Genomic DNA, 230,686 nt, shown 5'->3' with positions numbered 1-230,686 from the left:
TGCGTACTACACCATCTAAGTTAATCGTGGCACTGCCAGAAAAGTTTTTAAACTTCTCTACCAGATAAGTTAAACCCGAGGTTACCGCGCTCAAGTAATTACTATCAATTTGCGCTAAGTTACCACTGCAAATTAACTTAGTACCTTCACCACAACGAGTAATGATGGTTTTAAGTTGTGAAGCCGTTAGGTTTTGTGATTCATCCAAAATAACGATGGCATTTTGAATGCTGCGCCCACGCATAAAGTTAACGGATTTAAACTGAATATTGGCTTTTTCCATAATGTAACTCATGGAGCCTTTAACGTTTTCATCGTGTTTATGCAGCACCTCTAAACTATCGGTGATGGCGGCTAACCAAGGTGCCATTTTCTCTTCTTCGGTACCAGGTAAAAAGCCGATGGACTCAGCAATTTCAGGGGTACTGCGGGTGACGATAATTTTATCGTACATGTTTTTCTCAACCACCATTTCTAGTGCTGCGGCCAGGGCCAGCAAGGTTTTACCACTGCCTGCTGGGCCGGTTAAAATCACTAGATCAATGTGAGGATCAAGCAAAGAATGCAAACTCATGGCCTGGGCGATATTTTTTGGGGTAATGCCCCACGCACGACGTCCCATTAAACGCTCAAAACCCAAATCTAATACTTCTAGATGGTTTTCACTGATCGACTCCACTATGCCAGCAAACTTGCCATCTTCGTCGATGAGATATTCGTTAATATACGCATCAGGCAGCACTTTACGCTCAATCGTATGTATGGTGTCGCGCCCTTCTGTACGGCTATCTACCGACTTAACTTGGCTCCAAAATTCACCACTAAATTTATGGTAACCCTTAGATAAAAATTTAATATCACTGACCATTTGATCGGTGCGATAGTCTTCAACCAAAGCCAATCCTGCACCTTTGGCTTTAAGGCGCATATTGATATCTTTAGTCACCAGTACCACTTGGCGTGGTGCGAATTGTGTTTGCAGATGCAAGGCGCTATTTATAATGCGGTTATCATTTTCATTGCTGGTAAAAACGTGTTTATCAACAGGTAAACCATGATCAACAAAAATAGAAAGATTGCCCGTTGGTGCGGTATCACCAGCACCTAAGCCCCTCATTGTGACACCTTCGACCATTTGCTCCGGCGTAGCATCGTGCAGTAAATCTTCCATGGCGCGAATAGATATACGTGCATCACGAGCGACATCTTTTTTACTGTCTTTAATGTAATCAAGCTCTTCGAGTACCGTCATAGGTACTACAACGTCATTTTCTTTAAAGGATAAAAAGGCGAGAGGTTCATGTAGGAGTATATTGGTATCTAACACATAAATTTTGGTATCTAGTGCTGCTTTTTTTGGCATCCGTCTCTCCGCATCAGTGGGACTAAAGTATCTGCCGCTTGTGTAGTTTTTGTTACGCACTCAGATCGGATTTACTGCCTACCCCTGTACTTTACCAAACACACAAACACAGACCAGTTCAAATCAACAATAAACCACTTTTTACGCATATTCATCTACTTTTAAACGATGCCGCTGAATTTATTTTCGAGAAATTTTGACTTAGGCGCAGGTAAGCTAATTTAATTTTGTTACAATGACCGCCCTGACGCACAGCGCAGGACCCCAATCAAGTAACTCACTGAGTCACAAACTTCAGATTGAACACAGCAATTTACCTTTAGCAGGCTATTCTAAGGTTTATATCAGCGTATTTTTTAAGGGAAACCATTAGCACTATGGCGAAACAACAACTTTTTGCATTGGGACAACGTTGGTTGAGTGATACCGAAACCGATTTGGGCTTAGGTACCATCATTTTACTGGATATGCGTACTGTCACCGTGTTGTTTCCGGCCACTGGCGAAACCCGCGTGTATGCCGCGCAATCAGCGCCTCTCACTCGTATTCAATTTGAAGCGGGCGACACCGTAAAAAGCCACGAAGGTTGGGAATTATTAGTCGAACAGGTCACTGAACAAAACGGTCAACTCAGTTATCAAGGTACACGTTTAGATAAAAAAACTTCTGTGGTACTCAAAGAAACTTTTATCGATCACCACTTTCAGCTCAATCAACCCGAGCAACGACTGTTTAACGGCCAGTTTGATCATCCCAAATGGTTTGATTTACGTGAGCAATGCCTCAACCATCAATTTAACCACAGCGTATCGGACTTATTAGGTTTTGTGGGCGCGCGAGTTGATCTTATTCCTCATCAGTTGCACATCGCCTCTGAAGTGGGTCGCCGTCATGCACCTCGGGTATTACTAGCCGATGAAGTAGGCCTAGGTAAAACCATCGAAGCGGCCTTAATTATTCACCAACAAATTCTAACAGCCAGAGCGCAACGAGTTTTGATTGTGGTGCCTTCGAGTTTGGTGCATCAGTGGTTGGTAGAAATGTTACGTCGTGTCAACTTGGCCTTTTCAGTATTTGATGAAGAACGCTGCGAAGCCATGGCCGAAGACGCCAGCAACCCCTTTGAAGCTGAACAGTTAGTGATCTGTAGTTTAGATTTTTTAACGCATAACAGCCGTTATTATCAACAAGCTATAGAGGCTCAATGGGATTTAATGGTGGTTGACGAAGCCCACCATCTTAAATGGTCACAAGGTCAACCATCACAAGAGTATCAGGTGATCGAAGGTTTAGCCGAAGTCACTAAAGGGGTATTATTATTAACCGCCACTCCTGACCAATTAGGCCACGAAAGCCATTTTGCACGTTTACGTTTACTCGATCCTGCACGTTTTCACGACTATCAGCGTTTTGTGCAAGAAGAACAACAATATAGCCAGTTAGCTAAAGCCATCACTCCCTTATTAAGTGGCAAGACACTGAGCGAAGAAAACCTAAGTGCGATTGCACAGTTTGCCGACGCACAGATGCTCAGCGGTATTAATCAGGCCACTAGCGAACAAAAAACTAAACTTTTACATACCTTGTTAGACAGACATGGCACTGGGCGCATGTTGTTCAGAAACAGTCGTGCCGGCGTCAGTGGGTTTCCTGAGCGCCAACTTATCAGTCAGGCTTTAAAACAACCGCTCGAATACAAAGTTTTACTCGACTTAGAGCCAGAAAATTTACAATTACATTTAACCCCAGAGCGCCATCCAGATGTGGTGAATACTTGGGTTAACTTTGATCCTAGAGTTGATTGGTTTATCGATAAACTGAAATCGCTAAAAGGTGAAAAGGTCCTGACTATTTGTGCCAGCGCCGCTACCGCCATGCAACTATCAGAAGCCTTGCGTGTAAAAGCGGGGATCCGTTCTACCGTCTTCCACGAAGGCATGAGCATAGTGGATCGCGACAAAGCGGCGGTATATTTTTCGCAAACCGAAGAAGGTGCGCAGGTACTCATTTGTAGCGAAATAGGCAGCGAAGGGCGTAACTTCCAGTTTGCCCATCATTTAGTTTTGTTTGATTTACCCCGCGTGCCTGATTTACTCGAACAGCGTATTGGCCGCTTAGATCGTATTGGGCAAAAACACGATGTCAGTATTCATGTACCTTATTTTGATTTAAGCGCACAGCAGATACTGCTTGATTGGTATCATCGGGGGCTTAATGCCTTTGAGCAAACCTGCCCTACCGGCATGATAGTGTTTGAAGAAACGCAAGAACTGCTACACGAATGCCTGCAAAGCCCAGAGGATGAAACACTTTATCAACAGCTGATCAATCAAACTGCACAGTTGCATAAAGAGCTTAAGGCTAAACTTGAGCAAGGCAGGGATAAATTATTGGAACTGAATTCTTCCGGCCACGGCCGTGTAGAAGGATTCTTAACTCATATCCTTGAGGCAGAAGAGTCTCCTACTCTTGAACTTTTTATGACTAAATTGTTTGATGCTATTGGTGTCTTGCAAGAAGAAAAAGACGAAAGCTGCTATTTGCTACGCCCGACGGAAACCATGCTCAGCCCATTACCCGGCCTTGATGAAGAAGGCATGACGGTAACCTACGAGCGCACTACAGCAACTCGGGTCGAACAGGCTCACTTTTTGAGTTGGGATCACCCGATGATCACTCACGCAATGGACATGATGACCACCGAAGTCGTAGGTAAAAGTTCGATAGGTTTGTGTCAGGACAAGAGCCTGCCGCCAGGTGCTTATTGGCTAGAATGTTTATTTGTACTCTCAGCGAAAGCTGAAAAGAGTTTACAACTGACACGCTTTTTACCCCCAACTCCAGTCAAAATTTGTTTAAATGCCAAATTACAGGAAGACAACAAGCAGTTTTTCAGAATTGAGCCCGTATCAGGCAAGATGGGTAATCAACTGATCAATGCCCTGCGCAATCAGATTGTGGGGGTCTTAGAAAATGCCCAGCAACAAGCCGAACAGCGCGGCATTGTTATCAAACAACAACGGCAAAAGCAGATGCATACACTGTTAGGTGATGAGCTGGCCAGATTACAAAGTTTACAGCAGGTCAACCCAGCCATTAGACCAGAAGAAATAGAGCACTTGGCCAAACAAATCGGCAGCTTAGATGAGTTGATAAGCAATGCTAAACTGCATTTAGAAGCAGTACGTTTGGTAGTCAATAATCCTTAATGGCGCTGTTAAACTACGCGCCCCCCCTTGAGCCTTATCTGAGTATCCTTTATCAAGACAACGATATAGTGGTATTAGATAAGCCAAGTGGTTTATTAAGTGTACCGGGCAAAGCAAAAGAACACGCCGACTCACTGCAAACCAGAGTACAGCGAGTATTTCCGACAGCTACTGTGGTTCACCGCTTAGATATGGCCACCTCAGGTATTATGGTAATGGCGATGAACAAAGCCGCTCACCGCCATCTGTCTCGCCAGTTTGAATTACGTCAGACTCAAAAGACTTATCAAGCACTTATTTTCGGCTCCCCCGCAAGCAACTCGGGGGAGATTGATTTACCACTCATTTGCGACTGGCCAAACCGTCCCAAACAAATGGTAGATATGCAGCTCGGTAAAAAAGCCCTGACCCGTTGGCAACTTATAGAACGAGGTGAACACAGCTGCCGAGTTGAGCTTTCTCCTGTGACTGGTCGCTCCCACCAACTTAGAGTACACATGCTCAGTATGGGTCACCCTATCATTGGCGATCGTCTTTATGCTCATCCGCAAGCCTTAGCTTTGGGTAAACGCCTGCATCTGCACGCCACTACCTTAGGATTTAGTCACCCAACGACGGGGCAAATTCAACAGTTTCGTAGTAAGGTACCGTTTTAAACACCCCTCAAGTCTACGAATATTTTTCCGATACAGAAGCGATAACTACCATTATAGGTTAACGTGAACTTCCGACTATTGCTCTGCATTGTAGTGTTTTTACACAGTATCACTGTGGCCGCGGCTGTGGATAAACAATTGTTGCACGACTTAGATTTACGCCGTGCACTGTTTAGTGATGAATACAGCATTCTCGATGTGGCGGGGCAGGAAATGCTGGTAATAATCAATGAAAATACCACGGCAATTTCTAGAGGCACAGCTTTACTGGTAACCGACAATGGTATGTCCATCAACAGCCAACAAGGTTTAGCGCCTTTGGTTAAACAACTGATAGATTTAGGTTGGGTCACCATGTTAATACCCAGCCCTTCCAGTGATTTATTTCTGCCTGAAGAAATCGTCATTGAGCCAGATAATGCCAATCCCCCTCCCCTCCTTTCAATCAAGGCTTCTGTCAGTCAATTAAACCAGCAAGTTTTTGATGAACATCTAGAGCGTGTAAGCCTTAACATGCAAGCTGCACTGGAAAAAGCCCAAGAATATCCGGGTTTTGTATTAGTGATAGCGCAAGGCACCAGCGCCGCTACTCTTGCGCAACTTTATGCCGAACAAAAACTCGCAAGCCCCGATGCCTTTGTGGTTATCAGCCCCTATTGGCCAGACCGCAAATTTAACAATCAACTTGCGAGTTTTCTGGCAAACACGCCAATGCCGGTGCTCGATATTTACAGTAAGTGGGATAATAGCTGGAGCCAAGCGAGCATTAAGGCACGTAAAGTGGCTGCTATTCGAGCTTTAAAACTGCAGTATCGGCAGAGGGAAATTGTTGGTGTAGGTTTAGTTCAACAACCTGCCACTTATGTGAGTAAAGAAATTTATGGCTGGCTCAGTCATATGGGTTGGTAATCCGCAATATAATAAATTACATAAACCGGATAGGATAAATATATTTTATTCTACCAATAGTTTTGCAGAAAAATAAAAAAATTGGAACTATAATTAGGGCAGTTTCAATTCTGATGTAGAACTCCAAGAATCGTGCCTACTGTCGAAAAATTTGTTGATAAAAAAGCTAAGCAACTCGCATTTTATGTGCAAGCTTATCTTGCCCAGCAAATAAACTACTCAGAACTCGATTTGTTTTTTTGGGATACCATGGAAGAGTGGGCACAGATTGAACACGGCAAACAACTTCCCTACGGTAAAAACGAAAAAGTATTTTGGCATTTAATGCATCAAATCCATTTTTGGCCCCAGCATAGTCTGTTACACGATAGTTATCTGCGAGGTGAGTTAGCAACCTGTGTTGATTTTTTACAAGGTGCTGGCCAATACCCCTTCCCTATTGATTGTGTGGGTATACGTCCCTAATCCAAAGCAACATTTAGCTCCCTGGTGATTCACCTCGTTCTAAGCGCGCGATATGCCCGCGGATTGACCATAAGAATAGCAAACTCGGAATAACCATGGCTGCAGTCAAGATGAAAAACCCACTCCAATTACCGTCCATCCAATCCACCAAAAAACCACTGCTTGAGGCCATAAAGGTTCTGCCTAATACTCCCAGCGAAGCCATTAACGCGTATTGTGAAGCCGAAAAAGCCTGATTACACAGCAGTGAAATAAAGGCCACCAAAGCCACTGAACTCCAGGCTGCGGTAAATCCATCGACAAATATGGTGGCTGCATATAAGGCTTTATCCGGCCCCACTTGCGCCATCAAGGCAAACATTAAATTGCTCGCTGCCATGGCAATACCACTCACCATTAAACCTCGATAAATCCCATAACGAATATTGACCATGCCGCCTAGTACGGAAAATACTATGGTTATCCACCAAGTCATCAGTTTTGAATAACTGCCAATATCACTATTGGTGAAACCCAGTTCTTTATAAAAAACGATACTCATTCTGCCTAAAAAGGCCTCACCAATCTTAAACAAAAAGATAAACAACAAAATAGACAAGGCAAATTTGAAAGTATTACGCTGAAAAAAATCGCGAAAGGGTTCCACCAAAGTCACCAATAACCAATTGACTACTTTCTGCCTAACACTGACTAAGCCACCATTGGCTGCTTGCCACTGTGCGTAGGCTTTAGCTGCAACTTGTTGACGGTATTCACGATCTGTAACAGGCTCCTCTGCGGCAAGCACCACAAGAGACAATAAAGCCATAATGCCAGCCAGCACAAAATAGATTTCAGACCACAACCAATTAGGAAGATCAGCAATAAAAAACGGAATAGCTCCTAAACCACCAAAACCTGTCCACCACCCCGCAGTAGCCATTGCGGAGGCCGCTGACAACTTGTCTTTTTCATGTGGTTTAATAACATCAATGCGATACGCATCTATGGAAATATCTTGAGTAGCAGAAAACAAAGCAATAGAAAAACCAACCAAACCTGCCAACAATAACTGCTCTTTAACCGGCACCACCGCCAAACCAATACAAGCCAATACAATAAGTATTTGGGTGCATAAGATCCATCCGCGGCGTTGCCCTAAAAAAGGCGGTTTTATTCTATCCAGTAAAGGGGACCATAAAAAGTTTATCGAATAAGCAATAAACATTGAGCCAAATAAACCGATAGAAGAGCGACTCAAACCTGACTCCTGCAACCACGCAGCTAAGGCTGAGCCAATCATGACCCAAGGAAAACCACTAGCAATCCCAAATAAAAAGATGAAGAGCAGACGTTTGTCTTTGTAACACAGCAGAGTTGATTTAAATGTGTGGTTCACGGCTAAAACATTAGTGAAATCATCAGCCTATTGGATCATGTTCGAGGGGGATAAGCAATGAAATATTAGGCATAAGTACTACACTAATACAGCTTATTCACCCGCGACCACGACCTTATTACGACCTGATAATTTTGCTCTATATAAAGCCTGATCGGCAGCTTCCAGCCATTGCACATGATCTTTGAATTTTTGCTCAAAACCAGCGATGCCCACACTGATGGTAAACTTTATTTCATGCTCTTCATGCACCACTGTGTATTTTTCAACTAAGCGACGGATCCGTTCGGTTAAAAACTCTACATTGGCGACGGGTGTATCGGGTAATAAAATAGCAAACTCTTCACCACCATAACGCCCACAAACATCAGTTTCACGGGAGGCTTTTTGGATCAATTTCGCCAAGGCTCGGATGACATCATCACCGGCAGGATGACCGTAGTTATCATTGACCTTTTTAAAGTGGTCGATATCTATCATGACTACACTGGCGGGTTTATCGTTACGTTTCTCGCGTTTAAATTCCAGTTCAAACTGCTCTTCCCAATAACGACGATTAAACAAACCGGTTAAACCATCTACTCGACTCACTTTTTCCAACTCTTTGTTTAAGGTCTGGATCCCCAAGCGGTTTAATGCTTCATCAGTGACGTCGTAGACCACAATACAGATTTGTTCTACTTGGCCACTTAATGATGCCAGCGGAAAGATGGTGATATTTTGATACATATGCTCACCATGAGAGGTGATGGGTCTATTGGTACCAAATTTAAACAAATAAGGTCGTTGTTCCCAGATGACAAATACTGGGCAACGGAGAGAAAATGCCGGTTCGGCTTTACGTATTAACCAATTTTTATCAATCTCGGGAAAAAATTCAAAGATACTTTTATCTTTGATAAATCCAGGCACTATGTTGCTATGGTTTTCCATAAATTGGTTCCATACCTGCACTTCATAGTTTTTGTTAAGTACAACAATTCCTATTTCGATGGATCCAAGTAAGTCATGTTTCCAGTGCATTTCGGCAAGGGTCGAATCAACTGCCATAATAGAGCCTTAAGATTATAATTTAACCAATTTATGTAAAATCAAATCAATGGATTGATTTGGAAACAGTAACAACAAATCAAAGTTTATATTTTGAGCTTTAATTGAATATGCAATTTCTATCGCCAAAATCTTATCTTGTTTTTTAATATTACTTTTTAAGATGTCATCCAAATCACAATGCCTGCCTAAGATGATGGGATGGTTATGACTAAAAGTAACATGCAGTTGCTCTGATAAAGCATTTAAACAGGCACCAATTAGAATATTCGAAATATCCATCAAAGCTTCCAGTTCTAGGCTCTCTGGGTTGTTTGCCTCATCGTACTTTAAGAGTTTTACCATATTGGCAAAATTTGATTCATTGAAGATGACAAGAGCTTCGCCATTAATGCCCGAGCCAATAAAACCTTTTGATACCGCCGAAACACGCTCATTACCATGAATGTCGGTAATCGCCATGTGTAATTCGTTATTGGTAATTAAGTTAACATTGGGAATGGGTAAATTAATAAACTCACCCAACATTTTTGCTAAGCTTTCACCGGCTTGCCCCATCGCCACGTTAGCCATTTCACGATAAGCATCGAGGCTTTCGTCACGGGATTCCATTTCAAAATGTGGTATTGCCTCAACTCTGTTGCTGGCACTTGCGTCACCCGCATATAGGCCAAATTGGTTGAGGATTTCGATAAGTTTGTCATTATCAATGGGCTTGCGAATAAAATCGATGGCGCCCATGCCGATCATTCTGGCTCTGGCTTCAGGCTGTACATCGCCCGAAACAACAATCACCATGGTGGGTAAGTCTTCATCGCGGATTGCCTGCATGGTTTGATAACCATCCATTACCGGCATATTTAAATCAAGAAACATCACATCCGCTTTACCAGCACGGATTAACTCGAGAGCTTGCAAGCCATTTTCTGCATGACTTATTTCAACATCCCAGCCATCAGGAATTGAGCGTTCCATCTGGCGCCGGGCAAAACCAGAATCATCACAAATGAGTACGGGTGTTGTCATACGGCTAGGTTTACCTTCTTACATAAGTTAAATTGCCACCGGCGCTTTGATATGCCCATGAGCCTGATAGTTTTGTAGTTCAAAATCATCAATTTTAAAATCAAAAATATTGTTAATCTCAGGATTTATTACCATAGTAGGCAAAGGAAAAGGTTCTCTACTCAATTGTAATTGCGCTTGTTCTAAATGATTAGAATACAAGTGCGCATCGCCAAAAGTATGAATGAAATCACCCACTTGCAAATTACAGACCTGTGCAATCATCATAGTCAGTAATGCATAACTTGCAATATTAAAGGGTACACCAAGAAAAATATCACCACTACGCTGATAAAGCTGACACGACAACTTGCCGTTTAATACATAAAACTGAAACATAGTATGGCAAGGTGGTAAAGCCTGTCTGCCCTGTTGAGCGTTTTCTCTAGGCGAAAAACGCGTATCAGGCAATACACTAGGGTTCCAAGCGCTGACAATTAACCGTCTTGAGTCAGGATTATTTTTGATCTGCTCCATCAATTCACTGATTTGATCAACCACTTGGCCGTCAGCACCTGTCCAACTACGCCATTGCTGACCGTAAACCGGACCTAATTCTCCATCCTCGGTGGCCCACTCATCCCATATTTTTACGTTATTTTCACTCAAATAACGAATATTGGTTTCGCCTTTGAGAAACCACAGTAGCTCGTGAATAATCGAGCGAAGATGGCATTTTTTAGTGGTCACTAAGGGAAAACCCTGACTCAAATCAAAACGCATTTGGTAACCAAAAACACTGAGAGTACCCGTGCCGGTGCGGTCTTCTTTTTTAATGCCAGTATCCATCACATGGCGCATCAACTGTAAATATTGCTGCATTTCTTAAAATCTCTGCTTGGTTAACAACTAGGCTTTTGCTTTAACTTTATTTTTTACACCAGTGTCTTTGGCGACACTAAGTGGCTGTGTTTTATAAGCCCACAATATTAATAATAAACCACCTAAGACCATGGGTAACGACAATATCTGCCCACGTGAAATAAAGTCTAGGTACAAACCGATATGCTCATCAGGCTCTCGGAAATATTCGATAATAAAACGGAAACTACCATAACCAAGTAAAAACATGCCACCGACAGCCCCTGTAGGCCGCGGTTTGCGAGAAAATAGCCACAAGATCATAAATAACACTACACCTTCCAAGGCAAATTCATAAAGCTGTGAAGGGTGCCGCGGTAGCCCACCAGCATTGGGGAATATCACCGCCCAAGGTACATCTGTAGTACGTCCCCATAATTCGGCGTTCATAAAATTGCCTACCCGTCCAGCGCCTAAACCAATAGGCACTAATGGTGCGACAAAATCTGTCACGGTTAAAAACCCACTATTGGTTTTACGGGCAAACCACCACATGGCGGTAATAACCCCAAGTAAACCACCGTGAAAGGACATGCCGCCGGTCCAAATTTTAAACAGGTATAAAGGGTCATCGAGAAAAGTCGTAAACTGATAAAAGAAAACATAGCCGATGCGGCCACCAAGGATCACTCCAAGAAAACCCCAAAACAACATGTCGCTAAGCTGATCTTTAGTCCAATTAGTGCGGTTTAAGCGTTTACCTGCCAGCCAAAATGCGGCAACAAAACCAATCAAATACATCAGGCCATACCAGCGTAAGCTGACTGGCCCTATGCTAAAAATCACTGGATCAATTTGGGGAAATATAAAATAACTATCATTCATCAGATTTTGTTTATCCTAACAACATACGCAGGCTGACCAAGATCAAAAATCCTGCAAAGATTTTTTTTAATATATGAGTATCAAGCTTTTGGCCCAACTTAACCCCATAGTTGGCTGTCAACATAGACAAGGTGACAATACCCGCCGTCGCAGGTAAATAGACGTAACCAAAGGACCATTGTGGTAGTTCATTGTGCCCCCAGCCCGCCTGAATAAAGCTTAACGAACCAAACAATGCGATAACCAAGCCACAAAACGAAGCACAACCAATCGCTTGGCGTATATTAACTTTATACCAAACTAATGCAGGCACTAAAATAGCGCCTCCACCTATGCCCATCAAGGCCGACAAGATGCCTGTACCTAAACCCACCGAACTTAAATTGACTTTGTTTACTTGATTTTTTGACTCTACACGTTTGCCAAATAACATATATAAAACGATGAGCAGTACCAACACCGCAAACAATTTTTTGAGCCACTCGCCAGGGATCACCGTAGCTAACTGAGCACCAATTATAGCGCCAATGGCAATACCTAAGCCACTGTATATCAAAACAAACCGGTTTAAGTTGCCTAACTTATATTGCGTAAAAGAGGCGGAAAAACTCGTGAAAATAATGGTAGATAAGGACGTCGCTATGGCCATTGGCATAGCGTAACTAAGGCTCACATCTAGTTGATGCATAAACAAATACACCAGCGCAGGCACCATCACTAAGCCCCCGCCAATACCCAAGAGCCCGGCTAATAACCCCACGACAGAGCCCATTAGCAGACACCATAGATAGATACTGATCAGCGCGTCCAATTTTTAGCTATCCCACAACATAATTCAAAATGACTAAATCCCAGCTCTGACTAAGCCGCCAAGCCCGATGGTTTCGAGATATAAATTCACTTCTTGGCGCACATCGCGAGGATTATCTAATTTCAATACCCGCTGCAATAACCACTCAGATTGCTGCAAACTGACATTACGCACCACCCATTTTACTTTGAGCAAGTTATGGTTATTCATGCTCAATTTACGATAGCCCATGGCTAACAGTAGCACTGTCCCAGCCGGTTCACCGGCCAATTCGCCACATACAGTAATGGGAACCTTCAGTTCATTAGCTTGTTGCACTATGCTGTACAACGCTGCCAAAACCGCTGGATGATAGCTGTCATAAAGATCAGCAACCCGCGCATTATTACGATCTACGGCTAATAAATACTGGGTTAAGTCATTGCTACCAACCGAGAAAAAATCCACATGTTTGGCTAATTGCGGTAACTGATAAATAACGGCTGGTACTTCCAACATCACACCAATTTTGGGCGCGACTATCACTTCACCTTTTTCTGCCGCTTCTTCAGATACTTCGTACAGGGCTTGGTTGATCAGACGTTTGGCTTCTTTCACTTCGTTAACCGAGGTGATCATCGGCAACATAATATTAAGATTATCCAAACCAATACTGGCCCGTAACATCGCACGAATTTGTACCAAAAATATCTCGGGATGATCCAAGGTTAAACGTATGCCACGCCAGCCTAAAAACGGATTTTCTTCAGTGATCGGAAAATACGGCAAGGGTTTATCGCCCCCCACATCCAAAGTGCGCATGGTCACTGGTTTGTTGGGCTGAGCCTGCAAAAGGGTACGGTATAATTTGACTTGTTCTTGTTCGGTGGGAAAACGCTCACGCATCATAAACGGAATTTCAGTACGAAATAGTCCAACCCCGTCAGAATAAGGATTATCATTTTTTTCTGCTTCGAGTGATAAACCGGCGTTAACCAACAAACTCATCACACAATTGTCTACTGTGATAGCGGGCAATGTATCTTGAGTTTTTATACGTTCGCTAAGCGCTTGCTCTTCTTGGATCAACAAACCAAATTCATGACGAATAGTCGCGCTAGGTGACACAATCACATCACCGGTATAACCATCGAGCAAAATTTCTTTTTCATTCAGCAGAGAAAAAGGCACATTGGATAAACCCATCACCGCAGGCACACCCATGGCTCTGGCCATGATAGCAGCATGGGAGTTAGTCGAGCCACGCATAGAAATGATGCCGACCAATTTGCTACTTGGAAACTCCGCCAACATGGTTGCCGTGACTTCTTCGGCGATTAAAATAGCGTTATCCGGATATATACGTTTAAGGGCTTTAGCTGCCTCGCCACCTAGTATATTAGCCAGCACTCGATTGCCCATGTCTTCAACGTCTACTGCACGTTCGCGCATATAAGGGTCAGACATGGTTTGAAATTGGCTGATGTAGGTCTCTACCACCATTTTAAGTGAGCTGGGGGCATCCCAACCGGCATTAATTTTTATCTCAACTTCACGCCCCAGACTATTGGCGTCGAGTAAATGATGGTAAAGCTGGAAAATCGCCCTGACATCATCAGGTACTTCACCTTGTATGCGCTCAGATAAAACCGCGACATCTTCACGAGTTTGTTTAACAGCATTGCGATAGAGCAAAACTTGCTGGGTGGCATCTGCATTTCGGCTAGGTACATGGTTACGAATATTCACCAGCATGTTGCTGACATAACCCGTGCCTTTAGCTAAACCTGATGAACCAGGTACACCTTTAAGGGATTTTTGCCAATCTTTAGGAACGTTATGTTCCAATAGATGCACCGAGCCTCTGGCCTTGGCATTAGCAATTTGTGCCGCCAATTGTGTTGCCAAGGTAACTAAAAAGGCTTCTTCATCTTCGCTAAACTTGCGCTTTTTTTTCTGCTGTAGGGTAATGACACCCAATACTTTGCGCTGATGGATGATCGGTGCTCCCAAAAAAGCATGGAATAGATCTTCCTGTACTTCAGCATAATATTTAAAACGGGGATGGGAGGGCGCATCACTGAGGTTGATAGGTTCTTCACGTTGACCGATAAAACCAATTAAACCTTCTGAAAATCCGATAGTTACCTGACCGATAGCTTCTTTTGCTAAACCTTGAGTCGCCACCAACAAAAAATGTTGTTGTTCATAGTTAGCTAAATAAATACTGCAAGAATCAACCTTTAAGGCTTCTATCAAACTATTGGCGAGGCAATTTAAAGCCTCGTCCAAATTGGGCGCTTGATTCACTTCCTGAACAATACGTTTTAGGGTGGTCAACATAGCTTTTTATGCCTTGCGCCGGCGCAGTGATTTATAAGCTTGCGGCTGATTGACAATAGCCAGTTCGGGCATTGCAGTTGGCGCAAATTCTTTCATGACGCGACGATAAACCTCGCGTTTAAACGACACTACATTACGCACCGGATACCAAAAACTCACCCAGCGCCAGTTATCAAATTCAGGATGACTTGAATGTAATAAATCTACGTCTTCTTCTTTACAAGTCAGTTGCAGCAAAAACCATTTTTGTTTTTGCCCAATGCAGACCGGGTTACTCCCTTGTCTTACTAGTCGTTTTGGTAATTTGTATCGCAACCAATTTTTAGTCACGGCCAGAATTTTTACATCTTCTGGTTTTAAGCCCACTTCTTCATGAAGTTCGCGATACATCGTTTGTTCAGCAGTTTCATTTTCATCGATTCCGCCCTGCGGAAACTGCCAGGAATGTTGCCCATAGCGCCTTGCCCAAAATACTTGTCCTAGTTCATTGCAAATTACTATGCCAACATTGGCGCGGAATCCTTCGGCATCAATCACTTAGACTCCCGAGAACTCAATTCTTTAATTGTCTGGCATTCTTCCATAAACTACTGGGCTTTCAAAGGAATAAAACATGTCAAAGTGGCGCAGAATGATTATTTCTATCAACCAGCCTTGGGTTTAAACGATATGACAAACACAGATCAGCGTGGCATTGCTTATTTTTATTGGTTTGCCGCCCTGAGTTACCTTTTCAGCAGTGAATTATTCGCTTACGCTTTACATGGTCTACATAAAGCCATGCCTATTTTATTTTTAGCAGCAAGCAGCTTAATTTTGACTCGTGGCACGCTTCGGCTGTGGTTGGTGTTTGCGCTTTTTGCCAGTAGTTGTGGCGATATGTTGTTAGCCAGCGAATTAGAACAAAGTTTTATATATGGATTAGCCGCCTTTGCTTTTGCTCATTTGTGCTACAGCCTGTGTTTTATACCTTGGTTTTTTTGGTCGACTAAGCCCCTGAAATTTATTGCCTTGTTGCTGGTTGTGTTAGCGTTAGTCTTATTTAAGGTAATACCACAAACAGCAAACTTGCTGATCCCCGTATTAGTTTACATGGCGATAATTTTACTGATGGCTTGTTTGGCCATATTTGCCAAACAAAATACGTATTGGTTAACGCTAGGCGCATTATTTTTTGTACTGTCAGATAGTTTGATCGCCCTGAATAAATTTGTTTTTACCCTGCCTTACGAACACCTGCTGGTGATGGTTACTTATTACCTAGCCCAGTATTGTTTGTTTATCGGCTGTATTAAGCAGGTTAAACATCATGCTGAGCCATAACTCTGAGCCACAAAACCTCAACGAATTAATGACCCGAGCCGCGCAGATTGCCGGCTTAACCCTAGGGGAGCTTGCCACTAAAGCGGGGATTAAAGTACCAGCTAACTTTAAACGGGAAAAAGGTTGGACGGGGCAACTGCTTGAACTTTGTTTAGGTGCCAGCGCTGGTTCTAAAAGCCAACAAGATTTTGCCCATCTGGGTATTGAACTAAAAACCATTCCTATTGATATGAGAGGCAAGCCCCTCGAAACCACCTATGTTTGTTATGCTCATTTAACGCACATTGCAGGCATTGAATGGCATAACTGCAACGTTAAAAACAAACTCAAACAAGTCTTGTGGGTGCCCATCGATGGCAGGCGTGACATAGCCCCAAAAGACCGCATTATTGCCACGCCGTTTTTATGGTCCCCAAGTGTTTTGCAAGATCAGCAGTTACGCCAAGATTGGGAAGAGCTAATGGAATTGATTGCGCTGGGTAAAATTGAAAATATCACCGCCCGCCATGGCCAATTTTTACAACTTCGTCCTAAAGCCGCCGATGGTAGAGCCTTAACCGATGCCATTGGCCCCAACGGCACAATAATTCAAACTCGCCCTCGAGGGTTTTATTTACGCAAGGAGTTTACGCAGCAGATCCTAACAGACGCCTTTCGCTAAGGTTGCGGTGTAGGAAGGGTAAATTGGATCAACTCAATTAATTGTTTTATCTCGGCAAATTGATATAAATGCGCCCTACTTGAGCTCGCAATATAACGACTAGCAGAATGCAAAGAAGTAATATAACGATAGTATTCAACTGCATCTTGCTGCCAAGCCACGAGTCCAGCCCTTGCAACTTCATCTGCTTCAGCATCGATGTATTCACTTTCAAACTCCGTATCTATCACTATAAGTGGCATAGTAGTAGGCCAAGTTGTGGCGGCGGCCGCGTCTAGATCCTCATCATAGATGGCTATTTCATTAAATAAATTAAGTTGATTAGCTATCTTTAGTCTAGCTCGTTGCAGTTTTTCAACATAGTGCCAATCTATGCCCGGCGCACTACCACTTAAGGCCTGTAATAGGGCTAAATCAGTGGCGTTTTTTTGCTCTGTACGAGAGCTATAATTTCCAGCTTGAACATAATCAAGATAAGTGACTAAATTTTGCTTAAAGGGTAAGGCATCGTTTTTATAACGGCTAATAGAAAAAGGCGAGAGCACGTCGGGATCAATCATGATCACCTGTTTAATCGCTTGCTGCTGAGGATGCTTAGCTAAGTACATCTGTACACTGATGTTACTGCTGGCAAAGGCCACGACTAAGGCATCTTTAACCTGCATATGCTCAAAAACCAAAGCAAGATCCTGAGCAAAATGCTGATAACCCACCTTGGCCTGCGGTGTCGCCTCAACCAAACCCGCTCTGTCCAAGGCAATCACTCGATAGGTTTTGGCTAATTGCGGTCCTAACCACGCCCACCACGCTGAATCAGAATGCCAAGTATCAATTGGGCCGGACAATAACACTATGGTAGGTTTGTCTATGTCATTCTCAGTATTCCAACTCTCATAATGCAAACTATGGCCATCAACCTTTAGGGCTTGCGCCAACAATGACTGACAAGCACTGCTTAACATCAATACATAAAACAAGGATTTAAAAATACTGGCCATGGATGATCGTCGAATAGGCTGCTGAGCGATGTTTGAGCTTACGTCATTTAGCTTCTACCGCCTCATTAACTGCGCTAAAAAGGCTAAAAAATCAGACCAAGATAATTAACTATCACATTGTCGAGGAAATACGCCACAAAGCACAAACCCAATCCACTCTGTCTGTGATTTTTAGCATTGCATCAAATAGCTTGCACCTTCGCTAAGCTTAGAACTATGTTAGGCTCAACCCAGTTTATGAGCACAGCGACAACAGATTAAATGCAGCCGTCTTTATCTAGTGAAAACATTAAACAGATTGCTTATCAAATACTCAACGGTTTTGATAAAAGCTTTCGCTGGTACAGCCGTATTACCCGAGGCGCACAACAGCGTTTTGAACAAGCCCAGTGGCAGGCTATACAACAAGCGGTTAAAGAGCGTATCAGCATCTACGAACAAAGCCTGTCGGCGGCAGTCAGTGACATCTATCAACATGTCAGCCCCATGCAACAAAACCATCAATTCTGGTGTTCACTCAAAGCCGAATATCTCAGGTTATTAGACGATCACCCCCAATATGAACTGGCTGAAACATTTTACAACTCGGTGATTGGTCGTTTGTTTAAACATCAGAAGATTGACGACAGCATGATGTTTGTGTTGCCCAGTCGTTGTTATCTCTCAGGCCAAGATAGAACACAAGTAGTGCACAGTTTTGACACCACTGGCACAGTGAGAAAACTACTAGATGATATCTTTAGTACCTATCGTTTTAACATTCCTTTCGCTCATCTGGATCAAGATTTAACTCTGGTTGATCGCATTATCAGGCAACATTTAACCCCTTCGCACTTAGCCAGTATTCACACCATAGAATTACTCAAACCGGTGTTTTATCGCAGCAAATCAGCTTACCTAGTGGGGCGGATTTGCATGCCAGAACAGACATTGCCCTTTGTAATAGCCTTGATGCTGGATGAGCAACAACAATTAGTAATTGATGCAATCTTGTTGGAGCCCAGTGATCTGAGTGTGATCTTTGGTTTTGCCCGCGCTTATTTTATGGCCGACACCCAATATCCGGCAGAAGTTGTGGCGTTTTTACATGAGCTATTACCCAATAAAAAGTATTTTGAACTGTATATTTCTATTGGTCTGTATAAACACGGTAAAACCGTCTTTTATCGCAATTTTTTACAACATCTCGATCACTCTAGTGATTACTTCACTTTTGCCCCTGGTGTGCGGGGTTTGGTGATGTCGGTGTTCCACTTACCATCTTATGGTATTGTGTTTAAAATCATTAAAGACCACTTTCCTGAAAGTAAAAGTGTCAGCCGGGAGCGCGTTAAGGATTGTTATCGTTTAGTCAAAATGACTGATCGAGTGGGTCGTATGGCGGATACCCACGAATACATGAATTTCCGCCTGCCCAAAAACCGCATGTCTACAGAATTACTCAACGAGTTATTACAAGAATGTGGCTCTAGCATCGAGCTAACTGACGATGAAGTCATCATCAAACACTTGTACATCGAACGTAAGATGACGCCCTTAAATCTCTACCTTGAACAAGAGCAAGATCCACAAAAAATTCGCCACGCCTTAAATGAGCTAGGCCTGTGCATCAAACAAATTGCCGCCGCCAATATTTTTGCCGGTGATATGCTGCATAAAAACTTTGGCATTACCCGTCACGGCAGGGTGATTTTTTATGATTATGATGAAATTTGTTATATGCACGAAAGGGAGTTCCGAGCCTTGCCTAAATCAGATGACCCTTATGCTATCGACACTCTATCAGTAGGACCGACTGACGTATTTCCAGAACAGTTTGAACACTTTATTGTGGGTAAAAAAGCGTTAAAGCAGATTTTGAAAGAATTACATGGCGACTTAATGACCCAAGAATTTTGGCTAGAAGCTCAACGTAAAGCTGCTAGCCGAGAAGTGCAGTATTTTTGGCCCTATGCTCAAAACAAACGCTTAGTGAATCAACAGTTGGTGAATGGTCTTTAACCTTAAGTTAATAAAGTGCCAGCACGATGAGACTAATAGAACAGCAAAAACCTAGGCCCCAGCAGATACTGCGCACAAGGTGCACGTCAAACCAATAACAAAATAAATACGCTACACGTGCCACTATAAAAGCAATACATAAATATTGGGCGATAGGGCCAACTTGATTCAATGCGACAACAGCCAGCGCCCCAGGAGTAAACATGATTAATGCTTCAAAACAGTTTTCATGGGCTGCTTTAGCACGTGCACCAAAGCCAAGCAACGCGTTTTGTTGAGCTCTTGGGTGGTGGTTATCATAGCCCCCCGGTTGTTTATTTTGCGCAAAAACTAGGGGTGCTTTAGCAATAATTGGCATCAAAGTAGCAATAAGTAAACAAACCAAAATCAGTGTCATATCATTCCCAACATTTAAAAACTAAAGATAGCGAAGCATTAGTTCACGAGCTTATCAGCACTGGAGGCAAACAAATACCATTGCCGATTTTGGTCATAGACTATTACATAAGATCAACAATGTTTTACCTTACGAATAAGACAATAGAGTCAGATAATATACATTTAACCTACTAATTGGGTTTAAGCTAACTATCTTTAGTTTACACTAGACAGATAATTGCCATCAAAATGGAATTGTAATGCTAAATCTAAAGCCGCTATATCAAATAACGTCGGATAGCCAACTGTCATTTGACCAGAAGATGCATGCCCTACTGCAATTAGGTCTGCAGTATTTCCAACTAGATATTGCCATCATCAGTGAAATAAAAGACGATGACTACATTGTTTATCATGCGATTTCACCCGACAATTCACTGTTAATAGGCACCATATTCCCTATTAATGACACCTACTGTGTTCATACCTTAGCCAATGATGAAGCAGTATCATTTCACCACGCTGGCACCAGTCATATAGCACAACATCCTTGTTACTTAAATTTCGGTTTAGAAAGTTATATTGGCGCGCCTATATTGGTTGAAGGCAAACGTTTTGGGACTATTAATTTTTCTTCTAGCCAAGCTCGCGCAGAACCTTTTAATCAAGACGAACATGACTTTATTGAATTACTCTCCCATTGGACTGGCAATGAGATTGCTCGCAATGAAAAGCTTACCCTACTGCAAGCACAACAAAAAAAGATGGCCCAGCAACAAAAATCTTTAGAGCAAATGGGGCAGTTAGCAGGTGTTGGCGCGTGGGAAGTAGATTTAATCAATAATAAAATTTATTGGTCTGAAGTGACACGTCAAATCCATGAGGTGGATACTGATTATTTACCAGAAATGGAAAGCGGCATCAATTTTTACAAAGCCGGAGAAAATCGCGAGCGTATAACTTCACTGGTCAATAAAGCCATAGAACAAGGTGGACATTTTTCAGGTGAATTTGAAATTGTTACCGCAAAAGGCAAGGCTAAATGGGTGGCAAGCAAGGGGCTAGCTGAGCTCGAAAATGGCCAATGTGTTAGGTTAATTGGTGCATTTCAAGATATTACCAGTCAAGTTTACTATCGTGAGCAATTAGAAAAACGCCATGAAGAATTATCGCTTGCACTTGAATCACGAAGTTTATTTTTAGCCAATATGAGTCATGAAATTCGTACCCCGATTAACGGGGTTTTAGGCATGTTACAAATATTAGAAGCTTCATCACTGAATCAAGAGCAACAGCATTTTTTAACCTTAGCCAAAGACAGTGCAAACTCTTTGTTAGGTATAATCAGTGACATATTAGATTTCACAAAAATTGACTCTGGCAAATTAACCTTAGAAAAACACCCCTTTAATTTGAATCAGTTATTAAACAATTGCATCGATATTTTTAAGCCACGAGCACAAGATAAATCCATAAGCCTTATAAAAGAATTTGCTGCAACCCAAAACATAATTGCCCTTGCTGATCCCACTCGATTACGCCAGATTTGTTCAAACTTAGTTTCTAACGCACTTAAATTTACTCATCAAGGTAGGGTAACCGTCACAAGTCACATCCATTTACTACAAGATGATAAAGCCATTATAACAATTACAGTGGCAGACACTGGTATTGGTATTGCAAACGAGCACCTCGCTCATTTGTTCTCGCCCTTCAGTCAAGCAGACGACTCAACAACCCGTAAATTTGGTGGTACAGGGCTAGGTTTATCCATTATTAAAAATTTATGTCAGTTGATGAACGGCGATGTAAACGTAGAAAGTACGCCGAATAAAGGCAGTACTTTTGAAGCAATGATAGAGGTCGAGCTACAAACTGGTGAACAAGCCAATATTGCAGATATTGAATTAGCAAACGATAAAACCAAGCTTGAACATTTGCGAGTTTTGGTTGTTGAGGACAATGAAATTAATCAAATTGTGGTCGGCGAGATGTTAAAACAGCAGCAAATTGAATTTGATGTGGTGGGCGACGGTCTGCAAGCTCTGGCAAAATTAAAGCAGGAAGCGCAAAACAATCGTTTTTATTCGTTAATCTTTATGGACTGTCAAATGCCCAATATGGATGGCTATCAGGCTACTGAAGTGATCCGCAAGTTACCCCCTCCATTAGCGACAATTCCGATCATTGCACTAACGGCCAACGCTATGTCAGGGGAAAAAGAAAAATGTATAGCTAGCGGTATGAATGACTATCTGTCCAAACCCATAGAGCAAAAACTACTTAATGCCATATTAGAAAAATTTGCTTAAAATTGCTTGTCATTCAGCGCTTGAATCACGCTGTTTTTTAATAAAAAATATACTCAATTCAAGGTATTAAGTCACTTAACGACAATGTTTCCAATTTAAGTAACTATACAAAATAGCCACAAGGTAGTTAATCAATGTCCTCGTTATTATGGGTCATCATCAGTACATCACTGGCCGGTTTAGCCATGCCTTTAGGTGGTTTACTTGCCAGACTCGAGCATTTTCAATCTGCTTGGTTAGAAGATGAATTCCGTCATGGGGTAATGGCCTTTGGTGCTGGTGCCTTGTTGTCGGCAGTGGGCCTGGTACTGGTTCCTGAGAGTATTGCCCATGTTAATCTTTGGCAGGCCAGTCTGTATTTTTTAGCCGGTAGTTTAGCGTTTATGGCGCTGGACATAGTGCTCAAAAAAACCAATACACCCGCCAGTCAATTAGCCGCCATGTTAGCTGATTTTATTCCTGAATCTATTGCCTTAGGTGCTGCTATCGCCATTGGTAGCGCCAGTAGCTATTTATTGGCTGGTTTAATTGCCCTGCAAAACATTCCCGAAGGGTTTAATGCCTATCGCGAGTTACGGGACTCGCCCCACTTCAGTACCCGCAAAATTTTGTTTATTTTCCTTGGTCTCGCTATGTTAGGCCCAATTGCTGGGGTAAGCGGATATTTGTGGCTCACCGATTATCATCACACCATTGCCGCCATCATGTTGTTTGCTTCAGGCGGTATTTTATATTCGATATTTCAAGATATTGCCCCTCAGGTGAAACTCGAAAAGCACTGGTTTCCGCCCATGGGCGCGGTATTTGGCTTTTTATTCGGTTTACTTGGTTTTATGCTGGTGCATAAGTGAGGTTTAGTTATACAACAACAGAGGCAAAAGCTGACGAAAAAAGCCTGAATTTTTTATTGGAACAACTTGCCATAACCCAGCCATCAGCAGAGCAAGAATTGAAAATGGATTGGCCAAATCCACACCACTGCCTATTGAACATTAAGCGAGATGACTTAATTCATCCCATTATTTCAGGCAACAAATGGCGCAAACTCAAATACTCCCTGTGCCATGCCCTAGAGAATGACTGTTCACATATTGTCAGTTTTGGCGGTGGATTTTCTAATCACCTGCATGCCTTAGCTTATTGCTGCAAACAACTGAATATCAAATTTACAGCCATCGTCAGGGGAGATTACCGCGCTAACCCCAGCCCAATGTTGCAGGATTTAAGTCAATGGCAGAGTGACATTCACTATGTGGATAAACTGACTTACCAGCGACGGGAGAAACCCGAATATCTAGCTTTGTTACAAAAAGAATATCCTGACGCGATGATTATCCCCGAGGGAGGTTCAAATACTTTGGCTCTGCAGGGAGTGGCGGAAATCGTCAACGAACTAAGTGGACACTATGACTATATTGTCGCCCCCGTGGCCAGTGGCGCTACTTTAGCCGGTTTAATTCACGCCACTCACCAAACCTCATGCAAAATACTAGGGATTGGGGTATTAAAAGGTGAGGGTTATCTTGAGGAACTGGTGCAACAGCTTCTGCCGCAATCCTATGGGCACTGGTCGATTAATCACGAATATCACTGTGGTGGTTATGCTAAAAGTAACATTGAGCTAAGAGATTTTTGCCGAGACTTTTATCAACAAACACAGGTTGATATCGAGCCTGTGTATAGTGGTAAGTTGTTTTTTGCTTTGCGTCACTTAATCCAGCAAGCCTATTTTCCTGTCAATAGTCGCATATTGGCGCTGCATACAGGGGGTTTACAAGGGGCTCGCTGACCTCAGCTAAACAGATACCAACATTGTTTTTTATTCCTTCAGTGTTAAGCTCACCCACAAGATAAAATATTGACGTTAAGGGATTAATTCATGACCAAACTTGCAAAAAAATACTGGCTGCACACATTGTTCTTGAGCTTGTTATTAACTATCTCCGCTTGCACTACGGCTCCTCATACAAGTACTTCCCAAGCAAATAAAAAATTAAGCTTACAAACCGCACGATATGCCCATGCAACCGCAACTGACGGCAAGCTCATTTATGTATTTGCAGGCTCACAAGGTGGGCAGTTTCTATCAGATATCGAAATAATTAATCCGCAAACTGGCGCAGTTAAAGTATTAAGAGATAAGGTAATTCCAAGACGCTATTTTTCTGCAGTGTGGGATGGACACAATAGTATTTACCTCATTGGTGGTCTTTCAGTCGTTGATGGGGAGCCCAAACTGGAACGTCGTGTTGAAGTATTTGACCTGCTTACTCAGCAAATCACTTTTGCAAAACCCACTCCGGGTCCGAGACGCAATAGCCGCAGTGTATTTTTGGATGGGCGCATTTATGTCATGGGCGGCTCGTTTCCCAACAAAGAAAATAACTACCAGTTAAAGTCTACCGCCACCACAGCGGTTTACGATATCGCACAAAATACTTGGACTAAATTGGCAGATATGCCAAGTGCAAAAACAACAGCGGCAGTGGTACAAAACGGCAAAATATATGTGGCCGGCGGCTTTAACCACAGCACAGCTTTAAACGTATTTGAACGTTATGATCCGCTTACCAATGAATGGCAAACACTAAGTCCTTTGCCACAAAACATGAGTGCTCACTCGGCAGCAGTGCTCAACAACAAATTGGTATTATTTGGTGATTATGACAACTTAAATGCGACGCTATTGTATGATTTTGACTCACAAACATGGTCACAACCTGAGATAAACTTCCAAGGCACACGGCATAGTACCGCGACAACAACGGCCGATTTCATCTATGTGGTGGGCGGAAATATAAACTCAAAAGGCGAGTCTTTAGACGTAATTCAAAGTTTCTCCTTATAAAATAAGGACCTAAATTAACCAGATGACAAATCCATGAATTTAACTGAATGGCTACAAGGTTTTGCTGGCGCGTCACCACTCGAATGGATCGCCACAGTAGCCGGTTTTATGTGTGTTTACTTGCTGATAAAACGCAGTATCTGGAGTTTTGCTTTTGGACTTGTTCAGGTCAGCATCTATGCGTGGATATTTTTTGAAGTAAAACTCTATTCCGACATGGTATTGCAGTTTTTTTACATCGGCTTTCAGTTTTATGGTTGGGCTATTTGGCGCAGGTCACAAGATGACAGCGGCCATGTTCTGGTAGTTAAAGGGAGTTTAAACGAATACTTGTTATGGTTGATGGCAGTCATATTAAGCACAGCATTGGTCGGTTATTTGATGTCCAATAATACCGATGCCAGCCTACCCTACCCTGACGCGTTTACTACTTGTGCCAGTCTTGCTGCGCAATGGTTGTTGTCTCATAAAAAGTTGTTTAACTGGGGATTTTGGATAGTAGTAGATATTGTAGCGATTGCGATTTATTGGCAAAAACAGTTGTACCCAACTTCTGCACTTTACTTGTGTTTTTTAGTGATGGCGGTGATCGGTCAATGGCAGTGGTATCGAGCATTCAAAACTAATCAAAATAAGACAGACTCATAGACGTGCCAGTGCTCGGACTAACCTTAGGTAAGTTTGCCCCTTTACACCTTGGCCATCAATTTCTAATTGATAGTGCACTTCAACAAGTTGATCAATTGGTAATATTGATCTACGACTGTGACGAGTTGCCACACATTTCATTGCAACAGCGAGCAAACTGGATTAAACAACTTTACCCTAAGACGCAAGTGTTGCAAGCATTTGACGGACCAAAACAAACGGGTTATTCCCCAGAAATCATTGCGCAACATAATCATTATTTACAAATGCGTTTGCAGGACTATTGTTTTGACTATTTTTTCAGCAGTGAGCCCTACGGCCAACATGTCAGTGAAGCCTTAAGTTGTATTGATGTTAGAGTTGATGAGGCCCGCAGCTCAGTACCAATATCTGCAACCTTAATTCGTCAAAATCCAACGCGTTATCAAGAATTTTTGTCTCCAATAGTGTTCAATGATTTAATGGCCGCACACACGATGCTTTTTTAATTAAACAAATAATTAATGATTAAAAAAATTGTTTTCCTCGGAGGACCTTCCACTGGAAAAACCACCCTGTGCGAGACCCTAGCCAAACGTTTAAACACCATCACAGTCGCTGAGTACGGCCGCGAATATTGGCTTGCACATCAGGTAGAGCGACGCCTTAGTCCTGAGCAATTATTACACATCGCGCAAACGCAAAACCGCTGGGAGGATGAAGCGATTATCACTGCTAGCGACTATTTACTGTGTGATACTAATGCCTTTACTACATGGCATTTTGCCTTGCATTACCATGGCTCAGCCTTGCCTCAATTAAACCAACTCGCGGCAGATTGCTGGTCTCGTTATGCTTTGGTGGTGTTGTGTGGGGATGACATACCTTACGATAACACATGGGAGCGTTCTGGCGATGCCAACCGCCATGAGTTTCAGGCTTTTATTGCTCACTACTTAAGACAACATCACATTCCACATATTCATGTGCAGGGCAGCGTGACTCAGCGATGTAATACTGTGGTGGAACAGCTCAAGTTACTCCCAGCAGAACGCTATCGAGTTTCACTTAATGCCTAGCAAAAGACTTTTTTCTGATCAGGTGCACTGCCAACGTCCGTAATGGCGTATCGAAGCCACACCAAACCAAACGTGATGGTAAAGGCGCGGTTTTATATAGTTGCTCCACGTCTGTGGGCAAAACTCCCAAGCGATGGCGCATAAGTAACATCAACATTTGATGTTGTATGCCCCTTAGGGTATATCGCCATTTTCGGCGCAGATAAAGCCGATAATCCGACGGACGCAAAAGGGATAATGAACGGAAGGAAAACTCTGCTCTACTATGGAAAATACAACGCATCCCTTGATTATCTAAATAGTCATTGCGCCAAACATTACTTGCCACTAACCAAGACACAAAAAAATCTTCACCAATCAAACCAATAGGTATTCGGACCTGCTGTTGCTGCAAGTATAAGACAAATGAGCTGCGCAATGCGTAGCAGTTACCCGCCAACATACCATTAGCAGTCATACGCTGCCGCCAAGCGTCTCGATCACGACCAGTAGCCGGCATCGCTCCCGCCGCTTCAGCTCGAGGAGCTTCATATAGCGCACTGGCTAAGTATGAAAACGTATTAACTGAACAGGTAACATCCCCGTCCATAAAAAAACAGCTATCACTTTCCTTCAACCCAGTGTGAGGCAAAACGTCATGCACAAACAAATTCCAAGCATTGGCCTTGTCGCCAAAATCTGTTTCGAGCAAATAAAGGTTGTTAACTGTGGCGGCTTTTGCGCGCACAACGTCTGTCGTCGCATCTTTACAACCATTTGCCAACACAAATACAGCCACATCTTTATGCTGGGTCGACGCAACAATACTATCAAGAGCTAAACCAATGTTTTTGGCTTCATTATGAGCAAACACAGCGATATACCAAGTGGGAACGCTATTGGTGGAGGACAACTGAGAAACGCTAAAATTGTGACGGCTAGTCGTAAGCTCACCCATGGCAAATCTCGATATACTGTTAGTTTTTTAGCCTAACACGACAGTAAGCTGACTTGAAATAACTTTAATCCGCAAAGTATTGATTCAACTCAGGTTAATCAAAACTTGCTTGAAATATGTGCTCTGTTTATGATGACTTCACTAGCTTGGCTAATGATCTACTTAGAAGGGTCAATAAAACTAGCTTTAACCCTTATAGAGGTCACCAGTTTGAAACTAGAATCAGTGCAGAATATACAATCTGCCAGCCCCTTATTGAGTGTCGGCCTGCCTGTCTATAATGGGGCAAAATGGATAATCGATGCTATCGAATCTATTCTTGAACAGAGTTTTACAGATTTCGAATTAATTATCGTCGACAATGCGTCTACCGACGAGACTGAAGCAATTTGTCGCGATTTTGCGGCTCGTGATACAAGGATTAAATATCACAGAAATCCAGATAACATCGGGCTTTTTAAAAACTTCGATCGTGCTTTTGAGTTATCAACTGGACAGTATTTTAAATGGGCAGCAGACAGCGATTTTTGTCTGGAACATTTTTTCGAAAAATGCATCGTAATATTAGATACCCGCCCTGATGTGGTTTTGGTTTATCCGCAAGCCTATTTACTGATGTTAGATCCTCGTGGTGAAGAGATTATAAGTGAGTATTTTGACGATTTTAATCTTGAAGATGAACGACCTTCTGAGCGTTTTATCAAATACCTCAATCGAGAAAAGATCAATAACGCTATGCACGGCATTATTAGGTCATCAGCTTTACGTAAGACCAGCTTAATCAGACCTCTGCCAGGATCTGATATCAGCATGGTTGCTGAGTTAACTTTGTTAGGTAAATTTGTTGAAGTACCTGAACGATTGTTTGTCAGACGATTTGATGCACAAACATCCACCCTACTAATGAGCAAAGAAATTGCCAAACAACGTAAAACTCCCTTAGGTGCCAGCTTGGCGCAAAAAATTGACTTGCATACCTATCGCTTTATCAGCACTTGCAAAGCCCCTATTAGTATTGCCGAAAAGTGGCGAATTTGTTTCTACCTTATGCGTCGGTTTACTTGGTTACGTCACAAAATTTTGCGTAAAACTTTGTGGTTGATAACTCTGAAACGACAAGCGTTTTAAATGATGGACGTCAAACATACCTATCACATGGCTTAATTAATGGACTCTCACTCTCCTTATAAATCAGCATGTGTTTTAGTTACCGGGGCCAGTGGATTTATTGGCCTCCATTTGTGTCAACGTCTGCTTAAACTGGGCGCTAGAGTTGTCGGAATATATTTGAGCCAAAAGCCCTTAGTAATTGGAATAGAGTGGATACAACTCGATGTTACTGAGCTTGGTGCAGTCAAGGCTCTGATAGATAACTTACAACCGACTTACATTTTCCACCTCGCTAGTACTGTTGACGGCAGACGAGAGCTTAAGGCAGTACAGGCCACTTTCGAAAATAATCTACTGAGCACAATTAATGTCCTAAGCGCGACCCAACAATTAGGTAGTTGCAAAAAGCTGGTGCTCACTCATTCACAAGAAGAACCTGAACGCGGTGATTCTAATGGTGTTCCCTGCTCTCCTTATGCAGCCGCTAAATATGCCGCTAGCGCTTACGCGCGTATGTTTCATGCCTTATATAATTTACCAGTGGTGATTGCTCGGATTTTTATGGTGTATGGGCCGGGACAGAGAGATCTTAACAAACTGGTTCCTTATACTATTCTCCAAGCTCTGAACCAGCGAAGTCCGCAAATTTCAAGTGGCCAACGCAAGATTGATTGGATCTATGTGAGTGATGTGGTGGAGGGTTTATTGCGACTTGGTTGTAGCACTGAACTGGATGGCCAAACAATAGATTTAGGTTCTGGCCAATTTTATACTGTTGCGGATGTTGTCACGAAAATCCTCAAGCAAATAGCGCCTGATCTTAAGCCCTCTATAGGCGCACTTCCCGAGCGTAAGTTGGAACAACAAAGGCTGGCTAAAGTAAGCGAAACAGCGCAGAAGCTGAATTGGCAAAGCCAAGTGAGTTTAGATGAAGGTTTAAACCAGACCATTGCTTGGTATCAAACGCAACAGTACAAAAGTTAAGTCAAAAGATAGCCAAGAGGTTACATATCCATGCTTAAAGATAGCTTTTACTCCACCACCGATGAACTGCAATTGGGAGAGCAACTCCATAACTTGGTAGTTGAGTTATTCCCCATTTGTCGCAGTATCACTGGAAATGGAGTGCGGGAAACCCTTGCAATACTCAAACGATTGTTACCTCTTGAGATACATGAAGTTCCCTCGGGTACTGAAGTGTTTGATTGGCTAGTGCCTGATGAATGGAATATTCGCGACGCCTATTTAAAAAACAGCGATGGCCAACGTGTGATTGATTTCCAAGAGTCTAATCTGCATGTGCTGAATTATAGCCTACCTTTTCATGCCACTTTGCCTCTTAAAAAACTAAAGGAACACTTGTTTACTTTACCCGAACAAGTGGATCTCATCCCTTATCGCACTGCCTATTATCAGCCTAATTGGGGCTTGTGCCTCAGCCAGAATCAGCTAGATGCCCTAGCTGAGGATGACTATGAAGTATGCATTGATTCTTCACTTAAACCGGGCTCACTCACTTATGCAGAGTTACTTATTCCGGGAGAGTTAAAAGAGGAAGTGCTGATATCTTGTCATATTTGCCATCCCTCTTTGGCTAACGATAATCTATCTGGTGTTGCTATTGCTGCTCATCTCGCTCAATTTCTGCAAAATCAAACTCTTCGTTATTCATACCGCTTTGTGTTTATTCCCGGCACCATAGGCGCTATCACTTGGCTGGCGCGAAACGAAGCGACAGTAGCCAATATCAAGCACGGTCTAGTATTGGCCGGATTAGGTGATCCAGGTTGTCTAAGCTATAAACGCAGCCGCCAAGGTGAGACAGAAATAGATCAATCTGCCGCTTATGTACTGCGGCAACAAAATGACTATACACTTGTCGATTTTTCGCCCTACGGCTACGACGAGCGCCAGTATTGTTCACCCGGGTTTAATTTGTCGGTGGGCAGGTTATCTAGAACTCCCCATGGTACTTTTCCTGAATATCACACTTCTGCCGACAATTTGGACTTTGTGCAAGCGGAGCAGCTCGCAAAGTCAATGAAAGCTTGTTTGGATATATTCGACATTCTAGAAAACAATAAATACTACCTTAATGCCAAACCTAAAGGGGAGCCAAGGCTTTCTAAATATGATCTATATAGCGACATAGGTGGTTTACAAGTAACAGCAGAGTCACAAATGGCGATGTTGTGGGTGCTTAATCTCGCCGATGGTCAGCATAACTTATTGGATATTGCACAGCGCAGTAAGCTGCCTTTTGCGCTCCTTGTCTTGAGTGTAAAAACCTTACTAAACCATGGCTTGCTTAAGGAAGTAAAATGAACAGACTCACTACGCAATATTTATTAGTACAACATAAAAGGGATAGGCCATGAAAGTTGTATTTTTTTGTGGCGGTTTGGGCACTCGACTAAGAGAATATACTGAAACCCTACCCAAATCATTGGTGCCCATTGGTGAACAACCGATTCTTTGGCATCTTATGCAGTATTATGCTCATTATGGTCACAATGAATTTATTCTTTGTTTAGGTTACAAGGGTGATTTGATTAAACAGTTTTTTATAAACCAAATAGCAACTGCTCAACATCCAGTTAATAGCTCAGTAGAAGATAATACGCTGCATTTAATCAATGAAGATGGCAGTGATTGGCATATCACCTTTGTGGATACAGGACCAGAGGCCAATATTGGAGAGCGCTTAAGGATGATCCGCCCTTACCTTGTGGCAGATGAAGTATTTATGGCCAATTACAGTGACGGTTTGTCAGATTTACCACTAAACGAGTATGTTGCCCACTTTACTCAACAAGATAAAATAGCCAGCTTTGCTTGTGTGCGGCCAAACAGCAGTTTTCACACAGTAGAACTAAGCCAAGAAGGTTTAGTGCAGGATATTCGTCCGGCACATCAATCAGAATTTTGGATTAATGGTGGTTTTTTTATATTTAAAACTGGCATTTTTGATTATTTACACGAGGGTGAAGAATTGGTTGAAGAGCCTTTTAAACGATTGATCGATGCACAGCAGTTGGTGGCTTACCCTCACCAGGGTTTTTGGGCCTGCATGGATACCCTCAAAGACAAAATTTCCTTTGACCAGTGGGTAGAACAACAAGAAAAACGCTGGCGTGTTTGGCTTAATTAAAAACCTTACCAAATGATCTTTCTAGCGTAAAAGGCCTCGGCATATTGAGCGTTACACTCAACCCCCCTGATCCGCATTAAGGCCAAAAAGGTTTCTTTTTCAAACCAAGAGCGAGTTTGCTGAGTGACAAAGGTAGTATAAATTTGCTCAACTTTACCTTGGCTAAGACTTTCATCTAAAGGTACAAAGGTATTGGGTTGACCAAGATCACCATCCCACTTGAGTATCTCGTATTCAAGAATGGCATGGTTACGCCAAGTATTCCACGTAAGCTCAGCGGCACAGCGGTGATCTTGATGTTTATCTTGCGCGTAATGGGTAAAAATCAAATCAGGGACAAAGTCTTGTTTCAAGATTTCAAAAGCACTTTTAAGCTGTTCACCTTGCCAGGGTAAATACCCATCTTTAAAACCCAATATATCAACTTGAACCTGTGTCGCGCCTTGAGTAAATAGTGCAGCAGCTTGGCGCGCCTCTGCAGCCCTAATGGGATCTGCACCGGTTAATATCACCCAACGAATATGTATATCTGGATTTTGTGCAATAAGACGCATAATAGTACCACCCGCGCCAATTTCTATGTCATCACAGTGGGCACCAATACACAGTAAACGTTCAACTTTTTGCATACTTATCAGAGGCATCATTTACCTTGTACTCTTACTGAACAGTGAATGGCTATTTTTACCTAAGGTAGTATATCGCTTAGCATATTCCTCGGGATTAAAATCCGGGTAAAGTTTATCGCGCTCGGCGATGCACTCTACAGGCAAAGGCCATGTTATCTCAAAGGCCGAATCATCGTAACGAAACCCATCTGACAACTCAGGACGATAGAAATCTGACATCATGTAGAGCAAATCGCTGTTGTGTTCCAGTGTTTGATAAGCATGGGCAAAACCCGCAGGTACATACACTGCATTGTGTTTTTCACTGTCCAGCACCACAGCAAAATGCTGAGTAAAGGTTGCTGAATCAGGCCGTAAGTCCACAACCACATCATAAACACTACCGCGTATACAGCGCACCAGCTTGGCCTCCCGACAAGGCGGCCATTGAAAATGCAAGCCACGTAATGTGCCTTTAAGTCCATTGTGGCATACACTCGATTGCACAAAGTCAGTGGCTAGACCATGTTGCCCAAATTCATCTTCACACCACAGACGTGCAAAAAAACCACGATGATCCACATTGGGCTCAATCTCTATTACAAAAACCCCGGCAAGATCTGTCGCTAAAAACTTCATCTAGCGCTCCAATAAAGCTGCTCATCTAGCTGGCCGGTACGCTGTAAGTAGCTAAGTTGTTTCAAGCGTGTGAAAGCGCGAAATTTATAGATCTCCTGAGTCATATCAATACGTTCAAACAAACGTTTTAATTCCAGCGCGCCTTTTTCCGCAGTCCAGCGACATTGAAAGCCGGGTAACTGAGTCGTGATTTTTTCAAAGGACACCCGATAACTGCGATTGTCACCACTGGGTGGTCCGGTAGTCACTTCACAGTCGGTAAATACCGAAGCGATGATATTAGCAATATCCCGAATACGATAATTTTCATCGCTATGGCCGACGTTAAAAACCTCACCATTAACTGCCTCTATAGGAGCTTCGAGGGCGCAGCGCATCGCCTCACAAATATCTTCAATGTGCACTATGGGTCGCCACGGGCTGCCATCACTGAGCATGGCAATTTTCTTTTGTGTCCAAGCAAGCGCACAAAGATCATTAAGTACAATGTCAAAACGCATTCTAGGTGAAGGGCCATAAGCTGTGGCATTGCGCAAAAAAACCACACTAAAGTCCGCACTGGTCATGGCCATCAAATCCCTTTCTGCTAAGGTTTTGCACCTAGCATAAGCAGTTTGCGGATTTACTGGCGAATCTTCATCCACGATATCACTCAGAGCTGCACCATAGACGCTACATGATGAAGCATAAACGAGACGTTTTACTCCAGCGGTACTTGCTGCTTGGGCAAGCTGCACACTACCTTGATGATTGATTTGGTAGGTGATCTCGGGGTTTTGCTCACCCAAGGGATCATTTGATAGTTCGGCAAGATGAATTATGGCATCAAAACCACTTAGATCTTTGGCAGTAATGCTGCGTAAATCTCTGCACCAAGTATGCGGAATTTGAGGCAAACCAAGTGGATCATGATACAAGGTGCCTTCACGATAAAACCCTGAGTCTAGGCCAGTCACTTGATGACCATGGGCCATTAACCAAGATGCTAGGCGCATCCCGATATAACCCTCAGTACCTGTTACAAGAACATTCATTATTTCACCTCAAAATACTCGGACAGCTGGGATGGGTACCACAAATTTTCCACCCCATTCACGGATCCCAGCCATTTGTTGACTAATCTCATCGGCCAAGTTCCACGGCAATATCAACACGTAGTCAGGACGAGTAGCAAATATGTGCTCAGGTGCAAAAATAGCGATATGGGTGCCTGGGGTAAATTTACCTTGTTTATGAGGGCTTCTATCCACGGTATAAGTAAGCAGGTCTGAACGAATACCACAGTAATTAAGCAAGGTATTGCCCTTACCCGGCGCACCATAACCCACAACAGTTTTACCTTGTCGTTTTGCCTCAATCAAAAATTCCAGCAGTTTCCACTTGGTTTCACACACTTGATTTTCAAAGCTCAAATAACTGCTTAGTTGATCCGCACCACACTCGCGCTCTTGCATACACAATGTCGCCACAGAATCTGCTATTGATAATACGACATTATCACTGTGTTTAGCATAAATTCGCAGTGAACCGCCGTGAGTTGGCAATTGTTCTACATCAAAAATAGTCAGACCATGCAGAGCAAATGCGGCTTGTGTGACATGAAACGATAAGTAAGAAAAATGCTCGTGATAGATAGTATCAAATTGGTTTTCCTGGATAAGTTTCTGCAAGTGCGGAAACTCCATGGTAATAACACCACTAGGCTTTAGCAGTGTTCGCATACCAGAAATAAAATCCCGTAGCTCAGGCACATGGGCCAGCACATTATTACCAATCAGTAAATCTGCCTTGCCATATTCCTGCACCAAATACTCAGCTGTTTTTTGTCCAAAAAACTTAACTACCGTAGGCACTCCGTGTGCAACAGCAACCTTAGCAACATTAGCTGCAGGTTCAATGCCAAGACAAGGCACTTGTTGTTTGACAAAATTTTGCAGTAAATAACCATCGTTACTGGCGATTTCCATCACCAGCGACTGTTGGTTCAGCATGAATCGTTTCAGTACAAGGTCGCAATAACGTTGCGCATGTGCAAGCCAACTATCCGAGTAAGAAGAAAAATACGGATATTCGTGATAAATATCCTTAGGCGCCACGTATTCTCTGAGCTGCACCAGCAAACAATGTTCACATACATAGGTGTGTAAGGGATAAAAATTCTCAGCATAATCGAGTTGTTCTGCAGTTAAATAAGTCTCACATAAGGGCGACATGCCAAGATCAATAAAAGTATGCTGCAATGGTTGAGCACATAAACGACATTTACCTGCAGACATTAATGACTTTCCTTAATTTATTGCTCTCACTTGCAGAAATTTGACTGCTAGCAGAATCCACTATTTTAATCACTGAAAAATACCCTGTTGCAAAATAAACATACCACCAGTTATTTTCAAGTAGAATAAAATTAATACATTAAAAACAATTATTTGCATGACCTGTTTAGTCAAATTTGACCACTAGGAATTGGAATTTTTTGGCCATCAGATGGATTGATACACAAAATTAAATTTTTAACTTGTTTAAGTGAAGATTGAACTAACTTAACAATAGTTTCACAACATCAGTCACAAAAGTCTGTATGCTTTAAACTGGAAATAGCGGATAAAATCACCTATTTTAATGCAGCACTTGCATGCGCAAAATTTGCTGATAGCATGCGCGTTTTTTTAAGTCTTTAATATTATAAGGATCATCCTATGTCTCGTGTCTTGATCATTGGTGCTGGCGGCGTTGCAGCAGTAACCGTTAAAAAATGTGCTCGTTTGCCTGAATTTTTTGACGAAATTTACCTAGCTAGTCGCACCGTATCGAAATGCGAAGCGCTACAAAAAGAAATTGGTGCCGATCGTATCAAAGGTGTGTTTGCCGTTGACGCTGATCACGCCAGCGAAGTGGTTAAAGTAATCAAACAGGTTAAACCTGATTTAGTGGTTAACCTTGCCCTGCCGTATCAAGATTTGGCCATCATGGATGCCTGTTTAGAAACGGGTGTAGACTATTTAGATACGGCCAACTATGAGCCTAAAGACGTGGCCAAGTTTGAATACTCTTGGCAATGGGCTTATCAAGAAAAATTCCAAAAAGCTGGTTTAATGGCTTTATTAGGTAGTGGTTTTGATCCCGGCGTGACTAACGTGTATACGGCTTACGCGGCTAAACATTATTTTGACGAAATTCATTATTTAGACATTGTTGATTGTAACGGTGGTGATCACGGCAAAGCTTTCGCCACTAACTTCAATCCTGAAATCAACATTCGTGAAATTACCCAACGTGGTCGTTTTTGGGAAAACGGTGAGTGGAAAGAAACCGATCCACTGAGCGTACGTGAAGACCTGGATTATCAAAACATCGGTGTACGCGCTTCATATTTGATGTTTCATGAAGAATTAGAATCTATCGTTAAACACTTTCCGACCCTGAAACGTGCTCGTTTTTGGATGACTTTTGGCGAAGCTTATCTAACTCACTTACGTGTATTAGAAGGCATAGGCATGACCAGTATTGCGCCTATCGATTTCCAAGGTCAGCAAATCGTGCCTTTAGAGTTTTTGAAAGCGGTATTGCCTAACCCTGGCACCTTAGCCGAAGGTTATTCAGGCATGACCTGTATCGGAACTTATATTACCGGTATCAAAGATGGCAAAGAAAAGACCATATTTATTTATAACAACTGTGACCACGCAGCATGTTACGAAGAAGTCGGCGCGCAAGCGGTATCTTACACTACAGGTGTGCCAGCTATGATAGGCGCGGCTTTGATGTTAAACGGTACTTGGAAAAAAGCCGGTGTATGGAACATGGAACAATTTGACCCAGATCCCTTTATGGAAATGTTAAACGTACACGGTTTGCCATGGCAAGTTGTTGATGTTGAGCAAAGTCCGTTTAAAAAATAGGCTTCTGTTTTATCCTTAAGTAATATAGGGCAGTCTCACAAAGTGACACTGCCCTTTTGTTTTAAATACATCGATACAACTGATTTTGGACAACTAAATGACTTTTGATGCCACCTTAGATCCCATGTTAAACCCCGCAATCCCTTCACCCTGTTATGTGTGTGAAGAAGCCAAACTTGAAGCCAATTTACAACTCATGCAACGAGTACAGGACGAAAGTGGTGTCGAGATCATCTTAGCCCTTAAAGGTTTTTCAATGTGGTCTACTTTTGATTTGGTCAAAAAGTATCTGCAAGGTTCGACGGCCAGCGCGGTGTGGGAAGCTCGCCTAGGTAAAGAAACCATTGGCAAACAAGTGCATGCTTTTTCGCCGGCATTTAAGCCGGGCGATATCGATCAGTTAGTTGATTTAGTTGACCATATTTCTTTTAATAGTCTTGGTCAGTGGCAGCGTTATAAACAACAAATATTAGCTTCGACAGTGTCACCAGGCATTCGTTTAAATGCCGAACACCGCGAAGCCGAAACCGAATTGTACGATCCCAGCGCGCCGGGTTCGCGTTTTGGTATTCTGGCTAAAGATCTCGTTGGTGTAGATTTAACTGGCATAGAAGGTTTTCATATACACAACTTATGTGAATGTGACTCCTTTGCTACCGAACGCACTATTCTCGCGGTAGAAAAAAAATTCTCTCAGTATTTTGGCCAATTAAAATGGATCAACTTTGGTGGCGGTCATTTGATGACGAAGAAAGGCTACAATGTTGAACATCTTATCGGCGTATTAAAAGCTTTTAAGGCTCGTTATCCTCACTTAAACGTGATCTTAGAGCCTGGCTCAGCTGTGGCTTGGCAAACAGGCCCCTTAGTTTGTGAAGTGATTGATATAGTCGAAAACCGTGACAAGATTGCCATCGTCGATATGTCGGCCACCGCCCATATGCCTGATGTACTCGAAATGCCTTATCGCCCAGAAGTACGTCATGCAGGTAAAGCAGGCGAAAAGGCTTTTACATATCGTTTTGGCGGTAACTCTTGTTTAACCGGCGATGCCATTGATTTATATAGCTTTGATCATGAATTACAGATTGGAGAACGTATAATCTTTGAAGATATGATCCACTATACCATGGTGAAAACGACTTTTTTTAACGGGGTAGAACATCCGTCTATTGGTATATTACGCAAAGACGGAACCTTTGAATTAGTGCGAAAATTTACCTACGAAGATTTTAAAAATAAGTTGTCGTAATTTAAAAAAGGGCTGTCACTAGCCCTTTTTTGTATCTAAAACGTCAATAATATAAAGCAACATTAGATTAAGACAGTTGTCCTATTTAGCTTTCACTTCCCATCAACACTGCAGGCGCAACACCAGACGAAATACGCACAGCATCTGCCGCAATTATTTGCATGGCGGGACTGCTCATGGTTTGTTGCAAAGCTTCTAAAGATGGAAAAGGCATGCTAAACATTTGATAAAAGGGGCTCGCACCAAGCGGGGTTGGAAAAAATTTAGTGACACTATATGGCCTTGCATCACTAGGAATGCCTGTTTGTTGGTGAAACAAGGCAATGTGCTCTTGGTAGTCTTTTTCAAACTGCACTAGATCTTTAGGTTGCGGGTAGAGCACCATTAGTTTTACATCAGACATAAACCTTCCTATTAAATACTGGGTGTTAATTGAGCTTAACAGGCTAGAGTAAATTGAAAAACGAGTTTTTCATTAATCTTACTGTGTAACATTTACCCATGAACTGTCGCAAATAACGAAATATTTACTCTAAGTGTCTGTAATATCCGACTCAATAATAATTATCCAAGGGCTTGAACTAGGCATTAACAGTACTTGAGTCAGGGCACTTTCAGCTGTAAGCAAAAAAATTCATTTATAACAAACTACAACAAATTTACTGCCAACATCGCCATAGGCCCCTATGTTTGGTGGTTTCCATCCTTTCATGGCGTTTATTTAAGTACCTGTATCTCACGCCAAACGGCCATTTTGTAGATAATTTAAACAATTAATTCTGCATACACATAAGTAGCTCATCTATTATTGATGGACTTGGCATAATTCGTGCGATAATTGTCACAACGAAATAAGCAGTTGGGTGTTTAGAGTTTAAGTCTCTGAAACACCTGAACAGGCGATGTTTTATCCATTTACATTTACCGTTTAAGCCCATAAAAACAAACTTCAATAAGGTTTGTCATTATGGTGCGTGCGATAAGTTAAAAATTACTATTTAAGGAACTTCATGTTGAACAGACTAAACATTCTTTTGACAATTATTGCTGCTTGTTTATTTTGTCTGTCAGTATCTGCCAGCGCAGAAGATGAGAGACCAACCCACCCATTTAATCGGGCTTGGCTAGATGAGCGCGCTAAAGAGCTTGCTTTGCAGAATTATGTTGAGCAAAAACTCCCTGCAGACAGTCCCTTGAACAATCTAGATTATGATGACTATCGCAAGATTCAGTTTCAACGTAGCGCCACTATCTGGAGTAAGGAGGATCGTAATTTCCGCCTCAGCCCCATGCATCCGGGATTTTTATTTAAAACCCCAGTCAAACTCAATTTAGTGGTTGGCGGTGTGGCAAGACGTATCTTATATACCAGTGAGATATTTAATTACGACAAAGAACAACAAGCGGCCAAAGAGTCTCAAGCGCCAGGCTATTCAGGTTTTAAGTTAACCACTCCAATCAATAAACCAGATGTGTGGGACGAATTTCTGGTTTACCAAGGTGGCTCTTATTTTCGTGCTTTGGGCAAAGATAATTGGTACGGATTGTCAGCTCGTGGACTTGCGATAAATACCGCCAAACCTTCTGGAGAAGAGTTTCCGGCCTTTACTGAATTTTGGATCGAACGCCCCAAAGAACAAGCCAACAAGCTGGTGATCCATGCTTTATTAGAAAGCCCTTCTCTAACTGGCGCCTTTACCTTTATAGCAACTCCCGGTGATAAAACCGTCATTGAAGTAAAAAGTACCCTCTATCCCAGACGTAAAATTACCTCCTTTGGCATTGCGCCACTGACTTCAATGTATTTGTTTAATGATCTCAACCGTAATCGCTTTGATGATTTCAGACCAGCAGTACACGATTCGGATGGTTTGTTTATGCTGAACAGTAACAATGAAAAAATATGGCGCCCATTAGCCAATCCTCGCAAGCTGCAAGTTTCTGTTTTTAAAGATAAATCCATGAAAGGTTTTGGTTTGTTCCAGCGCCACCGTGAATTTAGAGATTTTGATGATATGGAAGCTCACTATGAAGCGAGACCTTCTGCTTGGGTTGAGCCAGTCGGTACGTGGGGCCCAGGTCATGTTGAGTTAGTAGAAATTCCCACTAATTCAGAAATCCACGACAACATTGTGGCGTTTTGGCAACCTGATGAAGCCCTAGAAGCGCAAAAACCTTACTCATTTCATTACAAGGTATCATGGAGCTCTCTATTTGCTATCGAAGATAAAGGCGGTCGTATTGTGTCTAGTGCTTCTGGACGTTCTTTAGGTAGTGATACGATTCGAGATTATGTAATTGATTATTCGTCTACAGGATTACCCGATGACTTAGTGGTTAACGCCACATCCAGCACAGGTAAAATTGTGGGTACTGTGCAGAAATTTATTCCGCAAACCGGTTTATATCGAGTGGTGGTTAAATTTGAACCGGGCAATCAAGAGTTTTCTGAACTCAGGGTATCTTTGTCTAGCAAAGATAAACCTTGGGGTGAAACATGGTTATATAGATGGAGTCGTTAACCTTGCAAACAGTTGAAAACAACGCAGTAAATTTAGGTGCCACACCAACAGAATACCCTTTGCATATGCCCCCACAGGACTTTTCACGGCATAAAAAAGTAGCGTTTAAGTGGTCAGGGTGGACAACCTTGTTCTCTCGCCTGATCACTTTTGGTGGAGCCTTAGCCCTAACCATTTTTGCAACCTATCAGATGGTACTGATCGTGTCACAAGGTGATGTCACTGTATTGCAATGGCTTATGGTTGGCTTGTTTTCCATGACTTTTGTATGGATTGCCTTAGCGGCCTGTGGCTCTATTGCTGGTTTTATCTATCCAGGCATCGTAATGAGCAAACGCTCAATCAGTCAGTCAGACAAAAAAACGGTGTTATTAATGCCCACCTATAACGAAGATGCCGCGCAAACTTGCGCTGCACTACTTAGCATGGGTAAGGCACTGGCAGCTGCGGGGGCGGGTAAACAATTTGAAATATTTATTATTTCCGATTCCAATAAGCCGGACGTATGGGTTAAAGAAACTGCAGCGGTGCACCAATTACAAACTGAGCTAAAAGGCGAGGTTAATGTCTGGTATCGCCGTCGTTTTAATAATAAAGCGAAAAAAGCGGGTAACGTGCATGAGTTTGTCAGCCGCTGGGGTGGCCGTTACGACTATATGTTAGTGCTAGATGCAGATAGCTTGTTGTGCGCTTCAACACTGATTACCCTGATGAATGAAATGGAAGCCGATCCTCGCAGCGGCATCCTACAAACCCTGCCTTGTTTATATCGAGGCGATACCCTTTTTGCCAGACTCCAGCAATTTGCCGGTACTATTTATGGACCGATAGTGGCCAACGGCATTACCACTTGGCAAGGGGATGATGGTAACTATTGGGGACACAATGCCATTATTCGAGTCAAGGCTTTTGCTGAAACCGCGGGTTTACCGACCTTAGGTGGCTCCAAACCTTTCAGTGGTGACATACTTTCCCATGACTTTGTCGAAGCAGCATTAATGCGCCGGGCTGGCTGGTCAGTACGCATGTTGCCTGAGCTCAAAGGCTCGTGGGAAGAAAGTCCCCCGAGTTTGTCAGATGTCGCTATTCGAGACCGACGTTGGGCACAAGGGAATATCCAACATTTAGCCGTATTATCGGCCAAAGGTTTACGCTGGCCCAACCGTTTTCATATGCTCACCGGTATCATGGGCTATTTAGCCTCCCCTATTTGGTTTGCCTTGATCCTTATCGGGATTGTGATGGCCATTCAAATTCATTATGTCAATGTAGAGTACTTTTCCGATGAGATGAGTTTGTTTCCCCACTGGCCGGTATTTGATTCTGAGCGCATGATCCAATTGTTTGTCATGACCATGGCCATTTTGTTAGTGCCCAAAGCGTTGGGCTTATTGCGCGCTATCTTTAGTGCCTCTTTGCGCAAGCCCCTGGGCATCATTAGAATGTTGTTAGGTGCCGTAGTCGAAATATTCTTTTCCGTACTCTATGCCCCAATATTTATGTTGATCCACAGTAAACATATTGTGGATATTTTCCGCGGCCGCGATTCCGGCTGGACAACCCAAACTCGCCAGTATAAAGGCCTACCTTGGGGATTATTGTTTCGTCAGCACATCTGGCACACCTTGATTGGCCTCGTGATGACTGCGGCGTTGTTGTATTACTCGCCCCCTCTGTTAATTTGGTTATCACCTACTTTGGTTGGTTTAGTATTGTCGATTCCGCTTTCTGCTTTAAGTGGCAGTAAGTTATTAGCCAAAATACTAAGATTTTGCGGTTTGTTGAGCATTCCAGAAGAAGTTGAAGCGCCAGCGATCATGCAACAACGTGACGAGTTTGAAGTGGCCTTTTCTAAGACCATTGAAAACCTCACGATCGTGCAATTATTACATCATGACACACTGTGGCGTCAGCATTTCTCCATGGTGTTAACACCACCTGAGCCAACACGTGGCCATCCGCCTTTAGATAAAATCAGTGTGATGCATAAAATTGATGATGCTAACTCTCAAACTGAGGCCTTAGGTTGGATGACAGACAAAGAAAAACTGGCATTGCTCAGTCATGAAGAATTGTTTATGGCGCTGCGCGCTTTAAAGGCAGCTTAAGTATCCAGTAACAGGCTAACTAACAATGAGGTGACACTGTGAACCGAGTAAGGGTCGAGCAAGACAGCATGGGTCAACTTGAAGTGCCTGCCAATGCATTGTACGGCGCGCAAACTCAGCGCGCCGTTGATAATTTTCCTATTAGCGGAAACACCCTGCCGGAATCCTTTATCCGTGCATTAATTCTGATTAAAACTGTGACAGCGCAGGCCAATGTGAAACTTGGCGTGCTAGCTCCTGACATCGGTCAGGCGGTTATCAATGCCTGCGATACCTTGTTGGCTAACACACAATTAATGCGTCATTTTCCAATTGATGTGTTTCAAACCGGCTCTGGCACCAGTACTAACATGAATGCCAATGAGGTGATTGCCCATTTAGCCTCCCAAAACTCAGGCTTGACCGTTCACCCAAATGATCACGTTAACTATGGACAAAGTAGTAATGATGTCATCCCAACATGCATCCATCTAAGTACGGCACTGGCTATCCACCATGACTTACTGCCTGCTTTAGAGCATTTACTAAGTACCATCACTGTCAAAGCAGAAAGTGTTAAACACTACTGTAAAACGGGCCGCACCCATTTAATGGATGCCATGCCGGTTAGAATGGATCAAAGCCTGCTTGGCTGGGCCGCCCAGCTCAAACAACAAATTCAGACCTTAAAAAACATACAACCTGCTATTCAAACTTTGGCCTTAGGTGGCACAGCCGTTGGTACTGGAGTGAATGCCCCAGCAGGTTTAGCTAGCGAATTTAACCGCATATTAAGTGATCTTACCGAATTACAATTTGTTGCGGCTGACAATTTTTTTGCTTTGTTAGCGTCTCAAGATACTGCAGTGAGTGTTTCTGGTATCACTAAATCCATCGCTGTAACCTTGATGAAAATAGCCAACGATCTGCGTTGGATGAACTCAGGCCCACTTGCTGGTTTAGCTGAGATATCTTTACCCGCTTTGCAACCAGGTTCATCCATCATGCCTGGCAAGGTCAACCCGGTGATCCCAGAAGCCGTGGCTATGGTCGCAGCCCAAGTAATGGGTAACGACACCGCTATTACTATTGGTGGTCAGTCTGGAAATTTTGAGTTAAATGTGATGTTACCGATGATTGCTAACAATCTACTCAGTAGTATTCAATTACTGAGTAACAGCATGGTTTTACTGGCCGATAAGGCCATTCGCGATTTTGTGGTTAACCAAGATAATCTTGAACGGGTTTTACATAAAAACCCAATACTCGTTACCGCATTGAATGCTCGTATTGGTTATGCAAAGGCTGCTGACATTGCCAAACAGGCTTATCAGCAGCAACGTGCCATTATTGATGTGGCCGAAGAAAACACTAATATTCCTCGTGCCGAACTTGAGCTATTGCTCGATCCTTTGCACTTAACCAGAATATCTAGATAAACGCAGTAATACGGTGCTTAAGGTAACAGGGCAGCTAAATCTTCGCCCAAACTCACTGTCGGTTTTTCTACCACACGACCTAATTCGGTGTCGCCTGCAAATAAAACAAAAGTTGGGGTATAACGTAGTTCCAAACTACGATATAGGCCACTGGGTTCTTGTTTATTAACGTTTACCCCAACTAGTTTTAATTCGTTTAATGGGCTGTGTGCCATATCAAGCACTTTTAATAAACGGGGGACCTCTCGTTGGCTGTCATGGCACCACGTACCAAACAACACCGTAAGATTTTTACCCTTGAGAGTTTTCGCCGCGGCTAATTCACTGTCACTGGGTTGATAGGCATGGTAACTGTCGGCAAAACTTGCATTAGTTCGTAGTAGTTCTTGAGCAGAAATTAAACCAACAAACTCGGTAGAAGGCTCACTGTCTATAGCAGTCGCTTGACAGCCAGATAAAACAAACATTAAAACAAGCATCAACATGCTGCGCATACTACTTCCCTCTTCAAGATATATTCCTCAACTATGTTGAGCTGATTTTTTATTAAGTCAGAGCCCTAAGACTCAAAGTAATTATGCCTGTTTGCTAACTAGTTTTAGCGTCTCTTCTTGTTTTGGCATATTTAACAAAAAATCAATAAACTCACGCAGACCAACATGATTTATTTCTTTTAGAAAGGCAATTTTAAGTGAACAGCCGAACTCACCACACTCGTTTAATTTGGTTAATAAACCTTTTGCGACATAGTCTTCCGCCAAACTAGTAGGCAATAAGGCCATGCCACCCTGATTGAGCAACAAGTCTAAAGCGATACGGATAGAGCTGGTATTAAACTTGGCATCTTTGCTTTTAGGAAAGTGTTTTTCGACTTCGTCACGGGCTTTATTATGCCACTCTAAACTGATGTAACGTTTCGAAACGGCATCAAGATCTTCATCATCCAATTGTTTTACGTACAAAGCTAAGGGCACGTTTAACAAGGTAACTGTTTCGATCTGTTCTGACTTTAAAGGCTCACTCACTACGGCTAAATCAATAGTGCGATTATGCAACTGCCTCAGTAATTGTTCGTTGGTCATGATTTCAGCACGCACCGACAAGGCCGGAAAATATTCACCAATCGAGGTTAACGCATTGCTTAGGTAAAGCTCCCAAGCATTGGGTGTGCCGGCTAGCGCAATATGTTGCACATTAACGTTATTAATAGCTTTGACGGCATCATTCAAGGTAGACGCTAATGATTCAGCAAAAGGAACGAGCTTTTGCCCTGCAGCAGTGAGCTGAATACTATTACGGTTACGGATAAACAAGGGACTATTAAAGTATTCCTCTAGCTGTTTGATCCTAGCGCTGACTGCTGATGGGGTAAGATAGAGGTTCTCTGCCGTCTTGCCAAAATGGCGAGTTTTGACGACTTCGAGAAAAGTAACAAGGAAACGCACATCCATAGATAAAGCTTGTTGCTGGGTTGATGTTAGATACATACCCTGAATGTGCTCAGATTTCAATAAAAAACACGCCGCAATGTATGCGGCGTGTAAAATATTAAGACTAAATCAGCCAATTAGCCTGCCAGCTTGGTGACCGGAGCATAACCCTCAGACTCAAGCTCTTCATTCACACACTTCAATAAGTAAGCAGGTAATTTATCGGCAGCTACACTTTCGTCTTCTGCCATTTCAGTACAAAACTGCTTTAACTCTTTTAATAATGCTTCGTCGGCTGTCGGTTTATCGTCAGCATACGAAGAAAAACTTAATAACCCTACAAATACCAATGCAACAGTTTTCATGCTTTCTCCGCAATTAAATAACGAGGTCTAATTTACCTTTACAGCCCAGTATTTACGGGGACATATCGGATAAACCATCCATTTTCGACCAAAAAATTTTGGCCCTTTACACAAAAGGCGCATCTAACAGTTACCTGCAGATGCGCCTCGAAACCGAGTATTCCAAATTAAACAAATCTGAATGGGTTAAGCTATAGTCCTGAAATCAGGTTAAGCTTACTCTCCAGTCAAATGTTTATTTTTCGACTCAATGTTTTTTTGTCTTTTTTCACGCTGCTTTTTTTCAAGCTCTGCACGAACTTTAGCGGCCTTTTTTTCCTTTGAAGAAGAAGTATCAAAATCATCTTCATCAAATTCTTCTAAACTAACGCGATTATCTTTGCCCATAACATTTATCAAAGTTGCTAACACAGTGAGATTCTAAAACACTGAGTGTAAATGCAAAGTGAAATAAATTGAACGTGGTGGTGAAAAAATTTTGTTCTAGCTTATACATATTGCTAGTCTTATTAAGCGTAAGATTCGCGCAAATTTATTTGCCACTTTATTTTTCTAATTACAGCAGAATGGTTCTGCATAACCAAAAGGTCAATCATGTTTAAAACCCTAGTTGTTGTCGATCATCCGCTCAACTTACCCGATAGCGAACTCACTATTGTTAATTTTGAGCAATATCTCGCGGAGTACCCCAAAGTAGGGGATCCTAAAATTCGTATTATCAATTTATGTGACACAGAAAAATATCTGAGTCAGGGTTATTATTGCTCTTTGTTGGCTGAAGCAAGACAACACAAAGTCTTACCCAGCGTTAATACCATTAATGACTTATCGTTAATGCCGCCTAAAGATCAAGAATGGGTTGAAATACCTTTAGGTAAAAGTCAGATCCCTTCCAATCCAAGTGAAGATGAAAAAGAATTTTTGGTATTCTTCGGTTGGACAAAAGTGGAATCTTTGCGCAAGTTAGCCAAATTTGCTTTTGAAAAATTTCCTGCGCCTATTCTTAAATTATCGGTAGTGCGCGACCAACATCAAACACAGTTGGTGTGCAGTGCTATTGGCGTAAACGAAATTGCCCCTGAATTATGGGATCAGTTTGCTGCCAGTTTGCAACACTTTACCTTAAAAGTTTGGCGTAACCCTCCTGGACGCAAACGCGCCCGTTGGGATATGGGTATTTTGGTCAATCCAGATGAAAAAACCCCACCAAGTGATGCTAAAGCCATTCAATTGTTTATTAAGGCTGCCAGTAAGGTTGGTATTGATGCGGAAGTATTTACCGCCGCCCAAAGCGCACAGCTTTATCAATATGACGCTTTGTTTATCCGTGAAACCACTTCAATAAAACACCATACCTATGAAATGGCCCGTAAGGGTGAGAAAGAAGGCATGGTGGTAATGGACGATCCTAATTCAATCCTACGTTGTTGTAATAAAGTGTTTTTGCATGATGCTTTTAGTTATCACAACATTTCGGCGCCAAAAACACGTTTTGTTTCTAAGTCTGATGGAGAAACCATTGAACGTTTAGAAGCTGAATTTGCATATCCTATCGTACTTAAATTACCTGAAAGTTCATTCTCACTAGGGGTTTTTAAGGTAAAAGACCGTGCAGAATTTGCCGCCAAACTTGAACTTATGCTTAAACAAAGTGCTTTAGTGCTGGTACAAGAATATCTGTATACCGAGTACGACTGGCGTATTGGCGTATTAAACGGACGTGCAATTTATGCTTGTCGTTATTTTATGGCGCGTAACCATTGGCAAATTTATAACCATGGTTCAAAACGCAATAACACTGGCAATTTCGAAACCATACCTACCTTCGAGGTACCAAGAGCAGTATTAAATACAGCGATTAAATCCTGTGAAATAGTCGGAAATGGCTTGTATGGCGTCGATTTAAAACAAGTAAATGACAAGGTTTATGTCATCGAAGTTAACGATAATCCAAACGTCGACAGCAAAGTAGAAGACAAGTATCTGGGTGATGAGTTATACCGAGTGATCATGCAAGAATTTGCTGACAGACTCGAATACCGAGGCCGCTAGGGTGCAAGCACTTAACCAACATTTGTCCCAGGTTGTTGATATGAGTAAAAGTGTCGAAGTGCGTGACGCGCTTTATTCTGATCTCGCTCAGTTAATGGCGCTGGAACATCGTTGTTTTGCTGGAGACAGACTTAGCAAACGTAGCTTTCAGCATTGGCTCAAAGCGCCTAACTGTGTATTTCAGGTAATTTTACGCGACCAAATTGTAGTGGCTTATGGTTTGGTTATTATGCGTAAAGGAACACATCTCGCACGTTTATATTCCATCGCGGTAGACAGTGAAATCCGTGGTTTAGGTATAGGTAAAAAGTTACTGCTTGCTATCGAGCAGCAAACCCTTGAACAGGGCAAGATGTTTATCCGCCTTGAAGTAGCCAAAAACAATGATACCGCGATTAATCTGTATAAAGGTCTTGGTTATAAAATTTTTGGCAGCTACGAAGCCTACTACGAAGACAATACTGACGCCTTGCGGATGCAAAAAAACATACGGCAGATGCAATCGTTACAGCAATTAACCCCCTATCCTTGGTATCAGCAAACCACTGAGTTTACCTGCGGCCCATCATCATTAATGATGGCCATGGCTAAACTTAATCCAGAGGTAAGCTTAAATCAAGAGCTTGAACTGGATATTTGGCGTGAAGCCACCACCATTTATATGACTTCAGGTCATGGTGGTTGCCACCCTTATGGTTTAGCGCTGGCCGCTAAAAAAAGAGGTTTTGAGGTACTAATTTATGTGAATCTGACCGGCCCCTTGTTTATTGGGGGCGTGCGTAGCCAACATAAAAAAGACATCATGCAGGCGGTAGAAAATCAGTTTCGTAGCCAGGTTGAACAGGCCAATATTGAAGTGCGTTTCACTGATGTAAGTCCTGAAGATCTAGAGTTCCATATTCGCCAAGGTGCAGGAGTGATCAGCTTGATCAGTACCTATCAACTGGATGACAAAAAAGCACCACATTGGGTATGTGTCACAGAAATTGACGATGACTACTTATATTCCCACGATCCTGATCCGGATGATCACGATGTGGAATCCCTCGACTGCCAACATATTCCCATCGCCAAACAAGACTTTTATAGCATGTCATGTTTTGGTCGGGAACGTTTGCGCACCGCAGTGATCATCAATAAAAAAGCCTAACTTAGCTTTGTTGGACAGAACCTGTGAAAACAGTTTCTGGCCAACAAGATAAGCTGTTCAAACTACAATGACTCAATACAATCTTCATTAATACCAATTCCATTAAATAAATAGGCAATTAGAACGCGTCCAGCGGTTAAGGAACAAGGCGTCGCTATGCAGGAATGGCCTTACCCTTTCAAATAAATAACGTTGGCTTACGACTTTTCTGGCCTACGCAGCTTTTCAAATAACGAAGGTTCCCAAGGGCGCATGGCCATTAACAAACCAAAATGCTGGCGTTTATGTAAGGGCAAATCAGCATCTTCCTGATTAAGCACAGCCGCTTCTTTAGTGAGTTGGTTGAGTTTACGTTGGATAATATCGATGGAGGTTTGAGAATAACGACCGCGCAAATAAAAACGAAAAGTCCAAGGTTCGTCTTTTTTAGGCGACATAAACTTCACCATCACTTCTTGCTCCATAAATTTCTCTAATGGACCGCCGGGGATCCACCTAAAATCTTGGGCAATCAAACTTTTATAATGATTATTCGGTAACAGGTTGATGATCTTTAAACGGTCGAGACGGGCTAATAATCGAATACCTTCATGTTTATCAATTTCATAATGCGTAATGATTTCGTCAAAGGTCCAAGCATCACGCACACACACCGCCACCAGCAACAATTTGGTATCCGCTAACAATTCGAGTTCTTGCTCTATAGTAAGTTGGCTTAACTGCTGGGTTTGCTTTTGCGCAATGATAAACAAATCAGACATGCTCATTTGCAACACCTCACATATTTGCTCCAGCCTGTCTAAGGTAAAACTGTTAGTTGAGAAGATCCGTTTAATATTGGCCTCGCTCATATTGAGTTTTTCAGCAATATTTTTGTAGGTCAGATTTTGTTGCCGTAATAGTTGCTTAAGGGTGTTACGAATTTGGGTGATTTGGCTCATATTGTTGCCTTAGTATTGGATATCGATACTTTTAGTCTTGGTTTAGTATACATATTTCATCATCGTTTACAGTATTAATACTTAAGAATACTGTGTGTCTCGTCGTTTAGGTAAACCTACTTAAACGAGCAAACTCAACTTAACAAGGAATATCCATGAAATTTATCCCTACTTTATTAGCTGTAACTTTATCTTGTAGCACCCTTGCAGTGCACGCTGGCGATTCAGTTCATCACAGTGGTCAGGCGAGTAAACATAGTGTTCTAGCGGTAACTGATGGCGCGGTATCTACAGCCAAAGTAGCTAGTGTTGTAGTTGCGGCTCCCTTAGTAGTTGTTGGTGGTGCCAGTTTAGTCACAGGCAGCGCCATTGCTGAATCAGGACAAAAAGTTAAAGGCAGTCATGCCCATCAAGGACCGCTAGTTATTAGTGATAAAACCGTCACCGCTGATCCTGCACCTAATCAAGTCATAGTGATCCAAAACAACCTAGTAGTTGAAGGTCAAACTAAGGCTAAGGAATAAGCCATGAAAATGAAACACTTAGTTTTATTGGCAAGTCTACTGGTGGCAAGCCTGCCTCCAGTAGCTTTGGCTGGCAGTACTGCCAGCCAAACAGCAGTACATGAGCCTCAGACCATTATTCAATTTGCTAAAGATGTTGAAAACTATGCGGCTAATCAAGGCGCTAGGGCTTTTATTATTGCCCGTGTTGGTCGGCCACAAAAAGATTTGCCCAAAGGTATTCAATATACCCATACAGCAATTGCTATTTATTCGGATATCACTCTAGAAGATGGTGAAACTATCCAAGGCTATGCCATCCACAATCTCTATCAAAAAGAAGGTCAGCTGGATAAAAGCCAGTTAGTTACCGACTACCCAGTGGATTTTTTCTGGGGAGCTCATGAATTAAAGGCAGGCATTGTTATTCCCACTGCTGAAATACAACAGCGCTTAATAGATCTAATTAGTTCTGGTCAGGATAAAACCCTGCACAATGAAAACTACTCGGTATTGGCTAACCCAATGAATCGACAATTTCAAAATTGCACCGAATACACCTTAGATTTGCTCAATGCAGCCATTTATCAAACGACCGACATTGCCAGAATCAAAACCAACACTCAGGCCTATTTTAAACCTCAACGCATACACACCAGCGGCTTTAAGTTGATGTTAGGTTCGATGTTACAAGACGACATCACCACTAAAGATCACAAAGGCAAAGTAGCCACCGCCACCTTTACCACCATCGGCCAGTACCTTAAGCAATATGGCTTAGCCAGTACTATGGTGAGTTTTAAACAAGACGGCAGTGTGCAAGAGATTTAACGGTAAAGCACAAGGTAATTACGAAACACCAGATGTTTTTAATAAAGGAATGTACTCATGCTACTTATCATTGTTGTAATCATGTTATTAATTTCAGCCTCAGCTATTTTAATTTTTAGAAAAACAACGAACGGCGCAGAAAAAGTGGGGTTTGTAAGTGGAGTAGTGAGCTTAGTCTCTTTTCCCTTTGGTGCTTTGGGGGCTTTTTATGCGGCATTTAATCTGCAAGGCATATTTGATAGCAAGGCAGGATGGATAATATTTTTCAATATATGGATTGTTTCAGAAGTCATTTGCCTGATATGTTTGTTTCAACATGCAGCTAAAAAGATTTCTGATTCTTAATTAATTAGAATAGCGATTGTTTTATTCTACCTTCCAGGTTAGTCGCCTGTACTCACCTCACCTTATGTGGGTTACGGTGATAATACTAACTTGGATGTCATCTGAAAAACGCAATGCGGGCGCCGCGCGGGATTGCGGTAATCGCAGCGCATTCTCTAATTTCTTATTCGCGAAGTGATAATCCCACTGCGCCTTGCGCATACTTAATAACTGCACTAAATCAAATCAAGCAAACTCTGTTTAAATGACTTACCTATTTTAATTTGTCTGCCGTTTTTCAGGCGAATGTGCTCATGGTTGGTGGCACTTATATGTTGGCGGTTAACAATAAAAGACTTGTGTACCTGCACAAACTCCTGCGCTGGCAGCTGTTGCATAAGTTGTTTCAGGGTGGTGGTTGCCAGTGCCACTTGCTCTGCCTGCCAGACTTTTACGTAGTTGCCGTAGGCTTCTAACAAGCTGATATCCTCCAGCAAAAACTTGCGTTTTTCACGGTCTACTTTCAATACAATATGTGAAGTTTGAGGCTTCGGTGGCTCATGTAAACGCCTGCGTACTCTGTCGAGGGCTTGCGAAAACCGCTGCGCCGACACCGGTTTTAACAGGTAATCTACTACGTCTAGTTCAAAACCCTCTAGGGCGTATTGTTGATAGGCAGAAATTAGAATGACCTGGGGACGATTGCCCAGAACTTTCAACAACTCAATGCCACTTAGGGCCGGCATATTGATGTCGAGTAACAACAAATCAACGCGGTGACTGGCCAGGTAACTGAGTGCCTGACTGGCGTTATAACACTGGGCCACAACGGTGATATCTGTCATAGCCTGCAAGTGGTGTTTCAGTACCTCATGGGCCAGCGGTTCGTCATCAACAATCAACGTAGTTAACAAGGTTCGAGTTCCACGCTTAGACTTGATTGCCACTGTTCGCCCCGCTGCATAGCGTTCAAATTGTGCTTCCCTGGATACAGCAAAGCCAGTCGACGGCGTAGGTTTTCTAGGCCTATACCTGGGCTGAGTTGAGGCCTTTTATTAGGCAGACTATTGTTGCACTGCATTAAAAGTTGTCCATTTTTTACTTGCATATCCAGACTTATATGACAGTGAGTCTGTGACGGTTCAACACCATGTTTAAAAGCGTTTTCAACAATAATGATCAGCAATAAAGGCGCAATTTTCCAGTGTTCTGCATCCAGCGGAAAAGCGGTATGCACTGTGCATTTTTCACCACTACGGATCGCCTGCAAGGCTAAAAAATCCTGTAGATAGTCAATTTCCTGCGCCAAGGTCACTCGTTGATTCTGGCCTTCGTAAACTGTGTATCGCAATAAATTAGCCAATTGCATCACCAAATCAGGCGCGGCTTTAGAGCCAGTTAAGGTCAGTGCATACAGATTATTCAGGGTATTAAATAAAAAATGTGGATTAACCTGTTGCTGAAGCAACTGCAATTCGGTCTGACTTTGCCGCTGGGCGATTTCAGCCAGCGCTTTTTCATGTTGCTGGCGCTCAAAAGCCAGAATAATTGGGGTACTGATGGCGATCACAAAAAAACTGAAACGAAAGTTTACCGGTGCAAATATCTTATAATCTTCTGAGGGTAAAAAGGTCCATTCAGGAATGTTCATCGGTAGCCATAATACCGCTGATGCCAGAATGGGAGTCATCACAATAATACAAATCAAACAACTTGCAACATAGGCAAACACCCCGCTATTGGCCAGTACACGGCGAATCAGTAGATAGCGATTGACCCCATAAATCAGTAAAACAGCCACCCCCATGAGTAAAAACTGCCACCAATAGTTAAGAAAGTCGCCGAAGTTTACAATCACCGTTTCACTGTTAATCACCGCTTTAATCGGTTGATTGTGTATCGGATCGTCTGTCGAGGCAAAAATACCAGCCCATAATACAGACCAACCGACTAACAACATCAACAGCACGGCATTTAACGAAAACAAACGTGACATCAGCAGCATGGATTTGGTGTTATGCCTTTTAGCCAACAAACAGCTTAAGCTATAACCGATACTGGCAATACACAGAAAAATCCAACCCTGTACCCCAAAAAATGCCCAGTCTACATAGGGTTGATAGCTATCCATTAGCCATAAATTCATACAGGGATAGAGGATGAAACCCATGCCCCAGACAAACACCGACAGCCAACTCCGGGTTTTGAAAGCAAAATAATGGGCTAACAATAACGGCGAGCTTTCAAACAATAATTGCAGCCAGGTTGTCAAAAAATCCGCATAGTTTTGGCTATGGTAAGAAAAGTGCCGAATCGATACTTCGAGCAAAACAGCCGCCATCAACGCCAACTGATTATCTGCAATACGAGATAAAAGTTGTGTTACTGCAGAAGGTAACGCTTTGAACATAGTGAGTCCTGAGGGCTTTTTACTTAGATTGACTGACTCGATTCAGTTCGTCAGCTTATGGATGACGAAACTACCGTTTTTATTGACGAAAGTAAATTTGCAAAGTTTCTTATGCAAAATGGTGCTTTTGTCATGCCAATCAGTCACTTCATCATCTACAACTTGTTAGCGTATTTGGTACTTTATACGCTGTGAACCTGTCTTTTTCACAGGAATAAATTCATGTTGTCGATTCGCCAATTATCACTGACTTATGCTGATGGCACCCAAGCCCTGCGCGATATTAACTTGCAGTTACCCCACGGTATGGTGGGTTTGCTGGGCCCTAATGGCGCTGGTAAATCGACTTTGATGCGCACCCTGGCCTGTTTGCAAACTGCCGATAAGGGCGACATTCAGTTTAATGATATTGATGTGATTAAGCAGCCAATGGCCTTACGACAAAAACTGGGGTATTTGCCGCAGTATTTTGGGGTTTACCCGCATATGAGTTGCCGTGTTTTGCTGCAACACATGGCCATATTAAAAGGCCTAAATGATAAAACCAGTCAAAAACACCAGATAGATAGCCTGCTTGAACTGACTAATCTGACGGCAGTAGCTAACAAAGCGGTATCCACTTTTTCGGGGGGTATGCGCCAGCGTTTTGGTATTGCGCAGGCCTTGTTGGGAGATCCCAAACTGTTAATTATGGACGAGCCCACCGCCGGCTTGGATCCCGCAGAGCGCGAACGACTGCATAGCTTGTTGGTTAATATCAGCCAAGAAAAATTAATTTTGTTGTCGACTCATATTGTGGAAGATATCGAAAACCTGTGCCCCTATGTTGCCTTAATCAATGAGGGGCAGATTGTTGAAAGTGGCGCTGTGCAACAGCTACTGTTGCCTTTGCAAGGCAAGGTCTGGCAAAGCCCTGTTCAGCCAGCAACTCAATGCCTATTGCTAAGTAAAGGATATCGTTTTGGTCAGCCCCTTTACCGCTTGTTTGCCGAACAATCTCCCTGCGCCGGCGCCATAGTAGTTGAGGCCAATCTACAAGATCGCTACTTTTTTGAACTAGCACACAGGGGCGCTACAGATGTTGCTTAATAACGAAGCGCGTTACCTGATACGCCAGCCTTTGTTGTGGCTTGCCTGCATTATTTTACCACTGGTTGCTTATGTGTTTGCGATTGGAATTGGTGGTATCGACGCCCTGGCAGACAAACGATTACAAGCCTTACACATGACTTTGTTAATGATGAGCTTGCCTTTACTAATTGCCGCACTGACGCCGTTAATTTTACTGCGTGATCAGCATTACCAGATGGCCGAGTTGATTTTAGTTACGCCACAAAGCCGATATAAACGTTTGGCGGTGCGGGTGTTGATGCTATTTTTTGTCAGTGCTGCACTCATGCTGCTTGGCTTTATGCTGATGTGGTTTAGTTTAAGCCTGCAATTTGATTTTCAGTGGCCATTGTTAGCCTTAAGTTTTTACAACTTTGCTCTGTTAGCTCTACCTACCTGCGCGTTTTTAGCGAGTCTGGCCAGTTATTTAGCCCAACGATTTGAGTCGGCGGTAGTCATTTACGCGTTTTTTGGTGCTCTGTGGCTGGCATATATCATACTGGCCAGTATGACTGGCTCGCCCATGTTAGCCGGCAGCAGTATTGTTGATCCCTTGCTGTTTGAAAGCCTGCGCTGGCTCGACCCTTTTGGCATCACCGCCTTGTTGGCATTTTATCAAAGCCCAGAGCTGCGGCTTTTTGGTGATTGGATTTTTTATCTCAATCGTTTGGGCTATTGTTTGCTGGCACTGGGTTTGTTTTATGCAAGCCTAAAAAGTACACCATTCAAATCCTCAATCGCTTTGCGCTTGCCTGACAACTTATCTGCAACAACTGACCTGAGCTATAGTGCGTTTACATCACATCCCAGTGCAGTTAAACAGCTAGTGCAACTCAGTTGGCTGGCTATATCTGGCTTATTGCAACAACGCTTGAATCAATTGATTTTAATCGGCTGGGGCTTGTTGATGTTTAACGAAGTGCTGTCTGCGATGAATTACGCCGAACCTCTGGCCGTATTGCAGGCCACCAGCCTTGATGCCCTCAACCGTATTAGCAGTGATGTTTTGCCGTTAATGGGCTGTTTGCTTGCGTTATTATGGTCGTGGCAGCTTTGTTGGCGCAACAGGCAAACACACATGGCTGAATTAGTCGCCAGTGCACCAGTGCGTTCTGGGGTACTAATGTTTAGCCACGTAGTGGCCTTAACGGTTTTGCTAAGCCTGCTAATGTTGCTAACGGCCTTAGCCAGTTTAGCTGCCGAGCTGGTCGCTAACAGTAACATCCTACCCATACAGTATGTTATGCAACTTAGTATTGCAGGATTGTCGCTGATGGTGCTGGGTGCCTTATTTATTGCATCGCATACCTTATGCCGCTCTCCCTTATTGGCAGCAGCAGGTTGTATTGGCATTTTGCTGATGAAATACACACCTTTGAGTGGCACCTTAGGGCTGACCCACACACTATGGAAAATTGCTTCGTCGCCCTTACAAGCGGCCGATGCTTATTGGGGCTATGAGCAAAGCTTGTCGGTGCATTGGCCATTTATGTCTTTTTGGTTATTGGTGTGTTTATGCCTATTGTGGCTAGCCGCAAAATGCTCCCATCGTGGTACCAGTTTTATCATTCACAAAACACGCAAATTAGGACTGGGCTCGATAGCTTTGTTAGCACTTACTGTTGTTGTTGGCTTTAATTTGCATAACAACATTATTGATGAACGACCCTTGTTAAATTCAGATATGCGCGAACAATGGCGCGCCGAATACGAAAAAAATTATGCTCATTGGGCTAATATGGCTCAACCGACGATCAGTCAAATTGATTCGACGGTGGACATATTTCCACAAATAGGCCAGGCTAAATTTGCGCTGACTTACACCTTAGAAAACCTCAGTGCACAAGCAATAGACAAATTGTTAATTGGCAACGACATTGCCACTGGCTTAGCGCAATTATCGTTATCTGTCGATTCCACTCGTCAATATGACCCTAAGCTAAATCAAACCATCGTGAGCTTAAGCAAAGCCATCAAACCGGGTGAGCAACTTACGATGTGGTCGAACTTAACCTTTGTTCAACCCAAACTTTGGCCAGCCGTCATGCATCAATTGGTTAAACCCTCATTTAGTTATTTACGAGGCTCTGGGTTGTTACCTACAGTTGGGTTTCAACCACATTACCAATTACGAGATGAACTACTACGTGCGGAACATGGTTTAAGCCCGCTGAATCTTGCTAAACCTTCTGTGCTGTTTGCCCAACAGCAAGCAACGCAGGCGGATTACGACTGGGTAAGATTGCGCAGTGTGGTATCGACCTCTGACGACCAAACCCCTCTCGCCCAAGGCAACTTATTAAAAACCTGGCAACAAGACGGTCGAACATTTGCTGAATATCAAACCCATGGCCCAATACGTAACATGCCCGTATGGCTTTCGGTAGCGCCACATGTGATTACACGCCAGCAAGGTTCTACATTATTAAGCGTATTTAGCCCGCCAGACACGGCCGATGCAGCCGACCTTAACCTGCAAGCCATGCAAGATACACTCAAGTGGATGACCAAGCATATCGCGCCATATCGCGGCAGCCATTTAACTATGATCGCTATGCCAAATATTGGCCCGACCGGATATGCCTTACCGCAAGTGCTTATGATTAATCACCGTGTAGGTTTTCGGGCTAAACCTGCTGATGATGCCGGTTTTGACCAGCGTTATCGTCGCGCCGTGCACGAAACCGCCCATCAATGGTTTGGCCATGACTTAGGCAACGGGGTGTTAACAGACCGTGCCTTTTTAGTTGAGTCACTAGCCAAATATGTTGAGTTGGTGCTAATTGAACAAAAATACGGTGCCACTAGTATGCAGGCTCTGGTTGACTATGAACGCCAACGTTACAACACTGCGTTAAAACGCTCGACGACAAAAATCCAAGCCTTAGTTGATGCCACAGAAGGTTTTGAGCAGTACTCGCGCGCTACCTTAGTATTTGCGGTGTTACGTCAGCAATTGGGCGACCAAGTAATCTGTGCCGCCCTCAGGCAATTGTGGCAACAACATGCTTATCCAAACCCACCGGCCTCCTCGATGGATTTTGTGCGGGCACTTAAGACCCAAGTAGATCCAGAGCAACAGGTATTAGTGGATGAATTATTGTTAGGAATGGATGTTGAACCGTTAATGATGGAATAACTTTGCGACTAGAGGGCAGACGCTTCACTTACCGCAAACCTTTGACAAGTAACAATCTGCTTGCTCTGGAGCGAGAAATCAACCTAACAATTGCAGTAAAACACCTTGCGTTACTGCAATCAAAAAATCAAAAAAGTATTAAGCTTAAATACTCAAGAATTTAGATTTAAATTCACCGATACAGTGGTCTGCAGCGATTTTCAGTTCTTGTTTCAGTCTTTCAGCTTTATTAGCCACTAGCTCATCATAACTGGGGGCTGTTGTATCTTCTTCCGGTACACGAGCGCAAAAACCCTCAGCCACCATACTTTTTGTTTTTGTATTGAAGAGACGTAATTTCACACTGTAAATAACCCGATAGTTATCCCAATCAGTGGGAAAATAAGCAAAACTCCAATTGATTGTTTCAAGGTCTAATACTAAATCTGACTCTGGAAACAAGGTTGCAATTTTTGCAGGTTTATCGGTATTAACCTTAAGCGCAGAGCCTTCGCTTAATTCAAAACCATAACTGGTGTTTAGTGCTTTAGCTAATTCTGCCTGAATATAACGGGCAGGATCCTCTACTTGGTTTTCTTTTACTAAATCATTACCTGCCGCAATCATAGCCGCAGCCCCTAACATAGCAAACATCGCCTTACCCGCAGTCATAGCGGCAAAATCAGGCTTATCCCTAGTGGTCATTGCCACATTATTGGGATTTAGTTGCTTAATATCCGCAGCGCTAATTTGTATATTTTTGGTACTAACACAACCCGACAGCATGGCAAATAAGCCAACTAACAAGACGACTTTTTTCACTGGATTTAACTTCCTTTAAACTAAATCTCAGCGGGCAACAAGCAAGTGTTGTAAAACGCACTCTTTAGTACTTACTTATACAAAGAAAGGACGTTGCCTTTGGAGAGGTAGCCTTTCCAACTAGCAAATAAGATGCAACCACCTATTTTGCAGTGCATATTAGATTTGAGGAACAGCGAAATAGCTATCTGTATTTCTAATAGAACGATTATTTTTTGCTTATCAGCGGAGGGATTGTAAATACTACTTTTTAATTCTGTCTCTTAGGTACTAGCATAACGCACTAGAGTTTCTAAATAGCCTTCAAAGTACTTTGAAGGCTATTTATTTAGTCTGGCACTTAATTATTAAGCCCTAGTTACGTTTACCACTATATTGACCAAAAACAGTCTCTTCACCATCACTGGTAGGTGGCAGGTAAAAACTAACGCTAAAGTAGGTTATTGTGCCTTGAATAACACTTAAATCACCAACTCCATGAAAGGAGTTACCATTAACTATGCAATTCCAGTCGCCTTCACTAGAAGTAACCGAACAGCTACTTCCACTAATCGTTACGGTTCCGGTAACTGGATACACTTGGTTTGCTGGCGAAGCGCCGTTAGTAACAGAATTCTGAGAGACTGATTCAAGGCCTGAAAAACTGTAAGTACCATCAACAACGGGTTCATCAATACAACTCGTGGTTGAATTACCGCTTAAGTAGGCGCTAACGTACTCATCATCACTAAATGTTGATTGATTCAGGATAGTCACTTCCGAATTAGCAATTGTACCTGTTAACCGACCGTTAAAGGCACTAAATACGCCATCCGTTATGGTGCACGCACTTTCGTAACCTTCATTAGCGTTAAGTTGACATGCTCCAGTATTAGAGATAGTCAGAGTGCCTGAAAGAGGGGAAGTACTTAATGAATCGTTAGTTCCCATAATGAGATCCTGACCAGTTAATGAATAGCTTACATCCTCATTGCAAGCCGTTGGAGGTTGTTCAATTATACCTAGTTCGATCAACGTAACTAGAAAATGTGTTTGAGCTTGTTCGGAGCTCACTAATTCGCTTACCAAAGATTCCAAACCTGCATTTGCTAATAGATGAGTAATAGCAGGCTGTGCCGCAAACTCTATGACTGGTAGGTTAAAATCAACAGCTGTGGCATTGGCTAAAGCGGCATCACTAATATTAATACCATTAGTAGGATCGGCGTCGATATCTAAGGTTTGCAGCAAGCGCAGCATATTAATTAGACTCGGCGCATTAAAATTATTGGTAGCCGCAATATCAAGAGGAGTCAGAATTTCCCCAGCGGATACGCTTGGAAATATTATTTCACCGATAGTAAAGGTTACTTGTTCATTTTCACTGTAGGAAAATTCGCCATTAATATTAGTTACCCCCTGTTGTGTCAGCGTGCTAAAGCTAATATTAGTCACAGGGCTGTCAACAAAAATCCCTGTTAATACCACTGACTCAGTTGGCTTGTCAGTACACACTATTTTAGCCGTACTTGCATTGCCACTGTTAAGGTTACCGCTAGCCGAAGTAATAGTGCACTGCTGATCTTCTGGCTGCGTCAGGATGTCGATGGCAAAATTCACACCCGCAGCTTGTTTTTCGTCGAAATAGAAAGTGGCTTGTCCACCTAGGTTATATGTAATTGTTTCGACTGCTATATTATCAACTGAAAGTTGCAAGGTTAGCTCACCAACTAGATTGCTTATTTCTACCCCAATAGCCAAATTTTCATTAGTATCTTCACAGGTCACGATAATTTTATTAGCATTACTGGCATTCAGGGCTCCACTGCCATTTTCTAGATTACACAACTGCCCTTGTGGTTGCACATATACACTTACGTCAAATTGAGTGCCAACATCATGTTCTTCGATAAAACGCCAGTTCACTTCACCACCAGTTGAAGTAACCCCAACCGTTTCCCAATAATTTTGCGCCCCATTTTTTTTAAACCCTAAATAAACCGTACCATTGAGCTTTTGGGCAATTCCTCCAATAGCAAATTGATCTGGCTCGTCATTATCATCATCCCCTCCAGATCCTCCACAAGCAAACAACAATTGTGCCGCTATAAAAATCCATATCAACTTATTGATTTTCATGATTACCTCTAAAAATTTTAAATAGAAATATCTATGGATGGTGATGAATATCATTACCTCCTTGTATAGCGTTACTAAGCCAGTAATTTGCACTGTTCGCCGCTTTGAACATTATGCAAAATTCAAGGAAAATAGATGTGAAATCTTTTGAAACGTTGTGAAAATATAGAAATAGCAAACGTTTTACTGTTTAACGTGATTTAGAACAGAGCTAAACAAGTTTGTCCGCTGAGTAATTACGCCCTGCCCATCACGTTTAGCTACTTCAACTTCCAAATCAGGACTGCTGACGATAGTGTAAATATAAAAAGGTGTTGTGATGCCCGTTTCCCGAATCGCATCCAATAATTTAATACCGGCAAGAGGGTCAGAATCTCTACCCATGTCAGAAATGATTGCTGTATATTTGTATATCTTAAGCAGCAAAATAGCCTCTTCGGTAGAAACTACACTGTATACCGCTATATTATTTTCAACAAAATACTGCTGCTCTCGTTGATTATTTTGATGATGATCATCAACCCATAATATTCGAGCAACATCAGTGCTCGATTCACTGTAAATGACACTATTTGCATTTAACTTGTAGTTAGTCGTTATTCCAACAAAAATGGCAACACCAAACAAAACTGTTATTAGCAATATATTAGGTCTCTTGATCCCGCATTTTTGCATGAGGTTTAACTTACGGTATACGGGAGTACTATATGTTAGAAGTTCAATACCTTTGAGCTGGTCAAATAAATTGGCATCTAAGCGATACCCTTGGCCATGAACAGTTTGTATCAGTGGCCCTATATAACCGTAGTGTTTAAATAATTTGCGAGTATCCGCCATTAAACGTGACACTGACCAATCTGATACAACCGTATTTGGCCAAATATATTCACGAATAGTAGACTTACTGCAGGTATTAGGAGAAGTCTGAATAATTAAAGCTAGGAGCCTAATAATTCGAATATCATCATTTGCCAATGAACCATTTATTGTTAATCGAAATTGAGTAGTGTCTAACGTAAAATGATCAAATTGGTAAATCATATGAAATTTAAGCTCATAATCGATATAACGATAATGTAATTAAACTAAAACGATTGAACAAGTCGAATATTAACTAGTTTAAGAATACCAATAACGCAGTTATGAACACTAACGTGAGGTAGCAAATACCATAATCCTTCAACATTTTACGGTGAATAAGGATTTTAATTTTTCCCCTTCATCCTCTCTTTCAAATCCGCAAAAGGATTGTAGGTACTGCTTTTGATTTCAGTCTCTTCGGCACTGCCGTAACGCACCAAATTTTCAAACTTACTATGCTCTTCATCATGGCAATACAGGCACAGTAATTCCCAGTTACTGCCATCAGTGGGGTTATTATCATGATTGTGATCGACGTGATGAACCGTTAGCTCAGACAGGTTTCTGCGGGTAAATTCGCGCCGGCAACGACCACAAATCCAAGGATATATTTTAAGGGCTTGTTCGCGATAACCCGAGGCACGTTTAGCGATGTACTCTTGCTGCTGAGCAAAAACTTTATCGTAATTGGTTGACATGTGTTTTTACCTAAACTTAATAACCACTTGTTAAAAACTCTTATTGCAGGAGGCTCGCTCTGCAAAATTATGCATGCTTTAGCTCAGTCTTTTGCCCACAACCAACGCAACGCTTCAGGCAATAAAACGCCGCCGTGTTGATCACTATGCTCGCCATCAGTCCAGACGTGGGTAAACTGATAACGTGGTCCTTGCAGTTGATTGGTATCCGCAATTCGATTTGCATAGGCTAGTGCTTTTAGCATTTGTTGATTGGCTAAAAACCAGTCGCCCCACTCGTTATCCAAGTCATTAGTGCCATCTTGAAAAAAGATTTTCATAGGGCGGATGGGCTCACGGCGGATCAATGCTGGATAGTCTTGGCCACCCGCTTGTTCTGGCCATAATTCAGGTCGATAACCAATAGACACATAACTGCCAATAGCGCTAAACACCTTGCGAAAATAATCGGGTCTATGCCACGCAGCGGTGAATGCAGCGATGGCACCGCTACTGGTGCCTCCAATCGCCCGTTGTTCAGGGTCGTCAGTTAAACGGTAATCTTTGCTGATGTGGGGGATAAGCTCGCTTATTAACATACTGACGTAGTTATCATTTAGCACGTCATATTCTTGCCAGCGATGATCAGGATTACTCATGCCTAGGTCATCTGGATAATGTTCTGATTGGTTACCCGGTGTGATAAATAAACCGATTGTGACGGGCATATCGCCCTTGGCAATCAGGTTTTCTAGTACCTGCGGCACCCGTAATGAACCGTTTGGATTGGTGGCCCGTTGGCCATCTTGAAATACCAGTAAACTGGCGGCCTGAGTACCATCATATTGCGCGGGTACAAACAACCAATAGCGTCTGACGGTATCAGCAATAATCTGACTATGAAATTCAAATGGCCCGAGCAACTGACCTTTAGGTACACCGGTCTGAGGTTTAGAGTCTGCTGTTAGACTTAAATCTGTGCGGATGTCTGAGGTGTCAGCATGAACTTTAAAAAAACATAAAAACAATACTAAATACAATAAGTTGCGCATTATATTGGCCATCAAATGTTGTTGAAGCCAGCATAGCAGAAAGCAACTAAAAGCGTTATAACTGTGTTAACAAATGACTAACATCTGCTGCTAAGCCTGAAATAGACCTAGCAGCATTACACGTATTTACGACTTATACGGCATCTCGCCCAAATAATCTTTTTTACCTACGTCCATACCTAAATGGCGCAAGATGGCGTAGGCCGTTGTAACGTGGAAATACACATTTGGCACTGCCCATTGCATGGCAAATTCATGGCCAGTTAGATATTTTCCTTCCCAACGTGGTTGCGAAACAGAGCGCGTAGCGGTGTCGGCAAAATCAGCTTCTGAAAACGTCGCCAAATACTCAATCACTGACTGGATACGGGCTTCTAATTCGGCCAAGGTTGTTTCGTTATCTTCATGTTTCGGGGCGTCTTTACCGGTTAAACGTGCTACAGCTAATTTAGCTATGTCTGTAGAAATTTGTACCTGACGAATAAGGTTAAACTGATCAACCGACAAACGAGAGTTAAGTAGTACCGAAGTTTCGACCTTTTTAAGAGCGGCAAAGGCTTCGGCCTTTTCCAGAATGGCGCTGAGGTTTTTAAGCATTTTGGTAAATTGAACAACGGTAAGATCGTAGTACATGGAACATTCCTTAAGAGTGAAGGTTAACGTGTTTACTCAACATAATGCCACAGTCCTAGTGATTCAATAGCAGCTACATACAAAACTTGAAATATATACCCAAGCAACCTGAAGAAGCAGAATTCGTATCTTCAGGTTGTTTGGTTATATCACTAGAACTATGTTTTTTATGCTTACCGCATTAAGCATCACTTAAGACAGTATCACTATGCTGAAGGCTGAAACTAATTTGGTAAGGTTAAATTTTGCAGCACTTACGTTGGTACACACCCGCTTTGTATGGCACCTTAGGCCTTATATTTTTACAGTACAGTGGTGCCGACTTATGGTTAGCGCAGCAAATTTTTGCTTTAAACCAAGGCTGGGCTTGGCAGAATAATTGGATACTGGAAAATCTGCTGCACAAAGGTGGACGTAATATCGTTGCAGTGTTGCTGATAAGTACTTTACTGCTCACCGCCTTCAGCTTTATTTTTAATTGGTTTAACAAAACCCAGCGTATGGCTTTGTTATATACCTTGTTGGCCAGTTTGTTATCCATCGTCGTAATTTCAACTTTAAAATATATCAGCTTATTGCCTTGCCCTTGGGATGTACAAGGTTTAGGTGGAGAGCAAGTTTATTTGTATCTGCATCAAGCTTTTTCTAGCCATGAGTCTGGACGTCAGTGTTTTCCAGCAGGTCATGCTTCTGGCGGTTATGCCTTATTTAGTTTGTATTTTTGCCTAAAACTATGGCGACCAACACAATCTCCTTCATTAGCCCTTTATTGGCTGCTGCCTGCCATAGTGATGGGCGGTTTATTTGGTCTAGCTCAACAACTTCGTGGCGCCCACTTTTTATCCCACGATATCACAACTGCTTTGTTATGTTGGTATTGCTGCTTTGCTTTATGGCTGGTATTTTCACGGGCACTAAGCTCCCCATCAAAACAAACAAAACATGTTTATATACAAACATTTAGCGCAACTGCCAGTGATCACATAAACACGGCAAATGGCTTTGCCGTTTTGGAGAAATCTCAATGAAACAGTGGCTGTTGTCTGGTATCTGTTACCTACCATTTTGCATGCTACATGCCACAGAATTGGGGGAGTGTGGACTGCGTTACCTTGGTACCGACAGGCACCTGATGCCAGTCAATAAAACAACAGTCGCTAAGCTAGCCATAGAAACCAATCCCATTTTTGATGAAAGTGCGGCGGATACTATCGCCCTGCACCGTTTTGCCAATTGGCTACATATTAATACTAAGGCAGAGGTTATCGCCGAACGCCTGCCTTTTACGGTAGGTGATAGTATTACGCCTGAGGATTTAGCTGAAGCCGAACGTATTATTCGCAGTCAAGCCTATATACGTGATGCAAGGGTGAGTATCAGCGGCAGTTGCACAGACGAAGATCCAGCCGTGGTTACAGTGCAAACCTGGGATAATTGGTCATTGATCCCTACCGTCAGTTTTAGCCATAAAGGCGGAGAAAGTAAATTTTCTGTCGGTATCAAAGAAGACAACTTGTTGGGTTTAGGTATTCGCACCCGCTTTAAATACAATACCGACGAGCAACGCAGTGGATACCAATTAACACTTAAATCTGCCACTCCCATGCTGATGGAACATTCAACCTTGTTATTCGATTTTTTAGATAACGATGATGGCAATCTATTAGACCTTAAATTTGATCGCCCCTTTTATGATGCCCGTAGCGACACGATGTTTTTGGCCAATTACCTGACTGATGACAAAGTCGTAGATATTTTTCACAATGGCGGTATTCGTAATACGTTTGCCAGTCAAAGTCATCGTTATGAAGCTGCCACAGGTTGGCAGTTCGACTCAACACTGTTACTTAGTCAGCGTATTTCGGTGGGTTTAGTGGATGAAGAGTATCGCTTTAGCCCTGACTTACTGAATTTGTCGTCTGCCGAATTATTGCCCCAAGACCGGCGATTTCAATATGTTTGGCTGGGTTTTGAGTCTTTGCAGCGAGACTTTCGGGTGATGTCAGATATCTACCTTATCGATCAAGCCGAAGACATCAACCTTGGTTGGCATTATCAAGCCAAACTGGGCCTCGATTTTGCTCAAGATAATACCCAATCTGGGCTGGGCTACCATCTTCAGCTCAATCTTGATAAGGGTTGGCAAGTAAATGATGGTTTGCTGTTAATGTCTGCTAGTGGCGATGCAACCTTTAATCAAAGTCTAGCCGATCACTATTTACTTTCGGTCACCGCCGAATACTTTAAACGTTATACCCCTTTACTTGGCATGTACTCACGTTTATCAGTAAGTACCGAGCACAATCCCTGGTTAGATTTACCACAAACTGTGGGAGATGAAAGCGGCGTGCGTGGTTATCCTTTACAGTATCAGCATGGTGAACATAGTGTGTCTGGTAGTCTCGAAGCCCGCCTGTATAGTGGCTACAATATTTATAAAATTCTGGATGTAGGTTTTGCTGGTTTTGTTGACGTTGGCCGTGCTTGGGGCGGAGATGAAGGGCTACTTAATGAGACAGATCAAGTATTAAGCAGTGTTGGCATTGGCGCCAGATTGTATTCTAATCGTGCCAGCCATCAGAGTGTGATCCATATCGACTTAGTTAAGCCGCTGACCAGCACTGACAATGTAGATAGTTGGGCATGGCGCGCCCAAGTAAAACAATCATTTTAACCATAATGAGTCAGCAAGGCTCAGTTCTAACAAGTGAATATTATGACTACAGTAGTTAACAAACCCAATGGCACTGGTATTGGGCGCATCATCAAAGCGACTAAATGCTCTTATTATGGCTTTAAAGCCGCTTGGCAACATGAGTCAGCATTTCGCCAAGAATTACTGTTGGTTATGGTGTTATTGCCCCTGTCTTTTTTACTCTGTGAATCACGAAATCACTGGTTATTGCTGTTTGCCAGCTTGATGTTGGTACTTTTTGCCGAATTGATAAACTCGGCGATTGAAGCCGTGGCTGACGCTGTTTCATTGGAATATCACACTCTCATAGGCCGCGCTAAAGACATAGGCTCGGCTGTGGTGTTTATTGCCTTAACGGTGTTAGTTGTGGTGTGGGGCGACGCAGTATGGCGGATAATCGTTTTGCAGCAGTGATTAGATGCTAGATGCTAGATGCTAGATGCTAGTAAATAGTTTCTGATAACTTGATACTAGTTTCTAGTTTCTAGTTTCTAGTTTCTAGTTTCTAGTTTCTAAAGTTTAGTTCCGCATTTAGGGTAACGCATACCAACCTTGTTGATAGGCTAGGTTACCAAACAATGCATGGGCGAGCGCTGTTTTACCTAACTCTTCATCACTTTCAGCAGGCTCTAAGCGTTTGTCGCTAAGGTTGTAGTGATAATAAGTTGGGGCTTTATCTGGCTGTAAAATGGCCACTTTATCCGCCGTCATATAGGCAAAGTTTTTATCGTACTGCATCATCACGCGACTTGGTGTTTGGCTCTGATTGAGATCAATGCCAAGCATTGGATTAGCCGCGCTGATACCCATCAACGACAACAGTGTAGGTGCCAAGTCAATTTGACTGGCCAGCCTGTTATCCATTTTAGCGTCGATATCTGGGCCAAGGATCACCCCAGGGATATGAAAGTTTTTCACAGGCACTAATTCACTACCAAATACCCGTGCATCGTGGTCGGCCACCACCAGAAATACCGTATTGTGCCAATAGTTACTTTGTTTGGCTTTAACAAAAAACTCGCCCAAAGCATGATCCGCATAACGAATGGCGCGCTCGCGAGGATCTTCATCCTCAAGTTCGTTGATAACCCCTTCGGGTATTTCGAAGGGGTCATGATTACTTGATGAAAAAATTAGACTGAAAAAAGGCTGTTCACTCTGGGCCAAACGCGTTAATTCTGCGTCGGCTTGGGTAAAAAGATCCTGATCAGATGCGCCCCAAGAACCACTAAAATTTACCTTGGCAAAATCAGGCATATCGACAATCTGTGCAAAACCGTTACCCAGAAAAAAGCTCTTCATATTGTCAAAGTGGCTCTCACCACCATAAACAAACTGGGTATGATAATTTTGCTGTTTGAGCAAAGCCGCTAGCGTAAAAAAGTTTTGCTGAGATTTATTCAGTTTCACCACAGAACGCGCTGGTGTTGGGGTAAAACCAGTCACTACCGCTTCGATGCCACGTACCGAACGAGTGCCTGTGGCGTATAGCTGCGAAAACGCCCAGCCATCAGCCATGATTTGATCAAGTTGTGGGGTTAGATTTTTGCCACCTAAGCTGCCAACAAACTGCGCGCCAAGGCTTTCTTCCAAAACAATAACGAGGTTTTTCTTGTGCCCTTGATAAGTGGCGGTTTTGAGTGCCAGTGTGGGTAGTTGTTGTGAGTTAAAACTCTGGGCTGATAAACCTGTGCTTTGACGCACACGCTGAATAATTTCGTCCTGGGGCATTTTGCCATAGATACTGGCGGCGTCGCCTTCGCTATTCATTTGTTTTAAAGCAAACATGACGCTGTACCACGAGTTTAGGGTCAAGGAATTAAGCAAAGGATCAGTAGAAAAATACACCAAAGAGGGGTTAATGGGTCTATGACTCAAGGTGCCTCTAGCTAATACAAAACAAACAAGCAGCAAAAGAAAACTGCAGATTAAAGTACTAGACCAGGAACACATAGTCGTTATAACGCAGGGTAAAACCGTTTTTTTCAGCAACTTTTGCAGTATATAAGTTAAAGCAAGCAAAGCAGCTATACAGACAATGACACTCAGTAGATGGCCATTTAATAACATGCTGAGGACTTCTTGCGGATAGATCAGATATTCTACAAATAAGCGATTAGGGCGTAGACCATATTCATTAATAAAAGTGGGGGTAGCCAGTTCCAATAGCAGCAAAACTACGATGCCAAAAATAAACCAAATATTCAGAAAATAATGCCAAGCTGCAGGGCGTTGCATGAGCCTGAACAGGGGTAAAAATAGTACAGGTACTATCATCCAGTAAGCTAAAGTACTGAGATCAATGCGTAAACCGTTGAGTAGGATAGTAGAAACAACACTGAAATCGCTTATCCGCTCATGTTGCCACACATTAAGTGCGATACGGCTGCAGGTAAGCAGCGTTAAGCCAAGCAATAAAAAATAGCAAAATGGCTTTACAACACGCCAATAATTCAACTAATACCAACCATAACAAGGTGTTAAAAAGATGTTAACATTGCAGCATTAAAAGCTTAAGTAAAACTTAAGCAGGAACCTTGTTAGCGATATTTTTCTAGCCATAGTTGTAGACTTATTACACTACAGTAATGTCTGCAAATTATGTCATTTACATTGTGCCAATAACTGCTATAGCTTTATTGCAAACATATTTAAAGGTGAGTGATGAGTAGTAAAATCAAGCTAGGCATGTCTAATCTATCCCTCATTAAACTATGTCTTTTTGCCATTTCGATTTTAATCGTCGTTATTTATGATGTCCTGCCTGAACGAATAGTCACTTTGTATCCCAGTGAAACCGCTACTTTAAGCATTTTTAGCGATGAAACGTCGGGTGGAAACAGTCAGGCCAGATGGATAGATCAGGCTAAGTCTAAATTTAGCTGTACGGTGCCCCTATCAACAAAAGACCAATATTGTGGCGCTAGCATTACCTGGTGGCACAACGAACAGCCTAAAACCTTCGACTTTAGAAATTTTGATCGAATAATAATGGACATTGATTATCAAGGAGAAACCCCTAATCTGGCGGTCTACTTAGATAATCAAGTGAAACCAATAGCGGGTATGGTAAACACCACGACAGCTAAAAACATGTCAACTAATGTGCGCAGTAAAGATTTAAGTTCGCCGGTGGATATTAGTTTCAGGGACTTTCGTGTTGCCGAATGGTGGATAAGACAATTTGATATTCCCCGCGAGTATGCACATGCAGAATTAAACGAAGTGACATCTGTAGGCATTGCACCCACAGCCCCCTTTAGTACGCAAGCAGATATCATCCAGATCAATGCTATTTACGCGGCCGGTGCTTATTTTAGTAAAGAGGGAATGTACGCCTGTTTACTCATTTTCTGGGCATTGTTGTTAAGTAGTGAAGCCCTATATCACCATTGGGCACTGCGCCAGCGCATTAAACAGGATGCAGCAAAATTAGCCGCTTTAAACGATATCAGCGCCAAATACAAAGTTAAGGCAGAAACCGATCAATTAACTGGCTTGAGTAATCGCGAAGGGCTAGCGCAAGCTCTTATGGCTATTGGGCAAAGTAAAACCCAAAGTCACTATGCCGTGTTGGTACTTGATGTCGATCATTTTAAAAAATTAAATGACCAATATGGCCATGATGTGGGCGATTTGGTACTCGAAGAATTAGCCCAGGCAATCAATAGAAACATTCGTTCTACTGACATTGTATGTCGCTGGGGTGGCGAAGAATTTGTGGTGCTGTTCAGATATAGTAAAAAGCAGGATGTGCTGCCTTTTGCAGAAAAAATACGACTGGAAATTACCAACTCAAGTTTTGCTGGCACACTAAAGTTAAATGTCAGTGTTAGTATTGGTAGCGCGTTGATGTTGAATGAAGAAAGTTTTGAACAAACCTTTAAACAGGCCGATCAGGCCTTATATGCGGCTAAACGTAATGGCCGCAACCAAACTATAATGGCCAGTGAAAAAACTAAAACTTGATGTTGTAATAACCTTGGGCATCTTTGTTACCAAAAAACTGTGCGGCCTGATGTACTTCTTCAGGCAAATTAGCATCAGGTTTAAAACGCCCAGTAATAGCAAATTGTAGATTGGCAGGTATCGTTGCCTGAGCTGTTAGGCCAAAACGATTTGGTTCTTTTACACTGAGCAGTATGTTGTTGTTTTCACACACCATATCGGCGCTAAAGTTACCCAGATCAATCAAACCTTCTAAACCAGCCACTTTGGCATTTAACCATTGGCCTTTGCCACTCAGTGCCTGACAGGACTCACGATAATCCAACTCATCTACCTCAAGCTTAAAACGTCCTTCGGCTTTAACCGGAAAGGGTAATGGCAAAAGTGAAATCATTAAGTTAGTTGGTAAATAAGCTTGCACATCATTAAGTTGAATTCTGTCAGAGGCAAAAGATACTCCACCTAAAAACGCAATTTCATCAACCTGACGAATATTGCCTGCACTGATATCCGCGCTGATAGTGCCAATCAATAAAGGCCAAAAATCGAGGCTCCACTTAATATTGCTAACGGGTAAACCCTGTAGGGTAGCCGTCATGGCCTGACCTTGCCAAATAGTGCCTTTGACACCCTGTAGCTTAATTTCGGGGGGTAGCGATAAGTGACCTACGACCTGAACTGCGGGTAATTTGATAATTAAAAAGACCACATAGACACATAATCCCAATGCGCCCCATTTTAAAGAATGTTTCATGCTTTCCCTAGTTTCAAACGGCGGATTTTTATTTGCCCAGCGGCATTAGTTTCAGCGATATCTAAATCCAGTACCACAATGCCTTTGCTTTCTAAACCCTGTAACCAACTGAGCACATCGTTAAAGGGCACTTGATCTACCCATACTTGCAACTCTTCTCCCGTTGGCTGCATACGGGCGATAGTGATATTTAAGCGACCCGCGCTTTGGTTTACTTCTTGGGCTAAGGAGCCGGTAAATTTGGCATTAGGTTTGGCACTTCCTTGTAGTTGCAGGGCGCGATTGGCATTTTGTTGCACCCACACTAATAACTCTTTCTGACTGTTAAGGTTAGCCTGACCTTTAGTAACAGCTTGACTTAGCGGCGACCAAATAACCCAATAAAACAAAGCGATCACTACCAATACAGCAGAAAGCAAAACGAGACGTTGCTCACGTTCATTAAGTTGTTTGTAATACAGTTTTAGCTTTTCCATCTCAACTCCTCACCGCCAGCGAGCCAATGACCTGATTGTCTTTATTGTTGATAGCGCCTTGCTCCACTTCAAAACCTTTGGCCTGAGCGAGTTTTTTAAACTGCTCCAGCGCTTCAAAATTATTTGCCACCACCTGCATACGTAATTCACTGCGGCTGGCATCAAAACGCAACGACTGAGGTTTGATGTTGGAATCGGCAAAAGCCGGCGATAACTGGCTTAACATCACTAACATAGACGATGCCCCACCCCCTTGTTCCAATGCTTTCATCTTGCTTTGCATGGTTGCCCTTACGTCACGATATGCACCAGCATTAGGAAAGGCACGTTGATATTCATTTTTGATCTGACTGTTGATCTCAGCCAGTTGGCTTTGAATACTCTGTTGTTCGATGGCTTTATCTATCACACTTGTCAGCAAAGCAATACCCGCTAAGGCGGCGGCTAAACGCCAGGTTTTCCAGCCTGCAGAACGTGAAGACTTACGTTTAAACTCACCTTGCAATAGGTTAAATTTGGCATTAGCAATACCACTCGCCAGTACTTTCATCGGTAATTCTAGCGGCATACTGTGAGATTCAATATTACTTACGTCATCAAACTGTAACTCAGCATAATTATTGAGTTGTAAAGGCTCGGCATGGGCCTTTTGGTACTGACGAGCATGTAAGGTAACAGCTTGTACTAACCAATCTTTTTCACCCTGCAAGCCAGCCCATTCATCTTGTCTAACTAACAATTGCTGACCCAAGACTAACAAAGCCCAGCCTTGAGTGGCTTGTGGTATCGCCAGTACATCTGGAATAAGTTGCTCACACACCAAACCAGCATCTGAAATCATTGCTAACCATTGTTTGAGTTTTTCTTTACTCACCACAGCAACGGCTTGCACATTGTTTTTTTGTGGACCCAAAGCAAAAAACTGTTGGTTAATATCACCACTGATTTCATCTTCAAGCATATAAGGGATAGCAGCCAAGGCCTTGCGACTGGCTTTAGCGGGTAGTTCAACCCATTTAAGTAATACGTCACTGGTCGGTACTAAAACCGTGATAGCACGCTGACCAGCGCGCTCTTTGAGGCTGCTTAGCTCATTGGCATTAGCCAGCACACCAGAGGCAATGATTTCGTTTTGCTGACTCGACCAGACAATCCAATGCACTGTCTCATTCGAATTAGCGCCGAGACGAACGACAAGTTGTTCCATATTATTGATTACCTTGCTGGGCTAAACATATATTCGTCATATTTTTCATCACCTTAGAACCCGCCAAACTGACGTGAAACTACCTTTGCATTGTTATTATCCACTTTAAACAGACTACTCATGGAAAAGGTGGCGTTATTGTAACGGGTTTTACTCTGCAACATAAAATAATCAGTTTTTACATCGAACCAGGCTTGTTGCGCTGTAGTTAAGTTTTTTGCCTGTATTTGTGGTGCCACAAAAAAATCAGCTGTGCTCTTAAACCCATCCTGCGGCCGACTACTAATCACATCGGCTGCGTCACTTAAGCTGATATCCGCCATGGCAGCCAATACCGCACTGTTCTTTTCACTCACTGTATTCACGTTAAGGACAAACTGGTTAGTGGATGGTAATACACACAGCCAGTCCATTACTGGTTTTAACCACTGCAACTCCACACCATTAATTAAACGTAACTCGCTTTTGTCGGCCATAAAATTATTGGCTGCCAGATAGGGAAACTGCCGGCCTTCGTATTCGCTATCTTCAGCACCTTGCGGACTCATGTTGTCATCGGCATCAAACCAATCGGCTAGTGAATCAGTCATAGTTTCTGCGGTAAAGGGTGCAATATTCAAACCTGCATTAGTCAGCAGACGTTGAAAAGCAGCTAAACGTGCAGTGAGCTCTGGCGAGCGGCTGCCACCGACAGTTGCGGTAGTATCTTTTAATGCATTAAGATTAAAACAAGCCTGCATATCAAGCAGTTGAGCCTGAATTCCGCCGCCTTCAATGGGAAATACAAATTCCTCTGACCAAGGCTGATTTAAGTGGATCACCCCAGCACTTGCCGCTACCAGGCTATTAATTGACTTACCAGCAAATTGCTCTGCGCCTATGGCATACCAATAAGCCTGATTGTTGTCTTTGATATTGGCCGCACGTTTAACTTGCAACTGTAATCTGCCCCCCATCTCGGTGGCGAGCACACTAACAATCGCCACTATCAACAATACAATGATCAGCGCTACACCACGCTGGTTAGAGGGGCTATTCATACGCCACTGGCCAATAAAAATTCGCGACGTATTTCACCAAAAACGTCACTTTTAAAGGTGATCGCCACGGCCAGTGGCAAGGCAGTACCAACATAAGATTCTTGCCAATCGTCGTCCTCATTATTGCTATTGGTTAAAAACTCAACTTGAAAATCGCTGATCCCCTCGAGCAATACTCGGGTTTTTGGCTCATAGCCAATCACGTTATCCAGATAGTTTCCGTAGAGCCGCAAGAGTTTGTTTTCTTCTAAACGATATCCCACTAACTGCAAAGTAGAACGGGGTAACATCAACTGCGGGTTATGCCAGCCTGCATGTACAAAAGCAATGCTATCGGCCATGCCACCTAATTCATCTTCACCGCCACGGATAACCACTTGATTGACTTCGCCATTCAATCTGACAGCTCGTGGCACGGCTTGTAATAAATCCCGCTCAATGGTGAGCATGGCGCGTTGCAGCTGCTCAAGTTCAGCAAAACGCTGACTGGACGCTTTGTCATCATCTATCACTGTGGTCAGCAAGCCGGTACTGGCAAGGCCAATTAAGCTAAAAATAGCCATGGCCACCAATATCTCAATCAGTGTAAAACCTTGATGGGCAAAACGCTGCGGCTGAATCATTGTGTACGCTTAGCCAAGTAAGAGGTGACTGAGGTAACAGAGCCATTACGCTGTTCATTGTTACTCACCGTGACTTCAACTAATAACAAATCTTCATCAATGGTTTTTTCAACTCGCTGTGACCAATACCAAGTGCGATCGGCCATCTCCTCACTGCCTTTTTCATTATTTTTAGGTGGCCACGTTTTGCTCAGTTGTAATTCGGTTAAACGGTTATTGGCAACCCAAGTGGCAAAGGTCATGTCTTGAATAATACTGACACTGCTTAAGTGATCACCCGCAGCCTTAAGAATAGCCGAGCCTGTCACCGCAAAAATTAATAAAGCCACCATCACTTCGAGTAACGTCAGGCCAGCTTGTTTGTATAGTTTTCTGAGTGGTATCAAGCTAGGGCGCATCTAAAGGCCCTTCCCGTTTAAGGGGTATAGCGTCTTCGCCATTAATGCGAAAGTACACCGCTTGCTCACTGCCAAAACTGGGGACATAGCCAAATAACAGCGAAAATGGCGTAATGTCGCCACTAGACATGATAAATACTTGTGGCGGCTCTGGGCGTTTTTCTTCTTCTTTACCAATCTCGACACCTTCATTGGAAACCGAGAGTTGTTCATCGAAAACTTTGTCATCAAATAAGCTGTCTTCTGTATCCCAAGGCAAATCATCTAAATTGAGTTCGAGGCTAAAGTCTTCAGGTAATTCATAGGCAGCAAAGGTGGGATCGGCTTCAAACATCTGCCATTGTTGTTCATCGTCGAGCACTAAAAAATGGTAGGTGTTTTTTTCGGCTTCGATGCGCAAACCTAGTGTTTGCTGATTAAGCACCGCAAAATCAGAGGCCATGTTAAACACCACCTCAAAACGCTGACTTTGTTTTTTGGTTTGCTCGACTCGGTCTTGACCACCAAAACCAAATACAATAGCACTGGCCGCCAAGCCCATTATCACCAGCACTAACATCACTTCAAGCAAGGTAAAACCCGCATGTTTGTGATGTTTAAGCATATTGCGCTGAAGCTGGGTCATGTTAGGTAATTTTAAGTGCTAGCTGGCAAGGCCACACATTTTATAAATAGTCGTTAAGATTCCAGTTACCAATGTCATCTTCGGTACCGGGTTGCATATCAGGCCCAAAAGAAAAAATATCAATCACCCCTAGCTCACCAGGGCTCAGTAACTGATAAGGATTACCCCAAGGATCTTCAGGCAGACGTTTAATAAAACCACCTTCCTGATAATTACGTGGCACTGGGTCAGAAGTAGGAGCTGTCACCAAAGCCTGCAAACCTTGCTCGGTTGTGGGAAATACATTGGTTTTAAGCTTGTATAGCTCTAGTGCGCTTTCAAGCTGCTGAATATCTACCGCCGCTTTTTTAATTTGTGCAGTGGCCTGATTGCCCAGGATTGATGGCGCGATAAGGCCAGCCATGATGCCGATGATCAGCAATACCACCATCACTTCTATTAAGCTAAAACCTTGTTGTTTAACACTTTTAATCATAAGTTCACCATATTATTTAATGCCAAAATGGGTTGTAGTATTGCCAAAACGATAAACAACACTATGCCAGCCATTGATACGATCAACAGCGGTTCAAAAACTTTTAACGACACATTCACCAAGGATTCAAACTGCCGGTCTTGATTGTCAGCCGCGCGCGCCAACATTTGTTGTAATTCACCACTTTTTTCGCCAGAAGCAATCATGTGCATCATCATCGGCGGAAATATTTTAGTTTGGTCAAGGGCTGCTCGCAGACTTGAGCCTTCTTTCACATGCAGCGCCGCCCCTTTGACCGCATCTTTGATATATAAGTTTTCCAGTACGTCACTAGAAATCCGCATACCTTCGAGTAGCGGCACAGCACTGGAAGATAAAATACTCAAAGTTCGGGCAAAACGTGCTGTATTTAAACCCTTTGATACCTTACCTAACAAGGGCAAGGTCAAGATAAAAGCATGATAGCGTTTTTTCATTACCGGTTGTTTAAGCACTCTAAGCGTAATCGCAATTAATAGCACAATTACACCCGCCATAAGCAAACCATAGTCTTGCAAAAACTCACTCACGTTGATCAAGATTTGCGTGATGGTGGGTAACTCTTGTCCCATAGTCTGAAATTGGCCAACAATTTTGGGTACGACTATGGTCAATAACAACACCACTATGCTCAGAGCAAAAAATAACATGATGACCGGATAGACCAAGGCTTGGGTTACTTGACTGCGGGTTTGTTGACGTTTTTCGGTGTAATCAGCCAAACGATTTAATACCGTGTCTAAATGGCCTGACTTTTCACCCGCTGCCACCATAGCGCGAAATAACTGGTCAAATACATGAGGAAACTCTGCCATGGCATCGGCCAGCGTATGACCTTCAACTACCTTAGAGCGCACCGCCATCATCATATTTTTCTGACGGGGTTTTTCACACTGTTCGGCTACAGCAAACAAGGCTTCTTCAATAGTAAGAGCAGCCTCGACTAAGGTGGCCAACTGACGAGTTAATAAAGCTAAATCTGCGGCTGAAATAGTCGCTTTAAATAAGGTAAATCCCTGTTGCGACTGACGTTCTTTGTCGGCAACTTGAGCAACTTCCATGGGGATTAAATGCTGTTCGCGCAACTGCTGGCGTATTTGCCTGGCATTGTCGCCTTCTAATACTCCGGATTTATTTTTGCCATTTTTATCCATGGCCTTATAAGCAAAAGCGGCCATTTAGTCTTCTCGCGTAACACGTAACACTTCTTCAAGTGAGGTCATGCCTTGTAAGACTTTTAAACAGCCATCTTCCCGAATACTGGGGGTATTTTTGCGAATATATTTTTCGATGGCTTGTTCACCACGACCATTGTGGATGAGATCTCGAATACCTTCGTCTACTAACAAAAGTTCATGAATACCGGTTCTGCCACGATAACCGGTTTGATTACAGGCAGCGCAGCCTTTAGGCGAATAGATTTCTGCAAGCTCAGCTTTTTTTGTTTTAAGTCCAAGGATTTCGCATTCTTGCTCACTTGGACTATGGGCTACTTTGCAATTACTACACAAGGTACGCACCAAACGTTGTGATAATACCCCCAACAAACTGGATGATAATAAAAAGGGCTCTATACCCATATCTTCTAAACGGGTAATCGCACCAGCGGCAGTATTAGTATGCAGAGTCGACATCACTAAGTGACCGGTTAAACTGGCCTGTACGCCTATTTGTGCGGTTTCTAAATCGCGGATTTCGCCGACCATCACCACATCAGGATCCTGCCGCAGAATGGCACGTAAACCACGAGCAAAGGTCATATCCACTTTAGGGTTAACCTGAGTCTGGCCTATACCTTGTAAATCAAATTCGATGGGATCTTCGACAGTTAAGATGTTGCGATCTTTGGAGTTAATTTCACTTAAACCCGCATATAAAGTGGTGGATTTACCGGAGCCCGTTGGTCCAGTAACCAAAATAATGCCGTGAGGTTTGCGGATAAGCCCAGCAAATTGCGCCCGATTTTCTTTGGTCATGCCCAAATCAAGTAGGTTTAGGCGCACGTTATTTTTATCTAATAAACGTAATACCACACGCTCACCATGGCTCGATGGCATAGTTGAAACCCGCACATCTACCGCACGACCGGCGATACGTAAAGTAATACGACCATCTTGGGGTACGCGTTTTTCAGCGATGTCCATACGCGACATAACTTTGATCCGCGAGACCAGCATAGAGGCCATTTTACGATTGGGTTTTAAGATCTCACGTAATACCCCATCTACCCTGAAACGTACTAACAACTGGGTTTCAAAGGTTTCGATATGAATGTCCGACGCGCCCTCTTTAATGGCTTCGCCAAGCATGGCGTTGATGAGTTTGATGATGGGAGCATCGTCTTCGCTTTCAAGTAAATCTTCGGTATCGGGTAAGTCTTCGGCTAGGCTAAATAAATCACTTTCGTTGCCTATGTCTTCCATCAACTGTTTAGCGGCCGATGAATCGCGTTGAAAAGCCTGAGTTAATAAGGTTTCAAAACGGCCTAACTCGATTTCTTTCAGCCTAAATTCAGCGCCTAAAAAACGCCTCACTTCGGCAAATACCGCCAATTGAGTATCAATCGTATGATAAAGAATGGCCGGGGTTTCGCCGGTATCCAACAAAACTTGATGACGTTTAGCAAAACTAAAGGCCAGTTGTTTGTGTTCAGGCTCATCAATAGGCGCATCAATATCTGCGCCTGCTTCGATTAAAGCCTGCTCTTCTGCATCCACGGTACTGAGGTGCTCACTGGCCATCTCAGTTTTTGTCCTTGGCTTTAGCTTTGTTTTTGTTATCTAAATACTCTTCAAAACTCGGTGGCAAACTAAGTTTGTCATCCCAGTCAGGTAAAATTGGACCTTCTTCAAAGGGCATCAATGGAATACCTTCAGATTGGCGTTTTAGCTGTTGAGCGCGAATATAGTTATATTTACGATGGCTGATTTCGTTCATGGTCACACCATCACGCACTATCGTAGGACGGATAAAAATCATCAAATTACGTTTGCGTTTACTGGTACTGGTTGATTTAAACAAGTTACCTATCAAGGGGATATCACCCAAAAATGGCACTTTAGATACACTCTCTTGCACGTCTTCGTCGATCAACCCACCCAAAACGATAGTGCCACCATCATCCACTATCACCGAGGTTTTAATTTCACGTTTATTGATCAATACGTCTACTGAGGTAGCACCACTCAAACTCGATACTTCTTGTTCGATGGTTAACTGCACCGCATCACCTTCGTTAATTTGTGGGGTGACTTTAAGTTTGATACCCACTTCTTTTCGATCAACCGATTGGAAAGGATTAGCGTTGTTCGAACCTGTAGTTGATCCGGTAATAATTGGCACTTCTTGACCCACAATAAAAAACGCCTCTTCGTTATCCATCGTAGTTAAATGGGGAGTGGCCAAGACATTAGAGTTGGTATCGGTGCTCACCGCTTGTACTACTGCGGCCCAGCCATCTTTCACAATACCTGTGACTAAACCATTGATGCCACCTAGCGCTGCAGCAAGGGTGGCATAATTAGCCGCACTTTTAGAATCGTAAGAGTAAGGCGTACCATTTTGGTCAAAACCTGTGGTGGTGGTGGTGGTTCCCGCAGCGTCTTTCACGCCTACCGCTAAGGTACCTATACCAGCCACACCATTAGTAAACTGCGTCATACCAAATTTTTCGCTACCCAATTGCACCCCTAAGGTAGTGCCATCGCCTTCAAATACTTCAACAATAATCGCCTCAACCTGTACTTGCGCACGACGAATATCAAGCTGACGGATCACTTCTTCAAGTGAGCGCATCATATCGGGCTCGGCCGTGATGACTAAAGCGTTGGAGTCTTCGTGAGAGTCAATGCTGACTTCACGATTTTTAACGTTTTTACCTTTCGCCGCACCTTGTTCTTCGGCTTGAATACTGGCACTGACACCCTGTAATACTTTGACTAAATCAGCGGCTTTGGAATAATTTAAAAAGATAACGCGGGTATTACCACTGGTTTCTAACTCTTGATCCATTCGTTTAATTAAATTAACCAAACGGGCACGGGCTTTAGTATCACCGCTGACAATAATACTGTTAGTTCTGTCATCAGCCACTACACGCGGATCAGACTTGCCACCGGCATTTTGCGCACCTTGCGACTTGTTAATGCTGTCTATAATGCGCACCATTTCAGAGGCAGATGCAAATTTCAGTTTAACAATTTCAACTTCTTCATCACCAGCACGGTCAACTCTTTCGATGATTTCTACCAAACGATTCACTGCGGCTGCACGACCCGTTAACATCATCACGTTAGACGCATCATGCCCCACTACACTGCCTGCACCGGCTGAATCACTTAACTGACGTAAAATAGGGGCTAACTCACGCACAGGCACATTATATAGAGGTACAACACGAGTAATGATTTCATCACCATTAAACTTGTCGCCTTCAACCACAGGGATATTGGAGGTTTTAGCATCTTTTGCGCGGACTATTTTTAGTACACCGCTGGGCATTTCAACTACCGCAAAATCGTATACCTGTAATACGTTGAGAAAAAATTGGTAATACTGCTCTTCAGTCAATAAATCGTAACTACGTACGGTGATTTTTCCCCGCACGTTGGGATCAACGATAATGGTTTTTTTGAGGTTTTTACCCACAATATTAATGAATTCACTGATTTCGGTATTTTTGAAATTAGGAGAATAGTCTGCCGCAGCTATCATGGTAGACATCGCCATCAAGGCGGCCCCCAAAGCAATGACTAACTTGTTAAGCCCACGTGTTGGCCTGGTAAAGATCATTCTACAGCTTCCTCTTCCCCTTGGGGTAAATCCAGATAAATAGTCAATAATTCACCATTACGATCCACAGTCATTTGAATTGACTCAGCTTGACGTATGGCATTCATGGCTTCGAGAGATTGTTGCATATCGGTTAAATCCAAGCCGTTTAATTCGGTAATAACATCACCATTTACCAGTCCGGCTGATTTAAATAAACTGGGTTTTTTGCCCGGTGCCACTTTGTAACCACTCAGCTCACCTTCAACACGATGAGGCGATATATTAATATAATCAGTAAAATTGGCCGGAGCCTGTTGTAACTCCCGAGTTGCCTGAACGGCTTCTGAAGATAAGGTGCGACGCTCTTCGTTATCTTGATTCTTCAGTGGGATAATTTTGCTCGGCTGGGCGGCAGTAATTTGACTTTGTGGTTTACTGTAATCAACCCCATCCAACATTAACGTTTCTTTTGTTGGGCCGTTTTTGATGATGACACGATCAACGTAGACTTCAGCTAAAGTGGCATTGGTACCATCTATTTTTTCACCTAAACCATAGGTTTGCTGCTGATTACGATTTTCGATAATCGCTGCACCTTCTTCAATGCTTGAGCTGGATACCACCCCAGTTAAAGTCAAATTAAGCTTAGTTACCGGCGCTTCCGTCACCGTTTGAGTTTCTATCACAGGTTTGGCAGCTAAATCACCAAATAAGTTAAGTTTTTTTACCGCCACTAAGTCTAACTTAACGTTATTACTGCTACTCGCTACAGCACTGACGTTATCCAATGTGGTTGGCATATTGTTATTGACAGGATCAGGCAGTAAACGCCAAGTAAGCTCTGCGCCATAGGCCAGCAAAAACAAGCACAAAAGCACCACAATAAGCTTATTTATACTAGCTTGGTGTTTGACCAGTTGGAGCCAGACTTGATTAACGTTATAATTTACGACTGTCATTGATTCTCGGTGGGACCTTCAAAGCGATACCGGCTAATCATAACGAGTAGCTGGAGGGGTCACAACTCTATTCAGTAAAGGTTACAAAAAAATTACACAACTAACAGGTTTTCATCGTGACAATGTCTCTGCAAACGCTCGCAAAAAAAATATCTCAACATATGGCCTTAATAAATGTCCCAGCAAGCTGAATTAACAGAAGCAATACGACTAGATAAATGGTTATGGGCAGCACGATTTTATAAAACCCGCAGTGTAGCTCGGGATGCTATTGCAGGCGGTAAAGTACAATACAACGGCCAACGTTGCAAACCAAGCCGTGTAGTAGAGTTAGGCGCACAAATAAAAGTTCCACAAGGTTATGATCTTGTCGAAATTGAGGTACTGGCTTTGCGGCCACAAAGGCAAAGCGCACCCTTGGCTAGACAAATGTATCAAGAAAGCGTTGAAAGCGAAGTACTGCGGGCCAAAAATGCCGAAGCCAGACGACTTAATGCTTTTCATAGCCCTAAACCTGACCATCGTCCTGACAAAAAACAACGACGGCAGATAATTCAGTTTAAGCAGCAGTAGCGTTTTATACCCTTCATCCTTGGAACTGCACATTGGTTGGCTGCACTCATTCGCCGCCGTGCAATTCTAAGAATAAGGGGTATAGACTGACGATAAAATATAATTTGAAAAATAAGGTAAACAACATGGCTTTTGATCAGCTTCATCGATATTTATTTAATAAAGGCAACGTGCGGGGCGAGATGGTACGTTTACAAGAAACTTACCAAGCCATTCTGGATTCTTACGACTATCCACCGGTGATCCAGCAATTACTCGGTGAACTTATGGTTGCTGCCAGTTTACTCACTGCCACCATCAAATTTGAAGGGGATATCGCGGTGCAACTGCAAGGTGAAGGCCCCTTAAGTTATGCCGTAATTAATGGCACACACAATCAACAATTACGTGGTATGGCACGTTGGGATGAAAGCCTAACTGAATTGCCCACAACTTTTGCGGACTTGTTACAAAAAGGCGTGATGGTGATCACTATTACCCCCAACGAAGGTGAACGTTATCAAGGTATAGTGGCACTGGATAAACCCACTTTAGCCGAATGTATCGAAAGTTATTTTGACCAATCTGAGCAACTGGCCACTAAAGTAATTATTCGCACCCAACACGATGCTTCACCAGTTAAGGCTTGCGGACTATTTTTACAGATCATGCCCACCAGCAGCGCAGCTACTGATGCGGCCGATACCGACTTTGACCACCTGTGTAAAATAACCGAAACCATTAAAAACGAAGAGTTGTTTACTCTGCCGGTCGATGAAATTTTGTATCGCCTCTATCATCAAGAAGAGGTAGAAGTTTATCCTGCCCAAAACGTAATATTTAAATGCAGCTGTAGCCGTGAAAAGACCGCCACCGCTCTTTCAGGTATAGGAAAAGAAGAGTTACTCGATATCGTTGCAGAACAAGGTGCTGTCTCGATGAACTGCCAATACTGTCATACTGAATACCGTTTTGACGCGATTGATGTAGAAAGTATTCACGCCGGTACTTTTGGTTTTAGTCAACAACAAAGCTAAAAAAAGCCGCATACTGCATCACTGCAATATGCGGCTGTTATTGTTTAAACTACAAATTTAACCGCGAGAATCGTCTAATTCTTCAATCGGAAAAGCTTCAGCAAATTTTTGCACTTCATCGGCATTGACATAGTTTGATTCAAACACCAAGGTGCCACCTTTTTTCAGGGTGACCAAAATTTGCACGTTGCTACCATCTGCCATAATGGCCGCTGAGCGCTTTTGAATACGTACTTTTTTACCACCACCGGCGCTTAAACCAATTTGTGCTAAGGCGGCAAAAGCATCCATACCACTTCCGGTTGCCATACCACTAAGGCTCACTGAGATATAAGCATCCCCTTTTTGATATTCCCGTTTAGTACTGGTAAAACCCATGGCGTTCTGACTTTCAAGCTCAGCACCTTTATAACCAAGAATGCTGTCTTTAAAAAACTTAGCGATGTTTTCCTGTTTCATTTGCTCAAGCAAGGTCACACACCATTTGGCTTCTTCGAGCGCACCATCAAGATCACCATCGGCATACAAGGCCGCGGCATTTTTACAAGAATCTTGAGGGGAGTCTTTGGCTAAGAGAGGTGATTGCATGCCAGCCATGGCTAACATGATAATTATTGCGCGCTTCTTCATTTTAATTTCCTTATGTAAACTGACACGACTTGTGGTGGTTTTTCGTCCAACATCATAGTCGTGGAGTTTTAAAGGCGCAATACCAATAAGTACTCTAAAACGTCGCAGTGCGAAAGTTTAATACCTTGGGTATATAAATCAGGAAACCGCTTGATAGGCGATAGTAACCTTAGCAACAAGGCCGCCTTTGGCATGATTAGCCAAAGATACATTACCACCGTGCATTTCAACTATACGTTTGATAATCGCTAAACCTAAACCTGAACCTAAACTACCTCGGGCTTTATCACCTTGGGTAAAAGGCACAAACAAGCGCTCCATCTGATCCTCAGGGATACCTGGGCCAAAATCACGAACAGCAAAACACAGTTGTTTGTCTTTTTTTAGAAAACGCGAGGTAATCTCGATGTCATTACTGCCATAGCGAAAGGCGTTTTCAATTAAATTATCCAGTACTCGTTTTAAGGCAACCCGACGGATCATGCAGTAGGGCAAGGGCTCAAGATCCAATTGAATATTATGATCTTCTTCAATATTACGGGCTTGCACTGCTTCGTTGATCAAAACATTGATGTCACCTTCTTGCAGCTTTTCTTGCTGATCCTGGCGTACATAATCAATAAACTGATCGATAATTTCGTTCATATCTTCAATGTCATGCACTATGCCCTCTTTGATCCACTCCTGACTATCGGGCAACATCTCGGTTGCTAGGCGGATACGGGTCAAAGGTGTGCGTAAATCGTGAGAAATACCTGCGGTAAGTAAAGCCCTATCATCTTCAAGTTGTTTTATGCCTTTGGCCATTTGATTAAAGGCGTGAGTGACGGCCATTAATTCGGTAGATCCTTCTTTTTTGAGAGGCTCAGGCACTTGACCTTTACCCACTAATATTGCTGCATCCTGTAAGGCTTTGAGTGGGCGGTTTAAACGCCGCACAAAGATCCAACCACCACCTACACTTAAAATACCAATCACCAATAAATAAATAGTCAAAGGTGAAATGTCCGGCTCACCAACACCTATCATCGGGATGGTGATCCATAAATTAGGGTTTTGTGGTGGTCTAACCCAAAACAAATAGGGATCGCCGGGGGTGATGCGAACTTCAGCTTCACCTCCGAGTTTTTCCGACATTTTGATGGATAAATACTGATAATAAACGGCTTGCTCAAGCCCCTGTGTTACGGCCTGTCTTTGGGTGTAAACCCTGATCCCGGTGGCAGCATAAAAACGCCGACTGAGTTCTGGGTCAAAGTGGTTGCGATCACCTATAAAGACCAGTTTTATTTGAGTCGCGAGCAAATTATTGATCTGTTGGTAATTAGGACGGATAAAATAATAAGTAACCGATAAATACGACACAGTCTGGTTGATCAGTAATAACATGCCAATCAACAAAACTGTTTGGCCAAAGGCGCTTTTAGGTAAAAGTCTCACTAATACTGCTCTTTAGACTGACTCAGGCACCCTGCCCACCATCAGGCACAAACACATAACCCAAACCCCATACCGTCTGAATGTAACGAGGGTTAGCGGGATCTTCTTCTAACATGCGACGTAAACGAGATACTTGCACATCTATGCTGCGCTCTAAAGCCGAATAATCACGACCGCGAGCCAAGTTCATTAACTTATCCCGCGACAGTGGCTCACGGGGGTGAGTTACTAGGGATTTAAGCACCGCAAACTCGCCACTGGTTAAGGTCATCGGTTGACCTTGTGCACTCATTTCACGAGTACCAAGATTAAGTGAGTACTTACCAAACGTAATAATCTGTTCTTCTTGTGAAGGAGCACCCGGAGCCTCATTGGTTTTGCGTCTTAATACCGCTTTGGCTCTGGCTAATAATTCACGGGGATTAAAGGGTTTCGGCAAATAATCATCAGCGCCCATTTCGAGGCCGATAATACGATCCACTTCGTCGCCTTTGGCGGTCAACATAATGATCGGAATTTGATTTTCTTTTTGGCGTAAACGGCGGCAAATTGACAAACCATCTTCGCCGGGTAACATTAGGTCGAGCACCATTAAATGGAAATTTTCACGCTCAAGATACCTGTCCATCTGCTCAGAATTTGCTGCGGCCCTGACTTGATAACCCTGCTCAACCAGATAACGTTCAAGCAGACTGCGTAAACGCATATCATCATCAACAACGAGAATTTTGGTAGTTTCTTGACCCATTAGTTATATCCATTAAACAGCAATGCCCTCACTATAAGTTAAAGCGTCAAATTTCCAAAGGTTAGTGACGTTGCTGGGCGAGTTGGATTGTTACAAAGTTTGTCATTTTGTTAGTCATAATGTGTAGCTAATAAAGAATTTCTTCGCCATTAGAAAAATAACAACATGTCATTTCGGTGGTCTTCTGGGCCGGAATCGGTTTCAAATAGCTAATTGTTTTTATTGAATTTAATCTAAATTTAAATATACGCGGGCAGCGTGATAATTCTGAGACTTATAATCCTAAATGTTTGTAAGATTTGGATGTCCTTTGGAGCCAAAATTGCACTTAACTATGCCCCTTCATATTGTTTAATGATATTTTATGAGTAAATATTGAAAATAAGGAACGCTTATGCTCTATAAGCTTGAATCTTTGAGGGGCTTGGCTGCACTTTTAGTGGTTTTGTACCACTGCCAAATAAAAGTTGGAAACTTTAGTTTTCAATTTATTCAAAATAGTTACCTTTTTGTTGACTTTTTTTTTGTGTTGTCTGGTTTTGTTATGTCACTTGCATATGGTGTTCGAATTCACAACGGTTTCCCTTTTAAAGCATATATTATTGCAAGATTGGGGAGGCTTTACCCATTGCACATTACAATCTTACTTGTTTGGCTTGTTTACTTGACTTTTAAGCAAATTCTTTTTGTTTATGGATTTGGTGGGTCAGAACAGTTTGATGAAAACAATAACTTTGTGTCATTTGTTACCCATGTTTTTTTTATACAGTCTTTCGGTATTAATGATGGAAATAGTTGGAATGTGCCCAGTTGGAGTATCAGTAGTGAATTTTTTGCATATGTATTCTTTTTTATCTTTTCGCTATATATCGACAAAAAAAGCAAAATTATTCCTTGCATTATTGTCTCAGTAACTGCATATGCTTTTTTAATCTCTTTGGGTAGAGATAGTCTTAATATTACACATGATTATGGAGGGATTCGCTGTATTGGTGCATTTTATTTAGGTGTAATTCTTCATCGAATTCAAGATTCTATCCAAGAGGAGTCATGGTCAATAAAATATATTCAATTGCTAGAGCTTCTTACTGTCACATTTCTAGTAACAACAGTTAGCTTGGCATCTATTAGCCCATATTCATTTGTACTTGCGTTATTAGCATTTATGTTTGCTATTTTCGTATTTTCATCTAAAAAAGATGGGGTTATAGGTAGCATTCTAAATAAACAAATTTTACGTTTAATTGGCCTTTGGTCTTACTCTATTTATATGATACATAGCATCATGATATCTGTGACACAGCTTATATTAGAATATATTTTTGATTTAGTAGTTTCAGAATTCAATCCCTTTAGAAGTGTATTATTTAGTCTTTTTGTTATGAGTATTACGGTGGTATTCGCAAGTTTGACTTATAAATTTATAGAAGTACCTTTTAGAGATATGGCAAAATTATATGCAAAAAAGTTATGTATGTCTTAGCCAGTATTTAAAGAGCGATACATCATAATAAAATTCTTTTATTTAATATAATTAAAACAATCCATTGTAAACATTAGGTTTGATTGGGGTGTTGGCTGATGGTGATTCGCTGACCGGCTGTATTGGCTGTGGATGTTTGTCCATGAAGTCCTGCCCTATTTACAATGTTAATGATGAACTGGCACAGGAAGGATGTGGAGCCGTTTTGTTAGATAGCCGCATGAAAAACCCTAAGCGCGGAAGTTCACTGTGACGCTGGCATTGTATATACCCAAGCAACCTGAAGATGCAGGATTATGAATACCATCCATAGTATTCACCCTAGGTCAATCTGCGGTTGTTAAAATGTGTTCCATACACATTTTTCAGTGGGAATTAAATCCATTTTAGACAAGGCGAATGCTTGAAGGTGTTCTTTGTTTATAAGAAAGGGACTAAATCGAAAGCATTTAACGCGGTATAAAACGGATTTAAACCCACCGGTACGGCGCTTCTGAGGGTTGTTTGGGTATAGATAAGCTTAAGCATCTTTTAATATGGTATCCATCAGCCAATTGGTATGTGCCGCACTCTCAGCAAGGGAAGGATGTAAGCTTTTACCAGCTAAATGAAAGGCGATATCACTGACAAAGTCAGCCTGAACGGGGCTGGGTTTGTCCAAAGGATAAGTAATATATTTATCCTTTGATTCAAGTAGCGCCAAACCGTCTTCAAATACACTAAAGCTAATTTGACCTGATTCACCCATAATCTGAACTTTATCAACCAAACGATCTGCGGCAAAATTCCAGAAACCTGTGCCTGTCACACCCGATTCAAATAACAAGCTTGCCGCCACCGCATCATAAGCAGAATACAAACCTTGTTGGTTACTCGCCACACCTTGTGCCTGTTTAACTGGGCCCAAAAAGTAACTCATCAGATCTAAGCCATGACTGGCTATATCTTCAAAATAACCCGCTTTGGCAATTTCTTTTTGGGTACGCCAATTGCGGGTTTGAGCTAAATCAATGGTGCTGGGAGGGCGGGTATATTGCCAGTGAATATGTCTGACCTGACCAATTTCAGCGGCATCCAGCCAGTGTTTAATCTGTTTAAAACCTGGTAGCGAACGACGGTAATAGGCGACAAACAAAGGCAGTTGTTGCAGAGCAAAAGCCTGCTGCATGCCGATACATTGGTTAAAATTAAGTGCCATGGGTTTTTCAACACAGCAGATTTTACCAGCCTTGGCGACTTGTAAAGCGTATTCGTAATGGCTGTCAGGCGGCGTGGCTATATAAACTGCGTCGATTTCAGGATCATCAATCAGTTGTTATGCGTTATCATAGTACTTAGGCACTTTGTGACGTTGGGCAAAGTCTTGTGCTTTTGCCAGACTACGAGACATCACAGCGACTAATTCAAAGCCTGCGACCCTTTGATAAGCAGGAGCGCTTTTAACTTCACATACATCACCACAACCAATGATGCCCCAGCGATAATGCTGTTTAATTGTCATAACAACCTTGATTTATTTATAGTGAATAAACGTTTTAGAGAGATTAAATCTAGAGTTACTTTTCGCTGACCCAATCCATTTGAAAACCCGCACGACGTTTTTTATCGAGAATTTCTTCTAATAAAGGCGAAATAATCAGCTCCATGGCCAAGGTCATTTTGCCTCCGGGTACCACCAAGGTATTAATGCGCGACATAAAAGAACCATCGATCATCTTCAATAAAAAAGGATAATCGACGTTTTTCATTTCACGACGAAAACGCACCACCACAAAACTTTCATCCTGACTGGGGATCTCGCGGGCACTAAAAGGATTAGAAGTATCAACGGTAGGCACCCGCTGAAAATTAACATGAGTTAAAGAAAACTGCGGAGTGATGTATTTAAAATAGTCATCAAGGCTACGCACAATACTGGCCATAACCGCCTCGCGAGAATGACCACGTTCGGAGGTATCACGGACAATTTTTTGGATCCATTCAAGGTTAACAATAGGCACCGTACCCACCAACAAATCCACGTGTTTAGCAACATCCACGTCGTCATTGGCGACACCGCCATGCAAGCCTTCATAAAACAACAAATCGGTTTTATCTGGTAAATCCTGCCAAGGGGTAAAGGTACCGGGCATTTGATTAAAGGGCACAGCTTCATCAAAGGTATGCAGGTATTGGCGATGTTTACCCCTACCCGTTTCACCGTATTCTTTAAACAGACTTTCAAGCATTTCAAAATCGTTCGCTCGAGGTCCAAAATAACTGATATGCCGACCTTGTTCTTGGGCTTTACGAATTTCCACTTCCATTTCAGGGCGGGTAAAGCGATGAAAACTATCACCCGCCACCACAGCGGCATTAACCGACAAATTTCGGAATATATGCCGGATAGCATTTGTCGTAGACGTGGTGCCTGCGCCTGATGAACCAGTGATAGCAATAATGGGATGTTTTACTGACATTGAAAATACTTAGCCGCCAAACGGACAACAGTTATAAGCAAGCTTAAGCTGAGGGTCAAGACTTTGCCTTAGTTTATCTTTTAATTCACTCTCTCTTTTGCATCTAAATCCGCCTAAATTTAGTTATCAGCCCTTTATCATTTGAATTGCACGGCGGCTACAAATGCATGAAATTCCATAAGCTTAGACTAACTAAGTGCCGATCAATTTATAAATCACGACGAACAAGTGCAGCCAACAAAAGAGCAGTTTTACTACCTGATAAGCACCTTTCAAATTTAAGTGACAATTCATTTTTTTTAAGCTACTTTTCTAATTGTGGAAAAAAATTCTCATCTTAGTTAATGATTTAATTAGAAAAAAAGGATTTCATCATAGTGTCAAAACTGCCCCCTGAAACTCATGCTGTTACGATTTTATTAGTTGAAGATGATGATGTGGATGCTATTGGCGTTGAACGAGCTTTACGTAAACTCAAAATATCTAATCCAGTAGTTCGAGCAAGGGATGGTATTGAAGCACTTGAACTTCTGGAAATGCCAGATGTAATTAAACGCCCCTATTTAATTCTTCTCGATATTAATATGCCACGTATGAATGGTTTTGAGTTTTTAGATAAAGTTCGTAACCACCCTATCTTATCCAGCGCTGTCGTTTTTGTTTTAACCACGTCATACGATGACCAAGATAAAATAGCCGCATATCAAAAACATGCGGCTGGTTATGTCGTCAAAAGAAAAATCGAAGATGGCTTCATGTCCTTAATCGAAATGCTTGACCATTATTGGCGCATTGTTGAATTACCAGTAAATCCCTAAATTTGTCGTAAGAGTCACTATGCATATATTAATTATTGATGATGATGAAGTGGACAGGATCGCGATTATTCGCGCGTTAAAACAAGCCAATAACACGCTCAATATTAGCCAAGCTGACAACGCTTTGGATGGACTTGCTCTAGCCCAAAGCCAACATTTTGATATTATTTTACTCGATTTTAGATTGCCAGATAGGGATGGTATTGAAGTATTGATTGAGTTACGAAATAACAAACAGCACAACGTCACTGTGGTCATGCTCAGCAGGCAAGATGATGAAAAACTAGCTGAAATGGCCATCAAACAGGGGGCACAAGATTTTTTATTAAAAGACGAAGTCACCCCGCGTAGATTGATAAGAGCGATGCACCAAGCTCAGCATCGACGTACATTAGAAGAAAATTTGCGCCTTAGCCACGAAAAACTTAGGCAACTTGCCGAGCAAGATACCTTAACTGGTTTAGCTAATCGTTATGAATTTGAATGCGCTTTACAGTTAGCGGTATCCCGTGCCTCGAGAGATACCCTGCCCGTCGCAATATTGTTATTGGATATCGACAGATTTAAACAAGTAAATGATACCTTCGGACACGATGTGGGTGACGAATTATTAATAGAAGTCAGTCGCAGACTCAAGACCATCATACGCCAAAGTGACTTGTTGGCGCGTTTGGGCGGCGACGAGTTTGTGGTACTAATGCATGACTTAGAGGATGTAAAACAAGCCATTCTATTAGCTAATCGTATAGTGAGTGACTTTAAACAGCCGATCAATTTTCACAAAGCAGATTGGATGGTAACAACTAGCGTTGGTATTGCGGTAACGGGAGATTGCGCCAACAATGCGGTAGACCTGATGAAATGTGCTGACATCGCCATGTATCGGGCAAAGCAAGAAGGTCGCAATCAAGCGCATTTCTATTCCAATGAATTACATGAAGCTGTCCGCCTGCGAAATAGCTTGGAACTCGATATACGTAAGGCCTTGTCTAATCAACAATTTGAGCTTTTTTATCAAGCTCAAATTGATAGTAGTAATGGAGAGTTAACTGGCATGGAAGCGCTCTTACGCTGGCAGCATCCCACTCGCGGCCTACTGGCGCCTGGCGAGTTTATCGCGCTAGCCGAAGAATTAGGCCTAATGATTGAAATAGGCCAGTGGGTACTGGACACGGCTTGCAAGCAGTTATTACATTGGCACGTATTACTTCCTCGCCATGTTAAGCGACCGTTAATTGCAGTTAATCTATCTGCCATACAATTACACAGTAAAAAACTGTTTACTGGGGTTGATCATGTCTTAAACGAAACAGGTTTGCTCCCTCAATATTTAGAACTCGAAATTACCGAAAGCGCCATCATTAAGAATCCAGAGAAAATTGCTGTTGTACTGCAAACCATTGCCAATCGAGGCATTCGACTGGCATTAGATGACTTTGGTACGGGTTACTCTTCATTTGAACATTTGAAATTATTTCCTATCCATAACCTAAAAATTGATCGTAGTTTCGTTAAAAATGTAGGTAGCGGTGAGGACGCCGAAAGGTTATTAGCGGCCATGTTTAATTTTGGTAACACCTTGGAATTGATCGTGACCGCCGAAGGTGTTGAAACAACAGAACAAGTCGAATTTTGCAAACAAAAAGGAGCTAACGTCTTGCAGGGTTACCATTTTTCCAAACCCATTAATGCCAATGAATTTGAAAAACAATTCATTAATGTGCATTAAATATATGAACACACTTATAACAAAAAATTTCTTGCCACCGATTTTAACAGCCCTTGGCATCTGCGTTGCGCTTGTTGGTTTAGTGGTGATGGCTGGGTGGCTAGTGGGTAGTTCTCTACTAGTACAAATTCAGCCTGAATTCGCCACAATGAAATTTAATACGGCCCTGTGCTTTTTACTTACAGGCTTAAGTATTAGCGCAATCAAATATCATAAAGCTATTTTTATACGCTGCTGCGGAATAACAATTTCAATTTTAGCAATCCTTAGCCTTATTCAGTGGATATTTGATATTAATCTACTTATTGACAATTTACTGATCCAAGACAAATTTGAAGATCCCACCGCCCCTCCTGGGCGTATGTCATTTGCCACCTCATTGTGTTTTTTACTAAGTGGCATAGCACTTACATTGCTTACTTTTAGACACATCTCAAGCTATTTTATTGAAATTGTATCAGCCTTTGGCAGCATAATACTTGCTCTTGGAATGATTGGGCTGTTTGATTATGCCTTAAGCCTATATACCGATTATGGCTGGCAGCAATTCACCGTTATGGCGATACACACGACAAGTTGCTTTTTATTAGTTGGTATTGCTTTGGTATTAATCGCTTTGTTTGATGGGTCTCATTCTCGTGTGAGCTTCAGCGCAGGCATCATTCCAGCCGTATCCGTGTTAGTAATTCTGTGTTTATCATTAAGTATTGCCTTAGAAAACAACAACACAAAGCATGTTAAAACGGTATTAAAAGCGCAGTTAAATAACCAAGTAGAGCAAACTAAAAGCGACATTAATTTTATTACTAACGCACTAGCACGGGGTATAAAACGATGGGAAATGCAGTTAGGTCAAATAAGTCAATATGAATGGCAAGCAGATGCTCAATTATATGTAGAAACTTTACCTCACTTAATAAGCTTATCCTTACTTGATGACTCGTTTCGTCCTCTATGGCAAGCGACTAAAGACTCAAGTCTCTCCATTACTGAGCTTGAGGATATAGTGATACGTATACCAACCGACACGAATAAGACACCTCAAGCTTTTGGTATTACCACACCACAATCAAACAACATTGTCGTGCTCATCTTACCCTTTTCGGCAGAAGGTAAGGCTAAACATGATTTACTTGCTGTCATTGACTTTTCCACTTTTTTTAAAGAGCTAACGCAAACAGATGTTGATGAGTCCACTTGGCTAAATATTAAAGCTGGACCTGACATACTGTTTAGCACCCTAACACCACTTTCTGCAGCACAAGATGCCTATAGCGCAACACAGCAGGCCGTTATACAAGGCTTAGAATTTGAGTTTGAAAAAGGCTTTTCCCTTGAATCTAATGTTTCCGGACTAGGTATATTAAGTTCAACCGTGTTTATTACCGGCTGCTTATTTATCGGCGTGATGTTCCTAGCAATCTACACCTCGCAAAAATCTCGTCGTTTGACCAATATTATAAATAGCGAAAAAGAACGTTTCAGGTTGGTATTAGAAGCTGCGCCTGGCGCGATGTTATTAGTTGATACACAAGGAAATATTGAGTTTTCAAATACTAAAGTGGAATTGTTATTTGGTTATGAGCCCAAGTCACTTTTAGGCGAAAATGTGGATATTCTAGTGCCATCAGCACATAGAGGACATCATGCTCAGCTGCGCCATTCATATACACAAAATCCTCAATTTCGCAGTATGGCAAAAAATAGAGAGTTACACGGAGTACACAAAAATGGGCAATTGATCCCCGTCGAGATAGAGTTGTGCCCGATCCACACTGACCAAGGTTTGAAAATACTGGCTTCGATTTTTGATCTAAGTGAACGCACTAAGCAATTAGTTGCCCTCAAAAATAGCAAAGAAGAACTCGACCGAGCGGGCCGAATAGCCAAAATAGGTGCTTGGGAATTTAATTTGAATTCTAAAGTCGTTCATTGGTCGACGCAAACCTATAAAATTCACGAAGTGCCAGAGTCTGAACCTCTGACTTTTGAGTTCGCTACCAATTTCTTCAGTAAAAGTGACTTGGAAGTCCTCAATCAAGCTATTGAGGACGCCATATTAAAAGGCACAGAGTGGGACTTGGAATTACCTTTAACTACCTTATCGGGCAATCTGATTTGGGTGCGTACTCAAGGGCAAGTAGAATATGAAAATGGACAAGCTGTGCGTTTGGTTGGTGCTATTCAAGACATTACCGAAAAACATTTAGTAACGCTGGAGTTAGAACGACGTAATCTTGAACTCAATAACTTTGCTTATGTCGCTTCCCATGACTTGAAATCGCCTTTAAGGGGTATAGATCAGTTAGCCACATGGTTAACTGATGATTTACGCGATTCTATCGATCACCAAACTAAAGAGCATTTACGTTTAATACGTTCTCGTATTAACAGAATGGAAAACTTACTTGACGACTTACTTGCCTATGCCCGTGCGGGTCGTAAAGATGCCATGACTGAATGCGTAAATGTTGCAGAGTTAGTCCAACAAACCTTTAAATTTTGTAACGTTAACGACGCTTTTACCCTAGATTTACGTGGTGATACAGGGGACTATTTATTGGTTAAAACTCCCTTAGAAACAGTGCTCAGAAATTTAATTAATAATGCCATTAAACATCATGACCAAACCCATGGACAAATCACTATTGAAATTAAAGCCGACGTAAAACATCTAGAGATTACAGTGGCTGACGATGGTCCTGGCATCGCTCTAGAGCATAGAGATAAAGCCTTTGCCATGTTCCAAACCTTGCAACCTCGCGACAAAGTAGAAGGCAGTGGCATGGGTTTAGCCATTGTGAAAAAAGTAGTTGAATCTTTTGGGGGCAGTATAGAGTTAAGCCAAAATCAGCCACGGGGAGCTTTGTTTCGTTTTAGTTTTCCGGCTAGATATAATCCCAAATAAGCAGATTATCGTTGGCACATCGAGATTAGAAAGTCACCAGTACTGACACTGGTGACTCGATTTATAATTAGATTAATTTTGTTCTTCGGTGGATTCTTCTTTTTCAATATCCGTTACTTCTACACGCCCTGCATTATCTGCAGCCTTAAAGTGCAACGCTCTAATTTGTGCTAACTGCTCTGGTGTAAAACGGCTGATTTCGGGAGACAGTCTGGAGAAAGTGTCACTTAACGCACCTTGAGTGAAAATTCCAGCGCCTTTCAGTTGCTCAGGAAGGGCGTCATTGTTACTACTACCTGCGTCTAATAACGCCGCTTCAGATGTTGCTGAACTACTATTAGATTTACGTTTAGAGCCATAAAGATCGGTAATATCCCAGTTGCTAATATTAGTACGAATTCGTTTCGACTCTTCCAAGTAATAATTCATATCGCCAATAATATACTTTTCCAAATGAGCTTTTAGATCGCTTTTGAAATTAGGGAAATAGTCTTCATTACGCTCATACAAACTAGAGACTCTGAACACCCCGCCTCTGTCAGCGTATGTACCACGGTTAGAATTAACAAATTCATAAGCGTTTTCTTTTAAGGCTGAAAACACCGTTTCACCTTTGTAGGCTTCACGACGAATATTCGGCCCGCCAATCACTCCTTGATACAAGCCATAGATAATCAGCGGATCATTGTCATATTTTGGCATCAATATTTTATGGTGAATGTCATTCAAACTCAGTGTTACGCCAGACACTTTTAATAGTTTTTTATTGAGTAGCGAATTTTTCCCTTCCAGTTGATCTTCTAAATCACGTTTTGGATATATTTTTACGATTTCATCTAATAAAGTGATGTTGTATAGATTAAGCCAATAAGCCAGTTGTTCGCTTTTATGAAAGTGTTTTAAGGGTGCCGTAGAGGGCAACTCTTCTAGGTTTTTGCGGATGTTGCTTAAGATTGCTTTATCTTCTTCTGTTTCAAAGGCCTCATAGAAAAAACGATTGCCCTCCAACGCAGTTAAACTATTTACATTGGTTTTAATTCTACTACCAATCTCTGCAGAGGATTCTTTGGCTCTGGCCCTGTCAGACATTCCGGTAGCTAGCACTGTGCCTCTGAAGAGTACATCGATATCGTCGTACAGAATGCTATAACTGGAGCTGGGATTATCGCCTTTAAATGGCTCTGGCACATTTTTTTCATCAGCATTTACCGCTGTGATGATACTTAGCATCACCGCAGTCATGCTTATTCTTTTAATTAATATCAGCATTGATTTCATTGGAGCTTTCCATTATTCCGTGTTCAGTCGAATTTATCCTAGAGAGTAAAATTCATTTATTCAAGCAAAAAAGCCCGAGCTAATGAGTCGATTACATATTGTTACAAACAGCCTGTTAAGTGGGGATATTTTCATAGCCCCTTAAACATAATAAAGCCGCAAACATTGTTAATATTTGCGGCTTTATTAAGGATTAAATCTTACTGCTTAATTGTTTTTCTCGACTCTTGATGGGGTATCAAAGTCAGTGACTTCAACATAACCGGCATTTTGCGCACGCTTGAAACTTAAAGCTTGGATCTGGGCTAATTGTTCTGGTGAGAAGCGACTAAGCGACGACTGCGCGATATCTGCATACATATTACTAATGGCATTCAAACTCACCATGGTTCCTCCATTGTCGGCGTTACCCACTACAGCATCTAGTAACGCGGCTTCCGAGGTCATCGCGCTGTTTCCTGACTTTCTAAGAGAGCCATAGATATCGGTTATATCCCAGTTATTAATGTTTGTGCGGATTTTGGTAGAGTCATCTAAGGATTGATGCATTTCACCAATGAGATATTCATGCAGATGTTTGACTAAATCCGCCTCAAAATTAGGAAAATAGTTTTTATTACGTTCGTACAAACTCGATACTCGAAACACATTGCGACGCTCTGCATATGTGCCTCGGTTAGAGTTAACAAATTCATAAGCATTGTCTTTTAGTGACTGAAAAACAGAATCACCTTTATAAGCTTCAGGTCTGATATTAGGGCCACCAATGAAGCCTTGATAAAGGCCATAAATAATCAATGGATCGTTATCAAACTTGGGCATCAAAATTTTATGTTGAATATCGTTAAAACTCAGTTCGATACCTGAAACCTTTAATAGTTTTTTATCTAAAATTGAATCCTTACCGACAAATTCATCTTCTAAATCTTTTTGTGGATAGAGCTTAATCAATTGCTCAATCATGGTGATGTTATAAAGATTTAACCAATAGGCCAGTTGTTCACTTTTATGGAAGTATTGCAAAGGAGCAGTGTCTGGCAGTTTTTCTAAATTTTTACGAATATTAGTTATTACCGCTCTTTGCTCATCTGTTTCTAATGCTTCAAAATAAAAACGGTTAGCCTCGGAGGCACTTAGGCGATTAATATTTATTTTTAAGCGACTTCCCATTTCGGCCTGATCGCCTTTGGTTTTTTTACGATCAGACATACCCGTCGCCATCACTAAACTATTAAATAGCAGATCAATATCGTTATATTTAATCGTATAACTTGAACTTGGCGTATCGCCTTTAAAAGATTCGGGGATGTTTGCTTCATTGGCCTGAATCTTAAAAAACAAGCAGAAGGATAAAACTAAGACACTGACTTTTTTGCCCTTATTAGTAAATAAAGAACTAGTAAACAAAGAGCTAAATAATAAGGTCATTAACGCGATTCCTTTTACATAAAAGACCTAGCGATACTAGAAGTTAAATACCAGAGATTCAAGTGCATTTTTATTGGCGATTTTATAAAAAAATACGGTGCAAAATAGAGAGCAATTTTAGCATTTCAGTGCTGAATATAGGCTATTAAAATACGTATCCAGAACATACCATTCCGACTTAGGTTTTCACTATTGCATAAGCACTACCTTGCACTGTCTTATTAACAAACCTCAAGCGGTGGTTCATTGATAAGTAGTGACCGCTGATCACGGCAACCCTATTTTCCTATTCTATGGAATGATTGACAAAAGCCCCACGAATGAGTAGTTTTCTGTTCGCCTGAATAAGCATTAACTCTTACCAAGCTGTATCGGAGTATTGAAAATGGATCTTTTTCTCAACGAAGTATTCAGCTTCCCCACCATCATTTTTACCATTCCACTGATCATACTGACCTTGTTGTGGTTAATGGCCTTTGCTGGATTGTTAGACTTAGACATTCTCGACTTTGGAACAGACAGTGATGCAGGTGGAGATGCAGAAGCAGGTTCGGCCGGCACATCCTGGCTCGAAAAACTCGGCTTAAACGGCGTGCCCTTAACCGTGTCCCTGACCCTTATTGATATTTACGCTTTTAGTTTTACCTACTTAGCGCGCAAATATGCCGCCCCTTTATTTGATGGTGTACTTACAGCAACGGCCCAAGGTGCTGTAGTCGCGGCTTTTGCCATTGTTATCGCCCTGCCCTTGTCGGCTTTATGTATTAGACCTTTACGGCGTTTTTTTATCACTCACGAAGGTGTGGCAAAAAATGAGCTTATAGGCACCATTTGCACCCTAACTACCCTGAGTGTCAGTGAAACCTTTGGTCAAGCTGTGACGCCCGACGGTATGGTATTGAGCGTGAGAGCCTCTAGTCCTAACACCATTGGTAAGGGCAACAAAATCGTACTGATTGACTATCTTGTGGCCCAAGATTGTTATTCCGTAGTAACAGAATCTGAACTGATGGCCATGTCATCAAGCTCTTAATTATTATCTTATCTAACCCTCAAGCAGGAGCTACCCAATGAACGAGCCCACCAACCTAATCTTTTGGTTGTCACTGGCAGTTGGTATTTTTATATTTATCATGGCCGCCATCTTAATGATGGCCAAACTCTACAAAAAAGTAGAGCAAGGCCGCGCCATGATCGTCAATACCATGCGCGAAGAACCCAAAGTCACTTTTACCGGTTCGGTGGTGATCCCGGTTTTCCATAAAATGGAAATCATGGATATCTCGCTGAAAGCCATTGAAGTCGACCGCAGTGGCTCTGAAGGTTTGATTTGTAAGGATAATATTCGCGCAGACATCAAAGTAGGCTTTTTTGTTAAGGTGAACAAAAACCGTGATGACGTGCTCAAAGTAGCCCAAGCCATTGGCTGTGAACGTGCATCAAACATTGCGACCTTAGAAGATTTGTTCAGTGCTAAGTTTTCCGAAGCCTTAAAAACCGTTGGTAAGTCCCTGGATTTTGAAGACTTATATGCCAAACGCGACAAGTTCCGCGATATGATTATTGATAACATCGGTACCGATTTAAACGGCTATGTGCTTGAAGATGTCGCCATCGATTATCTTGAGCAAACCCCCGTTGAAAAGCTTGATCCCAACAATATTCTCGACTCTCAAGGTATTCGTAAAATAACCGAATTAACCGCCGAACAGCACATTCAAACCAACGTGTTTCGCCGTGACGAAGAGATGAAAATCAAACGTAAGGACGTTGAAACCCGTGAAGCCATCTTGGAATTAGAGCGTCAACAGGCCGATGCCGAAGCCAAGCAAAAACGTGAAATTCAAACCGTCATCGCCCGCGAACAAGCTGAAACTGAAAGGGTACAACACGAAGAAAAACTCAAATCAGATCAAGCTCGAGTGACCGCAGCCCAAGAAATTGAAGTACAAGAACAAAACAAACAACGTGAAGTTGAAGTTGCTCACAACAATCGTTTACGCGCCGTGGCTATTGAAGAAGAGCGTGTTATCCGTGCCCGTGAACTTGAGCAAATTGACCGTGAAAAAGAAGCTTCTTTGCAACGTATTGCCAATGAAAAATTACTTGAGCACGAAAAACGTGAAATTGCCGACGTGATCCGTTCACGTATTGAAGTAGATAAAACCGTTGCCCAACGTGAAGAAGAAATTAACGAATTGCGCATGGTCTCGGATGCCGAGCGCCACAGAAAAGCCAAGGTCATTGCTGCAGAAGCAGAAGCTGAAGAAGCCCTAGTCAAAGATATTAAAGCCGCTGAAGCCGCTGAAAAATCAGCCAGTCACATAGCCAGACAAAAAGGCATAGATGCTGCTGCCGATTTAGATGTTGCCGAAAAACGTGCCATGGGCCAACGTAAAGAAGCAGAAGGTAAAGAAGCCCTTGAAGCTGCTCCAGGTCTTGCTGCCGCCAAAGTCATGGAAGCGCAAGCCTTAGCCAAAGAACAAGAGGGCATGGCACAAGTGCGTGTACAAGAAGCCATGGCCGATGCGGTAGAAAAAACCGGTATCGCCGAAGCGCAAGTGACAGCCAAAAAAGCCGCCGCTGAAGCCGAAGGTATGACCCTTAAGTTTGCCGCCATGGGCACTATGTCTGAACAACAACGTGCCCATGAAGAATTCAGAATGCAACTTGATAACGGTCACGCCGAAATCATGGAGTCTATTCGCACCAATGTGGATATTGCCAAAGAGCAAGCCACCGTATTATCCGCCGCTCTGAAAGCCGCGAAGATTGATATTGTTAGTGGTGACAGCAGTTACTTAGACAGCTTTGTTAAATCCATTTCTGTGGGTAAAGCCATTGATGGCACCATGAATAAAAGTCAAACCTTACAAACAGCCTTTAAAGATCACCTCAACGGGGATGCCAGCTTTGTCGAAGATGCCAAAGAGCTGGTAGCCGGTTTTGGCAATGCCAGTGGCAGTGTGAAAGACACAGCTATCACCGCACTGGTGGCTAAATTATTAAAAGAAGGTCAATCCAATCCCCAGTTGTTAGACATCATAGGTAGCGCTCTGAACCCAAAAAAATAACAGTGTTATCTCAATTTGGCGGCCACTCGCCGCCCATTGTTTGACAAGGAATCAATAATGGCTTCAGAGCAAACTCAAGTTGATCAGGCCGTCGCCGAGGGCGGCGCTTATGAGGTTATTCGTCAGCGTTTAACGCAACAAGCGAACACCCTTAAACAACAACTAGAGCAACACAACCAGCAACGTATCGCAGAATTTGGTCAAACCAAACTCGACGTATTAGGTCGCGTGCGGGTGCGCACCGAAAATAACTGCGTAGCCCGTGATATTGTGCCGGTGGGCGACAGCATACTGTTTGGTTATAACGTATTTATTGGCTTGAAAAAAGAAACCCAAATCAGCGACGTTTTTGGGCTTTATCGCCTGAGTAAAACCGACAGTGGTTTTGAGCTAAATCCTCGTGAATTAACCGGAACGTTTTTAGCAGATAGCACCTTTCAAAAAGAATTTAACGAACTCTACGTTTATTACAAAGAAGCCCGTTTACTGCAACTTAAAGTACAAGAGCAAACCTTGTTTGCCGTCTTTCAAATAGGCCGCAAGCTAGCAGACACACGGGTCTTTCAATGGCGTGTGAATAAAGATGGCAGTGCGAGCTATATTGATAATCGTGGTGAGCGTGCTTTAAAACAGGCCGCATCTCACGATTTTATTTGGCTAAAAGCCGCGCGCGAACAACATGTTAGTGGCCAACATCCCCATATCAATATACTGGATAAGGCCTTTGTAGAAACGGTGGGTGGCACCCTTACCATCAAGGTAGAAAACAATACCCAAGATGGTTTAGGCGTGTATAACGAACCCGTCGAAGACCATACCCAAAGTTTAGCCGATGCCGATATCCAGTATGCCCAAGTGGGCAGCCTGATTTTGTTTAAAATCCTGCCCTACCGCGAAAAAAACTACCGCTACTTAGTATTTAATTCTCGTAGCAATTCAGTTAAGCGTATTGATGCCATTGGCTTGGCCTGTGTATCGTTGCCAGAAGATCACGGGATCATATTTCCCGGTGGTTATTATCTGCAAAATGGCGAAAGCAAATCGTTTCCCGATGAAATAGCCGGCCTTACCTTTAGACGCAGTGTGCGCTCACCTAACGGTGAAGACGTGTTGTATATTTTTCATGAAGCGGAATCAGGTTTAAGTGGTTTATATTCTTACAACCTAATTCGCAAAGAGCTACAAAACCCGATTTATGCCCATGGTTATAGTGTGTTTGATAACGGCACTATGGTGGTATTTCAAGCTGAAAACGAAGCCACACGTGTACACCCGATGCAAATTTGGCAAACCCCTTATTTTAGTAGTGAGTTTGCCGCCAAACAGCCCACCAGCGACAGTGTTTATGGGCGTATTGGTAATAAAGAATTAGTGCGTGGCATAGCCGAACTCAACGCGGTACACCGTTATATTGTTAACCCCAATCCAAACCGGCAAGTCTATGAAGACTTAATCAAAACCTGCCGTGTTTTATTTGATAGTTATTATTGGCTCAACGAAAGCGATTTTAGTGAACTTGGCGCTGTGGTTAAAGACATTACCCATACCGCAGAGTTGGTCATTGATGAATTCGAAAAAGTCCTGCAAATTCGCCAGCAGGCTAATAATTCGCTGACTAAAGCCGAGCAAAAACAACAAGAAGTCATCGACAGCATACGGGTGAATGATTGGCATACGCCAGAGCAATATGTGGCCTGTTTAACGGCTTTACGCCAGCAACGCGGGCATTTGATCAGCCTTAAAGAACAGCGTTACATCGATAAAGAGCGTTTAGAGCAACTCGATAAAGAAGTCAGTGAACACTTTGATCAACTAAGTCATATTACCGTTGAGTTTTTAGCCAGCGACAAAGCCCTGCAACCCTATCATGACAAGATAATTACCTTAGAAAACACCATAGCCCAAGTAGACTTAGTGGTTGATATCAAACCAATAAATCTTGCATTAGATACCTTATCGGCCGACTTGGACTTACTCACCGATATTCTAAATGGTTTGAAAGTCGACGATGCCACGGTGCGCACCAAAATCCTCGACGATATCTCTGAAATTTATGCCAAGCTCAATCAAGTTAAAGCCCAAGGTAAACAGCGCTTAAAACAACTGGGTTCAGGTGAAGCCAGTGCAGAATTTGCCGCGCAATTCCGTTTGTTTTCACAAAGCATTAGCAGTGCACTGGCCATGGCAGATAGCCCAGAAAAGGCCGATGAACAATTATCACGTTTAAGTATTCAGTTAGAAGAGTTGGAATCTAAATTTAGCGAATACGATCAATTTCTCAGTGACATCATGGACAAACGCGAAGAGTTACACAGCGCGTTTGCCAGTCGTAAACAAAGCTTAATTGAAGAACAACAGCGCCGTGCACAAAACCTCTTTAGTGCCGCCCAGCGCATTATCACTGGGGTGAAAAAACGTGCACTAGGTTTTAACCAGCTTGACGAACTTAATACCTATTTTGCCTCCGATCCGATGATCCTCAAATTAAGTGATTTGGTGGCGCAGTTGCGTGACCTTAAGGATCAAGTCAAAGCGGATGATCTTGAAGCCCAGCTTAAAGCCGCCAAAGAAGCCGGTATTCGTGGCCAGCGAGACAAACAAGATATCTTTGAAGATGGCGGCACCGTTATCAAATTGGGTAAACACAAGTTCAGTGTTAACTCACAAGGTCTGGAACTGACGTTATTACCCAAAGATGAAGGCTTGTATCGCCATTTGGTCGGCACTGACTTTTTTGAGCAGCTTGAGCACCCACAGTTAAACGAGCTCAAAGCCTATTGGCAACAAGCCTTAGTATCAGAAAACAAACACGTAAGTCGTATTGAATATTTGGCCTTTAGCATTATTCAAGATGCCGAACAGCAGCGTAATGGACTTACTCTGCCACAACTTTATGCCATGGTGAATCAAGCCGCAGAGCTGGAAAAATTAGTCCGTGGCTACATGACTTCGCGCTATCAAGAAGGTTATCAAAAAGGCGTACATGACCACGATGTGGTTAAAATTCTGCAAGCCTTATTGAGTGTGCACGAACAAGCCGACTTATTACGTTTTGACCCACAAGCACGAGCCATTGCCATGTTATTTTGGGCTTATGCGGGGATCAGTAAAGCCCAACAGCAAATTTGGCAAAGTCATGCCTTTAGTGCCCAACTGTTAGCCAATGCTTTTAATAGCCAGCAAGGTTTTGCCCAATTACAGCAAAACCTTGAGACTCACATTAGTGCTTTTGTGCAACGTTTTAACCTGCCCTTTGCCCCACGGGAAATAAAACAAAGTGCTGTGTATTTAAGTGCAGAATTAGCTCTACCTAAGTTTGCCTTTATTAACAGCCAAAGCGCGACAACTCTGCACCAAGAGTTTATCACTGCCATCGAGACACTTGGCCATACCCGCGACTTCAACACCGCCATGAGCCAATTTAATCAACAGATTGAAAAAGCCGAGGCAAAACAAGATAGTTCCCTGGGGTTTAAGGTCTTAGGTCTGAATGAACAGTGGAGTTTGTGCCAAGCGTGGCTCAGTGCCATGTTAAACGACAGTCACCTAGCCCAAGCACGGCATTATTGGCCCGAAGCCGCCGCCTTGATTATTTGCCAGCAAAAGTTAGAAAACCGTACTAGCAAAGTGAACTTAGACGTCGCGGTCAGCGGACTACTGAGCGAACATCACAATATCCACAACGGCCAACTATCTTTATCCCTAGATGAATTTATTCAACGTTTAGGTCGTTATCAGGAAGTTGAGGTCAAGGGTTTCAAACAATATCATCACGTTCGCCAACAAGTGATGGCTAGCAGTAAACATGAACTGCAGCTAGAAAGCTTTAAGGCAAAACCACTAAGCTCATTTGTGCGTAACCGTCTGATAAACGAAGTATATTTACCTATCATTGGTGATAATCTGGCCAAACAAATGGGAGCCTTGGGTGATAATAAACGCACCGATTTAATGGGCTTATTGTTACTTATTTCACCGCCAGGCTATGGTAAAACCACCTTAATGGAATACGTCGCTGACCGTCTCGGTTTGGTGTTTATGAAGATAAACTGTCCGTCACTTGGCCATGATGTTAGCTCACTTGATCCTGCAAATGCGCCCAATGCCACTGCCAAACAAGAACTCGAAAAGCTCAATCTCGGTTTAGAAATGGGCAGTAATGTAATGTTGTATTTGGATGATATTCAGCACACTCATCCCGAGTTTTTACAGAAATTTATTGCCTTGTGTGATGGTACAAGACGCATTGAAGGCGTATGGAAAGGTCAAAGTAAAACCTATGATATGCGTGGCAAAAAATTTAGCGTAGTAATGGCCGGTAACCCCTACACCGAATCAGGTGACGTATTTAAAGTGCCTGACATGTTAGCTAACCGTGCGGATATTTATAATCTAGGTGATGTACTTGGTGGCAAAGAAGAGCAGTTTGCCCTGAGTTATATCGAAAACGCTTTAACCTCCAACTCCGTATTAGCGCCACTCGCCCTGCGCGACATGCAAGATGTGTATAAATTTATCGCCATGGCTCAAGGTGATCAAGTTGCCACTAACGAATTGAGTCATGCTTATAGCGGCGCTGAAATCAACGAAATAGTCACTGTGCTGAAACACTTGTTGGTGATCCAGAATGTCATTCTCAGTGTCAATTTAGAATACATCAAGTCTGCCGCAACCGCCGAAGACTACCGCCAAGAACCGCCATTTAAACTGCAAGGCAGTTATCGCAATATGAACAAAATGGCGGAAAAAGTCTCGTCAGTAATGAACCATGGAGAGCTTATGCAACTGATAGGTGATCACTATACAGGCGAAGCGCAAACGCTGACGTCTGGGGCAGAAGAGAACCTACTCAAACTAGCCATATTGCGTGGCGTCATTAGCGAAGCCCAGCAACAGCGTTGGGTGCATATCTGCAGTGCCTTTAGTGGTAAAAAACAATTGAGTATTGATGGTGACCCAACAATTCAAGCCGTACGCCAACTAGGGCAAATATCGGCGAGTTTAGAGGCGATTAAACTTGATATGCAACAATCCGATACCACAGATTTGATCAAACCAATCAATAGAGTGGCCACCGCCATGCATTTGTTAAGTAAGGTATGGATGGGTAACGACGTTAAGCAGATTAAGAACGAGTGATACGCTAGATCTGTACTCAAGTCACTTGAAAATGTAAGATTATGTTTCCAAGTAGTCTGGAGTTCTAGGCCATAGTTCACTTAGTCTTAACTAACAAATACGCGCTATCCGCACTCGACCTTAGATAACGCCAGAAGGAGTTATTTATTTTCGACAATCAGAGCACTTCACTCAAGCCGCAATTTCGGTTGTGGCCCCAAGCGAAAACCTTAGCGCGGATTTCTGCTGCGGTCCTTGGTGTATGTTTATTTGTATTGCTATTCAGTGTGGTTGTTGAAATCAATGGTAATTGGCTTACCCAACATCCCAAAGCCATAGGCGGAAAACTCGAACTCAGTACCCTTGACCTTTCTCAAAGTGAACCTATCCCACTCGCAGGCGAATGGCAGTTTTATTGGCAACAACTGGTTATGTCAGAGAGTTTCGACGCAGAAATAGACTCACCTGTTGAATTATTAAAAGCACCAAAGTCTTGGGATAGACAAACCTTCTTAGGGCAGCAAATCACACCGAGTGGTTTTGCAACGTATCGCTTACGTATCAACATTCAACCGACATCAGACTTGCTTGCCTTGTCTGTACCGGTGATGGGCACTGCTTATCGCTTGTATGTTAATCAAACCTTAGTCGATGAAGCGGGTCAAGTAGGCACTAATAAACAAGATTCAGTTGCTCAATATGCTCCTAAAATCGTTCAAATTAGCGTACCCAATGGACAACTGGATATGATATTACAAGTATCCAATTATGAACTCGCGTGGGGCGGGCAATGGTTTTCAATGACCCTTGCTACCGCCGATAAACAATTTCAAGCTCACCTGAAAAAACTGATACGCAGCGTTAGTGTTGCCGCGATTTTTGTCACCATTGCGATACTCAGTTTGTTTCACTTTGTGTTACGACCATCAGATTTATTGCCATTTTTACTGGCTCTTAGTTGTATCTGTTTGGGTCTGCGTGAAGTAGAAACCAGTCACATATTGTATATAACGGATTCCGTATCACTATCGTTTAACACTGCAATACGTATTAATTTTCTAACTTTTTATCTCGCTCTTCCCTTGTTTACCGGATATTTTCGCTTGAGTTATCCCGAAGAATTTCGACGTTTACCGCTGATTGCAATTTGCAGTATTACCGCCGTTTTTGTTGTCACGACGCTGTTTACACCACCAGTAACATTTAGCTACCTGATGGCTTATTTTCAATATTTTGCCTTGGTTGTCTTAGTCTATGGCCTGTACTCGATTTTATTAGCCGCTTATCGTAAGCGCACAGGTGCTCGTTTGATGGCACTGGGTTCAATATTACTTTTTTCATTATCAATAAACGACATATTCAATAGTTTGGGAATAATCAGTACCGTCAATATGGCAGGGCTTGGACTACTGTCATTTGCCCTGTGCCAAAACTACTTAACTTACGTACGTTTTATTAATGACAGCCGTGCTATGCAAACCTTAGTCGTGCAGGCGAATCAAGATCCACTGACCCTTTTGTTCAACCGTCGAGGCTTGATGGAAGCGATCGAAAATATAGATGATGAGCAGCGCCATAATTCAGCTCATTTTTGTGTCATGTTAATTGACTTTGATCACTTTAAACTTTTAAACGATACCCTAGGGCATGATGCAGGTGACAAGGTATTAGCTCAAGGAGCGAAGATTATGCAGAGCGTGGTACGTAAAGAGGATCTGGCTGCACGCTGGGGCGGAGAAGAGTTTGTCATTATATTGCCAAGTACCAATGCAGCTGGCGCACAAATTTTAGCCGAAAAACTACGCATAAAATTAAGCAAGGAACTTTCGCTACTGCTGGACCACAGCATCACAGTTTCAGTGGGGCTTGCACAAAATCTTGATAACGAGCGATTTGCTGACTGCCTAAAACGTGCCGATAAAGCTCTTTATATTGCCAAAGAAAATGGTCGCAACCGCGTAGTTCTCGCGTCTTAACAATATATAGTGGGAGTATGTAAGTACTTATCTGAACAAACGAATATTAGTAGTGGCTAGTACATCTTGAATAAATTCACCAAAGCCGAACGACTCTGGTGAATATTTTACAAACTATTGTTGCTCTCGAGCAATTGCCCGATAGGCAATATCATCACGGTAGAATATACCTTTCCAGCTTATTTCTTTCACTAGTTTATAAGCACTGCGTTGAGCTTCTGTCACTGACAAACCTAAGGCAGTAGCACACAGCACTCGGCCACCATTAGTCGTCACTTGACCGTTGATTTCTTTAGTTCCCGCATGAAAAACCTTAGCATCATTGTTACCCAAACTCAGGCCAGCGATCACATCGCCTTTCGCATACGCATCGGGATAACCACCTGCGGCTAATACCACGCCAACGGCAGGCCGTGGGTCAAACTCGGCTGTCACTTGATCTAAGGTGCCAGCTAAGGCATGTTCAACCAAAGTGACGAGATCTGACTGTAATCTCATCATAATGGGCTGGGTTTCTGGATCACCAAAACGGCAGTTATATTCAATCACCTTAGGTGTGCCATCGGCCATGATCATCAAACCGGCATATAAAAAGCCCACATAGGTATTACCCTCAGCGGCCATGCCATTAACGGTAGGATAAATCACTTCATCCATCACTCGTTGGTGGATTTCTGGCGTTACCACAGGCGCAGGTGAATAAGCACCCATACCACCAGTATTAGGACCAGAATCACCATTGCCTACACGTTTATGATCTTGACTGGTCGCAAAAGCCAGTACATTTTTACCATCGACCATGACAATAAAACTGGCTTCTTCGCCGTCGAGAAACTCTTCAATAACTACGCGGCTGCCCGCTTCACCAAAGGCATTACCGGCTAACATATCGCGGATTGCATCTTCGGCTTCAACTAAAGTCATGGCGACAATCACACCTTTGCCAGCAGCCAAACCATCGGCTTTAATCACGATAGGCGCACCTTTTTCTCTGACATAAGCAAGAGCAGGCTCAATCTCAGTGAAGTTTTGATACTCACCGGTTGGAATAGCATGACGGGCTAAAAAGTCCTTAGTAAAGGCTTTAGACCCTTCGAGCTGCGCGGCAGCTTGAGTGGGTCCAAAAATCGCTAAACCAGCAGCTTGGAATGCATCAACCACACCCAGCACCAGCGGCACTTCGGGGCCAACTATAGTTAACTCAATTTTTTTCTCTAGGGCAAAAGCAACTAAAGCTTGGATATCTTCTACGGCTATATTGACGTTAACCAGTTTAGCTTCTAAAGCGGTGCCAGCATTACCCGGTGCGACAAACACCTGTTTAATGTTGTCAGACTGTGCGACTTTCCAGCCTAAGGCATGTTCGCGACCGCCGCCGCCGATGATTAATACATTCATAAACAATAATTCTTACTTGGTAGTAGGTTTAATAAATTTTAGGGTCATACGATTACTCTCACCAATGGCAAGATATCTAGCTCGGTCTTGTTCACCCAAACGTAAGCTGGGCGGTAAAGTCCATACACCTTTTTCGTGATCACTGCTATCCAGTGGATTAGCGTTCACATCGCTGCTGGCAATTAAGATAAATCCGGCTTTTTCAGCCGCTGCCACCACAAAGGATTTTTTCATATATCCTGATTTCTTTTGAAACTCGTCGTCAAAACTTTCAGGTAATGAGTGCTCGACTACGCCCAATACACCACCTGGCTTAAGCGCTTTGAAAAAACTGGCAAAGGCGTTGTCGATACCCGTTTGGCCATCACCCATGTACCAGTTATGCACGTTTCTGAAAGTCAGTACGCGATCAAGACTGCCTGCTGGGGCAAAGTCTAAGGCTTTAGTGGGATGAAAAGCGGTAACTTTGGTATTACTAAAATTGGCATCAGAGGCGACTTTTTCTTTGAACGCGGCTAAACCCTTGCGGTAGTAATCTGAACTTTTATCATCAACATAGTTGTGGGCAGCGTAATACTGGCCTTTTTCTTTAAGCAAAGGCGCTAGAATATTGCTATACCAACCACCACCCGGTGCAATTTCGGCTACTGCCATGTTTGGCTGTACATCAAAAAAGCGTAGGGTTTGCTGAGGATGGCGATATTCATCACGGCTACGCTCGGCGGTAGTACGAGAATCTGACTGAATAGCATCTTGTAATGTATCGGCAAAAACGGGAGAGCAAGTAACAAGTGAAGCAAGGACTGCGAATTTAACTAAGCGTTTCATACGGATATTCTCATGTTTGCAAAAGAAGGAGGCAAATTGTAAACATTAAAGCCAGCACATGTAAGTAAAAACGGAGTCATCTGACCCCGTTTATTTGTCACTTAGTCTTTAACTAGTGTTTGAAGTGACGCATACCCGTAAACACCATGGCGATGCCATGTTCATCAGCAGCATCGATTACTTCTTGGTCGCGCATCGAACCACCAGGCTGAATAATCGCCGCGATACCCGCTGCCGCTGCGGCGTCTATGCCATCGCGGAAAGGGAAAAACGCATCAGAAGCCATCACAGATCCCGGTACCACTAAACCTTCATCAGCGGCTTTAATACCGGCGATTTTGGCTGAATAGACACGGCTCATTTGGCCAGCGCCCACCCCAATAGTCATACCATCTTTACAATAAACAATGGCATTAGACTTAACGTACTTAGCGACTTTCCAAGTAAACATCAGGTCTTTTAACTGAGCTTCAGTGGGTTTAACTTTAGTGACCACTTGTAAGTCTTCTAACTCAACCATGGCAAAGTCACGCTCTTGTACCAACAAACCGCCATTCACACGTTTAAAGTCAAAACCATCGGTTAACTGGCCTTGCCAATCACCACAGGCTAACAAACGCACGTTTTTCTTGGCAGCAACTACCGCAACGGCTTCTTCACTGACAGTAGGAGCAATAATCACTTCAACAAATTGACGATCAACAATGGCTTGGGCCGTTGTTGCATCTAACTCACGGTTGAACGCGATAATGCCACCAAAGGCAGAAGTAGGATCAGTTTGATAAGCGCGGTTATAGGCATCCAGAATGTTATCACCTAAGGCCACACCACAAGGGTTAGCATGTTTAACGATAACGCAGGCTGGCTCAGCAAATTCTTTAACACACTCTAAAGCGGCATCAGTATCGGCGATATTGTTGAAAGATAACTCTTTACCTTGCAACTGAGTAGCAGTGGCTACCGAGGCTTCTTGAATATTGTTTTCAACATAAAAAGCGGCGTTTTGATGGCTGTTTTCGCCGTAACGTAAATCTTGTTTCTTCGTTAACTGCATGTTGAAAGTACGCGGAAACTCACTGTGGTGATGACCACAATCGTCTTCACATTCACTGGATTCAACCATGGCACCAAAATAGTTGGCGATCATACCGTCGTATTCGGCAGTATGTTCAAAAGCAGCAATGGCTAAATCAAAACGAGTGGCATGGCTCACACAATTTTGTGCTTTAGTCATTTCAGCCATAACACGTTTATAGTTAGCCGGATTAACCACGATAGTCACCGCATTGTGGTTTTTGGCTGCGGCGCGCACCATAGTTGGGCCACCAATATCAATGTTTTCAATGGCGTCTTCTAAACTGCAATCATCATTGGCCACTGTGGCGGCAAAAGGGTAAAGATTCACGACGACTAAATCGATAGGCTGAATATTATTTTCAGCCATGACTGCATCATCCTGACCACGACGCGCAAGAATGCCACCGTGAATTTTAGGATGTAAGGTTTTAACTCGGCCATCCATGATCTCAGGATGCCCAGTATAATCTGATGCTTCGATGACCTTTAGGCCATTGCTGCTTAATAATTTAGCCGTACCACCGGTTGAAATCAGTTCAACGCCCTGACTGGCCAGAAACTGGGCAAATTCAAGAATACCGGTTTTATCAGAGACGCTTAACAAAGCGCGGCGTATAGGGTTTGCAGTCGTTGTGTTCATACTTAGTCCACTATTAAAGGCAACATTTTGCGTGAATTGAGGAAAAAATTACGTTTGTGCAGTTGGATTATAATCCAACTGCACAAACAAAAAGAGCACCCGATGGTGCTCCTTTATAGGCAATAATGCTTAGTTCTGGCCGTATTGCTTTAACAATTTGCGCAAAGTACCACGGTTGATACCTAACATGGTTGAGGCACGAGTTTGATTTCCGCGAGTAAAGGTCATGATTTCCTCTAACATTGGCGCTTCAACTTCAGCCAAAACTAACTCATATAAGTTTTCGATGTTGGTATTATCTAATTGCTTAAGATACTTATTCACCGCTTGTTTAACTGAATCGCGTAAAGGTTTTTGCGCTTGAGTTTGTGAAGGGGTAGTTACCGTAGTAGTAAACGGAGAAGTTACATTTTGTTCGAACATTACATCGTGCTCTTTAGTTAGTCATCATTAAACGACAGACGAAGCCAGTGTAGTCACTGATCCATCTGCCAATCTGTCAAAGTAAGTTGAGTCTTTATCAAGTGTCTCAAAATACCGGTTTAAGGCTTCAAGTTGCTCGGAAGCATCTTCAATAGCATTGAACTTTGCACGAAACTCTCGTTGTTTATCGTGCTCAGCTAAGTACCAACCAACATGCTTGCGGGCAATTCGCGCTCCCGAATATTCACCATAAAACTGATGAACATTGGCAACATGCTCAAGCAATATGCTACTCACTTCACCAATACTGGGAGTAGCTAACATCTGGCCAGTCTGCAGATAGTGTAAGATCTCGCGAAAAATCCAAGGGTTACCTTGAGCTCCACGACCGATCATCAACGCATCTGCCTGAGTATATTCCAGTACGTACTTAGCTTTATGTACGTCTGTTATATCTCCGTTGGCAACTACTGGGATAGACACAGCCTGTTTAATGGCTTTAATCGTGTCGTACTCAGCATCACCTTTGTACATACAGGCTCGCGTGCGACCATGCACCGCTAATGATTGAATACCGTTGTCCTGGGCAATCTTGGCAATTGCTATCCCATTCCGATTTTCAATATCCCAACCTGTGCGTATTTTTAAAGTAACCGGCACGTCTACCGCATTAACCACTGCTTTGATGATACGTTCAACCAAAGCGGGGTTTTGCAATAAAGCCGAACCTGCTAATTTTTTATTCACCTTTTTTGCCGGGCATCCCATATTGATATCCACAATTTGCGCGCCATTGCTGACGTTTATCTGTGCGGCTTGCGCCATCAACTCGGGATCTGCTCCTGCAATCTGTACCGCTCTGATACCCTCTTCACCGGTATGATCCATACGGTGTTTGGATTTATCCATCTGCCATACTTGCGGATTGGATGACAACATCTCCGATACCACCAGACCTGCACCTAAACGCTTGCACAGTTGTCTGAAAGGTCTGTCAGTGACACCCGCCATGGGCGCCAAAATCAGATTATTATCTAAAGTATAAGGACCAATCTGCATCATAACTTCAATCTGGAATCGTGCAAAAAACGTCCAACACTCAAAAAGGGGCGCAAGTTTACGAGTTTTTCAAGCGCTTGGAAAGCCTTGAAGGGCAACAAATTTGTACTTTTTTTAAGCACAGGCGGTTGACAAAAACAGAAAAGACTAAAAGCGCAGTGTGATTGCTAAAATTTAGTTAATAAAAAGAAACTCTTATGTTTGCAAGTAGCTACAAGGTCTAAAAATCTAGATCTTTATCTTGCCAAGCAGAATGTCTTTAAACATCACCCAATCACCCCACAAACTATAAAAAGGATAATCAAAGGTTGCGGGTTTATTGTGTTCAAAAAAGAAATGCCCAACCCAGGCAAAACCATAACCCAACACAGGTACAGCAAAAAGCCAGCGCCATTGTTGAGTCAGTACAACATAAATCAACAAACAAATGATCAATAATGAGCCGATAAAATGCAAACGTCGACAAGTCAGATTCTGATGCTCTGACAGGTAATAAGGATAAAATTCGCTGAAACTACGGTATTTGTCACTCATGGTTTTGGCCTAGTTTGCTTGGGTCATGTTTGCTGTGACCGATACATTTAATTGCTGGCTGTACAGCCACTTCAATGCCATATCGCGCTGGGGAAACATTTGTATATTCCATACTATTTGCCGGTAAGTGGTTTCAGCGAGCAGTTGCGTAGTGAACTCTGATTGTCGAGTATAAGTCACTATCGCCATGGCTTTGATTTGCGGAATATTAGCAATCTTCATTTGTGCATTAAAATCATAGCTATATTCGTTGATTTTATTTATCAACAACGAAAATGGTGCCTGCAAATGGCTGAGCAAAAAGTCATGATACCGATTGACCATGCTTAGATCCATCACGACCCCTTGGTCAATAATCACTTCGGCAATATCGTCTGCCAATAAGACTATTTTAGCAAACCCAAGAGAATGCAGAACCATGAAAACCACCTTCAGATACGATAAGGTAAATTAACAAGATATAAGTTTTATGCCAATGGGTTTTAACGCTTTATTTAGCGCTTTAAACTCACCAATTAATCTAAGCATTCATTAAATTAATCATCGATAATGCTTAATATAAACTTGTTTTTAGCTAACTTGCCCCAACTCAGACAACAGGCAATTTAAAGAGAAAAAATATGAAAACTAGCGTCAACATTACCTTAGAAAACTTTCAACAAGTTATCATACACGACTCACAACAGTGTTTAGTGATGGTTGAATTTTGGGCTGAAGGTTATGCTCCCAGTCAAGAGCTTGCGCCTGTTTTGGCCAGAATTGCGACACATTATCCAGACACGCTAATTCATGCTCGGGTCGATTGCCAAAGTCAGCCAGAAATCGCCCAGCAATTTGGTATAAAAGGTTTGCCTACCGTCATTCTGGTTAAAGAAGGCCAACCCTTAGACGGCTTCGCTGGCCCACAAACTGAAGCACAAATAATCGAATTACTAAATAAACATCTGCCCAAAGTCGAAGATGGATTATTAGAACAAGCACAAGAACTCATCAGCCATGGCGATTACCAACAAGCCTATACACTAGTGAAACAAGCCCATGATTTAGACGACAGACGTGCTGATATCAAACTATTGCTGGCTGATTGTCAGGTAGAGTTGGGGCAGCTTAATCAGGCTAAAGCGCTGATGGCGACTATTGGTTTAGTTGATCAGGATGCTTTATACAAAAGCATTTTGGGTAAAATTCAATTAGCAGAACAAGCCGCAGAATCGCCTGAAATCATTGCACTACAACAAGAACTGGCAGCCGATCCAGATAATCTTGAACTGAAATTAAAACTGGCCGTACAACTCCATCAAGCCAATCAAGTAGAAGAAGCACTCGAATTAGCGCTGAGTATATTGATTAAAGATCTAAATTTTGGCGACGCCAAAAAGCTTACCTTAGACATGATCAACGCCCTACCCGACGGCGATCCCTTAAAATCTAAATACCGTCGCAAGGTCTATAGTTTGTTGTATTAAGTAAAGCCTATATTGCAATGGCGTGGTTTGCTGAAGTAAATAACGCCAACGTTGTGAATTAGGGGCTATTCAGTAATTGTTGATGGCTCCAATCTACTGCTTCATCAAGGGTAGCAAAAATTTCAAAGGGGATTTTACCGCGATAAATGTCATGCCAGATGGGCAGCATTAAATTATATCCTTCTGTATCTGGAGTTATGACATAACTTGTGCAAATTCGTTTACCACCACTAATATCCTTATCCGCACCTTGTTTAATCAGTGTTAAGGAATCAGGCGTGCAAACTACAGATCCACTGACCTGAACAATAAGAGCCCAACAACCTTGAGTTGATAAATCATTTACATAAGGAAGAGACTTACTGCGAGACAGTTGCACAAGTTCAATATTCCAAGGCCCACGTACATGAACAATAATTATTTGCCCGCTCACTTCGACGTTAACATCACCATGTACTGGAAATTTCATGCTTTTTTCACATTCATTGTCGGCAAAGGCCAAAATTTGCATGCATTATGTATAGAACATCAACATGAAGCAAGCTAGTCAACACCCTCCCCCAATACCCAAGTCAGCCGCACTTTTGGCGGCAAATTTAGGCAACTTGTGATATAAATCAGGCTTGTGGTACAGCTTCGCTACGACAATTCCAACAGATTTCAAAAGATACATCATTCTTTTCATTACACTCGGAGCATGTCCACTCTTCTGACGTTTTTCTGGAGTCTAGTTTACTTAATAGTTTCATAGCTTCTAGATAATCTGCATCGTGATTAACCCACAACTCCATGTTTGCAAGTAACACATGTCCACCGGTTGAATTGTGTTCATTTTTCACTGAAACAGACAGACCATTATGCACCAGCATATTTTTGGCGCTGTTGACGAGAATATTGCTTTCATTTGTATAGACCATCTTCATTTTTAACGACTCCTACAAACTAAAATTTACATTGCACCGCCATAAACGGCACAAAATAGCAGGCAATAATCAGCAGCGAAGCGGACACAGCCTGCTGTTTTGTGTCCGAATTTTTAATTGCCTTGTTATAAATCGCGGTACTTTTTAATTAGAAGCTTTGCGCTTAATACACCTTTGCTTAAAACTAAACTTGGTTCGAATTCTGGTTCATCCTTTGGTTCGTATGTAACAACAATAGGATATAAACCAGCCTTACAGAAAAAAGTTGGATCACTAACACGCCAGCTAATACCTAGTCCTTTTATGGGTTCTGAGGATCCATCTAACCAGTATCGAGTTCTTTCTGTAAAGTTATCTGAAAAAATGCGCATCCCCATTGCTTCAGCCTTTTCTTCAGATTCAAAACAGAGCACCGCTTCTTGAATAATAGGTTTATTGACGCAAGCAGATAAAACAAGAATCAGTAAACTTACCAGATACGTCACACCATTCTTTTGTGATTTATAACGCCCCAATATGCCGACGAAAAGAGCGCAGCGAGTTGAGGTCGGAATAATTGGTTTGTTATGTGCGATTATCATATAAGTGCTGAATAGAATTCCTCAAAAACTCTTCATATATTTCTATATGCTGTTTAGTATGTTCTTCTCTCTCTTTTTCACCGTACTTACTAATGATATTCAAAGCATTGTACCTGGCCGCTGCATACAATAAAGATGAGCTTGCTTGAGGCATCGAAGTTTCCTCTTTTATCTCATCGGCTTTATTAATGTATTTATTAACGACTTCCCAAAACTTATCATCCATAACCGAAGATTCTCCTAAGCACATAACAATTTAGTTAAAGACAAAATGGGGTGATTAAACACGACAATTTGTCCAATTTCGTGCAGTGCAATATTTTACTCTGCACACATGTTACTCTTTTATATCGGTTTTCTGAAAATAGTGCAAAACAAAGCGGTTGTATTACCCCACTATGTCCCCGCTCTTCTCTTATTGGACAAACGTTAATTGCCTGTGCATTTAAACAGCACAATATTCAGCGATTAAAACCAAACAGGACACTTAATGCGCCCTGTGTTAGAAATCGGCAAAATCTGTTTATTGATTTGGGGCTTGAAGTTTAATCAGGGTTGCTTTATCGCGCTCAGCAGTCAACCAACCATCGGCAAAACTAAGTTCGCTTACTTGGATAGAACTGCGCCGTGTAGAGTAGTTGTCAATGCCTTTATTTTCAGGCCTGCGTCCGGGGTGGGTAAAATAAAATAGATAAGCTTTGCCGTTGTTGACGATGACATCGGGATGGCCGCCCATTACCCCATCATCTTTGCCTGTACCGGGTTGTTCAAGTAAAGGCTCAGGCTGTATTACCCATGTGTTTAAGTCATTAGAGCGATAAACCCTCAATCCTTGCCAAGCATCGACCACCAGCCACCAATAACCTTGCCACTCAAAAGCGGTTGGCCCTTCACCGCGGCTTTCAATCGGCAGTTTGCCTTTATCCTGCCAGTTAAACAGAGTTGTACTGTCGGCATAATAAACCGACTTACCATCGGGTTCGTCGTTGTAAAGTAGCCGGTAGCCGCCTTGTGGCAGTGCAATCACATCGGCATCTATCACCCGTTCAGAGTTGAGTTTAAGGGTTTCTGCATAGTCCCAGCTAAGTAAATCCTGACTGGTAAAATGCACAATATTGCGTGGATGATTCCAGTCCTGAAATACCCCTGGCACTATAGTCAGAAACATGTGGTATTGCCCCTGGGCATACAGCACATCAGGAGCCCAGTAGGTTGGCAGCGCCATATCTTTGGCTGGCGGATAATGAATTTCAGCATCTTGTAGATACTGCCAGTTGGCTCCGTCTGTTGACTCAGCGATGCCGATAGGTGTGCCATGCACCCATTCCACTCCTTGTAGGTTTTCTGCCTTGGCGCGGCGATTGGTATAGAACATGTACCACTTTTGTTGCAGATGATTCCAAATCACCAAGGGATCAGCAGCTCCGTCATAACGTGGATCACGGTATAAAGGTTTAGGTGCAATAGCTGATTCTGAGGGCATAGACTGGCAGCCCACCAGTAAAGCCAAGCCTAAACAAACACCAATGAGCGACGCTAAATACTTAGTCACTTGTTATTCTTGGCAAATGGCTTAGTGCTTGGCAATTTCTACCGCATACACATGCACAGGCCCATGCATGTTGGAGCGAAATACCAACCATTTACCATCGGGGGTAAAGGTAATATTTGGTTCTAGACGATAATCATGGTTTTGCATATTGACCAATTTAGTGGCCTTAAGTACGGCGGGTTTAACCAGATCTTTGGCGTTACGTGCACTGATGCCCGCTACATCTTTTACTGGTACTGAATCAAACAAGTAGATCCACTTACCGTCTTTGGCTTTAGCGACCATTTCGTTGTCGCCACCGTCACCGGCAAACAATTTGCCATCGCGCGATATATTAAAATGTACCGACCATTCATCACGCTCCATATGCCGCCATACACGTTCACCGGTTTCAAGATTGTAGCTCGCTAACCAAAAATCCTGACCGCGTGGGGTTTGCAAATCATAATAAATAGTACTGCCATCAAAGCTCCAAAATTCGTGCCCGGCAATTTCCATATTCATCATGCGACTGTGGATTTTTTCAGGTGTTTTGCCATGAATATCAGTCACCCAAATGCGATCCACTTTATGCCAGGGGCCTTCGTGGGAATACATCACTAACTCAGGATCATGGGGTGAAAACTGGATATGGTTAAGCCAATCGGTGGATTTCATGATGGTCTTTTGTTCACCGCTTTGAATATTGACGGTAAACATCTGCATGGGGATGCGCTTTTCTAAACGTTCATCCATGCGTACTTCTTTAGCATCGGCAAAACTCAATGGATTACCATCGGCATCTTTGGCTTCGTAACGGGCTTCAAAACGGCTGTCTCGTGGTCCAGTTTCAAGATTATGGGCTGCTTCAGCAAAGGCACCGATCAATAAGGTTTCGTCGTTATTGATTGAATGAATTTTACCCCGCGCAACGGTGGCAACATCGCGCACCGCACCGCTATCTATATTCACTGCTAATACTTTGGTCGGCGTTTGTAGTTCGTTTTGTGGATGCACCACTTCGCCATCTATTGGCGGAATGTAAGTGAGGTAGACATCGCGACTCACAGGCCCCATAAATAAAATGCCGATATTCGGGTCTTCATACAGGCGTGTGACTTGCTGGCTGACTAAATCAACCACAGCCACACCTTTGGGATTGTCTACCGAGATCACCATCTTATCGCCGCTGGCAGCATAAGAGTTTTGGTGAAAATACAAAGAGCGTGAACCCGGCTCTTCCGACAAACGCACCACTTTATGGCCGGTATCCGGATCGATCCAACTTTTAGGGATGGCGGTGTCTGTTGTTATTGTTGCTGCACTGCTAGGCGTTTTGTCACACGCCGCTAAACACAGCGTCAGTAACAGTGCTGAAACAGAGACTAATTTAGGCTTTAACATCAAACCTCTCCCACGATCTTTTTCTCAGCCATCACAGGCCCCATACCAAGGGTATTGTTGCCCCATAACTGTTCGTACTTCCAGCCCGTTAAATCTTCGATAATGGCTTGAGTTTGTGGATCAGAAGGTTGACGCTCACCTTGTTTAAAACGGCCAATCTCAGCCATTAGAATAGTGTGAGTATCGGTATTTAAATGGAATTTAGTGGATACCCAGTAACCAAAAATCAATACCAGAATCGGACCTATGGTCATAATCATCACGATAGATTGCATCACATCGGCACTTTGCATTCTTTCGCCTTTAACTAAACCACCCACTTCCAGTGCTGCACCTACGGCAAACACCGCGCTGGCCTGAGTCGCTTTGCGTACAAAAGTCATCACCCCAGCAAAACTGCCTTCACGGCGCTGACCGGTAACTATCTGATCAACATCAGCCATATAGTTATAGGTATTCCATGGAATGTAATTGAGTATGCCGCGGCCTATGCCAGCAAAAATCAGGGCAATCACTAACCAGCTAATTTGGCCGGTTTGGCTCTCGGGTGCAAAATAATAAAACGAGGCTAAACCGATAATGCCAATGATGTAAGAAACCACCGCAAAACGATAGGTCAGCGCGGGGAAAAACTTAGGCAGTAAGGCAACACAAGCAAATACCGCCCCAACCGCCAGAGTTTGCACACTAAAAATAGCGGCCATTAAATACGAAGTCAGGCTCAGTGATTCGCTGGCGCTATAAGCAAACATGCCACCCAAAGCAAAAGCCGCAAAATAGGTAAAGGCTGCATTAAAAATATCCTGCGAGATATAACCGCCTAGATACATGCCCAGATGCAAACGAAAGGCACGGATTTTTAAGGTAAAACCCAAACCTTTGTACAACTTACTAAAAACCTTAAGCAAAGAGGTTTTTTCGACCTTGGGTTGTGCCAACTCTTCCGCGCTTTTCGTGCGCTCCCAGGTAAATATATACACAAGGCCGACGACGATCATAAAGGCCACGGAAAATATGCCGCCCATGATCAAAAAGGTATCAGGCGAATCTTGCCCACCAAGGGCTGATACTATCCACGCTGGCAGTATCGTTGCCGCTATGGCCGACATATGGCCAACTAAAATCCGCGAGCCAGCAAACATGCCTTTTTTACGAAAATCATCGGTCATTTCTGCTGCTAGGGTTTCGTAGGGGATGAGTACCGAGGCGTACACCAACTCAAAAAAGATGTAGGTGCACAAGTAGTACATAAAGTGCTGACCGCTGACCCACATCAAAGCAAAGCTGGGTAATAAAGGAATGGCAATCAATAAAAATATGCGCCTGCGGCCAAAACGGCGCCCCAGACGGGTAGAGTCTGCATTATCAGAAAGATAGCCGATCAAAGGGCTTGCTATTGCATCGATGATCCTTGCGGAGGCAAAGATAATACCTGCCTGCAAAGGACCTAAGTTACAGTAGGTGGTATAAAAAAACAGTACCCAGGTACTGATCACCGCCATCGACCCCGCCCCGAGTACATCTCCGAGGCCATAGGCGGTGTAATTTATCAAACCAATTTTACGTTCTTTCATGTTAATTCTCTTTTTATTATTCTGATTGCGCTTTTCTTTTGACTAACATAAGTAACGCGCGAGCTACTTAAATGCGCTAGCCGATTAGATGTAGCGATTCATAAACTCCACAAAAGCTAAGATCGCCATCGACTGGCCATAAGGCATTGAAGTCAACGGGATATCGCGATAACCCTGTAAGTCATCAAATACCGGTGTACCAAACGACACCTGTTGTAACTCACCACTGTCATCTACATTAGCCAGCACCGCTTTAATGGCTTTGATGGCGCAATCTTCATATTTGCTGTCGAGGTAACCTTTACGCACAGCCTTTAATATCCCGTAAGCAAAACCTGCTGCCGCAGACGCCTCTAAGTAAGAATCAGGATCATCTAATAAGGTGTGCCATAAACCATCTTTATGTTGGGTTTTAACCAAGGCTTTAACCTGAGCTTCGAGGGTTTCGAGCAAAAACATACGTAAACCGTCATCAGCCGGTAAATCTAACAATTCAATAAATTCAGGAATGGCGATAGTCACCCAACAGTTACCACGCGCCCATAAAGCATCAGCAAAATTATGACGCCCATCAAATGTCCAGCCGTGGAACCACAGGCCAGTTTTGCGATCGGCCAGATATTTGATGTGCAACATAAATTGACGTTTGGCTTCTTCCACATAATGTGGACGGTCAAGCAACAAACCGATTTTAGCCAGTGGCAACACACTCATCATCAAGGTGTCATCCCACATTTGTTGGTAGTTAACCGAGTTAAACACGATGTGCTGAATCCCATTTTCTTCGGTACGTGGAATGCCATCCATGATCCACTCAGCCCACACATCTAAATAAGGTAAATAACTGCGGTTACCGCTGCGCTCCTGCATATAGGCCAGCGTCAGAAACGGCGACATGGTATTGACGTTTTTGGTCGGTGTACCTGCAGCAAAACGATTTTTAAACCAGTCTTCGATAATCACTTTAGCGCTGTCATCACCGGTGATATCCCAGTATTTCATCAGGCCATATAAACCAATGCCGTGAGTCCATTCCCAGTCGTTCCAACCTTTGGTATCGATGATACGACCATCGTCCAACTTAAGTAAAAACTCACCGCTGTCATCGGTAATGTTGACCAAGTTATTGATCAGCTTATCGATGCTGGTACGAATGGTGGAATAAGCAATGTCGTGAGCAATAGCAGGCATATCTGTTGTCCTTTTAAACAAATGGGGTGGAATGCTTAAGTGTTAGTCTTGAATACCTAGCCACTCAAGTTTAACTATATACAGTCATATTAAATCAATTTACGTCACATTAACATAACTACGATTGTAAAAATAAGGTTAATAGAGAGTTTTTTAACAACTGGTTAAGCAATATCATCACAATAAAGCAGTCTGTTTCATATTTGAATATAGAAAGGGCAAGCAGGGGCTAGAAACTAGTTACAAGACAAAGCGTTATCACCACAGAGAAAGCGGAGAAAAAAGTCTCGCAAAATAAATAGGCAAAGATTTATGGGTATTTGGCTCAGTAGTTGAATTGATTTTTATATAGATAGGCGGCTATGAGCGAGAAACGGTCATAGGCCTTGGCTGTGGCGTATGATAAGTTCACTGCCAAAGCGGTCATACGAAAGGTGGAGGTTGAATTGCAAGTTTGTGCCGATCACTGCAATTCGATAGTGGTTATGTCACTAGTTTTCCGAAAGCTACGCTTAATATGGAATTTGCTTAGCAATAGAAGAAACGATAACTCAGACACCTACCTTTGACCTTAGTCAAAATTATTTCTGAACTATTCAAGTAATGCGGCTTAGTAGGAATGTCTGTTTTGTGTGCGTATATTGCAACTTCACAAAAAACTGATAGGCAACCATTTCTTAATTAAACAATGGTCTCACATACTTAGACTGAATCCACTTTTTCTAAAACAAGGCTAGAACCAAAAATAAATTTCCTCATGTGTAATAAATCTAAATTTAAGCCACTAACTAGGAAAACAATAAAACGGAAGCACTCAATATATGGGAAGTGATTTTTACACTATGTCTATTTTGCCCTATGCAGCAATCATAGTGAAAATTTGTCGTGCGTATACCAATACTCAAGCAGACTTTGAAGACTATTATCAGGAAGTTTGTCTACAAATATGGCGAAGCAAAGATAATTTTAATGGCGATGCCCAGTGGTCTACTTGGGTGTTCAAATTATCGCTTAATGTATGTCTGACCTATTTGAAAAAAAATAAGAACAATACGTTTGTTTCAGACTTACTTCCCGATGTGGCGATAGCGGATAGTCAAATATCCGCAGAGCACGATATAGAACAATTATATGCTGGAATTCGTCAATTATCAGAAGTAGATAGAGCCATTATTCTATTGTACTTGGAAGAAAAAACCTATGTTGAGATAAGTGAAATTATTGGAACAAACCCTAACAATATAGGTGTTCGCATTACTCGCATAAAAATACGGCTGAACAAACTACTTAACATAGAGGACCTCTAGATGAATAACTCAATAGAACAAATTTGGAAACACGGTTTCGTGGAAAGCAACCTAACAGCCATCCCTAAAATTAATAATCTGTATAGCAAGAAATCGAAAAACATTGTGGATAAAATTCACCGCATGTATGCGCTAAATGTTAAATACTTAATTGTACTGCCCATTTTCATTAGTTTGATTTGTTTCGCTAAAGGTTGGTTAGTTTTGGCGACCACCATGCCGTTTTTGTTGCTTTGGATTGCTTTCATTGCCCGTAAACAGTTGAAGAAGCTAGATTTGAATAGTAAATCTGACAACAGCTACCAGTATATTAAGGGCTTTAATGAATGGTTTAATGACATGGTCAGCTCATTCACTTGGGCATATCAAGTTTTTTACCCTTCATTAGCGCTTGCCATATTAGTTGAAATCAGAATATCCACAGTAGGAAAAAACCTTATTGAAGGATATTTAGTGAGTTACCCTGATAGCGGCCTGCTCTTTGGTACGCCTTGGGTGTTTTATTTTGCAGCCTGCTTAATCATCGCAGTAGTCGGATATTTTGCAACGACACTTTATTTGTTTGACTTAAAACTTATGTACGGCAGAGTAATGAAAAAACTAGATGAAATACTGTGTGATATGGAGGAACTAAGACAATAGTTATAAGCCAATAAAACATTATGCTTAGCTTAGGAAAATACCGAGACTAAACGTTAGCTCGGTGTGAAACCTGCGAGATCAAGCCTATTAGACAAACGACCGCTATCTGCTAACCAGAGCCGTTCTTTGTTTGGTTCGGCTATGACGGCTTTTGTTTAGATTATCAGTTAGCTGTCGGCCACACTAAACTGCCTTCGCCCTGCTAGGCTGGGACAGCTAGCGGATAATATCCGAGGGAGGAAACCGCGAGAGTTTACCTGTGATGTGTCGTTACTATGGGGATTTCGTTGGTGGGTCGACGGATAGTTGCCTGATCGTTGCTGAGTATGTTTTTTCGAACCAGTAATATTCGTGTTTTCTTCATCTCTACCACCTGTTTCTTCCTTTTTTATATTGCTTCAATTGCCATGATTTCACGAATTTTAAGCGTTCAAACATAGCACGCCTCTCACCGCGTTTCGCCGATGATATTAATGTTGAGTTGATAGTGTGAACGTTTCATTTCTATTACTCACACTTGGCGGTGCCCTTGGTAAATAGGCGGACAATGTTATCGCGACTATTACCATCGGTTGATGGCACTGACGACATTGGAACGGCGCGTTTTCCTCAACAACGGGTTCCAATGGTGGCGCAACATCAAGGGCAGGTACATCCAGTAAATGTCGTGCCAGCGCCAGTTTGCTTTTACTGGCAAGCAACCCGTAATGGCGTATGCGATGAAACCCACTCGGCAGCACATGCAACATAAATCGGCGGATAAATTCATGTGTGTCTAATTGCATCTCTTTGTGCTTAGTACACCCTTTAAGTCGATAGTCCTTGAAGGTAAAGCTGACGTATTGGTCGTTGATTTCGCGCAATCGACTGTTTGCTATTGCTACTCGATGGGTATAGCGGGATAAATACGCCAGTACCGCTTCTGGCCCTGCAAAGGGGCGTTTGGCATACACCACCCATTATCTATTTTGTTGCTGTGTGCACCAAGCACTAAAGTTATTAGGCTCGATGAGTGGCTTCATTTCACCGTAAAACAGCAACGCATCATCAGCAAACAATTGGCGTAACCCCTCGACAAACAACCGACGAAACAAGCGAGACAAGACCTTTACCGGTAAAAAGAAGCCTTTTTTACACGCTCGCCACTGCTGCTTGTCTGTACTTATCCCGCCGCCAGGCACGATGCAATGCACATGGGGATGGTGCGTCATGGCTGAACCCCATGTATGCAATACCATGGTTGTTCCAATATCCGCACCTAAGTGTTTGGGGTCTTGGGCAATGGTTGCCAGCGTTTGTGAGGCGGCGCTAAACAACAATCCATACAGTTCAGCTTTGTTATAAAACGCTAACTGGCTAATGGCAGCAGGCAAGGTAAACACAACATGATAGTAATCCACCGGTATCAGTTGCGTTTGACGGGCGGTTAACCAGCGTTTAGCGGCGGATGACTGACACTTGGGGCAATGTCGATTGCGACATGAATTGTAGGCGATAAGGTTGGTATCACATTGCGGGCAATGCAATTGGTGACCACCCAGTTGTGCACTTCGACAACGTGTAATGGCCGACATCACTTTAAGTTGATTGAGGCTCAGATGTCCTTGCTGTACTGCCTTGTATTGCTCACCATAAAACCGAAAGACATCAGCCACCTCAAGAGAGGGGCGAGGCATATCATGTGACTCATTGCGTCAACGTCAGTGCATCGAGCGGACTGACAACCTCATGCAGTAACTTGGTTGCCACTTGCGCATACAGTGCCGTGGTTTCCAATTTACTGTGACCCAGCAAGGTTTGTATCACCCGAATATCCACTTTAGCTTCCAGTAAGTGAGTCGCGAAGCTGTGTCGTAAGGTGTGCATGGAAACCCGTTTGTCAATGTCGGCATCGTGTGCCGCCGCTTTACAGGCACGACTTAACTGACGTGTGGAGATAGGGTTAATCGCTTGCTGTCCTGGAAATAACCATCCACCATTTAGCATCAACTGCTGAGCATGCGCGTAATGCCACCAATCTCGTAGGTAGCCCAGTAGCACCGGTGATAACATGGCCAACCTGTCCTTGTTACCCTTGCCTTGTTCAATCCGTAAGACCATGCGTTTACTGTCGACATCAGTGACCTTCAATGCCACCACTTCGCTCACCCTTAATCCGGCACCGTATGCCACTGACAAGGCGGTGCGATACTTTAGATTGTGAGCAGCCGCAATCAGGCGTTTAACTTCCTCTACGCTGAGCACTTGAGGCAATTTACGCGGCGTAGGCACCGTACTCAATTTACTAATAACATCAGGACGATTAAGGGTTTTACAGTACAAGAATTGTAAACCAGATAATGTGGCGTTGATGGTGATGTTGGATGTACCTTGTTCGGCCAATGCTATCTGAAATTGCCGCAACTCCTCTGCCGTGGCGTTAGCAGGTGAATGTTTAAGGTACGCTGCGAGCTTCGTTACCGCACGGATATAGCCAATTTGGGTTTTAGGACTGAGTCTACGCATGTTCATATCATCTATCATGCGCTGACGAAGGGGGCTAACCGCTTCAGTGAACTGAGTCATAATAATACTCCTAAGTAAGTTCAGGGCGAAATGCCCTTTACTCAGCTTAGAAGCGGGTCAGTAATGGTGGGTATTTTTACATGGTCGAAGCGGCAACCCTACCGCGAGAGCGGTTTAGTCCCTTGGCACTTTTGAGCCAGTCATCCCTATCTGTTTAAGCTAATAACAACTCTTTTTACACCTGCTTTTTTTCTGTGCTCTCTAAGTCCTCAGTGGTTCAAATTCTTTTCGCTTTTAATTACATCCGCTAAGTACTGCACGATTACGGCTTTGAAGACAGTCGAAATTACCTTATGGCATACCTACCACTGCATTAATCTGCTTTTTAACTTTTATTGTCGATAAACCTTGTTGCCTCAGAAAATATAGTAATAATCCACCTACGTTTTTATATTGGGTTTATACAGTGCAATTATTAGCAATAGAGTGTTTAGGTAAAACACTTAAGTTAGAAGGTTCAATGGCTGGATGGCAACAGCTATTTTGGGGGAATGACTGCGTTTCGCAAATTAGTGCCAGCGCTAACAATGACAAGTTTTTACATCAATTTTCCCTACAAACTGAGCACGGTGAAATTCAAGTAGAACTCAATGGTGCTCTGCAGTGGCAGCCTTTTGCTCTGCAATTCAAGCTTTTAATTAATAGTGAGCTTGTAGATGAAAATACCCTGACCGAAAAAGACATAGAACAAAGGCAAGTTGTCCAAGGCACAAAACAGCCAATGAAATTTAGTTTTATTGGTATGGCGGGTTTAGGCTTAAAACTGTTTAAAAGTGCCAAGGTCATTAAAGTGTTATTTGCTGCGGGCAGTTTAGCCGCTTATAGCTGGTTGTTTTCTATTGAGTTTGCCATTGCCCTGATATTTTGTTTGGTGTTTCATGAATACGGTCATATCAAGGCGATGAAGTACTTTGGTTTAAAAACCAAAGGGATTTACCTTATTCCTTTTGTGGGCGGCTTAGCCCTTAGCGACGACAAAATTAATACTCGCTGGCAAGATGTTGTGATTTCCATTATGGGGCCCTTTTTTGGTTTGATATTGTCGATTGTTTGTTTAGTGGGCTATTGGCTTAGCGATATAGAAATTCTCGCCGGTTTAGCGGTTTTTAATGCACTGCTTAATTTATTTAATATGTTACCTGTGTTGCCCTTAGATGGTGGCCATGTCCTTAAAAGTATCGCTTTTTCAATCAACTCGCGAGTTGGTATTATTGCCTGTGCTTTGGGTGCGGCTTTAGGTGTTTATGTTAGTTATCACTTTGGTTTGGCCTTGTTAGGATTTTTACTTGCCATAGGCAGTGTAGAAATATTCTTTGAATATAAACGCCGCCACCTAAGTGAGCTTTTGCCCCTTAACCCTTATGCGCAGATCGTTTCCATCTTGTGGTATGTCATTACTTTAGGTGGCCTAAGTGCCATTATTTGGCTTGGGGGGCAAACAGATAACGGCGCGTTGTCATTACCACTTAAAATATTGAGCAGTTAAGCTGGCCCAATGTGTGACCTGTGTGCTCATGGTCGTTGAAATCAGTATCTGTAGGGGCAAACACCTGCTCCATAAGAGGTGTTAGCTGGAGATGGGTAATATCTGCTTAAGGCCATTTCAAAAGGTCACAGCAGTTTTGTTTCACTCTCCGCTTAGCGTATTAGAGCCCCTCAGCCTTAGTGTATTAAGCCAATAACAACCTCTTTTTACCTACTTTCCCGGTGCATCATTGTGGTGAAACGGCTTTGTATTTAAACCAATTCCATTAAATAAATAGGCACTTAGAACGCATTCAGCGGTTAAGGAACAAGGCGTCGCTATGCAGGAATGGCCTTACCCTTTCAAATAGCGAGAACGCAGAGCCTTATCCGCTGGGGCGTTCCCTTTGGGCGAGTTTTAAAAGCACATACTCAGCGTTGCTCGTACTCTAAAGAGCACCACTATTACTTCATTCAAGCGCCTTGATTATGTGCTTTTAAATTCTCGCTGAGTGTACATTTATTTAATAGAGTTGGTATTATACCTCCTCAAGCAAAAAAATTGCCGCAATGCGGCAATCTTTAAAATAACGTAGGGCAAGCTGAGTTTAGCTATCTGTAAAATGATAGGCTCCCGTCCACTGGTAATATTTGCCGTTTATTTTTAACTTGTGCTGCTGAGTTGTAGAGTTAGCTTTATTGGCTAATACAAACAAACTCGTTGTGCCTTTCACATCTTTAATGGCGATAGCGGTATAGTTGGCATCGTCGTGTACTACCTGCAATTCTTTAATGCTGCTGTTTGAGTTGACCGACAACTCAGATACTAGGTTATAACTACCGTGAGGCTCAACCACTGAGGCAAACACCGTATCACCAGCATTTTTTCTGCGGATCATCAGCGCGGCATCTCGGCGCAGATTGAACTCTGGATCGTTGGCTCCCAAACGGGTCAATAGCAATTCATCATTCGAGTCAGTCGCAGTAGTTAACGTGTAAAAAGTACCATTGCCCAACCACGAAAACTGCGTGGTATTGTCAGAGGGTTTCCCCTTACCTTCCACATACAAATGTTGATAACCCTGATCCTTACCTAATGGACTTAAGCTGGATGGGGAGTCATAGGTAAAATTCATCTTCATCACCTGCCCCATAAAGTAAAAAGGCAAATCATATTGATGTTTAGTTTGCGAACTCACTTTTAAAATATCTAAAACAAAAGGTTTTTCGAAATTTTTAGGTTTGATCATCGCCATAGTGCGGTGCATTGCAGTGCCGGGATAAGCATTAGACTCGGTAGCACTCACCACTTGTAGGTCTTTGTTGGAGTCATCGTACAAATACAAGTCTGAATGGTATTGGCTGGCGGTTTCGTATTCGCCATTAAAATGTGACGTCTCGTTTTGCGTCAGAGTATTGTGGGCGATGGTTTGTTTTGCCCAGGTTTTGTTCTCACTGAGATAATTGCCACCACCTTTTTGCTCAATATTAACAAAACGCGCCAAACCATAATCCTGCAATACCTCATCACCCTTGTTGTACAAAGAGTAAGACAACTTGTCATAGTGGCCGTGACTCAAACCTTGGGCGGCATATTTAAATACCAGACTTAAGTCTTCATTGCCGTATCTCAGGATGGCAACCCCACCTTGTTTACCATCTGGGCCATCACTTAAATTAATGGATTTTTTGGCAAAGGGCTGAGTCTTGCCATCACGCACACCGATGGCAGCAGATAAGCCTGATTCGTTCAATAATACCAAAGCTTGTTTTTCAACAATGCTCAGCAATTTTGGATCCTGACTACCGTAATGGTAAGCAATATCCACCGCGGTGACCAATTCAGGCGAATAATAAGACATGCCTTTTTGCCCGTCATTTAAAGGGAAAAACTTGCCGTCGGCATCGGTTAAATTTAACAAGGCATCCACCGCTTTAAGCAGTACATTGTCTTTATGTTCAAACACCTGTAGTTCAGGTTTCACATGATGTGCCGCTAAGCCAAAAATCAAAAAAGGATACATGGCATAACGCTGGTAATAAGGGCCTTCGGTAAAATAACCATCTGGCGAAAACGGCTCTTCTAAATTAGCCAAAAACCCCGCTTTTTGCCCGGCGACCTTAATAAAACCGCCGTCGTTATCTTTAAGGTCAAGCTCAAGGCCATCATCTTCGATGCCATACAAGGCTCGCTGTAATAATTCTTCATCATTCATCACCAAGGCAATCATGCCAACCGCGGCGTTGCCCCAGGTACTATGGTTATGTATGCGGTTATAAAATTGCGGATTGCCGATGGAGATAAAATCAGCAAAGGGACGAAATAGGTTATTTTCAAGCTTGGCACGCTCTTCGACAGACAAGGTATCGTAAATGGCATCATAAGCTTGGCTCATATATACCAACCAATTGCTGTCGTTTAGGCACTGCCAAAACAATTTGCCTCGCGCATAAGAACGCGTTTGTGGATGCACAGGCAAATCTTGGTACATAGCTTCATATTGAAACAACATATCGCGGATGTATTTTGCGTACTTGTCATCCTGCAATATTTGATACAGCTCACCGGCTTTTTGCGCCACTTGGAAATTGAGTTTATGCCTCTGATGGGTATATCCACCGGAAAAATCTTTTGGAATGGGGGTATCAATGCCCAAAGCAATTTCAGCATCCACTTGTTGTTTGACACTTTGCAGTGACTTATCAAACAAAGGCACCTTGCCTAAATTTTGTCTAAGCTTTTCGACCCCCGCCTTGGTCATAATCAAGTTTGGATGTTCTTGTTGAATTTGGGCTTGGGCTTGGGCTTGAATGAATAAGGGAGTTGCAAATGTGAATGCAAACAACAGTAAGTTGGTTATTTTTGCTAGGTGCATTTTTAAATATCCTTTGTCTGTCCTTTATTTAAAAAGGTCATTGCGCGATGACGACTACAGGGATATAAGCGATTAGTTAGCTAATCGCTTATCAATGTGAATTAAGGTTTGCTTAAACCTTCAACAAAATCTTCTCGTGCGGGGCTAAAGGTATCAATAAGAATTCCACCTGTAGGGCAAGTCGCACCATGATCGGCAAAAGGTGGGATCAAACAGCTATCACCTGCTCTAAGTATCTTAGTGACACCTGCAATATTGAAGTGAAATTCGCCTTCAACCACATAAGTTACTTGCGAATGTCTATGGGCATGATTGTAACCAATCGCTCCTTTCTCAAACCAAATTTTAACTGCCATGAGTTCGTGGTTGTAACCCAACATTTGGCGTTTTAAACCACCACCAACATCTTCAATTTCAGTTTCATTACCAAACAAAAAGTGTTCACTTTGGCTCATCATTTATTCCTCTTAATGCTTTACAATTTTGCACACTAAATACACTTTGCTCTGAACGATAAAGCCTCTATTTAAGAGGCTTTGGCATTGTGCCTGTTCAGCACATCGTCGATAAGAATGTATGCATTATCAGACCAAGTTCGGGTGCTCTGCTAATATTCGACTTATTTGCCTAATTTAAGGAAATAATCAAAGATTTCCGGCACATTACCATTACCCATGCCAGCATCAAATGCGGCTTGTAGGTTAGCTGATGTACCTTCAGCAATTTGTGCGCGAGTACCTAAATCTTTAACCATCTCTAAGAAATAGCCTAAATCTTTATTCGCATTACCGATAGAGAAACCCAAATCGCTCACGCCATCCACTGCGTAGTTTTTGCAAAAACGCATAAAAGGTGAACTTGAGGGTCCAGTCGACATGATGTCAAACAACTGCTGGCGATCAACACCGGCCAGTTCAGCTACAGCAAAAGCCTGTGACATAGCGGCTACTGTCGTCATGCCCATAAAGTTATTGATAAGTTTAGTTGTATGGCCAGAACCTAGGGCGCCTAAATAGAAAACATTTTCGCCTTGCATTTCAAGGATAGGCTTAACTTTGTCAAAAGTAGCTTGGTCACCTGACGCCATGATATTCAGCAAACCATCTTTGGCATGAGCCGGTGTACGACCCAGAGGCGCATCAATCATACCAGCACCTTTTTTGGCCAGATCAGCACCGATTTTACGAGTTGAAGCTGGGATTGACGTACCAAAATCAATCAGTACCGCGCCTTCTTTGATGCCCGCTAGGATGCCGTTATCAGCATAAACCAGCTTTTCAACAACCGCTGATGTAGTAAGACATAACATCACAATGTCACTGGCTGCGGCGAGTTCGGCAGCAGACTTTGCTTCTGTAGCGCCACGTGCAACCACTGCCGCTACTGCGTCTTTATTGAGATCCATGACAATTGGCTTAAAACCTTTTTTCTGCAGGTTTTCAACCATATTGCTGCCCATAAGGCCAAGGCCAATGAAGCCAATGGTAGGTAAGGTCATATCTAACTCCTAATTTATATTTATTGTTCCACGTAACAGCTACATTACGCGGAACCAGAATAACGCTAACAATGTAGTTACAAAGTATTACACAAAAGCAAATTGGTCAACCTTTAATGTATTTTTAAACTGTTTTTTTGCACTATTTGGTCTTACCAAAAGAATCCAAAAATACTATTATTGAAGATTCACAAACTCACAACTATAAAAATTAATATCAATACAAAACAAACGCTTAATATTCAACCTCATTGATTTTATTCACATTCACAACTCGATATGACCCCAAAACCACTGTAACACCCCAGTTGAGTATCTCTGCCCAGCTCAGCTGCGATACAGATGTGGTCATAATGTTTTTATTAATATATGAATAATAAATACAATTATTGGTAATAATTCAAATTAGCTCTTTCAGACATAAGCAAATTTCAGTCTTTTCCAATAACCACCAATTTTTTTGAAAAAAAAAGCCTATTTATGCAAATAGGCTCTTTATTGAACACTAAACTTTTAGCCTAAATTACTACAGCGAAGCCACCACTTGATGGCTTCCCTGTAACGGATTACGGCGCCTGTTTATTAGAACTTGTAGCTAGCACCTAAGGTGATACGACGATCCGTAAGACCTTCAAAACACAGTAAAGAACCTGAATTAATACAAGACTGTGTAACTTTTTCTTCTGTTAGGTTAACTGCTTCAATACCAATGTTTAATTGCTCATTCACATCATAAGTTACACTTGCATTAAGCTGACCTCTATCCTCTTGCACCACTGGGAAGCCCCAAGGATAAGAAGACGTACTACCAAAGTCATCTGAACGGAAACCTTCACGCCATGTATAACGCATGCGAGCAGACAGACCAAACTTCTCGTAGTACAAGGTGAAGTTATACGCGTTTTCAGACAGGTTAAGTAAACCCTGCACTGCTGTCACCGATAGTGAACCTGTGCCACCTGTTGACGCTGCAAATACTTGACTAGGACGACTGGCTGAAGTGTTAACCGCTTCACCACCTGAGAACTCTTGGATAGTATAGTTAGCTACGATACCAAAACCAGAAGCCCAACCTAAGTCGTCTTCAAATGCAGAAAGATCATATTGAAAGGCCATTTCAATACCTTTTTGCGTGGTCTCTTTCGTGTCATTAATTTTACTATTTAATGGAACACAAATGCCTGTCGCAGCAGAATCTGGACCGAATACGTTATGCAGTGCGATTGGGTTCCAAATACCACCTTGTTCACACACTGGACCAACAATATCACGATACCCCGTTCCTGGAGCTGAGTAAGGGTCAACTTGTTGACCGACGATTAGATCTTCACGTGTTTTGTGGAAATAGCCAATACTGACGATGGCGGCTTCGGCGAAATACCATTCAGCAGAAATATCGAATGAACTAACCAATTCTGGTGTTAAGTTAGGGTTACCGCCAGAAACAGCAGGGTTAGGGCTAGTACTGAAGGTATAGGAAGTATTTAGGTCACTAAAATCAGGGCGACGAATATCTCTACCCCAAGCGGCACGTACAATCACATCATCCGCTACATCTACAATCAAATTCACGCGGGGAAGTACAAAGTTATAATCGCTAGAGGTCGTTTCTGCCACAGTTTGTCCGTTGACAGTACGATTACCCGTTGAGTCTAGGTCAGTCGTAACATAACGCGCACCAAAGTTACCGCGGAACATGCCTGCTTCAAAGTTCGCTTGGGCATAGAGGGCGCTAGTGGTTTCACTAATATCATAAAAACCAGCAACCGATGATGTAGGAGTATTAAGTGGTTTTGAACCGCCATGTGCGGTAATGGCGCTGGATAAGGCAGCAAATACGCCATCAGGGTCTGAACCAACCAACTCTGGATCAACAAGTAGAAAATCTTTAATATACAGCGCTCTACCATCAGCAGCATTAAAGTTGTCTGGTCCTGTCGTTAGAATATCAGCAAACATATCGCCGCTTGGTGAGTCAGACAAAGTAGATAAACTAACGTTTGAACCACTTGCATTAGAAACACTTGATGATTTGTTATAACGATAGCCCGCATCAACTGTGGTAATAATCGACATATTCAAATCATAGCTAAAATCAACACGAAATGCGTCTTCGGAGTTTTCATTAGTGGTATTAGCTACTGCAACCGCTTGTAAACGGTAGTTAGCAGGGTCCATTAAGTGAGCAGGAGTTGGTGCATTTTCAGCATCAAAGGCGATACCAAAGGCTAATGAACCGCCGCTTAAATCATATTCAAATGGAGTACCATTATCATTGGCAGAGCCAATAATGGCATTGGGGTTAAGGAAGTTAAGTGTGGTATCAATTCTAGGTGTTGATGAATCAGAAGTAGACGATGATGCCTCAGCACTCACTTTATAATTTTCACCTTGGTATTCCCCACCAATTCTGAAAATTTCACTCTTGGTTTGACGTGAACTGGTATCACTGGAAAGACGTAAGTTACCATCTGAACCGTCGGATTGAACTGGAATAACACCTTTAAGTGCCGCTTGAATACTACCAAGGTCTACACCGTCTAAAGAACCAAAGTCGATTGTTTCAAACTCGGTAGGTACTGAAACACCGATTAGATCACTTACACCTGAAGCTTGTACTCTTGAGCTTTCTTCTCTGCGATCTTGATCATTGATGATGGCATCAAACCAAAATTTGGTATTGCTATTAGGTGCCCACTCAAATGAACCGGCTAAATTCACGGTTTCATATTCATAGTTGTCATAGTCTTGGATTAAGAATTGAATGGGTAAAAAGTGGAAACTTTGCGCACTGGCGGCACCACTATCTGAACGCACAAGATTGTCACGGTCGGCGCGAGGGCGGAATGCAGTCACATCTTGTTCTGCATAACTGGCGCTGATAACCACGCCAAATTCACCACTATCTGTATCCCAATTGTCACCGAAAGTACCCGATATTCTTGGTTTAGCACCATCAGTTGAAAGACTGCTGTCTTCCGCTTGTACTCGAACTGACGCTAAGGTTTCGCTTAATTCAAGCGGACGAATAGTTCTAAGGTTGATAGTACCACCTACTGAACCTTCGATAGTTTTTGCTTGAGACGCTTTAGTTACTTCTACACCAGCAATGATAGAGGCAGATACATCTTCAAAATTGATACCACTGCGACCACCACCTGAACCCACGGTAGAAACACCATTGATTTCTGTACGGTTTGCGTCAGTGCCACGAATTTGCACACCAGTACCTACACCGGCTGAACGAGTGATCTGGATACCTGTAATGTTTTCAAGCACTTCTGCTAAGTTTTGGTCAGGCAATTTACCAATATCTTCAGCCTGAATGATCTCAACTAAGCTAGACGCATAACGTTTTTCTGCTAGTGCATTAGTCAAAGAGGCGCGTATGCCAGAAACTTGAATAATCTCTGTATCTTCGGCTACAGGTGCTGTTGCGGCTTCTTGTGCATATACCGAAGCAGCAAAATTTAGCGTGCTTGCTGACAGCAGCGCTAAAGTGATTTTTGATAATTTGTGTCCCATATGTGTCTCCTTGTGTGACGTTTAAAACGGGTTCAAATGAAGCCCCTTAACACCACATCGTTGAATTATATTTGTTAACCCTTGTCGTGGATGCATTTACATGGCATTCACAAGGAAGTCACAAAATATTCCAAAAATTACAATTGGTCAACCTTTAAGCTAATAAATTTATAACAAAATTTACACTTTTGGCCTTACCAAAAATAACAAATAGTTAAACCAAAATATGCACAACATATTTTTTATATATTTTTCAGATGGTTAGACATAAAAAGAGAACCCAATCTCATATAAAACAAAGATGAAGTGTGGACAAATGATATTTCAGAGACTACTGGCGAGCTAATAGGGGAATATAGACCTTATTTAAACCGATAAAAACCCCTGCATTATTGGTAATAAACAATTAATTATTTTGTATTACCAATATTCAGGCAATAGATTGAATAACAATACATCTATAGACGCAGAATTAAACAGGCAGAAAAAATTTATAATGGGATGGAGCGTGACTCCAGCTTGTAGTACTGGAGTCAGGCGGGATTACTTTTTATCGGGGAATTTATCACTGCAGAGCATACCAGCGACACCCCAGTTTTCTTTTTTAACCTCTTCAATGACAACATAAATGGATTCAGGTTTATTACCGGTAATGCGTGACATTTCGCGAGTATAAACCTCCACCAGCTCACGTTTTTGTTCGACAGATTTACCTTCCCACATTTCGATACGTACTATTGGCATTTGCCCTCCTTATAGATAAATGAAACCGCGCTTGGACTGCTCCTAGTCTATTTGAGAACTAGGGGCGCGCAACAGCTTGCATCAAGCGTACACCATACAAACCACCAGCGAAAGAGCCAGGCTGTGCGACAAACTTAACTGTGTATTTGCCATTTTGTAGCGACTCACGCATTGCATTAGTCAGTGGGTAATCCATGTCATAAAAGGCCTCTCTTGAATCGCCCTTTAAACTCACATCAGCTAGCTTGATATCGTTAATATAAATCGCAAACTTGCGTCCTTGATCGCCAGCAAAATAGGTAAGACGCAGGGACTGAGCCTGCCTTTGTGGATCACTTAACTGATAGCTAAACCAATCAGTGGCATCACGCCAGTGACGTAATCCATTAACCCCTGCACGACTGCCAACACCGGCAAAACCATGTTCGGTTTCAGGCTGTTGTTCACCCGGATTAATTTGGTCTATTGTCTGGCTGGCAAGTAACTCAGCAGCACGGCTACGTTGGGTTTCCTGCTCAACAAAATCTCGATATTGTGCCGCCTGCATTTGTGGCCAATACACTTGATAACGACTTTCGTGTATACGGAAAAACGGCACCAAACTCGGCTTTTCAGCCAGCGACTCTATGCCTTTTCCACCCACTAAACCCTCGCCCATTGAAAAAGCTAATGTTGCACTAGGCAGGCGTTTGAGCCCCTTAATAAAGGTTTCAGTATCACCCACAATAACCGGCAAGGCTTCTGGCGCGCACATAGGCCCACTCGCGATATGCCCCATACGCCCATCGTCTGCAAAATACGCTAGTTCTTCTTGCCCAAAGGGTTGTACTTTTTCCGCTAGAACTATGGGGCCATACAATACCGAATAGTGCTGGCTACCATCGGGCAAACCTTCCAATCGCGGTTTAATGCTAAAGTTCAGCTCCAGTTTGTCACCTGCCTGCCACTGACGGGTAATGCTCAAGTAGCCTTTATGCACACTTTGAGTTTTTATCACCTTGCCATTTAACTTAAACACCGTGGCACCATCAGCTAACCACTTGGGTTGACGAATATTAATGGTCTGGATGTTTTGCTTATTCTGGGTCACAGACTTAATGCTGATCTCGACTTGGTCTTGATCAGGAAACAAAGTAGCCAGACTCAGGCTTAAACCCTGCTCTTGCCAATCAAGTGTGGAGGGAATAAACAAGTTAACAAACAGCTCGCTTTTATTATGGGCATAAATCAGCTCACCATATTTACTATGGTTTTCAATGCCCGAACCTACACAGCACCACATCGAGGTATCCACCTGTGAATAAGTACGATAATGCCCAGAGCGCATGGGAGTAAAATACACCAGTCCACCCGTCTCAGGATGTTGCGAAGATAAAATATGGTTGTAAGTCGCGCGCTCGTAATACTCCAGATAGTTGGTATCGATTGAACCCTGATATAACATCTTGCTTAGTTTAAGCATGTTGTAGGTATTGCAGGTTTCAGGCCCTTCGACCGAATCGAGCATAGAACTAAAATCATCGGCATTATGAAAATGCTCGCGCACACTGTTACCACCAATGGATACCGTGCGTTTTTCGGTCACGTCATGCCAAAAAAAGTCCGCGGCTTTTTGCCACTCTTGATTAGCGTCTAATTCTGCAAGCCGTAAAAAGCCTATCACTTTAGGAATTTGTGTATTGGCATGTAAGCCATTGAGTTTGTCCTGACTTTTTAGCAAAGGCTGCAAAATGAGCTGATGAGAAAATTGCCTGGCAAGTTTTAGGTATTTTTCTTCATCTGTCATAGCATAAACATCGGCAAAAATTTCATTCATGCCACCATGTTCAGAGATCAACAACTGTTGAATTTGTTCATCACTCAGATTGGCCACTAAGTCGATAACCCAGTCAGTCAGTTCGAGCAACATAGAGCGTGCTAATTCGCTTTGGCCAATCAGATAAGCATCACGCAAACCCGCTAAGGTTTTGTGAAAGTTATATAACGGCACCCAGCGGTCATTGAGAGAAAACAAGTCAACTTTAATATTGCCCTGTTTGATTTGTTGCCATGCTGTGTTACCTGCAGGAATACCACCTAAATAACCATTGGCATTTTTAAGCTGGGCTTTACGCAGCTCGGTCAACATACTATCTAAACGTTTTTTTAAACGCTCGTCGCCAGTGGCAGCAAAAGCTAAACTTAAAGCACTAAGATAATGACCACCAATATGCCCATCTAAGCCGCTACTCTCCCAGTTGCCATAAGAATCACTTTTTCCCTTAATACCGGCTTCACGTAAATAAGGCGCTAATAATTTATCCTGCTCCAGTGCCAATAGATATTCAATATTGGTTTGCTGAGCATGGTAAAAAGGGCTATCGGTTAAACGCACGGCCTGCAGTGGAAACAGCTCAAGGGCTTGAGTATTGGCAGGCTGAGAAAAATACAAAACACTGAATAACAAAAACAAGTTAACAATACGCAATAACATGGTTCGATTCTGTCCTACAAAAATACAGAGCCTGATAACAGGCTCTGTATTGGTTAACGTTTTATGGCGTAGCTAGGGTTTCACTATGCTTCGCCTGGTTTACCAAAAACCGGCATGCCGTTTTCATCCCAGTGCAAACGTTTGATAAAAGTGTGACGATCCGGGTTCCACAAGGGGTCGCCTTCAATTTCGGTATATTGGCGGCAGTGATACACCAAAATGTCGTTGCCCTCTTCATCCACAGTAAAACTGTTGTGACCGGGACCAAACATGCTCAACTTCTCATTAGTACGAAACACTGGCTTTTGTACTTTGGTCCAGTTTGCCGCATCCATAAGATCAGAATTTAAGTCGGCGTAGAGTAAACCCATGGCGTAGTTTTCGTCAGTGGCACTGGCAGAATAGGTTAAAAATATCTTGCCGTTACGTTTAAGTACGTTTGGCCCTTCGTTAACCCAAAAACCGACAATCTCCCAGTCCAGTTCAGGAATTGATAAGCGAGTTATCTCACCTTTGATCTTGGTGGGAGTTTCCATCTTAGCTAACAATAAATTCGAGTTACCCCGTATGCCCGGCTCTTTTTGCGCCCACAAATAATACAGTTCATTATTGTGATAAAAGGTGGTGGCATCTAAACAAAAGGTATCGATGGGCGTTTCAACTTGGCCACAAAATTCCCAACTTCCGTCGATAGGATTGGCATCCTGACAACTAATGGCATACATGCGATGTTGGAATAAATCGTATTTAATTTCTCGGCTGGGGGCCGCAGCAAAATACACATACCAAGCACCTTCATTAAAATGAATTTCCGGTGCCCAAATCAATTCAGAATAAGGGCCTTCTTCAGGTTTGAGCCACACCATTTTAGGGGTCGCGTCAGCCAATCCTGCCAAGGTCTTAGCACGGCGTAATTCTATACCATCATACTTGGGCACAGACGCAGTGAAATAGTAATAACCATCAGTGTGTTTATATACAAAAGGATCCGCACGCTGCGGAATTAATGGTTTGGGTATCGCACTCATATTTACTCCTGAAATTCTAAAGCTCTAAATTTCTTAATTTATAAAAATAACTTGGTACTAGGATTTATCCGGCAAAGATTGGGTTTTAACCATAGTGGTGTAGTAGTTGTCGGTGATTTTATATTTAAATAATACCAAGCCGAGTAAGGCATGAAATACGCCGGGAATAATGGTTAACATTAAAGCCAAACCTGTCAGGGTAAAGTCGCTTTGCGCCACGTTGGGTTGATACTCAAAAAAAGCGAGTAACAATCCACCGGTTAAACCCGCCAAACCACCACCAGCTTTTTGGCAAAATGAAATACCACCAAAGGACAAACCCGAAGCACGCACCCCGTCTTTAATTTCGCCATAATCCACAGCCTCAGCAATGGCCGACCAAAACACTGGTGCATGTAAATCCACCACAAAACACAACAAAATATATAAAACAAAAGCCAATACAATGTCGCCTGGTTGCACGGCAAAATACAAAGCGAGGGAGATAAACAGCACGGCAATTTGTGACCAGCGAAATAACTTAATTTTGCAATAACGTTTGGTGATCCAGGTACTAGCAACCATAGACACGATAGACGCGGCGATACCTGCGCTGGTAAAAGTTCCAGCAAGGTTTTCAGCCCCCAAATAATACTTAGCATAATACATCGCCACACTGCCACGAATGGCGTAACCCAAGGTACCTAATACACAAGCGGCACAGAGCAATAACCATTGATCGTTTTTCAACAGGCCTTTGAATTGCAACAACAAGCTTTGTTGCTCCACTTTGTGCGCGATGCGCTCTTTGGTGGTAAAAAAACAAAACAGCAATAAGCCAATACCACAGATAGAGACCAGTATCATCGCCAATTGGTAACCTTTGGCCAGATCATCACCACCCCACATCACCGCTAATAAGGGCACCGAAAAGACGATGATCACATTCGCGATTTTGGCAAAAAACATGCGATAGCCATTGGCTGACAAACGCTCTTTAGGATCAGCGGTTAATACCCCAATGTAAGAAATATAGGGAATAGCCACACCAGTAAACATCAAGGTGGCAAATAAGTAAGTGCCATAAGCCCAGGCCAACTTCATGTTGTAATCAAAATCTGGGGTGGTAAATAACAGCATTACCGACAAACCATAAGGTATAGATAGAAACAAAAACCAATGGCGAAATTGCCCCCAGCGCGTTTTAACTTTGTCGGTAAGCACGCCCATTAAGGGGTCGGTAAAGGCATCAACAAAACGGGCGACTAAAAACAAGATCCCCATGTCAACCGGATCAAGCCCATAGATATCCGTATAGAAAAACGACATAAAGAAAAACAGTGCCGCAACCATGACATTCACTGCCATATCACCTGCACCAAAGCCGACTTTTTCTACCACAGATAATTTTAAATTAGACATACATTTTCCACTTTAAGTGTCTTACGACAATTTACTGCTAAGCCCACCAAACATAACAAATGTCTACACCAGCGGGTTACACTTTTCTATGAGCAATAATTGGTTTTCACTAACAAATCGCTCTAATTTGGTTGGATACAACAAACAAAAAAGCCCCGCACAAGCGGGGCAAAGGGACACTATGGAGCTAAAATGAGTATCGTGCACCTAAGGCAAAAGTGCGGCTGTAGATGGAATTGCCAAAGTTATGGGTATCAGGGTATTGATAATAACTTTGGTAAATTTCATCGGTTAAATTAGTAGCATCAAAGGTCACCACTAAATTATCAGTCACATCATAACTTAACTGAAAGTCCACACTGCTTTCTGGTTTTCTATAAACCCCTAAAGGCGCAGCAAACAAAGCGGCTTCATAGTTATTCAAGAAATCGTCACGCCATGTATAGGTTAAACGCATATCAAAATTTTCTTTTTCATAAATTAAGATGGCAGAATAAGAGGTGTCCGATACACCAAACATTGAGCGTTTATCAATACCGATAACTTCACCTGCTTGATTCAGTTGAGGGATCGTCTGTGAAGAATCCAAACTGGTGAAACTAGCCTGTATACCTAAACCATCCAGTGCCTCAGGTAAATTTTCGGGGAAATAAACCAAACCGACTTCCAAACCACTTAACTCACCATCAGAGGCATTATCAGGCTGACTGACAATGTATAAACCCGCTTCAACATCTGCCGAACCTACAAAGTTTTGCACGTTGCGGAAGCTGCTAACTAAGCCTGTGATATCACGATTAAACACCGTGGCATAAAGTGAGCTGGTTGGCGCAAAATACCATTCTAAGGTCAAATCAATGTTAGTCGATTCAGTAGGCGCCAAATTAGGGTTACCCCCCGTACCTTGACCATAACCGATATTGGTAACGTCTTCTTGATAAGTGATATTAGGGTTTAAGTCGGCAAAATTTGGTCGACGTAACGTTTCACCGTAAGCAAAACGGGCCACCAAATCGTTACTCAAGTTATAACGCACCATCAAACTCGGTAACAATTTAGAAGTACTGACTGAATCATCAGTAAATACACCCGTCGCTTCGTTGATAAACGACAAGTCAGTATCCACATTCACATAACGTAAACCAAATTGACCATCTAACTTTTTACCGCCAACGTCAGTCTCAAAATCCGCTTGGACATAAACAGCCGTAGTGACTTCACTGATTTCAAAATTTTTCTCGTTGGACTCTTTTTCCCAGCCATACAAAGTACGGAACTCATCAGCGTTAGCATAAATATAATGACCGTTTGCGACTACCCATTCACTGGGGATATCCGCCCGACCATCAAAGAAATTGGTGGTATTGTAAGCCAAACCCGGATCTAAACTGCTGAGTGACTGACCTAAAAAGCCATCAATACCACGATTACCTTCTTCAGCGCTTCTGTCATCATAACGTAAGCCAAATTTAACATTTGTGATCCAAGACGAATCCACTAAATAAATACCATCAAGGGTAAAGGTTAGTGCGTCACCATCACGATATGAACCGTTGTCGTAAAGCTGAGCAACATTCCATAAGGAAGTTTCGGTGAGATCAGACTCATCAACCGCCGTATCGGCATTGTCCAAAAAGGCTAAGGCAGGCAAACCATTGTCATGGTTAAAATCAACCGCCACACCAGGTGCTACACGATCAGTACGCATGGCAAAAAAGGTGTCTTCAAATTTACTTTGCTGATAAACCACTTCAGACTCTACCTGCAAATTATCTGTCAGCTCCCACTTCCCACCCAGGGCATACACATAACTGTCCGTTTGACCTACTGATAAGTCACCACTGTTAAAACCATAGGCATCATTAATGGTTCTAGATTTAATCATGTTGGTACCTTCATACAGCTCAATACCAGCACTGGGGTTAGGTCCTAAAGAGCCCCACCAATCCACAAAACTAAACATTAATGAGTTAAAAGATTCGTTGCGATAACCGTTATAAAAGGCTTCAAAAATATATTCAGACGTAGCGTTAGGTGCAAACTGTAAAGACAAATTCACCGCAGGACGCTCACGTTTACCTGTGTAGTCACTGGCAAAAATCGCATCACGACTCAATACATAAGCATAATCCTGACCTTGATAATTTAAGCTAGAGCCCGCAGTAAAAGGTAAACCTGCTTCACTGCCACGTTGCCAAACTGTACTGCCATCTGGGTTTTCTGAAGGGAAAGCCTGGTAAGGCACAAATCCCGCTGGTACATCTTCAGTAAAAAACGGTACAACCGCGCCAGGAGTGATACTTTGATCTTTATAGTTAGTGCGAGCAAAAGACAGGTTTAATAAGGCACCAAACTCTTTGCCTCCATCAAGTTCCCAACGATTACTTAATAAAGCACTGACATTAGGATCGACTTTATCGGCTAATTCTTGATAGATACCACGAGCGGCAACCACCGCTTTACTGCCTGCAAAATCAAAAGGGCGCTGAGTATGAATATCAATTTGCCCGGCAATGCCACTCTCGATTAACTCTGCTGAACGAGATTTATAAACATCAACACCACTTAACAAACTGGCAGGAATATCAGCCAAGGCCACCGAACGGCCAGAGGCAGTAAAAATACTACGACCATTAACCGTGGTGGTTACATCGGTTAAACCACGGATAGATACACTTGATACTTCACCGGCCCCACGGTCGGTAACCTGTACACCTGACACACGTTGTAAAGCTTCTACTACGTTGTTATCCGGAAATTTACCGATGTCTTCCGCCACGATAGCATCAACCAAGTTCATGCTTTGACGCTTGATGTTAATCGCTTTATTTAAGCTGCCACGAATACCTGATACTTCGATAATCTCAACGTCATCATTATTAGATTGTTCTGCGGTAGCATTTTCTTGGGCATAAAGGCCTTGGCTTGCGAACGCTAATAACATAGCGCTGGTAAGCTGAGTAAGTTTAAACATGGGTAGACTCCGGTTTGTGTGTGTCCTTCGTGCTGCATAAGGCAGCAAAAAGCAAAAGTGTATTTCCTGTGAGTTGATATGGCGTTGCCACTTAACCCTTAAAACTTGTAAATGTTTTGTTATCTTTTATTGATAATATTGTATGACATTTAAAGTGTCAACAAGGAAAGTAACAAATTTTCGTAAACACATTATTTTATTGGACATAAAATATTCAGAGCACAGTACAGCTAGATTTACTGCTATACGCTCAGGAGGATTCAGTATTGTTATAGGAGGCAGATTATGTAGAAGAATTAAAAGAAATAACCAAGAAGAATGAAATAAAAGCTTATTAAACAGGTATTTAATTAAAAATTAACACTTAAAAACATTGTTATATATCGTGCATGAATTTATTTTTTCGCACGTTAACATGCTTTTACGTTTCTATTGCTGAGCTCTTACATCGCCATTTTCAGACAATCAGCTTATTAACACATCACTAACAGAGAATATTTTTCAACCTTTTATTTGTAATACAATAATATATGTATATTCTCAATTTAAGCAAAAAAAAGCCCCGCATGAGCGAGGCATAAACACAGACAATAAAATTACAACGAATAACGCATACCTAAAGCAAAGGTACGGCTATAAATGCCACTGGAGAAATTATAAGTATCAGGATATTGGTAATAGGCCTGAAACTTCTCATCGGTGAGGTTGGTGGCATCAAAGGTCAGCACCATATTTTCTGTTACGTTATACGACAATTGAAAATCTAAGCTGGTTTCAGGTGCACGATAACGAGCTAAGGGATTAGCAAAAATCGCCGCTTCGTTGTCGTAACGAAAGGCATCACGCCACACATAAGATAAACGGCTGCTGAAAGCGTCTTTTTCATAAGCCAGTACCACACTGTAAGACGAGTCCGACACCCCAAACATCTCAACCGTATCGTAGCCGATTGGCTCAGGATTAGTAGGGGCGTCCTGATCGTAAACCGGTAAATCCTGTGATGAGTCCAAATTCGTATAACTAGCCTGAATACCAAAACCATCCAATAAACCAGGTAGACTTTCAGGGAAATACACCAAACCTATTTCATAACCTTTTAGACTGCCGTTGGCTGAGTTATCTGGGCGGTTTAAGATATGTAGCAACTCACCAATTTCATTACCATTGCTATCCACGTCATCAGGATAATCATAATAAATTTCAGTACGCGAGCCGACCACTAAGCCTTGAATGTCGCGGTCAAACAAGGTGGCATAAATGGCATTGGCCTCACCAAAATAATATTCAAAAGATAAATCCAGATTGGCAGAGATCGTTGGTTTTAAAAATGGATTACCTGAGTTAGCCGTGCCTGTGCCTACCGAGGTTACCCCTTTAGAATAAGTGGTATACGGATTTAACGAGCCAAAATCAGGGCGACGCATGGTTTCGGTATACGACAACCTAAGCAAAAAATCGTCGGCAAAAGTATAACGGGCAATGAAGGATGGCAGAATATCACTGCTGCTGTTTTCCCCCTTATCCTGTTCAACAATTTGATTAGCCGTATCTACCCGGTCAAAAATATAGGGGGTTTTGGCATCGGTATAACGCAGGCCAAACGTACCATCTAAAATACCGCCGGGTACGTCATACTCAAATTTTGCCTGAGCATATAAATCGATGGTGGTTTCTTCAGCTTCAAAAGTACGTCGTGAAATTAACGACGCACCACCGGTTAGATAGTTATCAATTGGCTCACCATTCTCATCTGTAAAACCATATAACTCGCGGAAAAAGTCTTTGTTATTAACCATATAATCGATGTTACCAATCAACCAACCACTGGGAAATTGTGCGCGGCCATCAAAGAAATTTTCGGTCGCATCTAAAAACGCCGTGGGCATGCTCGTCATCGGAATATCGTATTGACTGACCAATACATTGGCACCACGACTACGGTTATTAGTATTGCGTTTTTCATACAATAAACCAAAGTCGATTTGCGTTATGCCAGCAAATTCAACATACCAATTAGCATCCAGATAAAGCGCATCTGACTTACCCTCATCACGACTGCCGTTATCCCAAGCTGGCCCCATAGAATATAAACGTGGATCAAGTAAGTCGGATTCGTCGATATCTGCGGTGGTAGGATTATCATGAAACTCTAAACCCGGCACACCTTCAGCCGTATTAAAATCCACTGTCATGGCGTAATAATCATGCAACAAACGGATGGCAAAAAAGTCTGAGGTAAATACACTTTTTTGTGTAACAAGCTCTGCCTCTAAATGAAAATAATCGCTCAGCTCCCACTGACCACCCAAGGCAAACATGTAGGTATCGGTTTGTCTTTCATCAGCATCAGTACTGTTAAAGTCGGTTTCCCAAACACCATAACGTGGGTCGCCATCATAGACAGTGCGCGACTTAACTAAGTTAGTGCCTTCGTAAAATTCGATCTCATCATCAAAATTGATGTTATAAGCCGAGTCTGGGTAAGAGAAAAACAAGCTATTACGTACGGTTTCACGATAACCGTTATAAAAAGCTTCAAATAGATATTCTGACTTTTCATTGGGCGCAAATTGCAAAGACAAATTTACCGCGGGGCGTTCACGTTGTCCCGATAGATCACTGGCAAATACCGCATCACGCGACAAAATATATTCGTTTTCTACACCGTTAGTATTTAAGGTTGAGCCTATGGTATTGGGCAAACCCTGCTCTAAACCAGGGTTCCAGTAAGCTGAGTTGATCCGCTCGTAAGCTGGAAAATCACCGGTGTTGCCAAAACGGTCTAAACCCGCACCTTCAGGCGAGCCAGTAAAATACGGGAATACCGCACCAGCAGTTATGCCTTGATCGCGCCAGTTGGTTTTGGCATAAGCCACATTTAACAAGGCACCAAATTTACCCGCGTCAAGTTGCCATACATTACTGGCCATGGCACTTATATTCGGATCAAAAGTACCTTCTTGATCCGAATATATGCCACGTGCCGCCACCACAAACTTTTCACCCTCAAAATTGAAAGGGCGCTGGGTCATCACGTCAACTTGCCCAGCAATGCCACTAGGGATCTTGTCTGCTGAACGGGCTTTATATACATCAACCCGCGAAATCAACGAAGCGGGTGTATCTGCCATAGTATAAAAACGCCCCGTACCGATATACATCTGCCGGCCGTTAACTGTGGTAGTAATGTCACTTAAACCACGGATCGACAAAGTACCCACTTCGCCACGGTCGCGGTTAGTAACCTGCACACCGGGCACACGCTGTAGGGCTTCAATCACGTTGTTATCGGGAAACTTACCGATATCTTCGGCCACGATAGAATCCACAACTTCAATTTTTTCTCTTTTAATATCAATAGCTTTAGCCAAGCTGCTACGGATACCCGTGACTTCAATCACTTCGAGGCTGTCATCTACTGCAACTGCAGCTTGTTGTGCAAAGGCACCTTGACTCAGCGTCAACAAGGATGTCGCGACTGCCAAGCTTAATAAGGAGGGCTTAAACATGTTTTTACTCCCAAAATTTCCTGCAACTGATTTGCCTATCAATTCGCCAATCAGCTACGAATAATGTTGTTCAATGCTGAGGGAGAAATCTCCCTCAGGGCTTGGTTATTATTGAGCATTGCCTTCAGAAAATAAGGCTTGGACATCATCAATCGACAGTGGATCGTCATAGATAACCAACTCGTCCATCAGGCCGTTATAATTGGCATCCCATGGGAAAAGGTTAGTTGCCAAGGCAAATCCAGAAGCACTGCCGACTTTAGTAAATACATCGGGAAAGCCCTCAAGGCTCGCCACCAATTGACCATTAAGGTAAGCACTAAAGCTGCCTTCATTGACCACGATAACTATGTGTGACCATGTACTATTGGGAATTAAGCTGCCCAAGTTACCGTCAAACCATTGCTCGCCTGACCACAACATGGTCTGCCCACTTGGACCAAAAGGCGCCACACTTACCCAACTATTACTTGCCGCATATCCAAAAAATGCCGAGGTATATTGGGTTTTAGCCGTAGGGTTAAGCCACATTGCAATCGAATAACTGAAGTCAGTAACCAAACCATTAGGTAATTTAACCCCTGGGCCTTGGTCACCAAGGAACTTGATGGCGTTACCTACAGCACCGGCAGCATAAGTTACTACTTTGTCGGTTGGGGTAATGAGAGGTGTTTCAGGTGTTTTATCTGCCGCAACACCAGCATTAAAGTTGCCTAAACTATCTTCAAGATTGTCTTCAAAGCTAAAGCGAGCAATTGGAGCTGGAGGAGTAAGAGAGATAACCGTCGCAACAAACTGCTTAGTAGTTGATTGCCCAGCTAAGGTCATGGTGGCAGTCAAGGTTACAGTTACATCAGCTTCGCCGCGCAAAGGACGTGTGACTTTTCCACTAGCGGGGTCGATGACGCTGCTGTTAGACGATGTCCAACTCAAGGCTGACGCAAAGGGGCCAGAATATGGCAACACTAAGTCAGTGATGACATAATCCAAATTACCTAAATCTAAGGCTTGTTCAGCGATAGTTAACAACTGATCGGCTGGTAATCTGTCTACTTCTAAAGCTTTTACTTCCGCTGCAGTCAGTGCTTCATCATAAATGCTTAGTTCATCATAAGCGGCAATCGTAGGTGCATCCCAGAAATTAAGACCCAAAGTGATGATGGTGCCCTCTGGTGAATTGGTGAATACGTCACGCAGATTAGAGCCTGAGCCCACTTGCGTACCGTCATAATAAATCTGGAACGAGCCATTTTTCACAGCAAAAGCTACGTGATGCCATTCATTCACCGGATAACTCACGCCAGTAACGCCATCTAACCAAGAGACATTGCCAGCATCATCCACCCAGTTGGACCACAACATCAGTTGCGCATTCCAGCTAACCGGTAGGAAACTCGCCCATCTTGAAGGGTCAACAGACTGGGCGGCAAAAAAGGCTGGACGGAAGAATTGGTCAGCCATTTGCTGGTTCAACCAAAATGACACTGTGTACTGATAGCTGTCGATTAAGTCATTAGGTAATAACACGCCATAACTACCATCTAAATTAACGGCTTTACCTACTTGTCCATCGATGTAAACCGCTGCAATGGGCGACTCGTCCGCTACACTAGTGGCAGCTCTACCATCTGCATAATGCAACAAACTATCACTCAGGTTGTTTTCAAATGGATAATAGGCAGTGCGGTTATAAGTTGAGCGTTCAGCCACGATGACATCTTTAGTGACCGTCATGGTTTGGCCCAATACATTGATAGTGGCTGTTAAGGTTATTGTTTGATCACCCTCGCCAACGTTAGGCCGAGTCACTGTGCCATCGGCAGCGATATAGCGGGGTTTATTGGAAGACCATGTCAGCTGAGCACCACGTGCCCCACTGGCCGGAAAACTCAGGCTTTGTTTCACTACCAAGGTTTGGCTAGGATCAGCTTCATTAATAAAGGTTTGTTCCACTGCGGCATTAATATCATCCACAATTTGCGCCACTGATTTAGTGGGTAACTTAGCGGCAAGTAAGGTTTCACCCTCTGCACTTAAGCCTGAAATAACGACTTCAAGACGTTCATCTTCAACGTTCCATTGCCACTTAGCTACTGCTTCATAGCTGCTATTGTCGTCAATCGACAAACTAATTCTGCCGGGTTTATCTGCGTAAAGTTTATAAACGCCACTCAAATCACCCTGCACATAACGACCTTGATTGGTCAGTGTCACGTATACCGAAGTATGTTCGTCACCATTGCTGTCTTTGCCTTGCAAAATTAGGCGGTAATCACCGGCGATATCAGCGGGGTCAACTACATTATCACCTTGAATTGGTGCATAACGGTGAGGAGAAACCACTAACCAATTATCATTATTGAGCCACATTTCGTGTACACGCACAGCATGTGCTTCAGCGTTATCGTAACGACCTTCTTCTTGGGGAAAACGGGTATGGGTAAACAGTAAATATTTACCTAACTGCTCATCATATAAGGCAGAGTTATGACCCGGTGCGTTGTAACCATATTGAGCAGATGGGTCGCCAAAGGCTGAAGCCCATAAATGACTACCCAGCAACTTGTTACCCATTTCGTTGGCAACAGTGGCGTTAACCATGTCATTGCCAGCGGCATCTAAATATGGGCCATCAGGTGTGCGCGAACGAGCGACACGAATATTGTAACCACCGTCGGCAGCAAAACCCGCGTCAGACCAAAACAGGAAGTAATAGTCACTGTCAGGGCTATAAATAACAAACGCGCCTTCGATAGCGTTGAAATTACCGCCCACTAAATGTTTACCAAAACCCTGACCCGCTTCAGGTTTGCCGGTGGTTTCATCCATGGCTAACACAAAAATTCCACCAGAATAGGAGCCGTAAACCATCCACAGTTTGTCATTTTTATCATAAAAAGCGGCAGGGTCGATGCCATTGGGATGCACCGCTGGATTATAATTATCTACACCATCCACCGGGTAAGTGGCAAGTTCACCATCCCGATAACCTGTACGCAAAAAGATACCGCTATCTGTGTATGGGCCTTCAACTGAATCAGATTCTGCCAGTCCTAAATACGAACGATGGTGACAGACTTCATCAAACTCTGGTGTACTTGGATTATCCTGACCACAGTGATTGTAATAAAACCAAAACTTACCATTGGGTGCTTGAATTACATCGGCTGCCCAGTTACCAATAAAACCATCTGTCCAGGCTATGCCTTCGGCGATTTCAGAAGCGTAAGTATCAAACAAAGGAGTATCACTTACTGAGTTAGAGATATATTCCCAGCCCATCAAATCACTAGACTTAGCCGCCGCCATGTGCGAACCAAAAACATAATACGTGCCATCCACTTTTACTATGGATGGATCATGCACACCGATATCGTTGTATAAGGAACTGTCGGAAATGTTCGCCGTAGGATCAACGACTTGTTGATTAATAGGTGCCGTGTAGGATGGGGGAGGATTACTATCATCCCCTGAACCACCGCATCCTGAAACTGCCACAATCCCACTCAAAACGAGTGCCATCTTTAGTTTCATGTTGGTTTGCCTCATGTGTTGTGTGCTAATTCTTATCGTGGTTGAACTAGGTACATTTGATTAAAATACGTTTTTCAGTTACAAATCAAAATACTTGTCATACAATATTACTATAGTATTTAATTTGATTTTTACATAAGATTAACCTGCTTTGCAATTAATATTATTAATTTTAACATTTGACTTACGTTTGCCCATTTAACTCGCTAAATTACTGCCTTTGCAGCCAACTCAAATAATTGAGATTGTCGAAAAAGCAGATCTTTTATTTTAGATAAATAGGGGGCAACTTGTAATACCAAGGAATTACCATGTTTAAATCTTCTTTATGCGCTGTCGTCTTGTTACTTAGCACACCAGCTGCCGCCAAAAACCCGTTGTTTGAAAATGTATTTACTGCAGATCCAGCTGCTTTAGTCGATGGTGATACCGTGTATTTGTACACTGGCCATGATGAAGCTAAAGACAATAATGTGTTTTTTGAAATGCATGATTGGTTAGTGTTTTCGTCTAAGGACATGAAACACTGGACGCCCCACGGAGCTATCATGCAAGCCATTGATTTTCGCTGGGCAAAAGGCGACGCTTGGGCGGCTCATATGGTTAAACGAGAAGGTAAATATTACTTTTACACCACAGTTCGCCATAAAGATGATAAACCTGGTTTTGCCATTGGAGTCGCCGTATCCGACTCTCCTACAGGCCCGTTTAAAGATGCACTAGGTAAGGCTCTGGTCACAGACGATATGACCAAACAAACCCCCAATGACTGGGACGATATTGATCCCGCGATTTACATCGAAGAAAACGGCGATGTATATATGTTTTTTGGCAACTTGATGCCTAAGTACGTCAAACTCAAAGACAATATGATCGAATTGGATGGTGAAATTAAAACACTGGATTTACCCAAGTTTACCGAAGCCGCTTGGGTGCACAAAAAAGACGACAATTATTATTTGTCTTACGCTTGCGAATTTCCCGAAAAAATCTGTTACGCCATGAGCAAAAGCATCCATGGCCCGTGGGAATATAAAGGGATCCTTAACGAAATAGCCGGTAACAGTGAAACTAATCACCAGTCCATTATTGAATTCAAAGGTAAGTCCTATTTTATTTATCACACCGGCGCTGTGCCACCGCTTAATGGCCAACACAGCGGGGGGCGTTTCCGTCGTTCGGTGGCCATCGACGCACTGAATTACAATGCTGATGGCACACTTAAACGAGTAATTATGACCAGCGAAGGAATTCAATAAACCTTCCTAATTAAACAAATTCGTTATACCCAAGCCACTTGGGTATAAAGAACTCACTAAAAAATCCCTCTAAGCTTTTCATATGCAAACTTATCCATACTAAAGGAGTTTGTTTATGACTTATTTCAACCCCAAAAACAGTTTAAGCCAAAGTGTAAAACGCCTCACTGCACTTGCCCTGTTGACCACTTTAGGTGCGTGTAGCAGCACACCCAGTCACGTGTTGTCGTCACCCGCGCCCATTGTCAATACCGCACCAGCAGAGGTGATTGACCAAGATTGTCTGCTGCAAGCCTCACAAATGGCACACTCTGCCGAAACCTCTGGTGCGACCGCGCAATATGTTACGGCCGCTCGTTACATGCAGTCTTGTATGCAACAGCCTCTGCCTGCGCCACTGGATAAAAACCAAAGTCAGGCAGTTATGCAGTTGATGGCCAATATCACCCTTAATTTTATTCAGGGTGGTGATATCGCCGCCGCTCAGCAGCAGTTGCGTCATTTTGATCGAAAATTTGCCAACCAAGACTTGTATTTACCCGACTTTACTTCGTTTCGTGATACCGCCAGCGCCTTATTACAAGGAACAAGTATGAGCAAACATCAGCTCGCCAATCTCAATATCAGCCGCGAGCTCCGAAACGAGCTGGAACGTCAACAATATTGGTTATCTCACTAAGACACGCTTGTATAAGGAAAAATCATGAAAAACCATCTTCGTTTATTGAGTTTGGCCATTGGTCTCTCTCTAGGTAGCGCAGCCTTGTTATGCACTAGCCAGGTATTAGCGCAAAGCCCTACTTTTGTGCAAAACAACGATTGGCGCCCGGTTGCCAGTGACAAGTTGATCACTTTACCTGCCAATATTATTGAAAAACGCATCGAACAGGATTTTAGCGCCTCGCCCATGGCCATGCGTTTAGTTGAACTTGATAATCAAATGGACAATACCACCTCGCGCATCGCCAGTTTGCAGCAAGACCTAGCTCAGGCTGAGGGGCCAATGCTGGACGATTTACAGTATGAATTGGTGCAACAAAAGTCGACGTATCTTGATGTACTACAAGAAAGTTTTGAGTTGCGTAAAAACAGCTTAATCAAAAAACAACAGATATATCAGGATGTATTAAGTAAATATCGCCAGCAACAAAACACCGCGAGCAGCAGTATTAAAGTCCAAATAAAACGCCAACAACAAGAGGCTCAAGCCAGAATGGAAGCGGTGATGGCTCAAGTGGATCAAAACTTGATGCACACGGGTTACAACACGGCCTCCCCTTATGCTGATGAATATGCCAGTAACCTAGCGCAAATCGATCAGTTAAAAGACAAGATCAATCAACATAAAGCCAACGCCGCGCCCACCATTGATGGCGCCGAGGTCAGCTCTGAAGAATATATCCGCCAGTTATTACACGATGCCTCCATGCACCAGTCCTTGCTTGACCAAGAAGGTTTAATGCTCAGCTACATGGCCCGTTTAGTGGCTTTAGATGCACAAGCTTTGGAATACCAAATGGCCTATGGCGAGAGCGACGGTAACAAAATCAAACCCCAGGTAGCCAAAGCCAGTCAGGCTGTTGGTCTGTTTTTATAAATTGTAAACAAGGACTCCAAGATGAAAACATTATTCAGTCTCACCACTTTTATGGCATTGCTTTGTTTGAGCAGTTTTAACGCTGCGGCACAAAGTAACTCATTGTTTAGTTTGCAAAATTTAGAGCGTGAACGGGCGGCTTTGTTAACTACCCTGACCGATGCCAATATCAGCATGGAAGTACGCCAGCAAAAATCTAACTCCATCTATCGACGTATGGCGGATATCGAACGTATGGTATTGCGTGATGAACGCCTAGCCAATAGTGACAAAGTATTAGTGCAAAACGCCTTTGCTAATTACGACTTGACGTTTTTAGTCCATGCCAGCGCCGAGCGTAAAATCCAGCCCTTGAGCCAGTGGATGAACACCTTAGGTATTAACGCTGCCAGCATAGCCCAAAGCAAACAAGGCTACCGCTAATGGCCACGCCCGTTAATGCCATTAATGCCATCAACTCGGTGAAAATGCTGGGCAAAGGCTCCTTGGTGATCATTGGCCTAAGCATTATTGCGTTGGCTGGTTTGAGTTACCTGACTAACATGCCTTTAAGTGCCTTACTGGCATGGGCAAAAGTGGTATTTGGCTGGAGTTTTGCCCTGCTGTTTTCGGGCCTATTAGTCACCGGCATACTCGCCAGTCAAAAACTACGTAAGGGCTGTAATCCTTATTATTGGTATGAAGTCGGTCAACAGGCCGCTAATGGTATATCCACCTTGGCACTGACTTTTACCCTGCTGGGTATCAGTTTAGGCATTGGCAGTTTGTCTGATCAACCTCTGAATCCGGAAAATATCCAACAGATTATCAGTAACTTAACCAAACAATTTTCTACCGCCTTTATGACCACAGTAGTGGGTTTACCCGCCGCCAGCTTGATCCGAGCCTGGGTAGGTATTCAATATTATGCGGTCATGACCAAAGAGGAGAGCAAAGCATGAGAACCCTATTTTTTAGTTTGATTGTGGTGATATCTGGCTACTATTTATTAAATCAAACCGACAGCGGTAATGCCCTGCTGAGCAAGGTGATGCCCAGTCAACAAATTGAGCAGACCACGGATGAGTTATTAAACAAGGTAGACAGCCGCCTGCAAGATTTTGCTCATAAACAATCAAGTGAGCAAAACCGCAAAATCCAGCAGTTAGAGCAACAAATAAAGGACTTAAGCGCCCTACTGGCGAATCAACAAGCTATGCAACAAACAGTACAACAAGTAGCGCCACAAAAAACGCAAAAACCAGCAGAGACAAAAGAATTTAAAACCGCAGAGCTAAGTTCTCAAAGGGTGGAAAACCATGAGCTTAATTTACCGCCAAATGTAAGTGAAATTAAGGGACAAACCGCTTCTTATGTCGCTAACACTAAAATGAATGAGCAGAGTTTTGACACTACTGCCAGTAAAACCTTGCAACGACAAAAACAAGCTTCCTTACAAGATATCGCAGCCCGTATGGAGCAAGTATCCCTACAAATATCTAAGGGTAATTATTAATATGTTTAAGCCTGCCAGCGGTAAATTTAGCCTAGTATTAGTGCTGGTAGCCCTGTTGGTATTTGCGATTTATTCGTGGTTAAACATGCACTGGTGGCAACAAGAGTTACAGCAAAAACTTAAGCTGCTTGATGTGAGTACAATTATTAGTAGCCAAAACACGGTAGAAGATAATGCGTTACTTATCAGCGATATTGCTTTGCCACAAACACCTAAACGTGTCGCGCCTGTACTTGCAACATCAAACCAGCCTACAGTAATCCCTGCGGTCGACGAGTTGCAAAGCCCAGCGCCAAGTAATGCTAAGCTTGTGGTAAAATTTGCCGACAAAGCTGAACTCAAAACACCGCAACAAAAGCCCAAGCCCGAACCTCAACAAGAGCCCAAACAAGAGCCAAGACAGGAACAAACTGCCGCGCAGGTTTATGCGCAGTTACAAGCAGATAACAGTCTGGATCTGCAAATCGCCTTACCGGCAAGTCCAGCCAAACAGCAACAGTTATTAAACTACTTTTATCGCTGTGCCGCTGTGCAGTTTGCCGTTTTGCAGCAACAACAGCTCAGCTACTTGTCACCTCAACGTTATGTGCCGGTCAGCCAATGGTTGAGAGTAGCCAATGGCTCTTTAAGTAAACAAGAACAACAATGGTTAGCCCAGCAAAAAGGCATTCCAATTCGCATATTTCCCCAAACTATCGATCAGCGTTTAGCTCAGTATATTGCGACAAACCTTAACGGTACAAAACTCAGCAGTTTACGTGCGACTTATAAGTTAAGCCCTTCAGGTTTAACCTTAAGTAACATCAATTTGAACAATCAGAGTATTAACAGTAATTGGCTGTTGCACCACAGCCAATGCACAGCGTAGCAGTAAAAAATACTAGGTAATTTAGCGATAATCGCAGGGTGGGTTTTCAGCTATGACTTGAGAAACGAATTGTCCAAAAAAGTCTTGAGTTTGCGCATCAATTTCCAGTGAAGATATATAGGGTAATAAATCCGCAGAATTTGCCGTGATGATCTCATAAAAAACCAGTGCAGATAAAAACTTACCTAAATAAGAAGCATGATTTCCATCAGCATGGTGCAATACCAACTCTGGCCGTAAAGCTATCACCTTATTCCACACCAAACCTATTGGTGCCACACAAGCCGACTGCTTGGCAGCAATACTAAGGTGTAAGTCATACAACATCTGACCTTCGGTATTATTGCCACGTTGTGGATGCTCAGGAAAAAGTATGGGAGTGGCTTGTTGTGCTTTTGCCAATTGGATCCACCGCTGAGCCCCTTCAGTCGGATAATCAACCTGACCACTTTGTGAATATTTTTGCGCCTGTAAGATGACGTGAGTCCAAGTCTCATTTTTTAATATATTCACTGATGCGCCATCACTTAGGCGATCCGTTAAATAAAGCTGACTGCTGGCTTCTCGAGTCGTTACCGTTTTGTTGGCTAAACCATGGACTATTAGTGTATTTATCAATGCGGATAAACCACCAATGTGACTGTTACCAAACAAGACTACCTTATAAATATCTTTAGCTGTGTTATCTGGAATAGCAATATTAGTACCTGCGAGCACACTATCCGGTACAACGGCTGGCTCACCCTCAGAGGAGTTACATGCTACCAAAAGTAAGAGGGGTAAAAATAAAAACTGCTTAAATTTCATCGGGCTAATGAGCTCATTTATCAAACATCAATTACGTAGCTAACACAGTTGTAACATCAATTAACCCGCTTTTTCAATTAATGATCTCACCTCACCCTGACATAAAACCGCTCAAAGCTTTGCATACCCTAAGACGAATGGCCTTAGATGGTTTTAACGGAGTTAAACATGCACAACCAACCTTCTTACGATACCAGCTCACAAGCCATGACAGAGGTGGCATTAGGTTTATCCATGGCCTTTTTTGCCTTATTGATCGTCGCCTTGTTGTCAGTACAAATGCCGTCACAAAACAAGGAGTTAAAAGTAAAGCAAGTCGACAAAGTAGCAACTGATGACTCACAAAAAGTACAAATTAAAGAGGCTAACAAACAAGCAAAAACCACTTCCGCAGTAAGTGATACTCAATTTATCTTTTTTTATCAGGGCCGTTTTATCGATCAACAACTACAACCCGTGGTGCTCAGTCGGCTACAAACTGCTACGCCAGTAGTATTGGCAGTAGAGCAAACCTTAAGTTTTGCTGAGGTCATCAACATTCGCCATAAAATTAATCACCCCTCTTTGTCCATCACCCTACTCACCCAGGAATGGCAAAACTTACTGGAGCAACAGCCATGAATTTTCACTTTTCTCGATTAAAAGTTCAGATTTTACTGTCACTCATCTTGGCCAGTGTGCTGAGTTTTAACACCATGGCAGCAGGGTTGTCCCAACAAGATATTCAACAAATGTTAATTGATGAGGCACTTAAACAAAATGTGGAGCCGGCTTTGGTACTCGCCATCGCCAAAGTGGAGTCGGATTTTAATCCAATGGCACTCAGTCATGCAGGCGCCAAAGGGGTGATGCAAATTATGCCCGCCACTGCCAAAAACGGCTTTAATGTGGCTAGTCACGACTTGTATCAACCACAGATTAATATTCGTGTGGGCGTGGCCTATATCAAACAATTACTTGAGCAATATCAGGGGAAATTGGATATAGCGCTGTCCCATTATAACGGTGGCTCGGCAGTAAAACGGCCTAACGGACAACTGAGAGTTATTCCCGCCACTCACAATTATGTCAATAAAGTAAAACTCTATGCCCAGCGTTATCAACAAGAAGCTGACAGCCCCCTATTGGCTCAGCAAACCAAGGCTGTTTATGCCCATACTGAACTAAGAAATAGAGGGCGTTTGTCTTACGCGCAGCAAATGGCTCAAGACGAAACAAGTGCTGCACAACTCAATTCTTCAAGCGTGCAGAACATCACAAATAAACCAGCGACTATGCTTAATGTGGCAGCTAACGAAGGGCGTATTGATGAGCTACAACAACTCAGGGTACATAACTTAACCCGCATATTGGGGCCTAAAAAGCAAAAACCTATGGATGACTATTCAGCCAATTTAATGGCCAGTCAAGACTCATGGAATATGGGTGTAAGTATCGTAGGAACAGTGCGTAATTTTGCACAACTGGACTCACAACAATCACCACCAGCCTATGGCAGTAAACAGCAAAAAGTCGCCAGCTGGGAGGCGATATTTGACTGAGTGGATAATCTGACTCAATAATTTAAGTTGGCAGTAAAAACTGCCAAAAATCCATAAATTAAAAGGCACTACTGATCAAGTAAGCGGTATAAACACAAAATACCGTCAGCAGCAGTGCACCTTCTAGGCGGTTTATCCGCCCTGCTTTTTTAAAGCCAATCCCCAAGATCAACAAGGCAAGTGTTAAACCAAACATCAATGTCCAGTCGCGGCTTAGAATAACGCTATCGACAGGCATAGGTTCAATCAAAACGGCGATACCCACCACAGCCAAGGTGTTAAATAAATTTGAGCCAATAATGTTACCTAAGGCGATATCGTGCTGACCCTTTTTAATCGCCATTAACGAAGAGGCCAGTTCGGGTAATGAAGTACCAACGGCCACCACAGTTAAACCAATCACTAAATCACTTACCCCTAAGTCTTGTGCAATATACACAGCACCATAGACCAAAAACCGAGAAGCCACGATGAGCAAGATCAAGCCAACTACCAACCAGACTAGCGCTTGTTTTAGACTCATGCTGTTGGTACTGACTTCATTAATCATATCGTTGGCTAGTGGATCTTGTGGATTACGCATTCCCTGCCACACAGACCAACTCATCACCGCCACAAACACAGCCAGTAAACACCATCCGTCGGTGCGGCTTAATTGATGATCAAATAATTGCCAGCCGGCAAACAGCGTAATAAGCAGTAATAAAGGTAGCTCTTTTTTAAGGACTTGTGAGTGCACATTAATCGGGCTGAGTAAGGCAACCAAACCAATGATCAAGGCAATATTGGTAATATTTGAACCATAGGCATTACCCAGCGCCAAAGCTGGATTGCCATCAGCAGCAGCCATGGCAGACACCACCATTTCCGGTGCCGAGGTGCCAAAACCGACCACCAGCATGCCAATTAATAAGGGCGGCATGCCGCCATAATTAGCCGCTGACGCTGCACCATCCACAAAACGATCAGCACTCCACACTAACAAAGCCAAACCACATACCAAGGCCAAAATTGCCAGTAACATTTGATGTTTCCTAGGTTAAATAAAACGCTCAAGCTTAGCAGGAGTGATAATGTTTGGCATTAGTCCGCCAAAAAGATAGTTACAGGATATTTTTAGATTAAAGCAAAGCTATATAGAAAATTGCTTGATCCAGCGCATTGGCTTTTTTGAGCAAATTCATCATGCTAATGGACAAATAATTACGCTAGCAGTTATGATGCAAGTAGCTTGTACTATGTTGCAATCAGCAAGGTAAAACCTACTTATGCAAGACCAAACAAAACCTCTACGACAAAATTAATTAATAGGAAAATAATGTTAAAAATAATACAGGGAACACTACTCTTACCTACTTTATTACTCGGCGCGCAAGTCAATGCCCAAGAAATGAATTCTGCTCATGAAAAAAATTGGAGTGTGGGTATTGGCTCTTATGCCTTTGTGGTAGTAAATGATGAAGACAGTACTAACGATGATTTCAATTTTTCCGGTTTTAATTTAGCAGCTGCTTATGCATTTAATAATCACTTCCAAATCAGAGCGACTTATTTTTCATTAGAAAATGATGACTTTTCCAATTTAGACAGTAAAGGCTATGACTTGATGGCCTACGGCGGTGTCGGTTTCTCTGAAAAAGGCTTTAGAGGCTATGGTGGAGGTGGTTTCTTCTCTGACAAATGGAGTTTTGAAAATGAAAACGATACTTTTTCAGGATTTCAACTTGGCGGAGGTTTAGGTTATAACTGGGGCCCTGTCGCTTTAGACTTTGTATTAAATTTACGTCAGGCAGATAAATATGAAGATTATTTTTATGCCACAGGAACTTATGTTGCGATGTCTGGCGCTTTAACGGTGTCCTATTTGTTCTAAACAATGTCTACAACTAAGTTATTTTAGCTTTCATCTTTCCTAATTAGCTTACAACTTAAAGCAGTCCAAATGGCTGCTTTGTTGACTATCCAGTCTCCAATTTATTCTTTTATCGGTGCTCTACAATGGATAACTTTCGCTCCTAACTTTTACTAGTTCGACTCCTGTTTCATAAAAAGATAAAACGTGTCTCATTTTTTACAAAACAACTCGTAGTATTTATTGAGTAATTGATAAACCCTCCCAACTATTCTTAGTACCCAAAAAATAAAACAGCCCAAAAACACAACAAATCACTGAACTCACTAACCAGAATGTCGTGGAGTTTTGGCTAATCGCAGGATGTTTAGAGACAAAGGGCAACACTAAACCTGCGATGCCGCGCAGCAGATAAATAGCCGTAATAAATACCAGTCCTAGTTTTAACAAGGGCAGTTTTACAATTACACCTGCGCCCGATAAGGCATACAAACCAAAAACAAAAAGAATGACAGCAATGCCCAAAGTAATAATGATTGGTTGCATACTGCCGGATTTTGCAAGTTGTGCCATGCCTTCACCTGCCCCAAAAAACCGATACCAAGCCGGCCCACCAATGACAATGGCCACATGCAACAATGCAGCAATAAAACTGAGGGTCGCTGCAATTTTAAGTTGAGTACTTCCATCCATTACCCACATCCTTTTAGTCGTTAATTTTATTCGAGGCCAAAACCCGTTTTAATATATTCCACTGCTTTTTTGTGCGCCTTTAAATCACCAGTGACACTAAGCCACTTAACCACATCATGGCCAACATCTTTATTCATAAAACTGTGGGTTGAAACACCTTGCTCAGCTAATTTTCGGATAAACAATTCTTCTTCCGCTCGCGAATTCTCATACTGACCAAATATATTAAATGTAGTTGGTAAACCCGCTAAGCTTGATGCCCAAAGTGGCGAGCCAACATCACTTCTGCTGTCCGTTTCCTGCGCAAAGTACTGCTCTTTACATTCTGTCCAAGACGAACCGCCGCCATCTAAGGCGGCATAAACCAGCAACTGAAAGACTATTTTAGGGGCATCAGTTTCTTGCAAAGCTCTTATGGATGTTGCTGCCGCAAAATACGCACCTGTGCTTTCACCACTAATAGCAAATTTTGTGCGATCGATGTCTAAACTCTTTGCATTGTCCCAAATCCATTTTACCGCGTCATAGACATCATTGTGGGCAGCAGGATATTTAAACTCAGGTGCGAGTCGATAATCGATGGCCACCACAGTGACATTACTTTCTTTGGCTAAATAACGAGAAACTTCATCATGACTATCTAGGCTACCAGCAACCCAACAGGCACCATGCACATAGATCAGCACGGGTGAAGGGCCTTTAGTGCTCGGCTTATAAACGCGAATTGCGATATCCCGTTGGTCTAACTTGAGCTTGATATCTTTAACACTCGCCAACGGAATGTTAGTTGTAGCAGGTTTAAAAGATTCAACCTGATCGCGAAACTGCTCAATACTCTCGGGGGTAGAAAGCCAAGCAGCTTGAGATTGACACTGAGCGGCATAAAAAAGACTTAATACAAGTAACAGATAATTTATCGACTTATTCATGTTTCAATTCCCTGTGTAAAATTTTTACTATGCGGTTGTACACAATCTCAGCGGTATTCCAATGATAGCCGCCAGTGGTATTGTTAAATTGAATAACCACGGTATCAATATCTTGGTGGTATTTGGCAATACTTTGATAACCCGGTACCCAGCCAGTATGTTCGTAAACGTAAATGGAAGAATAGATTTCCCGTTCACCTTCAGCAAACACCGAACCATCGTTTAAGGCTCGCAAAAATATCCCCACATCCTGTGCTGACGCGATCATCGAGGTGATCCTAGACCCATACTCAGAGGCCTTTAAATCTTCTTCTATGCCAACATAATAACCACTCATCACATCGTCTAGGTTGACATCATTAATCGAGCCAAAAGTATGCTGCAAGCCAAGAGGCTCTAGAATTTCTTGTTGGTAATATTGGAAGTTGTCATAAGCCAAGACCTTGTTAATCAGTTCGGAAATCAATAAATAATTGGTATTGGAATATTCATAATCTGCATCCGGTTTAAAGTTAGCCGGTTTATCCAGCACTAAAGCTAGGGCTTCTTCACTGCTGTTGGGTGGGTTTGACCAAAAGTCGGGAGATTCGGTTAAATTAGGAATACCACTGCGATGTTGCACCATTAAGCCCAAGGTGATTTTATCCGCATACTCAATTCTGCCCACCAATTCCGGAAAATACTCAGCAAGGGTGCCATCCAACGACAAGCGTTTGGCACTGATTAATTTGGTAATAGCCACGGCATCGTATAACTTACTGATACTGGCAATTTTGAACAGAGCGTGGGGATTGGCAGGAATTTGTATATCTCGGTCGTGCCAACCAGCGGCATAAAACTCGGGAGGCTGACCCGCTTTATCCACATAGACGATCATACCATCTAAGCCATGACCAATGGCTTCATCAACTTGCGCCTGCACCGTTGCGGGCAGAGGTAAAATCCACGCTTTGACTAATACCCACGGCACAAAAAACATGGAAATTATGGTTGCACTTAGCAACACTATTCTAAATACCTGTTTCTTTTTTGACATGAGGTTTTACCTTTAAAGCCAACACACACTTGTTTGTATCTGACAAATGCAGAAAGTTTAAAATACAAGTGATGAAAAGGTCGCAGAATTAAAGTTCTGCTAACACACTCGATTTTTGCTCAAAAAACGTTCGCCAGTTTGACTACTTATTACCTCACTGTAAACTTTATATTTTTTCCATGGTGCAAGATAAGACATTGAATTTTTTGCCTATTTGGATAGAGTGGAGAGCAACTTAGTTAGAATGACAAGCACTATGCCTACGACGGCCAGATTTGGGGTCAGTGATAGTTTACGCAGTATTTTTGCCGGTTTAAGTCAGGCACAAGGCCGCTATGGGCAAAAATACAGCGACCAAGACATCAACAAAGTTAAACAATATATTTGTTGCCGCAACTACAGCAAGGCTAGCCTCGAGCTAGTTTACCTGTGCTGGGCTATTGTTAATGCCTGCCCTGCGCGCCGTGGTGCCACTCAATTAGAAGCGTTTTTTTGGCTAGATGAAGCCCATAGTCCTCAACGCTGCCGCTTAGCTTTTAGTCAGCCGTGGCAAGGTGAGGCAGGACAAGTGGCAATCACCAGCGATTATTTAAGCCTGAACATTGGCAAAGGCGCTGGCAGTAAAAGCTTTAACATTTCACCGGCCAGAGTGGGGGTATTAGCCGTATTGATGGAGTTTATTGTGACGGTGGATCCGAGTTTGCTCACTCACCTGCACAACACTTTATTTGGCGGCAATGATAAAGACATCGACCAAGTTGCCAGACTCATTCAACAAAGCATCTACCAATTTTTAAAAGAGCACCTACCCGAAGCGCAAATTCAAACCCGCTATCGTTATTTTGAAAACTGGTTAAACAGCAATGGTATTAGCCCAAGCACTTTAGATGACACTCACATCATCACCTTTTGGCAAGATGCCTGCGCTGATGAGCAAGCACAAAGTTATGTATTGTATTCAACCGCCTTATTTGATGCCCTGGATGCCATCAGTGCCATGCATATTGTCAGCAGCCAACAGGCTGTAAACTTTGCTGCCAGTTTTGGTCAGCAGGCCGAGCAAGGTGAGGTTAATCCTGAGCAAGTAGTAGCCAGCCAATTTGATGATGAAAAAGGGGAAATGTTGCAAACCTTGGCTTTTGCCGATGTGGCCACTTTCGACGAAGTAAAAACCCTGTGTATTATGCCCAAGTGCCTCACTATCGAAGAAGCCGAATGGCTGCAGCCTTTAGTGAGCTATACCCCTTACATCAAACCTTTTTTACTGTCTTTTATGCGTTTGCAGGTCTTTGCCAAATGGCAAAGTGTTTTAGTACAGGCCAAACGAAAATCCGCTGCGACCTTAACTGAAAAACTGGCCGAGCCGCCGGTACAAGCTTACGCCATGTATCAACTCGAAATCGACGGCCTGACAAAAGCACTAGAAAATACCCAGCTCTGTTTGCAGCATGTATTACTTAATATTGAGCCTGAATACGCTTGTGCTGAACTGTTACAACAACTGCCAACTGCGCAGTTACAACAAATTGGCCAATGGTTGGCTGAACATAGAGCCCATGAGGCCATATCAAGTGAGTCGTGGCACAGCCTAAGCAAACAACTGAGTTTACAATTCCCGCCTTTTAGGCACTTGTGCGATTTAAGCGCTCAAGCCTTTAAGAAAAATAACAAAGCAGGTTTTAAACAATTACCCAGCAGCGAACAAGGTGATATTTACCTCGCCGCCTTTGAACATATAACAAGTTTGCAAAAGCTGACTCAAGCCCATGGCAAGGCAGTTGAGCAATTGGCAGAAACCTCAGGCAGCTTATCGCGCATTTTTAGCTCTGATGTTTGCATATTCAGCCATAGATTTAACACACTTTATGGAGATCACCATGCAAGCTAATGCTGCCACACCGGCAGAAGCCCTATTTATCGCAAAAGTGGCTTTTCGAGAACTGAATAACACTAGCTCAGAGCCTGCGGTTTTATATAACGATTTAATGCGTTTGGTCAGTCAGCATGCGCCCTCTAACAGTAAAGAGTTAATGGCAAAAATTAATGCCAGCCTGCCACTGCGCAAACAATATATGGTGCTGGTCAGGTGCCAGCGTTTTACTCAAAGTCAGGCTCTTGCTGCTGCCAGTAGCAAGGAAGAAATGCCGCTTAGGCAAAACCAAGATTTTAGCCTCAAATTTAAACGCGACAGTGTAGAGCACAGCCAAATATTTGCCTTGTTACACATTACTCACCCCACTGACTCTCATTCTGCCTACCCTGTGGTGCTAAATGTAATCAGTGGCGAGCAGTGTGAGCGCATCGAATTTCCGCCCTTAATTGATGGTGCCAGCCAGTGTTTATTTGACCAAAGCGATAAAGCTTTGCAGCTCTTACTCGACGCGGACGCGGAAATCAGCATAATGCCCTAATAGAGCAGCGCAAACAGGGCGACTAAATGAAAGTACATGTCATGGTGGCAACCACCCAAGGGTTAGTTGCCATTCAAAAGATCTATGCACAAGATCCTGACATTCGCTCTGTGGTATCCATTAACGGCACCTCAACCGTCTCCCCCATCAGTGCTGCCTATCATCATTTTGTCAAAAAAGGCGTTGGCATTATCGAAGCTGATTTTGGTGCTTCGTCTTATCGCGTTAATATTGATGGAGCCATTGATCAAGGGAACAGCTGGCAATTGGCCTTTTATTTAGCCCATGCTGCCCACGCACAAGACATGCTTGGCAACGGTCAACCGCAAACAGGTGATTGGGTTGTTTGTGCCACTGGCGAAGTGAATACCAGTGAAAAGACCGTATTAGCGGTGGAACAAACGGCCTTAAAAATCGAACGTGCAGCAAGTAAAATAGCTGAGTGGCCAAGTAATATTACTATGCATTTTATCCTACCTAAGGCTAGCGAGAATGCAGCAAATACAGCGACTATTGACCAACTTAAAGCAACCCAATTAGTTTACGTAGCATCACTGCAACAAGCCTTAGTACATTTACCCACTAGCAACACCAACAGCTTAATTAAAAAGCCCATAACAACAGTAAGTACTAACAAGCAAGTCAACAACAAAACTAAACTAACGAAGTATTATCCCCTACTTGTCTTGGTGGTACTAAGCTTAACTATCTACTTAGTGGTGTATAACAACAAGCAACTAGCCGGCTCGTTGCCTTGGCAAAATAACACCCCAGCATACGATAAAATCATCTCCAACAATGGCATGCAAACTAACAACAGCAGGCCAAACAAAACCCTATTGCGTTTGGCTTATAGCAAGGCTGACACTTGCACCAAGAGCAGTTTAAGTTTTCAAGAGTTAGTGGCAAACAATGGCGCGTTTGCCAAGGCACACCATGAGCAATTATGTGATATTCGTTTAGTATCAGAACAGGTTTTTAGCACAGTACTGGCGATCAATATCAAGTCACACCGTTTTGTACAGGCGACTAAACAGCAAAATGCCTTTGTGATCCCTGTGCCTAACAGCAGTGCAGATTACCTGCTTATAGCTTTTTTAAGTCCTATCGATAGTAATACTGTCAAACAGATCCATGCTTATTTATTCAATCTAAGCGATGACTATGTGATTAATGACTCAGATCTCAGGCAACTTGCCATTTTAGCAGGGCTAGAATACCAGCTATTTAGCCATCAACTCGCTGGATAAATTTTGCGCTTAACACCCAACATTGTGGATGATTTTGTCGCGCCACCTTGCCATGAGCAGATTGAAATATTACTGCAAGATGAGCACATAATGTTGATCAACAAACCCAGTGGCTTACTGAGTTTATCCGGTAAAAATCCACGGAACCTAGATTCAGTCCATCATCGTTTAGTGCAAGATTATCCTGATATCACCCTCGCCCATCGGCTCGATTTTGGTACCTCTGGCATTATGTTGTTGGCGCTGAATAAAAGCGTCAACGCACTCCTCAATAAGCAGTTTCAAGCGCGTACTGTGATTAAACATTACGAAGCCATGTTAGATGGACATCTAACCAACGACAATGGCCGTATTGATTACCCCATCAGTAAAGACAAAGCCAACTTTCCCCGCCTTAAAGTCTGTTATGAGCAAGGCCAAAGCGCGATAAGTGATTATCAAGTGCTTGAACGATTAAGCCAGCCCGCTCGAACCCGAGTCCGTTTTAGCCCAGTGACAGGCCGCACCCACCAACTGCGCATTCACAGTCAGGCTAAAGGTCATCCCATCTTAGGTTGTGATCTATACGGCACAGCGCAAACTCAGGTGCTCGCCCCTAGATTGTTATTACATGCCGTTGAACTTGAGTTTGACCATCCTCAAAGTCAACAACGACTCAAGATCAACTGCCCTTGCCCATTTTGATTGGCATAGTTGCTATTGGCCAAAGCCTCACACTCAATAATTTATAGAATGAACATTTACCACTCAATTTATCACAAAGTATTTACCTCTCATTTACACTCATAACACATTTTCACAAATATCAATATTTACGCGACATTTATTTCAATAATTATAATTTTTATGGAAATTTAAATTGTAAAACAGCAACTAAATAATTTAGAATGAACGTTCACTACAAATAGAGAAATTTAAAATGACACATACCCGCATCATATTTTTTACCCTTTCAGTTCTGGCGGGTTCTGTTGCTTTGGCTGGCTGTGGCCAAAATGATCAACAAGTCGCTATGCCTGCTGCTCAAGCTGTGCCCGTAGGCGTTGTCACCATACAAAGTCAAACTGTGACCTTGACCAAAGAGTTGCCGGGACGTATAGCGGCTTCTCAAATTGCTGAAATCCGTCCACAGGTGAGTGGCATAGTGCAATCTCGTTTATTTATCGAAGGCACAGAGGTCAAGGCCGGTCAGGCTCTATATCAAATTGATCCGGCGAGTTTTGAAGCGGAGGTTGCCAGTGCAAAAGCGGCGGTATCCAGAGCGCAAGCGAGCATTGCCAGCAACAAAGCTAAAACTAAACGTTACACGGAGTTGTTAAAGATCAACGCGGTGAGTCAGCAAGATTTTGATGAAGCAGATGCCGCCTACAAACAAGCAGAGGCTGATTTGCTTACCGCTCAAGCACAACTCAAAACCACCCAAATCAATCTGAATTACAGCAAGGTTTCGGCACCGATTGACGGCCAAATCAGTAAATCGTCGGTTACTGTCGGTGCGCTGGTTAGCGCTAATCAATCTAACGCTTTAGCTACCGTTACTCAGTTAGATCCTATTTATGTTGACCTAACTCAATCGAGCACTGAACTGCTGCAACTGAAACAAGCCTTGGCATCAGGTGCTTTGGGTGCAGGCAAAGCTCAAACTGAAGTTAAATTAATGCTCGAAGACGGCTCGGTGTACGCCCACACAGGGACTTTGCAGTTTTCAGAAGTCACAGTTGACCCAAGTACTGGCTCAGTGACCTTAAGAGCACAGTTTGATAATCCAGAAAAACTACTACTGCCGGGCATGTATGTGCGAGCCGTGGTGGTTGAAGGGGTCAAAACCAACGCTATTTTAGCGCCACAACATGGCATTAGTCGTAATCAAAAAGGCCAAGCCACCGCGATGGTTGCCAATAAAGACGGCGTAGTCGAAGCACGCATATTGCAGGCAGATCGTACTATAGGCACAGACTGGCTCATCGAATCAGGTTTATCTGCGGGAGATCAATTGATCGTTGAGGGTTTGCAAAAAATCCGTCCTGGCGCCCCTGTTCAGGCAAGTCCTGCTGAATCAGCTACTGCGAACACCCACTAAGGTCTCATAAAAGGAACTCCCAAATGTCACGATTTTTTATCGATCGACCTATTTTTGCCTGGGTACTTGCCATAGTGGTGATGCTAGCCGGTGTATTGGCGATCAAAGGTTTGCCAATAGCTCAGTATCCCTCCATTGCGCCACCAGCGATCAGTGTTAGCGCCAGCTATCCTGGCGCATCTGCCCGCACATTGGAAGATACGGTTACTCAAGTAATTGAACAAAAAATGAAAGGTTTAGATGGTTTGATGTATATGTCATCTACCTCTGAATCTAATGGTGCTATGACGATTACCTTAAGTTTTAGCGCTGACACCAACCCAGATATTGCCCAAGTCCAAGTGCAAAATAAACTTGCCCTAGCAACACCTTTATTGCCCCAAGAAGTGCAACGTCAAGGTGTGGCCGTGGCGAAATCTTCACGCAACTTCTTACTCGTGGTGGGTTTTGTGTCTGAAGATGGCAGCATGAACAACATCGATATTGGTGATTATGTCTCCTCGAACGTACAAGACATTATTTCGCGGGTTGATGGCGTAGGTGAAGTGCAGTTATTTGGTACACAATATGCCATGCGTATCTGGCTCGACCCTGCCAAATTACAAAACTATAAATTAACCCCAGCAGATATCAGTGCTGCAGTTAGTGCGCAAAATGCTCAAGTTTCGGCTGGTCAGTTGGGCGGAATGCCAGCTGTAGCAGGTCAGCAGTTAAATGCCACCGTCACAGCACAAAGTCGTTTGCAAACGGCTGAGCAATTTCGTGAGATCTTGGTTAAAACTGAAAGCAATGGCTCTGTTGTGCGTTTAGCTGATGTCGCCACAGTTGAATTAGGCGGTGAAAACTATGGTGTAGTCGCACGCTTTAATGGCAAACCAGCATCGGGTCTGGCGGTAAAACTCGCCAGTGGCGCCAATGCCTTAGATACCGCAGCAGCAGTGAAAGCAGCCTTGGCTGATTTAAAACCATTTTTTCCCGCTGGTTTAAAAGCAGTCGTGCCTTACGACACCACCCCTTTTGTGACCTTGTCTATCGAAAAAGTAGTCAGCACCTTAATTGAAGCGGTATTTTTAGTGTTTTTAGTGATGTATTTGTTTCTACAAAACTTTCGCGCCACTTTAATTCCCACTATCGCTGTACCTGTTGTATTACTCGGCACCTTTGCGATTTTGTCGGCCTTTGGTTATTCGATTAATACCCTGACCATGTTTGCCATGGTATTGGCCATCGGTTTGTTAGTGGATGACGCCATCGTGGTGGTAGAAAACGTTGAACGGGTGATGACAGAAGAAAAACTATCCCCACTTGAAGCGACACGAAAATCCATGGATGAAATAAAAGGCGCATTGGTGGGCATTGCCATGGTGCTTTCTGCGGTGTTTATTCCTATGGCTTTTTTTGAAGGCTCAACGGGTGTTATTTACCGTCAGTTTTCCATTACCTTAGTCTCAGCTATGGGCTTGTCGGTATTGGTTGCGTTGATCCTGACGCCAGCGCTGTGTGCAACCTTGTTAAAACCCAGTCATGTACACAATGATAGTTCATTGATTGGCAAGTTTTTCTCTGGTTTTAACCGTGGTTTTGAGCGTACCAACAAAGGTACCCGCAGTATTACTAGTCGCATGGTTAAACAAAGTAAACGTTATTTATTAGCTTATGCCCTCATTTTTGGTGGCATGGTTTACATTTTCAGCCAACTGCCTTCTGCTTTTTTACCCGATGAAGATCAGGGTATTTTGTTTAATCAGGTGGTATTGCCAGCAGGTTCAACCACAGAGCAAACACTTAAAGTCTTAGAGAAAATGGAAAACCACTTCTTGGTTGACCAAGCCGAAGCGGTTAATACCATCTTTACCGTCGCGGGATTTAGTTTTGCAGGTTCGGGACAAAATGCGGCGATTGGTTTTGTTAGCTTAAAACACTGGGATGAACGCCAGCGTGACGATCTATCTGTAAGGGCAGTAGCAGGTAAAGCCATGGGGTATTTCTCCACTATTAAAGAAGCTTTTGTATTTGCTTTTGCGCCGCCGGCGGTCAGTGAGTTAGGCACCGCCAATGGTTTTGCCATGTATCTGCAAGACCGCGCAGGTTTAGGTCATGAGCAATTATTGCAAGCCCGTAACATGTTATTAGGTATGGCGGCCCAAAGCCCAGTACTGGCCCAAGTGCGCCCTAATGGTCAAGAAGACAAACCTGAATTAGCCTTAGATATTGATCTCGCTAAAGCCGAAGCGTTTGGCGTGAGTCAAAGTACGATCAACACTACTTTGTCTACGGCCTGGGGAAGCAGCTATGTTAACGACTTTATTGATCGTGGCCGAGTGAAAAAAGTCTTTTTACAAGGTACAGCAGAAAGCCGAATGGTACCCGAAGATTTAAACCTGTGGTATGTGCGTAACAACGAGGGAGAGATGGTGCCATTTGCGGCATTCGCGAGTTCACATTGGACTTACGGCTCCCCGCGTTTAGAGCGTTACAACGGCTTTTCGTCCATGGAAATCCAAGGCGCAGCAGGACCAGGTTATAGTACCGGGCAAGCCATGGATGAAATAGAGCGTATAGTGGCGCAGTTACCTGCTGGTATCACCTTTGAGTGGACAGGTATATCCTACGAAGAACGTCTCAGTGGTGGTCAGGCACCTTTATTATATGCCTTATCACTGTTAGTGGTTTTCCTCTGTCTTGCCGCTTTATATGAAAGCTGGTCGGTACCGGCAGCGGTAATGCTGATAGTACCGTTAGGGGTATTTGGTGCCGCATTGGCAGCATGGTTATTCAATCTATCCAACGACATTTATTTGCAGGTAGGATTACTGACTACCATAGGTTTAGCCTCTAAAAATGCCATTTTATTGGTTGAATTTGCTATCCACCGTATGGAGCAAGGTATGGGGTTGGTAGAAGCATCAATTGAAGCGGTACGTTTGCGTTTACGCCCAATTTTAATGACCTCTATGGCCTTCATTTGTGGGGTATTGCCCTTGGCACTTGCTTCAAGTGCAGGCTCTGGTGCGCAAAATGCGCTGGGCATAGCCGTGATTGGGGGCACCTTAGCTTCGTCAATCTTAGCTATCCTATTTGTTCCCTTGTTTTTTGTATTAGTGCGTAAAGTATTCCCGGCTAAGTCGCGCACTACTGATGTGAGTGGTCATTGATAGACCGCTCATTTAATCAGGCTTGCCAATGGCATTAGTTTGTATAAAGTACTCGGCGTTAGTTGGCAGAACGTATTAGGTTCTGCTAACAAATGCCTAACCACCGTGCAGTAAAGCTCGGGCTTGGAGATCCAATGTCAGAAAAAACCACTAAAAAACACCATGATCCGGTATTAGCCGAAGCGCGCCGTAAACAAGTGTTAAAAGCTGCCGAAGACTGTTTTAGACGCAAAGGTTATCACGGTGCTGGCATGGCTGAAATTTCAAAAACTGCCGGTATGAGTGCAGGCCATATCTACAATTATTTTGCCAGCAAAGAAGCGATTATCGAATCCATCATTCAGCAGGATATGGAAGAAATGTTTTCCATCTTCCAACAATTTGAAGATCAAAGTGGCGAACTCGTTAAGGTCATGATTGAAGGTTGCGATCATGGTGTCGAGCGCCATCTCAATCGCGAAGACGGTATACTGAAAATCGAAATGCTGGCTGAAGCAGCGCGCAATCCCAAAGTCGCATTTTTATTGCAAGAATCAGATACTCAAGCCAGAACACGCATGCGCGGTTTGCTGGTCGGCGAACGTAGCCAAGTGAAAGACGTAACAGACAAAGAGCTGGATGCCCGTATCAATGTCATGTTTGCCATGTTCAGCGGTTTATTATTGCGCCGTACCCTATATCCAGAGTTGCAAAAAGACACCATTTTATTGGCCTTAAGACCCGTGGTAAAAACCTTATTAACGCCTTTTTAATTGCTTGTTATTTTTTTACAGGTTGCAGCCCTTTAACTAGGGCAGGTACTAAACCTTTCACACACCATTAAGTTTGCTATAAGGTAGGCATAGATAAATTTACTGGACTCTGTGATGAGCAAAACTGAAACTAAAAAAGCTTGGTTAGCCAAAGCCTTAACCATTATCAATGCAGACTTTAATCGCTCATCCGACACCCATCTGATTAAAGTGGACTTACCCTGTTTTGTGGGGGTATCGCTTTATTTAAAAGACGAATCAACCCACCCTACCGGCAGCCTTAAACATCGCCTTGCGCGCTCCTTGTTTTTATACGGTTTATGTAATGGATTGATTAATCAAGATACCCCCATAATCGAATCCTCATCAGGCAGTACTGCCATCTCCGAAGCTTACTTTTCCCGTTTGTTAGGTTTACGTTTTATCGCCGTAGTGCCACACAGCACCGCCGCTGAAAAAATCAAACAAATCGAATTTTACGGCGGTGAATGCCACAAAGTAGAACCCAAAGATATTTACGCCAAAGCCCAACAACTGGCGAGTGAACTGAACGGCCACTATATGGATCAATTTACTTATGCTGAGCGGGCCACCGATTGGCGTGGCAATAACAACATTGCTGAAAGTATCTTTGCCCAGATGGCCTTGGAGTCTCATCCAATCCCACGTTGGGTAGTGGTTAGCGCAGGCACAGGCGGCACTTCGGCCACCATAGGCCGTTATCTTAGATACAACCCTGACTTACATTTAAATACCCAATTGGCGGTGGTTGACCCAGATAACTCGGTGTTTTTTGATTACTTTCAACAGCGTGATGTTGGTATCACCAGCACTAAAGGTTCACGCATTGAAGGTATTGGTCGCCCGCGTGTCGAACCTTCGTTTTTACCTGACGTTATCGATAAGATGATCCACGTACCTGATGCGGCCTCTATTGCCACCATGCGTTGGTTAGAAGGTATTTTAGGGCGTAAATGTGGTGGTTCAACCGGCACTAATGTCTATGGTGCGATCCAATTGTTAGCTGAGATGATCAAAAACCAGCAGCAAGGCAGTGTGGTCAGTATGATTTGTGATTCGGGCGAACGTTATTTAAATAGTTATTACAACGATGAATGGGTGGCGCAGCAAGGTTTAGATTTAGTGCCTTATTCAGCACAGCTCGAAAACTTTATGCAAACAGGAAAGCTGCAGGAGTGATACACATCCTGCAGCTTTCTTTGGTTTTTAAACTAATTAATCCTCTTTGACTTCTGCCAAATTAGTCAAGATATCCGCCGCACTGTAACTGTTATCATCAGGGCGCATGCCTTTACCCAATCTGATTTCTAAGATGCTTTGCACTTCACTGCGTTCACGGCTATTGCTTATTTCAAGGCCAACAGAATGAGTTGGTCGATGAGTGGTTTGGCAAGTCAACAAGCCACATTCACGTTGATACGTGTCGTGACGACCAACACCCATCGCAAAGTTTGGTTCAACACTGTTACGGTCTACAAAGGTTTCGCGGCTGGTCACCACAAACCAGTCGTAGCCTCGCTGCTGGGTGATTTCTGCCGCGCGATAGAGCGCCATATTCGTTACATCCAACACATCTTTTGAATTCGATTGATACTGCACGCGGTATCTGTCATCGGCCACTTTTATATCAGTGTAACCATTGCCGCCCTTGGACGTCGCTTGTTTATAGGCTGGCGCGCTAGCACATGCGCCAAGTAATACCACTGCACTTAACAATACCATCACTTGAATTAAATTTTTCATCATCTTACCTCTTTTGTATTTACGGTTTTACAATCCAGGCCTGTGAAATCGCCTGAGTTTCTTGTTGTTTATTCAGCGCTGGACCGGCAATAAGCTGGTCGATCACTGAGTCGAGTAAAACATTTTGCGACGCGGTTTTGTATTCGCCACTTTGGCTTAAGCCATCGCTGTAAGTACTAGCGGCTAGCTGCCAACCTGTGCTGCCATGACAAGCAATACTGTCGTTTTGCCCTGCTTGACTTTGCACACTGTACTGGCGGCAATATTGACCATTTTGACTGACAAAACTAAGTCTGGGTGTCATCTTTACACCGGCTGTCAGGGTGATCGCGTCACCACTATTGGCCGTGTTTAGTACCTCAGCTAAGCTCGCACTTAATTGCTGCTCTGGTAAAACTGATTCAGTCTGACTGGACTGACCGATGACCAAACCAAAACACAGTGCCACACCCGCGGCTAAGGCAGCATGTTGGCTCAATTGATTTTGTACCTTGCGCCAAGCTGATAACTGCACCACATTATTCTCAACGTTTAACAGTTTGGTGATCGCCGCAGGCACGGGTTGTTGATCAATTTGACTGGCATGTTCTGCCACCCACTCATCGACTTGGGCCAACTCAGCTAAACGCATGGCCAGTTCATCGTCCTGTGCCATACGCTCTCTGATGGCTTGCATCTCTGTTTCTGGTAATTCGGCATCTAAAAATGCGGATAACTGTTCATTGCTTATGTTCATGCGGTTAGCCTCCCTTGTTGTGCTTTCATCATGGTTAATAAAGACGTACGTGCCCGCGATAAGCGGCTCATCACTGTGCCTAAGGGGATATCCAAAGACTCAGACACTTCTTTATACGAAAAGCCCTGCACCGCCACTAAGGCCAAAATAGAACGTTGATCATCGGGTAAGGTTTGCATCGCCACATTTACTTGCGACAAAGTCTTTTTTTGATCCAGTCGCACACTGTCATCGACACTTGGCTCTTCTTGCAACTCCGGATTTTCTGCCGCGCCTTGTCTCACTTTACGGGCACGGTATTCGTCTATCCACACATGGCGGCAAACTTTAAAGGCCCACTTGGTTAACTCCACATCGGCAGGCATGCCTTTAGTCAGAATTTTTTCAATGGTAATCTGCACCACGTCGTCGGCATCAGCCATCGAGCCTGTCAACGAATAGGCAAAACGTCTCAGCATGGGCAATAATTTTAATAGTTGTTGTTGCATGTTTATCTCCTGGTTATTAGGAAGACGAGCCAGCTTTATTTTTATTCCCTTATTTGGGATTTTTTTCTGCTTTCAAACGTTTTCATGTTAAAGATACAGGTAATTGAGGTTTAGAGGTCAATATGAAAGGTAAGATAGCAGCTGTTTTTTTCGTGGTAACGTTAAGTATTGCTAACCCAAGTTGGGGCCAGTTAGGTGGTGTTATCGACTCCACCTTAAACCAAGTTAGAGGTATCGGGCAAACCCTCGACCAACAGCTTATCGAGCCTTTACCACTGCGCCTGCCAAAACTAGAGCCTTTTGCTTTAAGCCAGTTACCCGCCGTTGTCGATACTGTTACCCACCCTTTAAACAGTTTACCTGCTTCACTAAATATACCCGCTTTAAATAATGCCGTTGAGGTGCAAGTGGAAGATGGCTGGCGTGCCATTGAACGCCAGTGGCTGATGTTAGCCGACCAAAGCTCACTGAGTTTATTGCAACAAGTCGGCGCAACCCTCATTAAACAACAAGAATATAAAGCCCTAGATTTGGTCTTAGTGCATTTTACCGTGCCTGCACATCTTGATTCCAAAGCTGCTTTGACAAACATCCTACCACCAGCGCAAGTAAACACTCTCGACCGTAATCATGTCTTTGCCAGCCAAGCTGACGCAGACTTGGCAAGCACGCCAACTGCAACGCCACAGCCAATACCAAGCCAAGCTATGTGTGATAACACTGTCACGGTCGGCATGCTGGATACCTCCATCGATAAAAACCATCCGGCATTGACTCAAGCCAAGATCATCACGCAAAACTTTGTCGATAATACTAATAACGCGCCACAATACCATGGCACCGCCATAGCGAGTTTACTGGTTGGTCACAGCGACCAACTACGGCCCTTACTACCCAAGGCCAATTTATATGCAGCCTCGGTTTTTTATCGTCAATCTGACTATGCCCAAGGGGCAACTATGTTGCATTTAGTTGATGGTCTAAATTGGTTAGCCATGCAGCAGGTTAAGGTAGTTAACATGAGTTTAGCCGGGCCAGATAATCAAATACTGGCCTTGGTTATCGATAAGTTAACAGCTAAAGGCATGATCATTGTGGCAGCAGCGGGTAACGAAGGCCCCGCAGCACCCGCTATGTATCCCGCGGCCTACAAAAAAGTGGTTGCCGTCACCGCCACCGATGTTAAACAGCAAATTTATCGTTGGGCCAATCAAGGTGACTATATTGATTTTGCAGCCCTTGGTGTGAATGTACTGTCTGCTAAAGCCGGTGGCGGTGAAGGTCACGAATCGGGCACTTCTGTAGCATCACCTGTGGTTGCCGCGGCGGTGGCCTGTGTGTATGAGCAGTTTGGCGGACAAGCAGAAGTGATATTAGCGTATCTGGCCCAACAGGCTGTTGATTTAGGCCAAAAAGGTAAAGATCCGGTGTTTGGTAACGGCCTAATAACACGACCTTTATAGGTTTAAAAAATTACGCATAATTTCGTCACCTCTTATTGACAGACCAGGTCAATTAAATCACCCTTAATTCACGTTATTACAGTCTGTAAGTAACGTGAAAATGCATAGTGACGGAATAAAATGAAACTAAATAAACTTACCATTTTGACTTTATCCCTCCCACAGAAATGCAACACTACTTAACTAGCCAAGTCGTAGATAATGAGCTCAATGTACATATTTGAGGCACAACACAGTGCCTTCTATTTTTTAGGGTAAAGAAATGAAATATATTTTTGCGTCAACGATATCTTTATTTTTAATTCTCATTGTTGTTTGGGGCTTCAATAAATATACATCTCGGGTTACGCCTGATTTTAAACAAAAGACTATGTCAGAACATCAACTAACGACGAGTTTGCCTTTGAATGAATTAGCAACATTTGAACCCATTGAATCAAACAATTTAATGCCTGCATCATCAAGGGCAGAAACTGAAAATAGTTTAAAAGACAAAGAATTACTGTCCAGCAATGAGTCACAGTTCAGCAAATTTCAGAAAGAAACAATAGAGTTTACAGAATCCCCTGTCTTTGATTCTATTCTTAAACTAGACAGTGCATTTGTTAATGAGCAAAACGTTGTTAATAAGCGCCCTTTAGAAATTATATTTAGGTCACCAAATCTTGACAGTATCATAGAAAAAATGAACTCGATGGCAGGAAATCAAGAAAGCGAAGAAAGGCAGCAAAAACTCTACAGCCAACTCGTTACGCAACTTGGTAATGATTTTCACTCTGAAAAATTTAGTTGCAAAGGAAAGGTTTGTCTTCTTGCATTTACCTATGATAACTCTGTGAACAGCGATGTGTTATCAAAACTCAGAGACTTTGATACTAATTACGTATTTTCTAGCAATAAGTTACTTGATAATAATGATGTAATTTATAGGGGAGTATTTATTGCAACTGAAGACGCGTCATCTATGACTATTTCTCCATAAGTATTCAAACTGCGGCTAATACAACGACTAAAGATTAGCCCAGTTAGATAGGGTAATGGGCGATAAATTGGCCGCATTGGAGCAGAGACTAGAAACTAAGATTTAATCGCGCAATTGGCTTTGAGCCATGTACAAACATAAGAAATTAAAGCATTTTCACCACAGTTGGCACAGAGAAAACATAGGTAAAGCAGGTGAATGAAAACTTATTTAATATTGCTTGGTACTAAGCCTGATTGGCAGTGATGTGCCATTTGCAGTCGTTGGCGCTTTCTAGTTTGAATTGCGGCTCAGTACTTAAAGCGACCTTTCAGTTAGCTAAGAATCAACGGCAAAAATGAGTGTTAAGTAGCCATTAAAAGCATTCTGCTTTAAATAGGTTTGCACGAATTTGCGTTATCCTATTAACATATGATTTTATTTAATCGGTCAACGCAATGCGAAAGTATATGGGGTACGCTGCGCTCGCTAAGCGCCTAACTAAAATATTGCTGGCTGCGCCACCAGCTGTACAACTCGCTATTGCTATTTCATCAATCATTGGACCATTCATGACACTAGGTCCTTTTGTGCGATCATTATTCGTGGGTTGGCAAGCTTTTAGCGAATGGTGCAGAACAATTTTTGAATCTATTTTTGGAGTTATAGTTTACCCAATTTTGTGGCCGTATGTATTCCTTATAATTCTAACCTTACCTATCCTTACAACTATCACTGTGCAATTCTTTCGACACCAAATTCAGTTGGAACATTGGCGAGAAAGGCACAGAACAGTCGCACTAGCTCTAATTTTGCTCACAATCATCATAGAGTTGTATTTTGTTTCACTGTCTCCTTCGGACTATTTTTCAAGGTTTTCAGAGGACTCTGTTTCTTCATCAATTATGCTGATTAGTATGTTTGCAAAGATAATTTGGATTATTGCTCTTTGTGTTACGTTAGGTGAAAAAAGTAAGCAACGGTCTAAAAGGATATTTGTAATAACCGTATATTTTGTGGCATTTTTTGTTGCATTGGACGGAATGCTCTCACTTTTTTCAGTTTCAAAAGCGCTTCAAGCTGAATCTCAACGGATATATGCATTTTCTATGTTCAAGGAAGGCACACTTACACAAGAAGCTGTTGAAGAGTATTTCAAAATATCGTTTCAAGCAGAATATATGAGGTATGCTGCGGCACTTTCAAAATTGGTTGTCGTATTTTTGTTTATTTCCTGTGCATTCCTTCCAAAAAGAATTATAGACATAGCCTCAATAGTAGGTGGACTAATATTTATTTTTTTGGGATTTTCAGGTTTGGATGCAGTAATACAAATTGGCAAAAATTAATTGTCATTTCCTATTATCGTCGTCCGTTGTTTGTCTTAAGCCGAACTTCGAAAATGTGCCAACTGCGGTCATTAGCTTTTGTAAAATAATAAACATATTAGTGGCAATTTTAACAAGAAATCACTATAAGTTTGAGGAGCTGGTGTAGGCCGACAGTGGAGTGCAACTACTAATTCACTACATTTTTTGGTCAGCCGATCATACGAAGATTACCTTTGCAGCCCGATTTGAATCTTGGCTAACATTAGTTGCCGTAACAACTTCTTGATGCTGTTCTTCAATTATTTTTAGCTGGAATATCTAACGTCGTTGTTTGGCTTTCGTTTGAATTAATACTCTTTTTAGGTGCTTACGGTCATAAAAAGTCTTAACTTACTCTTTGCTTTGTAACTGGTATTTCTTATAAAAAAACAGCGTCATAAGTGGTGGTTTAACCGCATTTAGTGTTGATTTAGTGACATTGCTTGGGCAGCTATTTAATGCTTAGGATTATGCAGGAATGTTGTAGTACGTGATAGTTCTAGTATTTGTTAACTCAATGTAAATAAAACAATTAATTATGATTGGATAAGTGTCCAGTATTTTTACACTTGTCATATTTGTGATTTAATACATATCACTAACACACTGAAAAAAAAGGGGTTTTTATATTTTGGTGCAATTTTTGCTTGAAACCCAAATAACAATACCATTCTACTTTCAATGAATATATTACAAAGGAAAATATGATGAATTTAAAAATGTTAAAAGCAGCTTTTGCTGGCTTGTTTTTATCTGCAACTGGTTTTGCGAATGCTGGGTTGATTCTTGAAATTGACGATACAGGCGACAGCTTAATTACAGCACAAATATTGGCAGGAGGCACAACTCAAGTATCTGGAACCATAGATACAAACTCCGATATTGATTTGTTTGGGTTTTACTGGGGCGGCGGTATACTTGATTTAAACGTTTATCAAGATAATAGCGGTTTAGACACTCAAATATTTTTATTTGACAGTTTAGGCTTTGGTTTATTTCATAACGACGATGCTCCGTTCCCTAACTCTATTATCCAAGCGACATTAGCCGCAGGAGCGTATTTTGTTGGCATATCATCTTGGTCAAATGATCCGTTATCTGTTGATGGTGCAATATTTCCCAGTGATTTTACTGGACAATTATCTCCAACAGGAGCTGGAGGCGCCAGCGTACTATCCAATTGGGAGTATGATGGAGTTTCTTCAGGTGCATATTTGTTAGATATCTCATCAACAGCTCAATATCCAACTAATGATGTAGAAGTTCCAGAGCCTTCTATCCTTGCCATCTTCGCATTAGGTATTATGGGTTTAGCATCTCGTCGCTCTTTATTAGGAAAGAAGAAACAGTAATCTAACTGTTATCTATCAAACAAAGCACCACTTTTCTTTAATAAGAATCTGGTGCTTTTTTATTGACTGTAATTTAACACTCAACAATCGAATCGATTGCTCAAGTCATCTATCAGACAGCAATTTGTGCTCATCACTCATACTAAATAAGCCGAGTTATGTAACAAGTTCTATGAATGCTTTAATGGTTTTATTCTCGTTCATACTTAACTATATATTGGCAAAAATCATCATCAAGAAACACATGCTTTTATCTTTTGGGAACATCCGCTATCAGGATTAGTCTAGCGTAATATGGTTGAACAGCCATGTCATCTGTAGATCAAAACATACCAAGTTTTTCAGTATAAATTCTAAAATGCTAACTTCCGGAGGCTGGTAAAAGTTAGTGTTTCATTTTGACTTCTCACTGACAGAAATGAACTTGGAGAAGCCTCTCAGGTTGCTAACGTGCCAACTTCCGCTTTTCGCTCATAGGCGTCTGTCAGGCTTGGTTGAAATCTAATTTAAACAACGCCAGATTGAGCTAATTCATAGCAATATGTTGATGAATCAACTCTTTATATTTGCACTGGCTATAGTCTTTAAATGTCAGGTCGCACTTACTCGTTTAAGGCATATTTCTGCTATCTCGTGATGCTTAATTTTCAGTTGGTGCTGGTTTATTAATTTTGAAAACTTACTGAATGTAAAACAAACCGATGAACATCCCCTGCTTTTGCCTTCCAGAGCACCAAGCGGCCAATGGACCACAGATATTTGGTCTCGCAATGATGGCTTTATTGTTAATGCTGGGGTGAGAGTGAAGTTTGGCGCGTGATAGTGTAACTGCCATACAACATCATTTATTTGTATTCAGTTGATTGCGTCACTTTTGATAACGATATTGCTAATTTATTCGCTGACAGTTACATTATTCGAAGGATAAAAAAAATCACTTAGGGCACAGTAGTGATAAATTCACTTTTTCAGGAACTTAAACGTAGAAATGTATTTAAGGTAGGAGTGGCCTATTTGGTATTGGCATGGCTGGTCATCCAAGTTACTAGCCTTGCGGTACCTGCCTTGAATTTGCCTGACTGGGTTAATACGTTAGTGTTTTTTTTCGGCTTAATTGGTTTTCCATTCGCCCTATTTTTTGCTTGGGCGTTCGAAATTACTCCTGATGGTATCAAAATGGAATCTCAGGTCGATCGCACCGAATCCATCACCCATGTCACCAATCGCAAACTGGATTTTGTTATTATCGGTTTGTTATTTATTGCTCTTATCTACTTTGTTTGGGAATCGCGTTTTAGTGATAATGGAAACGCAGTTGAAGCAGAGTCGTCAGTGTCACAAAGTGTAACGGTAGATGATTCAGTTGCTGTGGTTAACTCCTTAGATAAATCCATTGCGGTACTGCCATTTGTTAACTTGTCTTCCGACCCGGAGCAAGACTATTTTTCCGACGGTATCTCTGAAGAGTTATTGAATGTATTGGCACAGTTTCGTAATTTACGCGTGGCTGCGAGAACCTCCTCTTTTCAGTTTAAAGACGACAATCGTGATGTCAGTGAAATTGCAAAACTGCTGAAAGTGAACCACATTCTGGAGGGCTCGGTAAGAAAATCGGGCACCAAACTCAGGATCACTGCTCAGCTTATCGAAGCAGAAAATGGCTATCATCTGTGGTCGCAAACTTATGATAGAGAATTAAAAGACATCTTCGCCATTCAGGATGAAATTTCCGCTGCCATTGGTCATGCGTTGCAAGCAGAAATGAAACTTCAGGTGCCGGATAATAATGGTAATCTTGGTGCCCCAAAAGTTGTAGAAGCGGCAAACACCGCAGCCTATGAAGCCTATCTACATGGTCGTCACTTGATTAATCAGCGTGGCAATAAAGCCATTACCGAGGCGGTTCGTTACCTCGAAAAGGCGATTCGCCTCGATTCAAATTATGCACCGGCACATGCCCAACTGGCCATCGCCATCGCTATGCTGTCCTCTGACTCTGCTAGCTATGGTGACTTAACCCTTACCGAAGTCAACCAGCGAGCTAGCCCGCATATCGACAAAGCCATGGCGCTTAACCCGATGCTGGCGGAAGCTTGGGGGGCAAAGACATTGTTGGCATTAACCAATCATAATGAAAAATTGGTACTTGAATATGCGGCTAAAGCCCTTGCAATAAACCCGGTCTATATAGATGTGCTTAATTGGCAAAGTGCTTCACAGCAATCGTTACGTTTATATAAGGAATCCGAAGTCACGCTTCAGCATCTGCTGGAGATCGATCCTTTGTCTATTATTGGTCAATTTAACTACGCCATGAGTAAAGCCAGCTCGGAACCTGAAAAGGCGGAGGCAATAGCAAAACAATTGCTGAAACAATACCCTTGGGCTGGTTACAGAATGTTAGACATGATTGAATTTTTTAAAGGTGAACTAGCTAAATCATTGCATTGGATCCTAAAGGCCTACGCCGAAGATCCTTTGGATTCACACTCAAATCAAGCAGTTGTCTTTACTTTGTCCATGGTTGGTTTAGGCGCGGAAGCGAGACGAATTTCGGATGATAGCTTGCCTTTTGCAGCTTACCTTTCTCAGAACTATGACGACGCCATCAAACTGTTTGTAAACGCTATTGAGCAAGACCCACAGAATAACTTACTACAATATTTCTATATCAGCTCACTGTATTTTTCGCGTCAGTGGGAAGGGCTCAAAGAAAAGATGGATCAGTTCCAGGCTTTGCTTGGAGCCGATAAACTCCTTTCCGTTTACACCTATACACTAGAAATGGCAACTCAGTATGCCTATATATTGCAACAAACTAATCATCAGGATGAGGCGGATCACCTTATCAGTTTGATTGACATAGACTTGGCCAAAAAACAGCAGTTAAGTTCTTATCGCTCTACTCATTCTTTTTATAAAGACAAAGCCTTTCGCGCCTGGTTAGACAATGACAAAGCGAAGACACTGCGATTGTTGCGACAATCATTTGCTTTGGGAAATCGCAGGTTCACTGATTTTCATGATCCTATGCTGGACTCATTAAAACAAGATCCAGAATATCGGCCACAATACCTGGCGCTCTTAAGCGAACTGGATGCTGCCTTAGCGGCAGAAAAAATTAAGGTGTTAGAGTTGATTTGCCACAACAACCCAATCGCGGATTCCTGGCAAGCTCTGCCAGAAACCTGCGCAAATTAACAACCTTATTACCCTGTTGATTAGGTCCAAAAACCACTAAAAATGGCGCGACCAAATCTAGAGCTAATTCGTGGTGAATGACTCGTTATAACGGTTTGGGCCTAAGCGACGTTCTGGATCGCTTATATTACGGGCCGTTATTAATGCATTCCAAACTGCACCATAATGTTTTGCCCAGCTAGTTTGAGTATAGGTAAAATAAAACGTCATTTTTCCTAAAATCAAAATACATGATGCCTTATATTTTCCATGTTGACATCTATTTCATATTCTTAAGGGAGTGAAAGTCGGTTATTTTTCGTCGATTAATCAACTGTTTCTACTTAATTCAGAATGCAAGACAAGCGCATCCCGCTGTTGTGCAAACCAGTTTTGTTTATGATGGAACGGCTTTTATTCAAACAGACTTATCTGAGGCGGTGCTCGACTTTGTGGGGGCAATAGCTCGACGACTTCGTCATTTTTTGTATTCAGGTGACTAAGTATCTTTTGGATCACCAATGGGTCTTCGATGCTCGCTATAACCTTAACCGCACCACCGCATTGCTCACACGTTTCAATGTCGATGTTAAAAACCCGTTTAAGTCTTTGCGCCCAGGTCATCGATTGGTGTTTTTGTGCCCGTGTTTTTTCCTGCCCTGTCGGCAAGGCTTGTTTAGTCTTATTTCGTAAGGCTGGTGTTATTGCCACGCAGTGCCGACTGTTTGGTGCAAATACACCATGAAACCTAGTGAGGTTTACGCGGGGTTTGGGTACCAAGGCCGCTAAACGGGCAATAAAATCCAGCGGCTCAAAGATCACATGAGTGGTACCGTCACGGTAGGGTGTTTTGAGTTGGTAGCGCACCTTGCCGTAAGTCGTTATTGCCAACCTTTTTTCTGATACCCCAGAGCGGGTAATATAACGGCACAGCCTTTCCAGTTTACACCTATCCTGTGCATTGCTCATGACACCTGCATGGAGACTGAAGCCTGCCACATTTGCGGCACAGCCTGACGCAAGCCCCTGCTCTGCCATAGGTGCAATGGTTTGCAAGGTAAAGACCTTTCGTCCTTGCTGTTTGCCTGTAGCGATGCGATAAGTAATGGAATACCCGTGAATTTGCAACATCGGTTCGTCTTCCAGCCCATCCAAAGCCAGGTAGTCATTGTCATCATCCCTCACTAATAAGCCCTCGCGTTCAAGAAAACCCGCCACACGCTGGCTAATGCGGTGAGTAAGACTATTCAGTTCACTTTTTGTCGGGGTTTTTATCGGGTGAAAACGCGTTTTGCCATAGTTATCTTCGGCATATACGCCATCGAGGTAGAGCATATGAAAATGGATATTTAAATTCAGCGCTGAGCCAAATCGTTGGATCAGTGTGACCGCACCCGTTTGTGCCGTCTGTTTGTTGTAGCCTGCTTTTTTAGTGATATGTGTGGCAAGTGTGCGATAGACAATACCCAGTACTTTTCCCATGATGCGAGGATAACTGGCAAACAAAAATCTAAGTTGAAAAGGGAAGCTCAATACCCATTGCCTAATGGGCTCATGAGGCAACACATCATCAACCAGCAAGGCGGCGCTTTCTGCCATTCGCCGCGCACCGCAACTGGGACAAAACCCTCGGCGTTTACAACTGAATGCAACTAGGTGCTCATGGTGACAATCTTCACAACGTACTCGCAAAAACCCATATTCCAAACGACCGCACTTGAGGTACTCTTCAAATTCTGACCGCACATACTTGGGTAAATCTTTATCTTGTTGCCTCATGTGGGTCAGAAACTGCGGGTAATATCTTTCAATAATTTGATAAAGAAGGGTTTGCTCTGGTTTATGACGTTCATACTTTACCGTCCCCTCTCTTCTGGCACCCTTTACAAGTGACATAGCTCACACCTATACTGTATTTTTATACAGTATAGGTGTGTTTTTTCATTGTCGGCATGCTGGGACTTTATAGTGCAAAGATATGGGCATTAGTGGTTGAAAAACTAATTAGCCCACCGACCGCTTCTCGCTCCAAGCGGCCTATCTATATAAAAATCAATTCAACTACTAAGCTCAATAACCACAAATCTTTGCCCATTTATATTGCCAGACTTATTTTCTCGGTGTTCTCTGTGGTTAAAACGCTTTGGCCTTGTCACTAGTAGCTAGCCACTATTTACTAGTTTCTAGCCACTAGTCTCTGCTCTATTAAAAATTCACTTCCACTTGCAGCGAGCCAACCGTTTGTGTGTAGTTCAAACTGTCTAAGGTAGAGTGGGATATACCGTGTTCTACTTTGCTGACCAAGTTAACCTTTGCATGCACTGCGATTTGCCATTGGGCTTCATAGTTAATCAAACTGTCGGCTCGCAGTTCATTATTGTTATTGGGCTGCTGGTAATCACTGGCCTGATAGCGCCAGCTCAATTGCACTTGGTTGGCCACACCAAACATATCAAATTTGTGTGAGGCTTTAGTATTAATGCCCCAGTTATCGTAGTCATATTGGCTATCGATGGCGTCTTCGCTTTCAACACTCAGCCCGCCCGACAACATAGTGCGACCGCCTTGAAAAAACTGAAATACGCTGACATTCACACCTTCATTGTCGGCATCACGCTGGGTGATTTGCGCAAACTTTTTATCTTTAAAGTTAAGGGCGCCTCGGACATAAAGCTCAGGGTTAATAAATTTTGCTAAGTACACACTGCTGATATTCAGGTCTAAAAAGCCTTCGCCAGCCAGTGAGGCTTTAGCCAAGTCATGACGTAAACCCACACTCACGGCGCTAAAATCATATTGGGCATCGATACCAAACTGATGAATGTCTAAGTCGTAATCATTTAACTCTTGATAATCTTTGCGTGAATACTGGTAGTTAACATTGCTTGTTAGCTTGTCGCTCACCTGCCACTTACCATGGAATTTTAAGTTGGCAAACAGCGCATTGTCGGCCTTGGCTGCCACTTTATCGAGTTCAGCGACCACCAGCGACGAGTTATGTAACCAACCTGCTGAGGCTTGACCAGCAAAGCTCACTTTAGCATCCTTGGCGTTGGTAAATTCTGCAGAGCCAGCGACGCTTGTTAAGGAATAAACGACGACACCAAATAAAATGGAATTTTTCATGCTACTTCTCCTGAAAAAAACCGGTGAATAATCACCGGTTTGTACTTTGACAATAGGTAAACTAGATACCTAAACCAAGACTACTGGCGATGCTGTTAGTCACTTCGGTCGCCGTTTCTAGCGCTACCGCGCTGGCCACTTGTTGCTCCAATGCCGAACTCACTTGGCTGGTTACCTCTTGTTGCATACTTTGTTCAGTCGTGGCATTTAAGGTTTGATTAAGCGTACCCGAGATGCTTTGATTTACCGCTTGTGTTGCTTCACCGGTGATATTTGCCAAGGCAGTCAGCTCACTGGCATTGCTTGCTACAGACGTGATACTTGCCACAGCGCTATCTAACTTGACTGACTCTTGCAAAGCACCGTTTAGACTAGAGTCTAGGGCTGAACTGGCATCCAACATCTGCTCACTTTGCTGTGAAGCAGCGGCAAGTTCGTCGCCGGCATTAGCTTCTGGTGCCTCTGTAGCTTGCGCCTCATCAATTGTATCTGCTGGCATCAAGGCTGAAGTCGAAGGTAATACCGCACTGAGTTCCATGCTCGTTGCTTGTTTAACATTGCTGCTTATGTTTGAAAGCGTGCCGCTACCTTGCTCAATAAAGGCTGAACCTTGTTGCGTAAACGAGGTACCCACTTCGCTGAGCACAGTGCCAGTTTGATTAAGGGCCGCACCTGATTGAGCAAGGTTTGCTCCGGTATTATTGATTGCCGCTAAAGACACCGCATTTTCTGACTTAGCTGTTGTAGATTCAGTTTTATTCTCAGATTCTGGCTCATCAACAGCAACCGTAGTAGAACTGGTATTGTCGCTGCTGTTGTTGGCGGCTAGCTCAGTGCCTTCGTTACCTGCAACATCATCGTTGCTGGTTTGTGCTGAAGCAGAAGCTTCAGTTTGAGTGTTGCTGTTAGCTTGAGCCTGCATATTGTTATCACTAGCAGAGCCCGACATATTTGTCTGGTTTTGCTGACTAGCCGATACGTTTAACGATACGTTTGAATCCACACCAGCAGCACTTGCGGTGCCCATTAACGCCGTGAAAGTGACAAAACCTAATAGGGTTGAAATTTTATTAATGCGAGTCATTTTAATATCCTCTGGGTTGTTGTGAATGACATTGAGATAACGGGCAAGCACACAAACTTATTCCCAATTAAATTCAAAAAATGTCAAAAAAAACCAGATGGGCTACAAAAACCAAGTTTGCAACGTGATAAAGTTATCCTCCCAAAATATACTTAACACCTTGTAATAACTGGTATTTTCAACTTGGATAACTCTGAGGTTTTTATTAATGCACTGAATTAAAATTTTTAGCTTAAATTTATTCAGCACAACAAAACGAGTGACAAATACGCCTTAGCACGCTGTAATCTGCCAGTCATGTAAAGGCGTTTTAATTGTCGAGTTGATATGTATTTTGTCACTGGCCGTTGAATTAAGAGAGAAACTGCGATGCGTTTATTTTTGGTACTACTTAGCCTATTCACCCTTATAAACCACAGCGCACAGGCTGGTAATGGTGATGGACAAGAACCTTCCAAACCAGTAAGCCAGCTCAAAGTAGAAAGTTTTAATATTCGTTTAGATACCTCACACGATGGCATTAATGCTTGGCCTCATCGGCAACAATGGGTATTAAATCACCTAAATCAAACTCAGCCTGACGTCGTAGGTATGCAAGAAGTATTAGTCCATCAACTCGATTGGCTGGCTGAGCACTTGCCTGATTATGCTTTTATTGGTGTGGGCCGAAATGATGGTAAACGCGGAGGTGAGTTTGTGCCTTTGTTATATAACACACGCACTTTAACCCAATTAGATAGTGGCTATTTTTGGTTATCTGAAACACCCAATGTGCCGGGTTCTATCGGTTGGTTAGCCAAGTTACCACGCATCGTCACTTGGGCTAAATTCACTCATCACAACAAGGTGTTTTTTGTGTTTAATGCGCACTTTAGTCATGTGAGTGATTTGGCACGCCAGAAAAGCGCCGAATTCTTAGTTCGCTACATCCCCACTATTGCGGGAGATTCTCCGGTGATCTTGTTGGGCGACTTAAACACCCTAGATTCAGAACTCGCCTACACCAGCATTGTCGCTGATGCAAAGTTACAATTTATCGATACCGCCCTAGTTAATGGCCACCAACCCGCATCAACCTTTAACGGTTTTGGCAACGCTACCGAGCACAAGCGCATCGACTATATCTTTGTCAGTAAAGGCTTACGTAGCAGCCACTACACGACCCATGAGGATCGTGATGGCGAGCGTTATATTTCTGACCACTATCCGATTTCGACGCTGGTTGGGTTTAAACGCTAAGCCTTAGCATCAGCGTAAATAAAGCCCTTAGTGGGCTCCCCCCAAAAAACTCACTCACTGGCAAATTAAGTCAATTTCGGGCATAGTTCGCGGCATTGGCTTTTGAGCAAGGTTTCGGCAAAAAAATTGGCAAAATTCATGAATAATTCAACAACATCTGCTTTACGAGTCGCTTTAATTTATGTGATTTTTGCCGCTGCCTGGATTTTATTCTCAGATTCGATTGTTGAGGCAGTATTTGGTGATCAAGATTTAATAGCTGAGATCCAAACTTACAAAGGTTTGGCGTTTGTCATCATCACTGCCTTAATGTTGTTTACTCTGGTGCTGCGCAACAATTATGCCTTGGATAGGGCTAATGACACTGACGCTCTTACTGGCTTGTACAACATTAATCTCTTTATCCGTTCTTTAGATTTAAAAATAAAAGAACTAAAACCCAACGAGCGTTTAGTCTTGGGTTATTTGGATATTGATGATTTTAGAATGATTAATGAATCCATTGGCTTTGAACGTGCCGATGAGTTGCTTAAAGATTTAGCCCTGCATTTTGAACAAGCTACTTTGCATGGTTCTGTCGTAGCTCGTATGCAAGCCGATCAATTTGCCAGTTTTAATAGCTTTGGTGAAAACCTCGATATGGAAGCACATGTACGAGGTATACAAATTATCTTTGATCAACGTTGCCGTCATTTTGGTATTAATGCCACTTGTAGTTTGGGCATTGCACTTTACCCCATTGATGGGCGTACGCCTAAAGAGTTAATGGTGGCTGCAACAGATGCATTGGGCATTGCCAAAGAAACCAAAAATGCCATTCAGTTTCATGATAAAGCGATGACTGAAAAAGCCTTACAACGCCGGCAAATGATTATTGATTTGCAAAAGGCGATATCAAGTGAACAACTAACCGTGGTATATCAACCTAAGTACACCTTATCTGATCAGGTGGCGAGTGGTGTTGAGGTATTAGTGCGCTGGAACCATGGACAACATGGGTTTATTTCTCCTGACATTTTTATTCCCTTGGCCGAAGAAAATGGCTTATCCAGCGCCATTTCAAAATTGGTCGTTAAAAAATCCTCGCAAGAACTGGGGCAATCAGGTTTATTAGGTAACAAAATCAAACATGTAGCGGTAAATGTCTCTGCCACTGAATTTAACAACGCCGATAAGATGTATAAACTGACTCAATTTATCCTGACTCAATCAACTTTAGCCACCTGTATGCGCATAGAAATTACTGAAACCGCCACCCTCAATGACATGAAAAAAAGTTTGAGTATTATCTCTAATCTGCAAGCCAGCGGACTCACTTTTTCAGTAGATGATTTTGGCACGGGTTACACCTCCCTAGCGATGCTAAAAGATTTGACCGTAGACGAGATCAAAATAGACCGTAGTTTTGTGTCTGAAATTGAACATGATCCGCGTTCAAGAACTATAGTGAATGCCATTATCGCCATGGCAAAAAGCTTTAATATCAATGTAGTAGCTGAAGGTGTTGAGACAGCCGAACAGCTGCAAGCCCTAAAAGCAATGGGTTGCCAAGAAGCACAGGGTTATTATTTAGGTAGGCCAATGCCTATAAAAGATCTGGTTTTACATCTACAAAACTAAGCTGCTAGCTAGAGTGTTTTGCTATCCAATACTGTTGCAGCTGTTTTTAGTCGAATAGTTCGATGGGCAATTAGTTGCTCATCGCTGGGTTTTAGCCCAATCCCACCTAGCAAAAAATAAATCATCATGTAGTTAAAAGCTATCTACTCCAAAAACCTAAATCATGTTACAACGCATTACTGCCTCAAATATAAAAACTTGCTTTATCACGGCTTATTAGATCACTTAGGCGAGGCGCCTTGTTGTGAAAACAGCCCTAAATCTAAGGAACAACAATGCGTCATCATTTGCTAAAACTCATCGCAGTTGCTTTATTACTACCTTGCGGCTTATTGGCCCAAGCCAGCGACAAAGCCCCCTATCAAGATAAAGCGCTAGAGTTGCTACGTAAAAGTGTGGCCATGCGCACCTCAGTTGGTTTTAATAAAGTACCTGAGTTGGCCCAACTGCTGGCCGATGAATTTAAACAAGGTGGTTTTGCTACTGAAGATATTCATCTTATCCCGATAGAAGATACCGCGGCATTAGTGGTGCGTTATCGGGGTGATGGTCGCTCAGCTAAAAAGCCAATTTTATTGTCTGCCCATATGGATGTGGTGGATGCGCGCCCCGAAGATTGGCAACGTGATCCTTTTACCCTGATTGAAGAAAATGGTTATTATTTTGGCCGTGGCACGGCTGATGACAAGTTTCCACTCTCAGTATTGGCCGCGACATTAATGCGTTTTAAAGCCGAAGGTTATGTGCCATCCCGAGATATTATTTTGGCTTTGTCGGGTGATGAAGAAACCCTGATGAAATCCACCCGCGCTTTAGCAACCACCTATCGCCATTTAATTGATGCTGAATTTGCCCTAGTGGCTGATGGTGGTGGTGGTCAATTAGATGAGCAAGGCAAGCCTATATCCTTTATGGTGGATAGCGCCGAAAAAACCTATGCCTCTTTTCAGATGAAAGCCACCAATCCCGGTGGTCATAGTTCGGTGCCACGTGATGATAACGCCATTAAAGATTTAATGCTGGCACTGAATAATATTTTTAACTATCAATTTCCGGTAGCTTACAGCGACATTACTCGCTCTTATTTTGAACAAATTGCCCCTATGATCGGCGGTGAACTTGGTCAAGCTATGCTGACTTTTGCCAAAGATCCAAAGGATAAAAAAGCCTTGAAAACCCTGCGTAGTCACCCTGAATATGTGGGCTCAACGGGTACGACTTGTGTCCCTACTATGCTCACTGGCGGCCACGCCGACAATGCCTTACCCCAATCAGCAACCGCCATGATCAATTGTCGGATATTCCCAGGGGTCACCGTTGCCCAAACCCTAGAGGTTCTCAGACAAGTCGCTGCCAATGATAATTTAGAGTGGACGGTTTACGACTCAACTTTAGACAGTGATGCCTCGCCCCTGCGCCCCGATGTATTTAGTGCCATTGGCCGGGCTATTCACGACCATTATCCGGCCTTGCCGATTATTCCACATATGGCTTCAGGTGCCTCAGACGGTTCACATTTTAGGGCTGTGGGCATACCCAGTTACACCTTCACTGGTATATTTATGAAAGCTTCTGACGATTATGCCCATGGTTTAAATGAGCGAGTTCCGGTGACAGCTCTGCCGTTTTCATTAAAAATGTGGAATTCGGTACTGAAAGATTTAACCAAGTAATAGCGTGACCAAAGAGCTTTGAGTGTTTCAGAAAGGGCTAAAGCAATGCAAATTAAAGCAGTAGTATGTGGTTTAAGTATCGTATTTTTAGCGGCTTGCCAGACGTTTAAACCGGGGGCAGATTTAATTTTGCTGGATGCGCGCATCAATACTCAAGATGCAGCACAACATTTAGCTCAAGCCATTGCCATTAAAGATGGGCGTATCATCGCCATTGGCACTAATGCACAGGCATTGCAGGCTCAAGGCCACAACAGCCAAGTAGTAAGAATGGCAGGTAAAATGGTACTGCCCGGCCTTATCGACAGCCACATTCATAGCATTGAAGGTGCGCTGGCGATGAATGCTTGTTCAATGGATGATGAAAAACTTTCTATCGAACAACTTAGCGAGAAAATCCATGCCTGTGATCAGCAGCAGCCTGGCGATGACTGGCTACAAGTATTAAACGTGCGTGGTGTAGGTACAGTACTCGACCGTTACATACTCGATGGCATACTAAGTCATCGCCCGTTGTGGCTTGTGAGTACCGATGCTCACGTAGCGTGGGGTAATAACAAAGCCCTTGAGCTCGCTGGGGTGGATGGTACTACTGTCGCACCTTCTACTGGCAAAATTAGCCATGATAGCAAGGGCGAACCAACGGGCATGTTCAGAGATGGCGCGACAGCGCTGGTCAGCAAACATATTCCGCCCATGCCATTGCAACAACGAGTGGATGCCTTAAGTGAAACATTAAAGCAATTTCAGCAAACAGGTATTACTGCATTCTTAGAAGCCAACAGCAATGCCCAAAGTATCGAGACTTTTTGTGCCTTGTATCAGCAAGGCAAACTAACTGCCTCGGTGACTATCGCACTAGGTAGTGATGGTACAGCTGATGACGCCGAATTTAGCCGTTTACTTGACTTAAAAAATCAAGCAGAACAGTGTGGAGTCAAAGCCGATACCATTAAACTTTTTGCCGATGGCGTGATGGAGTTTCCCACTCAAACGGCGGGTTTACTTAGCCCTTACTTTGATATTGAGGGTAAAACCACTAGTAACTCAGGCGAACTGTATCTTCCACCGACTCAACTCAATCAGTTTGTCTTGATGGCCGCAGAACGTGGTTTTAGTTTGCATGTACATGCCATTGGTGACGGTGCGGTACGAGAGGTGTTTGATGCTTTTACTTTGCTGCGCCAACAAGCCCCCACTAGCGACACGCGCCTCAGCATGGCGCATTTGCAGTTAATCGACCCTAGCGATTTTAAGCGCTTTGCTGAACTGGATGTGATTGCCTCAGTCCAGTTATTGTGGGCGCAACCTGATGAATACAGTTTCGATGCCATTGCACCTTATTTGGGTGAAGATCGTCAGCGCTTAGTGTATCCCGCAGCATCCTTATTAAATCAAGGCGCAACCTTGGCCGGTGGCAGTGACTGGAATGTATCGAGCTTTAACCCTTTTGCCGCCATCGCTATTGGTCAGTCACGCCTCAATGCAGAGCACCCCGAATACGCCGGGTTAAATGTTAACGAAGCCCTAACGACCGAACAATTACTCACCGCTTACACTATCAATGCCGCTAAAGTGCTTGGTCAGCAAAACAATATTGGCAGTTTACAAGTGGGTAAACAGGCTGATCTGATTGTACTGGCCGCGCCAATTGACAATAACAGCAGTGCCTTTGATATCACCGCGACACAGGTGCTAGCCACAGTAATAAAAGGCCGTGTGGTATTTGGAGAATTAATTCAAACGAGTAAAAACTAAGTATAAAAAAAGTGTAACACAGCACAATTTATTACTATCCAAAATTCAGTAATTTGATTAGTGTAAGTCGTTAATTCGATGTCACGCGTGGTGCTCTATACAACGCTTGATGAATCTCTAATTAGCGGTAAACATACATAATAATAAAACACACAACACACAAGGGAATTCTATGTCCGTCACCAAAATAGAAAAATTAAGCTTAAGTCTGGTTGGCTGTGCAGTCATTTCTGCTCTGTATGCCACACCTTTATTTGCTCAAGAAGAGCCTGTTGTAGAAGACGCTGGAACAGAGCGCATCATGGTTACTTCACGAAGAAAGTCAGAAACCATTGTTGAGATCCCAATGAACGTTTCTACTGTTGGCGCAATGGAAATCGCTGATCGAAATTTACTTAATAAAGAGGATTTGTTTCGTTCTATTGCTGGGGGAGCAAGCCCTAGAGGAGAGCTAATATTACGTGGACTCAGTGGTGGCAACGGTTCTGGGGGGACTACCACTCAACGTCCTATTGGCACAACTAGCACCTTTACCGATGATGTTCCTTATAATTTTAGCGACCTTTATGATGTAGAAAGAGTAGAAGTACTACGTGGACCACAAGGAACTCTTTACGGCTCGAACGCCATTGGCGGTACTGTGCGAGTGATAACTAAACGTCCGCAATTAAATGAATTTGAAATCAATGCATCATTGCAGGTTAATAGTGAAGAAAGAGTCAAAGGTTTAGATCAAAGGTTATATGCCACTGTTAACCTGCCTCTTTCCGAAGAAGTTGCTTTACGAGTAACGGGTAGCACCTCTGATGACCCTTTAAGCATCACCAACGTCAATACGGGTGTACAAGGTAATATCCGTTCTAATTTCTTGCGCGCCCAATTATTGTGGCAAGCGACAGACGATTTAAGTTTTAACGTGGGGGTTATCCACGACGAATTTGAAAAAATAGGCACAGATACCGCAGATTTAGCCACGGGTGGTGCTTATTATGAAGCCTACCTAACGGCTAATGCCGATGCGCCCTTTGGTTATGATGTGGAAATTGGTATAGCTCCCGAATGTGCAGGTACACGAGTTGAGTGTATGAGTTCTGGTTATATCGCCGGAGGTACAAACCCGCGTTATAACGGCTGGGAATTGATGGACGGCACTGTCAATGACGACACCAATATGGTGACCTTGAACATTGTGCATGAAAACCTATTTGACTTCGCTACGCTAAATTATTCTGGTTCTTATCGTGAATATGATGACTATGTGGGCACCAGCGCTAACTGGTCACGCAGCGACGCCAGCGATATGTTCCGTACGTGGATTATCAATGACTTTCAACGTAAACGTACTACCCATGAATTACGCCTTGGTAATCTAGATTCAGACAGCAATTTTGACTGGACCGTAGGTTATTTCTATGACAAAGATGAAAACGGCAAAGGCAATAACCGCCAAGATCAGTACCACGGTGACGGTAATCGCGGTAAAGCCATAGCCTCTGCCTTTTGGGGAGATTATTGGGGTTACTTCGGTGGTGAATGGGAAGGCAACAATGGTGAATTAGTCGTGGTGAATACTGCAGCTGATTTAGGCATGTTGTATTGGAATAACCCCGAAATCAATTACAGTGAAGAAGTATTGGTTAGTTATGCCACCGAAAGTTCATTTTTTGGTGAAGCCAGTTATACCCTAGAAACAGAAGAGATGGGTGAGTTCGAATTCACCGCTGGTATCCGTTTTTACGATTTAAAAGACCGTGAAAAATCAGAAATAAAAGGTATTTGGGGCTCAACCTCAAACTGTGATCCGGATGATCCTTCAGATGATGCTGAATGTACTCGCCCCGACTTAGCGCCAGGCATACCTATTGTAAACAGGCCAGATCAAGGCGGTAATGAAAGCGGTAATCGTAAGAAGTTCAGTGTGTCATGGCGTCCTGACGCTGACATGTCTGTTTATGCCTTATATGCTGAAGGTTATCGTCCAGGGGGTAACAATATTTCTACCTTACCTCAGGCTTGTCGTAATGATCCAAATGCGAGTTACTTCCAAACTCGTTATGAGTCAGATTCCATCGATAACTATGAGATTGGTTACAAAGCGACTCTTATGGGTGGCAAAATGAATGTCTCTACCGCCGCATATCAAATAGATTGGACCGGTGTGCAAGCTGAGATTTACATGGGTTGTGGTTTTAGTTTTACGGCTAATGCAGCTGAGGCCAGATCACGTGGTTTAGAGATTGAAACATCAACCCATATTGGCGATGAACTGGTACTTACTGCAAATGGTGGATATATGAAGGCAGAAATGCTAACAGATGTTGAATCTATTGGTGCACATGCTGGTGATGATATGACTCAGGTACCTAAATACAATGTTTATATGGCATTGGATCAAGGGTTTAGGATCTTTAACCGTCAAGCTTATGTACGAGCAGAATTGGAAGCCTATGGCGAGTATAAAACTCACTTTGCAGGCACCGAAGAAGACGTAATTGACGCCTACCAAAAATTCAATCTATCAGGTCGCATTGAGTTGCAAGACGGCATAAATGCCAGCTTACATATCAATAACTTGTTTGATAAAGAATATCTTAATTGGCGCAGCACTACCGGTAATAGCTACGGCAATTATCACTATGCGGAATATGGTAGCGGTCGTAACGTAACCTTACGTTTAGACTTTACTTTCTAAACAAGCACTATTAAACACATAAAAAGGGCTGCATCTGCAGCCCTTTTTTACATCTGCGTTAAATCTATATACATATTTGTTTACCTTTACATAGAGGCCAATTTAAGGAAATAAGATAGAATCATTTTGTCAGCAAAAGCTTAATAAAATTTGGCTACTCGGCCTAGATAATGAGGAAGGATATGAAATTAATCAGATGGAGCATTTTACTTGGGTCCTTGCTCAGCACGGCCTCTGCTTGGGCCTTGACCCAGGCCAAAGACGTGAAAAGCTTTACCCTAAAAAATGGCATGCAAATCATGGTGTTGGAAGATAATTCGATTCCCAATGCCAATATGTATTTATTCTGGAAAGTGGGCTCGCGCAACGAAGTTCCGGGGATCACCGGTTTAAGCCATTTTTTTGAACACATGATGTTTAACGGTGCCAAAAAATACGGTTTTAAACAATTCGATCGCGCCATGGAAGCTGCCGGTGGCGCTAATAATGCTTACACCACAGAAAACTCCACGGTATATACCGATTGGTTTCCAGCCGACAGTTTAGAGTTGATGTTTGATTTAGAGGCTGATCGTATACAGCATCTCAATTTTGATCCTAAGGTGGTTGAAAGTGAAAGAGGGGTGGTGACTTCAGAACGTTCTACCGGCTTAGAAAACTCGAACTTCAGATCCATTTGGGACGAAGTTAAAGGCGCCGCTTTTCGTGCCCATCCTTATAGTTGGTCGGTTATTGGTCATGCGTCTGACATCGCCAATTGGAGCATGGAAGATTTACAGCAATTTCATAAAACCTATTACGCACCTAACAACGCCATAGTAGTGGTCGCGGGTGCGGTAAAAGTCGAAGACGTAAAACGTTTGGCCGAGCAGTACTTCGAACCTATACCAGCACAAGCTGAGCCTAAAAAAATTCATACTGTTGAGCCTGAGCAAAAAGGCGAAAGAAGGGTTTATTTGCAAAAAGAATCAGTTTCAACGCCTAATATTATGCTGGCCTTTCACGTACCAGAGAGTAAACATTCAGACTATTATGCGCTGAGTATGCTCAGCGATATTTTGGCCACCGGCAACAGTTCTAGGCTTAATCAATCACTGGTTTATGAGCAGCAACTGGCCACTGAACTCTTCACCTATTTCCCTGAATCTATTGACCCCAATTTGTTTTATATCTATGCGGTTGCAGCACAAGATGTAGAAGCAGATAGACTAGAACAAGGGCTGATAGCACAGCTTAATTTGATAATGCAAAAAGGCGTTACTGAAGAAGAATTACAGAAAGTCAAAAATCGCCGTTTAGTGGATTTTTATCGTGAAATGGCCACCATCAATGGTAAAGCCAACACCATAGGCACTTATCAATTATTCTTCGATGATTACGCTTTATTATTTAATGCACCCGAGAAATTTGCCCAGGTGACAGTGGCCGATATTCAACGTGTTGCCAAACAGTATTTACGCAAAGCTAACCGCACCGTTGGGGTGTTAGCTGCACAGGAGGATAGCCATGAAACGGATCTTTAATTACCTCATCGTTTTGTCATTTTTAGTCACAGCGTGTTGGTCGCAGGCGGCAGAATTTACCCTGCCTAAATATCAAAAGTTCAGCCTCAAAAATGGCTTAACCCTGTATTTGTTAGAACAACATGAAGTGCCCTTGATTGATGTACTGGTGACGGTAAAAGCCGGAGCGGTACAAGATAATCAAGCAGGACAAGCCATGCTGACAGCCGACAGTTTGTTACTTGGTACCACCAAGCTCGCTAAACCCAAGTTTGAACAAACCATGGATTTTGTCGGCGCTCAAGTGTCGAGTGGTGCAAACCTAGAATACTCTTACGTCAAACTGTCCATGGCCAAAGTTGATCAAGACAATTTATTGCCTGTGTTGCGTGATGTGCTGCTGTCGCCCGCTTTTGAACAAGCTGAATTCGACAAACATAAGACCCGTTATTTAGCTCAACTTGAACAACAAAAAGAAAGCCCCAGACAAGTGATAAAAAGCTACTTCAATGAAGTGCTGTATGCAGGGCATCCTTATGCTAGCAGCGTCGACGGCACAAGCGCCTCGGTAACAGCCATTGACTTAGCCAATGTGAAACAGTTCCACGCTAAGTGGTATCAACCCAACAATAGCGCCATAGTGATTACCGGTGATTTTGATAGCAAAGCCATGAAGGCCAAGATCGAGAAACTCTTTGCTGACTGGCAGGGTAAGGCTCCCGAGTTCACGCTGGATCAAAATTTACCCACTCCAAGCGAAGCCAAGGTATTACTGGTAAATAAAAGTGATGCCAATGAAAGCACCTTTATGATCGGTGGCGTTGGCATTAAGCGCAGTAATCCTGATTATGTAGCGCTGTCGGTGATCAATACCGTGTTAGGTGCCCGTTTTACCAGCTGGCTCAATGATGAGCTACGGGTTAACTCTGGCCTTACTTATGGAGCGGGCAGTCGCTTTGATAGTCATTTGGCCGGTGGTAGTTTTTATATCTCCACTTTTACTAAAACAGAGTCCACCAATGAAGCCATGGATTTGGCCTTAAGTACCTACGCTCGTTTATGGGAAAAGGGTATCGACGAAGCCACCCTTGCCTCGGCTAAAGCCTATGTAAAAGGTTTGTTTCCGCCAAAATATGAAACCTCTGAAGATTTAGCCTGGTTATTAAGTGAGATGTTTATCTATGGTTTTGATGAAGGTTTTATTAATAACTTCTCGAAGCAAGTGAATAGTCTGGATATCAAACGCAGCAAACAACTAATCGACACGTATTTCCCCCAAGACAAATTACAGTTTGTGGTGGTAGGCAAGGCAGATGATATTCGGGATAAATTAAGCAAATACGGCAAGTTAAGTGAAACGGATATTAAGTAGCTAACTAAGTCACTGTGGTAAGTGACCTAGCCTTTATACCTATTTATTCCCGTTGAGTAGGGTGATCTTAGGGTCACCCTTTTTGTTTTTAATCCTGACAGTCGCGTATTCTTGCTTATGAGGTAGATCTGGGATAGCGTTGATTTTTACTGTTTTCTGAGGAGCCACTAGCGCCCATGACCCTGTTGATTATTTACGTATTGATAGCCTTGGGGTTTTCATTTTTATGCTCAATAGCTGAAGCCGTTATTTTGAGTATGTCCTCCGCCTATGTATCGGTGTCGATGAATAAAGGGCAACAATCGGGCGTAATATTACACAAGCTATCAGAAGATATTAATCGTCCGCTGGCAGCAATTCTGACACTCAACACGATTGCCCATACCATGGGAGCCGCAGGCGCCGGCGCCCAAGCCGCAGTGGTTTTTGGTGATGCCTATTTAGGCTTAGCCTCGGCGGTGCTGACTTTATTAATCTTGGTTTTTTCAGAAATCATCCCCAAAACCCTAGGGGCGACTTATTGGCGGCAACTCGCCGCGCCAACCGCCTATTTTTTGAAATATCTAATCCTGATTTTGTACCCCTTTGTCCAGCTATCAAACAAGCTTACTAGCCGTTTCACCGAGGAAAGCCCTTTAAAAGGGCTCAGCCGCGGTGAGTTATATGCCATGGCTGAGATGTCACATAAAGAAGGACTATTAGAATTTCAGGAAGCTAACATATTGCAAAGTTTGCTGAGCCTAGATGCATTAACCGTTAAAGATGCGATGACACACAGAACAGTGGTATTTAAAGTGTCTGAAGACATGACGGTCAATGCGTTTTTTCACAAACATGCATCGACAACATACTCGCGCATTCCTGTTTATGAAGACGGAGAGCCTGAAAAAATCAGTGGCTATGTCATTAAAAGCGACTTGTTATTGGCTCAAGCGCGGAATAATGGCCATAAAATACTCGCAGAATATCGTAAAGACATGATTGCCTTGCTGCGCAGCACACCTTTAGCACAAACCTTTCGTCATTTTTTGCAATCCCGTAGCCATATGTTGTTAGTGGTTGATGAATATGGCGGTATGGATGGTATTTTGACCCTAGAGGATCTATTGGAAAGTTTGTTAGGTTTTGAAATCGTCGATGAAAAAGACAAACACATCAGCATGAAACGACTGGCTCAGCTCATCTGGAAACGTCGAGAAAGAGACTTGTTTAACCACAATGAGCAGGAATAAAGCAAGGGCATTGCACACTACAAACTAAGTGAAACGGATAGTAAATAACGACATTAAGTTAGTTAACCTTAAATATTAACTGAGCTGCTATATAAGCCGAAATTGCTCGTTCTTCGTATCGCCCATGTAGTTTGTTTGCTTTATAAACTAGAAGCAGAATAGCGACAGATATAGTGGCTTAAATCCAAAAATGGTGGTCTTGATGAAACGCTTTGTTCTTATAATAATCTGGGTATTATGCAGTTTTTCATTGTTAGCAAGTCCTCAAGATGTAACTCGTTGGCAAGAACAGGCCGAGCAAGTCACTATAACTCGTGACATTTGGGGCATTCCCCATGTTTACGGTAAAACTGACGCAAACGCAGTTTTTGGTATGATCTACGCGCAGGCCGAAGACGATTTTAACCGCATCGAGCTAAACTATTTAAACGCTATGGGGCGTTTGGCTGAAGCAGAAGGTGAAAGCGAGCTTTATCGCGACCTGCGCATGAAATTGTTTATCGACCCTGCTGATATCCAACAAAGATATCAGCAAACTCCTGTTTACCTGTAAAAGCTCATGAATGCTTGGGCGGATGGTCTTAACTATTACCTTTATTCTCATCCTGAGGTAAAACCTAAGGTGCTCAATAAATTTGAACCTTGGATGGCGCTCACCTTCACCGAAGGCAGTATTGGTGGAGACATTGAAAGCATTGATATCAAAGCCCTTGAAAGCTTTTATAAGCAAGGTAAATCTGCACCAAGGGTAGCGCAACTGACGCAAGATCCTAACGCTGAACCACAGGGCTCTAATGGTATTGCTATTGCCCCGCAAAACACTAAAAACGGCCACGCCTTACTCCTTATTAATCCCCATACCTCCTTTTATTTTCGCGCTGAGGTGCATATGCAAAGTGATGAAGGCTTAAATGCCTATGGTGCAGTGACGTGGGGCCAGTTTTTTATCTATCAGGGTTTTAACGAAAACACCGGCTGGATGCATACCTCGAGCGGCGCGGATTTTATTGACGAGTATTTAGAAACCATAGAACAACGTGCAGATGGCTATTATTACCAACACGGCGCTGTATGGAAAAAACTCAAAGAAAGACAGATCACTTTGCCCTATAAAACCAAAACGGGACAACAGGCAAAAACGCTCACTGCTTATTTTAGTCACCACGGCCCCATTGTACGTGAACTCGATGGACGTTGGGTCAGTGTCGCCTTATTGCAGAATCCTATTGATGCGCTAAAACAGTCTTATGGTCGCACTAAAACCACTCATTACGCCGACTATCAAGAAAATATGCGTTTGCATACTAACTCATCCAACAATACCCTGTTTGCGGATTCAACAGGCAATATCGCCTATTTTCATAGTAATTTTATCCCCCGTCGTGACCCGTCATTTGATTGGAAAAAACCGGTCGATGGCAGTAACCCCGCCACCGACTGGCAAGGTTTACACACACTCGAAGAAACCGTGGGTGGGCATAATCCAAAAAGTGGCTATCTGAACAATACCAACAATTGGCCATGGTTGATGGCAGGGCCAAAACACAGCCCTAAGCCAGAGGATTACCCAGCCTACATGGAAAATTACCCGGAGAATTATCGCGGCATCCACGCCATTGAAGTACTTGATGGCAAAAAAGACTTTACCATTGATAGTTTGGCGGCGGCTGCCTACGACAGTCATTTAACGGCTTTTGATGTGTTACTGCCGGTTTTATATAAGGCCTATGATGCTGCACCGGTGACTGATCTTGCTGAGCAAATAAGCCTGCTCAAGGCCTGGGATCATCGTTTTAGTGAGAGCTCTACCGCAACCTCACTCGCTATATTTTGGGGCCAAGAACTGCGGCGTAAAGCCGCCGCTGACAAAATAGCGCAAGCCACGGCCAGCAATCGCGGCCTAAGTTTCGACGAGTATGTGGTGGAATATAGCGCCCACATTGCTCTCAGCACCTTGGCAGAAGCCAAAGCACAATTAATTGCTGACTTTGGCAGTGCACAAACACCTTGGGGAGAGATCAACCGATTTCAGCGCCTGACGGGTGACATTGTGCAACCCTTTGATGATGCAGCACCGAGTATCCCTGTTGGTTTTACCTCTGCAACTTGGGGCTCGTTAGCAGCCTATGGCCAACGCACATTTAATGGCACAAAACGTATTTATGGCACACGTGGCAACAGTTTTGTTGCTGTGGTTGAGTTTGGCGATAAAGTAACAGCCAAAGCCATCACCGCCGGTGGCCAAAGTGGCGATCCATCAAGCCCCCATTTTAATGATCAAGCAGCACTGTATGCAGCAGGTAAATTACGCGATGTGTATTTCTATACTGCAGATATTGAAAAAAATACTGAACGTAAATATCACCCAGGAAAATAATAAGCAGGACTGTTGAGTTCGGATACTGGAATAGCAGCTAAAAATTGCGACAACAAAACAAGGTCTTGTTCATCAACTGCAAACTTTAAAAGGCTCCACTAAAAGCCTCGGTACTGAGCCCGCGGCAAGCCATCTTGCTTAATGGCTGCTTCTAACAATTGGGTGTTACATATTGCCAGATGAGTGCGCTTTTTTGGCAATGTTGGTGATAGTCCTTTTTGTAACAGTATAGATTGCAGAAAAACCTTTCTATTATACCAATTCCATTAAATAAATAGGCACTTAGAACGCGTCCAACGGTTAAGGAACAAGGCGTCGCTATGCAGGAATGGTCTTAGTCCTTCAAATAGCGAGAACGCAGAGCCTTATGCGTGGGGCGTTCCCTTTGGGCGAGTTTTGGCTACCAACAATGATGGTGGAAGGAAGAATAACGCACGACTATATGGATATAGGAGCGAGAGCGAAGCTAGATGCCAGATTCTAGTTTCTAGTTTCTAGTTTCTAGTTTCCAGAGCCCTTATTTGTATGACGGTTGTACAGCGATAATTTTTTTAAACTAGTAACTCGCGTCGCGCTACTTGACCTACTATTAATCTATTTGCTTGATGCGTAACTCTTTAGGCACGGCAAACTCAATGTTTTCTGGGCGGCCGGGGCGTTCAATGGCATGGCTTGCGCCCCACTCTTTTAAGCGATTGACTACACCTTGTACTAAAACTTCGGGGGCAGAAGCTCCGGCGGTTACACCAATGTTTTTGGCGTTTACCAGCCATTCACGCTGAATACAATTGGCATCAGCAATCAAATGGGCTTGTGCGCCAATCTTTTCAGCAAGCTCTTTTAAGCGGTTGGAGTTAGAGCTATTTTGTGCACCTACTACTAACAATACGTCACAGTCGGCAGCCAGTTCGCGCACTGAATCCTGACGGTTTTGGGTGGCATAACAAATATCATCTTTACGTGGGCCTTCGATGGCCGGAAACTTTGCGCGTAAGGCATCTATTACGTCTGCCGTATCATCTACCGATAAGGTAGTCTGACTGCAATAATACAGATGTTTAGAATTTTTAACCGTCAAGCCTGCCACATCAGCCACGGACTCAACCAAATAAATCCCACCTTTGGCGTTATCATATTGGCCCATGGTGCCTTCAACTTCGGGATGGCCTTGATGTCCAATCAAAATACATTCAGTGCCTTTTTTACTGGCACGCATCACTTCCATATGCACTTTGGTTACCAGTGGACAGGTAGCATCAAATACTTTTAAGCCACGGCTATCTGCTTCACTACGCACGGCTTGTGATACTCCATGTGCAGAGAAAATCACTATGCTGTCGTCTGGCACTTCAGCCAGTTCATCAACAAAAATAGCACCACGTTGTTTTAGCCCATCCACCACAAAACGATTATGTACGACTTCATGACGCACAAAAATTGGCGGCGAAAACAATTCCAATGCACGTTCAACTATCGTAATCGCACGATCAACTCCGGCACAAAAACCACGTGGATTAGCAAGATGAATTTGCATAGCTGTTTTCCTTTAAAACGATATTTATGAACTTAAATTAACCGACAGTATTTCAACATCGAAGGTGATTTGCTGACCTGCCAAGGGGTGATTAAAATCAACGGTGACTGAGTCACCGGCGACCGAACGAATGATACCAGGCAATTCAGAACCGTCAGGTTGAGTAAAAGCGATAATCATGCCCTCTTCAGCCGGTGCATCGACACCAAACTTGCTGCGATCCATGTGATAAATATTGTCTGGATTAGGCAGACCAAAGGCGTCTCTAGGCGCCAATGTGAAGGATTTTTTGTCGCCACATTTTAGACCTAACAAACAGGCTTCGAAGCTAGGGGTTAAGTTACCATCACCTATCACTAATTTGGCCGGTTTATTATTGACTCTGGTGCTATCAGCTGCTGAACCATCGGCTAATTTCAAGTCAAAATGCAAGACCACTTCGCTGCCCGATTCAATTATCGCTATCGATTGTTCATTCACAAATTGTGCTACATCAGTCATTTTTTAACTCTTTATTTTTAAACATATCGACGATCAACAAGGCTGCACCAAGACAAATGGCACTATCGGCAATATTAAAGGCCGGCCACACCCAATCCTGATAGTAGAGCACCAAAAAATCCACCACATGACCTAAAACGATACGATCATATACATTGCCCAGCGCACCACCAATGATCAAACAAAAGGCCACAGGCAACAAAATTTGCTGACGGGAAGTTTGTTTAAGCCACCATAAAATCAGGCCTACCACGACAAAAGCGATAACAGTGAAAAACCAGCGTTGCCAGCCACCGGCGTCACTTAAAAAACTAAATGCCGCACCTGTGTTGTAGACATGAGTTAGGTTAAAAAACGGCGTAATCTCCACCGCTTGATACAACTCGATGTGTTCTACCGTTAGTTTTTTGGTGTATTGATCTAATACAAAAGTCAGTACGGCCAGCCATAAAAAGCGCCAGCCTGTTTGACTAAATAAGTTTTGATTAAACAGCTTAAGCATAAGCGCGCTTTTCACCTTCACCATCAACGTTTTCTACACAACGCAGACAAATTTCTGGATGCGCTGCATTGCTGCCGACATCTTCACGGTGATGCCAACAACGACTGCACTTTTGACCAGTTGACGCACTAATCTCAAGCCATAAACCATTGATTTCTGTAGGGTTAGCCTGAGTAGGAGCTTGCTCGACTGCAACGACCTTGGCGGCAGAGGTAATCAGTACAAAACGCAACTCATCTTCGAGTTTATTAAGTACGGTTGTTAGCTCAGCCGTCGCGTAAATATTCACTTCTGCTTGCAATGAGCCTTTGATGACACCGGCTTTACGCGCCCCTTCGATACCACGGTTTACTTGCTCTTTAACTTCAAGTACTTGCAACCAAAAATCATTATCAAAAGCCGCATTCACGTGTAAGTTATTTAGGCTTTCATACCACGTCTGGGTAAACACAAACTCCTCTTTGTGCCAGCTGAGTTCTTCCCATAATTCTTGAGCAGTAAAGCTCATGATGGGCGCCATCCAGCGCACTAAACCTTCGATAATATGATACAACGCGGTTTGACAAGAACGACGTGCATGGCTATCGCCTTTCGCTGTGTATTGGCGGTCTTTAATGATATCTAAGTAAAAACTACCTAATTCAATCGAGCAAAAATGCATGAGTTTTTGCGATACCACCAGCAAATCATATTGCTCGTAAGCGGCAATAATCTCTTGCTGAATACTGGCCGCACGTGACACAACCCATTTGTCGAGCTCGACTAGCTCATCTAATGGCACCAGATCCCTTGCTGGTTCAAAACCTTTGAGGTTAGCCAATAAAAAGCGTGCGGTATTACGAATACGACGGTAAGCATCGGCTGAGCGATTAAGAATTTCGTCTGATACTGCAATTTCACTGCGATAATCAGTTGATGCTACCCACAAACGCAGAATGTCAGCACCAAGTTTATTGATCACTTGCTGGGGTGCAACGGTATTGCCTAAAGACTTAGACATCTTTTTACCATCACCATCCACGGTAAAACCATGGGTTAGCACTTGTTTGTAAGGTGCTACACCTTTAGCGGCAACCGAGGTCATCAGTGATGACATAAACCAGCCACGGTGTTGATCCGAACCTTCCAGATACAAATCTGCAGAAGCAGGAATATCATCACGGCGGTCAACTACAAAATAATGAGTTACGCCTGAGTCAAACCATACGTCAAGAGTGTCGGCAACTTTGACATAAGTCTCGGCATCACTACCTAACAGCTCAGCGCTATCAATATCCCACCAGGCTTGAATGCCTTTTACTTCAACCAGTTTTGCCACTTGCTCTAACAAAGCATCGGTATTGGGATGTAATTCGCCACTGTCTTTATGCACAAACAAGGCGATGGGCACCCCCCAAGTACGCTGACGTGAAATACACCAGTCTGGGCGACCTGCCACCATAGATTCGATACGTTGTTGACCCCATTCTGGGATCCACTGAGTTTGTTTGATTTGTTCTAACGATGCCTCACGTAACCCTTTTTTATCCATACTGATAAACCACTGGGGAGTCGCACGGAAAATAATTGGCGTTTTGTGGCGCCAGCAATGGGGGTAACTATGCACATAAGCGTGATGATGCACCAAAGCACCTTGCTCAAGCAGCACATCAACCACATGTTGATTGGCTTTAAAGACATGCTCACCAGCAAATATCTCGGTGCCTTCGACATAAACGCCATTGGCGCCAACTGGATTAGCCACTTCAAGATTGTAATGACGTCCCACATTAAAATCTTCTACACCGTGGCCAGGGGCGGTATGTACACAGCCAGTACCCGATTCAGTCGTAACGTGGTCACCTAAAATAACCGGCACTCTAAAGTCATAAAAAGGATGTTGTACAAGCTGATTTTCGAGCGCAGCGCCATGACAATAACCCAAAGCGTGATAGTGCTCAAAGCCAAATCTATCCATACACTCAGTAACTAAGTCAGAGGCAATAATTAAACGTTCCTTGCCCTCTTTACCATTAATCTGCACTAAGCTGTATTCAAGTTTAGGGCTCAAACACACTGCACGGTTAGCTGGCAGGGTCCAAGGTGTGGTGGTCCAGATCACTACGGAGATAGCGCCTTCACCCACTTGTTTATCTGAGTCGACAAAACAAGCTGTAATCGCAGCTTCATCACTGGCCTTAAAGCGCACATCAATAGACGGTGATGACTTATCCTGATATTCCACTTCGGCTTCAGCTAAGGCAGAACCACAATCGGTACACCAATGCACCGGTTTAAAACCTTTTTCTAAATGGCCTGAACGTACAATATTGCCCAGTTCACGAATGATGTCAGCTTCCGAGCCAAAATCCATGGTTTTATAGGGTTTGTCCCACTCACCTAGTACACCTAAGCGAATAAAATCGGCTTTTTGTCCTTCGATTTGTTTTTCAGCATATTCACGGCATTTTTGTCTAAATTCAGCCGCGCTGATTTTAAGCCCAGGTTTACCGACTTTCTTTTCGACCATTAATTCGATGGGCAGACCGTGGCAATCCCAACCAGGAATATAAGGCGCATCAAAATCCGACAAGGTTTTTGACTTAACAATAATGTCTTTAAGGATCTTATTAACCGCATGACCAATGTGAATATCACCATTTGCGTAAGGAGGGCCATCATGCAAAATAAACGGTTTTTTACCTTTTTTTGCCAGACGAATTTGCTGATAAAGGTTTTTAGCTGTCCATTGTTCGAGCATTTTAGGCTCGCGCTCAGCTAATGCACCACGCATAGGGAACGCGGTGTCAGGCAAATTTAAAGTAGCTTTATAATCACTCATTGTTGGTTTAATCCAAGTTGTTCACTGGGTTTGACTAAAATTGTATCAAGACAAGGCCAACATTTGTTGCGCTTTTTTTGCGTCTTGCTGAATTTGTTGATGTAACTGCTCAAATGAATCAAATTTCATTTCTTCTCGGATTTTATGTACTAAGGCAACCGAGATAAATTGCCCATATAAATTTTGATTAAAATCAAACAAATGCACTTCTAGCTGAGTGCGCTGACCATTAACCGTGGGGCGATGGCCAATATTTGCAACCCCAGCATAAGTTTGATTTTTAATCGTGACTTGTACCGCAAAGACCCCATTAACCGGCACTTTCACCCGTTTCATTTTTAAATTAGCGGTAGGAAAACCTATGGTTCGACCTTTTTTATCGCCATGTAATACTTTGCCCGCAATACTAAACGGACGCCCCAGCATTTGTGCAACTAACTTAAAGTTACTGTCAGCAAGCGCGGCGCGAACGGCAGTTGAACTTATCCGGCAATCTTCCACCCGAAAACTCTGAGTGCTTACCACCTCAAAATCACATTTGAGGCCTTCTTGTTGCAAATAGGCAAAGTCACCTACACGACCTTTGCCAAAACGAAAGTCATCACCTACCACTAAATATTTTACACCTAAGGAATCCACCAACAGATCTTCCACAAAATGCTGAGCACTTAGGGAGGCAAATTCACGGTCAAACTTAACACACAGCAATCTGTCGATGCCAAGCCCTAATAATTGGCTGTATTTATCGCGCAATACACTCAGGCGAGCGGGAGCATTATCAGGTGTAAACAATTCTTCTGGCTGAGGCTCAAACACCATAACTGTGGCAGGCAAACCAAGTTGCCGAGCTTTGTCTACAACTTGACTCAGCACAGCCTGATGGCCTAGATGCACACCATCAAATTTACCTATTGTTAATACACAAGCCCGATGTTTTTCTCTCAGATTGTGTAAACCGCGGATCAATTCCACCTAATATCTCGTTATTGTGTTTCGTAAGTACTAGCGGTAACTAGCTGTACAATGGTCTCTTGCCAGAGAAATCCAATGTACCCAAATAATATGGCATAGCATTGTTTCAAAGGCGCGGATTATATCGAACTGCGCCATGATTGAAAGTAGTTAGCTGCGACATATTGTTTTATTAGCCAGCACAACAACCTTAGCGCTGGGTGCTGAAACACTGTTTACGCACTCCCATCAACAATAAAGCAAGTAAAAACACGCTAAAACCAGCGGTGATAAGCAGCAATAATTGATAGATTTTATTTAGTAAAACAAACTGCACCCACTCAGCAGTTGAAGGACTGAGATAAATAACACTACAAGCCATCAACACCGACGCTATAACAATTTTAGCCAGCAATATTATGGTTTTCTGACTAGCGATATACACACCACGTTTGTGCAAGGCCCAGTACAATAAACCCGCGTTCATGGTTGCTGAAATCGAGGTTGCCATCGCCAAGCCGACATAGTCATAAGGCCATACTAAGATAAGATTAAACAGCATGTTGGCGGCCATACACCAGATGCCAAATTTAACCGGTGTTTTGGTATCTTGGCGTGAATAAAAGCCCGGAGCGAGCACTTTAACCAGCATAAAACTCAGAAGCCCAAAGGAGTAAGCCATCAAACTCGCTGCAGATTTACTGGCATCTAGCGGGCTAAACTCACCTCGCTGGAAGATGGTCAACAACATAGGTTCGGCAAGCACAAATAACCCCGTTGCGGCTGGAATACCTAATACACAAACCATTTTAACCGCCCAATCGATATTCGCTTGAAAGGCTTGATCGTCTTTAGCGACATGATTGCGTGATAAGGTGGGTAAAATAACCGTCGCTATGGCAATACCAAATAAACCAAGGGGAAACTCTAATAATCGGTCTGAATAATACAACCAAGCAATAGCGCCAGTGCCTAAAAAGCTGGCAATCATGGTATCGAGCAATAAGTTAAGTTGCCCTACTGATACCCCAAACAAAGCTGGGATCATTAAAGTTCTGACTTTTTTGATATCCGGATCTGACCATCCCCATCTAGGTCGCACTAATACACCAGCCTTAATCAGAAACGGAACTAAAAACAATAATTGGGTTAATCCTCCAATAAACACGCCCCAAGCGAGCGCAAAAGCAGGCTCTGAAAACTGATCAGATAGATAAATAGCACAACTAATTATACTAATATTGAGCAGTACTGGCGTAAAAGCCGCGGCACCAAATTTGTTGAGGGTATTAAGTATCGCCCCCGCCAAACCGGCTAATGAAATAAATAATAAGTAAGGAAAAGTAATTTTTAGCATCATTGATGCGAGTTCATATTTGAGCCCGTCAGGCCTGTCGTTGAGATATTCAACAAACCAACCTGAGGCAAATAAGGCCGCGAGTATGGGTGAAGCAATAACACCAATTAAGGCGACTATTGTTACAATGACACCAAGAGTGCCGGAAATTTTGCCAATAAATTGTCTTAAATGCTCCTCATCACCGGCATTTTTGACATCGGTCAGAACCGGTATAAAGGCTTGAGAAAAAGCGCCTTCAACAAACAAACGGCGTAAAAAGTTAGGAATTTTATTAGCTAAAAGAAAAATATCAGCATTGGCTCCAGCGCCCAATAAATTCGCTACCACGGCATCTCGCACTAAACCCAGAATGCGGGAAATAAAAGTCATAATACTGACTATCACACCGGACTTAAGTAATTTCCCCGACACCTAATACACCCGCTTACACAAAAGCCGTTATTATGCGTGAAGCGGCCCCAAACAGTCTATTAATTAGTAACTTATTCTAAATATGGAAAAAACCAAGCCCACAATTGGCCTGCAAACCAGTGGAGCTAATTAAATGATTCGTTAAAAGACTCAAACTTTGCTTATAAAACCCGCAAAACCATTTGACATAGGGCCTTGCTATCTGGATAATCCGCACCCTTGAATTTTGACTAGTATTTTTTGGGAGTTACAACTTGGCTAACATCAAGTCTGCTAAGAAACGTGCTATTACTTCGGAAAAGCGTCGCCAGCATAACGCTAGCCGTCGTTCTATGACACGTACATCTTTGAAAAAAGTAATCGCTGCGATTGCAACAGGTAACAAAGAAGCTGCACAAGCTGCTTTTGCTGCCGCAACACCTATTCTTGACCGTATGGCCACTAAAGGTTTGATCCACAAAAACAAAGCTGCTCGTCATAAGAGCCGTTTGTCTGCACAAATCAAAGCACTAGCTTAATTTTTGCATTGGATTATAAAAAAAGCGCCTTCAGGCGCTTTTTTAGTTTGCGTAATTTATCCCCCTCATCCTTGAAACTACACCTTTGCTGTTTGCACTCATTCATATGCTGCCGCGGGTAATTCCAATGATATGAGGTATTTTGGATATCGTTTTAACTTAAGTGACTTAACAAACTTTTTAGCCAATTTACCACTTCAACTTCTGGCTCTAAAGTTTCACAAGCATCAACTTCTAACAAATCCGCAATTGGCTTACCCTGTAATTCTATAAGCAACTCAAATATTTGCCTGCCTGCACCACAAAAACTGTCGTGATAACTACTGTCACCCAAGCCCGCAACGGCAAAAGGTTTGTTTGCCATTAATGGGAATGCTGAGCGTAAGTCTTCGATAAAAAACTCTAAATTGGGCGGAACGTCACCTTGCCCGGTGGTTGAACTAATCACAATCACACTACTTGCTGCTTGAAAATCTGCCACACTCGGATCTTTATAAATGTCCGCGTCTAAGCCATTGGCAGCTAACATAGTTTGCACATCTTCCGCCACATTTTGAGCGTTACCGTAAACACTCCCAACAAATATCCCAATTTTACTCATTGCCTAGTTTTTCCTCTGTATTTAATTAAGAAATCGTTTGTGTTAACAACTCACCACTTAAGTCCCAATGAGCCAACAACTCGGTTATATGGGCTGCAGGTGCACAATTAAAGCTGAGTTGTTGAAAGGTGATAGGGTGCATTATCTCCATTGTCTGACAGGTCAATGCTAGCCCTGAAAACCCATACTGTTGTTTTAAAAATTGATTATGTTTGCCATCACCGTGGGTAGTATCCCCAACGATGGGATGATTAATATGCCCCATATGTCGGCGCAATTGATGTTTACGCCCCGATTGGGGCTCAAGTGCCATCAAAGAATATCGAGCTGAAGGATAACGACTCACCGCAAAGGGCAGCTCAAAAGTCTGTAATCTACGATATGAGGTAAACGCTGTTTGTGGTTCTTTATCTTGTTTCGCGTTTTTATCGGCAATTTTATCAAGCTGCTCTTTGAGTGCATAATCGATATCACCCTGTTCTGGCGCATGTCCGCGCACAATCGCAATATAACGTTTATAAATTTGCTGAGCGCTAAATTGCTCCCCGAGTAATCGGGCGATCTCAGGACTTAAAGCAAAAACCAATACCCCAGAGGTAGGCCGATCCAAACGATGCACCGGAAATACGTGTTGATTAATCTGATCACGTACCAACTGCAAAGCAAATTGAGTTTCGTGTTTATCCAACATGCTACGATGCACTAATAAACCCGCAGGTTTGTCTATTGCGACTAAATAGTCGTCTTGATAAATAATATTTAAATTCAAAGGCTTATTCTGCAAAAAGTTGGTCTATCTGGCGAAGTATGGGCAAAATCAACTGCCGTTGTTTGAGCTCGCTAAAACATTGCTCGCCCATAGCATAAAGCCCCATTTGGTTGGGCAAAGGTTGTTTAAGTTGCATGCACTTGTTCAGTTTAGGGATAAAAATAAATTGTAACCATTTCTCAAATGCCATGCTATCACAGGCAAAAGGAGCGTTACTTAACATCGCTTGCTCTGTAGGAATACTTTCTGACCACAATGCAAGCTCACCCATAGCAGTTGCTAATTTTTGCAACTGTGTTTCGACTTCTCTTTGACTACGTGGCATGATCCCGCTTCTTTGTTATTAGGCCTGAACATGCAAATTAGTCCAGCCCTAAGTGAGCTACAATGCGCTACACAAAAGCGCCAAGGATAACATGAGTCAGATTAATTCCATCAGCGAATTTCTGCTGCACGCAGGCACAAACTATCGTATTTTTGATATGGGTAGAGCTATTCGTCCCATTACCAGCCAATTATTTTTAGATATTGAACTTGGCAATATTCCCGCACATTTTCCTCGGGCACAACATGCTTGGTTCGGTATTATTTTTTTCAATCCTACAGAGGCAAAAGAGCACTATATTTGGTTTATTAAATTACCTTTAGACGAACAAGGTTTGGTGCTCAATGCCGCTCGCCAGCAGTTTTTACAAATTGTTGTTGATGCCTTAGGCCAACAACTCGATAAAAACGCCAATAATCAATTACCTGAAAATCCCTATACTTTTGTGCCAGCTCAACAACAAAGAGCGGATTTTAATAGCTTGAGTCGACTGTCACTGGTTTTACCTCCTTCTCAATACTATGCATTAGCCGCACAATATGTGAAAAACCCACAAGTTGTTGAGTGGCAAAATCTGTCTATACAAGGCATCGCTGACCTCGTTGCATATATCCAGCAAGAGCAACTAGAAGATACATTAATCGCGCAGTTTCAATATTTTTCGCCTGAAGTACAGCTCGCTTTTTGTCAGTCTTTTGAAAACCACTGCATCACTACAAAATGCAGCAACATGCTACTAGATTGGTGGCACAACGGTGCAACCACACAAGAAAGGTTGCTCGCTCTACTAAGAGCCCTGAGCCAAAGTAATGAACAATCTCTGCTAAATAGCTTTATTCAACAGTTGTTAGAACAAGAAGATTGGCTCAGCCAAGATGTGCTGATTTTACTCGCCGCACGTCATTGGCAACGTTTAGATAAACTTAACTTAATGCGGGACTTTATGCATAAATTGGCTGAGAGTGGTAGTGGCTTGTTTGTCGCATTATTTCGAGACCTCGTGCTAATACCCGACACCAGAGATCAAATGCTGAAGCTCTTACGTTGCCCAGATAAACCACTTAGCCTAACCATTGCCATTGAACACCTGTTTGCGAGCCAAAACCTATGAATTTATTTGATCTAATAGTGCTGCTGATTATTGTCATCACCTCAGTCCTTTTTTGGCGTTTTCGTTCCATGGCAGAAATTGCCAACAGCCATTTGACTGACTACTGTGAAAGACAAAACTTACAATTATTGAGTGTCGCTCGCAGCAAAACCAAGCTTGGCAGTTATCGTGGAAAACTAGACATACATTGTGAGTTTACTTTCGAATTTTCAGGTAATGGTGAAGATAGTTATAGCGGAGTATTAAGCATGGTAGGTTCAAAAATACTCGATCTTTATACTCCTGCATATCGAGTACATTAATATTCTAGCGGGCAGGTAAAACGCCCGCCCGCTCAAATTGTTAGGGCTTGATCACCAATACATCACATACCATATTACTGACAAGGTTCGCCGCGGTATCACCAAACAAGCGATCCATAATGCCATGATCAGCATTGTTACCAATCACCACTAACTCTGCATTTAAACGCGCTGCAGCATCAGGAATAGCAAAATCAGGGGTACCCGACACTATATGCAAAGAGTGCTCAGATAAGGTCAAACCAGCCAGATATGATTGAATCAGTTCTTGATGTTGGCCTTGCACACTGGTGGTTCGTTTAAATTGACCAGACTTTTCAACTTCAAATGACATCGAACATACTTCGCCAAAGAAACAATCAATCACGTGCAATTGCCCAGATAAAATCCTCGCCAGCTGATCGCCACTTGCGAGTATATCCACATTAAGCTTATGATTAATTTCACTTTTATCATCAATATCTAGACAACATAATACCTCAATGTCTTCATCCCAGAGCCTTGGTTTGACTATCCATACGGGGCAAGGACAGTCAGTGACAAAATAACGTTCAGTTTTGCCACGAAAAATGCCATTGAGAAATTTATGTTCGGTATTGGATTTTAAAATAACATCACATTGGTTGGCTTCAAGAAAGCGACCAAATTCTTGAGTATCAAAACCATTCAGATTGAAAACAATGCTTAACTCAATATCATAATTAAACCCTGCAAAACACTCTCGAATTGCACTTGACTGTTGCTCTTGCCACTCATCTCGATTTTGTGTACTGGTTGATTTTTCAATCTTGCTCTGGCGATAAACCGTCAGCTTGTTCAGTTCTTGTCCCAAACAAGTCAGTGCACGTTTGAGTGCTGCCATATTTTGATGTTTATCTTCTATCAACACTACAGCATGTTTAAACATTGTCATTAGCCCCTTTGTGAGACAAGCAATCGCCCCAACTGAAATTTATACTTGGCAAAACATCTATGCAGTTTAGCTGATTAAAAGACGAGGAGTAAAACAGAATTAATGGCTAAGATATTGAATGTATTTAAATATTATCAAAAGTGCAGGTATTTAGGGGGCGCTTAATGAAAGCAAACAAAAAAGGCGCACTCTGAAGTCTATTCAAAATGCGCCTGTTTGTTGAATTTTGAGAATCCGTCTCTGCTATCCATTGCAAAATCTATCCTGACAATATCCTTATTACGCCCTTTCCCTCGTTCTCACTTTCCTAATGAGGCGCTAATCCAGCGTGTCCTTTGTCCTTTCATCTCGTTCATCCTTAACGAGGCACCATCCTAGGTGAGTCCACTATCCCTTGCTTATAGCCTAATAAGCTAGCATCCCTGTTATCCAATCCTTTATCTATTCTCCGAATAGACTAGGCATCCAACCTATCCTTTTTTAATTCCTTTTTAGGTAAACCCTTTACCTGTGACTTCAATCCCGAAGTTGTCCTAGTTCATCCCTGTGTCTTCCTGACTCATCGTGTGTCCTTGTGACGGGTTAACTATAAATCAATCAGCTAAGTTTACTAGAGAGGCAAAATTATCTATACGAGGAAAAAGGGTAAGCAAGGATAGGATCAAAAATTAAATCAATAAAAAACAATAAGTTAATTTAAACACTAAGCAGATAACGTAAGTTTTTTACGCATTTACTTACAGCTATGTACGAGATCTCTTACACAGCTGATAGGTAATCACCTAGTTGAAGATATAAGGAAAAATGTTGTGACAACCTCATTTTCTATGCCTGAACATTATATGTCCTTTAATTCGCCCCACTTGTAACTCTTCAATTAATTGGTAATCACCGTCGGCAAAAAACGACAAACACTTAGGTAAGGTAACAAACATACCTACACCTTCACTTTTAGGGTCTTCCAACATTACGCTGTCGATGGCACTCATTAATACATGGCCTAAACCATGGTGTTGTTGATCAGGATGCACACCAATAAAAGACAACATATGAAAATAGCTACTTGGCATGTGTTCACGTACCACAGATTCTTTTTCAATCATTTGTTTGGTACCAAGAAACCCTGCAGTTAATAGCATTTTCAAACGCCAGTGCCAAAATCGATTTGGCTCCAACGTAGTGCTTGGCTCAATTAAACAGGCAACAGCTAATAACCTATCGTTGTCAAACAGGCCAATCATAGGTTGTTTAGTTTGCCAAAAAGCATTCAGTTCTTCACGAATTGCCGAACGTAGACGTGATTCATAACCTTCTTTTTCTACTTCAAAAATATTAAGAAACAAAGGATCATCATGATAAGCAAGGTACAAAATAGATGCTGCAATTTTTAAATCTTCTGCCGTTAAAAATATTGCTTTTATATTACTGATATCAGCCACTTGAGCCTCACATGATGTCGACATTTACACTATCCATGATGATTTTTTACCACTGTATCCTAACCTTTTGCACTTGTTAACTGTATGATTAACATTTTATTAATATTTGCAACTTTGCCCAAAATAATTGGAATTGTGCGGCGGCTAATGAGTACAGCCAATAAACGTGCATTGCAAGGATAAAGGGCTTAACGGAGAGGAATAATGGAACATAACCATACGGCTTTAAGCGATCTATTTGCTCAACTCGGTTTGTCAGCAGACCAGGAAGCAATAACTGAATTTGTACAAAAAAATGCGGGGTTACCTGCTGAGATAAAAATTGAAAATGCCCCTATCTGGACTAAACAACAGGCGGCGTTTTTGCGCTCAGCCCTAGCAGAGGACGCTGAGTGGGCTGAAGTGATTGATCAACTTAACGCACTACTACGTTAAGTTGTTCCAATTTCTGACTTTACACTAATGATTTTTTATTAAGCTGTAGGCTGTATCGCCCCAGCCTGCTAACAAGCCATTTTTAAAAATTAATGGGGTACATTCGTCTTTGGTTGTGACGCCATCCCCGGAAATGCGCTGGGTTCTGAAAAAGAGGATTTGAAATTTATCACCTGCTTTTTCATAATATTCATTAAAATCAGGAGTACCAAGGCGCATCGAGATGTCATGTAAACTTAGATCAGGCTCCAGTTTGGCGATAACCCCACGATTTTTTTGCTCTTTATCTTGCCAGTCTGAGTTGTGACCGTATTTACCATCGCCGTCAACTGAGATAACACAACCACTCAAACAAAGTGATGATCCTATAATGGCTGCCACAATTAACTTTTGCATGTTTCCCATGAAACTCTCCCATAAATCATTTTATAAAATGTCATTTTTGTCGCAAAATGTCGGGACTGAATAAATGCCCAACATTTTATTCAGGATTGACATATTCAAAATTGAGGCCATAAAGATAAGCATTTGATTTTACATAACTTATCTTATTTTCTGTATAAACAATAATTAATCACATAGTGAAAAACAAAACTTTTTGGGGATATTGACCACATAATGCAAAATGCACATTATCTTATAACTCTGTGTCAACGACTCCACCAAATGGGTAAAAAGCCCTCAGTGGCGCTTATACGCCAATATGCTGATCGCTCATTAGCCATACCAGAAATTGTTAAAGCATTGCAAAGCTGGAAAGTCAGTCCGGCATTGAGTATTGAAGAAGAGCAAACCACCGCACCATCCACCACAGAATCGTCTCTTGAAGCGCGTGTGAGCACTTTAGAAACACTGGTAGCTCAACTAAGTGCACAGCTCGAAGCCCTGCACAAACCTTAATATTTTAACTGGCAATCACAGGCTCAATCGACGATAAAAAACTGGCGATATCTGGAGCAATTACTTGTTTGGGTTCTAGCCCTATTTGCTCTAATACCACCTCGCCACTCATATTCTTTACTGACAGAATAAAATCTTCCTCTTCGGTTAGGGCAAAAAATATCGTTTCTGTTTGTTTTAAACGTCGTTTCATCAATATGTGGCCAATCAGATTTTGTTGCAGTCGTTCAAAATCTGCTTCATTCCACAGTTGGATCAGCTCCAATTTTCCAGAGGCATGTTGTGCTGATAAATGCTCGCTCCAGTAACATTGATAATAGGTGCTGATACTCGGATGCAGTTGTAAATCCAAGGCTTTTTCAAAATCATGCCAAATTAAAGGTTTATGTTGTTTAACTGGTTGCCACGAGACTAACCCACCTGCTTCACCTAATGATCCCTGCGGTATGTAACATAATGAAGGCCAAGCAGGATCATATTCAATTTGTAATGCTGAATTTATTGAACGACTTGTCTGCAAAAATTTATCGATAAAACCATTCATTGCATCAATAACTGCTTGTGCCATATTTCACCTAAGACTGAAAATAAAAGGCGAATTTATCATTTATCTTCATGGAGCGGTATTAATCAGAAAAATCGGATCCATTTGTTTTCGCTGTTTCGGTTGTAAGCTAAACTACTAAATACTTTGGTAAACAATGATTTAAAAAAACAGTAATGGATAATCAAGCAGATAAAGCCCGTATTTTAGCCTCGCTCAGTTTAGGCAAAACAACCCCATACACAGAAACCTATAGCCCAGAGCTATTACAAGGTGTGCCTCGTAGCCTAAATAGAGATGACCTCAATTTAGCTGATGACTTACCTTTTCAAGGCGTTGATCGTTGGAATGGTTATGAATTGTCGTGGCTTAATGCCAAAGGCAAACCTCAAGTAGCCATTCTGCAATGCGAAGTACCTGCCAGCTCGTCCAACTTAATTGAGTCCAAATCCTTTAAACTGTATTTGAACAGTTTTAATCAAAGTAAATTTGCCTCGTTAACACAAGTGCAAAACATCATTAGCCAAGATTTATCGGCTTGCGCCAAAGAGCCAGTCAAAGTCATAATACTCAGCCCTCAAGAATTTTCATCTTTAACACTTTCAACCTTAGATGCACTATCTTTGGATGAACTGGACATAGAGGTTAGCGAGTACCAACTTAATCCAGAGGTACTGTTTAGCAGTGATGAGTGGGTTGAAGAAAGCCTCTGTAGTGATTTACTTAAGTCCAATTGTTTAATTACAAACCAACCCGACTGGGGCAGTGTTTTTATTCGTTATCAAGGGAATAAAATTGATCACGAAGCCCTGCTGCGTTATTTGATTTCGTTCAGGCAACATAATGAATTCCACGAACAGTGTGTTGAGCGTATCTTTTGTGACATTATGCGTTATTGCAGCCCCAATTTGCTGACAGTGTATGCACGTTATACCCGTCGTGGTGGCTTAGATATCAATCCGTTTCGCAGCAACTTTGAAAGTATTTATCCAGAATTCCGACTGGCGCGACAGTAATCAACCGGCAAGCCATTAAGGCTCTTTTTCTTTTTAGTGAGAAATATCATGCATAGCATACAACTGAATCCATTGGGCTCGATGAGCCAGTTATCCCAGCTCGAAGTTGACTCACTCAGTAAATCTGCCGATGGTGAACTCTATCAATTGTTCCGCAACTGCTGTTTAGCTGTGCTGTATAGCGGTGCTGAAATCGATAATTGCGAAAACATTTTTGAACCCCATCATGATTTTGATATCAAGCTGATCAGTCGGGAGCGCGGGGTAAAAATAGAACTGATTAACCCCCCAGCTCAAGCTTTTGTAGACGGAAAATTGATCAAGGGCGTACATGAGCATATTTTTGCCGTGCTACGCGACCTACTGCACATTGGCGCTAAATACGCATTAAACAAACATTTAGGTAACGATGACAGTGCTTATATCACCAACTCTGTGTTTGACATGTTGCGCCACGCTCAAGCCCTTAAAAATACAGCAGAACTTAATCTGGTTGTTTGCTGGGGTGGCCATTCTATTGGTGAAATTGAATATCAATATACCAAAGAAGTGGGTTATCAATTGGGGCTTAGGGAGCTCAATATCTGTACAGGTTGTGGACCGGGCGCCATGAAGGGCCCAATGAAAGGTGCGACTATAGGCCATGCCAAACAGCGTTACAAAAATGTGCGCTATTTAGGTATTACCGAGCCGAGTATTATTGCAGCAGAGCCACCTAATGCCATTGTTAATGAATTAGTGATTATGCCTGACATTGAAAAACGCTTAGAAGCCTTTGTCAGAATGTCCCATGCCATTATCATCTTCCCAGGCGGAGCAGGTACCGCGGAAGAACTATTGTACTTAATTGGTATTATGCTCAATGAACAAAACAAAGAGCAAATCTTGCCGGTGATCCTAACAGGCCCTGAACAAAGTAAGGCCTATTTTGAATCTTTGGATAACTTTATCGGCTTAACCTTAGGCAAAGAAGCACAAAGTCTCTACGAAATTATTGTTGGTGACCCAGCCAGAGTCGCCAGTACCATTAAACAAAAACAAGCCTTGGTTAAAAATTACCGCAAAGCAACGGGTGACTCATTTGATTACAATTGGTCACTAAAAATATTACCGCAATTCCAACAACCTTTTATTCCCACTCACAAAAATATGGCAGGCCTGAATTTACATTTTGACCAACCTAAAGCAGAATTAGCCGCTAACCTACGCAAAGCTTTTTCGGGCATAGTAGCTGGCAATGTAAAAGCTGAAGGTGTGAAATTGATAAGAGAAAAAGGTCCGTTTCAGTTGCACGGTGACAAAGCCTTAATGGACTTAATGGATACCTTGTTAGAATCTTTTGTCAAACAACAAAGGATGAAACTGCCTGGTTCTGACTATCAACCTTGTTATCAAGTAATTAAAGAGTAGGTGTGAGCATTTTAGGGTAAAGCAGCTTAATTTTGCGCTTAACACCCATACATTCTCGCTCAAATAAAATACAATTCGACATAGACAGAATAATAAAATTGGTAATTAATGAATAATAAAATTGCATTTAGAATTGGTTTAGGCGTATTTGCATACGCCATTTTTGTGGTCGCTGTTTTGACTTTTTATCCAGACAAACCAGAAGATATGGACTGGAAAGATCGCGAAGAATTTAACAAAGTTCAAGTAAGTAAACTCGAATTAGGTTTGAACAAACAAGCTATTCTTACCTTACTGGGCAGTCCAGATATCAGCGAAGCCAAACGCATTGGCGAAAAAGAGCTGCAAGTCATGTTTTATCGTACCCAACATAAACAATCTGACGGCATCACCACAGCAGATGAATGCACTCCCCTGCTGTTTGTTAATGGTCAGTTGATCGCTTGGGGTGATAGCGCATACCAAAGCTATATTGATGGCTAATTTATAAGTCTGTCGCCATTCACTAGAAAAAAATGCTTAAAAATGCTATAACACGCGCCCTCAAAATAGTAGGTTGAGTGTCATTAGCATTCAATTTATAAGCTACTCCAACGACAGGAATATATATGAGCAAGCAACGTATCACCGTTATCCGTGGCGACGGAATTGGCCCCGACATTATTGACTCAGCGCTGCAAGTACTGGCAAAAGTCGGTTGTGATTTCGAATATGACTTCGCCGATGCTGGACTGGTTGCTTTAGAAAATCATGGCGAATTATTGCCTCAAACGACACTCGATTTAATTTCCCAAAATAGGATCGCGCTCAAAGGTCCTCTCACCACACCAGTAGGTGAAGGCTTTACGTCGATTAATGTTAGTCTGCGCAAAAAATTCCAGCTTTACGCTAACCTCAGACCGGTTATCTCATTTAAAGGTACTAAGGCGCGCTACCAGGATATCGATATTGTAACCGTCAGAGAAAATACCGAAGGCATGTATTGTGGCTTGGGCCAAATAGTCTCGGAAGATGGCAGTGAAGCTCAGGCACTGAGTAAAATCACTCGAGTAGGTGCTGAACGTATTGTGGTTTACGCCTATGAGTTAGCGCGCCGCGATGGCCGTAAGAAAGTCACCGTAGTGCATAAAGCGAATATTCTTAAATCTACATCGGGTTTATTTTTAAAAGTTGCCAGAGAAGTCGCGCTGCGCTATCCAGACATTGAATCTACCGAGATGATAGTTGATAACGCATGCATGCAATTAGTGATGAATCCCCATCAGTTTGATGTGATTGTAACCACCAATTTGTTCGGCGATATATTATCTGACCTGTGTGCAGGTTTAGTTGGAGGTTTAGGTATGGCGCCGGGCGCTAATATCGGCGAAGACTGTGCCATTTTTGAAGCAGTACACGGCTCCGCGCCAGATATTGCAGGTAAAAACCTAGCTAATCCAACGTCAGTTATTCTTGCTGCAGTACAAATGCTTGAATACTTAAAAATGGGCACAGAAGCTGAAAAAATAAAACAAGCTCTTAAACAAGTGATCGAAACAGGTGACCGTACCACTCGCGACTTAGGTGGTGTGCACGGAACTAGCGATTTCACGCAAGCACTACTAGAACGTTTATAAACCCTCTGAATGCTGGTATTATTTTTATACCAGCACTTAATCTCAAACCAGAAATATATTTACCGTCGACTCTTTACCTAATTTATCTCCTGAACTAATGTTTTGTTGATGCATTCGCATCTTCAAGGATCTATTAACAAGGAATATTTTATGAAAAAAATCTTCTCTGTATTACTCATATCCGCCACATTTTTATTACCCGTTTCCGGTTTTGTATTAGCAGACTCTGCAACAGACAAAACAAAAGCGGTGCAAATGAAAGTGCAAAAAATCAACTTAAATACTGCATCATTAGACGAGTTGACGACGTTACCGGGTATAGGCGAGAAAAAAGCGGCAGCCATTATCGAGTATCGTGAAAAATTTGGTAAATTCACTTCGCTTGAACAATTGGCGGAAGTTAAAGGAATAGGTACAAAAATGCTTGAAAAACTGCAGGATAAAATCAGTATTTAGAGCAATAAAGTAGCTCGGTATCAATACCGAGCTACTTTCAAGATTATAATTCTAAACCTTTCAGAAAGGCCCTAAAATCAGTACCCAATTCAGGATGGCGTAAAGCATATTCAACATTCGCTGTCATATAACCAAGTTTACTACCACAGTCATGACTACGACCTTTCATATAATATGCATCAACTTGCTCGGTTTTCATCAAAGTTGAAATAGCATCAGTTAGTTGAACCTCATCACCCGCACCTGGGGGCGTGAATTCAAGTAGATCCCAAATCTCTCCAGACAAAACATAGCGCCCTACCACGGCAAGATCAGATGGTGCATCCTCTAAATCAGGTTTTTCAACCATATTATAGATTTTGCCAGACTCGCCCGGTTTTAACGATAAACCCTCAAGATCGACAATGCCATATTTGCTGACATCTTGTTGAGGCACTTGCTCAACCATTATTTGGCTAACACGGCTAGTATTAAATTTAGCGACCATATCAGCCAAGTTATCCTTTTTCGGATTACTAGTATATTCATCAATAATAACGTCGGGTAATACCACTGCAAAAGGTGCATCACCTACCATAGGGCGAGCACATAAAACGGCATGACCTAAACCTTTAGCAACACCTTGTCGCACATGCATAATAGTCACGTCTTTAGGGCAAATGGCTTTTACCGCCTCTAATAACTGACGTTTAACCCTTTTTTCAAGGGTTGCTTCAAGCTCAAAACTAGTATCAAAGTGGTTTTCAATACTGTTTTTACTGGCATGTGTCACCAATATAATTTCTTTAATGCCAGCAGCAACACACTCTGCCACTACGTACTGAATAAGCGGCTTATCCACCACAGGTAACATTTCTTTAGGAATTGCTTTCGTTGCTGGCAACATTCTAGTGCCAAGTCCTGCAACAGGAATAACGGCTTTTTTCACTTGACTCATTTTTTAATGCTCCTTAACAGATAACCCACGTCCAATTGCATAATAATGCAAGCCATATTCCAGCATGAGTTTTGGCTCAAATAAATTTCGACCATCAAAGATTAATGGCAAACTCAACTTACTTTTTATCAAATCAAAATCTGGTGCTCTGAATGCTTGCCATTCAGTACAAATCACCAAAAAGTCAGCACCTTCAAGCGCGGCTTCTTTGGTACCCATCAACGACAGTTCAGGACGGCTACCATAAATACGCTGAGTTTCTTCCATAGCCTCAGGATCAAAGGCTTTTACCTTAGCTCCCGCAGCCCATAATTTTTCCATCAATACCCGACTTGATGCCTCGCGCATATCATCCGTATTAGGTTTAAACGATAAGCCCCACAACGCGACCGTTTTACCCGCCACATCACCATTAAAATGGCGCAGGATATATTCAAATAGTTTCTCTTTTTGTGCGTAGTTTACCGCTTCCACTGCTTCTAATACCTTAGCAGTGTAACCAACACTTTGAGCACTGCGAGCTAAAGCCTGCACATCTTTGGGGAAACATGAACCACCGTAACCACAACCCGGATAAATAAACTGATAACCAATACGTGGATCAGAACCTATACCTTTGCGCACATTTTCGATGTCAGCGCCTAACAGCTCAGCTAGGTTGGCCATTTCATTCATAAAGCTGATTTTAGTGGCTAACATACAGTTGGCGGCATACTTTGTTAGTTCTGCACTACGGATATCCATTACGATGATTTTATCGTGATTGCGATTAAAGGGTGAGTATAACTCGCGCAGCTTTTTCTCTGCTTTAGCACTATCGGTACCCAAAATAATGCGGTCAGGGCGCATGCAATCGTTCACTGCAGCACCTTCTTTTAGAAACTCAGGATTAGACACCACATCAAAAGTGGCAGTTTTACCTAATTGCGTCAAAGTCTCGTCAATTTTCGCTTTAACCCGGTCAGCAGTACCTACAGGCACAGTCGACTTATTGATGACTATTTTATGTTTTGTCATGTGAGTAGCAATGGTTTTTGCCACTGCTAGTACATATTTTAAATCGGCTGAACCATCCTCATCAGGAGGGGTACCGACCGCAATAAAGATAACTTCTCCATGTTCTACACCTCTGGCAGCATCGGTGGTGAAATCAACTCGCCCTGCTTCATAGTTGCTTTTAACTAACGGAGTCAGGCCCGGCTCAAAAATAGGAATATGCCCTTGTTTTAGCTTATCAACTTTATTTTGATCCACATCGATACACACCACATCATGGCCAACTTCAGCCATAACAGCAGCCTGCACCAAGCCAACATAACCAATCCCGAATACTGTTACTTTCATATTCTTAATTATCCTTATTAAAATTTGTTTGATCATCGCCCAAGTCGATGAAGATATCAACGCAGTTAACTTGTGAAAATTGAGAACTAAGCTATAAATGTTTTTTAACACTAACATTTACACTTTAAAAAATTATAATTTGATCCATTTTGTAAAGTCATATTGAACATCAAACGGTAATAACCTAAAATCCTCACCCGATAAGGATGTCATTTATAAACGCCCTCCAATATTCATAAGGTAATGTTTTCATGAACTTTTCCTATTTACCAATAAATAATAATTAGGGTTTGACCTTGCTAAGTATAATTTCAATTTCATTGTTCGCATTTATCACTTGTTTTTCCTGTGTTTTAACTTTTCGTCCTATCGCAATAGGTGTAGGTTTGGTAGACAAACCTAACGGGAGAAAACAGCACAATGGTGAAATTCCCATAGTGGGAGGTTTAGCCATTTACATAGCAGTGATTTTTAGTAGCTTTTTGTTCATTCAATTAGACTCCAATTATACCCTCTATCTTATTTCAACATCATTTATGGTACTGATTGGAGCATTAGATGATTTCTATGACCTAGATGCAGGCCTACGATTAATAGCCCAATTTCTAATCGCCTCATTAATGGTATTTGGTGCAAATTTATATATTTCCGATTTAGGTGACTTATTCGGAAACGGGAATTTACAACTAGGTGTATTTAGCCAAATTTTTACACTTTTAGCTGTCGTTGCAGCGATAAATGCTTTTAATATGATGGATGGAGTAGATGGCTTAGTAGGGACTTTGAGTATAAATGCGTTTATTTCTATTGCGTTTTTAGCATTTGTATCCGAAGTGGCATTTGATACGGAGTTACCTGCAATATTTTTGGGAGCAATAATCGCATTTTTGTTTTTTAATTTTGGGGTGATAAAAAAGGGGAAATATAAAATATTTATGGGTGACGCTGGCAGTATGTTAATTGGTCTAACTATAATTTGGCTACTAACGTATTCCACACAAACCGAGAACTCTATCATGAAACCAATTTCTGCGGTTTGGATAATTGCAGTGCCAATCATTGATATGTTTTCTGTAATGTTAAGACGAATATCCGCTGGATACTCCCCATTGAGAGCCAGCAGAGACCATCTTCACCATTTTATATTAAGTAAAGGGTTTGATAATAGAAAAACAACTCTCATAATTGGGTTTGGCTCCGCAATATTGAGTG

Annotated in this window: 193 protein-coding genes and 4 pseudogenes (1 of these 197 only partly in view); 92 read left to right on the top strand and 105 right to left on the bottom strand. The window is 42.7% G+C overall.

The genetic code is table 11. The annotated features are described in order from the left end of the window. Positions 1-1,363, bottom strand: the 5' portion of a protein-coding gene (locus AX660_RS15465) for a PhoH family protein (RefSeq protein ID WP_068378521.1). The gene continues 35 nt to the left of window position 1, outside the view; the window shows 1,363 of its 1,398 coding nt (coding positions 1-1,363); the start codon lies at positions 1,361-1,363; the stop codon falls past the left edge of the window. Positions 1,364-1,740: 377 nt separating this feature from the next. Between AX660_RS15465 and rapA the strand changes: the two genes are divergently transcribed. The 4 genes from rapA (at position 1,741) to AX660_RS15445 (ending at position 6,602) form a co-directional block, all read left to right on the top strand. Continuing rightward, positions 1,741-4,572: an RNA polymerase-associated protein RapA gene (gene rapA / locus AX660_RS15460; protein WP_068378520.1), complete on the top strand. Its 2,832-nt coding sequence runs from the start codon at positions 1,741-1,743 to the stop codon at positions 4,570-4,572. Next, positions 4,572-5,228, top strand: coding sequence for a bifunctional tRNA pseudouridine(32) synthase/23S rRNA pseudouridine(746) synthase RluA (gene rluA, locus AX660_RS15455; RefSeq protein WP_068378519.1), 657 nt, complete (start codon positions 4,572-4,574; stop codon positions 5,226-5,228). The genes rapA and rluA overlap by 1 nt, the downstream gene beginning before the upstream one ends. A gap of 63 nt (positions 5,229-5,291) precedes the next feature. Beyond that, complete coding sequence (locus AX660_RS15450) at positions 5,292-6,137, top strand: DUF3530 family protein (protein ID WP_068378518.1); 846 nt, start codon at positions 5,292-5,294, stop codon at positions 6,135-6,137. 132 nt (positions 6,138-6,269) lie between these two features. Then, complete coding sequence (locus AX660_RS15445) at positions 6,270-6,602, top strand: hypothetical protein (protein WP_068378516.1); 333 nt, start codon at positions 6,270-6,272, stop codon at positions 6,600-6,602. 13 nt (positions 6,603-6,615) lie between these two features. Here the strand turns inward: AX660_RS15445 and AX660_RS15440 are convergent, their stop codons facing one another. The 8 genes from AX660_RS15440 to rppH form a co-directional block, all read right to left on the bottom strand. After that, complete coding sequence (locus tag AX660_RS15440; protein ID WP_068378514.1) at positions 6,616-7,980, bottom strand: AmpG family muropeptide MFS transporter; 1,365 nt, start codon at positions 7,978-7,980, stop codon at positions 6,616-6,618. 93 nt (positions 7,981-8,073) lie between these two features. Beyond that, complete coding sequence (locus AX660_RS15435) at positions 8,074-9,030, bottom strand: GGDEF domain-containing protein (RefSeq protein ID WP_068378512.1); 957 nt, start codon at positions 9,028-9,030, stop codon at positions 8,074-8,076. A 15-nt stretch (positions 9,031-9,045) separates the two neighbouring features. Next, the gene (locus AX660_RS15430) at positions 9,046-10,056 is read right to left on the bottom strand and encodes a response regulator (RefSeq protein WP_068378510.1); all 1,011 of its coding nucleotides are present in this window, start codon (positions 10,054-10,056) and stop codon (positions 9,046-9,048) included. A gap of 27 nt (positions 10,057-10,083) precedes the next feature. After that, the gene (locus AX660_RS15425) at positions 10,084-10,917 is read right to left on the bottom strand and encodes a thymidylate synthase (protein ID WP_068378508.1); all 834 of its coding nucleotides are present in this window, start codon (positions 10,915-10,917) and stop codon (positions 10,084-10,086) included. Between the two features lie 27 nt (positions 10,918-10,944). Then, a complete protein-coding gene (gene lgt / locus AX660_RS15420; protein ID WP_068378506.1) occupies positions 10,945-11,781 on the bottom strand; it encodes a prolipoprotein diacylglyceryl transferase in 837 nt (278 codons plus the stop codon). Between the two features lie 10 nt (positions 11,782-11,791). Beyond that, positions 11,792-12,592: a sulfite exporter TauE/SafE family protein gene (locus AX660_RS15415; protein WP_068378505.1), complete on the bottom strand. Its 801-nt coding sequence runs from the start codon at positions 12,590-12,592 to the stop codon at positions 11,792-11,794. Positions 12,593-12,625: 33 nt separating this feature from the next. Next, the gene (ptsP, locus tag AX660_RS15410; RefSeq protein ID WP_068378504.1) at positions 12,626-14,914 is read right to left on the bottom strand and encodes a phosphoenolpyruvate--protein phosphotransferase; all 2,289 of its coding nucleotides are present in this window, start codon (positions 14,912-14,914) and stop codon (positions 12,626-12,628) included. A gap of 6 nt (positions 14,915-14,920) precedes the next feature. After that, complete coding sequence (gene rppH / locus AX660_RS15405) at positions 14,921-15,451, bottom strand: RNA pyrophosphohydrolase (protein ID WP_068378503.1); 531 nt, start codon at positions 15,449-15,451, stop codon at positions 14,921-14,923. 84 nt (positions 15,452-15,535) lie between these two features. Here rppH and AX660_RS15400 point away from each other — a divergent pair, with 84 nt between their 5' ends. Both AX660_RS15400 and mutH read left to right on the top strand, forming a co-directional pair. Continuing rightward, positions 15,536-16,237, top strand: coding sequence for a lysoplasmalogenase (locus AX660_RS15400; protein WP_082768939.1), 702 nt, complete (start codon positions 15,536-15,538; stop codon positions 16,235-16,237). Beyond that, entirely contained in the window at positions 16,224-16,898 is a 675-nt protein-coding gene (mutH, locus tag AX660_RS15395; RefSeq protein ID WP_068378502.1) for a DNA mismatch repair endonuclease MutH, read from the top strand. The genes AX660_RS15400 and mutH overlap by 14 nt, the downstream gene beginning before the upstream one ends. Here the strand turns inward: mutH and AX660_RS15390 are convergent. Further along, positions 16,895-17,896: an alpha/beta fold hydrolase gene (locus AX660_RS15390; protein ID WP_068378500.1), complete on the bottom strand. Its 1,002-nt coding sequence runs from the start codon at positions 17,894-17,896 to the stop codon at positions 16,895-16,897. The two genes, mutH and AX660_RS15390, sit on opposite strands and share 4 nt — an antisense overlap. Before the next feature lie 261 nt (positions 17,897-18,157). On the opposite strand from AX660_RS15390, the gene aceK reads away from it, so the two are divergent. Next, entirely contained in the window at positions 18,158-19,897 is a 1,740-nt protein-coding gene (gene aceK / locus AX660_RS15385) for a bifunctional isocitrate dehydrogenase kinase/phosphatase (protein ID WP_068378498.1), read from the top strand. 7 nt (positions 19,898-19,904) lie between these two features. Here aceK and AX660_RS15380 read toward each other — a convergent pair whose 3' ends face one another. Beyond that, on the bottom strand, positions 19,905-20,294 hold the full coding sequence (locus tag AX660_RS15380) for an MAPEG family protein (RefSeq protein ID WP_068378496.1): 390 nt from the start codon (positions 20,292-20,294) through the stop codon (positions 19,905-19,907). A 241-nt stretch (positions 20,295-20,535) separates the two neighbouring features. Here AX660_RS15380 and AX660_RS15375 point away from each other — a divergent pair, with 241 nt between their 5' ends. From AX660_RS15375 to AX660_RS23025, 7 genes are all read left to right on the top strand, one after another. After that, positions 20,536-22,587, top strand: coding sequence for a GAF domain-containing hybrid sensor histidine kinase/response regulator (locus tag AX660_RS15375; protein WP_068378494.1), 2,052 nt, complete (start codon positions 20,536-20,538; stop codon positions 22,585-22,587). Between the two features lie 134 nt (positions 22,588-22,721). Then, a complete protein-coding gene (locus AX660_RS15370) occupies positions 22,722-23,438 on the top strand; it encodes a ZIP family metal transporter (protein WP_068378492.1) in 717 nt (238 codons plus the stop codon). 104 nt (positions 23,439-23,542) lie between these two features. Further along, entirely contained in the window at positions 23,543-24,376 is an 834-nt protein-coding gene (locus AX660_RS15365) for a 1-aminocyclopropane-1-carboxylate deaminase/D-cysteine desulfhydrase (protein WP_082768949.1), read from the top strand. A gap of 90 nt (positions 24,377-24,466) precedes the next feature. Continuing rightward, positions 24,467-25,435, top strand: a complete 969-nt coding sequence (locus tag AX660_RS15360) for a Kelch repeat-containing protein (protein ID WP_068378488.1) — start codon at positions 24,467-24,469, stop codon at positions 25,433-25,435. A 33-nt stretch (positions 25,436-25,468) separates the two neighbouring features. Then, positions 25,469-26,083, top strand: a complete 615-nt coding sequence (gene pnuC / locus AX660_RS15355) for a nicotinamide riboside transporter PnuC (RefSeq protein WP_068378486.1) — start codon at positions 25,469-25,471, stop codon at positions 26,081-26,083. Positions 26,084-26,091: 8 nt separating this feature from the next. Next, a complete protein-coding gene (locus tag AX660_RS23030) occupies positions 26,092-26,571 on the top strand; it encodes an adenylyltransferase/cytidyltransferase family protein (RefSeq protein WP_157884343.1) in 480 nt (159 codons plus the stop codon). A 15-nt stretch (positions 26,572-26,586) separates the two neighbouring features. After that, positions 26,587-27,141 carry an AAA family ATPase gene (locus AX660_RS23025; protein WP_068378482.1) on the top strand — a complete coding sequence of 185 codons (555 nt, stop codon included), beginning with the start codon at positions 26,587-26,589 and terminating at the stop codon, positions 27,139-27,141. Here the strand turns inward: AX660_RS23025 and AX660_RS15340 are convergent. After that, complete coding sequence (locus tag AX660_RS15340; protein WP_068378480.1) at positions 27,131-28,078, bottom strand: glycosyltransferase; 948 nt, start codon at positions 28,076-28,078, stop codon at positions 27,131-27,133. The genes AX660_RS23025 and AX660_RS15340 overlap by 11 nt on opposite strands. Before the next feature lie 210 nt (positions 28,079-28,288). Between AX660_RS15340 and AX660_RS15335 the strand changes: the two genes are divergently transcribed. The 4 genes from AX660_RS15335 to AX660_RS15320 are packed head-to-tail and all read left to right on the top strand — an operon-like array spanning position 28,289 to position 32,339. Then, positions 28,289-29,206, top strand: coding sequence for a glycosyltransferase family 2 protein (locus AX660_RS15335; protein WP_157884342.1), 918 nt, complete (start codon positions 28,289-28,291; stop codon positions 29,204-29,206). Between the two features lie 39 nt (positions 29,207-29,245). Beyond that, complete coding sequence (locus AX660_RS15330) at positions 29,246-30,172, top strand: NAD-dependent epimerase/dehydratase family protein (protein WP_068378476.1); 927 nt, start codon at positions 29,246-29,248, stop codon at positions 30,170-30,172. A 30-nt stretch (positions 30,173-30,202) separates the two neighbouring features. Next, on the top strand, positions 30,203-31,513 hold the full coding sequence (locus AX660_RS15325; protein ID WP_068378474.1) for a DUF4910 domain-containing protein: 1,311 nt from the start codon (positions 30,203-30,205) through the stop codon (positions 31,511-31,513). A 49-nt stretch (positions 31,514-31,562) separates the two neighbouring features. Then, on the top strand, positions 31,563-32,339 hold the full coding sequence (locus AX660_RS15320) for a sugar phosphate nucleotidyltransferase (RefSeq protein ID WP_068378472.1): 777 nt from the start codon (positions 31,563-31,565) through the stop codon (positions 32,337-32,339). A 5-nt stretch (positions 32,340-32,344) separates the two neighbouring features. On the opposite strand, the gene AX660_RS15315 is transcribed toward AX660_RS15320, so the two are convergent. Genes AX660_RS15315 through AX660_RS15300 form a run of 4 tightly spaced genes read right to left on the bottom strand, consistent with a single transcriptional unit; the run spans position 32,345 to position 35,862 of the window. Next, positions 32,345-32,986 (bottom strand): PIG-L deacetylase family protein, encoded by a 642-nt coding sequence (locus tag AX660_RS15315; RefSeq protein ID WP_068378470.1) that lies wholly within the window; start codon positions 32,984-32,986, stop codon positions 32,345-32,347. Next, positions 32,987-33,586 (bottom strand): dTDP-4-dehydrorhamnose 3,5-epimerase family protein, encoded by a 600-nt coding sequence (locus tag AX660_RS15310; RefSeq protein ID WP_068378468.1) that lies wholly within the window; start codon positions 33,584-33,586, stop codon positions 32,987-32,989. Continuing rightward, positions 33,583-34,620: an NAD-dependent epimerase/dehydratase family protein gene (locus AX660_RS15305; protein ID WP_068378466.1), complete on the bottom strand. Its 1,038-nt coding sequence runs from the start codon at positions 34,618-34,620 to the stop codon at positions 33,583-33,585. The genes AX660_RS15310 and AX660_RS15305 overlap by 4 nt, the downstream gene beginning before the upstream one ends. A 9-nt stretch (positions 34,621-34,629) precedes the next feature. Further along, positions 34,630-35,862, bottom strand: a complete 1,233-nt coding sequence (locus tag AX660_RS15300) for a class I SAM-dependent methyltransferase (RefSeq protein WP_068378464.1) — start codon at positions 35,860-35,862, stop codon at positions 34,630-34,632. Between the two features lie 423 nt (positions 35,863-36,285). Between AX660_RS15300 and AX660_RS15295 the strand changes: the two genes are divergently transcribed. Both AX660_RS15295 and nspC read left to right on the top strand, forming a co-directional pair. Beyond that, the gene (locus tag AX660_RS15295; protein ID WP_068378462.1) at positions 36,286-37,488 is read left to right on the top strand and encodes a saccharopine dehydrogenase family protein; all 1,203 of its coding nucleotides are present in this window, start codon (positions 36,286-36,288) and stop codon (positions 37,486-37,488) included. Between the two features lie 97 nt (positions 37,489-37,585). Next, positions 37,586-38,740 (top strand): carboxynorspermidine decarboxylase, encoded by a 1,155-nt coding sequence (gene nspC / locus AX660_RS15290; RefSeq protein WP_068378460.1) that lies wholly within the window; start codon positions 37,586-37,588, stop codon positions 38,738-38,740. An 85-nt stretch (positions 38,741-38,825) separates the two neighbouring features. On the opposite strand, the gene AX660_RS15285 is transcribed toward nspC, so the two are convergent. Further along, a complete protein-coding gene (locus tag AX660_RS15285; RefSeq protein WP_068378458.1) occupies positions 38,826-39,143 on the bottom strand; it encodes an EthD family reductase in 318 nt (105 codons plus the stop codon). 607 nt (positions 39,144-39,750) lie between these two features. Between AX660_RS15285 and AX660_RS15280 the strand changes: the two genes are divergently transcribed. From AX660_RS15280 to AX660_RS15270, 3 genes are read left to right on the top strand one after another with little or no spacing between them, the layout of a single operon-like run. Next, positions 39,751-41,262 carry a glucan biosynthesis protein gene (locus AX660_RS15280; RefSeq protein ID WP_082768938.1) on the top strand — a complete coding sequence of 504 codons (1,512 nt, stop codon included), beginning with the start codon at positions 39,751-39,753 and terminating at the stop codon, positions 41,260-41,262. Continuing rightward, positions 41,250-43,370 (top strand): glucans biosynthesis glucosyltransferase MdoH, encoded by a 2,121-nt coding sequence (mdoH, locus tag AX660_RS15275; RefSeq protein ID WP_068378456.1) that lies wholly within the window; start codon positions 41,250-41,252, stop codon positions 43,368-43,370. Before AX660_RS15280 ends, mdoH begins: the two co-directional genes overlap by 13 nt. 38 nt (positions 43,371-43,408) lie before the next feature. After that, a complete protein-coding gene (locus AX660_RS15270; RefSeq protein ID WP_106404093.1) occupies positions 43,409-44,788 on the top strand; it encodes a class II fumarate hydratase in 1,380 nt (459 codons plus the stop codon). 17 nt (positions 44,789-44,805) lie between these two features. Here the strand turns inward: AX660_RS15270 and AX660_RS15265 are convergent, their stop codons facing one another. From AX660_RS15265 to AX660_RS23125, 4 genes are all read right to left on the bottom strand, one after another. Beyond that, entirely contained in the window at positions 44,806-45,282 is a 477-nt protein-coding gene (locus tag AX660_RS15265) for a TlpA family protein disulfide reductase (RefSeq protein ID WP_068378452.1), read from the bottom strand. Positions 45,283-45,363: 81 nt separating this feature from the next. Then, entirely contained in the window at positions 45,364-46,299 is a 936-nt protein-coding gene (locus tag AX660_RS15260; protein ID WP_131811815.1) for a LysR family transcriptional regulator, read from the bottom strand. A 56-nt stretch (positions 46,300-46,355) separates the two neighbouring features. Next, a complete protein-coding gene (locus AX660_RS15255; protein ID WP_068378450.1) occupies positions 46,356-46,583 on the bottom strand; it encodes a hypothetical protein in 228 nt (75 codons plus the stop codon). A 216-nt stretch (positions 46,584-46,799) separates the two neighbouring features. Continuing rightward, a complete protein-coding gene (locus tag AX660_RS23125; protein WP_131811814.1) occupies positions 46,800-46,994 on the bottom strand; it encodes a hypothetical protein in 195 nt (64 codons plus the stop codon). 183 nt (positions 46,995-47,177) lie between these two features. Between AX660_RS23125 and AX660_RS15250 the strand changes: the two genes are divergently transcribed. Together AX660_RS15250 and AX660_RS15245 are read left to right on the top strand one after the other, a co-directional pair. After that, complete coding sequence (locus tag AX660_RS15250) at positions 47,178-48,635, top strand: RimK family protein (RefSeq protein WP_068378448.1); 1,458 nt, start codon at positions 47,178-47,180, stop codon at positions 48,633-48,635. Positions 48,636-48,675: 40 nt separating this feature from the next. After that, positions 48,676-49,785: a GNAT family N-acetyltransferase/peptidase C39 family protein gene (locus tag AX660_RS15245; protein WP_068378670.1), complete on the top strand. Its 1,110-nt coding sequence runs from the start codon at positions 48,676-48,678 to the stop codon at positions 49,783-49,785. Between the two features lie 197 nt (positions 49,786-49,982). Here AX660_RS15245 and AX660_RS15240 read toward each other — a convergent pair whose 3' ends face one another. After that, the gene (locus tag AX660_RS15240; protein WP_068378446.1) at positions 49,983-50,726 is read right to left on the bottom strand and encodes a helix-turn-helix domain-containing protein; all 744 of its coding nucleotides are present in this window, start codon (positions 50,724-50,726) and stop codon (positions 49,983-49,985) included. 155 nt (positions 50,727-50,881) lie between these two features. Here AX660_RS15240 and AX660_RS15235 point away from each other — a divergent pair, with 155 nt between their 5' ends. From AX660_RS15235 to AX660_RS15225, 3 genes are read left to right on the top strand one after another with little or no spacing between them, the layout of a single operon-like run. Next, positions 50,882-51,250, top strand: a complete 369-nt coding sequence (locus AX660_RS15235) for a hypothetical protein (RefSeq protein WP_068378445.1) — start codon at positions 50,882-50,884, stop codon at positions 51,248-51,250. A 3-nt stretch (positions 51,251-51,253) separates the two neighbouring features. Then, positions 51,254-52,060: a DUF2145 domain-containing protein gene (locus AX660_RS15230; protein WP_201027455.1), complete on the top strand. Its 807-nt coding sequence runs from the start codon at positions 51,254-51,256 to the stop codon at positions 52,058-52,060. 57 nt (positions 52,061-52,117) lie between these two features. Further along, a complete protein-coding gene (locus AX660_RS15225) occupies positions 52,118-52,405 on the top strand; it encodes a hypothetical protein (protein ID WP_068378443.1) in 288 nt (95 codons plus the stop codon). A 215-nt stretch (positions 52,406-52,620) separates the two neighbouring features. Here the strand turns inward: AX660_RS15225 and AX660_RS15220 are convergent, their stop codons facing one another. Continuing rightward, a complete protein-coding gene (locus AX660_RS15220; RefSeq protein WP_068378442.1) occupies positions 52,621-53,298 on the bottom strand; it encodes a LytR/AlgR family response regulator transcription factor in 678 nt (225 codons plus the stop codon). Next, positions 53,292-54,794: a sensor histidine kinase gene (locus tag AX660_RS15215; protein WP_068378441.1), complete on the bottom strand. Its 1,503-nt coding sequence runs from the start codon at positions 54,792-54,794 to the stop codon at positions 53,292-53,294. The genes AX660_RS15220 and AX660_RS15215 overlap by 7 nt, the downstream gene beginning before the upstream one ends. Positions 54,795-55,016: 222 nt before the next feature. Between AX660_RS15215 and AX660_RS15210 the strand changes: the two genes are divergently transcribed. Next, entirely contained in the window at positions 55,017-55,883 is an 867-nt protein-coding gene (locus tag AX660_RS15210; RefSeq protein WP_068378440.1) for an ABC transporter ATP-binding protein, read from the top strand. Continuing rightward, positions 55,873-59,043, top strand: coding sequence for a M1 family aminopeptidase (locus tag AX660_RS15205; RefSeq protein WP_068378439.1), 3,171 nt, complete (start codon positions 55,873-55,875; stop codon positions 59,041-59,043). Before AX660_RS15210 ends, AX660_RS15205 begins: the two co-directional genes overlap by 11 nt. A gap of 144 nt (positions 59,044-59,187) precedes the next feature. Here the strand turns inward: AX660_RS15205 and AX660_RS15200 are convergent, their stop codons facing one another. From AX660_RS15200 to AX660_RS15175, 6 genes are all read right to left on the bottom strand, one after another. Beyond that, positions 59,188-59,844: a YajG family lipoprotein gene (locus tag AX660_RS15200; RefSeq protein ID WP_082768936.1), complete on the bottom strand. Its 657-nt coding sequence runs from the start codon at positions 59,842-59,844 to the stop codon at positions 59,188-59,190. Positions 59,845-60,198: 354 nt separating this feature from the next. Next, positions 60,199-61,962, bottom strand: coding sequence for a hypothetical protein (locus tag AX660_RS15195; RefSeq protein WP_068378437.1), 1,764 nt, complete (start codon positions 61,960-61,962; stop codon positions 60,199-60,201). A gap of 183 nt (positions 61,963-62,145) precedes the next feature. Then, positions 62,146-63,003: a winged helix-turn-helix domain-containing protein gene (locus tag AX660_RS15190; RefSeq protein ID WP_068378435.1), complete on the bottom strand. Its 858-nt coding sequence runs from the start codon at positions 63,001-63,003 to the stop codon at positions 62,146-62,148. A 164-nt stretch (positions 63,004-63,167) separates the two neighbouring features. Further along, entirely contained in the window at positions 63,168-63,521 is a 354-nt protein-coding gene (locus AX660_RS15185) for a YajD family HNH nuclease (protein WP_068378433.1), read from the bottom strand. An 83-nt stretch (positions 63,522-63,604) separates the two neighbouring features. Then, the gene (locus AX660_RS15180; RefSeq protein ID WP_068378663.1) at positions 63,605-64,552 is read right to left on the bottom strand and encodes an alpha/beta hydrolase; all 948 of its coding nucleotides are present in this window, start codon (positions 64,550-64,552) and stop codon (positions 63,605-63,607) included. A gap of 126 nt (positions 64,553-64,678) precedes the next feature. Beyond that, the gene (locus AX660_RS15175; RefSeq protein ID WP_068378431.1) at positions 64,679-65,185 is read right to left on the bottom strand and encodes a DUF1993 domain-containing protein; all 507 of its coding nucleotides are present in this window, start codon (positions 65,183-65,185) and stop codon (positions 64,679-64,681) included. Between the two features lie 245 nt (positions 65,186-65,430). Between AX660_RS15175 and AX660_RS15170 the strand changes: the two genes are divergently transcribed. From AX660_RS15170 to AX660_RS15160, 3 genes are read left to right on the top strand one after another with little or no spacing between them, the layout of a single operon-like run. Beyond that, positions 65,431-66,213, top strand: a complete 783-nt coding sequence (locus AX660_RS15170; RefSeq protein WP_068378429.1) for a phosphatase PAP2 family protein — start codon at positions 65,431-65,433, stop codon at positions 66,211-66,213. Then, positions 66,210-67,859, top strand: coding sequence for a BamA/TamA family outer membrane protein (locus AX660_RS15165; RefSeq protein WP_068378427.1), 1,650 nt, complete (start codon positions 66,210-66,212; stop codon positions 67,857-67,859). Before AX660_RS15170 ends, AX660_RS15165 begins: the two co-directional genes overlap by 4 nt. Before the next feature lie 42 nt (positions 67,860-67,901). Further along, positions 67,902-68,294 (top strand): diacylglycerol kinase, encoded by a 393-nt coding sequence (locus AX660_RS15160; RefSeq protein ID WP_068378425.1) that lies wholly within the window; start codon positions 67,902-67,904, stop codon positions 68,292-68,294. Positions 68,295-68,411: 117 nt separating this feature from the next. On the opposite strand, the gene AX660_RS15155 is transcribed toward AX660_RS15160, so the two are convergent. Continuing rightward, complete coding sequence (locus AX660_RS15155) at positions 68,412-70,295, bottom strand: LTA synthase family protein (protein WP_235594754.1); 1,884 nt, start codon at positions 70,293-70,295, stop codon at positions 68,412-68,414. A 249-nt stretch (positions 70,296-70,544) separates the two neighbouring features. Between AX660_RS15155 and AX660_RS15150 the strand changes: the two genes are divergently transcribed. After that, positions 70,545-71,849 (top strand): GGDEF domain-containing protein, encoded by a 1,305-nt coding sequence (locus AX660_RS15150; RefSeq protein ID WP_068378421.1) that lies wholly within the window; start codon positions 70,545-70,547, stop codon positions 71,847-71,849. Here the strand turns inward: AX660_RS15150 and AX660_RS15145 are convergent. The 12 genes from AX660_RS15145 to gspC are packed head-to-tail and all read right to left on the bottom strand — an operon-like array spanning position 71,839 to position 83,197. Continuing rightward, positions 71,839-72,582 carry a type II secretion system protein N gene (locus tag AX660_RS15145; RefSeq protein WP_068378420.1) on the bottom strand — a complete coding sequence of 248 codons (744 nt, stop codon included), beginning with the start codon at positions 72,580-72,582 and terminating at the stop codon, positions 71,839-71,841. The two genes, AX660_RS15150 and AX660_RS15145, sit on opposite strands and share 11 nt — an antisense overlap. Beyond that, positions 72,579-73,058, bottom strand: coding sequence for a type II secretion system protein GspM (gene gspM / locus AX660_RS15140; protein ID WP_068378418.1), 480 nt, complete (start codon positions 73,056-73,058; stop codon positions 72,579-72,581). The genes AX660_RS15145 and gspM overlap by 4 nt, the downstream gene beginning before the upstream one ends. Before the next feature lies 1 nt (position 73,059). Continuing rightward, on the bottom strand, positions 73,060-74,265 hold the full coding sequence (gene gspL, locus AX660_RS15135) for a type II secretion system protein GspL (protein WP_068378416.1): 1,206 nt from the start codon (positions 74,263-74,265) through the stop codon (positions 73,060-73,062). 53 nt (positions 74,266-74,318) lie between these two features. Next, on the bottom strand, positions 74,319-75,305 hold the full coding sequence (gene gspK, locus AX660_RS15130) for a type II secretion system minor pseudopilin GspK (protein WP_068378414.1): 987 nt from the start codon (positions 75,303-75,305) through the stop codon (positions 74,319-74,321). Beyond that, the gene (gene gspJ, locus AX660_RS15125; RefSeq protein WP_068378413.1) at positions 75,302-75,928 is read right to left on the bottom strand and encodes a type II secretion system minor pseudopilin GspJ; all 627 of its coding nucleotides are present in this window, start codon (positions 75,926-75,928) and stop codon (positions 75,302-75,304) included. The genes gspK and gspJ overlap by 4 nt, the downstream gene beginning before the upstream one ends. Continuing rightward, a complete protein-coding gene (gene gspI, locus AX660_RS15120) occupies positions 75,925-76,326 on the bottom strand; it encodes a type II secretion system minor pseudopilin GspI (protein WP_082768935.1) in 402 nt (133 codons plus the stop codon). Before gspI ends, gspJ begins: the two co-directional genes overlap by 4 nt. Continuing rightward, positions 76,316-76,951: a type II secretion system minor pseudopilin GspH gene (gspH, locus tag AX660_RS15115; RefSeq protein ID WP_068378411.1), complete on the bottom strand. Its 636-nt coding sequence runs from the start codon at positions 76,949-76,951 to the stop codon at positions 76,316-76,318. Before gspH ends, gspI begins: the two co-directional genes overlap by 11 nt. A gap of 40 nt (positions 76,952-76,991) precedes the next feature. After that, entirely contained in the window at positions 76,992-77,426 is a 435-nt protein-coding gene (gspG, locus tag AX660_RS15110; RefSeq protein WP_407669393.1) for a type II secretion system major pseudopilin GspG, read from the bottom strand. Continuing rightward, the gene (gspF, locus tag AX660_RS15105; protein ID WP_068378409.1) at positions 77,423-78,643 is read right to left on the bottom strand and encodes a type II secretion system inner membrane protein GspF; all 1,221 of its coding nucleotides are present in this window, start codon (positions 78,641-78,643) and stop codon (positions 77,423-77,425) included. Before gspF ends, gspG begins: the two co-directional genes overlap by 4 nt. Then, complete coding sequence (gene gspE / locus AX660_RS15100) at positions 78,644-80,206, bottom strand: type II secretion system ATPase GspE (protein WP_068378407.1); 1,563 nt, start codon at positions 80,204-80,206, stop codon at positions 78,644-78,646. 1 nt (position 80,207) lies between these two features. After that, positions 80,208-82,193, bottom strand: coding sequence for a type II secretion system secretin GspD (gene gspD / locus AX660_RS15095; RefSeq protein WP_407669396.1), 1,986 nt, complete (start codon positions 82,191-82,193; stop codon positions 80,208-80,210). Positions 82,194-82,252: 59 nt separating this feature from the next. Continuing rightward, positions 82,253-83,197: a type II secretion system protein GspC gene (gene gspC / locus AX660_RS15090; protein WP_068378404.1), complete on the bottom strand. Its 945-nt coding sequence runs from the start codon at positions 83,195-83,197 to the stop codon at positions 82,253-82,255. Positions 83,198-83,371: 174 nt separating this feature from the next. Here gspC and AX660_RS15085 point away from each other — a divergent pair, with 174 nt between their 5' ends. After that, a complete protein-coding gene (locus AX660_RS15085) occupies positions 83,372-83,770 on the top strand; it encodes an RNA-binding S4 domain-containing protein (RefSeq protein ID WP_068378403.1) in 399 nt (132 codons plus the stop codon). Between the two features lie 125 nt (positions 83,771-83,895). After that, positions 83,896-84,786: an Hsp33 family molecular chaperone HslO gene (hslO, locus tag AX660_RS15080; RefSeq protein ID WP_068378402.1), complete on the top strand. Its 891-nt coding sequence runs from the start codon at positions 83,896-83,898 to the stop codon at positions 84,784-84,786. Between the two features lie 57 nt (positions 84,787-84,843). Here hslO and AX660_RS15075 read toward each other — a convergent pair whose 3' ends face one another. The 3 genes from AX660_RS15075 to ompR form a co-directional block, all read right to left on the bottom strand. Further along, positions 84,844-85,416: a hypothetical protein gene (locus tag AX660_RS15075; RefSeq protein ID WP_068378401.1), complete on the bottom strand. Its 573-nt coding sequence runs from the start codon at positions 85,414-85,416 to the stop codon at positions 84,844-84,846. Between the two features lie 138 nt (positions 85,417-85,554). Next, positions 85,555-86,856: a two-component system sensor histidine kinase EnvZ gene (gene envZ, locus AX660_RS15070; RefSeq protein WP_082768934.1), complete on the bottom strand. Its 1,302-nt coding sequence runs from the start codon at positions 86,854-86,856 to the stop codon at positions 85,555-85,557. A gap of 22 nt (positions 86,857-86,878) precedes the next feature. Next, positions 86,879-87,604 (bottom strand): osmolarity response regulator transcription factor OmpR, encoded by a 726-nt coding sequence (ompR, locus tag AX660_RS15065; RefSeq protein WP_068378399.1) that lies wholly within the window; start codon positions 87,602-87,604, stop codon positions 86,879-86,881. Between the two features lie 394 nt (positions 87,605-87,998). On the opposite strand from ompR, the gene AX660_RS15060 reads away from it, so the two are divergent. Further along, positions 87,999-89,087, top strand: coding sequence for an acyltransferase family protein (locus AX660_RS15060; protein ID WP_068378397.1), 1,089 nt, complete (start codon positions 87,999-88,001; stop codon positions 89,085-89,087). Positions 89,088-89,190: 103 nt separating this feature from the next. Continuing rightward, positions 89,191-89,340 (top strand): annotated as a pseudogene (locus AX660_RS23580) (redox-sensitive transcriptional activator SoxR); the annotation flags it as partial. A gap of 267 nt (positions 89,341-89,607) precedes the next feature. Here AX660_RS23580 and AX660_RS15055 read toward each other — a convergent pair. The 3 genes and pseudogenes from AX660_RS15055 to AX660_RS15050 all read right to left on the bottom strand — a co-directional run bounded on the left by AX660_RS15055 (position 89,608) and on the right by AX660_RS15050 (position 91,546). Further along, entirely contained in the window at positions 89,608-90,222 is a 615-nt protein-coding gene (locus AX660_RS15055; RefSeq protein WP_268801383.1) for a Gfo/Idh/MocA family protein, read from the bottom strand. After that, positions 90,220-90,588: pseudogene (locus tag AX660_RS23575) on the bottom strand (Gfo/Idh/MocA family protein); the annotation flags it as partial. The gene AX660_RS15055 and the pseudogene AX660_RS23575, both read right to left, overlap by 3 nt. Before the next feature lie 55 nt (positions 90,589-90,643). After that, entirely contained in the window at positions 90,644-91,546 is a 903-nt protein-coding gene (locus AX660_RS15050; RefSeq protein ID WP_068378395.1) for a phosphoribulokinase, read from the bottom strand. Positions 91,547-91,932: 386 nt separating this feature from the next. Between AX660_RS15050 and AX660_RS15045 the strand changes: the two genes are divergently transcribed. The 3 genes from AX660_RS15045 to AX660_RS15035 all read left to right on the top strand — a co-directional run bounded on the left by AX660_RS15045 (position 91,933) and on the right by AX660_RS15035 (position 97,001). Then, positions 91,933-92,364 carry a response regulator gene (locus tag AX660_RS15045; protein ID WP_068378655.1) on the top strand — a complete coding sequence of 144 codons (432 nt, stop codon included), beginning with the start codon at positions 91,933-91,935 and terminating at the stop codon, positions 92,362-92,364. A 19-nt stretch (positions 92,365-92,383) separates the two neighbouring features. Next, a complete protein-coding gene (locus AX660_RS15040) occupies positions 92,384-94,093 on the top strand; it encodes a putative bifunctional diguanylate cyclase/phosphodiesterase (RefSeq protein ID WP_068378393.1) in 1,710 nt (569 codons plus the stop codon). An 88-nt stretch (positions 94,094-94,181) separates the two neighbouring features. After that, positions 94,182-97,001 carry a PAS domain-containing sensor histidine kinase gene (locus AX660_RS15035; RefSeq protein ID WP_201027454.1) on the top strand — a complete coding sequence of 940 codons (2,820 nt, stop codon included), beginning with the start codon at positions 94,182-94,184 and terminating at the stop codon, positions 96,999-97,001. A gap of 72 nt (positions 97,002-97,073) precedes the next feature. Here the strand turns inward: AX660_RS15035 and AX660_RS15030 are convergent, their stop codons facing one another. Both AX660_RS15030 and AX660_RS15025 read right to left on the bottom strand, forming a co-directional pair. Next, positions 97,074-98,279, bottom strand: a complete 1,206-nt coding sequence (locus AX660_RS15030) for a DUF547 domain-containing protein (protein WP_068378389.1) — start codon at positions 98,277-98,279, stop codon at positions 97,074-97,076. A gap of 207 nt (positions 98,280-98,486) precedes the next feature. Then, a complete protein-coding gene (locus AX660_RS15025) occupies positions 98,487-99,707 on the bottom strand; it encodes a DUF547 domain-containing protein (protein ID WP_068378387.1) in 1,221 nt (406 codons plus the stop codon). Positions 99,708-100,092: 385 nt separating this feature from the next. On the opposite strand from AX660_RS15025, the gene AX660_RS15020 reads away from it, so the two are divergent. From AX660_RS15020 to AX660_RS15005, 4 genes are all read left to right on the top strand, one after another. Then, a complete protein-coding gene (locus AX660_RS15020) occupies positions 100,093-100,740 on the top strand; it encodes an OB-fold-containig protein (RefSeq protein ID WP_068378386.1) in 648 nt (215 codons plus the stop codon). Between the two features lie 37 nt (positions 100,741-100,777). Next, complete coding sequence (locus tag AX660_RS15015; protein ID WP_068378384.1) at positions 100,778-102,781, top strand: flotillin family protein; 2,004 nt, start codon at positions 100,778-100,780, stop codon at positions 102,779-102,781. A 57-nt stretch (positions 102,782-102,838) separates the two neighbouring features. Next, complete coding sequence (locus AX660_RS15010) at positions 102,839-107,920, top strand: DNA repair ATPase (protein ID WP_068378381.1); 5,082 nt, start codon at positions 102,839-102,841, stop codon at positions 107,918-107,920. Between the two features lie 188 nt (positions 107,921-108,108). After that, positions 108,109-109,875 (top strand): sensor domain-containing diguanylate cyclase, encoded by a 1,767-nt coding sequence (locus AX660_RS15005; protein ID WP_068378379.1) that lies wholly within the window; start codon positions 108,109-108,111, stop codon positions 109,873-109,875. A 114-nt stretch (positions 109,876-109,989) separates the two neighbouring features. Here AX660_RS15005 and purD read toward each other — a convergent pair whose 3' ends face one another. The 7 genes from purD to AX660_RS14970 form a co-directional block, all read right to left on the bottom strand. Further along, positions 109,990-111,273, bottom strand: coding sequence for a phosphoribosylamine--glycine ligase (purD, locus tag AX660_RS15000; protein ID WP_068378377.1), 1,284 nt, complete (start codon positions 111,271-111,273; stop codon positions 109,990-109,992). Between the two features lie 12 nt (positions 111,274-111,285). Then, positions 111,286-112,101, bottom strand: coding sequence for a class I SAM-dependent methyltransferase (locus AX660_RS14995; protein WP_068378374.1), 816 nt, complete (start codon positions 112,099-112,101; stop codon positions 111,286-111,288). Between the two features lie 112 nt (positions 112,102-112,213). Next, positions 112,214-113,818, bottom strand: coding sequence for a bifunctional phosphoribosylaminoimidazolecarboxamide formyltransferase/IMP cyclohydrolase (purH, locus tag AX660_RS14990; RefSeq protein WP_068378372.1), 1,605 nt, complete (start codon positions 113,816-113,818; stop codon positions 112,214-112,216). A 129-nt stretch (positions 113,819-113,947) separates the two neighbouring features. After that, the gene (fis, locus tag AX660_RS14985; RefSeq protein ID WP_068378369.1) at positions 113,948-114,241 is read right to left on the bottom strand and encodes a DNA-binding transcriptional regulator Fis; all 294 of its coding nucleotides are present in this window, start codon (positions 114,239-114,241) and stop codon (positions 113,948-113,950) included. A 27-nt stretch (positions 114,242-114,268) separates the two neighbouring features. Further along, positions 114,269-115,300 carry a tRNA dihydrouridine synthase DusB gene (gene dusB / locus AX660_RS14980; RefSeq protein ID WP_068378653.1) on the bottom strand — a complete coding sequence of 344 codons (1,032 nt, stop codon included), beginning with the start codon at positions 115,298-115,300 and terminating at the stop codon, positions 114,269-114,271. 228 nt (positions 115,301-115,528) lie between these two features. Further along, complete coding sequence (locus tag AX660_RS14975; RefSeq protein ID WP_068378367.1) at positions 115,529-115,834, bottom strand: DUF962 domain-containing protein; 306 nt, start codon at positions 115,832-115,834, stop codon at positions 115,529-115,531. 9 nt (positions 115,835-115,843) lie between these two features. Further along, the gene (locus tag AX660_RS14970; RefSeq protein ID WP_068378365.1) at positions 115,844-116,254 is read right to left on the bottom strand and encodes a hypothetical protein; all 411 of its coding nucleotides are present in this window, start codon (positions 116,252-116,254) and stop codon (positions 115,844-115,846) included. 200 nt (positions 116,255-116,454) lie between these two features. On the opposite strand from AX660_RS14970, the gene AX660_RS14965 reads away from it, so the two are divergent. Further along, positions 116,455-117,300, top strand: coding sequence for a thioredoxin family protein (locus AX660_RS14965; protein WP_068378363.1), 846 nt, complete (start codon positions 116,455-116,457; stop codon positions 117,298-117,300). A 58-nt stretch (positions 117,301-117,358) separates the two neighbouring features. Here AX660_RS14965 and AX660_RS14960 read toward each other — a convergent pair whose 3' ends face one another. From AX660_RS14960 to bglB, 8 genes are all read right to left on the bottom strand, one after another. Beyond that, complete coding sequence (locus AX660_RS14960; RefSeq protein WP_068378361.1) at positions 117,359-117,811, bottom strand: hypothetical protein; 453 nt, start codon at positions 117,809-117,811, stop codon at positions 117,359-117,361. A 106-nt stretch (positions 117,812-117,917) separates the two neighbouring features. Next, positions 117,918-118,223 (bottom strand): putative signal transducing protein, encoded by a 306-nt coding sequence (locus AX660_RS14955; protein ID WP_068378358.1) that lies wholly within the window; start codon positions 118,221-118,223, stop codon positions 117,918-117,920. 125 nt (positions 118,224-118,348) lie between these two features. Continuing rightward, on the bottom strand, positions 118,349-118,804 hold the full coding sequence (locus AX660_RS14950) for a hypothetical protein (RefSeq protein ID WP_068378356.1): 456 nt from the start codon (positions 118,802-118,804) through the stop codon (positions 118,349-118,351). Next, positions 118,788-119,030, bottom strand: a complete 243-nt coding sequence (locus AX660_RS14945; RefSeq protein WP_068378354.1) for a DUF3144 domain-containing protein — start codon at positions 119,028-119,030, stop codon at positions 118,788-118,790. The genes AX660_RS14950 and AX660_RS14945 overlap by 17 nt, the downstream gene beginning before the upstream one ends. Before the next feature lie 297 nt (positions 119,031-119,327). Then, positions 119,328-120,356, bottom strand: a complete 1,029-nt coding sequence (locus AX660_RS14940) for a glycoside hydrolase family protein (RefSeq protein WP_082768931.1) — start codon at positions 120,354-120,356, stop codon at positions 119,328-119,330. A 21-nt stretch (positions 120,357-120,377) separates the two neighbouring features. Beyond that, a complete protein-coding gene (locus AX660_RS14935; RefSeq protein WP_082768930.1) occupies positions 120,378-121,739 on the bottom strand; it encodes an oligogalacturonate lyase family protein in 1,362 nt (453 codons plus the stop codon). Next, positions 121,739-123,313 (bottom strand): MFS transporter, encoded by a 1,575-nt coding sequence (locus tag AX660_RS14930; protein ID WP_068378352.1) that lies wholly within the window; start codon positions 123,311-123,313, stop codon positions 121,739-121,741. Before AX660_RS14930 ends, AX660_RS14935 begins: the two co-directional genes overlap by 1 nt. Before the next feature lie 84 nt (positions 123,314-123,397). After that, complete coding sequence (gene bglB / locus AX660_RS14925) at positions 123,398-124,504, bottom strand: beta-galactosidase BglB (protein ID WP_068378350.1); 1,107 nt, start codon at positions 124,502-124,504, stop codon at positions 123,398-123,400. An 821-nt stretch (positions 124,505-125,325) separates the two neighbouring features. On the opposite strand from bglB, the gene AX660_RS14920 reads away from it, so the two are divergent. Continuing rightward, entirely contained in the window at positions 125,326-125,811 is a 486-nt protein-coding gene (locus tag AX660_RS14920; RefSeq protein ID WP_068378348.1) for an RNA polymerase sigma factor, read from the top strand. Beyond that, positions 125,812-126,453 carry a hypothetical protein gene (locus AX660_RS14915; RefSeq protein WP_068378347.1) on the top strand — a complete coding sequence of 214 codons (642 nt, stop codon included), beginning with the start codon at positions 125,812-125,814 and terminating at the stop codon, positions 126,451-126,453. A 470-nt stretch (positions 126,454-126,923) separates the two neighbouring features. On the opposite strand, the pseudogene AX660_RS14910 reads toward AX660_RS14915, so the two are convergent. After that, positions 126,924-128,129, bottom strand: a pseudogene (locus tag AX660_RS14910) (IS91 family transposase). Positions 128,130-128,139: 10 nt separating this feature from the next. Beyond that, the gene (locus AX660_RS14905) at positions 128,140-129,018 is read right to left on the bottom strand and encodes a tyrosine-type recombinase/integrase (protein WP_068378345.1); all 879 of its coding nucleotides are present in this window, start codon (positions 129,016-129,018) and stop codon (positions 128,140-128,142) included. Between the two features lie 406 nt (positions 129,019-129,424). Here AX660_RS14905 and AX660_RS14900 point away from each other — a divergent pair, with 406 nt between their 5' ends. Beyond that, on the top strand, positions 129,425-130,504 hold the full coding sequence (locus tag AX660_RS14900; protein ID WP_068378343.1) for a metalloprotease: 1,080 nt from the start codon (positions 129,425-129,427) through the stop codon (positions 130,502-130,504). 586 nt (positions 130,505-131,090) lie between these two features. On the opposite strand, the gene AX660_RS14895 is transcribed toward AX660_RS14900, so the two are convergent. From AX660_RS14895 to AX660_RS14845, 11 genes are all read right to left on the bottom strand, one after another. Further along, entirely contained in the window at positions 131,091-133,358 is a 2,268-nt protein-coding gene (locus tag AX660_RS14895; RefSeq protein WP_068378341.1) for an alginate lyase family protein, read from the bottom strand. A gap of 101 nt (positions 133,359-133,459) precedes the next feature. Then, positions 133,460-133,816 carry a cupin domain-containing protein gene (locus AX660_RS14890; protein ID WP_068378339.1) on the bottom strand — a complete coding sequence of 119 codons (357 nt, stop codon included), beginning with the start codon at positions 133,814-133,816 and terminating at the stop codon, positions 133,460-133,462. A 161-nt stretch (positions 133,817-133,977) separates the two neighbouring features. After that, on the bottom strand, positions 133,978-134,856 hold the full coding sequence (locus tag AX660_RS14885) for an NAD(P)-dependent oxidoreductase (RefSeq protein WP_068378337.1): 879 nt from the start codon (positions 134,854-134,856) through the stop codon (positions 133,978-133,980). Positions 134,857-135,438: 582 nt separating this feature from the next. Continuing rightward, on the bottom strand, positions 135,439-138,381 hold the full coding sequence (locus AX660_RS14880) for a TonB-dependent receptor (RefSeq protein ID WP_068378335.1): 2,943 nt from the start codon (positions 138,379-138,381) through the stop codon (positions 135,439-135,441). A 543-nt stretch (positions 138,382-138,924) separates the two neighbouring features. Further along, positions 138,925-139,125: a 2-hydroxymuconate tautomerase gene (locus AX660_RS14875; protein ID WP_068378333.1), complete on the bottom strand. Its 201-nt coding sequence runs from the start codon at positions 139,123-139,125 to the stop codon at positions 138,925-138,927. 58 nt (positions 139,126-139,183) lie between these two features. Beyond that, on the bottom strand, positions 139,184-141,598 hold the full coding sequence (locus tag AX660_RS14870) for a glycoside hydrolase family 127 protein (RefSeq protein WP_068378331.1): 2,415 nt from the start codon (positions 141,596-141,598) through the stop codon (positions 139,184-139,186). An 83-nt stretch (positions 141,599-141,681) separates the two neighbouring features. Next, entirely contained in the window at positions 141,682-142,626 is a 945-nt protein-coding gene (locus AX660_RS14865; protein WP_068378329.1) for a glycoside hydrolase family 43 protein, read from the bottom strand. A gap of 57 nt (positions 142,627-142,683) precedes the next feature. Continuing rightward, the gene (locus AX660_RS14860) at positions 142,684-144,027 is read right to left on the bottom strand and encodes an MFS transporter (protein WP_068378327.1); all 1,344 of its coding nucleotides are present in this window, start codon (positions 144,025-144,027) and stop codon (positions 142,684-142,686) included. Positions 144,028-144,214: 187 nt separating this feature from the next. Then, positions 144,215-147,001, bottom strand: coding sequence for a TonB-dependent receptor (locus AX660_RS14855; protein ID WP_068378325.1), 2,787 nt, complete (start codon positions 146,999-147,001; stop codon positions 144,215-144,217). A gap of 596 nt (positions 147,002-147,597) precedes the next feature. Further along, positions 147,598-150,510: a TonB-dependent receptor gene (locus AX660_RS14850; protein WP_068378323.1), complete on the bottom strand. Its 2,913-nt coding sequence runs from the start codon at positions 150,508-150,510 to the stop codon at positions 147,598-147,600. Positions 150,511-150,618: 108 nt separating this feature from the next. After that, positions 150,619-154,044 carry a LamG-like jellyroll fold domain-containing protein gene (locus AX660_RS14845; RefSeq protein WP_068378321.1) on the bottom strand — a complete coding sequence of 1,142 codons (3,426 nt, stop codon included), beginning with the start codon at positions 154,042-154,044 and terminating at the stop codon, positions 150,619-150,621. Between the two features lie 311 nt (positions 154,045-154,355). On the opposite strand from AX660_RS14845, the gene AX660_RS14840 reads away from it, so the two are divergent. From AX660_RS14840 to AX660_RS14810, 7 genes are all read left to right on the top strand, one after another. Then, a complete protein-coding gene (locus AX660_RS14840; protein ID WP_068378319.1) occupies positions 154,356-155,303 on the top strand; it encodes a glycoside hydrolase family 43 protein in 948 nt (315 codons plus the stop codon). Between the two features lie 115 nt (positions 155,304-155,418). Further along, positions 155,419-155,982 (top strand): hypothetical protein, encoded by a 564-nt coding sequence (locus AX660_RS14835; RefSeq protein WP_068378317.1) that lies wholly within the window; start codon positions 155,419-155,421, stop codon positions 155,980-155,982. Positions 155,983-156,006: 24 nt separating this feature from the next. Further along, positions 156,007-156,900 carry a hypothetical protein gene (locus tag AX660_RS14830; RefSeq protein WP_068378315.1) on the top strand — a complete coding sequence of 298 codons (894 nt, stop codon included), beginning with the start codon at positions 156,007-156,009 and terminating at the stop codon, positions 156,898-156,900. Between the two features lie 21 nt (positions 156,901-156,921). Continuing rightward, positions 156,922-157,323 carry a hypothetical protein gene (locus AX660_RS14825; protein ID WP_068378314.1) on the top strand — a complete coding sequence of 134 codons (402 nt, stop codon included), beginning with the start codon at positions 156,922-156,924 and terminating at the stop codon, positions 157,321-157,323. Then, positions 157,323-157,841 (top strand): hypothetical protein, encoded by a 519-nt coding sequence (locus AX660_RS14820; protein WP_068378312.1) that lies wholly within the window; start codon positions 157,323-157,325, stop codon positions 157,839-157,841. The genes AX660_RS14825 and AX660_RS14820 overlap by 1 nt, the downstream gene beginning before the upstream one ends. Beyond that, positions 157,838-158,395 (top strand): hypothetical protein, encoded by a 558-nt coding sequence (locus AX660_RS14815; RefSeq protein WP_068378310.1) that lies wholly within the window; start codon positions 157,838-157,840, stop codon positions 158,393-158,395. Before AX660_RS14820 ends, AX660_RS14815 begins: the two co-directional genes overlap by 4 nt. Position 158,396: 1 nt before the next feature. Further along, the gene (locus AX660_RS14810; protein WP_068378308.1) at positions 158,397-159,263 is read left to right on the top strand and encodes a hypothetical protein; all 867 of its coding nucleotides are present in this window, start codon (positions 158,397-158,399) and stop codon (positions 159,261-159,263) included. Between the two features lie 21 nt (positions 159,264-159,284). Here AX660_RS14810 and AX660_RS14805 read toward each other — a convergent pair whose 3' ends face one another. Further along, positions 159,285-160,070, bottom strand: a complete 786-nt coding sequence (locus AX660_RS14805) for a hypothetical protein (protein ID WP_068378306.1) — start codon at positions 160,068-160,070, stop codon at positions 159,285-159,287. A 168-nt stretch (positions 160,071-160,238) separates the two neighbouring features. On the opposite strand from AX660_RS14805, the gene AX660_RS14800 reads away from it, so the two are divergent. Both AX660_RS14800 and AX660_RS14795 read left to right on the top strand, forming a co-directional pair. Continuing rightward, positions 160,239-160,691: a hypothetical protein gene (locus AX660_RS14800; protein ID WP_068378304.1), complete on the top strand. Its 453-nt coding sequence runs from the start codon at positions 160,239-160,241 to the stop codon at positions 160,689-160,691. After that, positions 160,688-161,611 carry a lytic transglycosylase domain-containing protein gene (locus AX660_RS14795; RefSeq protein WP_068378302.1) on the top strand — a complete coding sequence of 308 codons (924 nt, stop codon included), beginning with the start codon at positions 160,688-160,690 and terminating at the stop codon, positions 161,609-161,611. Before AX660_RS14800 ends, AX660_RS14795 begins: the two co-directional genes overlap by 4 nt. Positions 161,612-161,669: 58 nt before the next feature. On the opposite strand, the gene AX660_RS14790 is transcribed toward AX660_RS14795, so the two are convergent. Next, positions 161,670-162,635 carry a calcium/sodium antiporter gene (locus AX660_RS14790; RefSeq protein WP_068378300.1) on the bottom strand — a complete coding sequence of 322 codons (966 nt, stop codon included), beginning with the start codon at positions 162,633-162,635 and terminating at the stop codon, positions 161,670-161,672. 294 nt (positions 162,636-162,929) lie between these two features. On the opposite strand from AX660_RS14790, the gene AX660_RS14785 reads away from it, so the two are divergent. After that, positions 162,930-163,484 carry a hypothetical protein gene (locus AX660_RS14785; RefSeq protein WP_068378299.1) on the top strand — a complete coding sequence of 185 codons (555 nt, stop codon included), beginning with the start codon at positions 162,930-162,932 and terminating at the stop codon, positions 163,482-163,484. Between the two features lie 219 nt (positions 163,485-163,703). Here AX660_RS14785 and AX660_RS14780 read toward each other — a convergent pair whose 3' ends face one another. The 3 genes from AX660_RS14780 to AX660_RS14770 are packed head-to-tail and all read right to left on the bottom strand — an operon-like array spanning position 163,704 to position 166,121. Continuing rightward, entirely contained in the window at positions 163,704-164,156 is a 453-nt protein-coding gene (locus tag AX660_RS14780; protein WP_068378297.1) for a hypothetical protein, read from the bottom strand. A gap of 26 nt (positions 164,157-164,182) precedes the next feature. Then, positions 164,183-165,085: an alpha/beta hydrolase gene (locus AX660_RS14775; protein WP_068378295.1), complete on the bottom strand. Its 903-nt coding sequence runs from the start codon at positions 165,083-165,085 to the stop codon at positions 164,183-164,185. Further along, a complete protein-coding gene (locus AX660_RS14770) occupies positions 165,078-166,121 on the bottom strand; it encodes a serine hydrolase domain-containing protein (protein ID WP_068378293.1) in 1,044 nt (347 codons plus the stop codon). Before AX660_RS14770 ends, AX660_RS14775 begins: the two co-directional genes overlap by 8 nt. A 244-nt stretch (positions 166,122-166,365) precedes the next feature. Between AX660_RS14770 and AX660_RS14765 the strand changes: the two genes are divergently transcribed. The 8 genes from AX660_RS14765 (at position 166,366) to AX660_RS14730 (ending at position 176,969) form a co-directional block, all read left to right on the top strand. After that, positions 166,366-168,009, top strand: a complete 1,644-nt coding sequence (locus AX660_RS14765; protein WP_131811813.1) for a hypothetical protein — start codon at positions 166,366-166,368, stop codon at positions 168,007-168,009. After that, positions 167,999-168,532, top strand: coding sequence for a hypothetical protein (locus AX660_RS14760; RefSeq protein ID WP_068378289.1), 534 nt, complete (start codon positions 167,999-168,001; stop codon positions 168,530-168,532). Before AX660_RS14765 ends, AX660_RS14760 begins: the two co-directional genes overlap by 11 nt. Before the next feature lie 26 nt (positions 168,533-168,558). Then, positions 168,559-169,782 carry a hypothetical protein gene (locus AX660_RS14755; protein WP_068378287.1) on the top strand — a complete coding sequence of 408 codons (1,224 nt, stop codon included), beginning with the start codon at positions 168,559-168,561 and terminating at the stop codon, positions 169,780-169,782. 3 nt (positions 169,783-169,785) lie between these two features. Beyond that, a complete protein-coding gene (locus tag AX660_RS14750; protein WP_235594753.1) occupies positions 169,786-170,466 on the top strand; it encodes an RluA family pseudouridine synthase in 681 nt (226 codons plus the stop codon). Between the two features lie 235 nt (positions 170,467-170,701). After that, positions 170,702-171,862: an efflux RND transporter periplasmic adaptor subunit gene (locus tag AX660_RS14745; protein WP_068378283.1), complete on the top strand. Its 1,161-nt coding sequence runs from the start codon at positions 170,702-170,704 to the stop codon at positions 171,860-171,862. Positions 171,863-171,885: 23 nt separating this feature from the next. After that, positions 171,886-175,017: an efflux RND transporter permease subunit gene (locus AX660_RS14740; RefSeq protein WP_068378281.1), complete on the top strand. Its 3,132-nt coding sequence runs from the start codon at positions 171,886-171,888 to the stop codon at positions 175,015-175,017. Between the two features lie 134 nt (positions 175,018-175,151). After that, positions 175,152-175,769 (top strand): TetR/AcrR family transcriptional regulator, encoded by a 618-nt coding sequence (locus AX660_RS14735; protein ID WP_068378279.1) that lies wholly within the window; start codon positions 175,152-175,154, stop codon positions 175,767-175,769. Positions 175,770-175,883: 114 nt separating this feature from the next. Next, positions 175,884-176,969: a PLP-dependent cysteine synthase family protein gene (locus tag AX660_RS14730; RefSeq protein WP_068378277.1), complete on the top strand. Its 1,086-nt coding sequence runs from the start codon at positions 175,884-175,886 to the stop codon at positions 176,967-176,969. 36 nt (positions 176,970-177,005) lie between these two features. Here the strand turns inward: AX660_RS14730 and AX660_RS14725 are convergent, their stop codons facing one another. The 3 genes from AX660_RS14725 to AX660_RS14715 are packed head-to-tail and all read right to left on the bottom strand — an operon-like array spanning position 177,006 to position 178,757. Continuing rightward, positions 177,006-177,536 carry a CC0125/CC1285 family lipoprotein gene (locus tag AX660_RS14725; RefSeq protein WP_131811812.1) on the bottom strand — a complete coding sequence of 177 codons (531 nt, stop codon included), beginning with the start codon at positions 177,534-177,536 and terminating at the stop codon, positions 177,006-177,008. Between the two features lie 16 nt (positions 177,537-177,552). After that, positions 177,553-178,269, bottom strand: a complete 717-nt coding sequence (locus tag AX660_RS14720) for an anti-sigma factor family protein (protein ID WP_068378273.1) — start codon at positions 178,267-178,269, stop codon at positions 177,553-177,555. Next, the gene (locus AX660_RS14715) at positions 178,266-178,757 is read right to left on the bottom strand and encodes an RNA polymerase sigma factor (RefSeq protein WP_068378271.1); all 492 of its coding nucleotides are present in this window, start codon (positions 178,755-178,757) and stop codon (positions 178,266-178,268) included. Before AX660_RS14715 ends, AX660_RS14720 begins: the two co-directional genes overlap by 4 nt. Before the next feature lie 122 nt (positions 178,758-178,879). On the opposite strand from AX660_RS14715, the gene AX660_RS14710 reads away from it, so the two are divergent. From AX660_RS14710 to AX660_RS14690, 5 genes are all read left to right on the top strand, one after another. Continuing rightward, complete coding sequence (locus tag AX660_RS14710; RefSeq protein WP_068378269.1) at positions 178,880-180,220, top strand: S8 family serine peptidase; 1,341 nt, start codon at positions 178,880-178,882, stop codon at positions 180,218-180,220. Positions 180,221-180,482: 262 nt separating this feature from the next. Continuing rightward, on the top strand, positions 180,483-181,202 hold the full coding sequence (locus AX660_RS14705) for a hypothetical protein (RefSeq protein WP_068378267.1): 720 nt from the start codon (positions 180,483-180,485) through the stop codon (positions 181,200-181,202). A gap of 437 nt (positions 181,203-181,639) precedes the next feature. Continuing rightward, entirely contained in the window at positions 181,640-182,530 is an 891-nt protein-coding gene (locus AX660_RS14700) for a hypothetical protein (protein ID WP_131811811.1), read from the top strand. A 725-nt stretch (positions 182,531-183,255) separates the two neighbouring features. Beyond that, positions 183,256-183,903, top strand: coding sequence for a DVUA0089 family protein (locus tag AX660_RS14695; RefSeq protein WP_082768928.1), 648 nt, complete (start codon positions 183,256-183,258; stop codon positions 183,901-183,903). A gap of 951 nt (positions 183,904-184,854) precedes the next feature. Continuing rightward, positions 184,855-187,104 carry a hypothetical protein gene (locus tag AX660_RS14690; RefSeq protein WP_131811810.1) on the top strand — a complete coding sequence of 750 codons (2,250 nt, stop codon included), beginning with the start codon at positions 184,855-184,857 and terminating at the stop codon, positions 187,102-187,104. 393 nt (positions 187,105-187,497) lie between these two features. Here the strand turns inward: AX660_RS14690 and AX660_RS14685 are convergent, their stop codons facing one another. The 3 genes from AX660_RS14685 to AX660_RS14675 form a co-directional block, all read right to left on the bottom strand. After that, complete coding sequence (locus tag AX660_RS14685; RefSeq protein WP_068378259.1) at positions 187,498-188,979, bottom strand: transposase; 1,482 nt, start codon at positions 188,977-188,979, stop codon at positions 187,498-187,500. 309 nt (positions 188,980-189,288) lie between these two features. Beyond that, the gene (locus AX660_RS14680; RefSeq protein ID WP_068378257.1) at positions 189,289-190,209 is read right to left on the bottom strand and encodes a surface lipoprotein assembly modifier; all 921 of its coding nucleotides are present in this window, start codon (positions 190,207-190,209) and stop codon (positions 189,289-189,291) included. A gap of 61 nt (positions 190,210-190,270) precedes the next feature. Further along, positions 190,271-191,293: a hypothetical protein gene (locus AX660_RS14675; RefSeq protein WP_068378255.1), complete on the bottom strand. Its 1,023-nt coding sequence runs from the start codon at positions 191,291-191,293 to the stop codon at positions 190,271-190,273. Between the two features lie 369 nt (positions 191,294-191,662). Here AX660_RS14675 and AX660_RS14670 point away from each other — a divergent pair, with 369 nt between their 5' ends. The 9 genes and pseudogenes from AX660_RS14670 (at position 191,663) to AX660_RS14630 (ending at position 206,758) form a co-directional block, all read left to right on the top strand. Next, positions 191,663-192,532, top strand: coding sequence for an endonuclease/exonuclease/phosphatase family protein (locus AX660_RS14670; RefSeq protein WP_068378253.1), 870 nt, complete (start codon positions 191,663-191,665; stop codon positions 192,530-192,532). Between the two features lie 138 nt (positions 192,533-192,670). Further along, positions 192,671-194,152, top strand: a complete 1,482-nt coding sequence (locus tag AX660_RS14665) for a putative bifunctional diguanylate cyclase/phosphodiesterase (protein ID WP_068378251.1) — start codon at positions 192,671-192,673, stop codon at positions 194,150-194,152. A 275-nt stretch (positions 194,153-194,427) separates the two neighbouring features. Further along, the gene (locus tag AX660_RS14660) at positions 194,428-195,825 is read left to right on the top strand and encodes a M20/M25/M40 family metallo-hydrolase (protein WP_068378249.1); all 1,398 of its coding nucleotides are present in this window, start codon (positions 194,428-194,430) and stop codon (positions 195,823-195,825) included. A gap of 45 nt (positions 195,826-195,870) precedes the next feature. Beyond that, positions 195,871-197,583, top strand: coding sequence for an amidohydrolase (locus AX660_RS14655; RefSeq protein ID WP_068378248.1), 1,713 nt, complete (start codon positions 195,871-195,873; stop codon positions 197,581-197,583). A gap of 172 nt (positions 197,584-197,755) precedes the next feature. Next, positions 197,756-200,275, top strand: coding sequence for a TonB-dependent receptor (locus AX660_RS14650; RefSeq protein ID WP_068378246.1), 2,520 nt, complete (start codon positions 197,756-197,758; stop codon positions 200,273-200,275). Positions 200,276-200,445: 170 nt separating this feature from the next. Then, a complete protein-coding gene (locus AX660_RS14645; RefSeq protein ID WP_068378243.1) occupies positions 200,446-201,798 on the top strand; it encodes a M16 family metallopeptidase in 1,353 nt (450 codons plus the stop codon). Beyond that, positions 201,782-203,149: a M16 family metallopeptidase gene (locus AX660_RS14640; protein ID WP_068378241.1), complete on the top strand. Its 1,368-nt coding sequence runs from the start codon at positions 201,782-201,784 to the stop codon at positions 203,147-203,149. Before AX660_RS14645 ends, AX660_RS14640 begins: the two co-directional genes overlap by 17 nt. A gap of 176 nt (positions 203,150-203,325) precedes the next feature. Continuing rightward, positions 203,326-204,381, top strand: a complete 1,056-nt coding sequence (locus AX660_RS14635; protein WP_068378240.1) for a CNNM domain-containing protein — start codon at positions 203,326-203,328, stop codon at positions 204,379-204,381. A 190-nt stretch (positions 204,382-204,571) separates the two neighbouring features. After that, positions 204,572-206,758: pseudogene (locus AX660_RS14630) on the top strand (penicillin acylase family protein). A 589-nt stretch (positions 206,759-207,347) separates the two neighbouring features. Here AX660_RS14630 and ispH read toward each other — a convergent pair. The 6 genes from ispH to murJ form a co-directional block, all read right to left on the bottom strand. Next, positions 207,348-208,292, bottom strand: a complete 945-nt coding sequence (gene ispH, locus AX660_RS14625) for a 4-hydroxy-3-methylbut-2-enyl diphosphate reductase (protein ID WP_068378239.1) — start codon at positions 208,290-208,292, stop codon at positions 207,348-207,350. Positions 208,293-208,316: 24 nt separating this feature from the next. Further along, entirely contained in the window at positions 208,317-208,793 is a 477-nt protein-coding gene (gene fkpB, locus AX660_RS14620) for an FKBP-type peptidyl-prolyl cis-trans isomerase (protein WP_068378238.1), read from the bottom strand. Beyond that, complete coding sequence (gene lspA / locus AX660_RS14615; protein WP_068378237.1) at positions 208,786-209,295, bottom strand: signal peptidase II; 510 nt, start codon at positions 209,293-209,295, stop codon at positions 208,786-208,788. The genes fkpB and lspA overlap by 8 nt, the downstream gene beginning before the upstream one ends. Further along, on the bottom strand, positions 209,288-212,116 hold the full coding sequence (gene ileS, locus AX660_RS14610) for an isoleucine--tRNA ligase (RefSeq protein ID WP_068378236.1): 2,829 nt from the start codon (positions 212,114-212,116) through the stop codon (positions 209,288-209,290). The genes lspA and ileS overlap by 8 nt, the downstream gene beginning before the upstream one ends. A 45-nt stretch (positions 212,117-212,161) precedes the next feature. Beyond that, the gene (gene ribF, locus AX660_RS14605; RefSeq protein WP_068378234.1) at positions 212,162-213,088 is read right to left on the bottom strand and encodes a bifunctional riboflavin kinase/FAD synthetase; all 927 of its coding nucleotides are present in this window, start codon (positions 213,086-213,088) and stop codon (positions 212,162-212,164) included. Between the two features lie 190 nt (positions 213,089-213,278). Further along, entirely contained in the window at positions 213,279-214,838 is a 1,560-nt protein-coding gene (gene murJ / locus AX660_RS14600) for a murein biosynthesis integral membrane protein MurJ (RefSeq protein ID WP_068378233.1), read from the bottom strand. A 254-nt stretch (positions 214,839-215,092) separates the two neighbouring features. On the opposite strand from murJ, the gene rpsT reads away from it, so the two are divergent. Continuing rightward, positions 215,093-215,356, top strand: a complete 264-nt coding sequence (rpsT, locus tag AX660_RS14595; RefSeq protein ID WP_068378232.1) for a 30S ribosomal protein S20 — start codon at positions 215,093-215,095, stop codon at positions 215,354-215,356. A 154-nt stretch (positions 215,357-215,510) separates the two neighbouring features. Here rpsT and AX660_RS14590 read toward each other — a convergent pair whose 3' ends face one another. From AX660_RS14590 to AX660_RS14580, 3 genes are read right to left on the bottom strand one after another with little or no spacing between them, the layout of a single operon-like run. Further along, on the bottom strand, positions 215,511-215,957 hold the full coding sequence (locus AX660_RS14590; RefSeq protein ID WP_068378230.1) for a flavodoxin: 447 nt from the start codon (positions 215,955-215,957) through the stop codon (positions 215,511-215,513). Positions 215,958-215,982: 25 nt separating this feature from the next. Then, positions 215,983-216,726 (bottom strand): tRNA pseudouridine(65) synthase TruC, encoded by a 744-nt coding sequence (gene truC, locus AX660_RS14585; protein ID WP_068378228.1) that lies wholly within the window; start codon positions 216,724-216,726, stop codon positions 215,983-215,985. A 4-nt stretch (positions 216,727-216,730) separates the two neighbouring features. Then, the gene (locus tag AX660_RS14580; protein ID WP_068378226.1) at positions 216,731-217,051 is read right to left on the bottom strand and encodes a YqcC family protein; all 321 of its coding nucleotides are present in this window, start codon (positions 217,049-217,051) and stop codon (positions 216,731-216,733) included. A 91-nt stretch (positions 217,052-217,142) separates the two neighbouring features. On the opposite strand from AX660_RS14580, the gene AX660_RS14575 reads away from it, so the two are divergent. Together AX660_RS14575 and AX660_RS14570 are read left to right on the top strand one after the other, a co-directional pair. Continuing rightward, the gene (locus AX660_RS14575; RefSeq protein WP_068378225.1) at positions 217,143-218,162 is read left to right on the top strand and encodes a DUF3549 family protein; all 1,020 of its coding nucleotides are present in this window, start codon (positions 217,143-217,145) and stop codon (positions 218,160-218,162) included. Continuing rightward, positions 218,159-218,464, top strand: coding sequence for a DUF3301 domain-containing protein (locus AX660_RS14570; RefSeq protein ID WP_068378223.1), 306 nt, complete (start codon positions 218,159-218,161; stop codon positions 218,462-218,464). The genes AX660_RS14575 and AX660_RS14570 overlap by 4 nt, the downstream gene beginning before the upstream one ends. Positions 218,465-218,504: 40 nt before the next feature. On the opposite strand, the gene AX660_RS14565 is transcribed toward AX660_RS14570, so the two are convergent. Both AX660_RS14565 and AX660_RS14560 read right to left on the bottom strand, forming a co-directional pair. Continuing rightward, complete coding sequence (locus tag AX660_RS14565; protein WP_068378221.1) at positions 218,505-219,371, bottom strand: universal stress protein; 867 nt, start codon at positions 219,369-219,371, stop codon at positions 218,505-218,507. A gap of 824 nt (positions 219,372-220,195) precedes the next feature. After that, entirely contained in the window at positions 220,196-220,840 is a 645-nt protein-coding gene (locus AX660_RS14560) for a GNAT family N-acetyltransferase (protein ID WP_068378219.1), read from the bottom strand. A gap of 180 nt (positions 220,841-221,020) precedes the next feature. Here AX660_RS14560 and AX660_RS14555 point away from each other — a divergent pair, with 180 nt between their 5' ends. Further along, a complete protein-coding gene (locus AX660_RS14555; protein ID WP_068378218.1) occupies positions 221,021-221,251 on the top strand; it encodes a DUF2789 family protein in 231 nt (76 codons plus the stop codon). Between the two features lie 24 nt (positions 221,252-221,275). Here the strand turns inward: AX660_RS14555 and AX660_RS14550 are convergent, their stop codons facing one another. Next, positions 221,276-221,656 carry a DUF3192 domain-containing protein gene (locus AX660_RS14550; protein WP_327082857.1) on the bottom strand — a complete coding sequence of 127 codons (381 nt, stop codon included), beginning with the start codon at positions 221,654-221,656 and terminating at the stop codon, positions 221,276-221,278. A 213-nt stretch (positions 221,657-221,869) separates the two neighbouring features. Here AX660_RS14550 and AX660_RS14545 point away from each other — a divergent pair, with 213 nt between their 5' ends. After that, entirely contained in the window at positions 221,870-222,151 is a 282-nt protein-coding gene (locus AX660_RS14545) for a hypothetical protein (protein WP_068378216.1), read from the top strand. Positions 222,152-222,155: 4 nt separating this feature from the next. On the opposite strand, the gene syd is transcribed toward AX660_RS14545, so the two are convergent. Further along, positions 222,156-222,719 carry a SecY-interacting protein gene (syd, locus tag AX660_RS14540; protein ID WP_068378214.1) on the bottom strand — a complete coding sequence of 188 codons (564 nt, stop codon included), beginning with the start codon at positions 222,717-222,719 and terminating at the stop codon, positions 222,156-222,158. A gap of 152 nt (positions 222,720-222,871) precedes the next feature. On the opposite strand from syd, the gene queF reads away from it, so the two are divergent. From queF to AX660_RS14515, 5 genes are all read left to right on the top strand, one after another. Further along, complete coding sequence (queF, locus tag AX660_RS14535) at positions 222,872-223,711, top strand: NADPH-dependent 7-cyano-7-deazaguanine reductase QueF (RefSeq protein ID WP_068378213.1); 840 nt, start codon at positions 222,872-222,874, stop codon at positions 223,709-223,711. Positions 223,712-223,759: 48 nt separating this feature from the next. Beyond that, positions 223,760-225,121 (top strand): nucleotide 5'-monophosphate nucleosidase PpnN, encoded by a 1,362-nt coding sequence (gene ppnN, locus AX660_RS14530; protein ID WP_068378210.1) that lies wholly within the window; start codon positions 223,760-223,762, stop codon positions 225,119-225,121. Between the two features lie 108 nt (positions 225,122-225,229). Continuing rightward, positions 225,230-225,604, top strand: coding sequence for a DUF3192 domain-containing protein (locus AX660_RS14525; protein WP_068378209.1), 375 nt, complete (start codon positions 225,230-225,232; stop codon positions 225,602-225,604). 125 nt (positions 225,605-225,729) lie between these two features. After that, entirely contained in the window at positions 225,730-226,737 is a 1,008-nt protein-coding gene (locus tag AX660_RS14520; protein WP_068378207.1) for an isocitrate dehydrogenase, read from the top strand. A gap of 150 nt (positions 226,738-226,887) precedes the next feature. Beyond that, positions 226,888-227,193 carry a ComEA family DNA-binding protein gene (locus tag AX660_RS14515; RefSeq protein ID WP_068378204.1) on the top strand — a complete coding sequence of 102 codons (306 nt, stop codon included), beginning with the start codon at positions 226,888-226,890 and terminating at the stop codon, positions 227,191-227,193. A 43-nt stretch (positions 227,194-227,236) separates the two neighbouring features. Here AX660_RS14515 and galU read toward each other — a convergent pair whose 3' ends face one another. Together galU and AX660_RS14505 are read right to left on the bottom strand one after the other, a co-directional pair. After that, complete coding sequence (galU, locus tag AX660_RS14510) at positions 227,237-228,130, bottom strand: UTP--glucose-1-phosphate uridylyltransferase GalU (RefSeq protein ID WP_068378202.1); 894 nt, start codon at positions 228,128-228,130, stop codon at positions 227,237-227,239. A gap of 3 nt (positions 228,131-228,133) precedes the next feature. Then, positions 228,134-229,474, bottom strand: coding sequence for a UDP-glucose dehydrogenase family protein (locus AX660_RS14505; RefSeq protein ID WP_068378200.1), 1,341 nt, complete (start codon positions 229,472-229,474; stop codon positions 228,134-228,136). Positions 229,475-229,860: 386 nt separating this feature from the next. On the opposite strand from AX660_RS14505, the gene AX660_RS14500 reads away from it, so the two are divergent. Next, the coding region (locus AX660_RS14500; RefSeq protein ID WP_068378198.1) for an undecaprenyl-phosphate alpha-N-acetylglucosaminyl 1-phosphate transferase at positions 229,861-230,686 on the top strand (826 nt) is incomplete at its 3' end.

Source organism: Paraglaciecola hydrolytica, from assembly GCF_001565895.1.
GTDB lineage: Bacteria > Pseudomonadota > Gammaproteobacteria > Enterobacterales > Alteromonadaceae > Paraglaciecola > Paraglaciecola hydrolytica.
Note: the sequence above shows the minus strand (reverse complement) of the source record. Positions and strands in the feature narration are given on the sequence as shown.

Coding starts and splice junctions, on each gene's coding strand:
- AX660_RS15230 (WP_201027455.1), top strand. CDS start 51,254: ATGAAAATGAAACACTTAGTTTTATTGGCAAGTCTACTGGTGGCAAGC.
- gspF (WP_068378409.1), bottom strand. CDS start 78,643: ATGGCCGCTTTTGCTTATAAGGCCATGGATAAAAATGGCAAAAATAAA.
- AX660_RS15255 (WP_068378450.1), bottom strand. CDS start 46,583: ATGAAAACTGTTGCATTGGTATTTGTAGGGTTATTAAGTTTTTCTTCG.
- ispH (WP_068378239.1), bottom strand. CDS start 208,292: ATGCAAATTCATCTTGCTAATCCACGTGGTTTTTGTGCCGGAGTTGAT.
- AX660_RS15330 (WP_068378476.1), top strand. CDS start 29,246: ATGGACTCTCACTCTCCTTATAAATCAGCATGTGTTTTAGTTACCGGG.
- AX660_RS14545 (WP_068378216.1), top strand. CDS start 221,870: ATGCAAAATGCACATTATCTTATAACTCTGTGTCAACGACTCCACCAA.
- AX660_RS14890 (WP_068378339.1), bottom strand. CDS start 133,816: ATGATGAGCCAAAGTGAACACTTTTTGTTTGGTAATGAAACTGAAATT.
- AX660_RS14590 (WP_068378230.1), bottom strand. CDS start 215,957: ATGAGTAAAATTGGGATATTTGTTGGGAGTGTTTACGGTAACGCTCAA.
- AX660_RS14880 (WP_068378335.1), bottom strand. CDS start 138,381: ATGGGACACAAATTATCAAAAATCACTTTAGCGCTGCTGTCAGCAAGC.
- AX660_RS14950 (WP_068378356.1), bottom strand. CDS start 118,804: ATGATAATCGCACATAACAAACCAATTATTCCGACCTCAACTCGCTGC.
- purD (WP_068378377.1), bottom strand. CDS start 111,273: ATGAATGTATTAATCATCGGCGGCGGCGGTCGCGAACATGCCTTAGGC.
- AX660_RS14920 (WP_068378348.1), top strand. CDS start 125,326: ATGGGAAGTGATTTTTACACTATGTCTATTTTGCCCTATGCAGCAATC.
- AX660_RS15320 (WP_068378472.1), top strand. CDS start 31,563: ATGAAAGTTGTATTTTTTTGTGGCGGTTTGGGCACTCGACTAAGAGAA.
- AX660_RS14765 (WP_131811813.1), top strand. CDS start 166,366: ATGACAAGCACTATGCCTACGACGGCCAGATTTGGGGTCAGTGATAGT.
- syd (WP_068378214.1), bottom strand. CDS start 222,719: ATGGCACAAGCAGTTATTGATGCAATGAATGGTTTTATCGATAAATTT.
- AX660_RS15165 (WP_068378427.1), top strand. CDS start 66,210: ATGAAACAGTGGCTGTTGTCTGGTATCTGTTACCTACCATTTTGCATG.
- AX660_RS14825 (WP_068378314.1), top strand. CDS start 156,922: ATGAAAACATTATTCAGTCTCACCACTTTTATGGCATTGCTTTGTTTG.
- AX660_RS14665 (WP_068378251.1), top strand. CDS start 192,671: ATGAATAATTCAACAACATCTGCTTTACGAGTCGCTTTAATTTATGTG.
- AX660_RS15430 (WP_068378510.1), bottom strand. CDS start 10,056: ATGACAACACCCGTACTCATTTGTGATGATTCTGGTTTTGCCCGGCGC.
- AX660_RS15025 (WP_068378387.1), bottom strand. CDS start 99,707: ATGACCTTATTATTTAGCTCTTTGTTTACTAGTTCTTTATTTACTAAT.
- AX660_RS14810 (WP_068378308.1), top strand. CDS start 158,397: ATGTTTAAGCCTGCCAGCGGTAAATTTAGCCTAGTATTAGTGCTGGTA.
- AX660_RS15310 (WP_068378468.1), bottom strand. CDS start 33,586: ATGAAGTTTTTAGCGACAGATCTTGCCGGGGTTTTTGTAATAGAGATT.
- rapA (WP_068378520.1), top strand. CDS start 1,741: ATGGCGAAACAACAACTTTTTGCATTGGGACAACGTTGGTTGAGTGAT.
- AX660_RS14885 (WP_068378337.1), bottom strand. CDS start 134,856: ATGACCTTACCTACCATTGGCTTCATTGGCCTTGGCCTTATGGGCAGC.
- AX660_RS15285 (WP_068378458.1), bottom strand. CDS start 39,143: ATGTCTGATGTAAAACTAATGGTGCTCTACCCGCAACCTAAAGATCTA.
- AX660_RS15075 (WP_068378401.1), bottom strand. CDS start 85,416: ATGAAGAAGCGCGCAATAATTATCATGTTAGCCATGGCTGGCATGCAA.
- gspJ (WP_068378413.1), bottom strand. CDS start 75,928: ATGATTCAGCCGCAGCGTTTTGCCCATCAAGGTTTTACACTGATTGAG.
- AX660_RS15425 (WP_068378508.1), bottom strand. CDS start 10,917: ATGCAGCAATATTTACAGTTGATGCGCCATGTGATGGATACTGGCATT.
- AX660_RS14730 (WP_068378277.1), top strand. CDS start 175,884: ATGAGCAAAACTGAAACTAAAAAAGCTTGGTTAGCCAAAGCCTTAACC.
- AX660_RS15435 (WP_068378512.1), bottom strand. CDS start 9,030: ATGGCAGTTGATTCGACCCTTGCCGAAATGCACTGGAAACATGACTTA.
- AX660_RS14635 (WP_068378240.1), top strand. CDS start 203,326: ATGACCCTGTTGATTATTTACGTATTGATAGCCTTGGGGTTTTCATTT.
- AX660_RS14855 (WP_068378325.1), bottom strand. CDS start 147,001: ATGTTTAAACTTACTCAGCTTACCAGCGCTATGTTATTAGCGTTCGCA.
- AX660_RS14570 (WP_068378223.1), top strand. CDS start 218,159: ATGAATTTATTTGATCTAATAGTGCTGCTGATTATTGTCATCACCTCA.
- AX660_RS14935 (WP_082768930.1), bottom strand. CDS start 121,739: ATGTTAAAGCCTAAATTAGTCTCTGTTTCAGCACTGTTACTGACGCTG.
- rluA (WP_068378519.1), top strand. CDS start 4,572: ATGGCGCTGTTAAACTACGCGCCCCCCCTTGAGCCTTATCTGAGTATC.
- AX660_RS14550 (WP_327082857.1), bottom strand. CDS start 221,656: ATGGGAAACATGCAAAAGTTAATTGTGGCAGCCATTATAGGATCATCA.
- AX660_RS14955 (WP_068378358.1), bottom strand. CDS start 118,223: ATGAAGATGGTCTATACAAATGAAAGCAATATTCTCGTCAACAGCGCC.
- AX660_RS15145 (WP_068378420.1), bottom strand. CDS start 72,582: ATGAAACATTCTTTAAAATGGGGCGCATTGGGATTATGTGTCTATGTG.
- gspD (WP_407669396.1), bottom strand. CDS start 82,193: ATGGCGATGTCTACCATGATAGCTGCGGCAGACTATTCTCCTAATTTC.
- AX660_RS14975 (WP_068378367.1), bottom strand. CDS start 115,834: ATGAGTGACAAATACCGTAGTTTCAGCGAATTTTATCCTTATTACCTG.
- AX660_RS15250 (WP_068378448.1), top strand. CDS start 47,178: ATGTTTAAAACCCTAGTTGTTGTCGATCATCCGCTCAACTTACCCGAT.
- AX660_RS14575 (WP_068378225.1), top strand. CDS start 217,143: ATGAGTCAGATTAATTCCATCAGCGAATTTCTGCTGCACGCAGGCACA.
- ileS (WP_068378236.1), bottom strand. CDS start 212,116: ATGAGTGATTATAAAGCTACTTTAAATTTGCCTGACACCGCGTTCCCT.
- AX660_RS15390 (WP_068378500.1), bottom strand. CDS start 17,896: ATGGCCAGTATTTTTAAATCCTTGTTTTATGTATTGATGTTAAGCAGT.
- ompR (WP_068378399.1), bottom strand. CDS start 87,604: ATGGGTCAAGAAACTACCAAAATTCTCGTTGTTGATGATGATATGCGT.
- AX660_RS15060 (WP_068378397.1), top strand. CDS start 87,999: ATGCTCTATAAGCTTGAATCTTTGAGGGGCTTGGCTGCACTTTTAGTG.
- AX660_RS14815 (WP_068378310.1), top strand. CDS start 157,838: ATGAGAACCCTATTTTTTAGTTTGATTGTGGTGATATCTGGCTACTAT.
- AX660_RS14865 (WP_068378329.1), bottom strand. CDS start 142,626: ATGAGTGCGATACCCAAACCATTAATTCCGCAGCGTGCGGATCCTTTT.
- AX660_RS14850 (WP_068378323.1), bottom strand. CDS start 150,510: ATGTTTAAGCCCTCCTTATTAAGCTTGGCAGTCGCGACATCCTTGTTG.
- AX660_RS15315 (WP_068378470.1), bottom strand. CDS start 32,986: ATGATGCCTCTGATAAGTATGCAAAAAGTTGAACGTTTACTGTGTATT.
- AX660_RS14645 (WP_068378243.1), top strand. CDS start 200,446: ATGAGGAAGGATATGAAATTAATCAGATGGAGCATTTTACTTGGGTCC.
- AX660_RS14830 (WP_068378315.1), top strand. CDS start 156,007: ATGAAAAACCATCTTCGTTTATTGAGTTTGGCCATTGGTCTCTCTCTA.
- gspL (WP_068378416.1), bottom strand. CDS start 74,265: ATGGAACAACTTGTCGTTCGTCTCGGCGCTAATTCGAATGAGACAGTG.
- AX660_RS15185 (WP_068378433.1), bottom strand. CDS start 63,521: ATGTCAACCAATTACGATAAAGTTTTTGCTCAGCAGCAAGAGTACATC.
- AX660_RS15010 (WP_068378381.1), top strand. CDS start 102,839: ATGGCTTCAGAGCAAACTCAAGTTGATCAGGCCGTCGCCGAGGGCGGC.
- dusB (WP_068378653.1), bottom strand. CDS start 115,300: ATGCAGATTGGTCCTTATACTTTAGATAATAATCTGATTTTGGCGCCC.
- AX660_RS14755 (WP_068378287.1), top strand. CDS start 168,559: ATGAAAGTACATGTCATGGTGGCAACCACCCAAGGGTTAGTTGCCATT.
- AX660_RS14660 (WP_068378249.1), top strand. CDS start 194,428: ATGCGTCATCATTTGCTAAAACTCATCGCAGTTGCTTTATTACTACCT.
- AX660_RS15240 (WP_068378446.1), bottom strand. CDS start 50,726: ATGAGCCAAATCACCCAAATTCGTAACACCCTTAAGCAACTATTACGG.
- lgt (WP_068378506.1), bottom strand. CDS start 11,781: ATGAATGATAGTTATTTTATATTTCCCCAAATTGATCCAGTGATTTTT.
- ptsP (WP_068378504.1), bottom strand. CDS start 14,914: ATGTTGACCACCCTAAAACGTATTGTTCAGGAAGTGAATCAAGCGCCC.
- AX660_RS14875 (WP_068378333.1), bottom strand. CDS start 139,125: ATGCCAATAGTACGTATCGAAATGTGGGAAGGTAAATCTGTCGAACAA.
- AX660_RS14740 (WP_068378281.1), top strand. CDS start 171,886: ATGTCACGATTTTTTATCGATCGACCTATTTTTGCCTGGGTACTTGCC.
- AX660_RS15015 (WP_068378384.1), top strand. CDS start 100,778: ATGAACGAGCCCACCAACCTAATCTTTTGGTTGTCACTGGCAGTTGGT.
- AX660_RS14945 (WP_068378354.1), bottom strand. CDS start 119,030: ATGGATGATAAGTTTTGGGAAGTCGTTAATAAATACATTAATAAAGCC.
- AX660_RS14860 (WP_068378327.1), bottom strand. CDS start 144,027: ATGTCTAATTTAAAATTATCTGTGGTAGAAAAAGTCGGCTTTGGTGCA.
- AX660_RS15305 (WP_068378466.1), bottom strand. CDS start 34,620: ATGAATGTTCTTGTAACAGGTACTGAGGGTTATATCGGGATGCGCCTA.
- AX660_RS15265 (WP_068378452.1), bottom strand. CDS start 45,282: ATGCGCAGCATGTTGATGCTTGTTTTAATGTTTGTTTTATCTGGCTGT.
- AX660_RS14650 (WP_068378246.1), top strand. CDS start 197,756: ATGTCCGTCACCAAAATAGAAAAATTAAGCTTAAGTCTGGTTGGCTGT.
- gspK (WP_068378414.1), bottom strand. CDS start 75,305: ATGAATAGCCCCTCTAACCAGCGTGGTGTAGCGCTGATCATTGTATTG.
- AX660_RS15190 (WP_068378435.1), bottom strand. CDS start 63,003: ATGATTTACCAATTTGATCATTTTACGTTAGACACTACTCAATTTCGA.
- AX660_RS15040 (WP_068378393.1), top strand. CDS start 92,384: ATGCATATATTAATTATTGATGATGATGAAGTGGACAGGATCGCGATT.
- AX660_RS15215 (WP_068378441.1), bottom strand. CDS start 54,794: ATGTTCAAAGCGTTACCTTCTGCAGTAACACAACTTTTATCTCGTATT.
- AX660_RS15280 (WP_082768938.1), top strand. CDS start 39,751: ATGTTGAACAGACTAAACATTCTTTTGACAATTATTGCTGCTTGTTTA.
- AX660_RS14805 (WP_068378306.1), bottom strand. CDS start 160,070: ATGAAATTTAAGCAGTTTTTATTTTTACCCCTCTTACTTTTGGTAGCA.
- AX660_RS14695 (WP_082768928.1), top strand. CDS start 183,256: ATGATGAATTTAAAAATGTTAAAAGCAGCTTTTGCTGGCTTGTTTTTA.
- AX660_RS14970 (WP_068378365.1), bottom strand. CDS start 116,254: ATGGTTCTGCATTCTCTTGGGTTTGCTAAAATAGTCTTATTGGCAGAC.
- gspI (WP_082768935.1), bottom strand. CDS start 76,326: ATGCGCCCTAGCTTGATACCACTCAGAAAACTATACAAACAAGCTGGC.
- AX660_RS14555 (WP_068378218.1), top strand. CDS start 221,021: ATGGAACATAACCATACGGCTTTAAGCGATCTATTTGCTCAACTCGGT.
- AX660_RS14520 (WP_068378207.1), top strand. CDS start 225,730: ATGAGCAAGCAACGTATCACCGTTATCCGTGGCGACGGAATTGGCCCC.
- lspA (WP_068378237.1), bottom strand. CDS start 209,295: ATGCTTAAGCTGTTTAATCAAAACTTATTTAGTCAAACAGGCTGGCGC.
- aceK (WP_068378498.1), top strand. CDS start 18,158: ATGCAGCCGTCTTTATCTAGTGAAAACATTAAACAGATTGCTTATCAA.
- AX660_RS14915 (WP_068378347.1), top strand. CDS start 125,812: ATGAATAACTCAATAGAACAAATTTGGAAACACGGTTTCGTGGAAAGC.
- AX660_RS15150 (WP_068378421.1), top strand. CDS start 70,545: ATGAGTAGTAAAATCAAGCTAGGCATGTCTAATCTATCCCTCATTAAA.
- AX660_RS14525 (WP_068378209.1), top strand. CDS start 225,230: ATGAATAATAAAATTGCATTTAGAATTGGTTTAGGCGTATTTGCATAC.
- AX660_RS14835 (WP_068378317.1), top strand. CDS start 155,419: ATGACTTATTTCAACCCCAAAAACAGTTTAAGCCAAAGTGTAAAACGC.
- AX660_RS15085 (WP_068378403.1), top strand. CDS start 83,372: ATGTCCCAGCAAGCTGAATTAACAGAAGCAATACGACTAGATAAATGG.
- AX660_RS14505 (WP_068378200.1), bottom strand. CDS start 229,474: ATGAAAGTAACAGTATTCGGGATTGGTTATGTTGGCTTGGTGCAGGCT.
- AX660_RS15030 (WP_068378389.1), bottom strand. CDS start 98,279: ATGAAATCAATGCTGATATTAATTAAAAGAATAAGCATGACTGCGGTG.
- mutH (WP_068378502.1), top strand. CDS start 16,224: ATGCTGAGCCATAACTCTGAGCCACAAAACCTCAACGAATTAATGACC.
- ppnN (WP_068378210.1), top strand. CDS start 223,760: ATGCATAGCATACAACTGAATCCATTGGGCTCGATGAGCCAGTTATCC.
- AX660_RS15225 (WP_068378443.1), top strand. CDS start 52,118: ATGCTACTTATCATTGTTGTAATCATGTTATTAATTTCAGCCTCAGCT.
- AX660_RS14670 (WP_068378253.1), top strand. CDS start 191,663: ATGCGTTTATTTTTGGTACTACTTAGCCTATTCACCCTTATAAACCAC.
- AX660_RS14685 (WP_068378259.1), bottom strand. CDS start 188,979: ATGTCACTTGTAAAGGGTGCCAGAAGAGAGGGGACGGTAAAGTATGAA.
- AX660_RS15160 (WP_068378425.1), top strand. CDS start 67,902: ATGACTACAGTAGTTAACAAACCCAATGGCACTGGTATTGGGCGCATC.
- AX660_RS15370 (WP_068378492.1), top strand. CDS start 22,722: ATGTCCTCGTTATTATGGGTCATCATCAGTACATCACTGGCCGGTTTA.
- AX660_RS23025 (WP_068378482.1), top strand. CDS start 26,587: ATGATTAAAAAAATTGTTTTCCTCGGAGGACCTTCCACTGGAAAAACC.
- AX660_RS14780 (WP_068378297.1), bottom strand. CDS start 164,156: ATGGATGGAAGTACTCAACTTAAAATTGCAGCGACCCTCAGTTTTATT.
- fis (WP_068378369.1), bottom strand. CDS start 114,241: ATGTTCGAACAAAATGTAACTTCTCCGTTTACTACTACGGTAACTACC.
- AX660_RS14515 (WP_068378204.1), top strand. CDS start 226,888: ATGAAAAAAATCTTCTCTGTATTACTCATATCCGCCACATTTTTATTA.
- AX660_RS15175 (WP_068378431.1), bottom strand. CDS start 65,185: ATGTACTACGATCTTACCGTTGTTCAATTTACCAAAATGCTTAAAAAC.
- AX660_RS14995 (WP_068378374.1), bottom strand. CDS start 112,101: ATGAAACGCTTAGTTAAATTCGCAGTCCTTGCTTCACTTGTTACTTGC.
- mdoH (WP_068378456.1), top strand. CDS start 41,250: ATGGAGTCGTTAACCTTGCAAACAGTTGAAAACAACGCAGTAAATTTA.
- AX660_RS14965 (WP_068378363.1), top strand. CDS start 116,455: ATGAAAACTAGCGTCAACATTACCTTAGAAAACTTTCAACAAGTTATC.
- AX660_RS15020 (WP_068378386.1), top strand. CDS start 100,093: ATGGATCTTTTTCTCAACGAAGTATTCAGCTTCCCCACCATCATTTTT.
- AX660_RS15035 (WP_201027454.1), top strand. CDS start 94,182: ATGGCTGGGTGGCTAGTGGGTAGTTCTCTACTAGTACAAATTCAGCCT.
- AX660_RS14760 (WP_068378289.1), top strand. CDS start 167,999: ATGCAAGCTAATGCTGCCACACCGGCAGAAGCCCTATTTATCGCAAAA.
- AX660_RS14680 (WP_068378257.1), bottom strand. CDS start 190,209: ATGAAAAATTCCATTTTATTTGGTGTCGTCGTTTATTCCTTAACAAGC.
- AX660_RS14840 (WP_068378319.1), top strand. CDS start 154,356: ATGTTTAAATCTTCTTTATGCGCTGTCGTCTTGTTACTTAGCACACCA.
- gspM (WP_068378418.1), bottom strand. CDS start 73,058: ATGGAAAAGCTAAAACTGTATTACAAACAACTTAATGAACGTGAGCAA.
- queF (WP_068378213.1), top strand. CDS start 222,872: ATGGATAATCAAGCAGATAAAGCCCGTATTTTAGCCTCGCTCAGTTTA.
- AX660_RS14560 (WP_068378219.1), bottom strand. CDS start 220,840: ATGTCGACATCATGTGAGGCTCAAGTGGCTGATATCAGTAATATAAAA.
- AX660_RS14640 (WP_068378241.1), top strand. CDS start 201,782: ATGAAACGGATCTTTAATTACCTCATCGTTTTGTCATTTTTAGTCACA.
- AX660_RS14905 (WP_068378345.1), bottom strand. CDS start 129,018: ATGACTCAGTTCACTGAAGCGGTTAGCCCCCTTCGTCAGCGCATGATA.
- AX660_RS14775 (WP_068378295.1), bottom strand. CDS start 165,085: ATGAATAAGTCGATAAATTATCTGTTACTTGTATTAAGTCTTTTTTAT.
- AX660_RS14770 (WP_068378293.1), bottom strand. CDS start 166,121: ATGTCAAAAAAGAAACAGGTATTTAGAATAGTGTTGCTAAGTGCAACC.
- AX660_RS14785 (WP_068378299.1), top strand. CDS start 162,930: ATGTTAAAAATAATACAGGGAACACTACTCTTACCTACTTTATTACTC.
- AX660_RS15295 (WP_068378462.1), top strand. CDS start 36,286: ATGTCTCGTGTCTTGATCATTGGTGCTGGCGGCGTTGCAGCAGTAACC.
- AX660_RS14655 (WP_068378248.1), top strand. CDS start 195,871: ATGCAAATTAAAGCAGTAGTATGTGGTTTAAGTATCGTATTTTTAGCG.
- AX660_RS14895 (WP_068378341.1), bottom strand. CDS start 133,358: ATGCACCTAGCAAAAATAACCAACTTACTGTTGTTTGCATTCACATTT.
- fkpB (WP_068378238.1), bottom strand. CDS start 208,793: ATGACTGATGTAGCACAATTTGTGAATGAACAATCGATAGCGATAATT.
- AX660_RS14930 (WP_068378352.1), bottom strand. CDS start 123,313: ATGAAAGAACGTAAAATTGGTTTGATAAATTACACCGCCTATGGCCTC.
- AX660_RS15340 (WP_068378480.1), bottom strand. CDS start 28,078: ATGGGTGAGCTTACGACTAGCCGTCACAATTTTAGCGTTTCTCAGTTG.
- AX660_RS14800 (WP_068378304.1), top strand. CDS start 160,239: ATGCACAACCAACCTTCTTACGATACCAGCTCACAAGCCATGACAGAG.
- AX660_RS14870 (WP_068378331.1), bottom strand. CDS start 141,598: ATGTTATTGCGTATTGTTAACTTGTTTTTGTTATTCAGTGTTTTGTAT.
- AX660_RS15245 (WP_068378670.1), top strand. CDS start 48,676: ATGAGTAAAAGTGTCGAAGTGCGTGACGCGCTTTATTCTGATCTCGCT.
- gspH (WP_068378411.1), bottom strand. CDS start 76,951: ATGACCCAGCTTCAGCGCAATATGCTTAAACATCACAAACATGCGGGT.
- AX660_RS14565 (WP_068378221.1), bottom strand. CDS start 219,371: ATGTTTAAACATGCTGTAGTGTTGATAGAAGATAAACATCAAAATATG.
- AX660_RS14580 (WP_068378226.1), bottom strand. CDS start 217,051: ATGCCACGTAGTCAAAGAGAAGTCGAAACACAGTTGCAAAAATTAGCA.
- AX660_RS14700 (WP_131811811.1), top strand. CDS start 181,640: ATGCGAAAGTATATGGGGTACGCTGCGCTCGCTAAGCGCCTAACTAAA.
- pnuC (WP_068378486.1), top strand. CDS start 25,469: ATGAATTTAACTGAATGGCTACAAGGTTTTGCTGGCGCGTCACCACTC.
- AX660_RS15050 (WP_068378395.1), bottom strand. CDS start 91,546: ATGTCAGTAAAACATCCCATTATTGCTATCACTGGTTCATCAGGCGCA.
- AX660_RS14845 (WP_068378321.1), bottom strand. CDS start 154,044: ATGAAACTAAAGATGGCACTCGTTTTGAGTGGGATTGTGGCAGTTTCA.
- AX660_RS15360 (WP_068378488.1), top strand. CDS start 24,467: ATGACCAAACTTGCAAAAAAATACTGGCTGCACACATTGTTCTTGAGC.
- AX660_RS14715 (WP_068378271.1), bottom strand. CDS start 178,757: ATGCAACAACAACTATTAAAATTATTGCCCATGCTGAGACGTTTTGCC.
- AX660_RS15235 (WP_068378445.1), top strand. CDS start 50,882: ATGAAATTTATCCCTACTTTATTAGCTGTAACTTTATCTTGTAGCACC.
- gspC (WP_068378404.1), bottom strand. CDS start 83,197: ATGACAGTCGTAAATTATAACGTTAATCAAGTCTGGCTCCAACTGGTC.
- AX660_RS14960 (WP_068378361.1), bottom strand. CDS start 117,811: ATGCAAATTTTGGCCTTTGCCGACAATGAATGTGAAAAAAGCATGAAA.
- AX660_RS14820 (WP_068378312.1), top strand. CDS start 157,323: ATGGCCACGCCCGTTAATGCCATTAATGCCATCAACTCGGTGAAAATG.
- AX660_RS15205 (WP_068378439.1), top strand. CDS start 55,873: ATGTTGCTTAATAACGAAGCGCGTTACCTGATACGCCAGCCTTTGTTG.
- AX660_RS14745 (WP_068378283.1), top strand. CDS start 170,702: ATGACACATACCCGCATCATATTTTTTACCCTTTCAGTTCTGGCGGGT.
- hslO (WP_068378402.1), top strand. CDS start 83,896: ATGGCTTTTGATCAGCTTCATCGATATTTATTTAATAAAGGCAACGTG.
- gspG (WP_407669393.1), bottom strand. CDS start 77,426: ATGATTAAAAGTGTTAAACAACAAGGTTTTAGCTTAATAGAAGTGATG.
- gspE (WP_068378407.1), bottom strand. CDS start 80,206: ATGGCCAGTGAGCACCTCAGTACCGTGGATGCAGAAGAGCAGGCTTTA.
- AX660_RS14790 (WP_068378300.1), bottom strand. CDS start 162,635: ATGTTACTGGCAATTTTGGCCTTGGTATGTGGTTTGGCTTTGTTAGTG.
- AX660_RS15210 (WP_068378440.1), top strand. CDS start 55,017: ATGTTGTCGATTCGCCAATTATCACTGACTTATGCTGATGGCACCCAA.
- AX660_RS14720 (WP_068378273.1), bottom strand. CDS start 178,269: ATGAACATAAGCAATGAACAGTTATCCGCATTTTTAGATGCCGAATTA.
- AX660_RS15180 (WP_068378663.1), bottom strand. CDS start 64,552: ATGCGCAACTTATTGTATTTAGTATTGTTTTTATGTTTTTTTAAAGTT.
- AX660_RS15380 (WP_068378496.1), bottom strand. CDS start 20,294: ATGACACTGATTTTGGTTTGTTTACTTATTGCTACTTTGATGCCAATT.
- AX660_RS15195 (WP_068378437.1), bottom strand. CDS start 61,962: ATGAAAATCAATAAGTTGATATGGATTTTTATAGCGGCACAATTGTTG.
- AX660_RS14705 (WP_068378267.1), top strand. CDS start 180,483: ATGAAATATATTTTTGCGTCAACGATATCTTTATTTTTAATTCTCATT.
- AX660_RS14725 (WP_131811812.1), bottom strand. CDS start 177,536: ATGATGAAAAATTTAATTCAAGTGATGGTATTGTTAAGTGCAGTGGTA.
- AX660_RS15375 (WP_068378494.1), top strand. CDS start 20,536: ATGCTAAATCTAAAGCCGCTATATCAAATAACGTCGGATAGCCAACTG.
- AX660_RS14710 (WP_068378269.1), top strand. CDS start 178,880: ATGAAAGGTAAGATAGCAGCTGTTTTTTTCGTGGTAACGTTAAGTATT.
- AX660_RS15325 (WP_068378474.1), top strand. CDS start 30,203: ATGCTTAAAGATAGCTTTTACTCCACCACCGATGAACTGCAATTGGGA.
- nspC (WP_068378460.1), top strand. CDS start 37,586: ATGACTTTTGATGCCACCTTAGATCCCATGTTAAACCCCGCAATCCCT.
- bglB (WP_068378350.1), bottom strand. CDS start 124,504: ATGCCTGCTATTGCTCACGACATTGCTTATTCCACCATTCGTACCAGC.
- galU (WP_068378202.1), bottom strand. CDS start 228,130: ATGAGTCAAGTGAAAAAAGCCGTTATTCCTGTTGCAGGACTTGGCACT.
- AX660_RS15300 (WP_068378464.1), bottom strand. CDS start 35,862: ATGTCTGCAGGTAAATGTCGTTTATGTGCTCAACCATTGCAGCATACT.
- AX660_RS15365 (WP_082768949.1), top strand. CDS start 23,543: ATGGATTGGCCAAATCCACACCACTGCCTATTGAACATTAAGCGAGAT.
- purH (WP_068378372.1), bottom strand. CDS start 113,818: ATGAACACAACGACTGCAAACCCTATACGCCGCGCTTTGTTAAGCGTC.
- AX660_RS14735 (WP_068378279.1), top strand. CDS start 175,152: ATGTCAGAAAAAACCACTAAAAAACACCATGATCCGGTATTAGCCGAA.
- AX660_RS14675 (WP_068378255.1), bottom strand. CDS start 191,293: ATGACTCGCATTAATAAAATTTCAACCCTATTAGGTTTTGTCACTTTC.
- AX660_RS14795 (WP_068378302.1), top strand. CDS start 160,688: ATGAATTTTCACTTTTCTCGATTAAAAGTTCAGATTTTACTGTCACTC.